200 protein-coding genes, 2 tRNA genes, 3 pseudogenes and 5 riboswitches (2 of these 210 cut by a window edge) are annotated in these 230686 nt (G+C 67.8%); of the genes and pseudogenes, 120 read left to right on the forward strand and 85 right to left on the reverse strand.

The window, feature by feature from the left end:
• The 9 genes from EJL01_RS07920 to EJL01_RS07960 form a co-directional block, all read left to right on the forward strand.
• Positions 1 to 2044, forward strand: the 3' portion of a protein-coding gene (locus EJL01_RS07920) for a PTS mannitol transporter subunit IICBA (RefSeq protein ID WP_241209139.1). The gene continues 92 nt to the left of window position 1, outside the view; 2044 of the gene's 2136 nt are visible here — the last part of the coding sequence; the start codon falls outside the window, past its left edge; its stop codon occupies positions 2042 to 2044.
• The gene (locus tag EJL01_RS07925) at positions 2044 to 3180 is read left to right on the forward strand and encodes a mannitol-1-phosphate 5-dehydrogenase (protein WP_125107022.1); all 1137 of its coding nucleotides are present in this window, start codon (positions 2044 to 2046) and stop codon (positions 3178 to 3180) included. Before EJL01_RS07920 ends, EJL01_RS07925 begins: the two co-directional genes overlap by 1 nt.
• Positions 3181 to 3251: 71 nt before the next feature.
• A complete protein-coding gene (gene glmS, locus EJL01_RS07930) occupies positions 3252 to 5102 on the forward strand; it encodes a glutamine--fructose-6-phosphate transaminase (isomerizing) (protein ID WP_125107023.1) in 1851 nt (616 codons plus the stop codon).
• 10 nt (positions 5103 to 5112) lie between these two features.
• Positions 5113 to 5475, forward strand: coding sequence for a holo-ACP synthase (locus tag EJL01_RS07935; RefSeq protein WP_241209140.1), 363 nt, complete (start codon positions 5113 to 5115; stop codon positions 5473 to 5475).
• On the forward strand, positions 5472 to 7283 hold the full coding sequence (locus EJL01_RS07940) for an alanine racemase (protein ID WP_125107024.1): 1812 nt from the start codon (positions 5472 to 5474) through the stop codon (positions 7281 to 7283). Before EJL01_RS07935 ends, EJL01_RS07940 begins: the two co-directional genes overlap by 4 nt.
• A 9-nt stretch (positions 7284 to 7292) precedes the next feature.
• Positions 7293 to 7823 carry a tRNA (adenosine(37)-N6)-threonylcarbamoyltransferase complex ATPase subunit type 1 TsaE gene (tsaE, locus tag EJL01_RS07945; RefSeq protein ID WP_125107025.1) on the forward strand — a complete coding sequence of 177 codons (531 nt, stop codon included), beginning with the start codon at positions 7293 to 7295 and terminating at the stop codon, positions 7821 to 7823.
• A gap of 10 nt (positions 7824 to 7833) precedes the next feature.
• Complete coding sequence (gene tsaB, locus EJL01_RS07950) at positions 7834 to 8445, forward strand: tRNA (adenosine(37)-N6)-threonylcarbamoyltransferase complex dimerization subunit type 1 TsaB (RefSeq protein ID WP_125107026.1); 612 nt, start codon at positions 7834 to 7836, stop codon at positions 8443 to 8445.
• Positions 8442 to 10001 (forward strand): tRNA (adenosine(37)-N6)-threonylcarbamoyltransferase complex transferase subunit TsaD, encoded by a 1560-nt coding sequence (gene tsaD, locus EJL01_RS07955; protein WP_241209141.1) that lies wholly within the window; start codon positions 8442 to 8444, stop codon positions 9999 to 10001. The genes tsaB and tsaD overlap by 4 nt, the downstream gene beginning before the upstream one ends.
• 30 nt (positions 10002 to 10031) lie before the next feature.
• Positions 10032 to 10700, forward strand: a complete 669-nt coding sequence (locus EJL01_RS07960; protein ID WP_125107027.1) for a hypothetical protein — start codon at positions 10032 to 10034, stop codon at positions 10698 to 10700.
• A gap of 13 nt (positions 10701 to 10713) precedes the next feature.
• Here the strand turns inward: EJL01_RS07960 and EJL01_RS07965 are convergent, their stop codons facing one another.
• On the reverse strand, positions 10714 to 11919 hold the full coding sequence (locus tag EJL01_RS07965; protein ID WP_125107028.1) for a THUMP-like domain-containing protein: 1206 nt from the start codon (positions 11917 to 11919) through the stop codon (positions 10714 to 10716).
• A gap of 160 nt (positions 11920 to 12079) precedes the next feature.
• Between EJL01_RS07965 and groES the strand changes: the two genes are divergently transcribed.
• The 3 genes from groES to guaB all read left to right on the forward strand — a co-directional run bounded on the left by groES (position 12080) and on the right by guaB (position 15059).
• A complete protein-coding gene (gene groES, locus EJL01_RS07970) occupies positions 12080 to 12373 on the forward strand; it encodes a co-chaperone GroES (RefSeq protein ID WP_125107029.1) in 294 nt (97 codons plus the stop codon).
• 79 nt (positions 12374 to 12452) lie between these two features.
• The gene (rarD, locus tag EJL01_RS07975; protein WP_125107030.1) at positions 12453 to 13433 is read left to right on the forward strand and encodes an EamA family transporter RarD; all 981 of its coding nucleotides are present in this window, start codon (positions 12453 to 12455) and stop codon (positions 13431 to 13433) included.
• Between the two features lie 123 nt (positions 13434 to 13556).
• A complete protein-coding gene (guaB, locus tag EJL01_RS07980) occupies positions 13557 to 15059 on the forward strand; it encodes an IMP dehydrogenase (RefSeq protein WP_125107031.1) in 1503 nt (500 codons plus the stop codon).
• Between the two features lie 76 nt (positions 15060 to 15135).
• On the opposite strand, the gene EJL01_RS07985 is transcribed toward guaB, so the two are convergent.
• From EJL01_RS07985 to EJL01_RS08005, 5 genes are read right to left on the reverse strand one after another with little or no spacing between them, the layout of a single operon-like run.
• Positions 15136 to 16053 carry a siderophore-interacting protein gene (locus tag EJL01_RS07985; protein WP_125107032.1) on the reverse strand — a complete coding sequence of 306 codons (918 nt, stop codon included), beginning with the start codon at positions 16051 to 16053 and terminating at the stop codon, positions 15136 to 15138.
• Positions 16043 to 16870, reverse strand: coding sequence for an ABC transporter ATP-binding protein (locus tag EJL01_RS07990; protein WP_125107033.1), 828 nt, complete (start codon positions 16868 to 16870; stop codon positions 16043 to 16045). Before EJL01_RS07990 ends, EJL01_RS07985 begins: the two co-directional genes overlap by 11 nt.
• The gene (locus EJL01_RS07995) at positions 16867 to 17883 is read right to left on the reverse strand and encodes a FecCD family ABC transporter permease (protein WP_125107034.1); all 1017 of its coding nucleotides are present in this window, start codon (positions 17881 to 17883) and stop codon (positions 16867 to 16869) included. Before EJL01_RS07995 ends, EJL01_RS07990 begins: the two co-directional genes overlap by 4 nt.
• Positions 17880 to 18896, reverse strand: coding sequence for a FecCD family ABC transporter permease (locus tag EJL01_RS08000; protein ID WP_206427691.1), 1017 nt, complete (start codon positions 18894 to 18896; stop codon positions 17880 to 17882). The genes EJL01_RS07995 and EJL01_RS08000 overlap by 4 nt, the downstream gene beginning before the upstream one ends.
• 8 nt (positions 18897 to 18904) lie before the next feature.
• The gene (locus tag EJL01_RS08005) at positions 18905 to 19924 is read right to left on the reverse strand and encodes an iron-siderophore ABC transporter substrate-binding protein (protein ID WP_125107035.1); all 1020 of its coding nucleotides are present in this window, start codon (positions 19922 to 19924) and stop codon (positions 18905 to 18907) included.
• Positions 19925 to 20266: 342 nt separating this feature from the next.
• Between EJL01_RS08005 and EJL01_RS08010 the strand changes: the two genes are divergently transcribed.
• The 4 genes from EJL01_RS08010 to EJL01_RS08025 all read left to right on the forward strand — a co-directional run bounded on the left by EJL01_RS08010 (position 20267) and on the right by EJL01_RS08025 (position 25640).
• Positions 20267 to 21892 carry a peptide ABC transporter substrate-binding protein gene (locus EJL01_RS08010; protein WP_125107036.1) on the forward strand — a complete coding sequence of 542 codons (1626 nt, stop codon included), beginning with the start codon at positions 20267 to 20269 and terminating at the stop codon, positions 21890 to 21892.
• A gap of 121 nt (positions 21893 to 22013) precedes the next feature.
• On the forward strand, positions 22014 to 22943 hold the full coding sequence (locus EJL01_RS08015) for an ABC transporter permease (RefSeq protein WP_125107037.1): 930 nt from the start codon (positions 22014 to 22016) through the stop codon (positions 22941 to 22943).
• A complete protein-coding gene (locus EJL01_RS08020) occupies positions 22933 to 23883 on the forward strand; it encodes an ABC transporter permease (protein ID WP_125107038.1) in 951 nt (316 codons plus the stop codon). The genes EJL01_RS08015 and EJL01_RS08020 overlap by 11 nt, the downstream gene beginning before the upstream one ends.
• The gene (locus EJL01_RS08025; RefSeq protein ID WP_125107039.1) at positions 23880 to 25640 is read left to right on the forward strand and encodes a dipeptide ABC transporter ATP-binding protein; all 1761 of its coding nucleotides are present in this window, start codon (positions 23880 to 23882) and stop codon (positions 25638 to 25640) included. The genes EJL01_RS08020 and EJL01_RS08025 overlap by 4 nt, the downstream gene beginning before the upstream one ends.
• A 158-nt stretch (positions 25641 to 25798) precedes the next feature.
• Here the strand turns inward: EJL01_RS08025 and EJL01_RS08030 are convergent, their stop codons facing one another.
• The gene (locus EJL01_RS08030) at positions 25799 to 27232 is read right to left on the reverse strand and encodes a helix-turn-helix domain-containing protein (RefSeq protein ID WP_241209142.1); all 1434 of its coding nucleotides are present in this window, start codon (positions 27230 to 27232) and stop codon (positions 25799 to 25801) included.
• A gap of 175 nt (positions 27233 to 27407) precedes the next feature.
• Here EJL01_RS08030 and aceA point away from each other — a divergent pair, with 175 nt between their 5' ends.
• Positions 27408 to 28721 carry an isocitrate lyase gene (aceA, locus tag EJL01_RS08035; RefSeq protein ID WP_125107041.1) on the forward strand — a complete coding sequence of 438 codons (1314 nt, stop codon included), beginning with the start codon at positions 27408 to 27410 and terminating at the stop codon, positions 28719 to 28721.
• A gap of 33 nt (positions 28722 to 28754) precedes the next feature.
• Positions 28755 to 30407 carry a malate synthase A gene (gene aceB, locus EJL01_RS08040; RefSeq protein ID WP_125107042.1) on the forward strand — a complete coding sequence of 551 codons (1653 nt, stop codon included), beginning with the start codon at positions 28755 to 28757 and terminating at the stop codon, positions 30405 to 30407.
• 98 nt (positions 30408 to 30505) lie between these two features.
• On the opposite strand, the gene EJL01_RS08045 is transcribed toward aceB, so the two are convergent.
• Together EJL01_RS08045 and EJL01_RS08050 are read right to left on the reverse strand one after the other, a co-directional pair.
• Positions 30506 to 32716: an NADP-dependent isocitrate dehydrogenase gene (locus EJL01_RS08045; protein WP_125107043.1), complete on the reverse strand. Its 2211-nt coding sequence runs from the start codon at positions 32714 to 32716 to the stop codon at positions 30506 to 30508.
• A 196-nt stretch (positions 32717 to 32912) separates the two neighbouring features.
• Positions 32913 to 33929, reverse strand: coding sequence for a zinc-dependent alcohol dehydrogenase (locus EJL01_RS08050; RefSeq protein WP_125107044.1), 1017 nt, complete (start codon positions 33927 to 33929; stop codon positions 32913 to 32915).
• A gap of 149 nt (positions 33930 to 34078) precedes the next feature.
• Between EJL01_RS08050 and EJL01_RS08055 the strand changes: the two genes are divergently transcribed.
• Positions 34079 to 34681 carry a TetR/AcrR family transcriptional regulator gene (locus EJL01_RS08055; protein WP_164509755.1) on the forward strand — a complete coding sequence of 201 codons (603 nt, stop codon included), beginning with the start codon at positions 34079 to 34081 and terminating at the stop codon, positions 34679 to 34681.
• A 55-nt stretch (positions 34682 to 34736) separates the two neighbouring features.
• On the opposite strand, the gene glpK is transcribed toward EJL01_RS08055, so the two are convergent.
• Complete coding sequence (gene glpK / locus EJL01_RS08060; protein ID WP_125107046.1) at positions 34737 to 36236, reverse strand: glycerol kinase GlpK; 1500 nt, start codon at positions 36234 to 36236, stop codon at positions 34737 to 34739.
• Positions 36237 to 36301: 65 nt separating this feature from the next.
• On the opposite strand from glpK, the gene EJL01_RS08065 reads away from it, so the two are divergent.
• The 4 genes from EJL01_RS08065 (at position 36302) to guaA (ending at position 40519) form a co-directional block, all read left to right on the forward strand.
• Entirely contained in the window at positions 36302 to 37423 is a 1122-nt protein-coding gene (locus tag EJL01_RS08065) for a GuaB3 family IMP dehydrogenase-related protein (protein WP_125107047.1), read from the forward strand.
• Between the two features lie 11 nt (positions 37424 to 37434).
• Positions 37435 to 38322, forward strand: coding sequence for an SURF1 family cytochrome oxidase biogenesis protein (locus EJL01_RS08070; protein ID WP_125107048.1), 888 nt, complete (start codon positions 37435 to 37437; stop codon positions 38320 to 38322).
• Between the two features lie 61 nt (positions 38323 to 38383).
• A complete protein-coding gene (locus EJL01_RS08075; RefSeq protein ID WP_241209143.1) occupies positions 38384 to 38917 on the forward strand; it encodes a DUF3817 domain-containing protein in 534 nt (177 codons plus the stop codon).
• Between the two features lie 9 nt (positions 38918 to 38926).
• On the forward strand, positions 38927 to 40519 hold the full coding sequence (gene guaA / locus EJL01_RS08080; protein ID WP_125107050.1) for a glutamine-hydrolyzing GMP synthase: 1593 nt from the start codon (positions 38927 to 38929) through the stop codon (positions 40517 to 40519).
• 104 nt (positions 40520 to 40623) lie between these two features.
• Here guaA and EJL01_RS13105 read toward each other — a convergent pair.
• Positions 40624 to 41967: pseudogene (locus tag EJL01_RS13105) on the reverse strand (alkaline phosphatase); the annotation flags it as partial.
• A gap of 39 nt (positions 41968 to 42006) precedes the next feature.
• Complete coding sequence (locus tag EJL01_RS13110; protein WP_206427692.1) at positions 42007 to 42351, reverse strand: hypothetical protein; 345 nt, start codon at positions 42349 to 42351, stop codon at positions 42007 to 42009.
• A gap of 204 nt (positions 42352 to 42555) precedes the next feature.
• Here EJL01_RS13110 and EJL01_RS08090 point away from each other — a divergent pair, with 204 nt between their 5' ends.
• The 6 genes from EJL01_RS08090 to EJL01_RS08115 all read left to right on the forward strand — a co-directional run bounded on the left by EJL01_RS08090 (position 42556) and on the right by EJL01_RS08115 (position 51008).
• Positions 42556 to 42960: a DUF3054 domain-containing protein gene (locus EJL01_RS08090; RefSeq protein ID WP_125107051.1), complete on the forward strand. Its 405-nt coding sequence runs from the start codon at positions 42556 to 42558 to the stop codon at positions 42958 to 42960.
• Positions 42961 to 43043: 83 nt separating this feature from the next.
• Positions 43044 to 44018 carry a Bax inhibitor-1/YccA family protein gene (locus tag EJL01_RS08095; protein ID WP_125107052.1) on the forward strand — a complete coding sequence of 325 codons (975 nt, stop codon included), beginning with the start codon at positions 43044 to 43046 and terminating at the stop codon, positions 44016 to 44018.
• Between the two features lie 92 nt (positions 44019 to 44110).
• On the forward strand, positions 44111 to 45103 hold the full coding sequence (locus EJL01_RS08100; protein ID WP_164509756.1) for a glycerophosphodiester phosphodiesterase family protein: 993 nt from the start codon (positions 44111 to 44113) through the stop codon (positions 45101 to 45103).
• Between the two features lie 77 nt (positions 45104 to 45180).
• Positions 45181 to 47577 carry an ATP-dependent helicase gene (locus tag EJL01_RS08105; protein ID WP_125107054.1) on the forward strand — a complete coding sequence of 799 codons (2397 nt, stop codon included), beginning with the start codon at positions 45181 to 45183 and terminating at the stop codon, positions 47575 to 47577.
• A 91-nt stretch (positions 47578 to 47668) separates the two neighbouring features.
• Complete coding sequence (locus EJL01_RS08110) at positions 47669 to 50464, forward strand: cation-translocating P-type ATPase (RefSeq protein ID WP_241209144.1); 2796 nt, start codon at positions 47669 to 47671, stop codon at positions 50462 to 50464.
• 94 nt (positions 50465 to 50558) lie between these two features.
• Positions 50559 to 51008, forward strand: a complete 450-nt coding sequence (locus tag EJL01_RS08115; protein ID WP_125107055.1) for a DoxX family membrane protein — start codon at positions 50559 to 50561, stop codon at positions 51006 to 51008.
• A 92-nt stretch (positions 51009 to 51100) separates the two neighbouring features.
• Here the strand turns inward: EJL01_RS08115 and EJL01_RS08120 are convergent, their stop codons facing one another.
• Entirely contained in the window at positions 51101 to 51826 is a 726-nt protein-coding gene (locus tag EJL01_RS08120) for a hypothetical protein (protein ID WP_125107056.1), read from the reverse strand.
• A 282-nt stretch (positions 51827 to 52108) separates the two neighbouring features.
• On the opposite strand from EJL01_RS08120, the gene sucC reads away from it, so the two are divergent.
• The 3 genes from sucC to EJL01_RS08135 all read left to right on the forward strand — a co-directional run bounded on the left by sucC (position 52109) and on the right by EJL01_RS08135 (position 56210).
• Positions 52109 to 53275, forward strand: a complete 1167-nt coding sequence (sucC, locus tag EJL01_RS08125; RefSeq protein ID WP_125107057.1) for an ADP-forming succinate--CoA ligase subunit beta — start codon at positions 52109 to 52111, stop codon at positions 53273 to 53275.
• A 24-nt stretch (positions 53276 to 53299) separates the two neighbouring features.
• Positions 53300 to 54184 (forward strand): succinate--CoA ligase subunit alpha, encoded by an 885-nt coding sequence (sucD, locus tag EJL01_RS08130; RefSeq protein WP_125107058.1) that lies wholly within the window; start codon positions 53300 to 53302, stop codon positions 54182 to 54184.
• A gap of 139 nt (positions 54185 to 54323) precedes the next feature.
• Positions 54324 to 56210 carry a cell division protein PerM gene (locus EJL01_RS08135; protein ID WP_125107059.1) on the forward strand — a complete coding sequence of 629 codons (1887 nt, stop codon included), beginning with the start codon at positions 54324 to 54326 and terminating at the stop codon, positions 56208 to 56210.
• A 2-nt stretch (positions 56211 to 56212) separates the two neighbouring features.
• Here the strand turns inward: EJL01_RS08135 and EJL01_RS08140 are convergent, their stop codons facing one another.
• On the reverse strand, positions 56213 to 56776 hold the full coding sequence (locus tag EJL01_RS08140; RefSeq protein WP_125107060.1) for a hypothetical protein: 564 nt from the start codon (positions 56774 to 56776) through the stop codon (positions 56213 to 56215).
• A gap of 187 nt (positions 56777 to 56963) precedes the next feature.
• Here EJL01_RS08140 and purN point away from each other — a divergent pair, with 187 nt between their 5' ends.
• From purN to EJL01_RS08155, 3 genes are read left to right on the forward strand one after another with little or no spacing between them, the layout of a single operon-like run.
• Positions 56964 to 57569 (forward strand): phosphoribosylglycinamide formyltransferase, encoded by a 606-nt coding sequence (purN, locus tag EJL01_RS08145; protein WP_125107061.1) that lies wholly within the window; start codon positions 56964 to 56966, stop codon positions 57567 to 57569.
• Positions 57566 to 59182, forward strand: coding sequence for a bifunctional phosphoribosylaminoimidazolecarboxamide formyltransferase/IMP cyclohydrolase (gene purH, locus EJL01_RS08150; protein WP_125107062.1), 1617 nt, complete (start codon positions 57566 to 57568; stop codon positions 59180 to 59182). Before purN ends, purH begins: the two co-directional genes overlap by 4 nt.
• A gap of 41 nt (positions 59183 to 59223) precedes the next feature.
• Positions 59224 to 60477 (forward strand): hypothetical protein, encoded by a 1254-nt coding sequence (locus EJL01_RS08155; RefSeq protein WP_125107063.1) that lies wholly within the window; start codon positions 59224 to 59226, stop codon positions 60475 to 60477.
• A 68-nt stretch (positions 60478 to 60545) separates the two neighbouring features.
• On the opposite strand, the gene EJL01_RS08160 is transcribed toward EJL01_RS08155, so the two are convergent.
• A complete protein-coding gene (locus tag EJL01_RS08160; RefSeq protein WP_125107064.1) occupies positions 60546 to 61001 on the reverse strand; it encodes a GNAT family N-acetyltransferase in 456 nt (151 codons plus the stop codon).
• A gap of 143 nt (positions 61002 to 61144) precedes the next feature.
• On the opposite strand from EJL01_RS08160, the gene EJL01_RS08165 reads away from it, so the two are divergent.
• From EJL01_RS08165 to EJL01_RS08175, 3 genes are all read left to right on the forward strand, one after another.
• Positions 61145 to 63124 (forward strand): MinD/ParA family ATP-binding protein, encoded by a 1980-nt coding sequence (locus EJL01_RS08165; RefSeq protein ID WP_125107065.1) that lies wholly within the window; start codon positions 61145 to 61147, stop codon positions 63122 to 63124.
• Positions 63125 to 63162: 38 nt separating this feature from the next.
• A complete protein-coding gene (locus tag EJL01_RS08170) occupies positions 63163 to 65319 on the forward strand; it encodes an anthranilate synthase component I (RefSeq protein WP_125107066.1) in 2157 nt (718 codons plus the stop codon).
• A gap of 193 nt (positions 65320 to 65512) precedes the next feature.
• Positions 65513 to 66646, forward strand: a complete 1134-nt coding sequence (locus EJL01_RS08175; protein ID WP_125107067.1) for a tyramine oxidase subunit B — start codon at positions 65513 to 65515, stop codon at positions 66644 to 66646.
• Positions 66647 to 66769: 123 nt separating this feature from the next.
• Here the strand turns inward: EJL01_RS08175 and EJL01_RS08180 are convergent, their stop codons facing one another.
• Both EJL01_RS08180 and EJL01_RS08185 read right to left on the reverse strand, forming a co-directional pair.
• Positions 66770 to 67699 (reverse strand): DNA-3-methyladenine glycosylase family protein, encoded by a 930-nt coding sequence (locus EJL01_RS08180; RefSeq protein ID WP_125107068.1) that lies wholly within the window; start codon positions 67697 to 67699, stop codon positions 66770 to 66772.
• 120 nt (positions 67700 to 67819) lie between these two features.
• Positions 67820 to 68701 (reverse strand): formyltetrahydrofolate deformylase, encoded by an 882-nt coding sequence (locus EJL01_RS08185; protein WP_125107069.1) that lies wholly within the window; start codon positions 68699 to 68701, stop codon positions 67820 to 67822.
• Positions 68702 to 68723: 22 nt separating this feature from the next.
• Between EJL01_RS08185 and EJL01_RS08190 the strand changes: the two genes are divergently transcribed.
• Positions 68724 to 69998, forward strand: a complete 1275-nt coding sequence (locus EJL01_RS08190; protein WP_125107070.1) for an MFS transporter — start codon at positions 68724 to 68726, stop codon at positions 69996 to 69998.
• A 44-nt stretch (positions 69999 to 70042) separates the two neighbouring features.
• Positions 70043 to 70136: riboswitch (TPP riboswitch) on the forward strand.
• 70 nt (positions 70137 to 70206) lie between these two features.
• Positions 70207 to 71037 carry a bifunctional hydroxymethylpyrimidine kinase/phosphomethylpyrimidine kinase gene (gene thiD / locus EJL01_RS08195; protein WP_125107071.1) on the forward strand — a complete coding sequence of 277 codons (831 nt, stop codon included), beginning with the start codon at positions 70207 to 70209 and terminating at the stop codon, positions 71035 to 71037.
• Positions 71038 to 71040: 3 nt separating this feature from the next.
• On the opposite strand, the gene EJL01_RS08200 is transcribed toward thiD (EJL01_RS08195), so the two are convergent.
• From EJL01_RS08200 to thiM (EJL01_RS08210), 3 genes are read right to left on the reverse strand one after another with little or no spacing between them, the layout of a single operon-like run.
• Entirely contained in the window at positions 71041 to 71832 is a 792-nt protein-coding gene (locus tag EJL01_RS08200) for a 3-oxoacyl-ACP reductase (RefSeq protein ID WP_125107072.1), read from the reverse strand.
• Positions 71829 to 72569 (reverse strand): thiamine phosphate synthase, encoded by a 741-nt coding sequence (thiE, locus tag EJL01_RS08205; protein ID WP_125107073.1) that lies wholly within the window; start codon positions 72567 to 72569, stop codon positions 71829 to 71831. Before thiE (EJL01_RS08205) ends, EJL01_RS08200 begins: the two co-directional genes overlap by 4 nt.
• Positions 72566 to 73450 carry a hydroxyethylthiazole kinase gene (thiM, locus tag EJL01_RS08210; protein WP_125107074.1) on the reverse strand — a complete coding sequence of 295 codons (885 nt, stop codon included), beginning with the start codon at positions 73448 to 73450 and terminating at the stop codon, positions 72566 to 72568. Before thiM (EJL01_RS08210) ends, thiE (EJL01_RS08205) begins: the two co-directional genes overlap by 4 nt.
• A gap of 73 nt (positions 73451 to 73523) precedes the next feature.
• A riboswitch (TPP riboswitch) is annotated at positions 73524 to 73618 on the reverse strand.
• 88 nt (positions 73619 to 73706) lie between these two features.
• Positions 73707 to 73788, forward strand: a riboswitch (ZMP/ZTP riboswitch).
• Between the two features lie 44 nt (positions 73789 to 73832).
• On the opposite strand from thiM (EJL01_RS08210), the gene glyA reads away from it, so the two are divergent.
• Together glyA and EJL01_RS08220 are read left to right on the forward strand one after the other, a co-directional pair.
• Positions 73833 to 75107 (forward strand): serine hydroxymethyltransferase, encoded by a 1275-nt coding sequence (gene glyA, locus EJL01_RS08215; protein WP_125107075.1) that lies wholly within the window; start codon positions 73833 to 73835, stop codon positions 75105 to 75107.
• A complete protein-coding gene (locus EJL01_RS08220) occupies positions 75104 to 75982 on the forward strand; it encodes a bifunctional methylenetetrahydrofolate dehydrogenase/methenyltetrahydrofolate cyclohydrolase (RefSeq protein WP_125107076.1) in 879 nt (292 codons plus the stop codon). Before glyA ends, EJL01_RS08220 begins: the two co-directional genes overlap by 4 nt.
• Before the next feature lie 131 nt (positions 75983 to 76113).
• Here EJL01_RS08220 and EJL01_RS08225 read toward each other — a convergent pair whose 3' ends face one another.
• A complete protein-coding gene (locus tag EJL01_RS08225) occupies positions 76114 to 77313 on the reverse strand; it encodes a galactokinase (RefSeq protein ID WP_125107077.1) in 1200 nt (399 codons plus the stop codon).
• A 58-nt stretch (positions 77314 to 77371) separates the two neighbouring features.
• Positions 77372 to 78238 (reverse strand): NUDIX hydrolase, encoded by an 867-nt coding sequence (locus tag EJL01_RS08230; protein WP_125107078.1) that lies wholly within the window; start codon positions 78236 to 78238, stop codon positions 77372 to 77374.
• Positions 78239 to 78462: 224 nt separating this feature from the next.
• Here EJL01_RS08230 and EJL01_RS08235 point away from each other — a divergent pair, with 224 nt between their 5' ends.
• The 4 genes from EJL01_RS08235 (at position 78463) to EJL01_RS08250 (ending at position 81010) form a co-directional block, all read left to right on the forward strand.
• Positions 78463 to 78840, forward strand: a complete 378-nt coding sequence (locus EJL01_RS08235; protein ID WP_125107079.1) for a hypothetical protein — start codon at positions 78463 to 78465, stop codon at positions 78838 to 78840.
• Positions 78830 to 79144, forward strand: a complete 315-nt coding sequence (locus EJL01_RS08240; RefSeq protein WP_125107080.1) for a transcriptional regulator — start codon at positions 78830 to 78832, stop codon at positions 79142 to 79144. Before EJL01_RS08235 ends, EJL01_RS08240 begins: the two co-directional genes overlap by 11 nt.
• A gap of 280 nt (positions 79145 to 79424) precedes the next feature.
• Positions 79425 to 80447, forward strand: a complete 1023-nt coding sequence (locus EJL01_RS08245) for a zinc-dependent alcohol dehydrogenase family protein (protein ID WP_125107081.1) — start codon at positions 79425 to 79427, stop codon at positions 80445 to 80447.
• Positions 80448 to 80560: 113 nt separating this feature from the next.
• Complete coding sequence (locus EJL01_RS08250) at positions 80561 to 81010, forward strand: hypothetical protein (RefSeq protein WP_125107082.1); 450 nt, start codon at positions 80561 to 80563, stop codon at positions 81008 to 81010.
• Between the two features lie 310 nt (positions 81011 to 81320).
• Here EJL01_RS08250 and EJL01_RS08255 read toward each other — a convergent pair.
• Both EJL01_RS08255 and EJL01_RS08260 read right to left on the reverse strand, forming a co-directional pair.
• Positions 81321 to 81393 (reverse strand) — tRNA-Lys (locus tag EJL01_RS08255).
• Positions 81394 to 81410: 17 nt separating this feature from the next.
• Complete coding sequence (locus EJL01_RS08260) at positions 81411 to 82229, reverse strand: hypothetical protein (RefSeq protein WP_125107083.1); 819 nt, start codon at positions 82227 to 82229, stop codon at positions 81411 to 81413.
• Between the two features lie 136 nt (positions 82230 to 82365).
• On the opposite strand from EJL01_RS08260, the gene EJL01_RS08265 reads away from it, so the two are divergent.
• A complete protein-coding gene (locus EJL01_RS08265) occupies positions 82366 to 82992 on the forward strand; it encodes a DNA-directed RNA polymerase subunit beta (RefSeq protein WP_193128151.1) in 627 nt (208 codons plus the stop codon).
• Between the two features lie 1164 nt (positions 82993 to 84156).
• On the opposite strand, the gene EJL01_RS08270 is transcribed toward EJL01_RS08265, so the two are convergent.
• The 8 genes from EJL01_RS08270 to EJL01_RS08305 form a co-directional block, all read right to left on the reverse strand.
• Positions 84157 to 84759, reverse strand: coding sequence for a cadmium resistance transporter (locus EJL01_RS08270; protein ID WP_016997609.1), 603 nt, complete (start codon positions 84757 to 84759; stop codon positions 84157 to 84159).
• Entirely contained in the window at positions 84756 to 85115 is a 360-nt protein-coding gene (cmtR, locus tag EJL01_RS08275; RefSeq protein WP_125107084.1) for a Cd(II)/Pb(II)-sensing metalloregulatory transcriptional regulator CmtR, read from the reverse strand. The genes EJL01_RS08270 and cmtR overlap by 4 nt, the downstream gene beginning before the upstream one ends.
• Before the next feature lie 197 nt (positions 85116 to 85312).
• Positions 85313 to 85708 (reverse strand): arsenate-mycothiol transferase ArsC, encoded by a 396-nt coding sequence (locus EJL01_RS08280; RefSeq protein ID WP_125107085.1) that lies wholly within the window; start codon positions 85706 to 85708, stop codon positions 85313 to 85315.
• A gap of 14 nt (positions 85709 to 85722) precedes the next feature.
• Positions 85723 to 87120, reverse strand: a complete 1398-nt coding sequence (locus EJL01_RS08285; protein WP_038566163.1) for an FAD-dependent oxidoreductase — start codon at positions 87118 to 87120, stop codon at positions 85723 to 85725.
• Between the two features lie 20 nt (positions 87121 to 87140).
• Positions 87141 to 87557: an arsenate reductase ArsC gene (locus tag EJL01_RS08290; RefSeq protein ID WP_038566165.1), complete on the reverse strand. Its 417-nt coding sequence runs from the start codon at positions 87555 to 87557 to the stop codon at positions 87141 to 87143.
• A 20-nt stretch (positions 87558 to 87577) separates the two neighbouring features.
• Positions 87578 to 88057 (reverse strand): ArsB/NhaD family transporter, encoded by a 480-nt coding sequence (locus EJL01_RS13325; protein WP_284690523.1) that lies wholly within the window; start codon positions 88055 to 88057, stop codon positions 87578 to 87580.
• Between the two features lie 5 nt (positions 88058 to 88062).
• On the reverse strand, positions 88063 to 88992 hold the full coding sequence (locus tag EJL01_RS13330) for an ArsB/NhaD family transporter (protein ID WP_125107087.1): 930 nt from the start codon (positions 88990 to 88992) through the stop codon (positions 88063 to 88065).
• A 5-nt stretch (positions 88993 to 88997) separates the two neighbouring features.
• Positions 88998 to 90401: an FAD-dependent oxidoreductase gene (locus tag EJL01_RS08305; RefSeq protein WP_038566168.1), complete on the reverse strand. Its 1404-nt coding sequence runs from the start codon at positions 90399 to 90401 to the stop codon at positions 88998 to 89000.
• Positions 90402 to 90517: 116 nt separating this feature from the next.
• Between EJL01_RS08305 and EJL01_RS08310 the strand changes: the two genes are divergently transcribed.
• From EJL01_RS08310 to EJL01_RS08340, 7 genes are all read left to right on the forward strand, one after another.
• The gene (locus EJL01_RS08310; RefSeq protein WP_125107088.1) at positions 90518 to 90871 is read left to right on the forward strand and encodes an ArsR/SmtB family transcription factor; all 354 of its coding nucleotides are present in this window, start codon (positions 90518 to 90520) and stop codon (positions 90869 to 90871) included.
• 402 nt (positions 90872 to 91273) lie between these two features.
• Positions 91274 to 91501: a hypothetical protein gene (locus EJL01_RS08315; protein ID WP_051805400.1), complete on the forward strand. Its 228-nt coding sequence runs from the start codon at positions 91274 to 91276 to the stop codon at positions 91499 to 91501.
• A gap of 223 nt (positions 91502 to 91724) precedes the next feature.
• On the forward strand, positions 91725 to 93428 hold the full coding sequence (locus EJL01_RS08320; protein WP_125107089.1) for a Mu transposase C-terminal domain-containing protein: 1704 nt from the start codon (positions 91725 to 91727) through the stop codon (positions 93426 to 93428).
• Entirely contained in the window at positions 93425 to 94357 is a 933-nt protein-coding gene (locus EJL01_RS08325) for a TniB family NTP-binding protein (RefSeq protein WP_431834725.1), read from the forward strand. The genes EJL01_RS08320 and EJL01_RS08325 overlap by 4 nt, the downstream gene beginning before the upstream one ends.
• Positions 94354 to 95397: a TniQ family protein gene (locus tag EJL01_RS08330; RefSeq protein ID WP_241209145.1), complete on the forward strand. Its 1044-nt coding sequence runs from the start codon at positions 94354 to 94356 to the stop codon at positions 95395 to 95397. The genes EJL01_RS08325 and EJL01_RS08330 overlap by 4 nt, the downstream gene beginning before the upstream one ends.
• Positions 95398 to 95721: 324 nt before the next feature.
• Positions 95722 to 96354 (forward strand): recombinase family protein, encoded by a 633-nt coding sequence (locus EJL01_RS08335; protein WP_017824194.1) that lies wholly within the window; start codon positions 95722 to 95724, stop codon positions 96352 to 96354.
• A 290-nt stretch (positions 96355 to 96644) separates the two neighbouring features.
• Positions 96645 to 97883: an HAD-IIA family hydrolase gene (locus tag EJL01_RS08340; RefSeq protein WP_006590959.1), complete on the forward strand. Its 1239-nt coding sequence runs from the start codon at positions 96645 to 96647 to the stop codon at positions 97881 to 97883.
• Between the two features lie 213 nt (positions 97884 to 98096).
• Here EJL01_RS08340 and EJL01_RS08345 read toward each other — a convergent pair whose 3' ends face one another.
• From EJL01_RS08345 to thiM (EJL01_RS08360), 4 genes are all read right to left on the reverse strand, one after another.
• The gene (locus tag EJL01_RS08345) at positions 98097 to 98798 is read right to left on the reverse strand and encodes a TenA family protein (protein WP_017824196.1); all 702 of its coding nucleotides are present in this window, start codon (positions 98796 to 98798) and stop codon (positions 98097 to 98099) included.
• Positions 98795 to 99640, reverse strand: coding sequence for a bifunctional hydroxymethylpyrimidine kinase/phosphomethylpyrimidine kinase (gene thiD / locus EJL01_RS08350; RefSeq protein WP_006590957.1), 846 nt, complete (start codon positions 99638 to 99640; stop codon positions 98795 to 98797). Before thiD (EJL01_RS08350) ends, EJL01_RS08345 begins: the two co-directional genes overlap by 4 nt.
• Positions 99637 to 100284, reverse strand: a complete 648-nt coding sequence (thiE, locus tag EJL01_RS08355) for a thiamine phosphate synthase (RefSeq protein ID WP_006590956.1) — start codon at positions 100282 to 100284, stop codon at positions 99637 to 99639. The genes thiD (EJL01_RS08350) and thiE (EJL01_RS08355) overlap by 4 nt, the downstream gene beginning before the upstream one ends.
• Positions 100281 to 101129, reverse strand: coding sequence for a hydroxyethylthiazole kinase (thiM, locus tag EJL01_RS08360; RefSeq protein ID WP_164509757.1), 849 nt, complete (start codon positions 101127 to 101129; stop codon positions 100281 to 100283). Before thiM (EJL01_RS08360) ends, thiE (EJL01_RS08355) begins: the two co-directional genes overlap by 4 nt.
• Positions 101121 to 101217: riboswitch (TPP riboswitch) on the reverse strand. It overlaps the preceding gene by 9 nt.
• A gap of 317 nt (positions 101218 to 101534) precedes the next feature.
• Between thiM (EJL01_RS08360) and EJL01_RS08365 the strand changes: the two genes are divergently transcribed.
• From EJL01_RS08365 to EJL01_RS08380, 4 genes are all read left to right on the forward strand, one after another.
• Positions 101535 to 102131 carry a recombinase family protein gene (locus EJL01_RS08365; protein ID WP_010534181.1) on the forward strand — a complete coding sequence of 199 codons (597 nt, stop codon included), beginning with the start codon at positions 101535 to 101537 and terminating at the stop codon, positions 102129 to 102131.
• A gap of 464 nt (positions 102132 to 102595) precedes the next feature.
• Entirely contained in the window at positions 102596 to 103537 is a 942-nt protein-coding gene (locus EJL01_RS08370) for a Mu transposase C-terminal domain-containing protein (RefSeq protein WP_428831966.1), read from the forward strand.
• On the forward strand, positions 103534 to 104352 hold the full coding sequence (locus EJL01_RS08375) for an AAA family ATPase (protein WP_125107091.1): 819 nt from the start codon (positions 103534 to 103536) through the stop codon (positions 104350 to 104352). Before EJL01_RS08370 ends, EJL01_RS08375 begins: the two co-directional genes overlap by 4 nt.
• A gap of 322 nt (positions 104353 to 104674) precedes the next feature.
• The gene (locus EJL01_RS08380; protein ID WP_125107092.1) at positions 104675 to 105019 is read left to right on the forward strand and encodes a hypothetical protein; all 345 of its coding nucleotides are present in this window, start codon (positions 104675 to 104677) and stop codon (positions 105017 to 105019) included.
• Positions 105020 to 105355: 336 nt separating this feature from the next.
• Here the strand turns inward: EJL01_RS08380 and pstB are convergent, their stop codons facing one another.
• From pstB to mshD, 7 genes are all read right to left on the reverse strand, one after another.
• Positions 105356 to 106135 carry a phosphate ABC transporter ATP-binding protein PstB gene (gene pstB / locus EJL01_RS08385; protein ID WP_125107093.1) on the reverse strand — a complete coding sequence of 260 codons (780 nt, stop codon included), beginning with the start codon at positions 106133 to 106135 and terminating at the stop codon, positions 105356 to 105358.
• A 38-nt stretch (positions 106136 to 106173) separates the two neighbouring features.
• Positions 106174 to 107322, reverse strand: a complete 1149-nt coding sequence (gene pstA / locus EJL01_RS08390) for a phosphate ABC transporter permease PstA (RefSeq protein WP_125107094.1) — start codon at positions 107320 to 107322, stop codon at positions 106174 to 106176.
• Between the two features lie 13 nt (positions 107323 to 107335).
• Positions 107336 to 108295 (reverse strand): phosphate ABC transporter permease subunit PstC, encoded by a 960-nt coding sequence (gene pstC, locus EJL01_RS08395; protein WP_125107095.1) that lies wholly within the window; start codon positions 108293 to 108295, stop codon positions 107336 to 107338.
• A 140-nt stretch (positions 108296 to 108435) separates the two neighbouring features.
• The gene (gene pstS / locus EJL01_RS08400; protein ID WP_125107096.1) at positions 108436 to 109554 is read right to left on the reverse strand and encodes a phosphate ABC transporter substrate-binding protein PstS; all 1119 of its coding nucleotides are present in this window, start codon (positions 109552 to 109554) and stop codon (positions 108436 to 108438) included.
• A gap of 231 nt (positions 109555 to 109785) precedes the next feature.
• A complete protein-coding gene (locus tag EJL01_RS08405; RefSeq protein ID WP_125107097.1) occupies positions 109786 to 110730 on the reverse strand; it encodes an NUDIX hydrolase in 945 nt (314 codons plus the stop codon).
• A 66-nt stretch (positions 110731 to 110796) separates the two neighbouring features.
• The gene (locus tag EJL01_RS08410; protein ID WP_125107098.1) at positions 110797 to 112911 is read right to left on the reverse strand and encodes an RNA degradosome polyphosphate kinase; all 2115 of its coding nucleotides are present in this window, start codon (positions 112909 to 112911) and stop codon (positions 110797 to 110799) included.
• 79 nt (positions 112912 to 112990) lie between these two features.
• Positions 112991 to 113842 (reverse strand): mycothiol synthase, encoded by an 852-nt coding sequence (mshD, locus tag EJL01_RS08415; RefSeq protein ID WP_164509759.1) that lies wholly within the window; start codon positions 113840 to 113842, stop codon positions 112991 to 112993.
• A gap of 138 nt (positions 113843 to 113980) precedes the next feature.
• Between mshD and EJL01_RS08420 the strand changes: the two genes are divergently transcribed.
• The gene (locus EJL01_RS08420) at positions 113981 to 114307 is read left to right on the forward strand and encodes a hypothetical protein (RefSeq protein ID WP_125107100.1); all 327 of its coding nucleotides are present in this window, start codon (positions 113981 to 113983) and stop codon (positions 114305 to 114307) included.
• Positions 114308 to 114654: 347 nt separating this feature from the next.
• Here EJL01_RS08420 and EJL01_RS08425 read toward each other — a convergent pair whose 3' ends face one another.
• Positions 114655 to 115032 carry a GntR family transcriptional regulator gene (locus EJL01_RS08425; RefSeq protein ID WP_125107101.1) on the reverse strand — a complete coding sequence of 126 codons (378 nt, stop codon included), beginning with the start codon at positions 115030 to 115032 and terminating at the stop codon, positions 114655 to 114657.
• A gap of 15 nt (positions 115033 to 115047) precedes the next feature.
• Positions 115048 to 117690: a valine--tRNA ligase gene (valS, locus tag EJL01_RS08430; protein WP_125107102.1), complete on the reverse strand. Its 2643-nt coding sequence runs from the start codon at positions 117688 to 117690 to the stop codon at positions 115048 to 115050.
• Between the two features lie 154 nt (positions 117691 to 117844).
• Here valS and EJL01_RS08435 point away from each other — a divergent pair, with 154 nt between their 5' ends.
• From EJL01_RS08435 to EJL01_RS08450, 4 genes are all read left to right on the forward strand, one after another.
• A complete protein-coding gene (locus EJL01_RS08435; protein WP_164509760.1) occupies positions 117845 to 118414 on the forward strand; it encodes a TetR/AcrR family transcriptional regulator in 570 nt (189 codons plus the stop codon).
• 217 nt (positions 118415 to 118631) lie between these two features.
• Positions 118632 to 119729: a Zn-dependent alcohol dehydrogenase gene (locus tag EJL01_RS08440; RefSeq protein ID WP_125107104.1), complete on the forward strand. Its 1098-nt coding sequence runs from the start codon at positions 118632 to 118634 to the stop codon at positions 119727 to 119729.
• Positions 119730 to 119813: 84 nt separating this feature from the next.
• Positions 119814 to 121295 (forward strand): NCS2 family permease, encoded by a 1482-nt coding sequence (locus EJL01_RS08445; RefSeq protein ID WP_125107105.1) that lies wholly within the window; start codon positions 119814 to 119816, stop codon positions 121293 to 121295.
• A gap of 93 nt (positions 121296 to 121388) precedes the next feature.
• On the forward strand, positions 121389 to 121754 hold the full coding sequence (locus tag EJL01_RS08450; RefSeq protein WP_125107106.1) for a hypothetical protein: 366 nt from the start codon (positions 121389 to 121391) through the stop codon (positions 121752 to 121754).
• A gap of 536 nt (positions 121755 to 122290) precedes the next feature.
• On the opposite strand, the gene EJL01_RS08455 is transcribed toward EJL01_RS08450, so the two are convergent.
• The 7 genes from EJL01_RS08455 to EJL01_RS08485 all read right to left on the reverse strand — a co-directional run bounded on the left by EJL01_RS08455 (position 122291) and on the right by EJL01_RS08485 (position 130451).
• Positions 122291 to 124126, reverse strand: coding sequence for a phosphoenolpyruvate carboxykinase (GTP) (locus tag EJL01_RS08455; protein ID WP_125107107.1), 1836 nt, complete (start codon positions 124124 to 124126; stop codon positions 122291 to 122293).
• 150 nt (positions 124127 to 124276) lie between these two features.
• Positions 124277 to 125878 carry an ATP-binding cassette domain-containing protein gene (locus EJL01_RS08460; protein WP_125107108.1) on the reverse strand — a complete coding sequence of 534 codons (1602 nt, stop codon included), beginning with the start codon at positions 125876 to 125878 and terminating at the stop codon, positions 124277 to 124279.
• 67 nt (positions 125879 to 125945) lie between these two features.
• Positions 125946 to 126809: an ABC transporter permease gene (locus EJL01_RS08465; RefSeq protein WP_125107109.1), complete on the reverse strand. Its 864-nt coding sequence runs from the start codon at positions 126807 to 126809 to the stop codon at positions 125946 to 125948.
• Complete coding sequence (locus tag EJL01_RS08470; RefSeq protein ID WP_241209146.1) at positions 126806 to 127810, reverse strand: ABC transporter permease; 1005 nt, start codon at positions 127808 to 127810, stop codon at positions 126806 to 126808. The genes EJL01_RS08465 and EJL01_RS08470 overlap by 4 nt, the downstream gene beginning before the upstream one ends.
• Positions 127811 to 127813: 3 nt before the next feature.
• Complete coding sequence (locus EJL01_RS08475) at positions 127814 to 129451, reverse strand: ABC transporter substrate-binding protein (protein WP_125107110.1); 1638 nt, start codon at positions 129449 to 129451, stop codon at positions 127814 to 127816.
• Positions 129452 to 129510: 59 nt separating this feature from the next.
• A complete protein-coding gene (locus tag EJL01_RS08480) occupies positions 129511 to 129984 on the reverse strand; it encodes a hypothetical protein (protein WP_125107111.1) in 474 nt (157 codons plus the stop codon).
• A 14-nt stretch (positions 129985 to 129998) separates the two neighbouring features.
• Positions 129999 to 130451 carry a hypothetical protein gene (locus EJL01_RS08485; RefSeq protein WP_125107112.1) on the reverse strand — a complete coding sequence of 151 codons (453 nt, stop codon included), beginning with the start codon at positions 130449 to 130451 and terminating at the stop codon, positions 129999 to 130001.
• 73 nt (positions 130452 to 130524) lie between these two features.
• Here EJL01_RS08485 and EJL01_RS08490 point away from each other — a divergent pair, with 73 nt between their 5' ends.
• The 8 genes from EJL01_RS08490 to ndk all read left to right on the forward strand — a co-directional run bounded on the left by EJL01_RS08490 (position 130525) and on the right by ndk (position 139904).
• Positions 130525 to 131040 (forward strand): TetR/AcrR family transcriptional regulator, encoded by a 516-nt coding sequence (locus EJL01_RS08490; protein ID WP_125107113.1) that lies wholly within the window; start codon positions 130525 to 130527, stop codon positions 131038 to 131040.
• A 161-nt stretch (positions 131041 to 131201) separates the two neighbouring features.
• Positions 131202 to 132452, forward strand: coding sequence for a sensor histidine kinase (locus EJL01_RS08495; protein WP_125107114.1), 1251 nt, complete (start codon positions 131202 to 131204; stop codon positions 132450 to 132452).
• Positions 132440 to 133093 carry a LuxR C-terminal-related transcriptional regulator gene (locus EJL01_RS08500; protein ID WP_125107115.1) on the forward strand — a complete coding sequence of 218 codons (654 nt, stop codon included), beginning with the start codon at positions 132440 to 132442 and terminating at the stop codon, positions 133091 to 133093. Before EJL01_RS08495 ends, EJL01_RS08500 begins: the two co-directional genes overlap by 13 nt.
• Positions 133090 to 133923, forward strand: coding sequence for a hypothetical protein (locus EJL01_RS08505; protein WP_125107116.1), 834 nt, complete (start codon positions 133090 to 133092; stop codon positions 133921 to 133923). The genes EJL01_RS08500 and EJL01_RS08505 overlap by 4 nt, the downstream gene beginning before the upstream one ends.
• Before the next feature lie 217 nt (positions 133924 to 134140).
• Positions 134141 to 137398 (forward strand): isoleucine--tRNA ligase, encoded by a 3258-nt coding sequence (gene ileS / locus EJL01_RS08510; RefSeq protein ID WP_125107117.1) that lies wholly within the window; start codon positions 134141 to 134143, stop codon positions 137396 to 137398.
• Entirely contained in the window at positions 137395 to 139005 is a 1611-nt protein-coding gene (locus EJL01_RS08515) for a bifunctional folylpolyglutamate synthase/dihydrofolate synthase (RefSeq protein WP_206427695.1), read from the forward strand. The genes ileS and EJL01_RS08515 overlap by 4 nt, the downstream gene beginning before the upstream one ends.
• A 2-nt stretch (positions 139006 to 139007) precedes the next feature.
• On the forward strand, positions 139008 to 139451 hold the full coding sequence (locus tag EJL01_RS08520) for a DUF4233 domain-containing protein (RefSeq protein ID WP_164509761.1): 444 nt from the start codon (positions 139008 to 139010) through the stop codon (positions 139449 to 139451).
• 39 nt (positions 139452 to 139490) lie between these two features.
• Positions 139491 to 139904 carry a nucleoside-diphosphate kinase gene (gene ndk / locus EJL01_RS08525; protein ID WP_125107119.1) on the forward strand — a complete coding sequence of 138 codons (414 nt, stop codon included), beginning with the start codon at positions 139491 to 139493 and terminating at the stop codon, positions 139902 to 139904.
• A gap of 391 nt (positions 139905 to 140295) precedes the next feature.
• Here the strand turns inward: ndk and EJL01_RS08530 are convergent, their stop codons facing one another.
• The 3 genes from EJL01_RS08530 to EJL01_RS08540 form a co-directional block, all read right to left on the reverse strand.
• Entirely contained in the window at positions 140296 to 141144 is an 849-nt protein-coding gene (locus tag EJL01_RS08530) for a type IV toxin-antitoxin system AbiEi family antitoxin domain-containing protein (protein ID WP_125107120.1), read from the reverse strand.
• 174 nt (positions 141145 to 141318) lie between these two features.
• Positions 141319 to 142284 carry an agmatinase gene (speB, locus tag EJL01_RS08535; RefSeq protein ID WP_125107121.1) on the reverse strand — a complete coding sequence of 322 codons (966 nt, stop codon included), beginning with the start codon at positions 142282 to 142284 and terminating at the stop codon, positions 141319 to 141321.
• A gap of 99 nt (positions 142285 to 142383) precedes the next feature.
• Positions 142384 to 142962, reverse strand: a complete 579-nt coding sequence (locus EJL01_RS08540) for a helix-turn-helix domain-containing protein (protein ID WP_125107122.1) — start codon at positions 142960 to 142962, stop codon at positions 142384 to 142386.
• A gap of 160 nt (positions 142963 to 143122) precedes the next feature.
• Here EJL01_RS08540 and EJL01_RS08545 point away from each other — a divergent pair, with 160 nt between their 5' ends.
• The 14 genes from EJL01_RS08545 to EJL01_RS08610 all read left to right on the forward strand — a co-directional run bounded on the left by EJL01_RS08545 (position 143123) and on the right by EJL01_RS08610 (position 155514).
• On the forward strand, positions 143123 to 143548 hold the full coding sequence (locus EJL01_RS08545; protein WP_164509762.1) for a nuclear transport factor 2 family protein: 426 nt from the start codon (positions 143123 to 143125) through the stop codon (positions 143546 to 143548).
• On the forward strand, positions 143545 to 144912 hold the full coding sequence (locus tag EJL01_RS08550) for a purine-cytosine permease family protein (RefSeq protein WP_125107124.1): 1368 nt from the start codon (positions 143545 to 143547) through the stop codon (positions 144910 to 144912). Before EJL01_RS08545 ends, EJL01_RS08550 begins: the two co-directional genes overlap by 4 nt.
• 98 nt (positions 144913 to 145010) lie before the next feature.
• On the forward strand, positions 145011 to 145646 hold the full coding sequence (locus tag EJL01_RS08555; RefSeq protein WP_125107125.1) for a cyclase family protein: 636 nt from the start codon (positions 145011 to 145013) through the stop codon (positions 145644 to 145646).
• Positions 145647 to 146071: 425 nt separating this feature from the next.
• Positions 146072 to 149215 (forward strand): Rne/Rng family ribonuclease, encoded by a 3144-nt coding sequence (locus EJL01_RS08560; RefSeq protein ID WP_125107126.1) that lies wholly within the window; start codon positions 146072 to 146074, stop codon positions 149213 to 149215.
• Between the two features lie 194 nt (positions 149216 to 149409).
• Positions 149410 to 149718 (forward strand): 50S ribosomal protein L21, encoded by a 309-nt coding sequence (gene rplU / locus EJL01_RS08565; RefSeq protein ID WP_125107127.1) that lies wholly within the window; start codon positions 149410 to 149412, stop codon positions 149716 to 149718.
• Between the two features lie 20 nt (positions 149719 to 149738).
• Entirely contained in the window at positions 149739 to 149996 is a 258-nt protein-coding gene (rpmA, locus tag EJL01_RS08570) for a 50S ribosomal protein L27 (RefSeq protein WP_125107128.1), read from the forward strand.
• A 140-nt stretch (positions 149997 to 150136) separates the two neighbouring features.
• Positions 150137 to 151669 (forward strand): GTPase ObgE, encoded by a 1533-nt coding sequence (gene obgE, locus EJL01_RS08575; protein ID WP_125107129.1) that lies wholly within the window; start codon positions 150137 to 150139, stop codon positions 151667 to 151669.
• A gap of 10 nt (positions 151670 to 151679) precedes the next feature.
• On the forward strand, positions 151680 to 152015 hold the full coding sequence (locus EJL01_RS08580) for a hypothetical protein (RefSeq protein WP_125107130.1): 336 nt from the start codon (positions 151680 to 151682) through the stop codon (positions 152013 to 152015).
• A gap of 12 nt (positions 152016 to 152027) precedes the next feature.
• Entirely contained in the window at positions 152028 to 152657 is a 630-nt protein-coding gene (gene nadD, locus EJL01_RS08585) for a nicotinate-nucleotide adenylyltransferase (RefSeq protein WP_125107131.1), read from the forward strand.
• Positions 152658 to 152680: 23 nt separating this feature from the next.
• Entirely contained in the window at positions 152681 to 153121 is a 441-nt protein-coding gene (gene rsfS / locus EJL01_RS08590) for a ribosome silencing factor (protein ID WP_125107132.1), read from the forward strand.
• Between the two features lie 9 nt (positions 153122 to 153130).
• Entirely contained in the window at positions 153131 to 153919 is a 789-nt protein-coding gene (locus EJL01_RS08595; RefSeq protein WP_241209147.1) for a sulfite exporter TauE/SafE family protein, read from the forward strand.
• 104 nt (positions 153920 to 154023) lie between these two features.
• Positions 154024 to 154096 (forward strand) — tRNA-Ala (locus EJL01_RS08600).
• 153 nt (positions 154097 to 154249) lie between these two features.
• Complete coding sequence (locus EJL01_RS08605) at positions 154250 to 154567, forward strand: transposase (RefSeq protein ID WP_010080477.1); 318 nt, start codon at positions 154250 to 154252, stop codon at positions 154565 to 154567.
• On the forward strand, positions 154564 to 155514 hold the full coding sequence (locus tag EJL01_RS08610; protein ID WP_010080478.1) for an IS3 family transposase: 951 nt from the start codon (positions 154564 to 154566) through the stop codon (positions 155512 to 155514). The genes EJL01_RS08605 and EJL01_RS08610 overlap by 4 nt, the downstream gene beginning before the upstream one ends.
• Before the next feature lie 169 nt (positions 155515 to 155683).
• Here the strand turns inward: EJL01_RS08610 and EJL01_RS08615 are convergent, their stop codons facing one another.
• On the reverse strand, positions 155684 to 156178 hold the full coding sequence (locus EJL01_RS08615; RefSeq protein WP_125107133.1) for a DUF3995 domain-containing protein: 495 nt from the start codon (positions 156176 to 156178) through the stop codon (positions 155684 to 155686).
• 59 nt (positions 156179 to 156237) lie between these two features.
• Here EJL01_RS08615 and EJL01_RS12995 point away from each other — a divergent pair, with 59 nt between their 5' ends.
• On the forward strand, positions 156238 to 156837 hold the full coding sequence (locus EJL01_RS12995; protein WP_206427696.1) for a TetR family transcriptional regulator: 600 nt from the start codon (positions 156238 to 156240) through the stop codon (positions 156835 to 156837).
• Positions 156838 to 157142: 305 nt separating this feature from the next.
• On the forward strand, positions 157143 to 157346 hold the full coding sequence (locus EJL01_RS08630) for a hypothetical protein (protein ID WP_241209148.1): 204 nt from the start codon (positions 157143 to 157145) through the stop codon (positions 157344 to 157346).
• 59 nt (positions 157347 to 157405) lie between these two features.
• On the opposite strand, the gene EJL01_RS13000 is transcribed toward EJL01_RS08630, so the two are convergent.
• The 3 genes from EJL01_RS13000 to EJL01_RS08640 all read right to left on the reverse strand — a co-directional run bounded on the left by EJL01_RS13000 (position 157406) and on the right by EJL01_RS08640 (position 160343).
• Complete coding sequence (locus EJL01_RS13000) at positions 157406 to 157579, reverse strand: hypothetical protein (protein ID WP_164509764.1); 174 nt, start codon at positions 157577 to 157579, stop codon at positions 157406 to 157408.
• An 850-nt stretch (positions 157580 to 158429) separates the two neighbouring features.
• Complete coding sequence (locus EJL01_RS08635) at positions 158430 to 159773, reverse strand: IS256-like element ISMlu11 family transposase (RefSeq protein WP_125107134.1); 1344 nt, start codon at positions 159771 to 159773, stop codon at positions 158430 to 158432.
• 264 nt (positions 159774 to 160037) lie between these two features.
• Complete coding sequence (locus EJL01_RS08640) at positions 160038 to 160343, reverse strand: hypothetical protein (protein WP_125107135.1); 306 nt, start codon at positions 160341 to 160343, stop codon at positions 160038 to 160040.
• A gap of 134 nt (positions 160344 to 160477) precedes the next feature.
• Between EJL01_RS08640 and EJL01_RS08645 the strand changes: the two genes are divergently transcribed.
• From EJL01_RS08645 to EJL01_RS08690, 10 genes and pseudogenes are all read left to right on the forward strand, one after another.
• Positions 160478 to 161449 (forward strand): hypothetical protein, encoded by a 972-nt coding sequence (locus EJL01_RS08645; RefSeq protein ID WP_125107136.1) that lies wholly within the window; start codon positions 160478 to 160480, stop codon positions 161447 to 161449.
• A 212-nt stretch (positions 161450 to 161661) separates the two neighbouring features.
• Entirely contained in the window at positions 161662 to 163230 is a 1569-nt protein-coding gene (locus EJL01_RS08650) for a type I restriction-modification system subunit M (RefSeq protein WP_125107137.1), read from the forward strand.
• Entirely contained in the window at positions 163227 to 164471 is a 1245-nt protein-coding gene (locus EJL01_RS08655) for a restriction endonuclease subunit S (protein ID WP_125107138.1), read from the forward strand. Before EJL01_RS08650 ends, EJL01_RS08655 begins: the two co-directional genes overlap by 4 nt.
• The gene (locus EJL01_RS08660) at positions 164468 to 167509 is read left to right on the forward strand and encodes a type I restriction endonuclease subunit R (RefSeq protein WP_125107139.1); all 3042 of its coding nucleotides are present in this window, start codon (positions 164468 to 164470) and stop codon (positions 167507 to 167509) included. Before EJL01_RS08655 ends, EJL01_RS08660 begins: the two co-directional genes overlap by 4 nt.
• A complete protein-coding gene (locus EJL01_RS08665) occupies positions 167509 to 169389 on the forward strand; it encodes an ATP-dependent nuclease (RefSeq protein ID WP_125107140.1) in 1881 nt (626 codons plus the stop codon). The genes EJL01_RS08660 and EJL01_RS08665 overlap by 1 nt, the downstream gene beginning before the upstream one ends.
• A gap of 2 nt (positions 169390 to 169391) precedes the next feature.
• On the forward strand, positions 169392 to 170807 hold the full coding sequence (locus EJL01_RS08670; RefSeq protein ID WP_125107141.1) for a DUF2130 domain-containing protein: 1416 nt from the start codon (positions 169392 to 169394) through the stop codon (positions 170805 to 170807).
• Positions 170804 to 171022 (forward strand): KTSC domain-containing protein, encoded by a 219-nt coding sequence (locus EJL01_RS08675; protein WP_125107142.1) that lies wholly within the window; start codon positions 170804 to 170806, stop codon positions 171020 to 171022. Before EJL01_RS08670 ends, EJL01_RS08675 begins: the two co-directional genes overlap by 4 nt.
• A 240-nt stretch (positions 171023 to 171262) precedes the next feature.
• Positions 171263 to 171454 (forward strand): annotated as a pseudogene (locus EJL01_RS08680) (IS3-like element ISPfr13 family transposase); the annotation flags it as partial.
• 79 nt (positions 171455 to 171533) lie between these two features.
• A protein-coding gene (locus EJL01_RS08685) for an IS3 family transposase (RefSeq protein WP_241209084.1) occupies positions 171534 to 172708 on the forward strand; the annotation gives its coding sequence in 2 pieces (ribosomal slippage) (positions 171534 to 171813 and positions 171813 to 172708; 1176 coding nt in all).
• Positions 172709 to 172871: 163 nt separating this feature from the next.
• Positions 172872 to 174179, forward strand: a complete 1308-nt coding sequence (locus tag EJL01_RS08690) for an ISL3 family transposase (RefSeq protein ID WP_125107143.1) — start codon at positions 172872 to 172874, stop codon at positions 174177 to 174179.
• Positions 174180 to 174223: 44 nt separating this feature from the next.
• Here EJL01_RS08690 and EJL01_RS08695 read toward each other — a convergent pair.
• From EJL01_RS08695 to EJL01_RS13420, 7 genes are all read right to left on the reverse strand, one after another.
• A protein-coding gene (locus EJL01_RS08695; RefSeq protein ID WP_125107144.1) for an IS3 family transposase occupies positions 174224 to 175416 on the reverse strand; the annotation gives its coding sequence in 2 pieces (ribosomal slippage) (positions 174224 to 175129 and positions 175132 to 175416; 1191 coding nt in all).
• Between the two features lie 726 nt (positions 175417 to 176142).
• Complete coding sequence (locus EJL01_RS08700; RefSeq protein ID WP_125107145.1) at positions 176143 to 176835, reverse strand: response regulator; 693 nt, start codon at positions 176833 to 176835, stop codon at positions 176143 to 176145.
• The gene (locus EJL01_RS08705) at positions 176832 to 179327 is read right to left on the reverse strand and encodes an ATP-binding protein (protein ID WP_125107146.1); all 2496 of its coding nucleotides are present in this window, start codon (positions 179325 to 179327) and stop codon (positions 176832 to 176834) included. The genes EJL01_RS08700 and EJL01_RS08705 overlap by 4 nt, the downstream gene beginning before the upstream one ends.
• Before the next feature lie 2 nt (positions 179328 to 179329).
• Complete coding sequence (gene kdpC / locus EJL01_RS08710; protein WP_125107147.1) at positions 179330 to 179944, reverse strand: potassium-transporting ATPase subunit KdpC; 615 nt, start codon at positions 179942 to 179944, stop codon at positions 179330 to 179332.
• A gap of 24 nt (positions 179945 to 179968) precedes the next feature.
• On the reverse strand, positions 179969 to 182131 hold the full coding sequence (gene kdpB, locus EJL01_RS08715) for a potassium-transporting ATPase subunit KdpB (RefSeq protein WP_125107148.1): 2163 nt from the start codon (positions 182129 to 182131) through the stop codon (positions 179969 to 179971).
• A 3-nt stretch (positions 182132 to 182134) separates the two neighbouring features.
• Positions 182135 to 183805, reverse strand: a complete 1671-nt coding sequence (gene kdpA / locus EJL01_RS08720; protein ID WP_125107149.1) for a potassium-transporting ATPase subunit KdpA — start codon at positions 183803 to 183805, stop codon at positions 182135 to 182137.
• On the reverse strand, positions 183805 to 183894 hold the full coding sequence (locus tag EJL01_RS13420; RefSeq protein ID WP_125107150.1) for a potassium-transporting ATPase subunit F: 90 nt from the start codon (positions 183892 to 183894) through the stop codon (positions 183805 to 183807). The genes kdpA and EJL01_RS13420 overlap by 1 nt, the downstream gene beginning before the upstream one ends.
• Before the next feature lie 381 nt (positions 183895 to 184275).
• On the opposite strand from EJL01_RS13420, the gene EJL01_RS08730 reads away from it, so the two are divergent.
• The 3 genes from EJL01_RS08730 to EJL01_RS08740 are packed head-to-tail and all read left to right on the forward strand — an operon-like array spanning position 184276 to position 185395.
• Positions 184276 to 184500, forward strand: a complete 225-nt coding sequence (locus tag EJL01_RS08730) for a hypothetical protein (protein WP_125107151.1) — start codon at positions 184276 to 184278, stop codon at positions 184498 to 184500.
• A complete protein-coding gene (locus tag EJL01_RS08735; RefSeq protein ID WP_125107152.1) occupies positions 184497 to 184847 on the forward strand; it encodes a hypothetical protein in 351 nt (116 codons plus the stop codon). The genes EJL01_RS08730 and EJL01_RS08735 overlap by 4 nt, the downstream gene beginning before the upstream one ends.
• 32 nt (positions 184848 to 184879) lie before the next feature.
• Entirely contained in the window at positions 184880 to 185395 is a 516-nt protein-coding gene (locus EJL01_RS08740) for a hypothetical protein (protein WP_125107153.1), read from the forward strand.
• A 290-nt stretch (positions 185396 to 185685) separates the two neighbouring features.
• Here EJL01_RS08740 and EJL01_RS08745 read toward each other — a convergent pair.
• Both EJL01_RS08745 and EJL01_RS08750 read right to left on the reverse strand, forming a co-directional pair.
• A protein-coding gene (locus EJL01_RS08745) for an IS3 family transposase (protein WP_125107154.1) occupies positions 185686 to 186878 on the reverse strand; the annotation gives its coding sequence in 2 pieces (ribosomal slippage) (positions 185686 to 186591 and positions 186594 to 186878; 1191 coding nt in all).
• Positions 186879 to 186954: 76 nt separating this feature from the next.
• Positions 186955 to 187947 (reverse strand): MFS transporter, encoded by a 993-nt coding sequence (locus EJL01_RS08750; protein ID WP_125107155.1) that lies wholly within the window; start codon positions 187945 to 187947, stop codon positions 186955 to 186957.
• A gap of 143 nt (positions 187948 to 188090) precedes the next feature.
• On the opposite strand from EJL01_RS08750, the gene EJL01_RS08755 reads away from it, so the two are divergent.
• Positions 188091 to 188981 carry a helix-turn-helix transcriptional regulator gene (locus EJL01_RS08755; protein ID WP_125107156.1) on the forward strand — a complete coding sequence of 297 codons (891 nt, stop codon included), beginning with the start codon at positions 188091 to 188093 and terminating at the stop codon, positions 188979 to 188981.
• 121 nt (positions 188982 to 189102) lie between these two features.
• Here EJL01_RS08755 and EJL01_RS08760 read toward each other — a convergent pair whose 3' ends face one another.
• Positions 189103 to 190101 (reverse strand): alpha/beta hydrolase, encoded by a 999-nt coding sequence (locus tag EJL01_RS08760; RefSeq protein WP_125107157.1) that lies wholly within the window; start codon positions 190099 to 190101, stop codon positions 189103 to 189105.
• Between the two features lie 114 nt (positions 190102 to 190215).
• Complete coding sequence (locus tag EJL01_RS08765; protein WP_241209149.1) at positions 190216 to 190986, reverse strand: EamA family transporter; 771 nt, start codon at positions 190984 to 190986, stop codon at positions 190216 to 190218.
• Positions 190987 to 191336: 350 nt separating this feature from the next.
• Between EJL01_RS08765 and EJL01_RS08775 the strand changes: the two genes are divergently transcribed.
• The 3 genes from EJL01_RS08775 (at position 191337) to EJL01_RS08785 (ending at position 193929) form a co-directional block, all read left to right on the forward strand.
• Positions 191337 to 192368 carry a DUF2382 domain-containing protein gene (locus EJL01_RS08775; RefSeq protein ID WP_125107158.1) on the forward strand — a complete coding sequence of 344 codons (1032 nt, stop codon included), beginning with the start codon at positions 191337 to 191339 and terminating at the stop codon, positions 192366 to 192368.
• A gap of 169 nt (positions 192369 to 192537) precedes the next feature.
• Positions 192538 to 193431: a DUF308 domain-containing protein gene (locus tag EJL01_RS08780; RefSeq protein WP_125107159.1), complete on the forward strand. Its 894-nt coding sequence runs from the start codon at positions 192538 to 192540 to the stop codon at positions 193429 to 193431.
• A gap of 108 nt (positions 193432 to 193539) precedes the next feature.
• Positions 193540 to 193929: a barstar family protein gene (locus EJL01_RS08785; protein WP_125107160.1), complete on the forward strand. Its 390-nt coding sequence runs from the start codon at positions 193540 to 193542 to the stop codon at positions 193927 to 193929.
• A gap of 152 nt (positions 193930 to 194081) precedes the next feature.
• Here the strand turns inward: EJL01_RS08785 and EJL01_RS08790 are convergent, their stop codons facing one another.
• The gene (locus tag EJL01_RS08790; RefSeq protein WP_241209150.1) at positions 194082 to 194843 is read right to left on the reverse strand and encodes an ABC transporter permease; all 762 of its coding nucleotides are present in this window, start codon (positions 194841 to 194843) and stop codon (positions 194082 to 194084) included.
• 136 nt (positions 194844 to 194979) lie between these two features.
• A complete protein-coding gene (locus EJL01_RS08795; RefSeq protein WP_125107161.1) occupies positions 194980 to 195978 on the reverse strand; it encodes a LacI family DNA-binding transcriptional regulator in 999 nt (332 codons plus the stop codon).
• A gap of 135 nt (positions 195979 to 196113) precedes the next feature.
• On the opposite strand from EJL01_RS08795, the gene EJL01_RS08800 reads away from it, so the two are divergent.
• The 4 genes from EJL01_RS08800 to EJL01_RS08815 are packed head-to-tail and all read left to right on the forward strand — an operon-like array spanning position 196114 to position 201305.
• Positions 196114 to 197736, forward strand: a complete 1623-nt coding sequence (locus tag EJL01_RS08800; RefSeq protein ID WP_125107162.1) for an HAD-IA family hydrolase — start codon at positions 196114 to 196116, stop codon at positions 197734 to 197736.
• 55 nt (positions 197737 to 197791) lie between these two features.
• On the forward strand, positions 197792 to 198721 hold the full coding sequence (locus tag EJL01_RS08805; RefSeq protein ID WP_125107163.1) for a DUF8171 family membrane protein: 930 nt from the start codon (positions 197792 to 197794) through the stop codon (positions 198719 to 198721).
• A 2-nt stretch (positions 198722 to 198723) separates the two neighbouring features.
• Positions 198724 to 200481 carry an ABC transporter ATP-binding protein gene (locus tag EJL01_RS08810; protein WP_125107164.1) on the forward strand — a complete coding sequence of 586 codons (1758 nt, stop codon included), beginning with the start codon at positions 198724 to 198726 and terminating at the stop codon, positions 200479 to 200481.
• Entirely contained in the window at positions 200481 to 201305 is an 825-nt protein-coding gene (locus tag EJL01_RS08815; RefSeq protein ID WP_125107165.1) for an energy-coupling factor transporter transmembrane component T family protein, read from the forward strand. The genes EJL01_RS08810 and EJL01_RS08815 overlap by 1 nt, the downstream gene beginning before the upstream one ends.
• 18 nt (positions 201306 to 201323) lie before the next feature.
• On the opposite strand, the gene EJL01_RS08820 is transcribed toward EJL01_RS08815, so the two are convergent.
• Entirely contained in the window at positions 201324 to 201704 is a 381-nt protein-coding gene (locus EJL01_RS08820; protein WP_206427697.1) for a YchJ family protein, read from the reverse strand.
• 88 nt (positions 201705 to 201792) lie between these two features.
• Here EJL01_RS08820 and EJL01_RS08825 point away from each other — a divergent pair, with 88 nt between their 5' ends.
• The 4 genes from EJL01_RS08825 to EJL01_RS08840 all read left to right on the forward strand — a co-directional run bounded on the left by EJL01_RS08825 (position 201793) and on the right by EJL01_RS08840 (position 205949).
• On the forward strand, positions 201793 to 202572 hold the full coding sequence (locus tag EJL01_RS08825; RefSeq protein ID WP_125107167.1) for a cyclase family protein: 780 nt from the start codon (positions 201793 to 201795) through the stop codon (positions 202570 to 202572).
• Positions 202569 to 204281, forward strand: a complete 1713-nt coding sequence (locus tag EJL01_RS08830; protein WP_125107168.1) for a thiamine pyrophosphate-binding protein — start codon at positions 202569 to 202571, stop codon at positions 204279 to 204281. Before EJL01_RS08825 ends, EJL01_RS08830 begins: the two co-directional genes overlap by 4 nt.
• 90 nt (positions 204282 to 204371) lie before the next feature.
• Positions 204372 to 205025 (forward strand): DUF1345 domain-containing protein, encoded by a 654-nt coding sequence (locus EJL01_RS08835; RefSeq protein ID WP_125107169.1) that lies wholly within the window; start codon positions 204372 to 204374, stop codon positions 205023 to 205025.
• Between the two features lie 51 nt (positions 205026 to 205076).
• A complete protein-coding gene (locus EJL01_RS08840) occupies positions 205077 to 205949 on the forward strand; it encodes a methylenetetrahydrofolate reductase (protein ID WP_125107170.1) in 873 nt (290 codons plus the stop codon).
• Here the strand turns inward: EJL01_RS08840 and EJL01_RS08845 are convergent.
• From EJL01_RS08845 to EJL01_RS08855, 3 genes are all read right to left on the reverse strand, one after another.
• A complete protein-coding gene (locus EJL01_RS08845) occupies positions 205946 to 206545 on the reverse strand; it encodes an RraA family protein (RefSeq protein ID WP_125107171.1) in 600 nt (199 codons plus the stop codon). The genes EJL01_RS08840 and EJL01_RS08845 overlap by 4 nt on opposite strands.
• Positions 206546 to 206755: 210 nt before the next feature.
• On the reverse strand, positions 206756 to 208195 hold the full coding sequence (locus EJL01_RS08850; RefSeq protein ID WP_206427698.1) for an MFS transporter: 1440 nt from the start codon (positions 208193 to 208195) through the stop codon (positions 206756 to 206758).
• A gap of 276 nt (positions 208196 to 208471) precedes the next feature.
• Entirely contained in the window at positions 208472 to 209380 is a 909-nt protein-coding gene (locus EJL01_RS08855) for a LysR family transcriptional regulator (protein WP_125107172.1), read from the reverse strand.
• Positions 209381 to 209496: 116 nt separating this feature from the next.
• On the opposite strand from EJL01_RS08855, the gene EJL01_RS08860 reads away from it, so the two are divergent.
• Both EJL01_RS08860 and EJL01_RS08865 read left to right on the forward strand, forming a co-directional pair.
• Positions 209497 to 211050, forward strand: a complete 1554-nt coding sequence (locus EJL01_RS08860; protein WP_125107173.1) for an aminotransferase class I/II-fold pyridoxal phosphate-dependent enzyme — start codon at positions 209497 to 209499, stop codon at positions 211048 to 211050.
• 50 nt (positions 211051 to 211100) lie between these two features.
• Positions 211101 to 212579, forward strand: a pseudogene (locus EJL01_RS08865) (APC family permease); the annotation flags it as partial.
• 262 nt (positions 212580 to 212841) lie between these two features.
• Here EJL01_RS08865 and EJL01_RS08870 read toward each other — a convergent pair.
• A complete protein-coding gene (locus EJL01_RS08870; RefSeq protein WP_125107461.1) occupies positions 212842 to 213915 on the reverse strand; it encodes a 2,3-butanediol dehydrogenase in 1074 nt (357 codons plus the stop codon).
• Between the two features lie 82 nt (positions 213916 to 213997).
• On the opposite strand from EJL01_RS08870, the gene EJL01_RS08875 reads away from it, so the two are divergent.
• The 3 genes from EJL01_RS08875 (at position 213998) to EJL01_RS08890 (ending at position 218003) form a co-directional block, all read left to right on the forward strand.
• Positions 213998 to 214363 (forward strand): hypothetical protein, encoded by a 366-nt coding sequence (locus EJL01_RS08875; protein ID WP_125107174.1) that lies wholly within the window; start codon positions 213998 to 214000, stop codon positions 214361 to 214363.
• 211 nt (positions 214364 to 214574) lie between these two features.
• Positions 214575 to 215426, forward strand: a complete 852-nt coding sequence (locus tag EJL01_RS08880; protein WP_125107175.1) for an NmrA family NAD(P)-binding protein — start codon at positions 214575 to 214577, stop codon at positions 215424 to 215426.
• Between the two features lie 978 nt (positions 215427 to 216404).
• On the forward strand, positions 216405 to 218003 hold the full coding sequence (locus EJL01_RS08890; RefSeq protein WP_125107176.1) for an HNH endonuclease: 1599 nt from the start codon (positions 216405 to 216407) through the stop codon (positions 218001 to 218003).
• A 216-nt stretch (positions 218004 to 218219) separates the two neighbouring features.
• On the opposite strand, the gene EJL01_RS08895 is transcribed toward EJL01_RS08890, so the two are convergent.
• The 5 genes from EJL01_RS08895 to EJL01_RS08915 all read right to left on the reverse strand — a co-directional run bounded on the left by EJL01_RS08895 (position 218220) and on the right by EJL01_RS08915 (position 223281).
• Positions 218220 to 219392, reverse strand: a complete 1173-nt coding sequence (locus tag EJL01_RS08895; protein ID WP_125107177.1) for an acyl-CoA dehydrogenase family protein — start codon at positions 219390 to 219392, stop codon at positions 218220 to 218222.
• A 36-nt stretch (positions 219393 to 219428) separates the two neighbouring features.
• Positions 219429 to 220727, reverse strand: a complete 1299-nt coding sequence (locus tag EJL01_RS08900) for a beta-ketoacyl-[acyl-carrier-protein] synthase family protein (RefSeq protein ID WP_125107178.1) — start codon at positions 220725 to 220727, stop codon at positions 219429 to 219431.
• The gene (locus tag EJL01_RS08905; RefSeq protein ID WP_164509765.1) at positions 220724 to 222334 is read right to left on the reverse strand and encodes a class I adenylate-forming enzyme family protein; all 1611 of its coding nucleotides are present in this window, start codon (positions 222332 to 222334) and stop codon (positions 220724 to 220726) included. Before EJL01_RS08905 ends, EJL01_RS08900 begins: the two co-directional genes overlap by 4 nt.
• Before the next feature lie 129 nt (positions 222335 to 222463).
• A complete protein-coding gene (locus tag EJL01_RS13425; RefSeq protein WP_125107180.1) occupies positions 222464 to 222967 on the reverse strand; it encodes an SMR family transporter in 504 nt (167 codons plus the stop codon).
• A complete protein-coding gene (locus EJL01_RS08915) occupies positions 222967 to 223281 on the reverse strand; it encodes a DMT family transporter (RefSeq protein WP_125107181.1) in 315 nt (104 codons plus the stop codon). The genes EJL01_RS13425 and EJL01_RS08915 overlap by 1 nt, the downstream gene beginning before the upstream one ends.
• A gap of 12 nt (positions 223282 to 223293) precedes the next feature.
• Positions 223294 to 223360: riboswitch (guanidine-III (ykkC-III) riboswitch) on the reverse strand.
• A gap of 69 nt (positions 223361 to 223429) precedes the next feature.
• On the opposite strand from EJL01_RS08915, the gene EJL01_RS08920 reads away from it, so the two are divergent.
• Together EJL01_RS08920 and EJL01_RS08925 are read left to right on the forward strand one after the other, a co-directional pair.
• On the forward strand, positions 223430 to 224137 hold the full coding sequence (locus EJL01_RS08920) for an oxygenase MpaB family protein (protein ID WP_348982894.1): 708 nt from the start codon (positions 223430 to 223432) through the stop codon (positions 224135 to 224137).
• Positions 224138 to 224223: 86 nt separating this feature from the next.
• A complete protein-coding gene (locus EJL01_RS08925) occupies positions 224224 to 225648 on the forward strand; it encodes an aldehyde dehydrogenase family protein (protein ID WP_125107183.1) in 1425 nt (474 codons plus the stop codon).
• On the opposite strand, the gene EJL01_RS08930 is transcribed toward EJL01_RS08925, so the two are convergent.
• From EJL01_RS08930 to EJL01_RS08940, 3 genes are all read right to left on the reverse strand, one after another.
• Complete coding sequence (locus tag EJL01_RS08930; protein WP_125107184.1) at positions 225649 to 225993, reverse strand: histone-like nucleoid-structuring protein Lsr2; 345 nt, start codon at positions 225991 to 225993, stop codon at positions 225649 to 225651.
• 156 nt (positions 225994 to 226149) lie between these two features.
• The gene (locus tag EJL01_RS08935) at positions 226150 to 228627 is read right to left on the reverse strand and encodes an ABC transporter permease (protein ID WP_125107185.1); all 2478 of its coding nucleotides are present in this window, start codon (positions 228625 to 228627) and stop codon (positions 226150 to 226152) included.
• A complete protein-coding gene (locus tag EJL01_RS08940) occupies positions 228624 to 229355 on the reverse strand; it encodes an ABC transporter ATP-binding protein (protein WP_125107186.1) in 732 nt (243 codons plus the stop codon). Before EJL01_RS08940 ends, EJL01_RS08935 begins: the two co-directional genes overlap by 4 nt.
• A gap of 154 nt (positions 229356 to 229509) precedes the next feature.
• On the opposite strand from EJL01_RS08940, the gene EJL01_RS08945 reads away from it, so the two are divergent.
• Positions 229510 to 230686, forward strand: the 5' portion of a protein-coding gene (locus EJL01_RS08945; protein ID WP_125107187.1) for a sensor histidine kinase. The gene runs 53 nt beyond the window's last position; only the first 1177 of its 1230 coding nucleotides appear in the window; the start codon lies at positions 229510 to 229512; its stop codon lies beyond the right edge, outside the window.

Genomic DNA, 230686 nt, shown 5'->3' on the forward strand with positions numbered 1-230686 from the left:
GGGAATGATCATGCCGAACATCCCCGCACTCATCGCGTGGGGTCTGTTCACGGCGTTCTTCATCGAAAAGGGATGGACGCCGAACGCGAGCCTCTCGGAGCTCGTCGGCCCGACCATCCACTACCTGATGCCGCTGCTCATCGCGAACACGGCCGGCCGCATGGTCTACAAGGAGCGCGGTGGCGTCGTCGCCACTGTCGCGACCATGGGCGTCATCGTCGGTAGCGACTACATCGTCAACCAGTTCAATGCCTCGCTGCCCGAGGGCGCGAGCGAGCTCGGCCAGGTGCACATGTTCATCGGAGCGATGATCATGGCGCCGATCGCGGCCTGGCTCATGAAACAGCTCGACAAGCTCTGGGACGGCAAGATCCGCGCCGGCTTCGAGATGCTCGTCAACCTGTTCTCGGCCGGCATCTTCTCGTTCATCATGGCGATCGCAGGCTTCTACTTGCTCGCACCGGTCGTTAACGGCCTCATGACGGCGCTCGGGAACGCGGTCGGCTGGCTCATCAACAACGGCCTGCTGCCGTTGACGAGCATCTTGATCGAGCCCGCGAAGGTTTTCTTCCTCAACAACGCCATCAACCACGGCGTGCTGACGCCGCTCGGCACGCAGATGGCGTCGGTCGACGGCAAGTCGATCCTGTTCCTGCTCGAGGCGAACCCGGGCCCCGGTCTCGGCATCCTGCTCGCGTTCTCGGTCTTCGGCGTCGGCATGGCCCGGGCCTCGGCACCGGGCGCCGCGATCATCCACTTCCTCGGCGGCATCCACGAGATCTATTTCCCGTACGTGCTCATGAAGCCGGCACTGCTGCTTGCGGTGATCGCGGGTGGCATGAGTGGCGTGTTCACGAACATGATTTTCGACTCGGGCCTGCGGGCGCCCGCGGCGCCGGGCTCGATCATTGCGGTGCTGCTGCAAACCGCGAGTGACAGCTACCTCGGCGTGATCCTGTCGGTTGTCATCTCGGCCACCGTCACCTTCGTCGTCGCCGCGGTGATTCTGCGGGCCTCGCGCAAGCGTGACCTTGAGGCGCTTGAGCGCGGCGAGGACGGCATGAGTGCGGCCGTCGCGAAGACCCAGCGCAACAAGGGCAAGGACTCGGCGGCGCTCTCGAGCCTCGCCGGTCAGGCATCCGCCGGTTCGCTGCGCGACGAGGTCGCCAACCCGAACCGCGAGATCACGAGCGTCGTGTTCGCCTGCGATGCGGGGATGGGCTCGAGCGCGATGGGTGCGAGCGTCATGCGCAAGAAGGTGAAGGATGCGGGCATCACCGGCGTGACCGTGACGAACGCGGCCATCGCGAACCTCGACAGCACGGCCGACCTCATCATCACGCAGGAAGAGCTCACACCCCGCGCGCGCCAGCGCCGCCCCGACGCGATCCACGTGTCCGTCGGCCAGTTCATGAACTCGCCGAAGTACGACGAGGTCGTGGACCTGCTGAAGCAGCGCCAGGATGGCGAGCTCACGGCGGCGACCGCCGAGGCGGCTCCGGCCGAGTCCTCGCCCTACACGCCGAGCGACGGCACGGATGCGCCGGCCCCGGCCGCCGCCCCTGCCGCGGCAACGGCCACCGCGACCGCACCGGCCACCCCGGCGGCCGACCCCGACGTGCTCACGCTCGAGAGCATCACGACGGCGCCGACCGCGACGACGCGTGATGAGGCGATCCGAGAGGCGGGGGAACGACTCGTCGCCCGCGGCTCGGTCACGCCTGACTACGTCGACGCGATGTTCGCCCGCGAGGCCGAGGTCTCGACCTTCATGGGCAGCTTCCTCGCGATCCCGCACGGCACGAACGACGCCAAGCAGGCGGTGCTCGCATCGGGGCTTTCGGTTGCGCGCTACCCGCAGCCGGTTGACTGGGATGGCAACGAGGTGCGCTTCGTGATCGGCATCGCCGGCAAGGACGGTGGGCACCTCGAGATCCTCGCCAAGATTGCCCAGATCTTCGCCGACCAGAGCAAGGTTGACCGCCTGCTCGAGGCGCAGACCGACGAAGAACTCTACGAACTGCTGAGCGGAGTAAACGACTAATGGCCAAGACCGCAGTACATTTCGGTGCCGGCAACATCGGGCGGGGCTTCATCGGCCTCGCCCTGCACGAGGCGGGCTATGACCTCGTGTTCTCGGACGTCAACGCCGAGCTCGTCGACACGCTCAATGCCACCGACAGCTACGAGGTGCGCGAGGTCGGCGCGAACGCCCGCACCCACACCGTCGACCGCTTCAGCGCCGTGAACTCGGCCGCCGACCCGGCCTCCGCGCAGGCGGCCGTGGCCGGGGCCGAGATCGCGACCTGCGCCGTCGGCGCGGGCGTGCTCAAGTTCATCGCGCCCGTGATTCGCGAGGGCCTGCGGCAGCGGGCGGTGGATGCGCCGAAGCTCGTCGTGCTTGCCTGCGAGAACGCAATCAATGCGACCGACACGCTGCGCGACTTCGTGCTCGACGGCGCGGAAGAACTCGCTGACCGGGCGATCTTCGCGAACACCGCGGTCGACCGCATCATCCCCGCCGTGCACGCCGACGGCGTCGACGTCGTGGTCGAGGACTTCAGCGAGTGGGCGATCGAGCGAGGGCCGTTCGATGGCGCCGAGCCGAACATCCCCGATGCCCATTTCGTCGACGACCTGGCCCCGTACATCCGCCGCAAGCTCTTCACGGTGAACACCGGCCACGCCACCGCCGCGTACTGGGGCTCGCTCCTGGGGGAGGCATCGATCGCGTCGGCCCTGGCGAACCCGCAGGTGCGCGAGCACGTCGACACGGTGCTCGGCGAGACGAGCGAGCTGCTCATCGCGCAGTTTGGCTTCGACCTCGACGAGCACGCCGCCTATGTCGCGCGCACGATTCAGCGGTTCGAAAACCCCGAGCTGCCCGACACCCCGACGCGCATCGGCCGCCAGCCGCTGCGCAAGCTGAGCCGACACGAGCGCTTCGTCGAGCCGGCGGTGGACCTCGCGGCCCGCGGCCTCGAACACGGTGGTCTCCTGGCGGCGATCGGCGCGGCGCTGCAGTTCCGCAGCGACGACGACGAGCAGTCGCACGAGCTCGGCGAACTACTCGAGACACGCCCGGCCCATGACCTCGTTCCCGAGGTCATGGGAGTGCAGCCCAGCGAGCAGCTATTCGACGAACTCGTGGCGGTCGTGACCCGCGTACAGCAGCGCTAGTTCCGCCCACGTTCTCGACGCGTTTGGGGAGTTGAACGCGCGCGTCGGGGGGATGGGGCAGAATTACCCGTATGTGTGGAATCGTTGGATACGTCGGTGACAAAACCAGTCAGCAGGTCCTTTTGTCGGGTCTGGCCCGACTCGAATATCGCGGCTACGACTCGGCGGGCATCGCCGTGGTCGACGAGCACGGTGCGCTGAACACCCGCAAGCGCGCCGGCAAGCTGCAGACGCTGCTCGATGACCTCGAGCGTGACCCCATGGCAGATGGCCACATCGGCATCGGCCACACCCGCTGGGCCACCCACGGCCCCGCAAACGACAGCAATGCGCACCCGCACCTGTCAGACGGCGGCAAGCTCGCCGTGATTCACAACGGCATCATCGAGAACTTCCACGAGCTGCGCGAAGAGCTGAAGGCCGACGGCGTCGAGTTCCTCTCCGAAACCGACACCGAGGTCGCCGCGCACCTGCTCGGCCGCGAGTATGCGAAGACGGGCGACCTCGTGCAGACGTTCCGCAACGTCGTGCCACGCCTCGACGGCGCGTTCACGCTGCTCGCGATTCACGCGAACCAGCCCGACGTCATCGTCGGCGCGCGGCTCAACTCGCCGCTCGTGATCGGCCTCGGCGACGGCGAGAACTTCCTCGGTTCTGACGTCGCCGCGTTTGTCGAGCACACCGACCGCGCGATCGCGGTGGGCCAGGAGCAGATCGTCGTCGTGCGCAAGAAGTCGGTCGAGATTACGACCTTCGACGGCGAGCCCGCGTCGGGCGACGAGTTCGAGGTGAGCTGGGATGCCTCGGCTGCCGACAAGGGCGGTTGGCCGTCGTACATGGCGAAGGAGATCGCTGAGAACCCCGAGGCGATCGAGAAGACGATCCTCGGCCGCATCGCTGACGACCACGTCAAATTGCCCGACCTCGAGGTGCTCGGCGCCGACTACTTCCGCGAGATCGACCGCATCCTGCTCATCGCCTGCGGCACCGCGTACTACTCGGGCCTCACCGGCGCGTATGCCCTCGAGCAGTGGACCCGCGTGCCCGTGACGGTCGAGCTCGCTCACGAGTTCCGCTATCGCAACCCCGTCGTCACCGAGCGCATGCTCGTCGTGTCGCTGTCGCAGTCGGGTGAGACGATGGACACACTGATGGCTGTGCGCTACGCCCGCGAGCTCGGCGCGAAGACCATCTCGATCTGCAACACGCAGGGCGCCTCGATTCCGCGCGAGTCCGACTCGGTCGTGTACACCCACGCTGGCCCCGAGGTCGCCGTGGCCTCGACCAAGGCCTTCACCGCGCAGGTCGCAGCGATCTACCTGCTCGGCCTCTACATTGCCGGCACACGCGAGACCCTCTCGAAGGAGGAGGTTGCGGGGCACCTCGAGGAGTTCCGCCGGCTGCCCGAGAAGATGCAGCACGTGCTCGAGCAGCACGACCGCATCCGCGAACTCGCGAACTGGATGGCTGACACCCGCTCGGTGCTCTTCCTCGGCCGCTCGACGGGCTACCCGATCGCGCTCGAGGGCGCGCTCAAGCTCAAGGAGATCGCCTACATTCATGCCGAGGGCTTCGCCGCCGGCGAGCTCAAGCACGGCCCGATCGCGCTGATCGAGCCCGGGCAGCCGGTGTTCGTCATCGTGCCGAGCCCGCGCCACGACAACACCCTGCACCCGAAGGTCGTCTCGAACATCCAGGAGATCCGCGCTCGCGGTGCCCGCGTGCTCGCGGTGGCCGAAGAGGGCGACGCCGCGGTGCTGCCGTTCGCCGACGAGGTGTTCGCGATGCCGCTGACCGAGCATTTCTTCGAGCCGTTCCTGCGCGTGCTGCCGCTGCAGATCTTCGCGCTCGAGCTCTCGACCGCCAAAGGCCTCGACGTCGACCAGCCGCGCAACCTCGCCAAGTCGGTCACCGTCGAATAGCGGTGCCGGCATGTCGCTGATTTTCGGAATTGGCGTCGACACCGTCGAGCACGTTCGCGTCGAGCGGGCGCTCCGCGTGCCGCGCTTCGCCGAACGCATCTTCGCCGAGGCCGAACTCGCGCTACCGCTCACGAGCATTTCCGCTCGCTGGGCGGCGCGTGAAGCCGCGGTGAAGGCGCTCGGCGGCCTGCACGGACTCACCCTGCGCGAACTCGAGGTGCGCCGGACCCACCTTGGCGCGCCCTCGTTCGTCGGCGGCGACAAGCTTGACGGTGTCCTCGCTCGTCTCGGGGTGGGGCGCCTCCACCTCTCTATCTCGCACGATCGCGACGTGTCGACGGCTTTTGTCGTCGCGGAAGGAGCAGCGTCGTGACCCAGCGCGCCCCGGCCCCGCGTATCCACGTCGACCTCGACGCGGTGCGCCATAACCTGCAGGCCTTTTCTCACGCGGTGCAGGTGCCCGTGATTGCCATCGTCAAGGCAAACGCGTACGGGCACGGCATGGTCGAGGTCGGCCGCGCTGCGCTCGCGGCAGGGGCGAGCGCGCTCGGCGTCGCCGACGTCGACGAGGCGCTCGCGCTGCGTGCCGCCGGCATCACGGCGCCCGTGATCGCGTGGCTAGATGCCCCGAGCATCGACTTCGGCGCGGCCGTCGAGGCCGGCGTTGAGCTCGGCTTCTCGAGCCCGCAGCACCTCGCGATGCTCGCCGGCTGGATCGAACGCGAGGGCCGCGTCGACGGCCCCGCACTGGTGCACATCAAGCTCGACACGGGCCTCGGCCGCAACGGCGTACGCGAGCCCGACTGGCCAGCGATGTTCACGCTCGCGAGCGAGTACGAGGCACGCGGGTACCTCGAGGTGCGCGGCCTCATGAGCCACTTCTCAGGCACGAGTGACGCCGACGATGCCGATCAGATCGCGGCCTTCGACCGCGCCGCCGCCCTCGCCGAGACCTTCGGGCTGCAGCCGAGCTTGCGCCACCTCGCGGCGACCGCCGGCGCGCTGAAGTTCCCCGAGGCCCGCTACGACGCGACGCGACTCGGCATCGCGCTCTACGGACTCGACCCCGTCGCCCCCGAGGCCCGCTGCGGCCTCGACCTGCGCCCGGCCCTGACGCTGACGGCGCACGTGCGCCGCTACGACGTTGACGACATGCCGCGCTGGCTGCTCGACGTCGGCCAGGTTGATGGGCTGCTGCCGGTCGCCGAGGGCGAGCTGCTGTTGCAGGACGAGGCGGGGGAGCGCTGGCGCCTCGAGCGCGTCGACGCCTGTCACTGCGTGGTGACGCCGCTCGGCGACGTCGAGGGCAGCGCGCACCGCCGCGTCACCGTTATCGGTGGCACCGCATCCGCCGACGACTGGGCCGCCGCCTCGGGCACCATCAACTACGAGGTGACGACGCGGCTCAGCGCGCGCATCGCCCGCGAGTACCACGGCGGCGTGGCGGAGCACCCGAGTCACTCGGCGCGGCGCCGCCGCACGCCCGAGCGCCCGGCCTCGGCGTCGCCGTTGCCCGAGTTCGTGATCGACGATGCCGAGCTCGCCGCCCGGCTGCAGGAGCTCGCCGAGACGGGCACGGCGCTCGACCTCACCGCCGACGCCTACGGCCTCGGCCTCGAGCGCGTGCTCGGGCTCGCGGCCGGCCTGCGTCTGAAGTACCTCGTGCGTCGGCCGCACGACCTCGCCGCCTTGCGCGACTTCGGGGTGTCGGCGTCGGTCGAGCCGTTTGCGCCCGCCGCGACGCGTGCCGCCTACGGGCTGGCCGAAGACACCCGCGTGCCGGGCGTGCTGCGCAGCGAGCTCGCGCAGATCAAGCGCGTGCACGAGGGCCAGGGCGTGAGCTACGGCTACGAGTGGCACGCGAGCGAGACCACCACGATCGGCCTCGTGCCGGTGGGCTACGCGGATGCGATTCCCCGCTCGGCCGCGCACCGCGCCGAGCTGCTCGTGCGCGAGACCCCTGCGCCGCTCGTCGGCCGCGTCGCGATGGATCAAGTCGTTGTCAACCTCGGCGACCGCGACGGCGCCCCGGGCGAACCCGTGCGACTTTGGGGCCCCCGCCCGAGCGACTTCAGCCTGCAGGATTGGGCAAACTGGACCGGCCTGTGTGTCGAGGGGCTTATCGCCGGCCTCGGCACGCGGGTGCAGCGCCGCTCGGCCCGCGACAACGAGGCTGTGTAGGGTGCGGGCATGACGCGAATCGAGACCTCTGGCGACATGGAACGCCTCGGCGCTGCGCTCGCGCGCGTGCTGCGCCGCGGCGACGTCCTCGTGCTCAACGGGCCGCTCGGCGCCGGCAAGACGACGCTCGTGCGCGGCCTCGGCGAGGCGCTCGGCGTGCGCGGCGCGGTCGCGAGCCCGACGTTCGTGATCGCTCGCACGCATCCCTCGCTCGGCGACGGCCCCGCGCTCATTCACGTCGACGCGTACCGCCTCGCCTCGGCGCTCGAACTCGACGACCTCGACCTCGACCTCGACTCGGCCGTCACGGTGATCGAGTGGGGCAGGGAGGTCGTCGGCGCGATCACCGACGAGTGGCTCGAGCTCGAACTCGAGCGGCCCCGCGCTGGGCAGACCGACCCGGCCCCCGGCGCGTCGAACGACCCGGATGCGGCGGTCGAGGAACCCCGCGAGGTCGCGGTGCGCGCGGTCGGCGACCGCTTCGCGGGCCTCTCGGTCGAGGCACTCCTCACCGACGGCGGGGCCGCGTCGCCCGCGTAGACTTGGCGCCATGCTGCTCGCCATCGACACCTCTGCCGGAACCGACGTCGCCGTCGTGAGTGACCAGGGCCGCGTCATCGGTGAGTTCCGCGAGCCGAGCTCGCGCCACCACGCCGAGGTCATCGGCGCGGCAATCGCGACGGCGCTCGAGACAGCCGGCATCACAGCGGCCGAGATTACCGACGTCGTCTGCGGCATGGGCCCAGGCCCCTTCACCGGCCTGCGCGTCGGCGTGGCCGCGGCGCGCACCTTCGCGTTCGCGCGCAGCCTGCCCCTGCATCCGATGCCGAGCCACGACGCGATCGCTCACGAGTGGCGCCACGAGCACCCCGCCAACACGGGCTCACTGCTCGTCACGACCGATGCCCGCCGCCGCGAGCTCGCCCTGAGCCACTACCCGGCGGGTTCGGTGCTCGCAGACGGCGGCTTCCAACTCGTCGCGCCCGACGCCGTGCCTGAGGCCGAGGCCAGGGCGGATGCGCGCCAGGTCTCGGCCGCGTACCTCGCCCTCGCGTGGCTCGCGCGGCAGGAGCAAGGTGTGCCGGCCGACGCCGACGAGATTCTCTACCTGCGCGCGCCCGACGCGAAGCCCGGCGCCGTGCCGAAGCGGGTGACCGCGTGAGCGTGCGGCTGCGGGAGGCGACCGTCGACGACCTCGACGGGATGGTCGCGCTCGACCTCGAGATGTTTCCGCTCGACCACTGGAGCGCGTCGGGCATGCACGACGAGCTCCGCAGCGAGCACACGCACTACGTCGTGCTCGAACGCGACGGCGCGCTCGTCGGCGCCGCTGGCGTGCTCGCCGCGCAAGGGGCGGGCGAGGCGGATGTGCAGACGATCGCCGTGCGCCCGGAGCTACGCCGCGGTGGCTGGGGCACACGCCTACTGCGCGAACTGCTCGCCTGGGCCCGCTCGCGCGGCGCACAGCGCGTCTTTCTGGAAGTGCGCGAATCGGGCGCTCCCGCGCGCGCCCTCTACGCCGCCCTCGGCTTCACCGAAATCGGGCGGCGCGACAACTACTACCGCAAGGAACGGGAGGCCGCGATCGTGATGCGAGCCGACATCGACACGGCGCTCAGCGCGGCCGACGCGCGCCTCGAACCGGCGCGCGAGCCGCTCGTGCTCGGCATCGAGACGAGCTGCGACGAAACCGGCGTCGGCATCGTGCGCGGCACGACGCTGCTCACGAACTCGGTCGCCTCGTCGATGGACGAGCACGCGAAGTTCGGCGGCGTCGTGCCCGAGGTCGCGGCGCGCGCCCACGCCGACTCGATGGTGCACGTGCTGCAGCAGGCCCTCGACGAGGCCGGCGTGACGCTCGACGAGCTCGACGCCATCGCCGTGACCGCGGGGCCCGGCCTCGCTGGCGCACTCATGGTCGGCGTCGGCGCGGCGAAGGCGCTCGCGGTTGCGACCGGCAAGCCGCTCTACGGCGTGAACCACCTCGTCGGCCATGTCGCGGCCGACCTGCTGCGCGAGGGCGGCGACCCCGTCGAGTTTCCAACCATCGCGCTGCTCGTCTCGGGCGGCCACACTTCGCTGATCCGCGTCGACTCACTCACGGGCGACTCCGAGCTGCTCGGCGAGACGATCGACGACGCCGCCGGCGAGGCCTTTGACAAGGTCGCCCGCGTGCTCGGCCTGCCGTACCCCGGTGGCCCGCAGATCGACCGCGTCGCGGCCGAGGGCAACCCGAAGGCGTTCCGCTTCCCCCGCGGACTGTCGCGCGCATCCGACCTCGAGCGGCACCGCTACGACTTCTCGTTCTCGGGGCTGAAGACGGCCGTCGCGCGCGAGGTCGAGCGTTTCGAGGATGCGGGGGAGCAGGTGCCCGTCGCCGACATCGCCGCGTCGTTCCGCGAGGCCGTCGCCGACGTGCTCGTGACTAAGGCGCTCGCGGCGTGCCGCGACCTCGGCATTCCGCGGTTGCTGCTCGGCGGCGGCGTCGCCGCGAACGCGCGGGTGCGCGAGCTCACCGCAGAGCGGAGCGCCGAGGCGGGCGTGCAGCTGCACATCCCGCCGCTGTCGCTCTGCACCGACAACGGCGCCATGATCGCCGTGCTCGGTGCCCAGCTTGTGGCCGCAGGGCACGCGCCGTCGCCGGTCGACTTCGCTGCCGACTCGACGTTGCCGATGACCCAGGCACAACTCACGGAATCTTCGAGCCTGACAATTTAGGATGATCGCGATGGCGAAGGGAGCATGTCGATGACCGACAGCGGGGGCGCAAACACGCAGCGGCCACACGGTGAGGAAGAACAGGTTGTGCCGGCCGCGGGCGGCACGTTTGGTGTCACCGACGACCGCTCTGACTTCGGTCGGGGCCCGATTCACCCGCGCGAGGCGGGCGACAACGGTGTGGCCGACGACAGCGACACCCTCGACGTCGATGGCCTCATGAACGACGAGTACACCGACCGGGTGCAGCACCCCGAGCACCGCGAATACGGCGACTACGCGGGTGGGCAGCCGCCACTCGCCGGTCAGCCGGTGTCGCAGCAGGCCCAGCACCAGCAGGGCCAGCAGGCCCAGCCGCAGCCGGGTGGGTACGGCGCTCCGCCGACCCAGCAGCAGGGCTACGGCCAGCCGCGCGAGCAGGAGTTTGCGCCGACGCAGTTCGGCGCGCCCGCGGCCGGGGCTGCGCGGCCCACGTTCTCGTACGTCGGCCTCGCGCTCGCGCTCATCGCGCTGATTCTGCTTTGCTTCCCCGGCATTCTGTGGATCATCGCGGGTGCGCTCGGCGTCATTGGCCTGGTCATCTCGGTTGTTGCGATGAGTCGCGAGCCGAACGGCAAGGCGCTCGCCGGCATCGGCATTGCGGGCAGCGCGATTGCGATTGCGATTGCGATCGCGACCGCGATCGTTGTCGCGATGTAACTAGCCCGCGGGGCTAGGCGCGGTCGGCGAGGATCGCGACGCGGCGCTCGTCGACGCGCGTGCAGATCAGCGTCGCGGCGTTGTCGCCGCGAGGCTGCAGCTCCTTGCGGAACTTTGCCGGGTCGAGGTCGACGCCACGCTTCTTGATCTCGAGCCGGCCGATGCCGAGGTCGCGCAGCCGCTTCTTCAGCGAGCTCGCGTGGAGCGGCAGCACCTCGCGCACGCGAAACACCTGCGCGAAGGGAGTCTCGTGCAACTCGGGCGCGGTCACCCAGGCGATTTCGGGCGAGATCATGTGCCCACCAAGGAGTCCCGCCAATTCGCCGATGAACCGGCCGCGGATGAGCGCCGGGTCGGGCTCGTAGAGAAACTCGTCGAGCTCGCCGACGGGCGCATCCTCGCTCGCTGCGCCGGCTGACGTGAGTTCGTGGGCGCCGTCGCGCAGGACGAGCGCGCTGCGGCGTACGCCGGCGCGCGCCGTGGCGCCGAGCCATACCGCGCACTCGACGAGTTCGCCTTCGACCGACAGCCACTGCGTCTCCACGGGCCTCGACGCGGTGCTCGGCGGGAGCAGTTCGTGGGGCATCGCGGGGCCGAGTTTCACGCCGGCCGCCCGGCCGTTCGCGGCGACATCGAAGGCGAAGCCGAGCGACGGGCGCCAGTCGTCGGGGTCAGCGAGGCGCCGGGTGCCGCCGCGCGACTCGGTGCGGCGGGCGGGGTCGAGGAACACGCCCTCGACGCCATCGAGGTTCGTGGCCTCGGCCGTCGAATGCTCGACGCGCGCGTTCGAGAACGGCGCGAGGTTGAAGCTCGCGATGGCGGCGGTCAGCTCGTCGGTGTCGACCGAGAGCAGGTCGAGGCCGAGCGATGCGAACGCGAGCGAGTCGGCGCCGATGCCGCAGCCGAGGTCGGCGAGGGTGCGCACCTCGGCCCGGCGAAACCGGTCGGCGTGCCGCGCCGCGACCTGCAGCCGGGTCGCCTGCGCGAGCCCGGCATCCGTGAACAGCATGTTCGTGGCGAACTTGCCGAACTTCGCGCGTGCCCGCCGCCGCAATTGCAACTGCGTGAGCACGACGGAGCTCATGTGCGCATCCACGCCGGCCTTGCGCAGGGTCATCACCGCGCCGACGGCGTCGCTCACAGTGTCAAGCTCGGCGTACTCATCGAGCAAGCGCAGTGCCTTGGGGGTGAGCAGCACTTCCAGGTCGTCGCGATTCACCCTGCCTACCGTACTTGCAGGCGGGCGCATTCGCTCTGGGCGTACGCTCGGGCGGCTGGGTGGCACCATCAGGGAGCACCCAATACACTCGAGTTAGCACCCTCAGGGTGAGAGTGCTAACTTCAAACTTGCACAGCTCGTCAAGAGAAAGAGGATTGCCGTGTCGGTGAACATTCAGCCGCTCGAAGATCGCATTGTCATCCAGCAGGTTCAGGCCGAGCAGACCACCGCGTCGGGTCTCGTGATTCCTGACACCGCCAAGGAGAAGCCGCAGGAGGGTGAGGTTGTTGCCGTCGGCCCCGGCCGCTTCGACGAAGACGGCGAGCGCATCCCCATGGATGTCGCCGTTGGCGACAAGGTCATCTACTCGAAGTACGGTGGCACCGAGGTGAAGTACGCCGGTGAGGACTACCTCATCCTTTCGGCTCGCGACGTGCTCGCGAAGATCGCCTAGGCTACTCGCGTAACGACCAGGCGGGCTCCCGGAATACCGGGGGCCCGCCTTTGTTGTTGCTTCGGCGTAAGCTGCGGAGGTGACGAACTCTGCCGCCAGCCCCGCATCCGCACCGGAGCGATCGGGGTCGACGCAGACGACCGGCCTGGTTCTCGGCATCTCGTCGTTCGCAGTGTGGGGCCTGCTGCCGCTCTACCTGCAGACGGTGAAGCCGACGAGCACCTTTGAGATCATCGCGTGGCGCATTGTCCTCTCGGTCGTCTTCTGCTTCGCGGTGCTGCTGGTTGCACGCCGCTGGGGTGCGTTCATGCGCATCGTTAAGAACTGGCGTTCGATGCTCTTCCTCGGCCTCGCGAGCCTCGCCGTGTTCGCGAACTGGACGCTCTACGTGCTCACGGTCGAGGTCGGGCGCTCGCTCGAGGGCTCGCTCGGGTACTACCTCAATCCGCTCATCTCGATGCTGCTCGGCATGGTGTTTCTGCGCGAGCGGCTGCGGCCGCTGCAGTGGGTCGCGGCCGCGCTCGCGACGGCATCGTTCATCGTCATGGTGGTCGCCTACGGCGAGCCGCCGTGGCTTTCGCTCGCGATCGCGTGCTCGTTCGCGATCTATGGCCTGCTGAAGAAGCAGGTGAGTCGGAGCGTCGACCCGATCGCCGGGCTCACGATGGAGACACTCTGGCTCGCGCCGGTCGGCATCGGCATCCTCATCTTCATCGAGGTGACCAGCGGGCTGACGATGGGCCGCGTGTCGGGCAGCCACACCACGATGCTGCTGCTCGCGGGCGTCATGACGAGCGTGCCGCTGCTGCTGTTCGCTGCGGCCACCGCGCGCCTGAGCCTCGTCGAAGTGGGCATCGTGCAGTACGTCGCGCCGACCATGCAATTCATCTTCGGCGTCGTGCTGCTGCACGAGCCGATGCCGCCCGAGCGCTGGCTCGGTTTCGGCCTGGTGTGGCTCGGCCTCGTGTTCTTCACGATCGACCTCGTGATCGATGTTGGGCGAGGCCGCCGACGCACCAGGGTCGAGCCCGACCCGACCGGCGAGATCAACGTCGTCTGAGCATCCGGCACCACCCGGGCCCGACCCCGGGAATGCCCCGCGCCGCCCCTACGTTGGGTCGTACCATGGAGATACGCGCCCGCGTCCTCGGCGGGCGATCACTACCGCGTTTGCAGGAGCAACATGACTGAGCACGATCCCTTCGGCTTTACCGGACTCACCTATGACGATGTGTTGCTGCTTCCGGAAGAAACCGATGTGATTCCGTCTGAGGTAGACACGACCACGCAGCTCACCCGCAACATCTCGGTTAAGGTGCCCCTCGTCTCGGCGGCCATGGACACCGTGACCGAGTCACGGCTCGCGATTGCGATGGCTCGCCAGGGTGGTCTCGGCATCATCCACCGCAATGCCTCGATTCAGGACCAGTCCGACATGGTCGACCGCGTGAAGCGGTCGGAGTCAGGCATGATCACGAACCCCATCACGACCTCGGCCGACGCGACCGTCGCCGACGTTGACGAGATCTGCGGCCAGTTCCGCATCTCGGGCCTGCCCGTCGTCGACGAGGCCGGCAAGCTCGTCGGCATCATCTCGAACCGCGACATGCGTTTCGTTGCCGAGAGCGAGAAGGCGACCACGAAGGTGCACGAGGTGATGACGTCGGAGGGCCTCATCACCGGCCCCGTCGGTATCAGTGGCGACGACGCGTTCCGCCTGCTCGGCCAGCACCGCATCGAGAAGCTACCGCTCGTCGACGAGGCCGGCATTCTGCGTGGCCTCGTGACGGTGAAGGACTTCGACAAGCGCGACAAGTACCCGCTGGCGACGAAGGATGCGATCAGCCGCCTGCGCGTCGGCGCGGCCATCGGCTTCTTCGGCGACGCCTGGGAGCGCGCGGGCTCGCTGCTCGACGCCGGTGTCGACGTCATCGTCGTCGACACCGCGAACGGCCACTCGCGCGGCGAGATCGACATGATCCGCAAGCTCAAGAACGATCCGGCGTTCAAGGACGTCGACATTATCGGCGGCAACGTTGCGACCCGCGAGGGCGCCGCGGCGCTCGTCGAGGCGGGCGCGGATGCGGTCAAGGTCGGCGTCGGCCCCGGCTCGATCTGCACCACGCGCATCGTCGCGGGCGTCGGCGTGCCCCAGATCACCGCGATCTACGAGGCCTCGAAGGCGACGCGTGGCACCGGCGTGCCGGTCATCGCCGACGGTGGCCTGCAGTTCTCGGGCGACATCGCGAAGGCGCTCGTCGCTGGCGCGAACGCCGTCATGCTCGGCTCGCTGCTCGCGGGCACCGACGAGGCGCCCGGCGACCTCATCTTCGTCAACGGCAAGCAGTACAAGTCGTATCGCGGCATGGGCTCGCTCGGCGCGATGCAGACTCGCGGCAAGAAGACCTCGTACTCGCGCGACCGGTACTTCCAGGCCGACGTGCCGAGCGACGACGAGCTCATCGCCGAGGGCATCGAGGGCAAGGTGCAGTACCGCGGCACGGTGCGTCAGAACGTGTTCCAGCTCACCGGCGGCCTGCACCAGTCGATGTTCTACGTCGGCGCCCGCACGATCCCCGACCTGCAGTCGCGCGGCCGCTTCGTGCGAATCACCCCGGCGGGCCTCAAAGAGAGCCACCCCCACGACGTGCAGATGGTCATGGAGGCCCCGAACTACAAGAAGTAGGCGCTCGCGCAGGGCTGGCGGCGCACTCGCGACTGGCCCCGCGCATCCGCGACCTCTGCCTTGTTGAGGGGTGCGGCTAGTTTTCGGCGCGGCCGAGGCGCCAGTAGCCCATGAAGGCGACGGTGCGCTTGTCGATGCCACGCTCGCCGACGAGGTGCCGGCGCAGCGTCTTCACGGCATTCGACTCGCCCGCAAGCCAGGTGTAGAGCGAGGTCTGCTCGAGCGCGGCGCCGCCCTTTGCGGTGCGCGGCACTTCCCAGAGCAGGTCGGTGTCGAGGTTGATCTCGGTGAGGGTCTGCGGCGTGCCCTCGGGAGCGAGCTCGGCCGCGGCGCGCTCGACGGCGGGGACGAGCGCCGCACCGTGCTCGGCCCCGGCCCGCGCTACGGCGCGCACCTCGAAGCCGGGATGCGCGGGGAAGTACGCGGCGTCGGCGGCCGACTCGACCTCGACGACCGCGACACCCCGAGCATCCGCCGGCAGCTGCTCGAGCATCACCGCGATCGCGGGTGCCGCCGTCTCGTCGCCGATGAGCAGGTACTGCTCGGTGCGCGCCGGCGGCACGAAGTCGACCCCGCCGGGCTCGCCGTCGAAGCGCGCATCCGGGCCGAGCAGCACGAGCTCGTCGCCCTCGGCGGCGCCCTCAAGCCAGCGCGAGGCGGGCCCGGTGCCGCCCGGGTGCACGACGAGGTCGACATCGACTTCGTTCAGCTCGGGTCGCACATAGCGCGTCGTGTAGGTGCGGATGGGCGGGCGCGCGTCCTCGGGCAGCGCGCGCCAGTCGCCATACCAGTCGGTCGAGCCGAGCAGCGTGCGCGCATCCGCGGTCGGCGTCGAGAACAGCAGCTTAATGCGCTGGTCCCAGCCCGGGTCGCCGAAGTGACCGAGCGACTCGTCGACGAACGTGACCCGGCGGAATCCGGGCGAGATGTCGCGCACCGCGGTGACGCGCACCGGGAACAGGGCGAACGGGGCGACGGTGGTGCTAACGGGCATGGCTTCCTCCGGTGGGGTCGATGTGGTGGCGACCGACGGGCAGCACGAGCGGTGCGCCCGAGACCGGGTCGTCGATGACGCGCGAGGTCATGTCGTACACCTCGGCCATGGTGGCCTCGGTGACGACCTCGCGCGGGGTGCCGGTGGCGACGATCTTGCCGCCGCGCATGGCGATGAGGTGGTCGGCGTAGCGGGCGGCGAGGTTCACGTCGTGGAGCACCATGACGATGGTCGTGCCGCGCTCGCGGTTGAGGTCGGTGAGCAGGTCGAGCACCTCGTACTGGTGTGTCACGTCGAGGAATGTCGTCGGCTCGTCGAGCAGCAGCACGTCGGTGCGCTGCGCGAGGGCCATCGAGATCCACACGCGCTGCCGCTGGCCGCCCGAGAGCTCGTCGACGGCCCGCCCCGCGAGCTCGGTGACGCCGGTCGCGGCGAGGGCATCGGCGATCACCGCGTCGTCGTCGGCCGCGTGGGTCTGAAACGCCCGGTGATGTGGGTGCCGGCCGCGCGCGACGAGGTCGTAGACCGTGATGCCCTCGGGCGCGATCGGCTGTTGGGGGAGCAGCCCGAGCTGGCGCGCCAGCTCTTTCGACGGTGTCGCGGCGACGTCGCGGCCGTCGAGCACGACGCTGCCCGCGAGCGGCTTGAGTACGCGCACGAAGGTCTTGAGCAGGGTCGACTTACCGCAGGCGTTGGCGCCGAGGATCACCGTGATTTCGCCGGGCGGGATGCGCACGGTCGCGTCATGGACGATCGCGGTGCGGCCGTAGCCCGCGTCGAGCCCCGACGCTTCGAGCACAAGGGCGTGCTTCGTCACTGGGCCCCCTTTCGGTTGGAGCGGATGAGGAGGTACAAGAAGAACGGCGCGCCCATGAGCCCGGTGACGACGCCGACCGGCAGGCGCACGCCGAGCGCGTGCTGGCCGATGAGCTCGCCCGCGAGCACGAGCACCGCGCCGACGAGCGCCGCGGGCACGATGGGCGAGTGGTTACTGCGGCCGGTGAGGCGCAGCGCGATCGGACCCGACAGGAACGCGACGAACGAGATCGGGCCGGATGCGGCGGTTGCGAACGAGGTGAGGGCGACGGCGAGCAGCATGAGGGTGAGCCGCGAGCGCTGCACCCGTACACCGAGCCTCGTCGCGGCCTCGTCACCAAGCTCCATGGGCAGCAGGTTGCGCTGCAGTGCGAGCACCCCGCCGCCGCACACGACAAGGGCGATAAGCAGCACGGGGATGTCGTCCCAGCTCGCATTGTTGAGGCTGCCGTTGAGCCAGCGCAGGGCCGCGGGCACGCTGTTCACGTTGCCGTACATGAGTAGGTAGCTTGTCACCGACACGAGCATCGCGCTCACGCCGATGCCGATAAGAATGAGTCGGCCGCCGAAGCCGCCGCGGCCGGCCGCGAGCGCCGCAATTATGGCTGCGACCACGAGCCCGGCGACCACGGAGAGAGCCGACACGGCGGGACCGCTCCACCCCAGCACGAGCAGGCCAAACACCGCGGCGGTGCTCGAGCCCGAGGTGATGCCGATGATGTCGGGGCTCGCGAGGTCGTTGCGCAGCAGGTTCTGGAACACGCAGCCGCTGACGCCGAACGCGACGCCCGCAAGCACCGCAAGCGTGGCCGCGGGCAGGCGCAGCTGGCCGACGTTGAACGACGCGCCCGGCACATCCTGCCCGGCCACGACGGCGAGTACATCGCCGATTGGATAGACGACGTCGCCGATCATCGCGAACGCGACGACGAGGGCGAGGAGGAGCGCGACGAGCACGCCGACCACGAGGTGGTAGCGGCGGGTGCGGGCGCGGCAGGCGAGGTCGAGGGTCATAGTTCGCGCACCTTCGAACGACGGGCGATGACGATGAGCATGGGCGCGCAGACGAACGCGGTGATGAGACCGACCGCAAGCTCGCCGGGGCGCACGACGACGCGGCCGATCACGTCGGCGAGCAGCAGCAGGGTCGCGCCGCCGAGGGCCGAGAGCGGCACGACCCAGGCCTGGTTCGGGCCGACGAGGAACCGCACGATGTGGGGCACCATGAGCCCGACGAAGCTGATCGGCCCGGCGACCGCGGTGACGGAGGCGCAGAGCAGCACGCCCGAAACGGCGACGAGGATGCGTGTGCGCAGCACGTTCACGCCGAGCCCGGTCGCGGCCTCGTCGCCGAGCGCGAGCGAGTTGAGTGGGCCGAGCGAGAACGCTGCGAGCGCCGCCGCGATGATGAGCAGCGGTGAGATGATCGCGAGTGACTCCCAACTGCCGCGGCCGACCGAGCCGACCGTCCAGTGCCGCCACACGTCGAGCACGTCGCTCTGCGTCAGCGTGACGACGCTGACGAGCGAGGTGAGCACGGCGGTGGTCGCTACGCCGGCCAGCGCGAGCTTGACGGGCGTCGCGCCGCCCGAGCCGAGTGAGGCGATGGCGTAGACGGCGACGGCGGTGACGAGCCCGCCGAGCAGGGCGAACGCGAGGTACTGGGGGAGGGTGGAGAGGCCGAAGGCCGACATGCTCACCACGACGCCGAGCGCGGCGCCAGTGTTGATGCCGAGGATGCCCGGGTCGGCGATGGGATTGCGGGTGAGTGCCTGCATGAGGGCGCCAGAGACGCCGAGCGCGGCGCCCGCGACGAGGGTGAACACGGTGCGGGGGATGCGCTCCTGCACCGCGATTGCACCGATGTCGCTCGGGCCGGCGCTGCCGGTGACGCCGGCCAGGAATTCCTGCCAGCTCACCACGCGGGCACCGAAGGCGAGGGAAAGTGCGGCGGCCACCGCCAGCAGACCGACGAGCAGGAGGAGCCCGAGGACTCTCCGGCGGCGGCCGATTCGCACGCTGTGCACGCGGGGAACTACTTGACCTTGTCGGCCGCGTCGGCGATCAGCTGCACGTACTCGTCGACACCCCACGGGATCGACAGGGGCGACGGGTTCGCCGAAGCGGCGAGCGCGCCGTCGTTGCCGAGCAGCACGACCGAGCCGTTCTGCACGGCGGGAATCTGACTGATGAGCGGGTCGGCCTGCCACTCGTCGAGGAGCGCCTGGTCGCCGTAGACGACGAGCACGTCGACGTCGTTGAGCTGGTCGATGTTCTCCGCGCTGATGTCGACGTAGAAGCCGTCGGCGGTTTCGGTCGCATCGGCCACCGACTGCGGCACCGAGAGGCCGAGGTCCTCGAGGTAGCCTGCGCGCGGGTCGAGTGACGTGTAGAAGCCGATCTGCGACTCGTCGCCGAGGCCGGCGTACATGAACGCGCCGGTCTTGCCGTCGATCTGCGGGTATTCAGCGACCTTCTCGTCGAGCAGCGTCTCGAGCTCGGTCGTGAGTGCTTCGCCCTCGGTGGCCAGGCCCATTGCCTCGGAGTTGTACTTGATCTGGTCGCGCCACGTGGTGGCCCATGCGGTCTCGGGGTAGGCGACAGTGTCGGCGATGTCGCTCAGCGTGCCGTATTCCTCCTCGGTGATGCCCGAGTAGGCGGCGAGGATCACGTCGGGAGCGGTGTTCGCGAGGGCCTCGTAGTCGATACCGTCGGTCTCGTCGAAGAGCACGGGGTCGCCGCCGAGCTCCTCCACCTTCTCCTTCGTCCAGGGCATCATGCCGCTGCCATCCTCAACGCCCCAGGTCTGAGCGCCGAACCCGACGGGCGAGACGCCAAGCGCGAGCGCCGTGTCTTGGTTGGCCCAGCCGACGGCGGCGACGCTCGTCGGCTTCGCGTCGATCGTGGTGGTGCCGAGCGCGTGCTCGATGGTGATGGGGTAGCCCGCCTCGCCGCTCGCGGCGCCGTCGGTGCCGGATGCGGTGCTCGAGCAGGCAGCAAGGGCCAAGGATGCGACAAGAGTCGTGGCGACGGTGGTCACGCGGCGTGCGCGCATGGGGGATCCTTTCGTAGGGACCTCAGGGGAAAGTCACGCGATCGAGGACATTCGAGCGAGCCCGTGTCGGTCGCGACTCAGGTAAGGCTACCCTAATTCACTCCGAGGTTGGGTCGTTGTTGGGTGCACAGAATTACCGAGACGCCGACCAAGAATTGTCGCTTTTGCGTAATCTCACGCATTCGCGTGCAACAAACTTGCAAAGATTTTCAGGTTTCCTGAACGACATCTGTGCAATGGGTGAACAACCACCTAAAGTATTCATCCAAAGATCCGGCTTCGGGCAGGCAGAGTTGCACGCCCATCACCACGAAGTCGGCCTCACCCAAGAATTGAGGAAACATGTCGAGACGACCACGACTCCTGCGGGGCTCCATCGCCCTCGCAGCTGCAGGTGCGCTCATGCTGGCTGGCTGCGCCAGCGGCAATACCAGCGGCGATGGTGCGACCGAGGCCGCCACTGGCGACTCATCCGCGATCATCACCACCAACGGTAGCGAGCCCCAGAACCCGCTGATTACCTACGCGACCACCGAAACCGGTGGCGGCAAGATTCTGAGCGCGATGTACGCCGGTCTTGTCAGCTATGACGCCACCGGCGAGTACCAGAACGAGATGGCTGAGTCGATCGAGAGCGACGACGCGACTACCTGGACGATCACGATCAAGCCGGACTGGACCTTCACCAACGGTGAGGCGATCACCGCGCAGACGTACGTGGACACCTGGAACCACGCGGCACAGGACCCTTCGGGTGCCTACTGGTTCGGTAACTTTGAAGGCGCCAGCGAAGACGGCAGCACCGAGCTGACCGGCATCGAGGCCACCGACGACACCACCTTCACCGTCACGCTGAAGGAGCCGGAGGCCGACTTCCCGATCCGCCTCGGCTACACCGCCTACATGCCGCTGCCCTCGGTCGCATTCGACGACATCGAGGCATTCGGTGAGAACCCGATCGGCAACGGCCCCTACATGCCGGATGGCGAGGACGCTTGGGCCCACGACGAGAGCATGTCGCTCGTCACCAACCCCGACTACTCGGGCAACCGCACGCCGGTCAACGGCGGCGTGAAGTTCGTCTTCTACACCGGTCTCGAGGCCGCCTACGCCGACGCGCAGGGTGGCAACCTCGACGTGCTCGACGCAGTGCCTGACACCGCGTTCAGCACCTACACGACCGACTTCCCGGACCGCAACGTCAACCAGGCGGCTGCGATCTACCAGGGCATCAACATCCCCTTCTACCTCGACCACTTCAAGGACGACGAAGAGGGCAAGCTGCGCCGTGAGGCCATCTCGCTGTCGATCAACCGCCAGGAGATCACCGACACGATCTTCCAGGGCACCCGCACGCCGGCCACCGACTTCACGTCGCCGGTCGTTGAGGGCTACGACGAGAACCTCGAGGGCAACGATGTGCTGAGCTACGACCCCGAGAAGGCGAAGGAACTCTGGGCGCAGGCCGACGAGATCTCGCCGTACGAGGGCACCTTCTACATCTCGTACAACGCCGACGGCGGCCACCAGGCCTGGGTCGACGCAACCGCGAACAGCATCTCGAACACGCTCGGCATCACCGCCGAGGGCGAGTCGTACCCGACCTTCGCCGCGGCCCTTGAGGACCGCGAGGCGCAGAAGCTCGACGGTGCCACCCGCGCCGGCTGGCAGGGTGACTACCCGTCGCAGGGTAACTTCCTCTCGGGTCAGTACCAGACCGGTGCGTCGTCGAACTACGAGGGCTACTCGAACCCAGAGTTCGACAAGAAGGTGCAGGCAGCACTCTCGGCCGCAACGCCTGAGGAAGCGACCGCGCTCTACACCGAGGCCCAGCAGATTCTTCTTGAGGACCTCCCGTCGATCCCGCTCTGGTACTCCAACGCTGTTGGTGTCTGGGGCGAGACCGTGAGCAACGTCACCTTCGGGTGGGACTCGGTGCCGCTCTACGAGCAGATCACCAAGGAATAGCCATTCGTGAACCGGGGTTCGGTTGCTGAGCCAGTGCGCTCGGCAACCGAACCCCGGTTCCATCCGTGCGAACGGGGATGCGATCCGTCGCCGTTCGTGACATGTCAAGGAGGAGCCGCCGATGCTTTGGTATCTCGGCCGACGCTTGCTGCAACTCATCCCCGTGTTCTTCGGGGCAACATTCCTGATTTACAGCCTCGTCTTTCTTTTGCCCGGCGACCCGATCGCCGCGCTGTTCGGAGACCGTCAGCCGTCACAAGCGGCCATTGACGCCATCCGGGCGCAGTATCACCTCGATGAACCCTTCATCGCCCAGTACTTCTATTACATTTCGGGCCTCGTCCGCGGTGACTGGGGCACGACCTTCTCGGGTCGCCCTGTCACCGAAGTGATGGCCCACGCCTTCCCCATCACCCTGCGCCTCGCGCTGCTCTCGCTCGCATTCGAAGCTGTCGCGGGCATCCTGATCGGCCTCATCGCTGGCCTGCGCAAGGGCAAGCTCTTCGACGCGAGCGTGCTCGTCGTCAGCCTGCTGCTCATCTCGGTGCCGACGTTCGTCATCGGTTATGTGCTGCAGCTCGTCTTCGCCATCAACCTTGGGTGGGCGCGAACTACCGTGAGCGCCGAAGCGCCCTGGGGCGAGCTGATTCTGCCCGCCATCGTGCTCGCGAGCGCATCCTTCGCCTACATCGTGCGGCTCACGCGCTCGAGCGTCGCCGAAAACATGTCGGCGGACTTCGTGCGCACCGCGACCGCGAAGGGCCTCTCGAGCCGCCGCGTCATCACGGTGCACGTCGTGCGCAACTCGCTCATTCCGGTGATCACGTTCCTCGGCATCGACCTCGGTGCGCTCATGGTCGGCGCGATCGTCACCGAGGGCATCTTCAACATCAACGGTGTCGGCGGCACGGTCTACCGCGCCGTGACCCTCGGTGAGGGGCCGACTGTCGTGTCGTTCGTCGCCATCATGGTGTTGATCTTCATGCTCGCCAACCTCCTCGTCGACCTGCTCTACGCGTGGCTTGACCCAAGGATCCGCTATGCCAAATAACGCTCGTCTGCAGCAAGAACGCTTCGTCGCACCCGTCTCCGAGACTCCGGTGCAGGCGGTCGATGCCGTGCGCACGAGCGGCAAGCCACGCACCACCTGGGGCGACGCCTGGGAGTCGATGCGCCGTCGCCCGATGTTCTGGATCTCGGCGGTGCTCATCGTCATCATCCTGTTCGTCGCTTTCTTCCCCGGCGTCTTCACGAACGAGTCGCCGAACCAGGGCTGCCTGCTCGCGAACAGCGACGGCTTGCCCACCGCCGGCCACCCATTCGGCTACACCCGCCAGGGCTGTGACGTCTTCGCCCGCGTGCTCTACGGCGCGCAGGCCTCAGTGATCGTCGGCTTCCTCGCGACTCTGATCGTCGTGCTGTTCGGCGGTGTCGTTGGCGCGCTCGCCGGCTACTACGGCGGCTGGCTCGACACGATCATCTCGCGCGTGGGCGACATCTTCTTCGCGATCCCGACCGTCCTCGGCGCCATCGTGCTCATGTCGGCCCTCTCGGGTCGCACCCCGCTGCTCGTCGCCCTCGTGATCTCGCTGTTCGCGTGGCCACAGATCGCGCGCATCATGCGCGGCTCGGTCATGACCGCAAAGCAGTCCGACTACGTGACCGCGTCGATCGCGCTGGGGCTCTCGCGGTTCCGCATCCTGCTGCGTCACGTACTGCCGAACGCGATCGGCCCCGTCATCGCCGTCGCGACGGTGTCGCTCGGTGTCTACATCGTGGCCGAGTCGACCCTGTCGTTCCTCGGTATCGGTCTGCCGCCGAGCACGATGTCGTGGGGTAACGACATTTCGCAGGCACGCGCCTCCCTCAACACCAACCCCCTCGTGCTCGTGTTCCCGGCCGCCGCGCTGTCGCTCACGGTGCTCTCGTTCCTCATGCTCGGTGACGTGGTCACCGACGCGCTCGACCCGAAGGAGCGTGCACGCCGATGACCACCAGCCCAGCAACTACGCCAGAGACGACGGGCGAGGCCGAGACGCCGCTGCTCGAGATCCGCAACTTGCAGGTGAACTTCGAGACGAAGTCGGGCTCGGTGCCCGCCGTACGCGGCGTCGACCTCACGATCTTCCCCGGCCAGTCCGTCGCGATCGTGGGCGAGTCGGGCTCGGGTAAGTCGACCACGGCGCAGTCGATTATTCAGCTGCTGCCCGGCACCGGTCACGTGACCGGTGGTGAGATTCTCTTCGAGGGGCGCGACCTCACGAAGCTGAGCTCGCGCGAAATCACCGAGCTGCGCGGCGAGCAGATCGGCTACGTGCCGCAGGACCCGATGTCGAACCTCAACCCGGTATGGACTATCGGGTTCCAGGTCGAGGAGACGATTCGCGCGAACAACGTCGCGCACGGCCGCAAGGCGGTGCGCCAGCGCGCGATCGAGGTGCTCACCGAGGCCGGTTTGCCGGATGCGCAGGCTCGCCTTCGCCAGTACCCGCACGAGTTCTCGGGCGGCATGCGCCAGCGCGCGCTGATCGGTATTGGCATGTCGGCGCGGCCCAAGCTTCTCATCGCCGACGAGCCGACCTCGGCGCTCGACGTCACGGTGCAGCGGCAGATTCTCGACCACCTCGAGAGCCTGACGGCCACGCACGGCACCTCGGTGCTGTTCATCACCCACGACCTCGGCCTCGCGGCCGACCGTGCCGAGCACCTCGTCGTTATGTACAAGGGGCAGGTCGTCGAGTCCGGGCCGTCGCGCGAGATTCTCACCGACCCGCGGCATCCGTACACGAAGCGCCTCGTGAGCGCTGCGCCGAGCCTCGCCTCGAAGCGGCTCGAGGTCGCGCGTCAGGACGACATTGACGTGTCGCCGACGGGCGCCATCGAGGCCCCCATGCTCGAGCGCGCGGCCGAGCGCGAGGAGCAGGCCGATGAGGTGCCCGCGAGCGAGCCGCCGCTGATTCAGATCAAGGATGCGCAGAAGATCTACAAGCTGCGCACCCGCGGCCTCGCGAAGAAGGAAGTGCGCGCCGTTGACGGTGTGAGCGTCGACGTCGCGCGTGGCACGACCACGGCGATCGTGGGCGAGTCGGGTTCGGGCAAATCGACGCTTGCGAAGCTGTTCCTGCAGCTCGAGCCGCTGACCTCGGGCAGCATCGAGTTCGACGGTCGCGACATGACGCGACTGAGCCGCAAGGAGCTGCTCGCGTTCCGTCGCCGCGTGCAGCCGGTGTTCCAGGACCCATACGGCACGCTCGACCCGCAGTACAGCGTCGGCAACACGATTGCCGAGCCGATGGCGATTCACGGCGTCGGCACTCCGAAGTCGCGCCGCGAGCGCGTCGAAGAGCTGCTCGAGCAGGTGGCGCTGCCGACCGAGCTCCGCGACCGCTACCCGAGCGAGCTTTCGGGCGGTCAGCGACAGCGTGTCGCCGTCGCGCGTGCGCTGGCGCTGCAGCCCGAGGTACTCGTGCTCGACGAGGCCGTTTCGGCGCTCGACGTGCTCGTGCAGGGGCAGATTCTGCAGCTGCTCACGAAGCTCCAACACGAGCTCGGCTTGACGTACCTGTTCATCACGCACGACCTCGCGGTTGTGCGCCTGGTGGCCGACAACGTCTGCGTGATGCGCCAGGGCCAGATCGTCGAGCGGGGCACGACTGACGAGCTCTTCGACAACCCGCGTGAGGAGTACACGCAACGCCTGCTTGAGGCGATCCCCGGCGCCAGCTTCGAGTTCGCCACCGAGGCCTAACCCTTAGCGCCACCGGCTGCCGCCCGCTGCTTCCATGGAAGCCGGGCGGCAGCCCCCGTTTCCTGCTGGGTGAGGGGGTTGAGTGGTCGTTTTTTGTAGTTCTGGCACCGCCAGAACTACAAAAAACGACCACTCAACCCCCTCTGACCGCAACCCGGTTAGGGGGATTCCGGGGTATGGCGTTGGAGGAATTCGAGGACGGCAACGCGGTCGACGCCAGTGAAGGTGCCCGTCGGCATCGCAGCGAGGAGTGAGGAGTTCATACGCGCGCTCGGGTAGGAACGCTCGCCCCATCGCTCAACGAGTTCCTCTTCGGGCTCGCGGCAGCACGACGGGTTCGGGCAGCCCGAGCGCAGCCGCACCGTGGTGTCGCGGCCGCGGAACCACTTCGCCTCCGAAAACTTCGTGCCGACGCTGATCGAGTAGCTGCCGCCCGGCCCCGACTCGACCTGTGAGGTGCACCAGTAGGTGCCCGCCGGCTTGTCGGTGTACTGCGAGTACGTGCCGATGCGCTGGTCCGTCGTGAACACTTGCCGTGCGCTCCACCAGCGGCAGACAATCTGGCCCTCGACGTTGCCCAGCGCATCCGTGGGGAAGAGCACCGAGTCATTCTCGTACGCTTTGAGCACCGCACCCGACTCGTGCACCTTGAGGAAATGTACGGGAATTTCCAGGTGCTGCGTCGCGAGGTTGCTGAAGCGGTGGGCCGCCGTTTCGTAGGTGACACCGTAGTGGCCGCGGAATTCTTCGATCGACAGATCACGTCGCTGCTTCGACGCGCGCAGCAGCGGCGCCGCGCTCGACTCGGGCATGAGGATCGCGCCCGTGAGGTAGTTCGTCTCGACGCGCTGCTGCAGCAGGTCGCCATAGTCGACGGGCTCGCGCTTGCCGAGCACGTGCGCGGCGAGCGCCTGCAGCACCACCGAGCGCGAGCGACTCACGCCGCTCGCAGAAAGGTAGACGCGCATCCGCTCGCTGTCGGTGATGCTGCGGGTCGAATACGGCAGGTCGTTCACGGCGTGCAGCGTGAAGCCGAGGTGCTCGGCGATCTGCTTCACGGTGTCCATCGACACCGGCCCCTCGCGGTAGCCAACCGCGCGCAGGAGCGCTTCGGCCTCGCGCTCGAGCTCCTCAAAGTAGTTGCCGCGCTCGCGCTGGTCGGCGCGCAGCTGCAGATTCGCGAGGCGCGCCACCTCGGGCGTCGCGGCCCGCGTCGAATGCAGGTTGGTGAGCTCGCCGAGCAGTTTGAGCATCGCCTGCATCGTTTCGTCGCTGAGCGACTTGCGCACGGGAATTTCGGGCAGCCCGAGGCTCGCATAGAGGGGAGTGCGCTGCGCACGCAGAAAATCGATCTCGAGCGCATCCCGCTCGCTGAGCTCGCCCGACTCAGCGAGGGCGTCGCTCGAGGTGTCGAGGGCCGTCGCGATGTCCTGCAGTTCGCTCAGGCGCAGATCGCGCTGCCCGTTTTCGATCACCGAGACGCGCGAGGGCGCCTTGCCGATGCGGTCAGAAAACTCCTGCAGCGAGAGGCCGAGCTCGACTCGGCGGGCTCGGATGCGGCGGCCGAGGGTCAACGCGTCATTGGGGACCATGACGCAATCTTGGCCGAGCATCCGGTTCGAAGCAACGTCGACTTTTCCGAAGTGCGGAAAAACGACAACATTTCTGCCGCCGTTTGGGCGTTCGGGGCGTGCCGGCGGCCGCAAGCTGGATGCACACCAGGCAACGAGCGCAGGCTCGGCCACCGAGAAGACAAGGAAGTCCGCGATGTCGAACAACCAGCTGCCAGGAGACCAGACCCAGACCGCCGAAGAGCTGCAGGCTGAGTGGGAGAGCAACTCCCGCTGGGACGGAGTCGAGCGTAACTACAGCGCCGAAGACGTCATCAAGCTGCGTGGCCCCTTCCGCGAGGAACACACCACGGCTCGCCGCGGTGCCGAGCGCCTCTGGTCGCAGATTCAGCGCAACCACGAGGACCCGAACGAGTGGACCTATGCCCTCGGTGCCCTCACCGGTAACCAGGCCGTGCAGCAGGTGCGCGCCGGTCTCCAGGCCGTCTACCTCTCGGGCTGGCAGGTCGCCGCCGACGCGAACCTCTCGGGCCAGACCTACCCCGACCAGTCGCTCTACCCGGCCAACTCGGTGCCTGCTGTCGTCAGCCGCATCAACAGCGCCCTCCAGCGCGCAGGCCAGATCGAGTTCGCCGAGACCGGCACGACCGAGCGCGACTGGATGGCCCCGGTCGTCGCCGACGCCGAGGCGGGCTTCGGCGGCCCGCTCAACGCCTACGAGCTCATGCACCAGATGATCTCGGCCGGTGCGGCTGGCGTGCACTGGGAAGACCAGCTCGCGAGCGAGAAGAAGTGCGGTCACATGGGCGGCAAGGTGCTCGTGCCCACCAGCCAGCACATCCGCACCCTCAACGCCGCCCGCCTCGCGGCCGACGTCGCCGACGTGCCGAGCATCGTCATCGCCCGCACCGACTCGCTTGCGGCCACCCTCATCACGAGCGACGTCGACGAGCGCGACCGTCCGTTCGTCACCGGCGAGCGCACCGCCGAGGGCTTCTACGAGGTGCAGAACGGCATCGAGCCAGTCATCGCCCGCTGCCTCGAGTACGCGAAGTACGCCGACATGCTCTGGGTTGAGACCGCCGTGCCCGACCTCGAGCACGCCCGCGTCGTCGCCGAGCGCGTCCGCGCCGAGCACCCCGGCCAGCTGCTTGCCTACAACTGCTCGCCGAGCTTCAACTGGCGCCGCCACCTCGACGACGACCAGATCTCGCGCTTCCAGCGTGAGCTCTCGGCGATGGGCTACGCGTTCCAGTTCATCACCCTCGCCGGCTTCCACGCGCTCAACCACTCGATGTTCGAGCTCGCCCGCGGCTACGAAGAGCGCCAGATGGAGGCGTATGTCGAGCTGCAGGAGGCCGAGTTCGCCTCTGAGGCCAACGGCTACACCGCCACCAAGCACCAGCGCGAGGTCGGCACCGGCTACTTCGACCTGATCTCGACGGCGCTCAACCCCGACTCGAAGACCCTCGCTCTCGTGGGCTCGACCGAATCCGAACAGTTTCACTAGGCCGCCAGGGCCACTCGCGCGAAGGAGCGCATCATGACCATTCTCACGACCGAACAGACCACCACCCGTACCGGCGGCCACATCGAAATCCGCGGCACCATGCATCCTCGCTTCGACGAGGTGCTGACGCCCGAGGCACTCGAATTCCTCGCCCAGCTGCACGACCGCTTCGGTCAGCGCCGCTGCAACCTGCTCGCGGCTCGCGATGACCGCCGCCGCGAGATCTCGCAGGGGGCGAACCTCGACTTCCTCGCCGAGACCCGACACATCCGCGAGGATGCGAACTGGCAGGTCGCCGGCACGGGCCCGGGGCTCGAAGACCGTCGCGTCGAAATCACTGGTCCGACCGACCGCAAGATGACGATCAACGCGATGAACTCGGGTGCCAAGGTCTGGCTCGCCGACCACGAGGATGCGACGAGCCCGACGTGGTTCAACGTCATCGATGGCCAGCTCAACCTCGCCGACGCGATTCGCCGCCGCATCGACTTCACGGCCGACAACGGCAAGGAGTACCGCCTCGGCGAAGCAACGCCGACGATCGTGTTCCGCCCGCGCGGGTGGCACCTGCCCGAGAACCACCTTCGCTACGTGGATGAGCGGGGCCAGTCGGGCGTCGTGTCGGCGTCACTCGTCGACTTCGGCCTCTACTTCTTCCACAACGCGAAGGAGCTGCTCGCGACCGGCACCGGGCCGTACTTCTACCTGCCGAAGCTCGAGAATCACCGCGAGGCGCGCCTCTGGAACGACGTGTTCACCTTCGCCGAGCGCCACGTGGGCGTGCCGTACGGTTCGGTGCGTGCCACGGTGCTCATCGAGACGATCACCGCGGCCTTCGAGATGGAGGAGATCCTCTACGAGCTGCGCGACCACTGCGCCGGCCTCAACGCAGGCCGCTGGGACTACCTCTTCAGCATCATCAAGACGTTCCGCGACCGCTCGAAGCGCTGGGTGCTACCGAACCGTGGTCAGCTCACGATGACGCAGCCGTTCATGACCGCGTACACCGAGCTGCTCGTGGCGACGTGTCACCGTCGTGGGGCCTTCGCGATCGGCGGCATGGCCGCGTTCATCCCGAACCGCTCCGACCCCGAAGCGACCGCGCGTGCGCTCGAGAAGGTGTCGGCCGACAAGCGCCGCGAGGCGGCCGCCGGCTTCGACGGCTCGTGGGTCGCGCATCCGGGGCTCGTCGCGACCGCGCGGGCGGAGTTCGACGAGGTGCTCGGGGATGCGCCGAACCAGATTTCGCGCCAGCGCCCGGACGTGCATGTGACGGCGGCAGAGCTGCTCGACCTGCGCATCGAGGGCGGCGAGATCACCGTTGAGGAGGGCCTCAAGGTGAACATCCGCGTGGCCATGCTCTACATCGCGAGCTGGCTGCGGGGCACCGGTGCCGCCGCGATCTACGGACTGATGGAGGATGCGGCGACGGCAGAGATCTCGCGCTCGCAGCTCTGGCAGTGGATTCACCAGGGCGTCGTGACGCAGGATGACGGGATTCCCGTGGTGCGCACTCGCATCGAGGGCTGCATCGAGCGTGTGCTGCGCGAGGACCTCGACCGCTTCGAGGGCGACCGTCTCGACGAGGCGGCCGGACTGCTCGCCGAGATCGTGCTCAGCGACGACTACCCGGCGTTCCTGACCATCCCGGCCTACAAGCACCTCACCAAGGACACGGTCCTCTAGCTCAAACAAGGGTTGAGTGGTCGGTTGTTGTAGTTCTGGCACCGCCAGAACTACAACAACCGACCACTCAACCGTTGTGGGTGGTGCGCGGAGGGCGCTTAGGCGAGAAGGGTGAGGATGTTGTTGTACGTCTCTATCGGGCGCATCACCCGCGACGCCTTCGCGTCAACCGGGCGGTAGTAACCGCCGATGTCGACTGGCTTGCCCTGCTCGGCGATGAGCGCCGCGGCGATCTCTTCGACCTGCTCGGCGAACGCCTCGGCGACCGGGGCGAAGGCCGCGGCGAGCTCGGCGTCGGCCGTCTGCTTCGCGAGTTCCTCAGCCCAGAACTTCGCGATGTAGAGGTGCGAACCGCGGTTGTCGTGCTCGCCCGTCTTGCGGCTCGGCGAGAGGTTCTCGTCGAGCAGACGCTCGGTCGCGGCGTCGAGGGCGTCACCGAGCACCGAGGCGCGCTTGTTTCCAGCCGCGGCCTCGTGCCGCAGCGACTCGGCGAGGGCGAGGAACTCGCCGAGCGAGTCCCAGCGCAGGTGGTTCTCGTGCACGAGCTGGTCGACGTGCTTCGGCGCGGACCCGCCGGCACCGGTCTCGAACAGGCCGCCGCCGTTCATGAGCGGCACGACCGAGAGCATCTTCGCCGATGTACCGACCTCGAGGATCGGGAACAGGTCGGTGAGGTAGTCGCGCAGTACGTTGCCGGTCACCGAGATGGTGTCGAGGCCGTCGCGGATGCGCTGCACCGAAAGTTCGGTCGCGGCCTCGGGGGAGAGGATGCGAATGTCGAGCCCGTCGGTGTCGTGCTCGCCGAGGTACGTGTTCACCTTGTCGATGAGGTTGCGGTCGTGCGCTCGGGTGTCATCGAGCCAGAACACGGCCGGGGTGTCCGAGGCGCGAGCACGCGTGACGGCAAGCTTCACCCAGTCGCGGATGGGCGCATCCTTGGTCTGGCAAGCGCGCCAGATGTCGCCCGTCGCCACCTGGTGCGAGGTGAGCACCTCGCCGGACGAGTTGACGATCTCGATACGGCCGTCGCCCGGCGCCTCGAAGGTCTTGTCGTGCGAGCCGTACTCCTCGGCCTTCTGCGCCATGAGACCGACGTTCGACACCGATCCCATCGTGGCCGGGTCGAAGGCGCCGTTCGCTTTGCAGTCGTCGATCGTCACCTGGTAGATGCCGGCGTACGACGAGTCGGGCAGAACGGCGAGCGTGTCTGCCTCGTTGCCGTCGGGGCCCCACATCTTGCCGCCGATGCGGATCATGGCGGGCATCGACGCGTCGACGATGACGTCGCTCGGCACGTGCAGGTTGGTGATGCCCTTGTCGGAGTTCACCATCGCGAGCTTCGGGCCGGTCTCGTAGGCCTTGTTGATGGCCTCGAGGATGCCGTCGCGCTGCGGCAGGTTCTCGGCTCCCTTGATGATCGCGGCGAGGCCGTCGTTCGGCGAGAGGCCGGCCTGGGCGAGTACGTCGCCGTAGGTGTCGAAGAGGTCGGGGAAGAACGCGCGCACGACGCGGCCGAAGATGATCGGGTCGGAGACCTTCATCATGGTGGCCTTGAGGTGCGTCGAGAACAGCACGCCCGCATCCTTCGCCGCCTGCACCTGCTCGCGCAGGAACGCGTCGAGGTCGGCGAGGTGCATGACCGTCGCGTCGACGATCTCACCCTCGAGCACGGCGAGGTTGTCCTTGAGCACGCGCGAGGTGCCGTTGTCGCCGACGAAGCGGATCTCGAGGTTGTCGGCGGCAGGCAGCACGACCGACTTCTCGTTGTGGCGGAAGTCACCGTCGGTCATCGTGGCGACTGAGGTCTTGCTATCGGCCGACCAAGCGCCCATCGAGTGCGGGTGCTTGCGGGCGAAGTTCTTCACCGCGGCCGGTGCGCGGCGGTCCGAGTTGCCCTCGCGCAGCACCGGGTTCACGGCCGAGCCCTTGATCTTGTCGTAGCGGGCACGCACCTCGACGTCATCCGCGTCCTCCGACTCCTCGGGGTAGTCGGGGATGTCGAAACCCTGCGCCTGCAGCTCGGCGATCGCGGCCTTCAGCTGTGGCACCGAGGCCGAGATGTTCGGCAGCTTGATGATGTTCGCCTCGGGGCTCTTCGCGAGCTCGCCGAGCTCGGCGAGGGCGTCGCCGACGCGCTGCTCCTCGGTGAGGTTCTCGGGGAACGTGGCGAGGATGCGGCCGGCGAGCGAGATGTCGCGGGTCTCGACCTCGACGCCAGCGGTCTTCGCGTACGCCTGGACGATGGGCAGGAACGAGTAGGTGGCGAGGAGCGGGGCCTCGTCGGTGTGCGTATAGATGATCTTCGCCATGCGCGGACACTCCCTTACAAGTATCTTGACTTCAAGATTTCTCGCTCAGTCTACTGGGCGCGCGTGACGGCAGGCTCCAGCGCCCCTGGCCGCCGCCTGGATGCCAAGAACCATTGAGTGGTCAGTTTTTGTAGTTCTGACCGCGTCAGAACTACAAAAACTGACCACTCAACGGTTCGATCTGGCTGGTGCGGGGTTAGTCGAAGAGCACGACGACCTTGTCGGCGGCGCCCGGCGTCTTCGCGAGCTCGAGCGCCTCGAGGGCCTCGTCGAACGGGAAGGTGTGGCTGATGATCTTCGCGTACTTGTCGGCGTTCGCGATGATCGCGTCGGTCACCTCGAAAATCTCCGTCGGGTAGCCCATCGAGAGGCGGATATCGAGCTCCTGCTGCAGGATCTCGCCGAAGTTCACCTCGACCGGCTGCTTGTGCACGGCTGGAATCGTGACGACGGCGCGGTGCTTCGCGACCTCGAGAATCGTGGTGATGACCGGCGCAGCGCCCGCGGCGTCGATGAAGACGTCGGTGCCGGCATAGCTGCCGCGGCCGAGTCCGCTGTGCCCCTCGCCGTGCAGCCGGATGAGCGCCTCGCGCACATCCTCCTCCGCCGAGTTCACGACGGCGTCGGCTCCGACCTGGAGCGCCACCTCGAGGCGCGACGGCTGGATGTCGACGACGACCACGTGGCCCACGCCCTTCGACTTCAGGCTGATGGTCGCGCCGAGCCCGATCGGCCCGGCGCCGAAGACGACCGTCGTGTCGCCCTCGCCCGCGCCAGAGCGATTTACCGCATGGTGCGCGACCGCCATCGGCTCGTTCAGTGCCGCGACCTGCCACGGGATCTCGTTCGGGATCACGCGCAGCTGCGTGTTCGGCGCGAAATCCTTTACCACGACGTAAGGCGTGAGCGCGCCCTGGGCGCCGCCCGAGCCGAGCAGCCCATCGGTGAATGCCATCGTGTCGATGACGACGTGGTCGCCGACCGCGACGCCGTCGACGTCGGCGCCGATCTCAACCACTTCGGCGGCCGGCTCGTGGCCGAGCGGGGTCGCGCCCTGGCGCGGCGGGATGCCTCCGACCATCGAGTACATCGCGTCGGAGCCGCAGATGCCGCAGGCGCGGATGCGGAGAAGCACGTCACCGGGGCCGATTTCGGGCTCGGGCACGTCGACCCAGCTGTTCTCGTTCTGACCGGTCACGTAGACGGACTTCATGGCGATTTCCTTTCGAACAGGATGCGCGGGGCGGGGTTCGCGCGCGTGCCCGGAGAATATCAGAACAGGGTTCGGAATTACCGCGAATGCGGCATACTTGCAGGCAACCCGGTGCAGTCAGCGCTGGGAGCGGGGGGGGGGATGTGGACGTGACACGAACTCCCGGGCGCCCTCGCCAGACGACGCACGCCGAGATTCGCGACGTCGCGCGTCGGCTGTTCGCAGAGGCAGGCTACGACCGCGTCTCCCTCGCGCGCATCGCTTCGGCGGCCGGCATCAGCCGCACGACCCTGTTCTCCTACTACCAGGCAAAGGCCGACCTCATGGCCGAGGAGATGGAGGCGCACTCGGCCGCCGCGCTCGCGTATCTGGCGGGGGAGCCCGCCGGGACGGTCCTCGACGTCGTCGCCGAGGCGATCCTCGTTGCCGCCAGGTATCCGATCGCCGACCACGTCGATTTTGCCCAGCGCCGCTCGATCTGCCGCGCGTCGGCCGAGCTCACGGCGCACGTGACCCGGCACGTGGCGCAGCTCACCGCATCCCTCGCCGAATTTGCGAGCGAGCGCGTCGCGCCGGAGGAGCGGACGCTCGCGCGCGACCTCACGCATGCCCTCACGGCGGTGTCGTCGCAGGCGATCGACGACTGGTCGCAGCAACCGCCAGAACAGCCGCTCGACGACTACGTCAGCGCCCGGCTGCGCCCGCTCCTCGAGGCCTGCCGCCACCTCCTCAGTGAAGGCCCCACCCCTTGACTGACCACTCAACGGTTCTGGGCCCACTCATTCGCAGCCTCTACTCGCTGAAGGCCTAGGCAAGGTTGAAGCTGCGGTCGACGGCGCGGCGCCAGCCAGCGCGGAGCTCGGCCACCGCATCCGCCGACATCGTCGGCTCGAAGCGGCGGTCCTCGCGCCAGAGGGCGGCGAGTTCGTCGCGGTCGCGCCAGAAACCGACCGCGAGCCCCGCCGCGAACGCGGCCCCGAGCGCCGTCGTCTCGACGATCTTCGGCCGCACGACCGCCGTCCCGAGCAGGTCGGCCTGAAACTGCATCAGCGCGTCGTTCACGACCATCCCGCCGTCGACCCGCAGCTCCTGCAGCGGCTCGCCGGCATCCGAATTGCAGGCGTCGAGCACGTCACAGCTCTGGTACGCCGTTGCCTCAAGCGCCGCCCGCGCGATGTGCCCCGCGCGCACGTACCCGGTCAACCCGACAATCACGCCCCGCGCGTCCGGCCGCCACCACGGCGCGTACAGCCCCGAGAACGCCGGCACGATGTAGCAGCCGCCGTTGTCGTCGACCGTCGCCGCGAGCGACTCGACCTCCTCCGACGTGCGAATCAGCCCGAGGTTGTCGCGCAGCCACTGCACGAGCGAGCCGGTCACCGCGATCGACCCCTCGAGCGCATACCGCGGCGCCTCGTCGCCGAGCTGATACGCGACGGTCGTGAGCAGCCCGTGCTCGCTGTGCACGATCTGCTCACCGGTGCCGTAAATCAAGAACGAGCCGGTGCCGTAGGTGTTCTTCGCCTGCCCCTCGCTGAACGCGGCCTGGCCGAACGTCGCCGCCTGCTGATCGCCGAGGATGCCCGCGACCGGCACGCCGGGCAGGGGAGTGCGCTCGGCGCAGTGCCCGTACACCTCGCTCGACGAGCGCACCTCGGGCAGGCACGCGCGGGGAATGTCGAATGCCTCGAGCAGCTCGTCGCTCCAGTCGCAGCTGCCGAGGTCGAGCAGCAGCGAGCGCGACGCGTTCGTCACATCGGTGACGTGCACGCCCGAGCGAGGCCCGCCGGTGAGCCACCAGGTGAGCCAGGTGTCGATGGTGCCGGCGCAGAGCTCGCCCCGCGCGGCCCGCTCGCGCGTGCCGGGATGCTCGTCGAACAGCCACGCGAGCTTGGTCGCCGAGAAATAGGTGTTGAGTGGCAGGCCGGTGCGCTCGCGGAAGCGGTCGACGCCGCCGTCGGCCGCGAGCCGGTTGACGATGCCCTGCGTGCGCGTGTCCTGCCATACGAGCGCGGGATGCACGGGGCGGCCGGTCGCGCGATCCCACAGCACCGTGGTCTCGCGCTGATTCGTGATGCCAACCGCGGCGATGTCGCTCGGGGCGAGCTGCGCCTCGGCGAGCGCCGTGCCCATGCAGGCGCGGGCGTTGCGCCAGATCTCAAGCGCGTCGTGTTCGACCCAGCCGGGCTGGGGGAAGTGTTGCTCGTGTTCACGCTGCGCGCTCGCAACGATCTGCCCGTCGTGATCAAAGATGATCGCGCGAGTCGATGTGGTGCCCTGGTCGAGCGCGAGGATGTAATCGGCCACGCTGCCTCCTGTCGTCGTGCGTCTATTCTGACGCGTTCATCGGCGAGCCCCGGTAGGCTGTGGGGGTGACTGAGATTGAGATTGGCGGCACGAAGCGCGCGCGCCCTGTGTTTGGCCTCGACGACGTGGCAATCATTCCTTCGCGGCGCACCCGCGACCCCGAAGACGTCTCGACGACGTGGAAGATCGACGCGTTCACCTTCGACGTCCCCTTCCTCGCTGCCCCCATGGACTCGGTGATGAGCCCGGCCACGGCGATCGCCTTCGGCCAGCTCGGCGGCCTCGGTGTGCTCGACCTCGAGGGCCTGTGGACCCGCTACGACGACCCGACGACGCTGCTCGCCGAGATCGCCGACCTGCCGCAGAAGCAGGCGACCGCCCGCCTTCAGCAGATCTACCAGGAGCCGATCAAGGGCGAGCTCATCAAGGCGCGCCTGCAAGAGATCCGCGATGCCGGCGTCGTCGTTGCCGGTGCGCTTTCGCCGCAGCGCACGCAGGAGTTCTACTCCGACGTGCTCGCGGCCGGCGCCGACGTATTCGTGATCCGCGGCGCGACGGTCTCGGCCGAGCATGTCTCGCAGAACCGCGAGCCCCTCAACCTCAAGAAGTTCATTTACGAGCTCGACACCCCCGTCATCGTCGGCGGCGCGGCCTCGTACTCGTCGGCGCTGCACCTCATGCGCACCGGCGCGGCCGGCGTACTCGTCGGCTTCGGCGGCGGCGCGGCCACGACCACCCGCCGCGTGCTCGGCATCCAGGCGCCGATGGCGACCGCGATCGCCGACGTCGCGAGCGCGCGCCGCGACTACATGGATGAGTCGGGCGGCCGTTACGTGCACGTCATCGCCGACGGCGGCTTCGGCTCGTCGGGCGACATCGTCAAGGCCGTCGCGTGCGGCGCTGACGCCGTCATGCTCGGCGCGGCGCTCGCCCGGGCGACGGATGCGCCGGGTCGCGGCTGGCACTGGGGCGCCGAAGCGCGCCACCCCCGCCTGCCCCGCGGTAACCGTGTTGAGGTCGGCCAGGTCGGCAGCCTCGAAGAGATCGTGCGCGGCCCCTCGGCGACCGCCGGAGGCGCCGCGAACCTCGTGGGCGCGCTCCGCTTCGCGATGGCGACGACCGGCTACACCGACCTCAAGTCGTTCCAGCGGGCTGACCTCGTGGTGAGCCCCACCTCCAATTCGTAGTCACGAGCCGCATGCTGCGCACGATGCTCAAGCCCAAGTGGCTTGCGTTCCTCGCCCTGGTGCTCGTCGTCGTCGTGGCGTTCCTGCTGCTCGGCCGCTGGCAGCTCACGGCGGCGTTCGAATCAGCGGGCACCGCGGCTGACGCCGAGGCCTACGTTGAGCCGGTGCCGCTCGGCGAGCTCATCGCGCCCGACACCTGGGTCACCGACGAGGCCGCCGCGCGGCCGGTTGTGGTCGAGGGGTTCCTCGTGCCCGGCGACTTCGGTGTGGTCGAGGGGCGGCTGCAGGATGGGGTGAGCGGCTTCTGGGTCGTCGGCCATTTTGCGGTCACCGATGACGGCACGACCAGCTTCGGCGGCGTCGACGCGAGCGAGCTGCCGGGCATGCCCGTCGCGCTCGGCTGGGTCGCCGACGAGGTGCAGGCCGTACAGGCGATCGCCTCACTCGCCGCAGCCGAGGCCAGCCTCGGCAGCGCGCAGACGCCACTGGTCGTCCTCGCGAAGCTCGAGGTCGGGCAAGACCCGGTACCCGCGCGCGATGGTGATCCGCAGCGCATCCTCTCGATGTCGCCGGGGCAGCTCATCAACACCTGGGCGACCGAGGCATCCGACTACTACCCGGCCTGGCTGCTCGCGACCGCCGGCCTGCCGGTGCCGGCCCCGCTCGAGGCCATCGATGTCGTGCCCATCGACGACTCGCTGCAGATCGATCTGCTGAACATCTTCTACGCGATCGAATGGCTCGTCTTCTGCGCCATGGCCATCTACATCTGGTGGCGCATGGTGCGCGACGACTACCTCACCACGAAGGCCGAGCACACCGATGCTGCCGTGGCCGAGCGCGTGCGCCGCGAACTCCTGCTCGAACTCGCGAATGAGCGCAACCGCGAGCAGCGGTAGCAACCAAGCTCCGCCTCGTACACTCAGCCCATCCCACCCCGACACTTCTGGAGCGCATCCCGTGGCCCGCATCCCTACCCCGACCGAGTTCCCGACCATCCGCAAGCGCCTGCGCTTCTATCAGGTCACCTCGGTGATCACGGGCGTGCTGTTGCTGTTGCTCGTGTTCGAGATGCTGCTGAAGTACATCGGCCACGTTGAGATTGAGCTCGGCGGCCCCTTCGGTTTCCTCGCGCTCGTGCAGGAGGACACGGTCACCGCGATCAACCTCTCGCGTTGGATCCTCATCGTGCACGGCTGGTTCTACGTCATCTATCTCATCAGCTGCTACCTGCTCTGGCAGAAGATGCGGTGGGAGCTCGGCTGGCTGCTCGCCCTCGCTGGCGGCGGCGTCGTACCGTTCCTCTCGTTCATCACCGAGGCACTCATCACGCGCCGCACGAAGCGACTGCTCGGCGAATACCAGGAGATCTGGGACGAAACCGACGACGAGGATGCCCGTGTGGCCCGAGTCGAGGCCGAGCTCAGCGACGAGGAGCGCGCGGCGCTCGACGCGAAGGTCGCGGAGGAAGTGCGGCGTCGGCAGGAGAACTAGACTGGTCGCGTGACTGAAACCGTGACCCAGGCTCGTCCAGTACTGGTCGTCGACTTCGGTGCGCAATACGCGCAGCTGATTGCTCGACGCGTGCGCGAGGCGAACGTCTATTCCGAAATTGTGCCGCACACCATCTCGGCTGCAGAGGTGCGCGAGCGACAGCCGCTCGCCATCGTGCTCTCGGGCGGTCCCGCCAGCGTGTACGCCGACGACGCCGCGAGCTTCGACGCGGAGGTGTTCGGCCTCGGCGTGCCCGTGTTTGGCATTTGCTACGGCTTCCAGACCATGGCGATCGCCCTCGGCGGCGAGGTCGCCAAGACCGGCCGGCGCGAGTACGGCGCGACGAACGTGACGCTCGCGGATGCGGCGGCCGAGTCGACCATCTTCGCCGAGCAGCCCGCGCAGCAGACCGTGTGGATGAGCCACGGCGACTCGGTCGTGCGGGCGCCGGAGGGCTTCGAGGTGCTTGCGTCAACCGAGACCACCCCGGTCGCGGCGTTCGGCAACCCCGAGCGCGGCCTCTACGGTGTGCAGTGGCACCCCGAGGTACTCCACTCCGAGCAGGGCCAGGCCCAACTCGAGGCGTTCCTGCGCCGCGCCGCGCAGATTCCCGGCGACTGGTCGAGCGCCTCCATCATCGACGAGCAGGTCGCGCGCATCCGCGAGCAGGTCGGCAGCGACCAGGTCATTTGCGGTCTCTCGGGCGGCGTCGACTCGGCCGTGGCCGCGGCGCTCGTGCAGCGCGCGGTGGGCGAGCAGCTCACGTGCGTGTTCGTCGACCACGGCCTGCTGCGCAAGGACGAGCGCGAGCAGGTCGAGCAGGACTACGTTGCGGCCACCGGCGTGCGCCTCGTGACCGTGGATGCGCGTGAGCAGTTCCTCGGGCACCTCGCGGGCGTGACCGACCCGGAACAGAAGCGCAAGATCATCGGCCGCGAGTTCATCCGCGTGTTCGAGCAGACCGCGGCCGACCTCGTCGCCGAGTCGCGTGCCGACGGCGATTCGGGCGAGATCAAGTACCTCGTGCAGGGCACGCTCTACCCCGACGTCGTCGAATCGGGCGGCGGTACCGGCACCGCGAACATCAAGTCGCACCACAACGTCGGTGGCCTGCCCGAAGACATGACCTTCGCCCTCGTCGAGCCGCTGCGCGCCCTGTTCAAGGACGAGGTGCGCGCGATCGGCCGCGAGCTCGGCGTGCCCGAGGTCATCGTCGCCCGCCAGCCCTTCCCGGGCCCCGGCCTCGGCATCCGCATCATCGGCGAGGTGACGCAAGAGCGGCTCGACCTGCTCCGCGAGGCCGACGCGATCGTGCGCGAGGAACTCACGGCAGCCGGCCTCGACCCGCAGATCTGGCAGTGCCCGGTAGTGCTGCTCGCCGACGTGCGCTCGGTGGGTGTGCAGGGCGACGGCCGCACCTACGGCCACCCGATCGTGCTGCGCCCCGTCTCGAGCGAGGACGCGATGACGGCCGACTGGACTCGCCTGCCCTACGACGTCACGGCGCGCATCTCGAACCGCATCACGAACGAGGTCGACGGCGTCAACCGCGTCGTGCTCGACGTGACCTCGAAGCCGCCGGGGACCATCGAGTGGGAGTAGTCCCGCGCATCCTGACCTGACGGTTTCGGCCCGACGGTACGGAAAACGGCCGTGGCCCCGAGCGATTGCTCGGGGCCACGGCCGTTTTCCGCGGGGGAGGCGCGTTACCCGTCCTCGCCCTGGCCGCGGCGGCGGATGATCATGAACGCGGCGCCGGCGACGAGCAGCACCGCAGCAGCGATCGCGATCGGGCCGAACGCGTCGGCACCGGTCGTGGCGAGTGAGCCGCCGTCAGCGTCGGTCGAGTCGCCCTGGTTGCCCGCGGCGGGAGCGTCGGTCGACGTCGCCGAAGCGGTGGGGTCGGTCGTCGCGGTCGCGGTCGGCTCAGCGGTCTCGGTCGGCTCGGCGGTCGGCTCGGGGTCGGTAGTCGGCTCCGGGTCGGTCGTGGGGGTCGGGGTCGGCTCCGGGGTGTCCTCCGAGGCAACCCATGCGGTGTCGAGCAGCCAGTTGGCCATGTCAACGTTCGAGAGGTAGTCGGTGCGCACGAGGTCGTGGCCGGTGGCCATGCTGAGGAGGTCCTCGGAGTACGCGCCCTTCGCAAAGTAGGGAACGAGCATGGTGGTGTGGTTGTTCGAGAACCAGTCCTGCGTGGCCGGGGTGCCGACGCCGTTCGGCTCCATGGGGCCCCAGTCGCCGAGCACGTAGTCGGTCGAGCCCTCAACGGGAATCTGGTTGCCGTCCTCGTCGGTCACGTAGTCCGCGCCCGAGAGGTAGCCGGTCTCGTGGTCGGCGGTGACGATCACGAGGGTGTCGTCCCAGCTCGAGTTGGTCTCAACCCAGTTGACGACCGAGTCAACGGCGGCCGCGAAGTCGACGGTCTCGTCGATGTCGCGCTGCGTCTGGTTGGCGTGACCGGCCCAGTCGATCGCGCCGCCCTCAACCATGAGGAAGAAGCCGTTTTCGTTGTTGTCGAGCACGTTGAGCGCACCCTCGGTCATCGTCGAGAGCGAGACGACGTCGTTGTAGGCAGCCTCGTCGCTACGGCCCTGCTGGAGGGTCGAGCCGACCTGTGCGAGGCCGAAGACGGTCTCGGGGGTCTCACCGGTGGTGAGCGCCTCGAAGTCAGCGTCGTCCTCAACGAAGGTGAAGTCGGTCTCGCCGGCGGCGAGCTGGTTGTACGACTCCTCCGAGATGTAGCTGAAGTCGCCGGTGGCCTGCTGCTCGTTGTCGTCGTTGTAGTACGGGTGGCCGGCACCCATCACGACGTCCATGTAGCCGTTCGAGATCTGGTCGGCAGCGATGCCGTGGTGGTCGTTGCGGTTCGCGTTGTGCGCCGAGAACGCCGCCGGGGTGGCGTGCGAGAACGGCACCGAGCTGACGACACCGGCCGACTTGTCGAGCGCGTCCGCGCGCTCGGACACGTTCTCGACGACGTTGCCCTCGTAGTCAACGCCGATGCCGGCGTTGTAGGTCTTGTGACCGGTGGCCATCGCGGTGCCCGCGGCGGCCGAGTCGGTCGGGTTCTCCTTCGACGACTCGAAGTCGTTCTAGGCGGAGAACGAGTCGTAGGGGGTCTGCTCGTACCAGGCGGTCTCCATCGAGGTGTGCTCCCACGACTGGAAACCCTCGGTCGGGGTCGAGTTGCCGCCCCACGGCTGCACCTTGTTGTCGCCGCCGCGGTCAACCTGCCAGTAGACCTCGTTGTTCTCGTAGGCGTTCATGTTGTCGAGGTGGTTGTACCCCATGCCGTCACCGATGAGGAGGATGACGTTCTTCGGGCCATCTGCCGCGGTGGCGGCGGATGCGGGCGTTGCGAATGCGAAGCTTCCGAGCGCGACGGCTGCGGCGGTGGCGCAGACCGAGAGCGACTCCACGAAGTTGCGAGTCTTCATGGCGTCCTTTCGACGATTTGTAGGGTGTACCTAACAGCTGACTGAAGAGAAGTTGGGTGTCGCAAACTGCGATCGCGTGCCCTCTCGGTAACGCGCGGGTAGCGAGCACAAGAAATCGACGTGTGTTGTGCAGTTCATTCGTGGTGAGGGCGCGGATGCGTCGAGCCAGCCGGCGTGCGGGCTCGGCGCGCTAGCCTTGGAGGCATGTCCGACGCCCCCGCTAGCCCATCGATTTATCCCTTCGTGCTCACCGACGGCGTGCTCGTGATTGCCTTCGCCGCGATCGGTCGCTCGTCACATGGCGAGGCGCTCGGCGTACTCGACATCCTCGACACCGCGTGGCCGTTCCTCGCGGCGCTGCTGCTGAGCTGGGTCATTGTTCGGCTGACCGACCGCGACCACTCGAGGGTGTGGCCGGCCGGCGTGCTCATCTGGGCCGTGACCGTGTCGAGCGGACTTGCCCTGCGCATCCTCTTCGGCGACACCGCCGCGCCCGCCTTCATCATCGTCGCGACGATTACCCTCGCGGTGTTCCTGCTCGTGCCCCGGCTTGTGTGGCAGCTCATCCGTCGGCGTCACCGCACGCCCGTAGCGAACACTGAGATGTAGCGGCAAAGTCTGGGGAAAAATCCCGGTGCGCGGCGAGAGTAGGCCGTAGACTTGCCTGAAGCGCACTACTTAGAGGAGAACTGATGTCGAGCTCTGCACTTCAGCGGAACCCGTACTTCAATGGCGAATACCAGCGACGAAACCAGCACTCGGGCGTAGCCCAGAATGCACAGGCGCAGTTTAACCAGGCGTACGGCAACCCCCAGACTGGTCAGCAGTACGGCCAGCAGCAGCAGTACGGCCAGCAGCAGGCCTATGGGCAGCAGCAGGCGTACGGCCAGCAGCCCCAATACCAGCAGCCGGCGCCAAGCCCCGAGCAGCTGAACCGCCAGTACGACATGCCGTCGCCGTCGAACGACCAGCTCGACCGCATGACGATGGAAGACACCATCGCGAAGACCGCTGGCATGTTCGGCGTGCTGCTCGTTGCGGCCGCCCTCACCTGGTTTACCGTGCTCGCCGCACCGGCCGTCGGCTACGGCCTCACCGTCGCGGGGAGCATCGGCGCGTTTGTGCTCGCGCTCGTGATGACCTTCCGTCGCGAGCCGTCGCCCGTGCTCACGACGATCTTCACGATCGCCGAAGGCCTCGTCGTCGGTGGCTTCTCGTCGATCCTCGAACAGGTCTACCCGGGCATCGTGCTGCAGGCCACGCTCGCGACCCTCGTCGTCATCGGCGTGACCCTCGCCCTGTTCAGCTCGGGCAAGGTTCGCACCTCGCCGAAGCTCACGAAGTTCGTGATGATCGTGATGATCTCCTACGCGGCGTTCTCGCTCGTGAACTTCATCCTGCAGGTCACCGGCGTCGTCAGCGACCCCTGGGGTCTGCGCACGAGCGTCGAGATCTTCGGCATCCCGCTCGGCGTCATCGTCGGTATTCTCGCGGTGCTCATGGGCGCCTACATGCTGATCATGGACTTCGAGTTCATCCAGAACGGCGTGAAGTCGGGTGCCCCGCGCAAGTACGGCTGGGTCGCCGCCTACTCGCTCATCTCGACCGTCGTGTTCATCTACATCGAGATACTGCGACTCATCGCGATCTTCCGCGGCAACGACTAGTTCCGCTCGAAACATCACGCCCCCGTCGCGCGCAAGCGCTGCGGGGGCGTGGTGTTTCCGGAAATTCACCAATGGGGCGCATGCTGGTCGCTATGGCACAGCGCATGCCGTGGCTCATCGGCCACCGCGGGGCTCCCGCATACCTCCCCGAACACACCGCCGCCAGCTACGCCCTGGCGATCTCGCAGGGTGCCGATGCGGTGGAGCCCGACCTCGTGCCCTCGGCCGACGGCGTGCTGGTGGTGCGCCACGAGCCGCTGCTCGACGACACGACCGACGTCGCCGAGCATCCGGAGTTCGCCGCGCTGCGGCGCGAGGCGACGCGCGACGCGGCGGCCGGCTGGTACGCCGAAGACTTCACGTGGGCTCAGCTGCAGACGCTGCGCGCCGTCGAGCGCCTGCCCGAGCTGCGCCCCGCATCCGCCGCCCACTCGGGCGAGCAGGGGCTGTTGCGCCTGCGCGACCTTGTGCTGCTCATCGACGAGGCGGCGACCGCTCGCGGGCGCGATTGCACGCTCGTGCTCGAGCTGAAGTGGGATGCCTGGATGCGCGCGCGCGGCTTCCGCTTCGAGAAGCTGCTCGTGCGCGAGCTTGAGCCCGTGCGCTCGGCGCGCTGCCTGCAGGGCGCGCGCATCGAGAGCTTCGAGGTGTCGGCGCTCGACCGCCTCTGCGGCTCGGCCCTCGTGCGCGAGCTCGATGCGCGCCTCGTCGTGCTCGTCGAGGACGAGCCGTGGCTGCGGCCGGGATCGGGCGAGGAGGGGCCCGAGCGATGCACCGACGAGGGGCTCGACGACGCCGCGTACCGCTACGACGGCATCTCGGTGCGCACGACGCTGCTCGACACCGACCTCGTCGACCGCGCGCACGCTCGCGGCCTCGAGGTATTCACCTACACGCTGCGTGCCGAGGCGCCGTTCGTGCCGCCGGAGTTCGCGGGACGACCCTTCGACTACTGGCGCGCGCTGGCCGCGACCGGGGTCGACGGCGTGTTCGCCGACGACCCGGGGGCCTGCCGCGCTGCGCTCAGCGGCGAGTCGCAGCTCGGCGAGGATGCGCCGGTCGCGGGCGAGGTTTCGGCCGCCTGAAGCACGAGGCCGGGGCGCCTGTCGGCCTGTGGATGAACGGGGCCGGTGTCGGGGGCGCCGCCTAGGATGGATTGGCCATGACCTATCTGTCGTATGACCCCATTCCTGCCGACCTCGTGGACGGCCTGAACCCGCCGCAGCGCGCTGCCGTCGAGTATCGCGGCGACGCGCTGCTCATCATTGCGGGTGCGGGGTCGGGCAAGACGCGCGTGCTGACGCACCGCATCGCCGGGCTCATCGCGACACGCGAGGCGTGGCCGAGCCAGATTCTCGCGATCACCTTCACGAATAAGGCCGCGGCGGAGATGCGCGAGCGTGTGGGGCACCTGCTCGGCGAGACGGTGCAGGGCATGTGGATCTCGACGTTCCACTCGGCGTGCGTGCGCATTCTGCGCCGCGAGGCCGAGAAGTTCGGCTACCCGCAGGGCTTCACCATCTACGACTCGGCCGACTCGAAGGCGCTGGTGAAGCGCATCGTCAAGGCGCTCGAGGCAGAGTCGCTCGGCGTGACGCCCTCGCACGCGCTCAACCGCATCTCGGCGCTGAAGAACGAGCTCATCGACCCCGACGGCTTCGCACGGAAGGTCGACGCATCGAACCCGCGCGACCAGCTCGTGCTCGAGATCTACCGGCAATACCAGCGCGAGCTCGAACGCAACCGCGCGTTCGACTTCGATGACCTCATTACCCAGACGGTCTGGCTGTTCCGCGCGTTCCCCGACATTGCCGCGCTCTACCGCCGCCGCTTCCGCCACGTGCTCGTCGACGAGTACCAGGACACGAACCATGCGCAGTACGCGCTCATCCGCGAGCTGACGCACGCGACGCCGGCGCAGCACGTGCCCGCCGACACCCGCATCGAGCTCGCCGCCGACGGCTCGATTCCGCCAGCATCCCTCACGGTCGTGGGCGACTCCGACCAGTCGATCTACGCGTTCCGCGGCGCCGACATTCGCAACATCACCGAGTTCGAGCACGACTTCCCGGGCGCCGAGACGATCCTGCTCGAGCAGAACTACCGCTCGACCCAGAACATCCTCGACGCCGCGAACGCGGTGATCGGCAACAACTTCGACCGCCGCGAGAAGAGCCTCTGGACGGCCGAGGGAGCGGGCAAGCAGATCGTCGGCTTTGCGGGCTTCTCGGCGCACGATGAGGCGCAGTTCGTCGCCGACGAGATTCATAAGCTGCACGACTCGGGCACGAACTTCAACGACATCGCGGTGTTCTACCGCACCAATGCGCAGACGCGTGCGCTCGAAGAAATCCTGATTCGCTCGGCCGTGCCGTATCGGCTCATCGGGGGCACGAAGTTCTACGAACGCGCCGAGGTCAAGGACATCCTCGCGTACCTCCTCAGCGTCGCGAACCCGAACGACGAGCTCTCGCTGCGCCGCATCATCAACGCGCCGAAGCGCGGCATCGGGCCGGCGACGGTCACCGCGATTTCGAACTTCGCGAACGAGCACGACATCACGTTCCGCGAGGCGCTGCGCCGGGCCGACGACCTCGGGGTTGGGCCAAAGCTGCGCGGCAAGATCGCCGAGCTCGCGCAGATTCTCGACCACGCCGAGGCCTCAATCGACCCGCAGCGGCCGACCGGCGCCGTGCTCGTGTCGAAGATGCTCGAGACGATCATCGAACAGACCGGCTACATCGACGCGCTGCGCGCGACGGGCAACCCGCAGGACGACGCGCGCGCCGAAAACGTCGAGGAGTTCATCAACGTCGCGAAGGAGTTCGACAAGCAGCACCCCGACGGCAACCTCGTCGACCTGCTCACCGAGGTCGCCCTCGTCGCGGCCGCCGACGACATCGATGACGAGTCGGGCGCCGTGTCGCTCATGACGCTGCACACCGCGAAGGGGCTCGAGTACGAGGCCGTGTTCCTTACCGGCGTCGAGGAAGAGCTCCTGCCGCACCGCATGAGCGCGGATGAGCCCGGCGGGCTCGCCGAAGAGCGGCGCCTGTTCTACGTGGGCATCACCCGAGCGCGCCAGGTGCTGCACCTCTCGCTCGCCGTGTCGCGCACGCAGTACGGCGAGGCGTCGACCGCGATGCCGAGCCGGTTCCTCGACGAGATCCCCGCGTCGCTCATCGCGTGGCGGCAGTCGCCGCAGGATGTCATGTCGCGGCCGACGCTGCGCCCGACCGGCTCGTCGGGCTGGGGCGGGGGAGAGCGCCGCTTCGGCGAGGTGCGCACGAGCAATGTGCTCGAGGGTGCGCGGGGGCTCAAGGAGCCCTTCAACCCGCGGCGCGGCAAGCGCAGCTTCGACAACACCGTGACGGGCGCGGTGAAAGACAACGCCGACCTCGAGCTCGCCCACGGCGACCGCGTCAAGCACACCGACTTCGGCGACGGCACCGTTCGTGCCGTGCTCGGCACGGGGTCGAAGCGCGTCGCTGAGGTCGATTTCGACGAGGTCGGCCGCAAGAAGCTGCTCATCAAGGTCGCGCCGCTCGAGAAGCTCTAGGGCGCTGCGTCACGAGGGTTGACGTCACTCACCGTCGATAGGCTGGTGCGAAGCGGAATTTGCCCGAAGCACGGCCGGATGCGGAGCCCAAGTGACCAAAGTGAACGACCCCACCAAGACCAGCAGCACTGCCGGCATCGGCGCGGTCGACAACGTCTGGCAGGTGCCGGGCGACGACCTCACCGCGAGGCTGCAGACGGATGCGGTGGCCGGGCTCTCGAGCGCCGAGGTCGCCGCGCGCCGGGCGGAGTTTGGCCCGAACGAGCTCGAGGACACGGAGCAGGAGACGCGCCTGCAGCGGTTCCTCAAGCAGTTCCGCGACCCTCTCGTGTCACTTCTGTTCGTCGCCATCGCGATCTCGACGCTCGCCTGGATCCTCGAGGGCGCGCACGGCGCCCCGATCGACGCGATCGTCATCGCGATCATCGTCATCGCGAACGCCGTGATCGGCTACGCCCAGGAGAGCAAGGCGGCCGACGCGGTCGCGGCGCTCGCGAAAATGTCGGCGGCGATGTCGACGGTCGTTCGCGACCGACACAAGACGCGCATCCCGTCGAGCGAGCTCGTGCCGGGCGACATCCTGCTGCTCGAGGAGGGGGATGCGGTCGGTGCCGACGGCCGCCTGCTCGAGGCGACGAATCTGCGCATCCAGGAGGCATCGCTCACCGGCGAGGCGATCGCGGTCGACAAGCAGACCTTGCCGCTCGCGGGCGAGCCGCCGCTCGCGGAGCGCGACAACTGCGTGTTCAACGGCACCGGCGTCGTCGAGGGCGTCGGCCGTGCCGTTGTGACCGCGACCGGGATGCGCACTGAGATGGGCGCGATCGCGACGCTCCTCGACGCGACCGAGCAGGAAGAATCGCCGCTCAAGCGCGAAATCACGCGAATCTCGAAGTGGCTCGGCATTGCGGTGGTCGGCATCGCGGTCGTTGTGATGGCGGTGCTGCTGCTCGTCAGCGACCTCGAGAGCCCGAGCGACTACGTCGAGATTCTCGTGCTCGGCGTCTCGCTCGCCGTCGCCGCGGTGCCCGAGGGCCTGCCTGCGATCCTCTCGCTCGTGCTCGCGATCGGGGTGCAGGCGCTCGCGCGCCGCAATGCGGTGATGAAGGATCTCCACTCGGTCGAGACGCTCGGCGCCGCGAGCGTCATCTGTTCCGACAAGACCGGCACGCTGACCCGCAACGAGATGACCCTGACGACGGTGGTCACCGCGAGCGGCACCGTCGAGCTCGGCGGCATCGGCTACGACCCGACTTCGGGCGCCGTCGTCGCGCGCACGAGCGAGCGGGCGCAGGCCGAGGCCGAGCTCGCGGTGCTGATCGGCGCCGTCGCGAACAACTCGCAGCTCGACGAGGGGGAGTCGGGCTGGGAGATCCTCGGCGACCCGACCGAGGCGGCGTTCCTCGTAGCCTGGCCGAAGTTCGCGTCGTCGCGCGAGCTGCCCGGCGAGCGCACCGCGGAGGTGCCGTTCAGCTCGGAGCGCAAGCGCATGTCGGTGCTCGTCGACGGCCGGATGTTCACGAAGGGCGCGCCCGACGTGATCCTCGAGCTGTGTACGCACGAGCTCGTCGGCGAGGAGCCGCAGCCCCTCACCGACGCTCGCCGCGAGGAGATCGCGCGCGCGATCATCGAGCTCTCGGCGAAGGGGATGCGCACCCTCGGCACCGCGTTCAAGGACGTGGGGGAGCGGTGCGAGCTCAGCGCCGCCGACGAGGCCGGGCTCTGCTTCGCGGGCTTCGTCGGCATCCTCGACCCGCCCCGCGAGGAGGCGAAGCGGGCCATCGCGGAGGCGCACGGCGCGGGCATCCGCACCATCATGATCACCGGAGACCACCCCGTCACGGCCGCGAGCATCGCCGGGCAGCTCGGGGTCGCCGACAACCAGCGCGTCATGACCGGCGCAGAGGTGGATGCGCTGTCGCCCGAGGAGCGCGCGAAGGTCGTGCACGAGGTCGACGTGTACGCACGCGTTGCGCCGGAGGACAAGCTGCACCTCGTGGATGCACTGCGGCGCGACGGTCAGATTGTCGCGATGACCGGCGACGGCGTCAACGACGCGCCCGCCGTCAAGGCGGCCGACATTGGCGTCGCGATGGGCATCAACGGCACCGAGGTGACGAAGGAAGCGGCGCGGATGATCCTCGCCGACGACAACTACGCGACAATCGTGTCGGCCGTGAAGCGCGGCCGGGTCGTGTTCGACAACATCCAGAAGTTCCTCCGCTACCTCCTCAGCTCGAACATGGGTGAGGTCTGCACCGTATTCTTCGGCGTCGTGCTCGCCGGGGTCATCGGCCTCAGCGACCCGAACAGCTCTGACCTCGTGCTGCCACTGCTCGCGACCCAGGTGCTCTGGATCAACCTCGTCACCGACTCGGCGCCGGCGCTCGCGCTCGGGCTCGACCCGGCCGACGGCGACGTCATGCGGCGCAAGCCCCGCAGCCTCGACGACCACGTCATCGACGCCGCGATGTGGCAGCGCGTCATCTTCATCGGGCTCGTCATGGGCGCCGTGACCCTCCTCACGATCGACATGTTCCTGCCGGGCGGCCTCGTCGAGGGCACCGACTCGCTCGAGGTCGCGCGCACGGCCGGCTTCACGACCCTCGTGGTCGCGCAGCTGTTCAACGTGTTCAACTCGCGGTCGGCCCACGCGTCGGCGTTCAGCAACCTCTTCACGAACCGCTGGCTCTGGGCCTCCGTCGGCCTCGGCCTGGTGCTGCAGGTCGCGGTCGTGCAGGCGCCGTTCATGCAGGTCGCCTTCGGCACCGCGGCGCTCGACCTCCAGCACTGGCTCATCGCGATCGCGATGGGGTCGATCGTGCTCTTGGCTGAGGAAATCATGAAGATGCTCTACCGACTCCGCCGCCGTAACCGGGCTGCCTGAGCCGCCGTCGTTTCACAGACTTCACCCGCCGTTTGTCGACGCCGCGCGGGCCGCGAAATACGGTGAGGGTGTGGCGTCGGCGTGAGGGGTACGGATGCGCTGGTATCGATGGATCGTGCGGGTGCTGTTCGCCGTCATCTTCATCGGCGGCGGCATCGCGCACTTCGTGCTCGGCCGCACGCAGCCCGACAGCTACGCGGCCTTCGCCGACACTGCGCTCTTCCCGTGGCTGACGAGCTTCTGGCACTCCTCGGTGATGCCGAACATCGGCTGGCTCACGATCGCGCTCGGCGTCTTCGAGCTCGCGTGCGGCGCCGGGATCCTCTGGCGGCGCACCGAGCGGCTCGCGATCGTCGGCATGATCGCGTTCCTCGTGTTCATCACCGTCCTCGGCTACGGCTTCCCGGCCGAGACCGTCGCCGACGACCTGCTCGCGAACCGCCTCATCACGATCGGCATGATCGTGCTGCTCCTCCCGCTGCTGTTCGCGCCGCGTCGCTCTGGTACGCGAGCGTCGGCGGGCACGCAGAACGGCGACGACTGAGCGGGTGCGCCGCTCGACCTTGCCTTGGGTCGAAGAACCCAAGAGGATCATCTACCGCCGCCGCCACCGCGCCCGCGTGGCCCGAGCAGCCGCTAGTGCGCGTCGTCCTGGCCGGTGACGTGGACGGCGTAGCCGTCGCAGCCTGCCGTCGACCAGTGGTAGACGTAGTTCGGGTCGAAGTCGGGGCTGTTGGTGTTGTTCTCGCCCCACAGGGCATCCTGGAAGCCCGGGGTCGCGTCGTCCCAGGTGCCGGGGATCACATACCCCTCGGACAAAGGCACACCGGGGGTCACGGCCTCGTCTTGAACCGCGCCGTCGAACGGACGGTCGTAGTAGACCCACCGCCACTCAAAGCCGGCGTCGGCCATGCACGCGGCGATGTAGTATTGCTGCAGGCTCCAGACATCGACGAGGCCCTGGTCGTCGGCGAGCTCCTGGCCCGCGAGCGAGTCGATCGGCGGGAGCTCGGGGAGCGACTCGACCGGGTCGGAGAGGAACTTGTCGGGGTCGACCGGGAGATCCTGGAACGCGACCTGGTCGCTGTAGACCCAGGTGCCGGTATTCTGGTCGATCTCGACGCCGGCCGGGAGACCCTCGGGCGTCGCGAACGGCTCGGCCTCCGCCTCGGTAGGCGTTGATTCCTCCGGTGCGCCATCGGTGCCGTCCGGCACCGCCGCCGTTTCGGTCGGCTCGGCGGTTCCGGATGCGGTCGGCGCGAGCGCCGCGGGATCGACCGGGGCCGCGCATCCGAGCAGCGTCACGAGAGCAATGGCCGAAGTCACGAAGAGGGATGCGGGTGCTGCGCGGCGTGCGGTCACGATGCGGCCTTTCAATGGGACGATGCGTCTTTGGTGTCGAGCAGGATGATCCTCGCACCCGCCAGCGACATGCCCGCCCGCGCGAGCCCCGCATCCGCCCCTCACAACCTGCAAACCCGGTGAATTGCGGGAAGACAGGTCAGTTATGCTTGCCAGCGGATGTGCGCCGCGGCGCTTCGTTTCTCGAGCCACGCACTCGACACTTTTCGCGCGGTCGCTCCGCCCCCAGTTCGTGCTCGTGTGAGCAAGTCAAACGCGGCAACGCCGTGGATTGGAAGAAACGTGGATCTTTTCGAGTATCAGGCTCGCGACCTGTTCGAGGCACACGGTGTTCCGGTGCTGAAGGGCATCGTCGCAGACACCCCCGAAGACGTGAAGGCTGCTGCGGAGCAGCTCGGCGGCGTGACCGTCGTCAAGGCGCAGGTCAAGACCGGCGGCCGCGGCAAGGCTGGCGGCGTCAAGGTCGCGAAGACCGCTGACGACGCGTACGAGGCGGCGAAGAGCATCCTCGGACTCGACATCAAGGGCCACATCGTCGAGCGCGTGATGGTTGCCGAAGGCGCCGACATCAAGGAGGAGTACTACTTCTCGGTGCTCCTCGACCGCGCGAACCGCAACTACCTGGCCATGTGCTCGGTTGAGGGCGGCATGGAGATCGAGCAGCTCGCCGAAGAGCGCCCCGAGGCCCTCGCCCGCGTCGCCGTCGACCCGATCGTCGGCATCGACGAGGCCAAGGCACGCGAGATCGCCGAGGCCGCTGGCTTCTCGGCCGAGCTCGTCGAGAAGGTCGTCCCGGTCTTCCAGAAGCTCTACGACGTCTACGTTGGTGAAGATGCCACGCTCGTCGAGGTGAACCCGCTCGTGCTCACCGGCGAGGGCAACATCATCGCCCTGGACGGCAAGGTCACGCTCGACGACAACGCTGCGTTCCGCCACGAGGCGCACGAAGCCCTGCGTGTCGCGGCCGGTGGCCTCGACCCGCTCGAGGAGAAGGCCAAGGAGCACGACCTCAACTACGTCAAGCTCGACGGCCAGGTGGGCATCATCGGTAACGGTGCCGGCCTCGTCATGTCGACCCTCGACGTCGTCGCCGGCGCCGGCGAGAAGCACGGCAACGTGAAGCCCGCGAACTTCCTCGACATCGGTGGTGGCGCCTCGGCTGAGGTCATGGCTGCCGGCCTTGACGTCATCCTCGGCGACGAGCAGGTCAAAAGCGTGTTCGTCAACGTTTTCGGTGGCATCACCGCGTGCGACGCTGTCGCGAACGGCATCGTCGGCGCGCTGCAGCAGCTCGGAGACGCCGCCACCAAGCCCCTCGTTGTGCGCCTCGACGGCAACAACGTCGAAGAGGGTCGCGCGATCCTCGCTGACTTCAACCACCCGCTTGTCACCGTCGTGGCGACCATGGACGAGGCCGCCGACAAGGCCGCCGAACTCGCGAACGCCTAGGGCTCGGAAGGACTACAGAACACAATGGCAATTTTCCTCGACGACAAGTCCGTCATCATTGTCCAGGGCATCACGGGTTCGGAGGGCTCGAAGCACGCCACGCGCATGCTCGAGGCCGGCGCGAACGTCGTCGGTGGCACCAACCCCCGCAAGGCCGGTCAGACGATTGAGCTCGCGGGCAAGGAGCTGCCGATCTTCGGCACCGTGAAGGAGGCCATGGAGGCCACCGGCGCGAACGTCACCGTCATCTTCGTGCCGCCGGCATTCGCCAAGGGCGCCATCGTTGAAGCGGCCGAAGCCGAGATCCCCCTCGCCGTCGCGATCACCGAGGGCATCCCGGTCAGGGACGCCGCTGAGGCGTTCACCCGCGTGCAGCAGCTCGGCAAGACGCGCCTCATCGGCCCGAACTGCCCCGGCATCATCACCCCCGAGGTGTCGCTCGCGGGCATCACCCCGGCGAACATCACCGGCAAGGGCCCGATCGGCCTCGTGTCGAAGTCGGGCACGCTGACCTACCAGATGATGTACGAGCTGCGCGAGATCGGCATCTCGACCGCCATCGGTATCGGCGGCGACCCGGTCATCGGCACCACCCACATCGACGCGCTCGAGGCGTTCCAGAACGACCCCGAGACCAAGGCCATCGTCATGATTGGTGAGATCGGTGGCGACGCTGAAGAGCGCGCGGCCGAGTACATCAAGGCGAACGTCACCAAGCCGGTCGTCGGCTACGTGGCTGGCTTCACCGCGCCCGAGGGCAAGACCATGGGCCACGCTGGCGCCATCGTTACCGGTTCGGCGGGCACCGCCGCCGCGAAGAAGGAGGCCCTCGAGGCCGCCGGCGTTCGCGTGGGCACGACCCCGACCGAGACGGCGAACATCATGAAGGAAATCTTCGCCGGCCTCTAGCCACCAAAATGCGTTGAGTGGTCGGTTGTTGTAGTTCTGGCAGGGCCAGAACTACAACAACCGACCACTCAACGCATTTCCGGGGAGGGCGGCTTGGCAGGGCGGATGCGCCAGCCGGCTGCACTACGCTCAGAACGCTATGTCCCGCCTCGCCACGATGTTCGCTGCGCTCGCCGACACCGCGCTCGCGGTCGTCGTCGGCATTCTTACGCCACTCGCCGTCGCCGCGGCCGGGTGGCTCATTTCTGGCAGCTTCCAGACGACCCCGTGGGAGGTGCCGCTTGCCGCAGCGATGGCGCTGTGGACGCTCGGCCTCACGAGCGCCGTCGGCTTCACAGTGCATCCGGAGGCCTTCCCCTCGCTGCAGCTCGCCGAGCCGTTCGGCTTCGTCGTCTCGCTCGCGCCGCTCGCGATCACGGCCTACATTGCGTGGTTCGCGTGGCGCACCGGCCGCCGCATCGTCGAGGCCGACGAGGACGGGCCGTGGCTGTCGCTCGCGGTCAGCGCGGCCGCCTTCATCATCGGCAACCAGCTCGCGCTCCAGCTCGGCGGCACCGACATCGCCCGCCTCGAGCCGGGCGGGGTCGCCGCAGGCGGCACGCTCATCTGGGTCGTCGGACTCCTCGCTGGCGCGCGCATCTGGGAGTTTGTGCCCTGGACTCGCCTGCTCGGCGACCGTACCGACGCGATTCTGACCGCCGCATCCCGCGCCCTTCGCCTCGCGCTCGGCTTCGTCGTCGGCTTGTTCGCGCTCGCGAGCGCGCTCGTGCTCGTCGGTCTCGTGCTGAACATGGGCGACATTGTGGGCCTCACGCAGTTGCTTCAGCTCGATGCCTGGGGCAATGTGTCGGTCGGTCTCACCGAGCTGCTCTACCTGCCGACGCTGCTCGTGTGGGCGATCGCGTGGCTGCTCGGTGCGGGCGTCCAGTTCGGCGCCGGCACGATGGCGAATCCCGGGGCGACCGATGCGGGCCCGCTGCCCATCCTGCCGCTGCTCGGCGTCGTGCCCGAGCCGCACACCACCCTGCTCTGGTCGCTGCTCGCGCTGCCGGTGTTGCTCGCGGCGGTGCTGACGATGTGGCTGCGCACGACGACGAAGGGCGCGGATGCGGGGCCCTGGTGGCAGCGCCTCATCGTGCCCGCGTCGGGCGCGATCGTCGCGGCGCTCATCCTCACCTGGCTCGCGTACCTCTCGCGCGGCGCGGTCGGCCCGGGGCGCCTCACCGAATTCGGCCCAGTGCCTTGGCTCGTGCTCGTCTACGCGACCGCGCTGCTGCTCATCGGCGCGGTCGCAGGCGCGTACATCCCCGTGCCCGTCCTCGCGGCCGACGAACTCGAGACACCGGAGGAGCCGGGCGCGTTCCGTGACCTCGCGACCGAAGATCTCGAGGACGTGCGCACCGCCCGCACCCTCCGCGCGGTCGAGGACGACGCCGACCCCTACGCCGAGTTCGATGACCTCGACGGGCCGGCCCGCACCGCCTGGTGGCGGCGGGCCGTCTACGCGACGCAGGATCGCCTCGACGACCTCACCGCCGGCCTCCGACGTACCACCACGGTCGCCCGCGACGCCGACGGCGACGGCAACTGGCCTGAGGAAGATCGCGACCACGCCACCGAGCCGCGCGACCAGTTCGACACCGATGAGCTCGAACGCGGCGAGCTACGTGCTGCCGAGTCTGAGGCTGAGGCTGACGAGTTCGACGACGACGACGAGGATGCGCCGCTCACGGTCGTACGCCGGGCCCGGCAACGATCGGGCGCGGGCAGCGCCATCGCGCATGATGACGACGCGGCCGACGACGCGAGCGACGAGCTCACGAGCGACAACGACGCTGCCCCCGAGCCCACCGCATCCGACCGAGCGACTCGTCAGCGCGACGCTGACCAACGTTCGACGCCCGGTCGCAAGCCCGCGCCGCGCCGTGACCTCGGCGACCTGGCAGACGCACTGCGGCGCCCCGACGAACCCGACATCTACGGAGATATCGACCTTGACGAGGCGCCGCGAGGACCTCGAAAGTAGCGTTACTGCTTGGTGACCTGGTCGTCGCCAAAGTTGGGCGCCTGCTGGCCGTACTGCGGCGCGGCGGCGTCACCCTGCGTCGACTGCGCCGGGTAGTAACCGGCCTGCGCGCCGTACTGCTGGGCCGGCGCCTGCGGCGCATGCTGCGGCTGCTCGGGCGTCCACTGCGAGGCCTGCGCCCCCTGCGACTGCTGCTGCCACTGCTGCGACTGCTGGGGCGCACCGTACTGCGGCGCGGCCTGCTGGCCGCCGAACTGCCCCGCGGCCGACTGGCCGCCGGCCTGCTGCTGCGCATCCTGGTTGCCCTTGCGGGTCACGACGGCGACGATGAGCAGAATGATGCCGAGCGGGATGAGAATGACCGGACCCCACACCTGCACCATGAGGCGCACGTTGCTCGCACCGTTCGTGCCCTCGGTGACCCAGAAGACATCCATGAAGTCGATGCCGGGGTACTCGGCTACCGTGCGGGCGGTGTTGAAGATGTTGAGCGCGAGCAGCACGATGCCGATGACGAGCGAGCTGAGCCCGAAGCGAACGAACGGGTTGGCCTGTTTGCGGAACATGTTGGGGGGGGCTCCTCGAAGTCGTCCGGCGCTCGTGCGCCGTGTCTCCTCAAATCATTCCGGTCGGATGCTCGGGGCGGATCGGTCGACGGATGTACTGCCTGGCCTACCGCGCGCGCATTTCCTACCGAGTGGGGCCGCGGCGGCTTCCCGCGGCGTCCAGTCGCGTGCCGCGTAGAATTGCCTGGTGCTTAAGGTCGTCGTGCTCATCTCCGGAACCGGATCGAACCTTCGCGCGCTCCTCGACGGCCTCGACGAGGCGCGCGCGAGCGATGCGCCCATCGCCGCCGAGATCGTCGCGATCGGCGCCGACACCGAGCGCGCGAACCTCGCACTCGGCGACGAGCGGGGCATCCCGACCTTCGTCGTCGCGCCGGGCGCGTACCCCGACCGCGCCGCGTGGGGGGATGCGCTGCTCGCCAAGGTGCGCGAGTTCGGCCCCGACCTGACGATCCTTTCGGGCTTCATGCGTCTCGTGCCGCCGCGCGTCGTCGATGCGCTCGCGCCCGAGCTGCTCAACACGCATCCCGCCTATCTGCCCGAGTTCCCCGGCGCCCACGCCGTGCGCGATGCCCTCGAGGCCGGCGCCAACGAAACTGGCGCCACGATCATGATCGTCGACAACGGTGTCGACACGGGCCCCATCATCGACCAGCGCCGCATCGCCATCACCCCCGATGACACCGAAGCGACGCTGCACGAACGCATCAAGGTCGTCGAGCGGCAGCTACTACTCGACACGGTGCGACACCTCGCCGCCGGCACCCTGAACCTGAAGGAGATCGCGTCATGAGCGCCCCGAAAATCACCGAACCCCGTCGCAAGCGCGACCGCGTCGAGATCCGCCGCGCTCTGATCTCCGTCTCGGACAAGACCGACCTCGAGCGCCTCGCGACCGCGCTCGGCGAGGCCGGCGTCGAGATCGTCTCGACCGGCTCGACCGCGGGGCGCATCCGCGACCTCGGCGTGGCCGTGACCGACGCCGCCGACGTCACCGGCTTCCCCGAGATGCTCGACGGCCGCGTCAAGACGCTGCACCCGGCGATTCACGGCGGCCTGCTCGCCGACCTGCGCCTCGCGTCGCACGAGCAGCAGCTCGGCGAGTTCGACATCAAGCCCTTCGACCTCGTCGTCGTGAACCTCTACCCGTTCGCCGAGACCGTCGCGTTGGGCGCGCAGGGCGACGACGTGGTCGAGCAGATCGACATCGGCGGCCCCGCCATGGTGCGCGCCTCGGCGAAGAACCACGCGAACGTCGCGATCGTCGTCTCGCCCGCGAGCTACGACGAGGTCATCGCCGCGCTTGCCGACGGCGGCACGACGCTCGAGCAGCGCCGCAAGCTCGCGGCCGCGGCCTTCGCGCACACCGCCGAGTACGACACGAACGTCTCGAACTGGTTCCAGGGCGAGCTCGCGGAGCCCGCCGCCGAGGCCGAGACCGCGCTGCCCGAGCAGCTCGAGGTTGTCGCGGCCGAGCGCACCCCGCTGCGCTACGGCGAGAACTCGCACCAGCAGGCGGCGCTCTACTGCCTCGCTGATGGCCGCGGCATCGCTCAGGCGACGCAGCTGCACGGCAAGGAGATGTCGTACAACAACTACGTCGACGCCGACGCCGCCGTGCGCGCGGCCTACGACTTCGCCGAGCCCGCCGTCGCGATCATTAAGCACGCGAACCCCTGCGGCATCGCGATCGCGCCCGCGGGCCTCGACGTCGCCGCGGCGATCGCCGAGGCACACCGCCGCGCGCACGCGACCGACCCCGTTTCGGCGTTCGGCGGCGTCGTTGCCGCGAACCGTGAGGTGTCGGCCGAGATGGCGCAGACCCTGAGCGAGATCTTCACCGAGGTTGTCGTCGCCCCCGGCTTCGCCGACGAGGCGCGAGAGATCCTCTCGCGCAAGAAGAACATCCGCCTGCTCGAGCTGCCCGAGGGCTACGCGCGTGAGGCACTCGAGCTGCGCCAGATCTCGGGCGGTCTGCTCGCGCAGACCCCCGACACCTACGCGCCCGAGGGCATCAGCGCGAGCTGGGAGCTCGTCACCGGCGGGGCCGCCGACGAGGCGACCCTGCGCGACCTCGAATTCGCGTGGAAGGCCGTGCGCGCCGTGAAGTCGAACGCGATCCTGCTCGCCCACGACGGCGCCGCGGTCGGCGTCGGCATGGGTCAGGTCAACCGCGTCGACTCGTGCCACCTCGCGGTGAACCGTGCGGGCGAGCGCGCGAGCGGCTCGGTCGCCGCATCCGACGCCTTCTTCCCCTTCGCCGACGGCCTCGAAACCCTCATCGCGGGCGGTGTGCGCGCCGTCGTGCAGCCGGGAGGCTCGATTCGCGACGACGAGGTGAAGGCGGCCGCCGAGCAGGCCGGCATCACGATGTACTTCACCGGCGAACGCCACTTCTTCCACTAACCCCGCGCAGCCCTCCCCGCCGCCGACTCAGAAAGCCCGATTTGTCTCAGCAGTCCACTCCGAAACCCCAGCTCGCCATCGTCGCGCTCGCCGCGCTCGCGGCGGCCGGGGTGACGCTCGCCGCGACCCTGTTTAAGACGAACGAACGCGACCTCACCTTCTCTGTGTCGGTGTGGGACACGTTCTCGAACGCGTTCGGCATCGCCGTCGTGCCGGTGCTGATCTACTTCGTCGCGCTCGCGATCTTCGGCCTCTTCGGCTGGCTGCGCAACTGGTGGCGCGGGCTCATCGCGGGCACGGTGTCGATCATCATCGGCGGCGCGCTCGGGTACCTGCTGCAGATCGTCTCAAACGGGGTCGACCTCAACGGCGACGCCTGGGCGGCGATCTTCAGCGAGTTCCTCGGCCTCAACTTCCCGTTGCTCGTCTCGGGGATGCTCTCGGCGACCTTCGTCGCCCCCGCGGCCCTGCGCACGCTCGCGCCGGTGGCCGGCGAGCCCGCACGTTACGCTGCGGCCGCGAGCGGCGAGGCAACCGCCTCGACGTTCGACTCCGGCTCGGCGTTCCTGCGCATCCCCTCGGACGCGCTGCTCGAGCGACTCGGTGACGAATCGGACGATGCGAACGAGCAGTGGGAGGCCCTCGTCTCGGCATTCGAGCAGCACGACTGGGGCACGCAGGCCGTGCCGGGCGGCGACGAGGACGATGAGCGGTCGGTGCTGCTCGGCGACACCGCACTCGTGCTCGGCGAGCAGGTCATCATGGCTCGCCCGAAGCATGGCGAGGCCCGCGCGAGCCTCATCGCCGTGCGCGAAACCCTCGAGACCGCGGGTGCCGTGTTCGACGAGCTTGAGGCCCCCGCCGAGTTCAACCCGGCCGACGTCGTGCAGGCCGAAGGCGTGCTCTATGTCGGTGTCGGCGGCACGACGAATAAGTCGGCCGTGCGCGGTCTGCGCCGCCTGCTTGGTGACCGCGGCTATCGCGTCGTCGGCGTGCCGATGATCGGCTCGGTGCTGCTCAGCGAGGCGCTCAGCGTGCTGCCCGACGGCACTCGACTCATCTGGCGCGAGGCGCTCGAGACCCCCGATGTGCTCGGCGACTGCCTCATCGCCCCCGAGCCCGCGGGCGCCGCGGTGCTCGCGCTCTCGCCGACGGCGCTCGCCGTGTCAGCCGACGCCCCGAGCACGGCAGACCTGCTCGAAGACCTCGGCTACGAGGTCGAGCGGCTCGACATCAGCGCCTTCGCACAGGTCGGCGGCACGCTGCCGCGGCTCTCGCTGCGTTCGCGCGACTAGGCCATGAACGAAGAACCCCGCGACCAATGGTCGCGGGGTTCTTCGTTGCGTCGCCGTGCGCGGGCGCCCTAGGAGATCTTGCGGATGCCGATGACCTCGCCGTACTGCGTCTCGCCGACAATCTCGAAGCCCATCGCGGTGAAGAACTTGCCGGGGCCGAGGTCGCCGTCTTCCCAGACCGCGACCACCTGGTCGAAGCCGCGGTTGACGGCCTCGTCGACCACCGCGTCCACCGCGAACCGGCCGATGCCGCGGCGCTGCTGCGTGGCGTCGACGTTCATACGGAGGATCGTGGCTCGGTAGAGCTCATCTGCCGCCTCTTCGTTGAACGTCGCCATGATGAAGGCGACGATGTTGCCGTCGGCCTCGACCACGCGCGGCCACATGGTCTCGTGGTTGACGTAGGCCTCGGCAATCGAGTGCGAAACGGGGGCAACGAATGCCTCCTGCCCGGGCTTGAGCGTGAGGGCGTTAGCGGCGACGACGTTGTCGGCGGTCAGCGGGGCGATGCGCATCTCAGTCATGTTCGCAGCGTACCTGGAAGTCTTGAAACCGCCCGGGGTGTTTACCAGGATGAAGCGAAACTCGCACGTGACGGCAACCTAGACTGAACGGAGGTTTGTTGATGGCGCGCTGGCACAGGCCGGCTGCACACGGGGAGGTCGGGATGACTCAGGAGGCGACAGGCGGCTTGCGAGAGCTCACGGTGCTGGTGCGCTCGGACGGCGAAGGCGAGCTGCGCGATGGCGGACGAGTGACCCGGATGCGCGCGGCGGATTCCGACGAACTCCGCGGCATGCTCATGGAGCGGGCGCTCGCGGTCGCGTTCGACGAGGGCGTCGACGTGCACGTGACGACGATCGACGTCGATGGCGTTTATGACTTGCTTTGCACAGCAGACGGCCAGGTCGACGAGGTCGGCGATATGCGACCGCTGCAGCCGGGCGACAACGACCTCACGCCCGAGGCACCGATCCGTCAGACCGACGGCGGCTACGCGTCGCTGTTCGGACTCGACGTCGACGAGCCGTCGACCGACGTTGATGCGCCGAGCGTGCCCGTGCATGAGACCGAGCGACTGCCGCGCGAGGCCATGATGGCCAAGCTCGACTACGACGAACTGCTGCGTGGCGAAGAGACAGCGCAGGACGAAGACGCCGCGCTCTCGACGCAGGGGCTGTTCGACGGCGCGAAGACCGGACCGGTGCCGGTCGGCGAGGCTGACGAGTTGCTCGACGAGGAAGTCGACGATGAGTTCCACGATGAGGGGCTCGACCACGAGTTCGACGAGCTTGACGAGCAGCAGGCCGTGACCGAGCAGGCCGAAGCCGAGCAGGATGAGGCTGAGCAGGCTGAGGAGTCGGGCGAAACCGACCCATCCGACTCCGACGTTGAGGGCGACAAGCCGCCGTTCGAGCAGACCCCGGGCTCGAAGCCGCCGGTGTGGCGTGACCGCCCCGCCGATGCGGAGCCTCCCGTCTGGCACGACCAGGACGCCACGGTCGAAGACGCCGCCGACACCGGCGAGTGGCAGCCGAACTTCCTGCGCGGCCGCGGTCGCGACACCGGCGCCGCACCCGAGGCGACGCCACACCAGGGCCCCGCGGCCGCTCGCGCCGCGCAGGCCGCCGCGAGCGTCGCAGCCGAGCACGGTGGCAGCCACGACCGACGGGGCACGCCGCCGAAGCCCGAACACCGACCGAACACCGAGGGAGTGCCGACCCTCGACGACTTCTTCGCCGAGAAGTCGCCGGCGCGCAAGCGGCCCGCCGAGCAGGGATGGCGCGCGAACCTGCGCCGCATGACCGGCGGGCTCATCACGCTCGGCCCGGGCGCGAAGGAGCGCAGCCGTCGCGACGAGATCGCGTCGATTCAGCGCACCTTCCAGGGCCCGCGCACGATCGTCGTGATGAACCCGAAGGGTGGCGCCCACAAGACCACCGCGACGCTGATGATCGCGGCGACCTTCGGCACCATGCGCGGCGGATACACGCTCGCGTGGGATAACAACGAGACCCGCGGCACCCTCGGGTGGCGCTCGCGCCCCGGCGTGAACAAGAACACCGCCGTCGACCTGCTGCGCGAGCTGCCGCGCTTCGAGATCTCGGGCGGCATGACGATTGCCGACGTCGACCGCTACGTGCGCAACCAGGGCGACGCGAAGTTCGACGTGCTCGCGAGCGATGACGACGCGGCGAGCGCCGCGATCATCGACGACGACGCGTTCAGCCGCCTGCACACCGTGCTGTCGCGCTTCTACCGCATCATGGTCATCGACACGGGCAACAACATGCGCGCCTCGAACTGGGAGGCCGCGCTCGACGTCGCCGACCAGCTCGTCATCGTGTCGACGGCACGCGAAGACACGGCGGCATCGGCCGCGTGGCTCGCCGACGGCCTGCGTGAGCGCGGCTACGGTGACAAGCTTGCGAACGCCGTGACGATTCTCTCGTCGCCCTCCGAGAAGGAAGACACCGACCTCACCCAGAAGCTCACCTCGCACTTCCAGCAGCTCACGCGCGCCGTCGTGTCGGTGCCGTACGACCAGGAGTTCGTGGGCGGCGGCGAGCTCGACATCCCGAGCCTGCAGCCCGGCACCCTCGAAGCCTGGCGCCACGCGGCGGCCGTCATCTCGCAGGGGCTGTAGCGCGCATCCGGGTGCCGCGAGGCATCTAGGCTAGAGGTATGTTGCGTGTTGTAGCGGGAGAGCAGTCGGCCACCCCGGCCGAAATGGATGCCATCGTTGCCGGGCTTGACGAGCGCGCGGGGGTCATTCTCGCGTCGGGCGTCGAATACCCGGGCCGTTACACACGATGGGACATCGGCTTCATCGACCCGCCGCTCTCGCTCGAGGGCCGCGGGTTCGAGCTGCGGATGCGCGCGCTCAACGACCGCGGGCGGGTGCCGCTCGCGTGCTTCACCGACGCGCTCGAAGCCGCCGACGGCATTGACGTCCAGCGGGTCGACGAGACCGACACGCGTATTCGTGTCACCCCACAGCGCGACGAACTGCTCCCCGAAGAGCAGCGCACGCGCCGCCGCTCGAGCTTCACGGTGCTGCGGGTCATTCTCGAGCAGTTGCCAAAGGACTCGGGCCGGCACTTTGGCCTCTACGGCGCGTTCGGCTACGACCTCGTGCGGCAGATCGAGACGCTCGCCGAGCCCGCGGGCGGCGAGCAGCGCGACCTCGCGGTGTATCTGCCCGACAGCATCCTTGCCGTTGACCGGCAGCGCGGCGACGCGCGTCGCTACGACTTTGACTTTGACTACGAGGGCGCCTCGACCATCGGCGTCGCCCGCAGCGAGACCGTGTCGCCATTCACCGCGGCGCCGGCCTCGGCCGAGGCGAGCCGCGACCACGCGCCGGGGGAGTATGCCGCGCTCGTGCGTGAGGCGAAGCATTCGTTCGCACGCGGTGACCTGTTCGAGGTCGTGCCGGGCCAGGCGTTCCGTCGCCCCGTGCGCACCTCGCCGGCGCAGGTGTTCCGCAACCTCGTGCGCGACAACCCCGCGCCCTACGGCGCGCTCATGAACCTCGGCGACAACGAGTTTCTCGTCACCGCGAGCCCCGAGATGTTCGTGCGTGTGCAGGGCTCGCGGGTCGAGACCGCGCCGATCTCGGGCACAATCGCCCGCGGCGCGGATGCGATCGAGGATGCCGACCGCATCCGCACCCTGCTCAACTCTGACAAGGACGCCTCGGAGCTCACGATGTGCACCGACGTCGACCGCAACGATAAGTCGCGCATCTGCGAGCCCGACAGCATCCGCATCATCGGGCGCCGCCAGGTCGAGCTCTACTCGAAAGTGATCCACACCGTCGACCACGTCGAGGGCAGGCTGCGCGAAGGCTTCGACGGGCTCGACGCGATCGCGACGCACATGTGGGCCGTGACCGTTACCGGGGCCCCGAAGATCTGGGCGATGCGCTTCATCGACGAGCACGAGCGCTCGCCGCGCACCTGGTACGCCGGCGCGCTCGGGGTGCTCTATGCCGACGGCGACGTCAACACCGGCCTGACAATTCGCGCGGCGATGATCCGCGAGGGCATCGCCGAGGTGCGCGCCGGCGGCACGCTGCTCATCGACTCGACGCCCGAAGACGAAGAGCGCGAGACCGAGATGAAGGCGCAGGCGCTGATCGAGGCGATTGCGGCGGGCCCGGATGCGACGGCCGCGGCCGAAACTGAGACCGAGCCGGTCGCCGCGAGCGGCGCGGGGCACCGCATCCTCATGTTCGACCACGAGGACTCGTTTGTGCAGATGCTCGCCGGCTATCTGCGGGCAACCGGCGCTGAGGTGCGCACGGTGCGCGTGCCGCGCGGCGGGCTGTCGGATGCCGACATTCAGGTCGCGCTCGACGAGGCCGACCCGAGCCTCGTCGTGATGTCGCCCGGGCCCGGCAACCCGCGCGACTTCGAGGACTCGCGCATTCTCGCCGCCGTCGATGCCCGCGGCCTCGCCGTGTTTGGCGTGTGCCTTGGGCAGCAGGCGATCGGCGAGTACTTCGGCGCCTCGCTCGGCCAGCTCGGCTACCCGCTGCACGGCAAGGAGCGTGAGGCGGTGCGCGTCGCCGAGGGCTTCCTCGACGCGCTGCCCGAGCGCATCGTGACCGGCCGCTATCACTCGCTTTATATCGATCCGGCGACGCTCCCCGACGAGCTCTACGTCGTCGCGAGCGACGACGACGGCGTGCCGATGGCGATTCAGCACCGCGAGCAGCCGTGGTTCGCGGTGCAATTCCACCCCGAATCGCTCATGACGCTGCGCGATGCGGCAGGTCGCCGCATCATCGACGCGGTGTTCGAGCGCATCCCCGTGCCGCAACTTTCGGCGCGCTAGCCGGGCGTGTTGCGCGGGCCTGCTTCGACGGGTCGCAGAGTGGACGCACTGTGCCGTGAAACCCTTGGTCAGGCGGGTTTTTGGGTGCAATTTGTCACGTGATGAATGGTTGCGAACAAACCGGTCAAAATTGGGGCATATTCGTCGGCGCGTCGATTACCAACCGTTCACCGATTGAGCCCAAAATCGAGCGGTGAATACGCGTATTGATTTCCGTTACCTCTCCGAAGACGACACGATCGCCGCTGGAGTGATGGACATGGCCGCCTGCGTCGATGCGATGGAAGAGACCTTCGCGCTCTACGCCGCCGGCGACTACCGCATGGCCGGCCCGAACAACGACTCGCACGGCGCCCGCATGATTTTCCCCGATGACCCGCCGTTCGAGAATATGCCCGCGAACAGCGACGACCGCCGCTTTACCGCGATGCCGGCCTACCTCGGTGGCTCGTTCGGCACGACGGGCGTGAAGTGGTACGGCTCGAACCTCGCGAACCGCGACAAGGGCCTGCCGCGCTCGATCCTCATGTTCATGCTCAACGACACCGACACGGCGGCACCGCTCGCGCTCATGTCGGCGAACCTGCTCTCGGCGATGCGCACCGGCGCCGTCTCTGGCGTCGCCGCGCGGCACTTCGCGCGCGGCGACTCGCGGGTCGCCGGCGTGATCGGCCCGGGCGTCATGGGACGCACGACGCTCGCCGCGCTCGCTGTGGCATGCCCGATGCTCGACACCGTCAAGGTGCGCGGCCGCAGCCAGCAGGGCATCGACGACTTCCGCGCGTGGGTGGCCGAGTTCGTGCCGCAGATTACGACGATCGAGCAGGTCGACCGCGACGAAGACGCCGTGCGCGGCTGCGACGTCGTTGCCGTCTGCACGACCGCGAAGGCGGGCGACGTTGACGCGTACCCGATGATCCGGCGCGAGTGGCTCGAGGCGGGCGCGTTCGTGACGATGCCGGCCGCCGCGAACATCGACGAGGGCCTCGAGGCGCAAGAGGTGCGCAAGGTTGTCGACTCGTACGGTCTCTACGAAGCGTGGGGCATGGAATTCCCGACACCGACGCACCACCACGTCGGCATCATCGGCAACAAGTTCCTCGACCTCGTCTCTGAAAACAAGCTGCGTCACTGGGACATCGAGGAGCTCGGCCCCGTCGTCGAACGCCGCACCGAGGGCCGCCGCACGCCCGAGGAGATCGTGCTCGTGTCGATCGGCGGCCTGCCGATCGAGGACGTCGCGTGGGGCACCGTGCTGTACCGCAACGCCCTTGAGCGGGGCATCGGCACGAGCCTGCCGCTCTGGCAGACACCGGCACTCGTCTGACACCGCGCGACGGCGGTCATCGCCGTCGCGTGACCCAGCTGTCCCATAGACGGCGCAGGGGGTATATATCCCTTCTGCGTCACCTCTGGGGCAGCTGGGACACGGCAGCCGAGTGAAGCGGCGCTAGAAGGCCCGGTAGTCGACCTTTTCGAGGCGGGGGCCGCGGCGTGGGCGGCGCGGGCCAGCCGCGAGCAGCAGGCGCACGGCGCGGAAGCGCTGGCCGCGCCACGGTTCGAGCGCGGCGAGCATCTCGTCGTCGCTGAAGTCGCGGCCCTCGAGCGCGTGGCCGACGTACTTGCGCAGGTGATAGTCGCCGACCGACACAGCATCGGCGTCGCCGAGGGCGCGCTGCGCGAGCTCCGCGCTGGTCCAGCGGCCCACGCCCGGAAGCGACTCGAGCCGCTCTCGGGCCACGGCGGCGGGGTGCTGTGCGAGCCGGTCGATGGCGCTCGCACGCTCGGCGAGCCGCGCGACGGTGCGGCTGCGCGCCGGTTCGACGCCCGCGCGGTGCCACTCCCAGCTCGGCACGCGTCGCCACGCGGCGGCGGACGGCGCCACGCGCATGTGGGCCGCGAGCTCGGGCGGCAGCGGACCGGGTGCGGCCTCGCCGAAGCGCAGCACAAGGCGCCGGTATGACGCCGTCGCCTGCTGCACGATCACCTTTTGCTCGAGCACCACGGGAACGAGTTCGGCGAACACCGCGCCGGTGCGGGGCACACGCATGCCGCTCGCGCGCCGAAACTCGGCCCGGACCTCAGGAAGTAGCGGGTCGAAGCCCGCGGCGTCGTCGGCCGCCCCGCAGATCTCGGGCGCGGCCTCGAGTGCCGCCTCGGCGCCGTCGCCCCACGCGCGGGCGCGCAGCGTGCCGCCCGCGAGCTGCGTGAGCCGCAGTGTTGCGCTGGTATCGCCGAAGCGGCGGGCGAGCAACGCATCCGTGCCGCCCGCAAGCCACTGGAACGTTGGATCCCCGGCGCCGTGCTGCAGCGCCGACAGGGTGAGCCCCAGATCGGTACGGTGCGGCGGCTGCCACTCGCGCTCAAGGAAACTGCTCATGTGAACATGCTCCTCCGAGGCTCCGACACGGCCGGGCAGGCGCGCGGTTGATGCACAACGATGGTCGTGCCGAGATTGGCAAGTGGGGCGCGCCGCCGACACCGCCCGAACGACCCGCGGCTAGCGGAAGACGATCGTGCGGTGCCCGTCGAGCAGGATGCGGTGCTCGGCGAACCACTTCACGGCCTGCGTGAGGGTACGCGACTCTTCGTCCTGGCCCATGGCCTGCAGCTCGGCGACGGTGTCGGCGTGGTCGACGCGGCGCACGTTCTGCTCGATGATCGGGCCCTCGTCGAGGTCGGTGGTCACAAAGTGGGCGGTCGCGCCGACGAGCTTCACGCCTCGAGCGTGGGCCTGACGGTATGGGTTCGCGCCCTTGAAGCCGGGCAGGAACGAGTGGTGGATGTTGATGAGCCGACCCTCGAGCGCGGCGCAGAGCTCGGGCGAGACGATCTGCATGTAGCGAGCGAGCACGACGAGCTCGATGTCGTCGCTCTCGACGACTTCGAGCACACGGCGCTCGAAGTCGGCCTTCTCTTGCGCGTTGCGCACGGGGCGGAACTCGAACGGCACATCGTAGAAGCCGGCCAGCTTGCCGAGCACTTCGTGGTTCGCCATGACCCGAGGAACGGTGATCGGCAGGTACCCCGCACGCTGACGAAACAGCAGGTCGTTCACGGCGTGCTCGGCCTTCGAGCCGAGCACGAGCGTGCGCAGCGGGCGGTGTGCCTCGTCGATGTGCACCTCGGCCCGCAGGGCGTCGCGCACCTCGTAGATGCCGGCCTCGAAGTCGGCACGGCTCGACGAGGTCTCGACCTCGCAGCGCAGGAAGAAGCGGCCGGCATCGAGCGACGAGAACTGCTGCAGCTCGACAATGTTGCCGCCTCCGCGCGTGATCGCTCCCGTGAGCTCGTGCACGATTCCGGGCTGATCGTCGCAGACGAGGGTCAGCACAAGGTGCGAAGCGGGCGATGCGGCGGCGTTCGAGGGCGTGTCAGTCACCGCACCAGCGTAGCCTCAGAGCGTGCCAGAAACCTCGTCACGCGCGCCAGAACGGCCGTTTCCGCTGATCCCGCTCATCACACTCGCCGCCGCGACATTCCTCTCGGTGACGGTCGAGATGCTGCCCACGGGGCTCATGCCGCTCATGTCAGCGGGACTCGGCGCGAGCGAGTCGCAGATCGGCCTGCTCATGACGATCTTCGCGTTCACCGTTGTCGCACTGTCGACGCCGCTCGTCTACCTGCTGCAGCGGGTGCCGAAGCGCATCCTGCTCGTCGGCGTGCTCACGGCCTTCGCGATCGGCACAATCGGCACCGCGTTCGCGCCGAGCTACACCATCGTCGTGCTCACCCGCATCTTCACGGGCGCCGCACACGGCGTCTTTTGGGCGACCGTGACGTCGTACACCGGCGCGCTCGTCACCTCGAAACAGCTCACGAAGGCGGTGTCGATCACGGGCGGCGGCGGTGGCCTCGCGTTCGTGCTCGGCGTGCCGCTCGGCACCGCGCTCGGGCAGGTGCTCGGCTGGCGCACGACGTTCTTCGCGATCGCCGCGCTCTGCGTGCTCGTCGCGGCGCTGCTCTGGTTCGTGCTGCCGAAACGGGTCGAGGAGCAACCCGAGACCTCTGCCATCGAGGTCGTGCCCGCCCCGCAGCCGATTGGTGACGTCGAGAAGACCGGCCTCGACGGCCCTCGGGTGCCACGGCCAACCCGCTCGATGTATCTCGTCGCCCTGCTCATATTGCTGTGCGCGCTGACGATGTCGGGCAACTACTCCTTCTACTCCTACATCTCGCCGTACCTGCTCGGCATTGTCTCGCTGCCGCCCGAGTGGCTCGCGACCGCACTCTTCGCCTTCGGCATCACCTCGGCGCTGGCGACGATGATCACCGGCCTGCTCTTCTCGAACCGGTCAACGCTCGGCCTTGCGGTCGCGTACGCCTGCATGCTGCTCGGCGCGGGGAGCCTCGCGTTCGCGCCGCAGGTGTTGCCGCTCGTCGTCGTGGGCCTCGCGCTCTGGGGCGCCGGGATGGGGTTCCTCCCGACCCTGCTCCAGTCGCGCCTGCTCGCGGTTGCGCCACGCAAGCACCGCGACCTCTCGAGCGCGCTCTATACCTCGGGTTTCAACCTCGGCATCGGCTCGGGCGCGTTCATCGGCGGCCTCCTCCTCGACGACTACGGCATCTGGTCGGTCGCGCCCGCGTTCCTCACCCTGGTCGGCTGCGCGTTCATCGGCATGATGGTGATGGACTTTCGGCGGCGACGCGCGGCGGTCGCAACCCCGCCCATCCGCTGATTCGCGTCGCTGCCAGCGAGCGCGAGCCGGCGTGCGCTAGCCTGGCCGAAGACACGGGGTGCCCCACCGAGGGGCTGAGATTACACCCGAGAACCTGATCGAGTTCGCACTCGCGGAGGGATGTCGCGGCGACGTTGGTACGTCGGCACGCGCTGGCTTGCTGGCGTCGCATTCGTCCTCGTGGCGGCTCAGGAAGCCGAGGTCGACCATGATTGCCAACGTTCTCTCAATTGCCGGAACCGACCCGAGCGGCGGCGCGGGCATCCAAGCCGACCTCAAGGCCTTCGCGGCGCAGGGCGCGTACGGCATGAGTGTGATCACCGCGGTCGTCGCGCAGAACACGCACGGGGTGCGCGACATCATCGCCCTCGAGCCCGACTTCGTCGCGGCACAGCTCGCCGCGGTGACCGACGATGTACGCGTGGACGCGATCAAGATCGGCATGGTCGCGAACGCGGGCATCGTCGCGGCGATTGCGCGCGGCCTCGACACGGTGCCTGAGGTGCCGGTCGTGCTCGACCCGGTGATGGTCGCGAAGAGCGGCGACCATCTGCTCGCGCAGGACACGGTCGCGGCAATCCGTGACGAACTGCTGCCGCGGGCCACCGTCATCACTCCAAATCTGCCCGAGGGCTCCGTGCTCGCGGGCGGCGCCGAACCCCGCGACGTCGAGGGGATGCGCGAGCTGCTCCGGCGCCTGCGCGGTTGCGGCAGCGAGTGGGTGTTGCTCAAGGGCGGGCACCTCGCGGGGGAGGCGAGCGTCGACCTGCTCGCGAGCGGGCACGCCGACGAGCCGCGCGTGCGCGAGTACGCGGCCCCGCGCATCCGCACCCGCAACACCCACGGCACGGGCTGCACCCTCTCGGCCGCGATCGCGGCGCTACTATCACGGCACGACGTGCCCACGAGCGTTGAGCTGGCGAAGCGGTACCTGACGGGCGCGCTGCGGCACGCCGACGAACTCGAGGTGGGTTCGGGGCACGGGCCGGTGCATCACTTTTATGAGCTCTGGCCCGTGCCCGCGGTCGTTGGCGCGTAGCCGCTAGTTCTTCACGAGCCCGCCGTCGACGACGAGGTTCTGGCCGGTCACGGCGCGCGCCCACGGCGACGCGAAGAACAGGGCGGCGTCGGCGAACTGCTCGGGCGTCGTGACCGAGCGCAGTGGGGTGCCTTGCGCGATGGCGTCGAACACCGCATCCGGCGTCGCGGCGCTCGCGTCGGTGGTGCGCAGCAGGCCGCCGCTGATCATGTTCACGGTGATGCCGCGAGGCCCGAGGTCGTCGGCGAAGGTGCGCGTGAGCGAGAGCAGTGCGGCCTTCGCGGCGGTGTAGTCGTGGTACGGCACGACGGGGTACTGAAACAGGTTCGTGCCGATGTTGATCACCCGGCCCGAACCCGCGCGGGCGAAGTGCGGGGCGGCCGTCTGAATCACGTTGAGCGCGCCGCGGATTGTGCCGGAGAACTGGGTGTCGAATTCGGCGTAGTCGATCTCATCGGCCTTCGCGCGCGCGTCGCCGTTGAACGAGAAGTCGATGAGCGCGTTGTTGACGACGGTGGTCACGGGCGCACCGAATGCGGCGTCGGCGGCGGCGAAGAGCTGCTCGACCTCGGCGGGGTCGCGCACGTCGGCGCGAGAGGCGACCACGCGGCCGGGATTCGTTGCCTCGAGTTGCTCGGCCGCGTCGCGGCTGGAGCGGTAGTTGACAACGACGCGGGCGCCTTCGCGCACGAACGCCTGGGTGAGGGCGCGGCCGAGTCCGCGCGCGCCGCCCGTGACGAGCACGAGCTGCTCGGCCAGGGGGAGCGCGGTGGTGGGGTCGATGGTGGTGGTCATGCGTGGGCCTTTCGGGTGGAAGCGGATGCGGTGTGCCAGGCCGCGGCGAGGCCGCGGGCGGTGAGTGTGGGGTCGGGTGCGGCGCAGATCGCCGAGACGAGGGCGATGGCCGCCGCGCCGGCGTCGCGGAGCGGGGCGACGTCGTCGGGACGGATGCCGCCGATCGCGACCGCTGGCAGTGGGGTGCTCGCGGCGAGGGCGGCGAAGCCCGCGACGCCGAGGGCGGGCGGATGGTCGGGCTTCGTCGAGGTCGGGCGGATCACGCCGATGCCGAGGTAGTCGACCGTGCCGACCGGCAGCGCGGCAACGGCCGCGAGGTGGGCGGACGTGTTCGCGGTGAGGCCGACGATCGCGTCCGGGCCGAGCGCGTCACGGGCCTCGCGCACCGCGGCGTCGCCCTGGCCGAGGTGCACGCCGTCGAGGCGAATGCCGAGTTTGCGCGCCGCGATCGCCACGTCGAGGCGATCGTTGATGAGCAGCGTCGCGCGGCCGTCGATCACCTCGGCGAGCCGTTCGATGTCGCGCAGTTGGTCCTCAGCGCCGCGGCGCTTTTCGCGGTACTGCACCGTCGTGACGCCGCCCAACACGGCCGCGTCGACGGTCGGGAGCAGGCCGCGCTCGCCCGTGAGGTGGCGGTCGGTGACGAGGTAGATGCCGGTGACGGGTGCGGGTGGTTGCCCGGTTGTGCAGCCGGTCGGCGTTGTGCCGTGGGCTGGCTGCGCGCTCTCGGCGGTCATGCCGCGTCGCCCGTCGTGGCCCGGACCGGCTCGAGGTCGCCGGCCGGTTCGAACCGGAGGCGCGTGCCTGCGGCCACCTCGACCGGCATGATGTGGGCGAGCGCGTCGAGCAGTTCGACGGCGAACGAGCCCGGCCCGGCCGCCCGGGCGGCCGCCCGCTCGGCCGCGACGCCGTAGCTTACGTGCGCCGCGACCAGCGCATCCAGCACCGACAACTCGACTCGCACCGCGAGGAACGCCGCGACGATTGCGCCGAGCGCGCAGCCGCCGCCGGTCACCTTCGTGAGCAGCGCATCCCCGCCCGAAACCCACACGACCGAGCTCCCGTCGGTGACGAGATCCTCCTCGCCCGACACCGCGACGACGGTGCCGTAGCGGCGCGCGAGGGCGACTGCCGCATCCCGCGCGCTCGCGGCTGAGTCGGCCGACTCGACGCCGCGGCCGCCCGAGCCGGCGCCGGCGAGCGCGAGCACCTCGGAGGGGTTGCCGCGTACCGCGGTGGGGCGCTGCGCGACGAGCTCGGCGGCGAGCTGCGTGCGGATGGGGAGCGCGCCGATCGCGACCGGGTCGAGTCCCCATGGCGTGCCGGCCTCTCGCGCCCCCGCGACCGCCTCGGCGATTGCGCCACGCTGCTCGGGCGTCGGCGTGCCGAGGTTCACGAGCAGGCCGCCCGCGGCGCGAGCGAACAAGCCCGCCTCGCCGACGATGTCGACCATGGCGGGCGCCGCGCCGAGCGCGAGCAGGGCGTTCGCGGTGAAGCCCGTAACGACAGTGTTCGTGATGTTGTGCACGAGCGGGGCGGATGCGCGCACCCGGCGGAGCAGTTCGGCGACGGTGTCGGGTGTGGGCGCGTCGGTGATCGACGCGGTGAGAGGTGGCATTGCGACATTCCCTTCATCGGCGAAGGGGCGCGGCGACGCTACCCGGCCGCGCGCGGCGAGGCCGACGGCGGAACAGCAGCGAATTGGACGATCCCTTCGCCAGTACTAACTGGATCAGGTTCGACGGGTGTGATCTCAGCCGATCGCTCGGCACCCCGTGTCACTGCCGCCACCCTAACGCACGGCCGAGCCCGCGCATCCGGCCCATGACTTTCTGCGACGCACGCAGCATCGAGCCTCGCGCATCCGATTAGACTGGCGAGGTCGCAACTGGCGTCGGATGGGTCACCATCGGGGAGCGGCATCCGGAGCACGAGCCGCACGCCTGGGCTCGCCGACACGAACGACCGATTCGATTCCGCGAATCAGCGAAGGAGTCCCAGTGTCCGAATACCAGAACCTGCCACTTTCCGAAGTCGACCCCGAGATCGAGCAGGTGCTCAAGAACGAGCTCGATCGCCAGCGCAACACGCTCGAGATGATCGCGAGCGAGAACTTTGTGCCCCGCTCGGTGCTCGAGGCCGTGGGCAGTGTGCTCACGAACAAGTACGCCGAGGGCTACCCCGGCCGCCGCTATTACGGCGGCTGCGAGGCCGTCGACGTCGCCGAAGACCTCGCGCGCGACCGCGCGAAGGAACTCTTCGGCGCCGCCTACGCGAACGTGCAGCCCCACTCGGGTGCGAGCGCGAACGCCGCGGTGCTGCACGCGCTCGCGAAGCCGGGCGACACCATCCTCGGCCTCTCGCTCGACCACGGCGGCCACCTCACGCACGGCATGAAGATCAACTTCTCGGGCCGACTCTACGACGTCGTGGCCTATGGCGTCGACTTCTCGACCGGCCGCATCAACATGGACCAGGTGCGCGAGCTCGCCCTCGAGCACAAGCCGAAGGTGATCATCGCCGGCTGGTCGGCCTACCCGCGCCAGCTCGACTTCGAGCAGTTCCGCGCGATCGCCGACGAGGTCGGCGCGTACCTGTGGGTCGACATGGCGCACTTCGCGGGCCTCGTGGCCGCGGGCCTGCACCCGAACCCGGTGCCGCACGCCCACGTCGTCTCGTCGACCGTGCACAAGACCATCGGCGGCCCCCGCTCGGGCTTCATTCTCACGAACGACGCCGACCTCTCGAAGAGGATCAACTCGGCCGTGTTCCCGGGCCAGCAGGGCGGCCCGCTCATGCACGTGGTTGCCGGTAAGGCCGTCGCGTTCAAGCTCGCGCAGACCGAGGAGTTCAAGGACCGTCAGGCCCGCACCCTCCGCGGCGCCGAGATTCTCGCCGAGCGCCTGCTGCAGGACGACGTGAAGGAGGCCGGCGTCGCGCTGACCACCGGCGGCACCGAGGTGCACCTCGTGCTCGTCGACCTGCGCGATGCGCCGATCGACGGCCAGCAGGCCGAAGACCTCTTGCACGAGGTCGGCATCACCGTGAACCGCAACTCGGTGCCCGACGACCCGCGCCCGCCGATGGTGACGTCGGGCCTGCGCATCGGCACGCCGGCGCTCGCGACCCGTGGCTTCGGCGACGAGGAGTTCCGCGAGGTGGCCGACGTCATCGCTGAGGCGCTCAAGCCCGAGCCGAACATCGAGTCGCTGCGCGCGCGCACGAAGGCGCTCGCCGACAAGTTCCCGCTCTACCCTGGCCTGGTGTACGCATGACGGCACTTCGCCTCGACGGCAAGGCCGCGGCGGCAGCGATCAAGACCGAGCTCGCGCAGCGCGTGAGCGCGCTGCGCGAGCGCGGCGTCGTGCCGGGGCTCGGCACGGTGCTCGTGGGTGAAGACCCGGGGTCGAAGCTTTACGTCGCGGGAAAGCACCGCGACTGCGCCGAGGTCGGCATCGAGTCGATTCAGGTCGTGCTGCCCGAGACGGCGACGCAGGAGGAGGTGGCGGCCGCCCTCGACGAGCTCAACGCGAACCCGGCGTGCACCGGCTACATCCTGCAGCTGCCGCTGCCGAAGCATCTCGACCAGGAATCGCTGATTGAGCGCATCGACCCGGCGAAGGATGCGGATGGGCTGCACCCGACGAACCTCGGCCGGCTTGTGCTCAATGTGCGTGATGAAATCACGACGCCGCTGCCGTGCACGCCGCGCGGCTGCGTCGAGCTGCTGCAGCGCAACGGCTACTCGCTCGACGGCAAGCATGTCGTCGTCGTGGGCCGTGGCGTGACCGTCGGCCGGCCGATTGGCGCGCTGCTGACGCGGCGCGACCTCAACGCGACCGTGACACTGACGCACACGGGCACGCAGAACATCGCCGAGATCGCTCGCACCGCGGACGTGATCGTTGCCGCGACCGGTGCCGCGCACCTGGTGAAGCCCGAGTGGGTCAAGCCGGGCGCCGCGGTGCTCGACGTGGGCGTCTCGCGCGTCACCGACCCCGAGACGGGTAAGTCGAAGGTGTACGGCGACGTCGACCCGGCGGTCGCCGAGGTCGCGGGCTACCTCTCGCCGAACCCCGGCGGCGTCGGCCCGATGACGCGGGCCCTCCTGCTCGCCAACGTGGTGGAAACCGCCGAACGCGCCGCCTAAACCGCAGCAGTTGAGTGGTCGGTTTTTGTAGTTTTGGCGTTGCCAAAACTACAAAAACCGACCACTCAACTGCTCTGACGGCGCAGCGGCGTTGGCGGAGTTCGGGTGTGCCGCGAGGAAGGCGGCCGCGGTTAGAGGTCGCGGCGGGGGCCGTCGGCCGAGGAAGTTGTGACGACCTCGAGGCCGGTCCAGCCGAACTCGGCGTAGGCCTCGTCGAGGTTGTTGCGGAACTCGTCGACGCGGTCGAGTGGGATCAGCACGAACACCGTGCCACCGAAGCCCGAGCCGGTCATCCGCGCGCCGAGCGCGCCGTTCGCGAGCGCGAGCTCGGTGATGAGGTCGATGCGCTGCGTCGACGCCTCGAAGTCTTCTCGCAGCGACTGCTGCGAGGCGTTGAGGATCGGCCCGGTGTGGGCGACGCCGTCGGTGCGCAGCACCCGCGTGATGTCGAGGACGCGCTGGATCTCGGTGAGCACGTACGCTGCGCGCTTACGGTCGACGGGGTCGAGGTTCGTCGCGGCCTCAAAGTCCTCGAACCTCACCTCGCGCAGAAACTGGCAGCCGAGCGCCCGCGCGACCCGATCGCAGGCATCGTGGCGGTCGGCGACGATGCCCTCCCAGTTGAGGTGGTTCTCGCCCGAGTGCACGAGCAGTTGCGCGAGGCCGAGCTCGGCGAGTGGCGGGGCATCGAGCAGCGTCACATCGTTGCCGCGCGCGTCGAAGAAGACGTCCTTGTTCGCCTCGGCGCTCAGGCAGACGACGTGGTCGGCGGGGCCGGCTGAGGCGCCGACATAGTTGTTCTCGACGCGGTAGCCGAGCCGCGCGAGCCTCTGCATGTCGAGCTCAAACCCCCACAGTGCGTTGATCGCGAGTGAGATCGCGCCGCAGATCGACGCGCTCGAGGCGAGGCCGCCGCCGATCGGCAGGTCGGTCGTAATAAAGAGGTCGAGTCCAGTCGGCTCGAGCGCCGCATCCTCGTCGCCGTCGATGAGCTCGGAGTTGAACATCTGAATGTGCTCGAGCCCCGCCCAGATCGTACCGAGCGGATAGTCGAACCAGTTGTGTTCGGCCGGCGGCACCAGCTGCTCGAGCGTCGTCTCGATCACGTCGCCGGCGAGGTCGGTGCGCACCCGCACGACCGTGTCGTCGCGCCGCGACATCGCGACCGCCGAGCGCCGCTCGGTCGCGTGCGCGAGGGTGAGCCCGTCCTCGATGTCGGTGTGGTCGCCCATGATGCTCACGCGCCCAGGAGCCGACCAGACGCCCTCGGGCGGTGCCCCGTACGCGGCGGCAAATTGTTCGGCGACGAGTCGGCTCGTGTCTCGAATCATCAATCTTCCCGGGGTACGCGGTCAGGGCATGCGCGAGCAAAGCTTCGGCCCCTCAACTCTACGACGATTTGCTGAACCCAATCGCAGATCCAAAGGTGCCGGCGCCGATCGTGCGCGCCCCGAGCGCCTCGGCTCGGGCCCGCAGCTCGCGGTCGCTCGTCACCACGAGCGTCGTCACACCCGGCTTAATTGCGGCCACGACCTCGTCATCGCCCGAGCCGGCGGCGGCGCGGATGCGCACCCCGGGTTCGGATGCGCAGGCCTCGGCCAAGGGTCGGGCCGCGCCCTCGACAACGAACGTGACGCGCGGCCAGGCGGTCGCAACGTCGAGCCCGAACAGCGACGCAGGGCAGCCGTCGGCGGCAATGGGGGAGATCTCCGCAACGACGCGCCGGGCCCCACCGGCGCGATCCTTCCACCAGCCGTCGGGCCGCGAGCCCATGACGTTCGCGACGTCGACGATGATCTCGACCCGGGCATCCAGCAGCGGCCGCAGCGTCGGCCAGGCGCGGGCAAAGCCGGGATGCAGGCGGAGCCGCTCGAGCTCATTGACGGCCACCCAGGCGAGCTGGTGCGACTCGTTGTCGTTCATGTGCGCCTCGAACGGCGTCGTCACCCGCGCGATGACGGTCGTGTACTGCCAGAAGCCGAGGTCGCGCACGTAGGTGAAGCGCGGGCGCACCGCGTCCGACGGCACGGCCGCCTCCTCGAACGATTCGCGCAGCGCCGCCTGCACTGGCGTCTCGTCGCCGTTGCGTGCGCCGCCGGGGATGCCCCAGGTGTCGCCGTAGTGACTCCACGGCGCGCGATGCTGCAGCAGGATGCCCCGGTCGGGGTCGTGCGCGACGAGTCCGGCCGCGCCAAACAGCCCCCACATTCGGGTGCCGTCGGGGCCCTCCGCCCATCCGTCGCCGGGACTACTCACCCGGGCAGTCTACGAGGATGCGCTGGGCCGGGCGCCGCGGGCGACTCGCGGGGTCATCCGGGCCTACTCACTTAACCCTCAGGAAAGTCAATTGACTTAACCGAGTGGAATGTGTTTCTTTTAACCGCATGGAAAGCAATATGGCCCCGCGTAACGAAGAGAATTTTTCGGCCGCCGATGCCCTGCAGTAGATCGACACCGATCGTGCTTCCTTCAGCGAGCGCATGGAGACGCCGCGATGGTATTACCCCGTGCTCTCGATTGCGGCCGCCCTCGTCGTGGCCGCGCCCGCACTGATTCACGCGGGCGGCTGGAACCTTGTCGTGCTCGCCGTGAGCCTCGTGATCAGCGTCTCGCTCATCTTCATCTATCGAAAGCGCACTGGTGTGTCCAGCACGAAGCCGTCCGGCCCCCGTGGTTGGACGGTGCTGATCGTCATGATGGCGCTGCTGATCATGTGCAGGGTGGTGGCGGGAGCGCTCGGGGGCGAGGGACTCAGCCTCTGGGTCTTCGCCCCGATGCTCGCCGCCATCGTCGTGTTCTGCGTCGGCGGACCGATCTACGACCGCGTGTCGATTGCGGAGTACAACAGTGTCCGTTAGTCCCGCGTTCCACGAGGAAATCCACGCGCCGAACCGGCTGCGCATCCTGAGCCTGCTGCGGCCGCTCGAGGGCGCGGAGTTCACGGCGGTGCGGGAAGCGCTCGATCTCTCCGATGCCAACCTCTCGAAGACGATCAAGACGCTCGTCGAGCTGCAGTACGTCACGACGAGCAAGCTCGCGACGAGCGAGCGCGACCGCCGCCGTCGCACCTCGGTGCGCATCACGCAGCTCGGCGCGAAGACCTTCGACGAGCACGTCGCTGCGCTGCGTGAGCTGGTCGCCGGCGCCGAGCTGCCGAGCTAGCAGCGCGCGGCGAGCCCAGAGCTGGGCCCCGTCGATCCCCCGATCCCACGCGGCTGCCGCGCCCTGATCTGGGTGGCGCTTGCTACGCACGTCGGTGTCGCCGGAGCGCGACGAGCTCAGCGCCGGGTGAGGATCCCTGCCGCGGTTTTCTCACTTCTCTGCGCTTTTCCAACAGCGATGCGGTTTCCTAGCGAAGCCACAGATCTCGACCACTGACGTGGTCTTGTGGCGGAGCCGCGGTTTTCTACCAGCGATGCGACTCTCTATCGAAGGAGCAAAAATGCGAGCAGTGATGATGTACGCGCCCGGCGACGTTCGGGTTGATGAAGTCGCCAAGCCGACGATCGAGGCGCCGACCGACGCCGTCATTCGCGTGACCGCCACCTGTGTGTGTGGCTCTGACCTTTGGCCGTACCGCGGCGCGCAGCCGGTGAATGGGCCGTCGCCGATGGGCCACGAGTACATCGGCGTGGTCGAGCAGGTCGGTGATGAGGTGCGGGAGGTCGCGGTCGGTGACTTCGTGGTCGGCTCGTTTGTCGCATCCGACAACACCTGCGAGATCTGCGAGGCGGGGTTCCAGTCGCGCTGTATCCACCAGGTGATGATGGGCGGCATCGGCACCCAGGCCGAGTTCGCGCGCATCCCGCTCGCCGACGGCACGCTCGTGAAGGTGCCCGGCGAGCCGACCGAGGCCCAGCTGCGCAGCCTGCTCGCGGCGTCGGATGTGCTTGGGACAGGTTGGTACGCGGCCGTCGCGGCCGAGGCGGGTCCGGGCAAGACCGTCGCGGTCGTCGGCGATGGCGCGGTCGGCCTGCTCGGCGTGCTCGCGGCGAAGCAGCTGGGCGCCGAGCGCATCATCGCGATGTCGCGCCACGCCGACCGGCAGGCGCTCGCGCGTCGGTTCGGCGCGACCGACATCGTCGAGGAGCGCGGCGAGGCCGGCGTCGCGAAGGTGAAGGAGCTCACCGGCGGCTACGGCGCGCACGCGACGATCGAAGCCGTGGGCACGCAAGAGTCGATGCAGCAGGCGATTCACGCGACGCGCGCCGGTGGCCGCGTCGGATTCGTCGGGGTGTCGCACGATGTGCAGCTTGAGGGCCAGGAGCTCTTCTTCGCATCGGTCGGGCTGCTTGGCGGCCCCGCGCCGGTGCGCCGATTCCTGCCCGACCTCATCGACCGCATCATGCGCGATGAGATCGACCCCGGTGTGGTGTTCGACCTCACGCTGCCGCTCGAGGAGGCGGCCGAGGCCTACCGTGCCATGGACGAGCGCCGCGCGACCAAAGTCATGCTGACGTTGTAGGTCATCTCGGGAACTTTCCTGCACTGACGTTCCTCTAACCCTCAGCAGTGCGTGACCTGCCGCCTCGTTTGTCGTGGCGGCAGGTCGCGTTTCGAGGTGATGGAGGCAGAAAATTGGATATCGCGGAGCTGCACGAATGGCTCGGGATCAGCTTGCCGGTGTCGTCGCGCACCGACGAATCGCACCGGTATCAGGACACGCTCGCCGGCGTCCTGCTGGCGATCGGTTCGCGGAGCTTTCGCGCGACCGCGACGCTGACGGAGCCGGGCACCAAGCGGTTCGACTCGGTCGTGTTCTCGGCGACCTTCGCGACGAACGACTTTCTCGTCTTTGCCGACCGCGACCTCACCATCGACGCGCCATCGCCCATTGAGATCGTGCGTTGGGGTGCGGTCGAATCGATCGGACTGAACAGCCACGTCGGCGCCCGCGGCGGCGTCGCCAGTTCGGTGACGCTGCACTTCTCGGGCAACCGCTCGTCCCGCCACATTGAGCGCTCGACGATTCGCTCGGGTGAGGGGTTCAACGAGCTCGTTGGGTTCATGCTCGACCGGTTGCGGTAGCTCGACCGGCCAAACGGATGCGGATCAGCGGCTCGTCGCCTGGCCTCCAGCGTCGCTGCTGACGCCCGAGGGGCGCTTCGGCGAGTTCTACGCCGTCGACGCGGGCGCGGAGCTCTCCGGATCCCGGCCAGACGTACGTCCACTTTTCTGAATGTGGGGAGCTGGGAGATCCGGTGGGCACGAATCGCCGCCCATGAAACGACGAGGTCGTGACTGTGGGCTGGCGAGCTCGCGCGTCCAGGGACCGTTCACGGAGAGCGGGAATGCCCAACACCGACTGATGTTGGGCATTCCCGTGAAGCGATGGCGGTGGGCCCAGCGGGGCTCGAACCCGCGACCCATGGATTAAAAGTCCACTGCTCTGCCAACTGAGCTATAGGCCCGCCCGCAAGTCTAGCGGCTACGCGCGCGTCGAACCGCCATCGGTGAGGTCGTTGTTCGCCGCCGCGTCCGACGCATCCGCGGCTTCGGCTGGGCTGGCTTCGCCGGGCGCTGCCGCGCGACCCTGCTCGGCCCGCACATCCGTCAGTTCGGACGCCTCCGACGCGACCCGCGCATCCGGCTCGTCGCTGAGGTCGAGCAGCTCGTCCATGCCGTCGTCGGCCTCGAGCGGTGGGCCGAGGCGACGCTTGCGCGACGGCCACAGGCCTCGCTCGCCGCGGCGCCACCAGTTGTAGAGGGTGACGGCGGTGAAGACGGCGGCCATGGTCGCCGGGAGCATGCCCCACAGGGTCGGGAACTCGCCGAAGGTCGTCTCGAGGCGCACCCAGCCGAGCACGACGAGCCAGAGCTGGCACAGCAGCGAGAAGATCGCCCAGAGCGCGATGTTCGTGGCGGGCAGGGCGCGGGGACGCGTCGCGCGCACGACCAGCAGCAGCGCGAGAATCAGGCTGGATGCGGTCGGCACGACGCCCCAGAGCACGTTGCCGAAGGCGGAGAGTCCGGTCTGGCTCGCCCAGTCACCGAAGCCAAGGCCTAAGCCGAGTAGCTGCCAGCCGTTGAGGGTGTCGGCGTCGTTGCGGATCGGGTAGGTGGTGAGCCACCACGGCAGGAACATCGAGATCACGATGAGTGCGGCGCAAATCCACGCCGACCAGCGCTTCTCCGGGGTTCCCGGCTGCACGCGCTGACTCGTCGAGTCGTTCAACGTTGCCTTGTCGCCGGTCGACGCGGCGGGTTCCGTCGAGGCGGATGCGGGGGGGGAAGGACGAAGTGCCATGACCACAAGAATACGTGCGGGGCGCCTGCGCCGGGCCGAACGTGGTTCGCCGAGCGCGCATCCCCTCGCATCCCGCCGCGGAACGCGAGAGAATTGGGGGCGTTGCCCGGCGATCGTCGGGCCGGAGGGAGATGCTGTGGAACGCTTTCATCGACCGGTGCGGATGCCCATCGAGGCGTTTGACGTGTTCGAGGGAGCTCCCGATCCCGCGGCCGTAAACCGTGTAGCGCACGACACGGCGCACGCGCTGCTCAACCGCGTGCACGAGAGCGAAGACCCGGATGTGGTCGAACGCACCGTGCGCTACGCGAACCACAACGGCCTCGACGACCTCGTGCAGCTGTGGGCGCCGGCCGCCGCGCAGAGCCTGCCCGGATCGCTCTGGCGGCTCTACCTCGTGCACGCCGCCGTGACGCAGGATGCGGCGAACGCGAGCTATCTCTATCGCCGCGGCGCCGAGATCGACGTGTCGATCAACCACGTCGTTGCGGGCGCCGTCGAGCCGACCGGCCCCGCTGAACTGCAGTCGCTCATCGAGACGATTCTGCGCGGCGCATTCACGGGCGACTTCGCGGATGCGCTCGACCGCGCCGCCGCCTTCTGCGCCGTCATGTCGCAGGGCGCCGCCGCCGTCGCCGAGTCGGACGAGCACGCGAACCCGCCCCGCGCATCCGCCGCGCTGCGCCGGGGCGCGCGCTACCTCGATTTCGCGCGCGACCTCGCGTCGAGCGCGAAACTCTGGCGCGTCGGCGCCCTCGACTAGCGGGGCGGGCGCGGCTACGCGTCGTTGGACGCGTGGTTGCGGCAACTCGCGGGTCTGGTCAATGCGGTGGGCATTGGCAGGCGACGGATGCGCGGGGCAGGGCCGCGCGCAGGCGCGCTGAGGGCGGTCGGTCGCCTGGGCCATGCTGCTCGTTCGGCATCGTGCCGGCGCAAGCGCAACGCGACGCGCCCGCATGCTCGCGAGGGGCGAACACGCCTTGCGTGCTCTGTCTCGGGTCGTAGAATTGACGACGCCGGGCCGCAGTAACCCCGGGCTCCAATTTCTGCCGCTTCGAGCGGCCTTCCGCCGAGAGGCGTTCTGCGGTCCGGCACTTTTCGTCTCTGGGGCGTTCCGCCCCGCCACAAAGTGTCCCCGGAATCCCACTTTTCGGCGCAGAAGTGGGATCTCGGGGACACTATGTTGCGGCGCCAAAGTGAGGTGCGCCCCACTCCTCGGTGCGTCGCCACAAAGTGTCCCTAATGTCCCACTCTTGCGCGCAGAAGTGGGATCTCGGCGACACCAAGGTGGGCCGTCACAGGCACCTGTGGACAGGCACACCATGAGACGGGTCGCGCGGGGTAGCTTGCCCGCGTGACCTCCCCAGACATTCCGCACGAGCTTTTGCACGCCCCGTTTACTGTCGCCGCCGGAAAGGCCGCGGGCATGACGCGGGCGCAGCTTCGCCGGCGCGGTCTCGCGGCACCCCGCCGTGGCGTCCGCGTTGCCAAGGCGACCACGAACCACCCGCTCGCAGACCTACGCGCCTACGCCGCGCGCATCCCCGCGGGTGCTGCATTCTGCGGCGAGAGCGCCGCGCGAATCTACGGACTGCCGCATCCCGACAGCCCGAAACCACCGCCACCGACCGAGGCTGCCTCGGCGTCGACACAACCCGTGCCGGCGCCAGCGCCAACGACATCACCGCAGCCAATTTATGTTGCCGCGGCGCGCGGCCGGTCCAAGCCGCGGGGCGCAGGAATCGTCGGCCGCAGGCTCAGCAAGCCGATGTTTCAGTGTGGCTTCGTTCGCTTGGTGGCGGGGTTTTTGCAGCGCTCCGTGGCGGTCTTGTTGCCGCGATCACGCCGGACTGGCTGCAGGTAGGTGTCGCGGTCTGAACCGAGAGGGGTGCGCCCGGTCGGGGCCGTTTGGATCGCTGCCGCTACGTCAGAGTCCGAAGGCTCCGCCGCTGACGAGGATCACGATGCCGAGGCCGATGAGAACGATGGGGAAGAGGATGTGCTCCCAGCGTTCGAGCACTTCGGCGATCGGGGGGCGGGTGGCGACGAACTTTGCCAGGGCCACCAGGACCGCGACGAGCGCGAGGAAGACGATGCAGTAGGCGACTACTGCGAGAGGTTCCACGCTGAGGAAGACAGGGGTGTAGACGCCGATGTTGTCGCCGCCGTTGGCAAGGGTGACGCCTGCGACTGTCCACACGCCGACCTTCTTGCCGGCAACCTTGGCCTCGTCGTCATCGTCGTCATCGTCTCCGCGCCAGGCCTGCCATGCGGCCCAGAGGCCGAGGCCCAGAGGGATGAGACCGAAGTACGGGATGGCTGCCGAGGGCAGGAATGCTCCGGCACCGATAGTCACCAGGACCGCGGCACCGAGGATGCCGGCGAATCCGAGGTACTGGCCGGCCAGAATGCGGGCGGTAGTGCCGCGCTGGCCTGCCCCTCGCGCGAAGAAGAGGGAGAGCACGATGATGTCGTCGATGTTGGTCGCTGCGAACAGGCCCATCGCCTGCAAGACCGAGGTGAGGATCATGCGCCCTCCCCAGCTGCGTCGCATCCGGGAAGCGAGCAGGCGGGATCGATGCACGGGGCGTCTTCGTCCACTGCCAGGGTGGCATCGACCAGTGCCGTCAGCGCCTGCGCCAGGTGCGAATCGGCGATCTCATATCGTGTCCGACGACCCTCGGGCTCGGAGACGACGATCCCGCAATCGCGCAGGCATGCCAGGTGGTTGGACACGTTCGGGCGTGTCAGGTCCAGATCTCGGGCCAGTTCCGCCGGGTGAGCGGGATGGTCGAGCAGGGTCAAGATGATCCGGGATCGAGTGGGGTCGGCCAGTGCACGACCCAGGCGGTTCATCACGTCGAGACGCGAAGCAATAGTCAGCATGGACTGAACTATACAGCGCGCACTGAACGCTCGGTCACAGGCGTCAGCCCAGATCGCATGCCCGTAAGGGGAACCCTCACCGGACACCACCGCTACTTATCGAGAGGAACGACGGCACGCCTGGCGGGCTGTCCCGTGTGAACAGCTTCGCTCTGTGTCGTCCTTCTGGCTTCGCTTCGTGTCGGGTAGCCCGGTCGCTACGGCTGCAGGAGCTCTCGTTCGATGCGTTCTGCGATGGCGTCCCGCATTGGTCGCACGTCTTCCGGTGACCAGGAGTTGGGGTCGGGGAACGACCACTCCAGGACCGTGCCGCCAGGTTCTGCGGGGAGTTCGAGTCCGGGCTTCATGAGGACGACGATGTCCGCGTGTTCGAGCAGGTCGGGCGTCACGCGCCGCGGCATGCGTGCGGTGATGTCGAGGCCGAGTTCGCCTACGGTCGCGGCGATCGAGGGGTTCACCTCGTCGGCCGGGGTGATGCCGGCGGAGGTGGCCGTGTATCGGTCGGGTGCGGCGAGTTCGAGGAGTGCTGCGCCGAGTTGTGAGCGGCCGGCGTTGTGCTTGCAGATGAACAGGACAGTGGGCTTCGTGGTCATGGATGCAAGTCCGGTCAGTTGGTGCAGCACGAGGTGTTGCCGGTAGCCGAATCAAGCGGAGTGCAGCAGGCAGCGTCCTCAGCGGCAGGAGTGGCGGTGGCGGGCGGGGTGGTGCAGCAGGAGCTGCCGCCGATGTCGGTGGAGCAGACACCCGTTTCGGGGAGGACGAGTTCGAGTTGTCGGGCTGCGGTGTGGTCGCCGGCGAGTTCGGCGGCGATGGAGCGGACCTGCTCGTAGCCGGTGAGGAGCAGGAACGTGGGCGCGCGGCCGTAGGACTTCATGCCGGCGATGAAGAAGTTCGGCTCCGGGTGCGCCAACTCGGCGACACCGTGCGGGGGAACGGAGCCGCAGGAGTGCAGGTTCGGGTCGATCAGTGGTGCGAGGGCTCGGGGTGCTTCGACGATGTCGTCGAGGCCGAGGCGGATCTCGCGGAGCATGTCGAGGTCGGGCCGGAATCCGGTGGCGTTCACGATGACGTCGACAGTGACCGCGAACGGCTCTCCCGCGCGCCGGCCGGTGACGGTGACCTGGTCGCCGTCGGCGCGGACGTCGTCGATCTCGTACGAGGCGATCTGCTGCAGCTGACCGGACTCGACGAGGCCGTGGACGGTGGACCCGAGCTGACCCCTGGCCGCGAGGCCGTCGGCTGCGTCGGCGCCGAGCCGGGCGGTGCCGGCGTTTCGGACAGCCCACAGCACTTCGGTACCCGGCGCGGTCTTGGCGAGGCTGGCGAGCTTGATGAGCGTGTTCGCCGCGGAGTGGCCGGCACCAACGACGAGGACCCGCTTCCCCGAGAACCGGGCCCGGTCGGCGCCGAGGACGTCAGGCAGTGCGTGGACGACGCGGTCGCCGAGGTCCGCGGCGGGTGCGAGCCCAGCGGCAGTGAGGGGGTTCGGTGATGTGTAGGTGCCGGAGGTGTCGACGACCGCACGCGCGGTGATGTCCGTGACGCCGTCGGCGGTGTGGAGGCGGAGCAGGAAGGGGGTGTCGGCGCGGCCGGTGGAGCGGGTGCGGTCCATGCCCTGCCGTGACACCGCCTCCACCCGGGTGCCGTAGCGGATCACCGGTGCGAGCTGCGGGGTCGCAGCCAGGGGCGCCAGGTACGTGTCGACGAGGTCCTGGCCAGTGGGCAACGACGCCGCTCGAGGCGCTTCCCAGCCGGTGGCTTCCAGGAGACGCTGCGCGGCAGGGTCGATGACGTACTGCCACGGGGAGAACAGGCGCGTGTGTCCCCACGCGCGGACGCTCGTCCCAACCGTCGGGCCAGCTTCGTAGACGACGACGTCGAGGCCGCGCTCGAGGAGGTGCGCGGCGGCAGCGAGCCCGACGGGGCCGGCACCGATGACCGCGACGGGCAGCCCGGTGAGGCGGTCCGCGTCGGTCCGGGGTGGGACGGTGAGGGTAAGCGTCATGGTCTGCGGCTTCCTGGTCGTTACGCGGTTGCTTCGGTGGGCAGCAGCTCGGCGAGGAGCGTCTGGACGCGGTGCTTGACGTCGTCGCGGATGGGGCGGACGTCCTCGATGCCGCGGCCGGCGGGATCGGTGAGTTCCCAGTCCTCGTACCGCTTGCCCGGGAAGATCGGGCACGCGTCGCCGCACCCCATGGTGATGACGGCGTCGGAGTCGCGGACGGCGTCGGTGGTGAGGATCTTCGGCTGGTTGCCGGCGATGTCGATGCCGTCTTCGGCCATCGCCTGGATCGCGATCGGGTTGATCTGGTCCTTCGGCGCACTGCCGGCGGAGAGGACCTCGACGCGGTCGCCGCCGAGTGCCTGCGCGTAGCCGGCGGCCATCTGGGAGCGTCCCGCGTTGTGGACGCAGACGAACAGGATCGTGGGCTTGTCACTCATGGGTGTGTGTCTTTCCGGGTTCAGCGGATGAGGGTGAGCCAACCGGCGAGGGCGGCGAGGGTGACGGCGAGGACGGGGACGGTGAGGACGATGCCGGTGCGGAAGTACTGCCCCCACCCGATGTGGATGCCCTTCTTCTCCAGCACGTGCAACCACAGCAGGGTCGCGAGGGAGCCGATGGGGGTGATCTTCGGGCCGAGGTCGGAGCCGATGACGTTGGCGTAGACCATCACCTCGTGGGTGGGCCCGGTCGCTCCGGCTCCGCCGATGGCGAGGGCGGCGATGAGGACGGTGGGCATGTTGTTCATCAGGGACGCGAGGATCGCGATGGTGAACCCGACGCCGAGCGCCGTGACGAGCACCCCGTGGTCGCCGAACACGTCGAACAGCTTCGCGAGGCGGTCAGTGAGGCCCTGGTTCTGCAGGCCGTAGACGACGAGGTACATGCCGATGGAGAACAGCACGATCTGCCACGGCGCCTCCCGGATCGTCTTCCACACCGGAATCACCCGCCCCGACGGCGCACCCGCCCCGACGGCGCACCCGCACCGCCACCGGCGGCACCGACGGTGGCGGTGCCGCCGGTGGTGACCAGGACCGGTGCGGCCTGGGCGCGGGCGAAGAGGAACGCGGGCTGCCGGGCGGCAACGAGCACGATCACGACCGCCCCGACACCAGCGACGGCCGCGAGCGGCACACCGAGTGGGTCGGCGGCGAAGTAGCCGACGAGCAGCAGGGCGAGGACGACCCAACCGGCGCGGAACGTCGCCCGGTCCGTGATCGCGGCGGTGGGGCTGGTGAGGGCGAGGACGTCGTACCGCTTCGGGATGCTCTTGCCGAAGTAGAGCAGCAGCATGCCGAGGGAGGCGAGGACGGAGACGATGCCGACGGGGATCATGACGGCGGCGTACTCGGCGAAGCCGAGGTGGAAGTAGTCGGCGGAGACGATGTTGACCAGGTTCGACACCACCAGCGGCAGGCTGCCGGTGTCGGCGATGAACCCGGTGGCGAGGATGAACCCGAGCGCTGCCTTCTGCGGCATGTTCAGGGCCCGGAGCATCCCGACGACGATCGGGGTGAGGATCAGTGCGGCCCCGTCGTTGGCGAACACGGCCGCGATGACGGCACCGAGGCCGACGATGAGGACGAACAGCAGCCGTCCGTTGCCGCGGCCCCAGCGGGCAACGTGGAGGGCTGCCCACTCGAAGAACCCGGCCTCGTCGAGGATCAACGAGATCAGCACCACCGCGACGAACGTCAGTGTCGCGTTCCACACGATCCCGACCACTGTCGGGATGTCGGAGAGGCCGACGACGGTGGTGGCGAGGGCGATGACGGCGCCGATGAGCGCGGTGTAGCCGATCGGGAACCCCTTGGGCTGCCAGATCACCACCACGAGCGTCGCGACGAAGATCGCCGCAGCCACCACAGCCATCACCATCAGCCGATCACCGCAGCCTGATTCACTGCAGCCTGGTTCGCTGCGGCGGCGGCGCGTTCCCAGCCCTGCGCGGCGACCTGCACGGCGTCCCACGGGGACCCGAGCGGCGGCGTGTAGGAGAGGTCGAGGTCGATGACGTCGTCCACGGTGAGCTCCGCGTGGAGGGCAGTGGCGAACGTGTCGATGCGCTTGCTGATCTCTGCCGAGCGCTGCCCGACGATCTGCGCACCGAGGAGCCGACCGGTGCTCTGGTCGCCGGTGACGCTGATCGTCAGCGGGACCGCGCCCGGGTAGTACCGCTTGTGGTCATCCGCCACCGTCACCCGCGTCAACGGAGACACCTCCAGAGGGCCGGTCTCGTGCTGGCGGAGGCCGGTGCGGGCGGCGACGAGATCGAACACCTTCACCACCTGCGTCCCCACCGAGCCTGCGAAAACCTTGCTGCCGCCGAGCATGTTTTCCGCGGCGACGCGGCCCTGCTTGTGCGCTGTCGTCCCGAGCGGCAACCACGTGGTGCCGAGGAGCCGGTGGTGCGTCACGACGCAGTCACCGGCAGCCCACACATGCGGCACCCCGGTCCGCATCGATTCGTCGACGACGATCGCGCCGGCCTGACCGAGCCGTGCCCCAGCGGCGACCGCGAGGTCCGTGACGGGATGGACGCCGACGCAGACCACGACGAGGGCGAACGTGCCCTCCGCGTCACCGGACGTCGACCTGGTGGCGACGCGCCACTGCCCACCGCCTGTCGGGGCGATCCCGGTGACGGTCGACCCGGTCAGGACGGCGGCGCCATGGCGGCGGACCTCGGCGGTGACGAGGGACCCGAGCTCCGGGTCGAGGGTGGAGAGCACTTCCGGGCCACGCTGAATCAGCGTCGTCTCGAACCCGCGCGCGACGAGCCCTTCGGTCATCTCCAGGCCGATGTAGCCAGCACCGACGACCGCCACCCGGCTCCCCGCCGGCAGCAGCTCGAGGGCAGCGACCACCTGCTCCGCATCAGTCATGGAGTGCAGCAGGTGGATGCCAGATTCCCCGAACGGGACCCCGGCCGGGCGCACGGGCTCGGCGCCGGTGCCGATCAGCAGCTCGTCGTAGGAGATCTGCTCTTCCCCGGCAGCGCCGGTGACGGTGAGGCGGCGGCGGTCGACGTCGACGGCGGAGGCCCAGGTGGAGGAGCGGACGGTCATGCCGGCGGCTTCGAGGTCCGCGCGGGTGCGGTGCGCGAGGGACGCTTCCGTCGCGACGTCGCCGGAGACCCAGTACGGGATGCCGCAGATGGAGAAGTTCGGGAACTCGTCCGCGAGTACCACCGTCACATCGGTGGTCGGGTCAAGTTCGCGGGCGCGGAGCGCTGCGGCGATGCCGGCGTCACTGCCGCCGACGGCGAGGAGGTGAGTCATCAGGCTGGTCCTTCACGGATCGAGCGGGAGCCGAAAGCCGGCCCGTACATTGAAGCACGTCGATATCGATGAACGCAAATATAGACGCCCGTCGAAGTCGGTGGGAGGATGAGCCCATGACGATCGAGCTGCTTCCCATCCAGGACGTCACCGCGTGCTGCTCGCCCGTCACCACCGAGGCGATGGACCAGGCGTCCGCCGAGGTCCTCGCGAAGTCGCTCAAGGCGATCGCGGACCCGGCCCGGCTCCGGCTGATCTCGATAGTCGCCGCGCACGACGGTGCCGAGGCCTGCGTCTGCGACCTGCAGGAACCGCTCGGCCTGTCCCAGCCGACCGTGTCGCACCACCTCAAGGTCCTCGTCGACGCCGGGATCCTCCACCGCGAAAAGCGCGGCACCTGGGCCTACTTCTCCCTCATCCCCGGCGCCCTCGACACCCTCGCCGGCCTCATCACCGCGCCGGCGAAGTAGTCCACCGCGACATGGTGGCGCGAAGTGCTTGCCGAATGTCCGCCGGCCGTGTCAGAATCGTCCTGCGTTCATAGTGCGCGCCTACAGCCGGTCCTCTGGATCGGCTTTTTTCATGCCCGCCTGCTCCGCTACCCTGAGGCTGCTCGGCACGCGTCTGCCCGGGAATCTCGCGGGTGTCGCATAGGCGCTGTACGCTGACACTCAAGGCAGCACGACGCTGTCTCCGGCCGGCCCTCTCAGGACCGGCCTTTTTTATGCCCTGATCTGACTCGGGCATTCGCAGGGAGCTCTCGACGCTCCTGCCATCCGCTGCCACGCCTCGTTGCGCGCCGGCGGTCCTCATGCCCCCACCCGAGGACGGGTGGGTTCTGGCCGCAACTGGCCAACCCCGAAGGAGGCATCATGCCCATCACCGACACGGTGGACATGCTGACGGCCTCCGGTGGTACTGCTGCCCTGACTGGCGTCATCGCCGTCGCCGGCGGCGTGCTCAGCGCGTTCCTGTCCAAGCAGGTCGTCGCGCTGATCCAGCACGTCATCGACGTCATCGACGACCGCACGCTGGCCAAGGATCCCGAGCGAGCTCGCATCGTCGCAGAACTGCGTCGAGCCCGCCGCGGGCAGCAGTAACCACCGGTTCAAAAAGCCGCCCCTCATTCGGCCAGGAGAGCTCTGTCTCCATGTTGTAGCGAAAACGAACGATTCCGCTACAACTATCCGTACCGACGCCCCGTGTGAATGTCCGAAGTCGTCTGCACAAGTGACCTGCACGTTCGAGGCAGTGTGCACAGGAGTTTGATCGCCCGGCGTGTCCGTACCCGTGTGCACGATCGGCTTGTTGTTCCATAGTCCTGTGCACGATGAAGCAGTCGATGGGGGCCGGGTTCCTGAGCGTGGTCTGCTGACCGTCCCCGAAGAGGTGTGGGCGGTTGCGGTGCGCCGGGCGGAGGTGATCGGCCCGCTGGCCGAGGCCGGGACAGCCGGTGAGAAGGCGGTGGAGGTGGCCGCCGAGCAACTGGGCATCTCGCGCCGACAGGTCTATGTCTTGCTGCGTCGGTGGCGCGAGGGACAAGGCGTGGTCTCCGATCTGATCCCGGGCCGCTCCAGCGGTGGCCGCGGTGGTCAGCGGTTGTCGGCCGAGGTCGAGGCAGTCGTTCGGGAGGTCCTGGGCAAGCACTACCTGACCCGGCAGCGGAAGACGACCGCCGCGGTCCACCGCGAGATCACGCGGGCGTGCCGCACCCGCGGGCTCCCGGTACCTTCACGTGGCGCGATCACGCGCCGCATCGCCGGCCTTGACCCACACGCCGAGACAACAGCCCGTCAGGGAGCAGACGCGGCGCGGGCGCTGGAGTCAGCCGGCGGACGGGTGCCGCCGGTGACCGGGGTGTTGGAGCAGGTGCAGATCGACCACACCGTGGTGGACCTGATCGTGGTCGATGAGCACCACCGTCTGCCGATCGGGCGGCCGTACGTGACGGTCGCGATCGACGTCTTCTCCCGGTGCATCGTGGGCCTGGTGATCACCCTGGAGGCACCCTCGGCACTATCGGTCGGGCTGTGCCTGGCGCACATGGTCACCGACAAGCGGGCCTGGCTGGAGCGCCTGGGCATCGAGGCGGGCTGGCCGATGGCCGGCAAGCCCGGGGAGCTGTATCTGGACAACGCTGCGGAGTTCAAGAGCGAGGCCCTGCGGCGGGGCTGTGAGGAGCACGGGATCACGCTGCGCCACCGGCCCCCGGGGCGCCCTCACTACGGCGGGATCGTCGAGCGGGTCATCGGCACGCTGATGGAGATGGTCCACGAGCTGCCCGGCACGACGTTCTCCAACCCAGCCCAGCGCGGCAGCTACGACTCCGAGGCCAAGGCCATCCTGACGGTCGCGGAGCTGGAGAAGTGGCTGGCCCTGGCGGTGGCGAGCTACCACGGGAAGGTGCACGGCACGACGGGGCAGACGCCACAGGCGGTCTGGGTCGCTGGCACGGCCCAGAGGCCTGCGGTGACGGTGGCCAACGAGACCGCGTTCTTGGTGGACTTCCTGCCGGTGATTCGCAGGACGCTGACCCGCACCGGCTTCGTCATCGACCACGTGCGCTACTTCAGCGACGCGCTCAAGCCGTGGATCGCCCGCCGCGGGCAGCTGGAGCGGTTCGTGATCCGTCGCGACCCGCGCGACATCAGCCGCATCTGGGTGCTCGACCCCGAGGGCGGGTCCTACCTGATGGTGCCCTACCGCACGCAGTCCCATCCGGCGGTGAGCGTGTGGGAGCACCGCGCCGCGGTGGAAAGGCTCCGGGCGGAGGGTCGGGCGCAGGTCGATGAGGAGGCGCTGTTCCGGATGGTCGAGCAGATGCGCACCATCGCCGACACCGCCAGGTCCACCACGCGCAAGGCCCGCCGGAACGCCCAACGTCGCAGCAAAGCGGGTGCCGCAAGCTCACGGGACCAGCCCGCCCTGGCGGTGCCGCCCGAGGACATCCCCGCTGGTGACGCTGGCAGGGCCAGTGCCACTGATGCGGGGTCCGTGGTGCCGTTCGAGGTGATCGAGCAGTGGTGAGCCAGGGCCAGGGCCGGACAGTCGAGGACGTCGCGGGTGACGGCCTTGGTCATCTGCACGCCAGTGCCCGGGCCGTGGCTCAGCTGCCGGCAAAGGAACGGGTGCGGCACGTGCGGGCCGACCGGTGGATCGGCTACTCCCGTGCCACTGCGGCGCTGGAGCGACTGGAGACGCTGTACGTGTGGCCGGGCAAGCAGCGCATGCCCAACCTGTTGCTGATCGGCCCGACGAACAACGGCAAGTCGATGATCATCGAGAAGTTCCGCCGCCTCCACCCGACCACGTCCCACTCCGATCGCGAACAGATGCCGGTGCTGGCGGTGCAGATGCCCTCGGAGCCCTCGGTGATCCGCTTCTACGTCGCGCTGCTGGCAGCGATGGGAGCACCCCTACGCCCGCGCCAGCGTCTGGCCGACCTGGAGCAGACCGCCTTGACTCTGCTGCGCGCGGTCGGGGTACGAGTCCTGGTCATCGACGAACTGCACAACCTCCTGGCTGGACGTGGCGAGACCCGGCGCGAGTTCCTCAACCTGATCCGGTTCCTGGGCAACGAGCTGCGCATCCCGCTCGTCGGGGTCGGCACCCGCGAGGCCTATCTGGCGATCCGCTCCGATGACCAGCTGGAGAACCGCTTCGAGCCATTCACCCTGCCCCGCTGGGAATCGAACGAGGAGACCCGCACACTGTTGGCCAGCTTCGCCGCCGCCTTCCCATTACGCCGACCCTCGACGATCGCCACCGAGGACATGGCCCGCTACCTGCTCTCCCGCAGCGAGGGGACCATCGGAGAACTCACCCACCTCCTCACCGACGCCGCAGTGGCGGCAATCGAGTCCGGCGAGGAGGCGATCAACCAACGAACCTTGCTCATGGCGCCCTACGCCGGCCCCACCGAACGACGCCGAATGTTCGAACGCGAGCTGGCATGACCGCTCGCTGGCCCCTGCACCCACCACCAAGTGAGGGCGAGGCGCTGACGTCCTGGCTCAGCCGACTGGCCGAGGGCTACGGCTTGAGCGTCGAGGAACTCATCCGGCACAACCTTGCCCCTCCGGGCCTCGATCTTCTCGACCCCCACACCAGCGTCCTGGACCTGGACCCACCCTCAGGGGTGCTTCCCGCGCTGGCCGCCCGGACCGGCGTACCGGTGGAGCGGCTGCGCCACCTGACGGTCGCCGGCCAGGCGCCCTGGCTCCTGGACACACTCGACCGCGAGCCGGTGCGCGGGGCGGCGTTCGATACCTACGTCCACCAGGACTCGGTGCTCCTGACCGCCAAGGAACGGCCCCGGCGGCAGGTGCCCGGCTGGCGTGCCTGGTTACCGACCGACCCCAAGCGCGGGCCGCTGCGCCGGGCCTGCCCGACCTGCCAGGGCACCTCCGCGTCCGGCACCTTCGGGTTCACACTGATCTCCCAGCTCCCGCTCACGCTCAGCTGCCCGCAACACGGCTGCCATCTCGAACCCGCCTTCGGCGGCCTTGGCGCCTTTGTCGCCTGGGAGAAGAAGGGCACCCGCGCCCGCGCTGCACCGGCCGCGGTCGTCGTCATGGACGCACGCACCCACCAGGCCCTGCGCACCGGCACGGTGGCCCTGCCGCGCCGGTCCGTGCACGTGGGAGTGTGGTTCCGGCTGCTACGCACCCTCATCGACGAGCTCTGCGCCCCCGTCTCAGCGCTGCGCACCCGCTCCGACCGAAGCGTCCGACGCATCTGGCACACGGCCGGTCACCCCGTCCGCGCCGGCATGGTCGCTCCCTGGCGCCCCTACGAAGCGCTGCCCTGGCCCCGGCAGCAGATGCTCCTCCAAGCCGCCGCCACCACCCTTGACCTCATCGAGACCGGCGAGATAACCGCCCACGGCACCCTCGCGTCTCTCCTGACTCCAGAGCCGCACCGGCCCGTCCCCGACGGCACCCACCAGATCGTCACTACTGGCAGGAAGCCGAGGACGCACTCAACACGGCAGTGACGCTCGCCCAGCATGACCCCGCCACCGCCCGGCAACTGCTGGCCACCCTCACCGCCCTGACTCGCAGCGAGGCGACCTTCCAACGCATTCGCGATGACCTGATCGTCCTCGGCGTCCCGGACGACCACCTCCCACGGACGCTGGCAGAACAGCGTGCACGCCAGACGCCGGCCGGGTCGACAACGACTGTCACATCTTGAGAGATGGAACCCTTCGCAGGACATAGACTAGGTGACGGGTTAAGTGACAGAGACGCCGTGGGCAGCCGTTCCGCTGCGAACTGTCACGCAATCGGTCGTATAAGTGATAGATGGGAGGCACCTCGTGCTGGTCGGCTACATGCGCGTCTCGAAGGCCGACGGATCGCAGACCACGAACCTGCAGCGGGATGCGCTCCTAGCTGAGGGCGTCGACCCGGAGGCTCTGTACGAGGACAGGGCCTCGGGCAAGAAGGAGGACCGTCCCGAGCTTGCGGCGTGCCTGAAGTCCCTACGTCACGGGGACACCCTGGTGGTGTGGAAGTTGGACCGGCTCGGCCGCGACCTGCGTCACCTGGTCAACATCGTCCACGACCTCACCCAACGCGGCATCGGCCTGAAGGTCCTCACCGGGCAAGGCGCGGCCCTCGACACCACCACCGCATCCGGCAAGCTCGTCTTCGGCATCTTCGCCGCCCTGGCCGAGTTTGAACGCGAACTCATCTCCGAACGCACGATCGCCGGCCTAGCCGCCGCCCGGGCCCGCGGCCGCAAAGGCGGACGCCCCTACAAGATGACCCCCGCCAAGCTCCGCCTCGCCATGGCCTCCATGGGAAAGCCCGGTACCAACGTCGGTGACCTCTGCAAGGAACTCGGCATCACCCGCCAGACCCTCTACCGCCACGTCTCACCCACCGGCGAACTCCGCGAGGACGGACGCAAGCTCCTGGCCAAGGACCGCAGCAAGGTAGCCAGGTAACCTCTGTTGTCCGGAACCTACGAACGTCAATGAGCGGGGTACGTTCCCGCGACTCTCGCACGCCCGCGGGGGGACTTCCACCGCTCAGCTACTTCGTGTCGGGTCGGTTAGGATTGTGGGCGAGCCGGGAGAAGGCAGCTAGGGTTCCGCCCCAGCCGGCTGGGGGTCTGTGACCGAGCGCTGCAGCTTCCGCCGAACAGGCGGGAGGGCACCTATTGGCACAAAATGCCCGAGGGGGATGGCTCAGCGCCAGCATGCGCGCTGACTGTCCCTTGACCTCGGAGGTTGTTGTGCTCGTTGACCAGTTCGATGTTTTTCTGCTTGATCTTGACGGCGTGGTTTACGTCGGAGACACCTTGCTTTCCGGCGTGACCGAAGCCTTGGCCAGCCTGCGGAGTCGGGGCCGGGTGGTCCGGTTCGTGACCAACGATCCCCGCCCGTCCCGCAAAGACGTCGTCCACCGTCTGGGCCGCCTGGGCGTGAGGGCCACCGTCGAGGAGATCGTATCTTCCGGGTGGGCTACGGCGTGCTGGCTGCGCCAGCAGGGCATTACCCGCGCCTATGTGGTGGGCAGTGATGGCCTCCGCGGCGAACTCGCGGCCCAAGGCGTGGAATCCGTGGAGGGGTCTGGGGCCGAGGCGGTGGTGGTCGGTTGCGACGAGACGGTGACCTACCGGGACCTCGCCCAGGCCACCGCCCTCCTGCGTACCGGCGTGCCGTTCGTGGCCACGAACGTGGACGCCACGTTCCCCACAGCGAGCGGCCCGTGGCCGGCCACCGGCGCGGTCGTCGCAGCGATCCAGACCGCCAGTGGGCGCCGACCGGTCGTGGTGGGCAAGCCGGGACCGGAGATGTTCCGCCTGGCCCAGCGCGGGCTCCCTGCTACGACGAGAGTGGTGGTCGTGGGGGACACCCCGGCTACGGACGTCGTCGGGGCGCACTGCGCGGGCCTGCCGGCGATCCTCGTCGCTCCCGCGACGCCGAGCAGCGGCCGTCGGCAGTGTGATCCCACCGTTGCGGAGGCCACGGTCACGGGCCTGGCCGGGCTGTTTGATCCGGCCCTTGACATCGGCCCGATGCGCCCGTCGCCGTACCCGTGGCCGGACGAGGTGCGGGCGGGTGTGGCCGCGGTGGTCTTCGACGAGGCCGGGCGCGTGCTACTGGGGCGCAGGCTGGACAACGGGCTGTGGGGACTGCCTTCGGGACACGTCGAGGTGGGCGAGACTGCCGCCCAGGCGGCGGTGCGGGAGGTCGCCGAAGAGACCGGCTTGCAGGTGCAAGTGCAGCGGCTGGTGGGGGTGTATTCGGACCCCGCCTCGCAGGTTTTCGCCTATCCCGACGGGAGAGTGACCCAGTTCGTCACCACCACCTTCGCCTGCCTCCCGCGCGGCGGTCAGATGCACCCTGATGGTGTGGAGACCTCACAGGCGGGTTTCTTCTCCCCGGATGAGCTTCCGGCACCGTTGCTCCCCATGCACCCGCGGTGGCTCACCGACGCCCTCTCAGGCGACACAGGACTCATCGACTGATAGGACGCATCCCCTTCGGGGCGCATGGTGTCAAAAGCGCTGGCGCTTCTCGTGCGGGGCACCGGCCTGAGCGCGCCGTTTACCTTGATCAACCCCGGGTCCGGTCTCCCACCGTCCGAGCAACACCACCGGACGGTAGGAGTCTCCAGGGCGGCGACCAGCTCTCGAAAGATCATGATGAGCGCGCGCCCAAGGGCGCACCGACCAATGACCTCAGATGGGCCAGGTCTCCTGCCGGTGGGCGGCGTCCCAGAACATCCACTCGTACTGGGTGGCGCGGTGGAACGCGGTGTGCATGCGCGCCAGTGTGCCGGGGCTGGCCTGGTCGGCGAGGTGGTCCACGATGTCCCGGGCGGTGTCGGTGGCGGCGGTGAAGTCTGGATCGCCGTAGGTGGCGATCCAGTCCCCGTACGGGTGCGTGCTCAGGTCTCCGACGGCGGCCTTCAAACGGGTGCCGACGTCGTCGTAGACCCAGAAGCACGGCAGGATGCCGGCCGCGAGGACCGGGTAGTTTCCCGCTGTCGCGAGGCTCAGCAGGTAGGAGGTGTAGGCAACCGTGGTCGGTGAGGGCTCGGCGGCGGTGAGGTCGGTGACGTGGGTGGCGTGCAGCTGCCGCTCGACCTCGACCACCTCCCGCGCGGCCTGCGCCCAGAATGCCATTTCCTCCGACGCCTGGGCCTGAGCGGCGGCCGCGGCCAGGACCCGGCCGTAGTCGGCCAGGTAGAGCGCGTCCTGGGCGAGGTAGTGCCGGAACGTCTCTTCCGCCAGGGTCGCGTCGCTCAGCTGGTGCAACAAGGGCAGCGCGTCGATCGCCTCGCGGACCCTGGCCGTGCGATGCCACGCCACGGTGCTGAACACGCCAGTGTCGTCGTGGTCGCGAATCGTCTCGGGCATGGAGGTGTGTGGGCTGGTCATCGGTCGCTGTCCTTCCAGTCGTTCTCGTCTTTCCAGATGTCGTGGCAGTGGTGCACGGGGCCGGGTCCGTGGCCGATGTGGAGCGCGTCGGCGGCCCGCAGGGTGCCGGTGAGCCAAGTCTTGGCCTGGCGGGTGGCCTCTAGCAGGGACCCGGTGCGCGGGGCGAGTGCGGCGATCGCGGAGGACAGGGCGCACCCGGTGCCGTGGGTGTTGACCGTGGCTACCCGCGGGCCGGTCAGCAGCTGCTCGCCCGCGTCGTCGAGCCACAGGTCGGTGGCGTGTGCGTCGCCGCCGAGGTGGCCCCCCTTGACCAGCACCCGCGCGGCGCCCAGCTCCCGGAGCGCGATGGCCTGGGCGCGCATGGTGTCGAGGTCTTCGGCGGGGTCGGCGTCGAGCAGCACGGCGGCCTCGGGGACGTTCGGCGTGATGAGGGAGACGTACGGCAGGAGTTGGCGCATCGGCTCGACGGCGTCCTCGGCCAGCAGCCGGGAACCGGCGGTGGACACCATGACGGGGTCGAGGACCACAACCGGCACCGCGTCGGAGCGCTTGTCGAGGAAGGCGAGGACGGTCTCGATGGTGGCCGCGGAGGCGAGCATCCCGATCTTGGCGGCGTCAACCGCCACGTCGTCTACGAGGGTGTCCAGCTGGGCGCGGACGAAGTCCGCGGGGACGACGTGGACACCGGTGACTCCCTGGGTGGACTGGGCGGTCAGTGAGGTGAGCACCGCGGTGCCGTAGGCACCCAGTGCGGAGAAGGTCTTGAGGTCGCCTTGAATACCGGCCCCGCCGGAGGGATCGGAGCCGGCGATCGTCAGCGCGATCGGTGGGCGGGGGTTCACGGTTGCCCGTCCCACGCGGCCCGCAGGCTCGCGGCCGCCACGGCTGGTTCCTCCGCGGCGCACACCGTCGAGACGACCGCCACGCCGGCGGCGCCGCTGTGGCGCAGCATGCCGGTGCGTTTCGTGGTGATGCCGCCGATGGCGACGACCGGCCACGGGCTCGCGGCGGCCACCGCAGCCACCCCGCCCGGGCCGATCGGAGTGCCGTGGTCAGGCTTGGTCGCCGTCGGCCACACCGGTCCAACGCCGAGGTAGTCCAAGACGCCGTCACCGAGCCCGCGTGCTGTGCGAACCTGCTCGATCGTGCTGACCGACAGCCCGACCATGGCGTCCGGCCCGAGCAACTGCCGGGCCTGAGCAGGCGGCATGTCGCGCTGACCGACGTGGACGCCGTCGGCGCCGATGTCCTGAACGAGGTGGACCCGGTCATCGATAATCAGCGGCACCCCGGTCCCCGCCAGCACCTCGCGGACCGCCACGCCGAGGGCGACGAAGTGGGCGTCGGTGGCGCCCGGGTCACGCAACTGCACCACGGTGACTCCGCCCGCGACCGCAGCCTGCACGGTCGCGGGCACCCCCCGTGGGCCGCACAAACCGGTGTCGGTGACCAGGTAGAGGCTGAGGTTCACCGGTCGGCGGGTCACCGGAGCACCACCTTCTCGGTCAGCTCCTGCGGGTTGAGGGTGGCGAGAGAGTCCAGCAGCGCAACGGCGAAGCTCCCCGGCCCGGCGGCACGCTCGGCCGCGACCTCGGCGGCCACGGTGTACGTCGCGGTCGCGGCCGTGGCGGCCAGGAGCGGGTCGTCGGTGGTGGCGGCGAAGGCAGCCATGAGCGCGCCCAGCGCGCCCCCACCGCCAGTGACCTGGGTCAACCATCGATGGCCGTTGGCCACCCGCACCAGCCGGGTGCCGTCGGTGAGGTGGTCGACCTCCCCGGAGACCGCGACGATGGTGCCGTGCTCCCGGGCCAGCGCCCGGCCGGCGTCGAGGGCATCCTCGGCGGCGTCGACGCTCTCCGGACCCCGCCCACCGCTGCCCCCACCGGCGAAAGCGAGAATCTCTGAGGGGTTGCCACGGACGAGTGCCGGGGAGGCGTGGGTGAGTGCCGGGGAGGCGTGGGCGAGCAGGTCGACGACAACCCGGCTGCGCCAGGCGAGCCCACCCACCCCGACCGGGTCGAGCACCCACGGGGTGCCGGCCGCCGCGGCGGCACTGACCGCGCCGTGCATCGCAGCCACCGTCGCCTCTTGGGGCGTGCCGAGGTTGACCAGGACCCCGTCGGCGACGGCGGCGAACGGCCCGGCTTCCTCCGGGTTGTCCACCATCGACGGACTGGCGCCGACCGCGAGCAGGACGTTCGCTGTCCACTGAGCGACGACGACGTTGGTCAGGCACTGCACCAGCGGGGCATGCCCGCGCATCGCAGCCAAGGCCTCGCCCACAGCGGCAGCATCGAGTGGGACAGTAGGGACGGAAGAAGGTGCCGACATCGGCGACGTTCCCTTCGCTAGTACGAACTAGATCAGGTTCAACGGGTGTGATCTCAGCCGTACCAGCACGGCACCCCGCGTCATTCACCAGCTTAACATCCGCACCGTTCCCAGCACCGTGCCCTCGCTTCAGCGATCGCAAAAGGGTCGCGCCTCGGACCGTCCGGGCGTGCTGTCACCAGTGCCCGGCTGCGCTACGGCGTTCCTTGGCCGCCGCAGCCCTCACCATGGCGCCTCACCAGACAACGGCTGCGCAACCTTAAAATGTGCAGTCGACTTCGGACACTCGTGCAGTGGACTTCGAAAACTGACAACAAGGAACGACGGCACGCCTGGCGGGCTGTCCCGTAAGACCCGTCCGGTGAACTGTCCGGTGAAGGGAGGCTATATGACACACTGGGGAGCATGTCCCCCTTGAAGGTCGGCTATGCCCGAGTCTCCACCGACGAGCAGGACCTGACCGCGCAGCGTGACGGACTCGCGGCGTTCGGCGTCGATCCCAAGCGCATCTACGTCGATCACGGGCTCACGGGCCGCAACGCCGACCGTGAGGGCCTGCGGCAGGCGCTGGCTGCCTGTCGGGACGGCGATACATTCGTGGTCACCAAGCTCGATCGGCTGGCGCGTTCAGTCCGTGATGCCCACCAGATCGCCGACGACCTCGCGGCGCGGGAAGTGAAGCTGAGCATCGCCGGATCGGTGTACGACCCGACCGACCCGATGGGGAAACTGTTGTTCAACGTGCTGGCGATGGTCGCCGAATTCGAAGCCGACCTCATCCGTGCCCGCACCCGCGAGGGGATGAAGGTCGCCAAGGCCAAGGGCCGGCTGCGCGGGAAGTCACCGAAACTCACCCCCCGGCAAGAAGCTCACCTCGTCCAGCTACATGCCGCCGACGAGCACACCGTGGGCGAGCTGGCCGAGCTGTTCAGCGTGGGCCGCTCCACGGTCTACCGCGCCCTTCAGCGCGCCGAGCGCGGGCGCGAGAACGCCTTGCAGTAGGTGCGTCGTGGACGCTCGAGCGCGGTGGCGAATCCTCAGGCTCCACGTCGAGGACCAGGTGCCCCTCGCGCGCTTAGCTCGCGAGACCGATGTAGGGCTGCGGACCCTGGAGCGCTGGCACGCCCGCTACCGCGCCGACGGCTACGCCGGACTGGAGACAGCCTCACGGGCGGACGCCGGCTCCCGCCGCCTTCCGCCCGACCTCGTCGACCTGATCGAGGGCCTGGCACTGAGCAAGCCGCGGCCGGCCATCGCCACGATCCATCGCAAAGTCACGGGCATCTGCGCCGCCCGGAGGTGGCCGGTCCCCTCCTACTCGGTGGTGTGGGACATCGTGCGGACCCTGGATCCCGGCATGGTCACCCTCGCCCTGGGGGGGCGCAGCGTCCTACCGCGACAAGCACGAGCTGGTGCTACGCCGGCAAGCAGAGCTGCCCAACGCGATGTGGCAATCCGATCACACCATGCTCGACATCCTGGTGGTGGGCACCGACGGCAAGCCTGCACGGCCATGGCTGACAACGATCCTCGACGACTGCTCCCGGGCGGTCTGCGGCTACACAGTCTTCCTGGGCGCACCGTCGGCGATGAACACCGCCCTGGCGCTACGCCAAGCGATCTGGCACAAGACCGACCCGGCCTGGCCGATGTGCGGCCTGCCCGACGTGCTCTACGTCGACCACGGCAGCGACTTCACCAGTGACCAGCTCGCCCACACCGCCGTCGACCTCCACATCCGACTGATCCACTCCACCGTCGCCCGACCCCAGGGACGGGGCAAGATCGAGCGGTTCTTCGGCACCATCAACACCGAGCTACTCGCCACCCTGCCCGGACACATCACCGAAGGGCACCCCTGGCCGACACCGAAACTGTCCCTGGCCGCCCTCGATAGCGCCCTGGAGGCGTTCGTGGCCACCTACAACGACCGCACGCACAGCGAGCTCGGAACCTCCCCGCGCAGCGCGTGGATCGCCGATGGCTGGCTGCCCCGAATGCCCGAGAGCCTGGAAGACCTCGACGGACTGCTGTTGACCGTCGCCAAGACCCGCGTCGTGCGCCGCGATGGCATCCGCTTCCAGGGCATGCGCTACGTCTCGCCAACTCTGGCAGGCTACGTCGGACGCTCGGTCGTGATCCGCTACGACCCCCGCGACATCACCGAGATCCGCGTCTTCGATCACGACGAATTCGTCTGCAAGGCCGTCAACCAAGAGCACCACGACCAGAAGGTCAGCCTCAAGGAGATCCAGGCCGCGCGCAACGCCCGCCGCCGGGCGCTGCGAGCCGGCATCAACGAACGCATCGCCCTCGTGGCCGCACCTACCGAGACACCACGGATCACCGAAGCACCGGCTCCGGCGCCGAGGTCGGCGTTGAAGATCTACAAGGAGGACCTCAGGTGAGCCAGCGCTTCATCGTCACCAAGGAGCACCGCCGCTTCACCGAGTTCGCCGACGCCGTGCGCCGCGGGCACACCATCGGTTTGTGCTTCGGATCAGCCGGCGTGGGAAAGACACTCTCCGCGCGCCGCTACGCACACTACGAGAAGGCTCATGACCTGCTGACCTACTGGGGGCCGCGCTCCGACAACGACGCCAAGATCTACGCCGCCTTGAACCGGAGCCGCACCGTGCTCTACACCCCCAGCGTGCTGACCACCCCGCGGACCCTGAAGGACGAGCTGACCCAAGCCATCACCCGCACCAACATGTGCATCGGGCAGCGCCTCGTACCTCCCGGCACGGCCACTCCCGAGGCCGGGGGATGGCGACACGGCAGGAACTACGTGGAGCTGATCATCGTCGACGAAGCCGAACGACTGCGTCCCGCCGCGCTGGAACTGCTGCGCGATCGCTACGACCGCGACGACATCGCCCTGATCCTGATCGGCATGCCCGGCCTGGAGAAGCAGTTCAGCCACTACCCCCAGTTCTACAGCCGAGTCGGCTTCGCCCACCAGTACCGGCCCCTGGGACAAGACGAACTGCTGTTCGTCCTCGAGCGACACTGGCGATCCCTCGGCAAGACCCTCGACCCCGACGACTTCACCGACGCCCAAGCCATCGCAGCCATCGCACGGATCACCCGCGGCAACTTCCGGCTCCTCGAACGCCTCTTCCCCCAGATCCAGCGGGTCCTGAAGATCAACGAACTCGACACCATCACCAACGACGTCATCGAAGCCGCACAGAGCACCCTGGTCATCGGTGTCACCTGACCCCGCCACGAAGCGACCGAAGAACCCCGCCATTCAGCAGACGAAGTCACAGTTTCAGGTCCGCACGTTTCGACGACTCCCAGTGCTGCGGCCCGTCGAGACATTCCTCAGTTGCTGCCGCAATCTCACCGTCGAGGATGCCGTGGTGATGCTCGACGCGTTGCTGACGAATAAGTCGCACTATCCTGGTCTCAGGTTGCATCAGCGCCCCGCAACCACGATGAAGTCACTCGAGGCGCGACTGCAAGAAGTGGGTCCGATTCCCGGGATCGGTACTGCGAGGGATGCCCTCGCATTAGCGCGCCGTCGCGTCGCTTCGCCCATGGAGACACGACTACGCCTCCTGCTCGTGCGATCCGGACTCCCCGAGCCCGAGGTGAACGGCATCGTGCAGTCGCACGAGGGGGACTGGTCGGCCGAGGTTGATCTGCTTTACCGCGAGGCAAAGATCGCCATCGAGTACGAAGGTGATGTGCACCGCACCGACGACAAGACGTTTCGGCGCGATCTCGAGCGAGAGCGGCGACTGCGGGCACTCGGCTACGAGTACGTCCGCGTCACCGTGACCGCCATGGGTGAAGACGGATCCCTCATCGCCGACCTCCGCGCGCTGCTGGCCCGGCGCTCGAACCCGCGCGCCGCATCCGCCATGCCTCTTGCTCCCTAGCTTCCCGGCTGCTTGCCCAAAGTGTCGCCGATGTCCCATTTCTGAGCGCGAAAGTGGGATGCCGGGGACACTCTGCTCTGGGTCGCGAGCGCGTGCCTGAGGCGGCTGAGACAGAGTGTCGCCGATGTCCCATTTTTCGGCTTGAAAGTGGGATTTTGGGGACACCCTGATGGCAGGGGCGGGATGTGCGGGCCGGGCGAGAGCGCGGGCCCGGATGGCGGGGCGGGATGCCGCGGGCGGGGAGGCGGCGCCCGCGCGGCCACGCCGCGCACGCCCCGGAAACGACGCGGGCGCCCCACCGGGGTGGGGCGCCCGCCAACGCACAGGATGCGCGACTTAGCCGAAGCGGCCGGGCACGTAGTCCTGGGTCTGGTTGTTGCTCGGGTTCTCGAAGATGGTGCGAGTGTCGTCGAACTCGATGAGCTTGCCCGGCTTGCCGGTACCCGCAATGTTGAAGAAGCCGGTCTTGTCGCTGACGCGAGTGGCCTGCTGCATGTTGTGGGTCACGATCACGATCGTGTAGTCGGTCTTGAGCTCGTGAATGAGGTCTTCGATCGCGAGCGTCGAGATCGGGTCGAGGGCCGAGCAGGGCTCGTCCATCAGGAGCACGTCGGGCTTCACCGCGATCGCGCGGGCGATGCACAGACGCTGCTGCTGACCACCCGAGAGGCCGCCACCAGGAGCGTCGAGACGGTCCTTGACCTCTTCCCAGAGGTTCGCGCCGCGCAGCGACTTCTCGACGAGCTCGGTCGCCTCCTTGTTGCCAATGCGCTTGTTGTTGAGGCGCACACCGGCGAGCACGTTCTCACGAATCGACATCGTGGGGAACGGGTTCGCGCGCTGGAACACCATGCCCACCTGGCGGCGCACGTTCACCGGGTCAACGCCCGTGCCGTAGAGGTCGTCGCCGTCGAGAAGCACCTCCCCGTCAACCCAAGCCTTGGGAATGACCTCGTGCATGCGGTTGAGGGTGCGGAGCACGGTCGACTTACCGCAACCCGACGGGCCGATGAAGGCGGTGACGCTCTTCGGCTCGATGGTCATGTTGACACCCTCGACAGCCTTGAACTTGTCGTAGTAGATGTCCAGGTCCTTGATTTCAATACGCTTCGACACTGTGAAAGATCCTTTGTTTCGAAGTTAAGCCCGACGACCTAGCGGTCCTTCTTGGGCGAGAAGTAGTAGCTGATGACGCGGCCGATGACGTTGAGCACGACCACGATGAGCAGCAGCGCGAGGGCGCCCGCCCACGAGAGCATCTCGGCCTCGTCACCGGTGAACTTCCACTGCTGGAACACGAGCGTCGGCAGCGTCGACATGGCGCCCTGGAACGGGTTCAGGTTCATGTTGATCGTCATACCGGCAGCAACCATCAGGGGAGCGGTCTCACCGATCACGCGGGCGATGGCCAGTAGCACACCGGTCACGAGACCACCGAGGCAGGTAGGAAGCACAACCTTGACGATCGTGCGCCACTTCGTCACACCGAGGGCGTAGGAGGCCTCGCGGAGGTCCATCGGCACGAGGCGAATCATCTCTTCAGCCGAGCGCACGACGGTCGGGATCATCAGCACCATGAGCGCGATCGAGCCAACGAAACCGCTCTTGATCGTGGTGATGTCACCGCCTGCCAGCTGCGTGAACAGCATGAACAGCGCGAAGGCGAACAGACCGGCGACGATCGAGGGAATACCCGTCATCACGTCGACGAAGAAGTTGAGCAGCTTGCTCAGCCAGTTGCCGCGCCCGTACTCGACGAGGTAGATCGCCGTGAAGATACCGATCGGCACCGACATGAGCGTCGTGAGGCCGGTGATCCAGAGCGTACCGATGATCGAGTTAAGCGCGCCTCGCTGGCCGGGCACCGCGGCGTCGCGAGTCCAGAAGTTGGCTTGGAGCAGGCCCGGGATACCGTTCACGAGGAGCGTGAAGATCAGCGAGAGCAGCGGGATCATCGCGATGACGAACGCCACCGTGAGCAGGCCCGACACGAAGCGGTTCGTGGCCTGGCGGGGACCCTCAACCTGGCGCGAGATGAAGTACACGCCGAGCAGGTAGACCAGGCCAGCGAGCGCGAGCCACGCGCCCCAGTTGAAGTTGAGCGTGAGCTTGCCGGTCTGCTCGGTGAAGATGAAGAGCGGGTCACCGCTCATGAGCCAGAGCAGACCGAAGATGATGGTCGAGATGACGAGTGCGCCAACGGCGATCAGACCGACCTGGCCACCCGAGAGGTGGCCGGCGGTAAGGGCGTTCTTGGCGCGACCCTTCGACGGGGCCGCAGGAGTTGTCGTGGTAGTAGACATGAACTGTTCCTCTCTACTTCTTCACGTTGCGGCTGATGATCCAGCGGCCGATCGAGTTCACGATCAGCGTGATCGCGAACAGGACAAGGCCACCGGCGATGAGCGTCGACGAGTTCTGGCCGTGCGCCTCGGGGAAGTTGAGGGCGATGGATGCGGCGATGGTGGTCGGGTTCTCGGAGGTGAGCAGCTTGAACGTCACCGCGCCCGTCGCCGACAGCACCATCGTGATGGCCATCGTTTCACCGAGCGCTCGACCGAGGGCGAGGATCGCGGAGGCGAACATACCCGAGGATGCGTAGGGGAAGACCGCCTGCTTCACCATCTCCCAGCGGGTCGCGCCGAGGGCGAGCGAGGCCTCCTCGTGCAGACGGGGGGTCTGCAGGAAGATCTCGCGGCTGAGCGACGTCATGATCGGGAGGATCATGATCGCGAGCACGATCGCGGCGGTAAGCATGTTCTTGCCGGTTGGCGTCGGGTTGCCCGCGAAGAGGGGAATCCAGCCGAGGTAGTTGCTGAGCCACGTGTAGAGCGGGCCGGCGATCGGCGCGAACACCAGGATGCCCCAGAGACCGAAGATGACCGAGGGGATCGCGGCGAGCATGTCAATGATGAAGCCGAGGGCGCCGGTGAGCTTGCGGCTCGCGAAGTGGCTGATGAAGAGGGCCACCGCGACGCCGACCGGGAACGCCATGATCATCGCGAGCAGCGACGCCCAGACGGTGCCGAACACGAGCGGGGCGATGTAGCCGAGGAAGCCGCCGTTCTGGCGGAGCGAGTCGGCCGAGTCTTCGGCGACCGGGGTGGTGATGGCCGGCAGGCCCTGGATCAGCAGGAAGAAGAACACTGCGGCCAGGATCGCCAGAATGAGCGCGCCGGAAGTGGTGGAAATGGTCTCGAAAACGGTGTCGCCAACGCGTCGGACCGCTTTGGCGCGAGCCGGAGGCGTCGGGGTCGCCGTGTCAGTGGTGGTCATCTGACGTGCCTTCCTCAGTGAAACGTGGGGGTGAGGTAAGTCTCAAGGTCGGGGGGCGCTTCTACGCAGTAAGTGCCCGGTACCGGCATAATGCACGGCACCGGGCACCTTACTTCACTGCGAGAAACGCAGTAGGAGTACTACTGGATCGCGTCAATCGCGGTCTGGGCCTCGCTGCGGATCTCGTCCGAGATCGGGGCGTTGCCGGCAACCGAAGCCGCGGCGTCCTGCGCCTCAGGGGTGATGACGTAGTTGAAGTAGGCCTTCACGAGCTCGCCCTTGGCGTCGTCCTGGTAGTCGGCGCAGCCGATGAGGTACGACACGAGAACAATCGGGTAGGCACCCTCAACGCCGGTGTAGTCGAGCGCGTAGGCGAGGTCGGTCGCGGCGCGGCCCTCCTCGAGCGACGAGCCAGCAACAACCTGCGCGGCAGCCTCGGGGCTGTACGGCACGAACTCCGAACCCGACTTGATCGCAGCGGTCTGCAGGTCGGTCGCAGCCGAAGCGTCGAGGTAACCGATGGTGCCCTCACCAGCAGCAACGGCCTCAGCAACACCAGCGGTCTGGTTCGCGGCCTCGCCACCAAGGTCGGCCGGGAAGTCGTCCTCGTCGCCGTAGGTCCAGGTGTCGGGAGCGGCCTCGGTGAGGTACGCGGTGAAGTTACCGGTGGTACCCGACTTGTCGCCACGGTGCACAGCGGTGATGGTGGTGTCGGGGAGGTCGACGCCCTCGTTGATCGCGGCGATGGCTGGGTCGTTCCAGGTGGTGACCTCGCCCGCGTAAATCTTGGCGATGGTCTCGGCGTCAAGGTTGAGGCCGTCGACGCCCGGAAGGTTGTACGCCACCGCGATCGGCGAGATGTAGGCGGGGAACTCGACGAGGTCGGTGCCGTCGGCGCAGAGCGGGAAGGTGCTCTCTTCGATCTCGTCGGTCTTGTAGGCGCGGTCCGAACCGATGAAGTCCGACGAGCCAGCGACGAAGTTCTCGCGGCCGGTGCCCGAACCAGTGGCCTCGTAGTTGACGGTGACGCCAGACTCGATGCCCTGGAAGCCGGGAACCCAAGCGTTGAGCTGAGCCTGCTCCTGCGAGCTCGCGCCCGTCGCGTTGAGGCTGCCCGAGAGCGAGCCGCCGCCGGCAGCTGCGGTCGAGTCCGCGCCGCTGGTCGAGTCGGTACCTGCGTCGCCGCCAGCGCAGCCGGCAAGAGCGAGCGCGGCAATTGCGGTCATGGCGACCGATGCGCCAACACGCGAAAGCTTCATTGAGTTTCCTCCATAAGAAACGTATTTGGTTTCGAACCTGTTCGGGTTCGTGAACCGAAACTATGCGTGGGCGGTAACGTACTTGCAGCGGAAATATGAACGCGCGGTGAACGATCCCTGGTGGCCGTGACAAATGAATGCAATCTGTCATTGATGCGTACGCAACATGAATCGGGGCTGATCACGGCGCGAATTTCGCGCGGCTAGGGATGCGCAGGCGGCCCAGGCGTGTTAGATGCGCGGGCCCTGAGTTTCGACCGCGACGAGGCCGCGTTCGGTGCCCTCGGCGGGCACGTGTAGCAGCGTGAACTCGGCGGTCGAGAGCATCGCATAGCGCGACAGCGGCGCCGGTTCGTTGCCGCAGGCGCGTGCGACGGAGCGCACGATGTCGGGCATGACGGGGGAGTGGCTGCAGATAACTACGGTGCTCGGCTCGGCGAGGGCCGACAGGACGACCTCGTCGACGTCGCCGTCGCCCGGGCCTGCCGACTGCGAGATCGCTCGCTCGCTTGAGGGGACAAGCCCGAGCGTGCTGGCGACGGGGCTCACGGTCGTGAGGCAGCGCACGGCCGTCGACGACACGATGCGCTTCGGTCCGTACGCCTCGAGGATGTCCGCGACCTGCTCGGCCTGCTCTTGGCCGCGCGAGGTGAGCGGCCGCGATTCGTCGTTGCCGGGCCACGACAGGGGCGGCACCGCCTGCGCGTGCCGCAGCGCGATTACGGCAAAGGTGCGCGCCGTGCCGGCCTTGATGCGCTCGTGCAGCACCGCGAGGAGCTCTTTGTCACGACCGTAGGTGAGGTGCTTGCTCGCCTTCTTCAGGCCCATCCACTCGAGCTTGTCGACCTCGTCGTTCGGCACGAACTCGTTGCGCGCGACCTCCTCAGCAGGCACTTCGGCGGCCCAGTAGTGGACCTCCTTCGGCCGCCCGCTCGGCAGCGTGTACTCGATCGAGCCGAGCGGCGCATCCAAGGTCACCCGAAAGCCGGTCTCCTCGCGAATCTCGCGCACCGCAGTCTCGGGCAGCGTCTCGCCCGGGTCAACCTTGCCCTTCGGGAACGAGTAGTCGCCGTGGCGGTCGCGGTGAATCACGAGCACCCGCGGCTTCTCACCGTCCATGTGCCAGAGGATGGCGCCGGCGGCATAGACGGTGTCGTCACGAAGTGCGGTGGTCATCGACGAGGTGCTCCAGAGAATCGATCAGGATGCGCGGGCTCGGCCGCGCGGGGACGCTTCCGAATGCTAACGCAGGGTGTGGCGCATCGGACGCGCTTGGATGCGGCGCATCAGCTCGTCGTGGAGCTGGGGCAGCCGGCGACCATTCTCGTCGACGCTGCGGCGCACCCACTCGCCGCTCGACTCGAGCGTCCACGTCGAGTAGTCGTTCGACATGCCCATGTCGAAGAAGTCCTCGAGTTCCTTGACGTGGTGCGGGTCGGCGAGGCGAACCAGCGCCTCGATGCGGCGGTCGAGGTTGCGGTGCATCATGTCGGCCGAACCGATGTACGTCTGCGTGTCGCCACCGTTGTGGAACGTGAAGATACGCGAGTGCTCGAGATAGCGGCCGACGACCGAGCGCACCTGGATGGTCTCGCTGAGGCCGGGCACGCCCGGGCGGATGCCGCAGATGCCGCGCACGTAGATGTCAACGGGCACGCCGGCCTGCGAGGCCGCGTAGAGCGCGTCGATGATCTCCTCGTCGATTATCGAGTTCACCTTGATGCGGATGCGGCTCTCCTCGCCGCGCAGTGCGGCCTGGCGCTCGCGGTCGATGAGGTCGAGCAGGCCCTTGCGCAGGTGGAGCGGCGCGACGAGCAGGCGCTTGAAGTCGCGCTCGATCGCGTAGCCCGAGAGCTGGTTGAACAGGCGGGTCACGTCACCCGAGACCTCGGGGTCGCAGGTGAACAGGCCGAGGTCCTCGTAGATGCGCGAGGTCTTCGGGTTGTAGTTGCCCGTGCCGATGTGGTTGTAGGCGCGCAGCTTGCCGTCTTCGCGGCGCAGCACCTGCAGGAGCTTGCAGTGGGTCTTGAGGCCGACGAGGCCGTAGACGACGTGCACGCCCGCCTTCTCGAGCTTGCGGGCCCAGACGATATTGTTCTGCTCGTCGAAGCGCGCCTTGATCTCGACGAGGGCGAGCACCTGCTTGCCCGACTCGGCCGCCTTGATGAGCGCCGCGACGATCGGCGAGTCACCCGAGGTGCGGTAGAGCGTCTGCTTGATCGCGAGCACATCCGGGTCGGAGGCGGCCTGCTCGATGAACTCGACCACGCTGGTCGAGAACGATTCGTACGGGTGGTGCACCAGCACATCCCGCTCGGCGATCGCCCGGAACACGTCGGGCGACTCGTCGGAGTCAGAGGTGCGGAACGCGGGGTGCGTCACCGGCACGTGCGTCGAGAATTTGAGGTCGGGGCGGTTGATGCCGCCGAGCGCGAAGAGCGAGGTGAGGTCAAGCGGGCTCGGCAGCACCGTGACGGCTTCGTCGTCGACGTCGAGCTCGTCCTTGAGCAGGTCGAGCGTCTCGTCGTCCATGTCCTCCGACACCTCGAGGCGGATCGGCGGGCCGAAGCGGCGACGCAGCAGCTCCTTCTCGAGCGCCTGGAGGAGGTTCTCGGTCTCGTCCTCCTCGATCGTCACGTCCTCGTTGCGGGTGACGCGGAACGCGTGGTGGTCGAGCACCTCCATGCCGGGGAAGAGGGCGTCGAGGTGCTGCGCGATGAGGTCCTCGAGCAGGATGTACCAGGTCTCGCCTTCGGGCGCGTCGAGCGGGTAGAGGCGCGGGAGCATCGGCGGCACCTTGAGGCGCGCGAACTCGGCCTTGCCCGCCGTCGGGTTCTGCACGCGCACCGAGAGGTTGAGCGAGAGGCCCGAGATGTACGGGAACGGGTGGGCCGGGTCGACCGCCAGCGGCATCAGCACGGGGAAGATCTCGGTGCCGAACACCTCGGTGAGCTTCGCCTGCTGCTCGGCGCTGAGGTCGTTCCAGGCGAGGATGTGGATGCCCTCCGCGGCGAGCGCGGGCCGGATCGAGTCGCGGAAGTGCTCGGCGTGGCGCACCTGGAGGTCGCGCGCGGCGGCGCGGATGGTCGCGAGCTCCTGGCGCGGCGGCACACCCGCGGGGGTGGGCACCGCGAGGCCGGTGTCGATGCGGCGCTTCAAACCCGCGACGCGCACCATGAACCACTCGTCGAGGTTCGAGGGGAAGATCGCCATGAAGTTCGTGCGCTCAAGGAGCGGCACGTTGGCGTCTTCGCCGAGCTCGAGGACCCGCTGGTTGAACGCGAGCCAGCTCGTCTCGCGGTCGATGTAGCGGTCGAGGCCGATCGTGTCGTTCGTCACGGGAGTTCCGGTGTCCATAAGACGCATCTTTCCTAGTGCCGGTAAACGGTGGGTAATGGAGCGGGCGAGCGCCCAGGGGTGGTCGGAGGCTCGGCGGTTAGCGGTATTGCACGTCGAGCGAGCGCGGCGTGAAGCCGAGCTTGCGGTACAGCTCGACGGCGCGCTCGTTGTCGCCGTCAACGTAGAGCACTGCGGCGTCGGCGCCGGTCTCCCGCAAACGGGCGAGGCCCGCCTGCATAAGCGCCTTACCGAAGCCGGTGCCCGCGGCCTCGGGGGCCACGCCGACGACGTAGATTTCGGCCTCATCGTCGGTCACCTTGAGCCAGTTGTAGCCGAGCAGAATGCCGCCCGCGCCCTCGAGCACGAGGAAGTTGTCGGCCGAGAACCACGGCTGCGCGATGCGGTCGGCGAGGTCGTCGCGGGTGATCGAGCCCTGCTCGGGGTGGTCGCGGAAGACGCGAGCGTTGAGCTCGACCCAAGCGTTTGCATCCGCCTCCTCGTTGAAGGGGCGGATGCGCACGCCCGACGGCAGCTGTGCTGGCGCCGTCTCGTCTTCGGTGAGCGGCCGCTCGAGCACGTAGAGGCGGCGGGTCGCGGTGAGGCCGGATTTCTGCGCGAGCTGTTGGGCCTGCGGCAGGTCGCCGTGGGCCCAGAACACGCTCGGGCCGGCCGAGCGGATGCGGTCGACGAGTTCGTGGCCGAGACCGAGCCCGCGCGCAGTCGGGGCCACGGCCAGCTCGGCCTCGATCGTGCCGTCGTCGAGCGCGTGCGTCAGCGCGAGGGCATCGATGTCGCCGCTGTCGCCGCGGATGACGCGGGCCTCGCGTTCGGCTGGATTGAGCATCGTGGCCTCGTTGAAGGGGGCGACCCCATCGGCCGACGTGACGAGAGCGCTGAACTCTTCGAATTCGGCGCCCAGATCTGCTGCGGTGAGGTGAGGTGAGGCCATTGCTTCACTGTACTGGGCGCGGGTGACGCGTGCGGGTGAGCGTTTCATGTGGCGGGCGGGGAGTCGTATTTCGGTGAGAAGCACTGGGGCTGATGGTTGCTACGCGCTTGCGGATGGGCGGTGCGTAGACTGTGGCGCATGTCCGATGCGCCCACGCCACGAGAAGCCGACGCGCGCCCCGAATCGCGGGCGTCGCGGCTGCGCATCGTGGCGGTGTGGGCCGTGGCCGTGGTGGCCGCCGTGCTCGTGGGCGTGCTCGCGTCGCCGGAGCGGCAGCTCACCTGGGTGCCGATCGCGATGCTCCTGCTGCTGTTCTTCACCGCGATCATGCAGCTCGTCGAGGGCCAGCCCGAGGGCTTCATTCACCGCTTCGCGCTGAGTCTGACCGGCGCCGGGGTGGTCATGGCGATCGCGTCATTCGTCTTCGTGCTGATGGGTGCGCACGCGACCGTTCTCAACCCGTAGCTGCGCGCGTCGTTGGCCGCGCGTGCTGCCGGCTGGTGCATCCGGGCGGTGCTGCTCCCGCGCATCCGATGCATTCGTGCGTTGCTGTTCCCGTGCATCCGGATGTTGCTGTTCCGACGCATCCGACCGGATCTGTCCCACCACAACAGGGTGTTCCGGCAAGCAACGCACGCACGGTGCAGTTTTCTAACTTTGATGCGGTTTTCGCGGCTTTGGATGCGCGGGCCGGGATGCGCGGCGGGCTCGGCGGATGCGCTGGCATGGAATCGCGCTCGGAAACGACCGTGCAGCGCGCGCTAGCGCCAGTGCGCTAACGCCGGGCGACCCAACACCGCGCGCGCCGACCCCTACGCGAGTGGGCGGAGCGCCGCCGCGACGCGATGCTCGATCGACTCCGGCCCGATGCCGAGCGCCTGCATGTCACGCAGGAACGCGACGGTCAGCTCCAATGCGCGCGCCTCGTCGACTGCGGTGAGCTCACGCTCGGCGACGTGCGTGCCGTTGCGGCCCGCAGTCACGACGTGGCCGTCGACCTCGAGCTCGCGGTACGCGCGCGCCACCGTGTTTGCGGCCAGGCCAATCTCGCTCGCGAGCGCGCGCACAGACGGCAGGCGGTCGCCGGGGGCGAGCCGCCCATCCGCAATCGCCGCGACCACCTGCATCCGCAGCTGTTCGTACGGCGGCGCGGGGGACGACTCGTCGATTCCTTCGAAGGCGATCGTCATCGAAGCGGCCCGCCGCTACTTCTTGACCGGCGGCTCGCCGAGTTCAATGTCGCGTACTTCGAGCACCGCGCCCTCCGCGAACGCGACGTCGTCGGCCGCGCCCTCGGTGAACGAGAACGACTCGATGCGACCCACCGCGGCGATGTCTCCCGCGGCGCCCTCGAGCAGCGACAGCACGCTCGCACCATCGCCGCCCGGCTTCGTCACGAACGTCGCCTGCAGCATCGGGGTCTTCTGCGAGACCTTCGCGGCGGTCTTCGCCCCGCGAATCGAGGTCAGCGCGGCCGACGCGAGGTCGAGCATCCGCGGCTCGCCGTCGCCGGCCGCCGCAAGCTCCTCGACGGTCGGCCAGGCGGCCTCGTGCACCGAGCCCTCGTTCGACCACGACCACACCTCTTCGGTCGCGAACGGGATGAACGGGGCGAGCAGGCGCAGCAGCACGTCGACCGCGAGGCGCATCGCCGCCACGGCCGAGCGCTGACCCTCGGGGGTGGCGCCGCCGTAGGCACGCTCCTTCGCAAGCTCGAGGTAGTCGTCGCAGAACGACCAGAAGAACGACTCGGTCACCTCGAGCGCCCGAGCATGGTTGAACGCGTCGAACGCGACGGTCGCCTGGGCGACCACGTCGCGCAGCTGCGCGAGCATCGCCCGGTCGAGCGGGTTCGTCACATCGGCCTCACCGGCGTCGCCGGCCTCGTAGCCGAGCACAAGCTTCGCGGCGTTGAGCACCTTGATCGCGAGGCGGCGGCCGATCTTGATCTGCGTCGGGCGCTGCGGGTCGAAGGCCGCGTCGGTGCCGAGGCGGCTCGATGCTGCCCAGTAGCGAACCGCATCCGAGCCGTGCTCGTTGAGCAGGCCCTTCGGCGTCACCACATTGCCCTTCGACTTCGACATCTTCTTGCGGTCGGGGTCGACAATGAAGCCGCTGATGGTCGCGTTGTCCCAGGGCAGGCGGTCGTCCTCGAGCAGCGAGCGCAGCAGCGTCGAGAACAGCCACGTGCGAATGATGTCCTGGCCCTGCGGGCGCACCGAGAACGGCGCGACGAGGTTCCAGAGCTCGTCATCGCGCATCCAACCACCGGCGAGCTGCGGCGTGAGCGAGGAGGTCATCCACGTGTCCATCACGTCGAGCTCGCCCTCGAAGCCGCCAGCCTGGCCGCGCTGCGATGCGTCGAACCCGTTCGGCGCATCCGTCGACGGGTCGACCGGCAGCTGCTCGGGGGCGGGCACGATCGGCTGGTCGTACTGCGTCACGCCGTCGGCGTCGATCGGGTACCAGACCGGAATCGGCACGCCGAAGTAGCGCTGGCGCGAGATGAGCCAGTCGCCCGAGAGTCCCTCGACCCAATTGAGGTAGCGCACGCGCATGAACTCGGGCCAGAACTCGAGCTGCTCACCGAACTGCAGCAGCTTCGCGCGCAGTTCGTCGTCGTTCGCGCCGTTCTTCACGTACCACTGGCGCGTCGACACGATCTCGAGGGGCTTGTCGCCCTTCTCAAAGAACTTCACGGGGTGTGAGATCTTGTTCGGCTCGCCGATGAGCTCGCCCGACTCGCCGAGCGCCTCGACGACGGCCTGCTTCGCGCTGAACACGGTCTTGCCGGCCATGGTCGCGTAGGCCTCGCGGCCGCGCTCGCTCATGATCACCTCGGGGGCGTCGGCGAGGATGCGACCGTCTTCGCCGAGAATCGAGCGGTTCGGCAGGCGCAGCTCGCGCCACCAGATGACGTCGGTGAGGTCACCGAAGGTACAGATCATCGCGATGCCCGAGCCCTTGTCGGGCTGTGCGAGCGGATGCGCGAGCACCGGCACCTCGACGTCGAACAGCGGCGTGCGCACCGTGCTGCCGAACAGCGGCTGGTAGCGCTCGTCGTCGGGATGCGCGACGAGGGCGACGCACGCGGGCAGCAGCTCGGGGCGGGTCGTCTCGATGAACACGTCGCCGTCGGCGCCGTGGAACGCGAGGCGGTGGTAGGCGCCCGGCTGCTCGCGGTCCTCAAGCTCGGCCTGCGCGACGGCAGTGCGGAACGTGATGTCCCAGAGCGTCGGCGCCATGTCCTGGTACGCCTCGCCGCGCTCGATGTTGCGCACGAACGCGAGCTGCGAGATGCGGCGCGCATCGTCGTCGATCGTGCGGTACGTCTGGTTCCAGTCGACCGAGAGGCCGAGCTGGCGCCAAAGTTCTTCGAAGGCACGCTCGTCCTCTTCCGAAAGCTTCAGGCAGAGCTCGATGAAGTTCTGGCGCGAGATCGGCTGCTGGTCAGCGGCCTTGATGCTCTTGCCGTCACCGCCCTCGTGCGGCGGCACGAAGCCTTCGACGTACGGCAGCGACGGGTCACAGCGCACGCCGTAGTAGTTCTGGACGCGGCGCTCGGTCGGCAGGCCGTTGTCGTCCCAACCCATCGGATAAAACACGCGCTTGCCGAGCATGCGCTGGTAGCGCGCCACCACATCCGTGTGCGTGTACGAGAACACGTGGCCGATGTGCAGCGAACCGGATGCGGTGGGCGGGGGAGTGTCGACCGAGTAGACCTGCTCGCGGGTCGCACCGTCGCGTCGGAACGCGTAGGTGCCCTGTGCATTCCAGGCGTCACCCCACTTCTGCTCGAGACCTTCGAGGGCGGGGCGGTCCGGGATGTTCGCGGGCGTGGCCGTCATTCGTGCTCCGATCACTATGGGCGGCACCGAGTCTGGGGTGCCTGCTGTAGGTGTGCCCAAGTCTACCGGCGCGGCGCCGCGCTTGGGCCCCGCGCGGGCTAGGCTCAAGTCAAAGCGCAACGATGCGCGCGCATCCTTTCTGTCAGGAGCTCTCATGTCAGATCCACGAACCCTCCGCACCCGGAGTTCTTTGCAACGTGCGGTCGTCGAGCTCGCGTCGGCACAGGACCCGAGTTCGGTCACCGTCGCATCGCTCACGCAGACCGCTGGCATCAACCGTGCGACCTTCTACGACCACTACGACTCGCCGCAGGAGGTGCTGCTCGAGGTGCTGCGCGACGACCTCGACCGGACCCGCCAGCACGATCTCGAGCTGCGCGACGCGTCGGATGGCCCGCGCGGCGAGATCTTTCGCACGACGATGAGTGACGTGCTTGACCACGTGCGACGGTTTCTTCCGGTGTATGAGCAGTCGGTGCGCAGCCCCGTCGACTCGACGCTGACGCGCGCCGTGAGCTCGCACTTCGTCGAGTCGATTCGCGGCATTCTCGCTCGGCAGGATGCGCTGCCGAAGGGCGTGGATGCGGAGATCGCGGCCGCGTGCATCGGCAACGCCGTGCTCGGCGGCATCGGCGTGTGGCTGCACCGGCAAGACCTGTCGGATGCGGAATTCGCCGACGCCGTCGCGGCCTGCCTGCCCGCGTGGTGGCGCGAGCTGCGGTAGCTGCGTCATGGTGTCTCTGCGTGATCTCAATCCCAGGTGACAGTCGACGCGACCAATGCTCATGCCGAAACCGCAAGCTGAGGGTTCCCCGAGTTTCCGCATCACCTGTTGGTTAGGTGACGCGTGTCGAATAGTGTCATGAGACATCGTTTATGTTTCCGGGCGTCAACGACGACGCCGAAGGCATAGGCAGTTCAGAGTGCAAAGGAGCTCTCAAATGAAGGCAGCGGTGCTCAATGGGGTCGGCCAGGACTTCGTCATCGAAGACATCGACATCGCCGATCCGATCGGTCGCGAAGTGCTCATCGACGTGAAGGCGTGCGGACTGTGCCACAGTGACGCGCACATTCGCGACCACGACTTCGGCTTCCCGATGCCGACGGTGCTCGGTCACGAGCTCGCCGGCGTCGTCACGAAGGTTGGCTCCGACGTCAAGGAAATCGCGGCTGGCGACCACGTCGTCGGCTGCCTCGTCTCGTTCTGCGGTCACTGCCGCAGGTGCGCGGCGGGCAAGCCGTACGAGTGCGAGCATCCCGAAGAAACCCGCCGCGGCGAGGGCGAGGCACCGCGCCTCAGCCGTAACGGCGAGACCGTCACCCAGTTCTCGGAGCTCTCGGGCTTCGCCGAGCAGGCACTCGCGCACGAGAACTGCGTCGTGCGCGTCACGAAGGACATCCCGTTCGAGAAGGCGTGCCTGCTCGGGTGCGGCGTCGTCACTGGCGCGGGCGCGGCGATCAACACCGCCGAGGTGCGCGTTGGCGACACCGTCGCGGTTATCGGATGCGGTGGCGTCGGCCTCAACGCCGTGCAGGGCGCGCGTCTCGCCGGCGCGCACAAGATCATCGCGATCGACCTGCAGCCCGAGAAGCTCGAGCTCGCGAAGACGTTCGGCGCGACGCACACGATCAACCCGAACGAGGTCGACGACGTCGTCGCGGCCGTGCAAGAAATCACCGAGACGAGCGGCGTCGACCACGCCTTCGAGGTTATTGGCCTGAAGCCCACCGCCGAGCAGGCCATTAAGATCCTCGGCGTCGGCGGCGGCGCCTACCAGATCGGCATGATCCCGATCGGCAAGCAGCTCGAGATCGACCCCTTCGTCGACATCCTCATGCAGCAGCGCAAATACCAGGGTGTCTACATGGGTTCGGCGAGCCCGAAGCGCGACATTCCACTCTACGCCGACCTCTACCAGCAGGGCCGCTTCAACCTCGACGACCTCGTCTCGAAGACGATCCGTCTCGAGGACATCAACGCCGGGTACGCCGAGCTCGAGTGCGGCAAGATCGCGCGCAGCGTGATCGTCTTCGACTAGGCGCCCGTGTCTCGCAGCAGCGGCCGGGATGTGCCACTCGGGCATCCGCCCCCGCTCGATTTCGTCGGAGACTAAGCTCGACGCGTGAGTAAGCGATCTGTCACCGACGAATCTGCCACCCCCGCCGCCAGCCCGGCGCCAGCATCCGGCACCCCCGGCTGGCTCGAGCACATCTTCAACTTCTCGGGCCGCGGCACGACCATGGGCCGCGAGCTGCGCGGCGGCCTGGTGACCTTCGTCACCATCTCGTACATCCTCGTGCTCAATCCGCTCGTGCTCGGCGGCGCCGCCTCGGCCGACGTCGAGGGCGGCGTGCTCGACTCGATTCAGGTCGCGTCGACGACCGCGCTCGCGGCCGGCCTGCTCACCATCGTGTTCGGCTTCGTCGCGAACCTGCCGTTCGCGCTCGCGGCCGGCCTTGGCATCAACTCGTTCCTCGCGGTGTCGATGGTGCAGCAAATCACCTGGCCCGAGGCGATGGGTCTCGTGCTGCTCAACGGTGTCGTCATCGTGATTCTCGGGGCGACCGGCGCCCGCACGGCGATCTTCAACGCGGTGCCCGCGGGCCTGAAGTCGGCGATCACCGTCGGCATCGGCATGTTCATCGCCTTCGTCGGCCTCGTGAACTCGGGCTTCGTCACCCGCACCGAGGGTGGCCCGCCCGTGCAGCTCGGCCTCTCGGGTTCGATCTCGACAATCCCGACGCTCGTCTTCATCGTCACGCTGCTCATCATGGCCGTGCTGCTCATCCGCAAGGTGCCGGGCGCAATCCTCATCGGCATCGTCGTCGGCACCCTGCTGGCGCTCGGTGCTGAGGCGCTCTGGAACCTCGGCGCATCCGGCACCGACAACCCCGGCGGCTGGCACCTCACCGTGCCGAGCCTGCCCGAGCAGCTCATCGCCGTGCCCGACCTCAGCCTCGTCGGCGCGTTTGACCCGGTCGGCGCCTTCACGCGCCTCGGCCCGGTCGCGGCCCTGATGCTGCTGCTCACGCTCGTCTTCATGAACTTCTTCGACGCGATGGGCGCCATGACCGGCCTCGCGCGCAACGCCGGGCTCGCGCGCGCCGACGGCACGTTCCCGCGCATCCGCCACGCGTTCATCATTGAGGGCTTCGGCGCCGTCGTCGGTGGCGCGACGTCGAGTTCGTCGAACACGATCTTCGTCGACTCGGCCTCGGGCATCGGCGAGGGCGCCCGCACGGGTTTCGCCTCGGTCGTCACGGGCGCACTCTTCCTCATCGCGATGTTCTTCACGCCGCTCGCGGTCATCGTGCCGATGGAGGTCGGCTCGGCCGCGCTGGTCATCGTCGGCGCGATGATGATGGTGCAGGTCGCCGACATCGACTGGCAGGACTTCTCGATCGCGCTGCCCGCGTTCCTCACCGTCATCGCGATGCCGCTGACCTACTCGATTGCGAACGGCATCGGCGTCGGCTTTATCGCCTTCGTCGTCGTGAACGCGTTCGCAGGCAAGATCCGCCAGATCCACTGGCTGCTCTGGATAGTCGCTGCCGGCTTCGTTATCTACTTCGCGCGCACGCCGATCGAGGCGCTGCTCGGTTAACCGCCGGCAAACGGCCCAGCCCGCGAGGCGGGCGGGTGCAGGGATGTGCGACGCGTTACCGCAAGTTTGCCCGGTGTACATATCCTGAGAACCATGCGAACTCTGATTGGTTACGCGACCGGGCTCGGCATCGTCATTGCGCTGGCGGGAATGCCGCTCACCGCGATCGGTCTCGCCGAAGGTACTGGTGAGCGCATCCGCTCGATCTCGGTCACCGAGTTCTTCAACCCGCAGATGTACCTCGGCGGCGGCCCCGCCCTGCCGACCTGGCTCACCATCGCGGCCGTCGTTGTCGCCCTTATCCTCACCGCCAACAACAGCACGTCGGCCGAGCGGCCGAAGTCGGCCTGGGTGCTGATTACCTACCTCGTCGCCGCGCTCACGGTGTGTTTCCCCGCCGTCATGCTGTTCGGGGTGGCCCGCGACCGCGAACTTGTTGCCAAGGTTGAGGGGGAGTAGGGGCGCATGGCAGTCCACCGCCGCAGATTCAACGGATACCCGGGACTCGGGAACTTTTCGCGCGCCTCGCGCATCCAATTCCCAGATCGCGTCACGACGGCGCGGACGCACCACCCCCGAACCCGAGGAAGCATCATGGGCGAAGTTGACTACGAGTACTGCGAAGAACTCGTCGTCGCCATCCCGATGGCGGCACTCACCTGGTACCCCCCGATTGACGTGAGCGACGAGGCCACGCGCTTCTTCGCCTAGCGCGAGCGCCCACCCGTCTCACCCCGCCCCGCCCCGCGCCGCAACGACGCGCGCCGCATCCACCGTCCCTGCCTTCGGGCCCGCTTCTCTCCGGCCGCCCGCTGTGCCAGGACAGCACTCGATGACCGAAGGCGCATCCATGCGCGTTACGGTCAGCCATTCGCCGTAGGCCGCTAATGGCTCGCCTCAACGCTCATCACGACCCGCGAACCCCGAACCAGACCACACAAAAAAATCCCACCCGGCAGCCGAGGCTGCGCAGGTGGGATTCTTCGTTGTGGTGACTAGTTGGCGAAGCCGGCGCGCACCTTGCTGAGCTGCTCGTGCAGCTGCGCGGGCACACGGTCGCCGATCGACGCGAAGTACTCGTCGGTCTTGCGCAGCTCTTCGACCCAGCCCGCGGTCGGTACATCGAAGAGCGCCTGCAGCTGCTCGTCGCTCACGTCGAGGCCGCTCACGTCGATGTCGGAAGTCTCGGGGAGGAGACCGATCGGCGTCTCGACCGGGGTGACCGTGCCCTCGAGGATCTCGATGGCCCACTTGATGGCGCGAATGTTCTCGCCGAAGCCCGGCCAGAGGAAGCTGCCGTCCTGGTCGCGGCGGAACCAGTTGACCTGGAAGATCGCGGGCGCCTTGTCGCCGAGCGTCTCGCCCATCTCAAGCCAGTGCGCCCAGTAGTCGCCCATGTGGTAGCCGGTGAAGGGCTGCATGGCGAACGGGTCGCGGCGCAGCACACCAACGGGGCCCTCGGCCGCGGCGGTCTGCTCGCTGCCGAGCGTCGCGCCGAGGAAGCAACCGTGCTCCCAGCTCTTCGAGCGGTAGACGAGCGGCACGTTGGTGCGGCGGCGGCCACCGAAGAGGATGATGTCGACGGGCACGCCGTCGGCGGCCTCCCAGTCGGGCGAGATGGTCGGGCACTGCTCGGCGCGCACCGTGAAGCGCGCGTTCGGGTGCGCGGCGGGCAGGTCGGATGCGGGGGTCCAGCCGTTGCCCTGCCAGTCGGTGAGGTGCGCGGGCACTTCGTCGGTCATGCCCTCCCACCACACGTCGCCGTCGTCGGTGAGCGCGACGTTCGTGAAGATCGCGTTCTTGCTGATCGTCTCCATCGCGACCGGGTTCGTCGACCAGCCGGTGCCGGGGGCGACGCCGAAGAAGCCGAACTCGGGGTTGATCGCGTTGAGGCGGCCGTCGTCGCCGGGGCGCATCCAGACGATGTCGTCGCCGATGGTCTCGACCTTCCAACCGTCGAGCTTCGGGCGCATCATGGCGAGGTTCGTCTTGCCGGTGGCCGACGGGAACGCACCCGAGATGGTGTACTTCTTACCCTCGGGGCTCGTGGCCTGAATGAGCAGCATGTGCTCGGCCATCCAGCCCTCGTCGCGGGCCATCACCGAGGCGATGCGCAGCGCGAAGCACTTCTTGCCGAGCAGCGCGTTGCCGCCGTAGCCCGAGCCGTACGAGATGATCTCGAGGTCGTCGGGGAAGTGGGTGATGTACTTCGTGTCGTTGCAGGGCCACGCGACGTCGTCGCGCTCGACGCCGTCGGCGCTGACGAGCGGGTAGCCGACGGTGTGCAGGGCCTTGACCCATTCAGCATCGGGCTTGATGTAGCTGAGTGCCTCGGTGCCCGAGCGGGTCATGAGTGCCATCGACAGCACAACGTACGGCGAGTCGGTGATCTCAACGCCGTACTGCGTGATCTTGCCGCCGAGCGGGCCCATTGCGAAGGGCACGACGTACATCGTGCGGCCGCGCATCGAGCCGTCGAGCAGGCCATCGAGCTCGGCGCGCATCTCGGCGGGTGCGCGCCAGTTGTTCGTGGGGCCGGCGTCCTCTTCCTTCTCGGAGCAGATGAACGTGCGGCTCTCGACGCGGGCGACGTCCGCAGCGTCGGAGCGCGCGAGGTACGAGTTCGGGCGCAGCTCCGGGTTGAGCTTGATCAGCACGCCCTGTTCGACGAGCTCCGCGGCGATGCGGTCATACTCCTCTTGCGAACCATCCGCCCAAACGACGCGGTCGGGCTTTGCGAGCTCGGCGACCTTCACCACCCATTCGTTGACCTCTGGGTTGGCCGACAGCTGTTCAATGTCAGCGGCGGTGACTGGCGCATGGGTCGTCATGGCAAAGCAACTTTCATTTGGCCGATTGGGGCTCTTTCACCTGATGGCCTCAGCTATCCCGACTATGGGCGCGAGGCACGGGGCGAAGGTTGTTCAAATCAGTATTGCACGCATATCGCACACAAGAGTTGGCGGGCGGGCCAAGGATAACTACGTTCTGTCGTAGTTTTTCGACGAGGCCTCGAAGCCGAGCAGACGGCGCGTGGCCCGATGTTTCGGGGCTGAAAACAAACCGCTGGTGGGGCCTGATTCAACAACCGAGCCCGCCTCGACGACCGCGACACGGTCAGCGATTTCGCCCACAACGTCGAGATCGTGCGAGATGAACACGACGCTAAGTTGTCTGGATTCTTGCACGCGCCGCAATAAATCGAGCACCTGCCGACGAACCGTCGCGTCGAGCGCCGATACCGCCTCGTCGCAAATGAGCACCTCGGGGTCGGCCGCGAGGGCCCGCGCGATCGCGAGCCGCTGGCGCTCTCCGCCCGACATGCGGCTCGGGCGCACGCCGAGGTGCTGAGCGCCGAGCCCGACCTCCTCGAGCATCCGCACCAACTCGTCGTGCTGGGCACCGACGCGGCGCGAGCGGCCTCGGCTGTGCGCATCCGCGAGAATCTGCCCGGCGCGCAGCCGCGGGTCGAAGCTCGCGAGGGGATCCTGCGACACGAGGCCGATGCGGTGGCGCTCGGGCCGGCGGGTCCGCTCGCTCGCGGGCTGCCACCTGAACTCGCCCAGGAGGATGCGCGCATCGGCTCGCTCGGGCGGCTCGAGTGCGAGCAACTCGCGGGCGAGGGTCGACTTTCCCGAGCCCGAGGCGCCGACGATGCCGAGCGTCTCGCCGCGATGCAGCTCGAGGTCGTCGACGTCGAGCGCGGTGAAGCGGCTGCCGTCGGGGCGCGCATAGCTGCGAGCGAGGTGTTCGGCGCGCAGTACGAGCTCTGTCGAAGCGTCCGGGCGAGCCTCGGGCGGCCGGGGCAGCGCCTCGACGAGGGCGCGGGCCGGCGGCGTCTCGGGGGCGGTGAGGATGCGCGCGGTCGGCCCGGTCTCGACCATCTCGCCCGCGTCGATCACCGCGACGCGCTCGCAGAGCAGCTGCACCGAGGCGAGGTCGTGTGAGACGAAGAGGATGCCCATGCCCGCGTCGGCGAGCTCGCGCAGCAGGGCGAGGAGCTCGCGGCGCGCGCTCGCGTCGAGCGCGGTCGTCGGCTCGTCGGCGATGAGCAGCTCGGGCTCGTGGGCGATCGCGGTCGCGATGAGGGCGCGCTGTCGCTGGCCGCCCGAGAGCTGCACGGCGCGCTGGCGCAGCCGCACCTCGGGTTCGGGCAGGCCGACGCGGCGCAGCAGTTCGAGGGAGCGTTCGTGCACGGCGGCGCGGCTGAGGCGGCGGTCGTGGGTGGTGATTGCGGTGGCGAGCTCGGCGCCGATCGTGCGCGCGGGGTCGAGCGAGCCGAGCGCATCCTGCAGCACGAGCCCGACGCGACGGCCGCGCAGGCGCTGCCAGCCGGCCTCGCGCAGCTCGAGCAGATCGGTGTCGCCGAGCCGCAGCCGCTCGGCCGTGACGCGCGCGTCGGGCGCCGACGAGGTGACGAGCCCGAGCAAGGCCTTTGCGGTGAGCGACTTGCCCGAGCCCGACGCGCCGATGAGGCCGAGCGCCTCGCCGGGCGCGATGCGCAGGTCGATTCCTCGCACGACCTCGCGGGCGTCGGTGCCGCTGCCGAAGCCGATGCGCAGGCCCTGAACTTCGAGCGTCATCGCGGCCTCCTCGACTCGGCCTCGACACACCGGCCAAAGCGGCGCAGCGGGCCCTGAACTTGAAGCGTCATCGCGATCTCCTCGCCTCGGCCTCGACAAATCGGCCGAGCAGCGTGCCGGTGACGGCGACGAGCGCGATCGCGGCGCCAGGGAACACCGACATCCACCAGCCACCGGCGGGCAGATACGTCGCTCCGGCGTTGAGCATGGCTCCCCACTCGGCGCTCGGCGGGGGATCGCCGAGGCCCAAGTAGCTCAGCGCGGCAGCCCAGACGACGGCCTGGCCGATGCCGAGTGTCGCGAGCGCAAACAGCGGCGCGAACGCGTTCGGTAGCACGGTGTGCCACAGCCGCCAGCCCCAGCTTCGTCCGAGAATCCGGTCGGCGTCGACGTAGCCCGACTCGCGCACGCGCAGCAGCTGCGAGCGGAGCATCCGGGCATAGCCGGGCGCGGTCGCGAGGCCGACGGCGATCGTCGCGGGCACGACGCCGGGCCCGGTGAGCGAGAGCAGCAGCAGCGCGAGCAGGATGCCCGGCAGCGCGTAGAGCGTCTCGACGAGCCGCGTCGAGAGCCAGTCGCCGACGCGACCGCCGAACGCCGCGACAAGCGCGAGGAGGGTGCCGAGTGCGAGGCCAATCACGGTCGCGACGACGCCGATCGTGAGCGAGCGGGCCGCGCCGTGCACAACGCGGGTATAGATGTCGCGACCCGACTCGTCGGTGCCGAACGGATGCGCGAGGCTCGGGGCCTGATACGCCTGCGCCGGGTCGATGTCGAGCGGGCTGCCCGGCGCGAGCAGCTGCGGCGCGAGGGCCGCGACGACGTACCAGGCGACGACGATGAGGCAGAGCAGAATGCCGGCGCGCATACCGCGGCCGGATGCACGCAGCCGCTGGGCGGGCAGCGACGCGGTGATCGGGGGCACGGTCATGCGCGGGCCCCCTTCGCGGCCGGTAGCACGGCGCGCTCGAGCACGTCGGTGACGAGGGTCACGACGACGTAGGCGACGGCGACGACGATGAGCACGCCCTGCACCATTGGCACGTCGCGCGCGAGCACCGCGTCGACGAGCGCGCGGCCGAGACCGGGGCGCGCGAAGAGCTGCTCGACGACAACGGCACCCGACACGAGCGAGCCGAAGGCCCAGCCGGTGAGGCCGATCGCGGGCACCGCCGCGCGTCGCAGCAGGTGGCGCAGGAACACGCCGACTCGGGTCTCGCCGCGGGCCCGCGCCGCGAGCACGTACGGCTCCTCGAGCGTCGCGACCAGGGCATCCCGCATGACCTGCGCGAGGTAGCCGCCGAGCGGCAGCGCGAGCGTGAGGGCGGGCACGATGAGGCCGCCGAAGCCGGGGCCCGAGATCGCGACCGGCAGGCCCAGGCCGGTCGCGAGCAAAGAAATAAGGAGCGCGCCGAGCCAGAAGTGGGGGAGCGCCGAAGCGATGATGCCGATGAAGTCGGCGGCGAGCGCCGAGCCGCGGCCGCCGCGCACCGACCACCAGGCGAGGCCGAGCGCAAAGAACCAGCCGAGCACGAGCGCGAGCGAGGCGAGCGCGAGTGTGCCGGGTACGAGTTGGCCGACGACGTCGGCGACGTCGCGGTGCAGCCGGTAGCTCTCGCCGAGGTCGCCGCGCAGCAGCTGGCCGAGATAGTTCAGGTACTGCTGCCCGAGCGGCAGGTCGAGTCCGAAGTCGGCGCGGGCCTGCGCGATCGCCTCTTCCGAGGCGTTCGAACCGGGGCCGCCGAGAATCGCGGTGACCGGGTCGCCGGGCACGGCGCGCACCGCGAAAAAGGTAAAGGTGACGACCGCCCAGACGACGACCGCGGCCGCGACGAGCCGGCCGGCGACCCGCAGGCCGATGCGTCGCCACGAACGCCCCGTCGGCGGCACCCGGGTGGGCGCCGCCGACGGGGCGCCGGTGGTGACGGTCACGTGCTACGAGGCGATGACGACGTTCGTGAACGTGACGAGGTTGAGCGACGGGTCGAGGCGGAAACCCTGCACCGCGTCGCGGTAGGCGAACTGCACCGTCTGGTCGTAGAGCGGCACGACGTAGTAGTTCGCGACGAGGTACGCCTGCACCTGCGCGTAGAGCTCGGCGCGGGCGGTTTCATCGGTCGTCGAGCCGGCTTCGTCGAGCATTGCGTCGATGTCGGGGTCGGCGAGTCCGGTGTTGTTCGCATGGTAGCCACTCGGCGCGGGGGTGTTGCCGTCGGAATGGTAGACGACGCGCAGCACGTCGGCCGACGACTTCGAGTACGGCGCGATGATCGCGTCGAAGTCCCACTCGCCGCTCGCGGCGTACCAAGAAGAGATGTCGAGCTGTTCGATCTGCACGTCGAAGCCGATCTTCGCGGCCGACGCGGCGATCTGCTCGATGAGCGAGACCTCGGCGGGAATCGACTGGTTTGTCGAGAGCGGGAAGCTGACGGTGAGCGGCTCGCCGTCCTTGAGGCGAATGCCATCGTCGTTGCGCTCGGTGTAGCCGGCCTCGTCGAGCAGCTCGTTCGCGCGGTCGGGGTCGGCCGCGAGCACGGCCGAGAAGTCGGTGCCGTCGTACGACTCGACCGCCTCGGGCAGCGCCGACGAGAGCGGCGAGTAGGCGCGGTCGAGCGTGCCGAAGTAGAGCGACTCGACGGCCGCATCGATGTCGGTCGACACCGCGAATGCCTCGCGCACCTTCGGGTCGTTGAACGGCGCGCGGGTCGAGTTGAGCTCGATGCGCGCGGTCGTGCCGGGGCGCGCCGCGACGACGGTTTCGTAGCCCGCCTCGTCGCTGAGCTGGCTCAGGGTGTCGGGCTGCACCTGGTCGATCACGTCGACCTGGCCGGCCTGCAGTGCGGCGGCGCGGGTCGCGGCGTCGGGGATGAACCGCCACTCGAGGCGCTCGAGGCGCGAGCCCTCGTCGGGCAGAATCTCGCCCGGCATGTTTGCCTGGTGCGTCTCGTTGCGCACGAGCGTCACCTGGTTCTGGCGCTCCCACGAGTCGACCTTGAAGTAGCCGGTGCCGATCGGGTCCTCGCAGTTCGCGTCCTGCCCGCGCTCGAGGCCGGCGGGCGACATGATCGCGAGCCAGGTCTGGGCGAGGGATGCGGTCAGGGCCGAGTCGGGGGTGTTGAGGCGGAACTCGACGGTGGAGTCGTCGGTCGCGACGATCTCGTCGACCTTCGCGAGGGCGAGGATGCCCGTCGACGAGGCCGTGTCGGGGTCGCGCACGTGCTCCATGTTCGCGACCACGGCAGCCGCGTCGAACGGCGTGCCGTCGGAGAACTCGATGCCCTGCTTCAACGGCACCGTCAGCGTGAGGCCGTCGTCACTCACCGAGGAGGACTCGGCGAGCCAGGGCACGATGTCGCCGTTGTCGTCGCGGGCGAAGAGTGACTCGAGCACCTGGTGGCCAAGCTCGGCCTGAGGCCAGTTGCCGCCGACGTGCGGGTCGAGGCAATCGGGCTCCGACTGGCCGGTCGCGTAGACGAGGGTGGTGGTGGAGGCTTGTGCGGAGCAGGCGGCGAGGGGCGCAAGAAGCGCGAGACCCGTAGCCACGGCGAGCGCACGCCGAAGAGGAGCAGGCATAGCTCCCAGCCTAGCTGTTTGTAGACCGTGTTTAGAAACGGCGGGTTGCGCGCAGAGCGTTAGAACCGGCAGTAGTCGACGAGGTCGTTGATGCGGTCTTCCACCGCATCCGCGCCGTCGGCGATCTGGTCGAACTCGAGCAGAATCGTGCCGTTGTCCATCACCCGCTCGATCGTGTCGACGAGGTCCTCGCCCTCGACCGCGACCTCGTTGAGCATCCCCTCGAGTTCGACGTCCTCGGCAACATTGCGGAGGTCCTTGATGTAGCCGATCGCGACGCGCATGCGGTCGAGCGTCGCGTACGGGTCGTCACCGAAGTTCTGCGCCGCCTCCGAGACGATCTGGTTCGCGTAGGCGAGATCGCTCTCGATGGTCGCGCACGAGACCGAGGTCGGCGCGGGGTGCGTGTTCGTCGGCAGAACGGTGCCGCCGTCGACGACGCCGGTGGGCGGTGAGACATTGCAGCCAACGAGCAGCGTGGCGGTCGCGGCGAGGGTGGCGACGACAGTGAGGGTGCGGCGAGACGAAATCATTGCTCCCTATCTTCCTATGCCGCCGAGCCGCAGTAGTCGCTGACGGCGGTGACGGCGTCGCCAACCTCCTGCGCCTGCTGCTGCAGTTCGCCAAGATCGCTCAGCCCCGAGCCACTCGACACGCTCGACACGAGCTCGCCGATCGCGGTCTCGACCGCCTCCATGCGCGTGCGCAGCTCGGGATCGGTCGTGCTGTCGGTGAGCTGGGTGACGCGCTCGGAGAGCTGCTGGAGCTCAGCAATGAATCCCTGCGGGTCGGTCAGCGCCGACTCGGCCGCCGTGCTGAGGTCGGAGCCGATGCGCTCGAGCTCGCTGCCGATGTTCGCGCAGGTGATCTCGCTCGGAACCGCCTGCTGCGTCGTCTCGCGCTCGCCGCCCGACTCGGGGCCGACGGCGCCGCACGCCGTGAGGGCGAGGAGCGAGATGCCGGCCGCGAGGCCGGTCAGCGCGCGGGAAACGCTGCGCATGGAATTCCTCCAAAAGTGATGCTGGTGCGCCCGATAGCATCGCATACGAACACGAGAGAACACGGAGTCATGCATGTCGCAGCGCAAGGGCCGCATCGGTCGTCCCGCGGCCTCGAGCCGCGTCACGCTCGAGGAGGCCGCGGGGGAACTCGCCCTCGAGCAGGGGTGGGACGCGATTTCAGTGAACGACATCGCGACGCGCGCCGGCGTAAGCCGCTCCTCGTTCTTTAACTACTTCACCGCGAAGTCTGACGTGCTCTGGTCGACCTTCGACGAGGCGGCGGACGCGGGCACCTCGCTCGTCGACGTCGTCGAGCGCCTGCAGGTCGCGGGCCCGCCGGCCGCGCTCACGCACGCCGAGGCGATGGGCGCGCAGAACGCCATCGCCGAGACGGCGCTGAGCCGCGCGCGCCGACTCGTGCGGCACATCGCACCGCACCCGCAGGACGCGGGCGAGCGCATCCGCGCCGAGATGGGCGCGCTTGGCGTCGTGCTCGTCGTCGTCGACTGGGCCGGCGACGGCGTCACCCGCGGCGCGCTCGCCGAGCGCATGGATGCGGTGCTCGGCACCCAGTGGCGCGGCGAGTAGCGCGCGCGTCGGCGACGAGCGTCGGTGCGGTTGCAACGGCAGAGGTTGTGTCGACCGTCGGGGCTATTTCGACCGTCGGGCCTGTGCCGACTGTAGGGGCTGTGTCTACTGTAGGGAAAACTGCATTGGCGGCACCCACCCCGCCTCGTAGCGTTACGGGCATGAAGATCACCCCCGCGCGCCTGCTGCTGTCGGCAGGTCACCTCGTGCTCGAGGCCACCGTGGTGCTCGGCATGCTGTTCGCCGCGCTGGTGCTCGCGCAATCGGTGGGGTGGGCGATCGGCACGACGTTCGCGTACGTCGCGGCGACCCTCGTGTTGCTCGCGGTGATCGCGGTCGCCTCGCCCTGGGTGCTCGCTGGCGCGGCGCGAGTGCAGGAGCGCTTCGGACGCGAGACGTACGGCCTGGCCGTGCCCGAGCATCCGGTGCGCCGCGGCGGGAGTGGCGAGGAGTTCTCAGTGTCGGCGAGCTCGCTCGCGCAGTTCGCCGACCGGCGCAACTGGTGGGGCTTCGCAAACGCCGTCGTCGCGGTCCTCACCGGCACCGCGGTGCTGCTGCTCGCGATGGCCATCGGCATCGGGGTGGGCTACCTCGTGCGGGCGATCGCGCACCCTTCGAACGTCGTCGCCGTGTTCACGGTGCCGGTGGACCGGGGCACCGTGATCGGCGTTGCGATCGGCGCGATCGTCGTTGGCCTCGGGCTCATCGTCGGCATCCTCCCACTGTTCGCGATCCTCACCCGCGCGATGCTCGTGCCGTCGAAAGAAGCCGAACTGCGCGAGGCCGCCCGCGCCGAGCGCGACCGCCGCCGCCACGCAATCTCGGCCGCCGACATTGAGCAGGGCCGGCTCGAACGCGACCTCCACGACGGCGTGCAGCCGCAGCTCGTGTCGGTTGCGATGACGCTCGCACTCGCGAAACGCAAGCTCGCGACCGATGCGTCGGCGGCCGAGGAGCTCATCGACGAGGCGATTCGCACGACGAAGCTGAGCATCGGTGACCTTCGCGCGCTCGTGCGGGGCATGCGCCCCGCGATTCTCAGCGACCGCGGCCTCGACGCCGCCCTCTCGGCGCTCGTCTCGTCAAGCGCGGTGCCCGTGCGGCTCGTCAACGAGGTCAGCGACCGCGCTGACGTGACGACCGAGCTCGTCGTCTACTTCGCCGTCGCCGAGTCGGTGACGAACGCGATGAAGCACTCGGGCGCGACGAACATCGACGTGCGCATCTGGCGCAGCGAGCACGGGCTGCGCGCCGACATTCGCGACAACGGGCACGGCGGGGCGCTGCTTCGTCCGGGCGGCGGTCTGCAGGGCGTGCGCGAACGCGTCGCCGCGGCGGGTGGTTCGATGGTGTTTTCGAGCCCCGCTGGCGGCCCGACCGAGATTGAGGTGATGGTGCCATGCGCGTCGTAGTGTGCGAAGACCACGCGCTGCTGCGGGAGGGCCTCGTGCGCCTGCTGCGCGAGGCCGGCCACGAGGTGGTAGCGACACTGTCGGATGCGCGCGGGCTCACCGACGCGGCGGCCGACGCCGATATCGCGGTGCTCGATGTGCGCATGCCGCCGACGTTCACGAACGAGGGCGTGCTTGCCGCGCTCGAGCTGCGACGTGAGCGCCCCTGCTTCCCCGTGCTCGTGCTCTCGCAGTATGTCGAGGAGCGCTACGCGACCGAGCTCATCCGCCAGCCCGGCGCCGGGCTCGGCTACCTACTCAAAGACCGCGTCGCCGACATCGACGTGTTCCTCGACGCCCTCGAGCGCATCCACGCCGGTGAGCACGTGCTCGACGAGGACGTGATTGCCCAGCTGCTCGCGCGTCGCACGAGCGACGACCGGCTCGCGGCGCTCTCACCCCGCGAACGCGAGGTGCTCGGGCTCATGGCGCAGGGCCGCTCGAACGCCGAGATCGCGGCGCAGCTGTTCGTGTCGAACGGCGCCGTCGAGAAGTTCAGCGCACAGATTTTCCAGAAGCTCGACCTCTCGACCGACCGCGCGGGCAACCGCCGGGTGCAGGCCGTGCTCACCTACCTCGAGGTCGAAGCGAGGCAGCCATGACGACTCCCGCCATTCGCCCACGCGCAGGCTGGGCAGCGCGCATCCTCGCCGCCGTCGGCATCCTGATCGTGCTCGCCGGCGCGACGATCGCCGGTGTCTCGGCGTATGGCGCATCCCGCGAGTTCGACGTCACGAGCACGGTAGAGCTGCCCATGGCCCAGCGCATCGAGCTCGAACTCGGCACGGTGTCGACGCTCTCGGTCGAGCGCGACAACGAGATCAAGCGGCCGACGCTCGAGGTGTACGGCACCGGCATCGACGGTCAGGGGCCATTCGAGGTCGACACGTCGGCAGAGGGCACGCTGCGCATCACCTCGACCGAGCAGGAGCCGATGCCGTGGCGGAGCGACGGGTATGCCATGGCGACCGGCGTGCTGCTGCTGCCGAGCGACATGGCGGCGGGGCTCGAGATCACCGCGTCGCTCTCCGACGACGCCAACCTCTGGCTCAACACCGACGCCGAGCGAGTGAGCGTCACGGTCACCGGCCCCGGCTGGGCCGACGTGCGGGGCGACATCGACACCCTCGAGCTCGCTGGACCGACCGCGACGTTCAGCGCACGCGGCGAGATTCGCTCGCTCACGGCCTCGGCGGCGTCGGTCGACGTGAACTTTGCCGGCGTCGCGCCCGAGCGGGCGACGCTCGACGTCGACTTCCTCACCCTGGCGGGGCTGCCCCAGTCGACGCCGCTCGCCCTCACCGCGCCGGACTGGCTCGTCGAGCGCTTCGGCCAGGTCGGCTACCAGGTCGATGCGGATGCGCCGAACGCGATCACGATCGGCGACCCGCTGCCCGAGGAATCGTTCGTCTGGGGCGACGAGTCCTGGTAGCGGCGGCCGCCCGCCGGCCGCTAGACTTGGCGGCAGTGACGATGATCCGCCATCAACGGGGAGTCTTCGGAAGAACGGCCGCCCGCGGCCAAGTAGAACCGAACGGGTAGGCCCGAAACAGCCGTAACGAAGTGGCAGCGCACGCTGCAATCGGGGTGGTACCGCGCGAAAGCGCCCCTGGGCCTGGCAAACCAGTCATCTGCAGGAGACCACCCATATGAGCGCGACGTACCCCAAGTCCTCCGCCTCGGCGTTCGGCGCCGATGTGCCCGCTTCGCCCTCGTTCCCGAACCTCGAGCAGCAGGTGCTCAAGTTCTGGGGCAGCGACAACACCTTTCAGGCGTCGATTGATCAGCGCGAGGGTGCCGAGGAGTGGGTGTTCTATGACGGCCCGCCGTTTGCGAACGGCCTGCCACACTACGGGCATCTGCTCACGGGCTACGCGAAGGACGTCTTCCCGCGCTACAACACGATGCGCGGCAAGCAGGTCAACCGCGTCTTCGGATGGGACACCCACGGGTTGCCCGCCGAGCTCGAGGCCATGAAGCAGCTCGGCATCACAACGAAGGACGAGATCGAAGAGATGGGCGTCGCGGAGTTCAACCGCGAGGCGCGCGAATCGGTGCTGCGCTACACGCAGGAGTGGCAGGACTACGTCGAGCGTCAAGGCCGCTGGGTCGACTTCGAGAACGGCTACAAGACGCTGAACATCACCTACATGGAGTCGGTGATCTGGGCGTTCAAGCAGCTCTACGACAAGGGCCTCGCCTACGAGGGCTTCCGCGTGCTGCCGTACTGCTGGAACGACGAGACGCCGCTGTCGAACCACGAGCTGCGCATGGACGACGACGTCTACCAGGATCGCCAGGACAACACGGTCACCGTGTCGTTCCCGCTCACCGGCGCCCGCGCATCCGAGCTCGGCCTCGAGGGCGTTGCGGCGCTCGCGTGGACGACGACGCCGTGGACCCTGCCGACGAACGCGTCACTTGCCGCCGGCCCCGAGATCGTCTACCTCGCGGTACCGACCGCCGACGGCTCGGCCACCTACCTGCTCGCCGAGGCGCGCATCCCCGCCTACCTCAAAGAGCTCGGCTACGAGAAGGCTGAGGATGCGGTGGCCGCGTCGACCGCGCGCGTGCTCGGCGCCGATCTCGCCGGCGTCACCTACGAGCCGCTCTTCGATTTCTACACGGACACCGCGAAGTGGGGCACCGAGCGGGCCTGGCAGTTCCTCGTCGACGACTACGTCACGACGAGCGACGGTACGGGCATCGTGCACCAGGCGCCCGCCTACGGTGAGGACGACAAGCGGCTCAACGACGCCGCGGGCATCCCGACCATCCTCTCGCTCGACGCGGGCGGCAAGTTCCTCGCCGACGTGCCGCTCGTCACCGGCCTGAACTGGCAGGACGCGAACAAGCCGCTCGTGCAGGAGCTCAAGGCGCGCGGCCGGCTCGTGCAGCAGAAGTCGTACGTGCACTCGTACCCGCACTGCTGGCGCTGCAAGCAGCCGCTCATCTACAAGGCCGTCTCGAGCTGGTTCGTGCGGGTCACCGAGTTCCGCGACCGCATGGTCGAGCTCAACGAAGACATCACCTGGGTGCCCGAGAACGTGAAGCACGGCCAGTTCGGCAAGTGGCTGCAGGGTGCCCGCGACTGGTCGATCTCGCGCAACCGCTACTGGGGTTCGCCAATTCCGGTGTGGAAGAGCGACGACGACAACTACCCGCGCGTCGACGTATACGGCTCGCTCGACGAGCTCGAGCGCGACTTCGGTGTGCGCCCGACCGACCTGCACCGCCCCGCGATCGACGAGCTCGTGCGCCCGAACCCCGACGACCCGACCGGCAAGTCGATGATGCGCCGCATCCCCGATGTGCTCGACGTGTGGTTCGACTCGGGCTCGATGCCGTTCGCGCAGGTGCACTACCCGTTCGAGAACGGGCCCTGGTTCGACACGCACTCGCCCGCCGACTTCATCGTCGAGTACATCGGGCAGACACGCGGCTGGTTCTACATGATGCACGTGCTGTCGACTGCGCTGTTCGATCGCCCGGCGTTCTCGAACGTCATCTCGCATGGCATTGTGCTCGGCTCCGACGGCCGCAAGATGTCGAAGTCGCTGCGCAACTACCCCGACGTGAACGAGGTATTCGACCGCGACGGCTCCGACGCGATGCGCTGGTTCCTCATGTCGAGCTCGGTGCTGCGCGGCGGCAACCTCATCGTGAGCGAAGAGGGCATCCGCGAGTCGACGCGCCAGTTCCTGCTGCCACTGTGGTCGACCTACTACTTCTTCACCACCTACGCGAACACCGCGAACGGGCCGGATGCGCCGGGGTACGAGGCGCAGTGGCGCACCGACTCGGCGCACGTGCTCGACCGGTACATCCTGGCGAAGCTCGGCGAGACGATGCGTGGCGTGCAGGCCGACCTCGACGAGCTCGACGCCTCGAACGCCACCCAGCGCCTGCGCGACTTCGCCGAGGTGCTCACGAACTGGTACGTGCGCCGCTCGCGCGACCGCTTCTGGGAGGGACTCGAGGGCGACAACGGCGAGGCGAACCGCGACGCCTTCGACACGCTCTACACCGTGCTTGAAACGCTCTGCCGCGTCGCCGCGCCGCTCGCGCCGTTCGTCACCGAGACGATCTGGCAGGGGCTCACCGGCGGCCGCTCGGTGCACCTCGAAGACTGGCCCGACGCCGAGTCGTTCCCCGCCGACGTCGAGCTCGTGTCGTCGATGGATGCGGTGCGCGAGATCGTCTCGGCCGGCCAGGCCCTGCGCAAGCAGCACCAGCTGCGCGTGCGCCTGCCGCTGCACCGCCTCACCGTGCTCACCGAGCGCGCCGGCGAGCTCGAGGGCTTTGCGTCGATCGTCGCCGACGAACTCAATGTGCGCGAGGTGCTGCTGCAGCCACGCACCGACGAGGCCGCTGCTGCCTACGGCGTCTCGCGCGTGCTGCGCGTGAACGCGCGCGCCGCAGGACCCCGCATCGGCAAGCTCGTGCAGCAGGCCATCAAGGGCTCGAAGTCGGGTGACTGGCAGCAGGATGACGCGGGCAACGTCGTCGCCGGCGGCATCGCGCTCGAGCCGAACGAGTACGAGGTCGACCTCCAGGTCGCCGACTCGCAGGGTACCGACGTCCTTGGGCTGCTGCCGAACGGCGGCATCCTCGTGCTCGACGCCGAAGTGACCGGCGAGCTCGCGGCCGAGGGTACGGCCCGCGACGCCGTGCGCGCGGTGCAGGATGCCCGCAAGGCCGCCGGGCTCGAGGTGAGCGACCGCATCCGCCTGCGCCTGCGCGCCGACGACGCGTCGGTGGCTTCGCTCGAGGCGAACCGCGATCTGCTCGCGGGCGAGACGCTCGCCACTAGCCTGGAGATCACGGGCGGCGCCGCGCCCGACCCGGCGCGCGCATCCGTGGCGCACAGCTACGGCGCCCTTGAGATTGAACTGGAGAAGGCATGAGCGATGACCGCAATCGCGACGAGTCCGACGACAACCTCCCCGAAGAAGAACTGACCGCCGAAGACATCGCGAAGCTGCTCGGCGGGGCGCCGTTCGACGACGGCCTCGACTTCGACACCGACTTCGCCGACGACTTTGCCGCCGAGGAGGTGCGCCTCAGCGACCGCGAGGCCGAGGAGCGCCGCCGCCTCGAGCAGACCGACTGGCGCGAGGAAGCCGATGCCGTGTTCGACGAGCTCATGGAGCGCGTCGGCGAAGGCCAGCCGCAGCCGCGGCTCGCGCCCACGCGGCGCGCGTGCGAGTTGCTCGGCGACATTCACCGCGCGTGGCCGATGATTCATATCACCGGCACGAACGGCAAGTCGTCGACCGCGCGTATCACCGAGTCGCTGCTGCGCGCCCACGGACTGCGTACCGGTATTCTCACGAGCCCGCACCTCGTGCGGCTCAATGAGCGCATCGGTATCGACGGTGCGCCGATCGCCGACGAGCGACTCGTCGCGAACTGGCGCGACATCGAGCCGTTCCTCGCGATCGTCGACGCCGAGCTCGAGGAGGCCGGCGAGGTTCGGCTGACGTTCTTCGAGGCACTCACCGTGCTCGCGTTCGCGTGCTTCGCGGATGCGCCGGTCGACGTCGCCGTCGTCGAGGTCGGCATGGGCGGCGAGTGGGACTCGACGAACGTCGCCGACGGTGCGGTCTCGGTGTTCACGCCGATCTCGCTCGACCACGTCGGCCGGCTTGGCTCGACCGTCGCCGAGATCGCGCGCACGAAGTCGGGCATTATCAAGCCCGGCGCCTCGGTCGTGTCGGCCGCGCAGCCCGCCGAGGCCGCCGCCGAAATCGCCGCGGCAGCCGAGCGGCTCGAGGCCAAGCTTTTCGTCGAGCCGACCGACTTCGCCGTCACCGCCGATCACATGGCGGTCGGCGGCCGACTCATCTCGGTGCGGGGCCTCTCTGGGCAGTACGACGACCTGCCGCTCGCGATTGCGGGCGACTACCAGGCCCACAACGCGGCGCTCGCGCTCGCGGCAGTCGAGGCATTCTTTGGCGGCGAGCGCGAGCTGCTCGCCGAGAACGTCGAGGCAGGCATCGCCGAGGCGCTCTCGCCCGGCCGGCTCGAGCTGGTTGGTGCATCCCCGGCCGTCGTCATCGATGCCGCGCACAACCCGCACGGGGCGGCGCACCTCGCGCAGGCCGTCACCGAGACGTACGCCTTCGACCAGCTCACGCTCGTGCTCGCCGTGCTCGAAGACAAGAACGTCGAGGGCATCGTGCGCCCGCTCGCGACGATCGCCGATCGCATCATCGTGACGCAGTCCGACTCGCCGCGCGCGATCGATGCCTACGACCTTGCCGAAATGGTGCGCGACGTGCTCGGTGAGGAGCTCGCCGAGCAGAAGCAGGTGCGCGTCATCGACCGGTCTGAGGATGCGCTGCTGCAGGCACGAGCCGAGGCCGCCGCATTCGAGCTCGGCGAGGACGACCACGGACTGCCGCAGTCGGCCGGCGTGCTCGTGACCGGCTCGATCACGCTCATCGGCGAGGCGTACGCGCTCGCGCACGAGGGCGGCTGGAAGTTGCCGCCAGAAGACACGGGGGAGTAGGCGTGGCGCGAAGGTATCGCACCGTCACCGAGCAGCTCGGCTCGATTCTCATTGCGTTCGAGGTGATCTCGGTCGCGCTCGTCGCCCTCGCGCTGTTCGGGCTGCGCGCGCTGCCCGCCGGCACCGCGCTTGGTGGCGGGGCAGTGTTCGTGCTCGCGTTTGTGGCCGGCGTGTATTTCTTGCGGTTCAACTGGGGTCGCTGGTACGTGCTCGGGCTGCAGGTTTTGCTCACCCTCGGCGGGTTCCTCGACTCGATCGTGTTCATCGTCGGCGGGCTGTTCTTGGCCGTCTGGCTGTTCTGCATGTTCCGCGGCGGCAAGATCGACGCCGAGCGCGCGCCCATCATCGCCGAGTTCGAACGCGCCCTCGCGGCGGGCGAGATTGACGAAACCGGCGCCCCGCTTGACGACACTGGCGCCCCGCGCGCCGCAACCACCACCGACTAACGTCGACAGCGATATCCGCTGCAACGAATAGGAGCAGGAATGACCGAACAGACCCTCGTTCTCGTGAAGCCCGATGGCGTTCGCCGCAACCTCATCGGCGAGGTGATCGCCCGCATTGAGCGCAAGGGCTACGTCGTCACCGACCTCCGCTACGTGAGCGCCACCCGCGAGTTGCTCACCGAGCACTACGAGGAGCACGTGGGCAAGCCGTTCTTCGAGCCGCTCGTCGAGTTCATGATGTCGGGCCCGACCGTCGCCGTGCGCGTCGAGGGCAACGGCGTCGTTGAGGGCTTCCGCTCGCTCGCCGGCGCCACCAACCCGACGACTGCCGCGCCCGGCACCATCCGCGGCGACCTCGGTCGCGACTGGGGCAAGGCCGTCATCGAGAACATCGTGCACGGCTCGGACTCGACCCTCTCGGCCGACCGCGAGCTCGGCATCTGGTTCAAGTAACGCTGCTCGCACCAACGCTCATGGTCGCGCCGGATCCCCGGCGCGACCATTCGCGTTTCCGAAGCGGCCAGTGGTGTTCTGGCGCGGTCACCAAGTGGGGGCGTTTGAGCCGCAAATCGGGCTGCTTGGGTCGGGTGCGGAGCAGATTCTTGGACGAACGCCGAGATTTTGGGGGTTTGAACGGGCTCAGCCCGTTCAAACCCCCAAAATCTCGGCGTTCGTCCGTGTTTCCCGAGGTCACCGGCCCCGCGAGGCCGCAGTTCTTCGCAGTGGCGCGCCAGAACACACGATAATTCGACCCAACGACACTGCGCGTCGCTCTTCGTTGCCTTGCGCGCTACGCGTGTCGACCCGCGTCGATACGTGAGCTTCGTCTCGACAGACTTTTGGGTTAGACGGCGAAGGGGGCGACTCGGCGAGACGACGGGTAGCGGTGTCGCTCAGCGCGCACCATCGCGAGGATCTGCGACGCGCACTCGTCCCAGCGCTCGATGATGTCCCAGTACGTGAACCGCAGCATCGAGTAGCCGAGCGACTCGAAGTAGCGGTCCTTCTTGCGGTCGCGGATTACGTCGGCCTGATTCGAGTGGTAGGCGAAGCCGTCGCACTCGACGGCGAGGTAGTCGCCGATGAGAAAGTCGAGCTCGAACACACCCACCTTCACATGCCGACGGTGCTTGATGCCGAGTTGGTCAAGCCGCACTCGCACGAGCGACTCGAGCGCCGAGTCGGCGCGATGCCCCGACAACGCGATGGCGCGCTGCAGCTTCTCCTTGGCCAGCGGGTGTTCGTTAAGCGACGTGACGTCGAGTTCGCGCCTGGCCATCTCGTCGAGGATCGCCACGAGTTCGTCGAGCTCGCAGCAGTCTTGGGCACACAACAGGATTCCCTCGTGACTGTCGAGCGCATCATCGGGGAGGCTGAGCGAGGGCAGGTGGTGCCACGTGTCGCCGAGCCCGTAGGCGCCCACCCGCAGGTGTAGCTCGCTGAACTCTGGTGTCCAGAAGCCGAGGTGCTGCAGTGCGCTGAGGCAAGTGACGGCGCCGCCGGCGATCCGGGCACGGCCAAACATCGTGAGGGGAGTGGTCGGCAGGCGATACCAGCCGCGCTGTTGCTTCTTGAGTCGGCCGGTCGCGACGAACTTGCCGATGGCATGCCGGTCATAGCCGAGGTCGTGGAGCTCCTCGGTCGTGATGACCTGGTGGTTGCGATTGAGGTAGGCGTCGAGATCGTCGTGCATGGCGGCAGCCTGCCCGGTGCGGTCACGCAAACGTTGAGTGGTGGAGCCCAACTGTGGACGGCCAAGTATCCACAGCGACGCCGGAAGTCCGTTGTACACACGCGTCAAGGGTGGAAAGCAGTGTGGCCCTCGTCTCCGGGGAGACGAGGGCCACAGTCTGAGGGAGCTGGCGCGCTACGGGCGGGCGGCCATCGCGCTGACGATTTCGTAGGCGACGTGCGAGGCGCTCACGGCGGTGATCTGCGCGTGGTCGTAGGGCGGCGAGACCTCGACGACGTCGGCGCCGACGAGGTTGAAGTCCGAGAACTGGCGAATCATCCGCAGTAGCTCGCGGCTCGTCATGCCACCGGCCTCGGGCGTGCCGGTGCCGGGCGCGTGCGCCGGGTCGAGCACATCGATGTCGACCGAGAGGTAGACGGGACGGTCGCCGAGGCGGGTGCGCATCCGCTCGATCGCCGCAGGCACGCCCTCGTTCTCGATCTCATCGCTCGAGATAATCGCGAAACCGAGGCGCTCGTCGTCGCGGAGATCCTGCTTGCTGTAGAGCGGGCCGCGCGTGCCGACGTGCAGGCTCGCCTCGAGGTCGATCAGGCCCTCTTCGGATGCGCGGCGGAACGGCGTGCCGTGCGTCACGGGCGCGCCGAAGTAGGTGTCCCAGGTGTCGAGGTGCGCGTCGAAGTGCACGACCGCGACGGGGCCGTGCTGCTTCGCGACCGAGCGCAGCATCGGCAGCGCGAGGGTGTGGTCGCCGCCGATGACGACGAGGCGGGCACCGTCGGCGCGCAGCTGGTCGGCGCCGGCTTCCATCTCGGCGACGGCCTCGGTGATGTCGAAGGGGTTGACGGGGATGTCGCCGGCGTCGACGACCTGCACCTCGTTGAACGGCGCGATGTCGACGGCCGGGTTGTAGGGGCGCAGCAGGCGTGACGCCTCGCGTACGTGCGACGGGCCGAAGCGGGTGCCGGGGCGGTAGCTCACGCCGCTGTCGAAGGGAATGCCGACGACGATCACATCGGCCGACTCGACATCTTCGAGCCGGGGGAGGCGCGCGAACGTCGCAATGTCGGCGAATCGCGGCGACTTGCTCGCGTCGGCGGGGCCCAGCTTGCCGCTCTCAAATTGCACGTACTCGGGACGCATCTCAACCTCACCGTCAGATTACAAAAGTTGTCTATTGCGAAACTACGCGCGGTGCACGGCCCGCGCAAGTCTCGAGCATCCGACTTGGCTGAGCGAGGGTTAGCGGCCGTTACTCCACGGGGCCGGGATGAGGATCCACATGACGCGGGTCGCTTCGTCGCAGTGCCAGCTGTGCGGTTCGGCGCCGTGGAAGGTGACCGTGTCGGTTGCCTTGAGGTGGATCGAGCCGGTGCTGAGGCGCAACTCCAGCGAGCCCGAGATGACGTGGAGCACCTCGACGTCGCAGTTGATCGTGTAGAGCTCGTCGCCGCCGTCGGCGCCGGCCTCGATCGTCGAGTGGATGACCTGCACGGCCGACTGGCCGCGCGGTGTGACCATCTGCTCGCGCGCGCCAAAGCCGCCGAGGTTGATGTGCGGCGCCGAGTCGAGGTGGACGACGGCCGTGTCGGGCTCGTCGAACAGGCTGCCGATCGTCACCGAGAGCACCTGGCAGAGCGAGTGGAGCGTCGCGACGCTGGGCGAGGTTTCGTCGCGCTCGACGCGCGAGATGTACCCCTTGGATAGGCCGGTGCCGCTCGCGACCTCGGCGAGCGTGAGTCCCTGGGCGCGGCGCGCTGCGCGCAGCTTGGCACCGATCCGAGCCGCCTGGGATTCGGCCATGGGGGTGACGCCGCGCATCGATGGTCCTTCCGTTGGGTGGATTCCAGTATCCACCAGCGCGCGCACACGAGCCGCGCCACGTAGGTTGCACTATAGAAAACAAAGATTGCATAATCGTAGAAAGTTGCGTGCGGAGCGCAACCGCCGCTCGTTCGGCGATCACCTCCCGGAGGACTCAATGACGAACCCCACCATCACCGTCGACGACATCGCGGCGGCCGCGCAGGCGATCGTCGCCGCCTACGCCGCGAACGACGAGGCCGACTACTTCGCGCGCTTCGCGCCCGATTGCTCGTTCGCGTTCCACACCGACGGCGAGATCCACACCGCGCGCGACGAGTGGCAGCAGGGCTGGCGCGAGCTGCGCGCCGAGGGCTGGGAGGTCATCGAGTGCCACAGCCTCGTGACGCACATCCAGCTCATCCCCGAGGGCGGCATCTTCGTGCACGAGCTCGAGACCACCTCGCGCACCGGCGACGAGACCGAAACGTACAAAGAGCGCGAGACCATCGTCTTCACGCGCCGCGATGGCGAACTCATCGCCATTCACGAGCACCTCTCGACGATCGACGAGGCGTCCGAGGTAAGCGAGGCCGCAGCGTGAGCCACGACGTCAACACCGAATCGGCCGACGCGACCCAAGCCGAGGGTCCGGTCCGCGGCACGCTCGGCGGCGGGCGCATCCTGCTTATCTGGCTCGCCGCGAACCTCGTCGTCACGACGCTGCTCACCGGCACGCTCTTCGTGCCGGGTGTGACGTTCGCCGAGTCGGCGCTCTGGATCGTCGTCGGCACCGTGCTCGGCGCGTGCGTGCTCACGCTCATTGCGACGATGGGCGTGCGCACCGGCCTGTCGACGATGGCGCTCACGAAGGGCTCGTTCGGCCTGCGCGGCTCGATCGTGCCGGCCCTGTCGAACCTCGTGATTCTCATGGGATGGTCGTGGGTGCAGGCGATGCTCGCCGGCATCTCGCTCGACTACCTCATCTTTAGCTGGACCGGCTTCACCAACCCCGCGCTCTTCGCCGCCCTCTGCGAGGTTGTCGTTGTGCTGCTCGCGATCTTCGGGCACGCGGGCATCGCGAAGATCGAGCCGTGGCTCGGCATCGTGATCCTCGGTTTCATGGCCTACGTCTTCATCTCAGCGTTCGGGCAGCACTCGCTCAGCGACTACCTCGCGATTCAGGCTGACGCCGAGCTCGGCATGACCGGCCTCAGCGTCTTCGACATCGTGTTCGCCACCGCGATCTCGTGGACGGTGCTCTCGGCCGACCTCACCCGTACTGCGCGCACCCCGCGCGCCGGCGCGACCGGTGCGGCCATCGGCTACACGCTCTCGACCGTGCTCGCAATGCTGCTCGGCGCCGTCGCGATCTCGTATGTGCTGCTTGAGGGCAACGAGGCGATCCCCTTCGACCCGACCGTCGTCATCGACGCGTTCGGCGCGCCCCTCGCGATCGTCATGTTCCTCTCGGTGATGGCGACGAACACCATGGTCGTGTTCGGCATGACGCTGTCGCTGCAGCACGCGTTCCCGCTAAAGAAGCCGCTGCCGTTCGTGCCGACCGCGCTCGGGCTCGGCATCGTGTCGGTCATCGGCTCGACCTGGCTCGGCCTGCTCGACCAGTTCACGACGTTCCTTTCGACGATCGGCGCGCTGTTCATTCCAGTGTTCGCCGTGATGATCATCGACTACTACGTCGCGCGCCGCGGCGTCTACGACCGCGACATTCTGCGGCACAGCGGCGGCAAGTACTGGTTCGCCGGCGGTTGGAACATCGGCGCGATCCTCACCTGGGTCGTCGGCGGCGCCACCTACTGGGTGCTCGCGTTCGTATGGCTCTCGCCGATTGGCGCGGCGCTGCCGACGGTGCTCGTGTCGGCGCTCGTCTACTTCGTCTGGGTGAAGGCGACCGGCATCCGCGCCGAGGCGGGCGCGCGTTCGCAGCACCTCGCCGAGGCAGCGTAGTCGCGTAGTTCATGGCCACCCTGACCGCTCCCTCGCGCGGAAGTCGTTCCGCCGGGGGAGCGGCAGGTTTACCGAAGACACCGAGGTAGCGTGACTCCATGTTGATCGACCTTTCGCACCCGATCGGCACCGGCATGCCGGTATTCCCCGGCGACCCCGAGGTCACGGTGCGGCCCGCCGCCGAGCTCGAGCGCGACGGCTTCGCTGTCGCCCGGCTCGAGCTCGGCAGCCACAGCGGCACGCATGTGGATGCGCCGGCCCACTCGATCGCCGGCGGCCGCACGATTGACCAGGTCGCGCTCGACGAGCTCGTCGGCGAGGCGGCCGTGCTGCAGCTGCCCGGGCTCGCGGCCGGCGAGGTGATCACCGTCGAGCGGCTCGCGCCGCTGTTGGATGCCGGGCTCGGCGGCGCGCGCATCGTGCTGCTCGCGACGGGGTGGGACGCGCACTGGGGCGAGGCCTCGTACTTCGCCCACCCGACGCTCGGCGCCGACGCGTGCCGTGCGCTGATCGAGGCTGGCATGCACGTGCTCGGCATGGACACGCTCAACCCCGACCCGAGCGACGGCGGCGAACTCGAGGTGCACCGGCTCGTGCTGGGCAGCGACCGGCTCATTATTGAGAACCTGCGCGGGCTGACGGGGCTGCCGTCCCGCGTGCGCTTTGCGGGGGTGCCGCTGCGGCTCGACGCCGGCGACGGCAGCCCGATTCGGGCCTACGTCGACGCTGGGTAAGGCTGACTTATTGGACGAACGGCGAGATTTTGGGGGTGTGAACGGGCTCAGCCCGTTCACACCCCCAAAATCTCGCCGTTCGTCCGTGTTTTGCGCGGGAACCTCCGCGTTCCGCGTTGAAATCGACCCGATTACGTCACCTGATCCGGATTGGTCTGTGCGTGCAGCAGTCCTGCCGTAGCGGTACAAATGGGTACCGACAAAGTGGCGCGTTCGGGGTCACTGACCGAGCAGGTCGGGGCCGCACCGTGCGATACTGTCAGAGTGCGCGCAAGCGTACTGAGACTTTCGGAGCAACCGCTCCCGCCGCACCAGCGGCACGCCGTACCCACGACGACAGATTTCCCGCGGGCTGACCGCGGCCAAGACACAGTTCCGACCAGGAATCGCGCCAGCGACTGGTCGGCGACAGCAGGAGCACCCCAGTGACGGTGGACAACCACAACAACGATTCCAATAACTCCAACGACGAAGCGAACCAGATCGACGACGCCGCTCAGCCGCAGGCTGAGGCGACGAGCGATGCTGTCGACGCGGCATCGACCGACACAGAGTCGCAGCCCGCGGCCGACGCCGAGTCAAACGAGGGCGAAACTGCAGCCGACGTGACTTCGGACGACGCCAAGGGCGACGCCGACGCGGCGGCGACCGAGGCCGCCGACTCGACTGAGGCCAGCAGCGCCGACAGCACAGACCCTGCAAAGGCTGACGTCGCAGAGAGTGACGACGCGGCGGCAGTTGCCGACGACAGCGCGAAGGCCGACGACACCGACAAGGCTGACGACGCCGCGAAGACCGACGACGCGAAGCCAGAGGACGAGCGCCACCCGCGCATTCCCGAGGTCATCACGCAGCGGACCCTCTTCTTCCTTGCGCCCGACTTGCCGCCGCTGCCCGAGGCCCCCCGCAGCAGCCGCAACGAGCCGCGCGAGCCGCAGCAGCTCGACGACGCGAACGACGAGGACGGCGACGACAACGAGAGCAACAGCAACAACCGCCGCCGCACCTCGCGCCGTGGCCGCCGCGGTGACGAGCAGGAGCGCGAGCAGCGCGAACCCCAGCGCCGCGAGCGTGACCGCGACCGCGACCGCAGCCGCGACTCTGGCCGCGACTCGAGCGACTTTGACGACGATACCGACGCCGAGGTCATCGACGAGCCGCAGGCCGTTAAGGGCTCGACGCGCCTCGCCGCGAAGCGCGCCCGCCGCCGCGAAAGCCGCGAGCTCGGCCGCCGCCGCACCGTCGTCACCGAGAGCGAATTCCAGGCCCGCCGCGAGTCGGTCGACCGCAAGATGCTCGTGCGCGCCAAGGACGGTCGCGTGCAGATCGGCGTGCTCGAGGACAACATCCTGGTCGAGCACTACGTTGCCCGCAACGAAGACGTCTCGCTCATTGGCAACGTCTACCTCGGTCGCGTGCAGAACGTGCTGCCGAGCATGGAGGCCGCGTTCGTCGACATCGGCGAGGCCCGCAACGCCGTGCTCTACTCGGGCGAGGTTGACTGGAGCGCCGCGAAGCTCGGCCCGAATACGGCCCGCAAGATCGAGAATGCCCTCAAGCCGGGCGACAAGGTGCTCGTGCAGGTCACGAAAGACCCTGTCGGACACAAGGGTGCCCGCCTGACCAGCCAGATCTCGCTGCCCGGCCGCTACCTCGTGTACGTGCCCGGCAACACGCTCAACGGCATCAGCCGCAAGCTGCCCGAGACCGAGCGCACGCGCCTCAAGAAGATCCTCAAGGAGGTGCTGCCGGACGGCGTTGGCGTCATCGTGCGCACCGCCGCCGAGGGCGCGACCGAGGAGCAGCTGCAGCGCGACGTTGAGCGCCTCACGCGCCAGTGGGAAGACATCCAGAAGCAGGTCGCCTCGGCAGGCAAGGGCCCGAAGACGCTCCACGCCGAGCCCGACATGCTCATCAAGATCATCCGCGACGTCTTCAATGAGGACTTCCACCAGCTGATCATCCAGGGCAACTCCGAGCTCGAGACGATCAAGACCTACCTCGGTCAGGTCGCCCCCGACCTGCTCGAGCGCGTCGAGAAGTACACGGGCGACGACATCTTCGTTGAGTACAAGGTCAACGACATGATCGACAAGGCGCTCAGCCGCAAGGTCTGGCTGCCGTCGGGTGGTTCGCTCGTCATCGACCGCACCGAGGCGATGACGGTCATCGACGTCAACACCGGCAAGTTCGTCGGCTCGGGTGGCAACCTCGAAGAGACCGTCACGAAGAACAACCTCGAGGCGGCCGAAGAGATCATTCGCCAGCTGCGCCTGCGCGACATCGGCGGCATCATCGTCATCGACTTCATCGACATGGTGCTCGAGACGAACCGCGACCTCGTCCACCGCCGCCTCGTCGAGGGTCTCTCGCGTGACCGCACGAAGCACCAGGTCGCCGAGGTCACGAGCCTCGGCCTCGTGCAGATGACCCGCAAGAAGATCGGTCTTGGCCTGCTCGAGACCTTCTCGGAGCCCTGTGCTGCCTGCGCCGGCCGCGGCGTCGTCGTGCACTCGCACCCGGTCAACCATGGCGGCGGCAACAGCAACCAGTCGAAGGGCCGCTCGCAGTCGCGCCGCGGCAACAACAAGGGCCAGAACGACAACGGTCGCAACCAAAACCAGGGCCAAAACCAGAACCAGAACCAGAACCAGACGCAGAGCGGTTCGAACGGCGGCGGCACCCACGAGATCACCGATGACGCCCGCAACGCGCTGACGAAGATCGCCGCGTCGACCATGGTGTCGGCGAAGGACGACGAGGCGGTGCGCGAGGCGGCTGAGAAACTCGCGGATGCGGCTGCCGCGGCAGCGTCGGGCAAGCCCGCTGCCGATGTGCTCGCGGCCGGAGGCGACTCGTCGAACGACAACGACTCGAACGGTGAGGGCCGTCGTTCGCGGCGCTCGCGCCGCGGCGGCCGCGGTCGCAACCGTAATGCCGAACAGCAGGGCGACGAGCCGCAGAACTCGAACGCCGAGCAGGTCGAGGACCAGCAGGATGCGCGTGACAGCCGGGATGCCCGTGACAGCCGCGATTCGATCCAGCAGGATGCGTCGGGCAGCGACCGCAACGGTAACGACCGTTCGGCCAGCGACCGCAACACTAGCGACCGCGCAAACAGCGATCGCAACGCCAACGACCGCAGCGCCAACGACCGCGCCGCAACCACGACGGCTCAGCCCGCGCAGGACGCGACGAAGGCCGAGGAGGCACCCCGCGCATCCAAGCCGCGCCGCCGCCGCGTGAGCACCGGCACGGTCACGGCCGATGCCTCGAGCAGCGAGGCGCGCCGCGAGTCGGCGCTCTCGATCGAGCTGCCCGAGGCGAAGCAGCCGGCGCCGAAGGCCGAGCCGCAGGTCGACGCGTCGCTGAGCCTCGAATCCCTCGACGCCGCCCTCGACTCGCTCGCCGGCACCGCCGAGCCGAACGAGTCGAGCAGCCAGCCCAAGGAGCAGCCACAGGCCGCGCCGCGGGCAAGCGCCGAGCCGGCTCCGGCCGCCGAGGCCCCGAAGACCAGCTCGCCGAAGCGCCGTCGGCGCATCACGACGGGCCCGATCGCGGGGGAGTAGTTCCCCGCGAGCGGGTCGACTCCGAGGGTTGACGCTCACCCGAAGAATCGACTAAAGTAGGTCGCTGTTGCACGCTCTTCGAGCGACGCGGCGTCGGCCGCGCAGTGAGAGCGTCAGGGTACGTGCACCGGCACGTCACGCAAATCGTTCGCGAAGCGACTTCGGTCGCCGAGCACAAAGAAAAGGTAGCTGAAGTGGTATTCGCAGTAGTGCGCGCCGGTGGCCGGCAGGAAAAGGTCGAGGTTGGCTCGATCGTTACGATGAACCGCGTCGTCGCAGACGACAAGGGCAAGGTTGTTCTTCCCGCCGTGCTGCTCGTCGACGGTGACAACATCACCAGCGACGCTGACAAGCTCGCAAAGGTGACGGTCTCGGCCGAGGTTGTTGAAAACCTCCGCGGCCCGAAGATCCGCATCATGAAGTACAAGAACAAGACCGGTTACAAGAAGCGCCAGGGCCACCGCCAGGAGCTCACCACGGTCAAGATCACCGACATTAAGTAAGTCGTCAGGAGCATACTGAAATGGCACACAAGAAGGGCGCAAGCTCGTCCAAGAACGGCCGCGACTCCAACGCTCAGCGTCTCGGTGTGAAGCGCTTCGCTGGTCAGGAAGTCAACGCCGGTGAGATCCTCGTCCGCCAGCGCGGCACCAAGTTCCACCCCGGCGTCAACGTCGGCCGTGGCGGCGACGACACCCTGTTCGCTCTCGCGGGCGGCAAGGTCGAGTTCGGCGCCAAGGGCATGCGCAAGGTCGTGAACATCGTCGCAGCAGCCGAATAGGGCGCTGTGAGCCGGCAAACCGGCACACTTTGAAAAAGGGGCGGACACTCTCCGCCCCTTTTTTCATTGCCGCGCCGCACGTGGCCTGAACACGGGCGCCACGCGGGGCGGCACAATGGAACGGGAACGAAGGAGCATTCATGGCAACGTTCGTCGATGAGGTACGTCTGTACCTGCGCGCTGGCGACGGCGGCAATGGCTGCATGTCGATTCGCCGCGAAAAGTTCAAGCCGCTCGCTGGCCCTGACGGCGGCAACGGAGGTGACGGTGGCGACATCGTGCTCGTCGCCGACCCCGATGTGACCACCCTGCTCACCTACCACCACACGCCGCACCAGCGCAGCGACTCGGGCGGCTTCGGCATGGGCGACTACCGCAACGGCACAAAGGGCGGCGATCTCGAGCTGCCCGTGCCCGTTGGCACCGTCGTGCGCGACACCGACGGCGAGGTGATCGTTGACCTCGACACGCCTGGGATGCGCCTGGTCGCGGCCGAGGGCGGCCTCGGCGGCCTCGGCAATAACTCGCTCGCGAACTCGAAGCGCAAGGCGCCGGGCTTCGCGCTGCTCGGCACGCCCGGCGAGACGACCGAGCTCGTGCTCGAACTCAAGACCGTCGCCGACGTCGCGCTCGTGGGCTACCCGAGCGCCGGCAAGAGCTCGCTCATCGCCGCGATGAGCGCCGCGAAGCCGAAGATCGCCGACTACCCGTTCACCACGCTGCACCCGAACCTCGGCGTCATCGAGACCGGCAACAGTCGGTTCACGATGGCCGATGTGCCGGGCCTCATCGAGGGCGCGAGCGAGGGCCGAGGCCTCGGGCTCGAGTTCCTCCGCCACGTCGAGCGCTGCGAGGCGCTCCTGCATGTGCTCGACTGCGCCACGCTCGAGCCGGGCCGCGACCCGCTCAGCGATCTCGACATCATCCTCGCCGAGCTCGACGCCTACGAGGTGCCCGAGGGGCAGACGCCGCTCACGCAGCGGCCCGCCATCGTCGCGCTGAACAAGATCGACGTGCCGGATGCGCGCGAGCTGGCCGAGTTCATCCGCCCCGATCTCGAGGCGCGCGGCTACAAGGTGTTCCTCGTGTCGACCGTTTCGCACGAGGGCCTGCGCGAACTCGGCTTCGCGCTCGGCGACATCGTCGAGCAGGCTCGCGCCGCGCGTGCCGAGCAGAACGAGCAGCGCGAACGCATCGTCATTCGACCGAAGGCGGTTGACGAGAAGGACTACACGATCCGCGTCGAGGGTGGCACCTGGGGTGACATTTACCGCATCCTCGGCCGCAAGCCCGAGCGCTGGGTGGCGCAGACCGATTTCGCGAACGACGAGGCCGTCGGCTACCTCGCCGATCGCCTTGCGAAGCTCGGTATCGAGGATGCCCTCGTCGCGAAGGGCGCGCAGGCCGGCCCGACCGTGGTGATTGGCCCTGGCGATGGCATGATCTTCGACTGGGAGCCGACACTTTCGTCGGCCGCCGAGGTGATGACCGCGCGCGGCTCGGACATCCGCTTCGAAGACCGCACGCGTCGCACCACGAAGGAGCGCCGCGAGGACTACTACCGCTGGATGGACGCCAAGTCGGCCGCCCGCGAGCAGCTTGAGGACGAACGCAAGGCGGGCATCTGGAACGGCGACGACGAAGCGGCCGAATCGGCTGAGAACTCGCGCTAGGATGGTGGGTATGTTCGAGCTTCCCGCAGTCATCCAGTCGGCCGGTGAAATGATCGTCCACCCGGGCGAGATGTGGTTTCCCCCGATCGTGTTCGGCATCATCGCCCTCGTGCTGCTGCTGGTGCTGGCGCTCGTCGCGTTCTCGTTCCGCAACATGGCGGCGAGCCACCCCGAGAACCCGACGGTCTACGTCTATGAGCCCATCGGTCACCCGGGTCATCCGATTGCCGAAGGCGCCCACGAGGGTGCTCGGGCTATGCCCGGCCACGAAGACGCACTCGTCCGCGAGCAGATCGGCCGCTCGCAGGGTGAGCAGCGTGCTGCACAGCGGCACCAAGATCACTAGCGAATCACTGGCGTGACGCCGAACGAATTCGAGCCCGCCCAGCGCCGACGACATCGCGTCGGCATTATGGGTGGCACCTTTGATCCGATTCACCACGGTCACCTCGTCGCGGGCAGCGAAGTTGCGCAGCACTTCGACCTCGATGAGGTGTTCTTCGTTCCTACGGGCAACCCGTACATGAAAGACGGCGTCTCGCCGGCCGAGCATCGCTACCTCATGACGGTGATCGCGACCGCGTCGAACCCGCGCTTCAAGACGAGCCGCGTCGACATCGACCGCCCGGGGCCGACCTACACCATCGACACGCTGCGCGACTTTCACCGCCTCATGCCCGAGGCCGAGCTCTTCTTCATCACGGGTGCCGACGCCGTGACGCAGATTCTCGAGTGGAAAGACGCCGACGAGATGTTCGCACTCGCGCACTTCGTCGCCGTCACGCGACCCGGCCACGAGCTCGACCTCGCGGGCCTGTCGCTCGAGAATGTCTCGGTGCTCGAGATTCCCGCGCTCGCCATTTCGTCGACCGACTGTCGCGCCCGCGTGCGCGCCGGCGCCCAGGTCTGGTACCTCGTGCCAGACGGCATCGTGCAATACATCACCAAGAACCGGCTCTATCGGCCGGATGAACAGCGCAGCATTTAGCTGCAGGGTTGGAGCCTTGATCTATGACCGCTTCTGAGAACGCCATCGCATTGACCAAGGCGGCCGCACTGGCTGCCGACGAACGTCAGGCCACCGAGCAGATCGGCCTCGACGTGAGCGAGACGCTGCCGTACGCCGACGTGTTTCTCGTCGCTTCCGGCCGCAACGAGCGCATGGTGCTCTCGATCGCCGAAGAGATCGAAGACAAGCTGCGCGAGGACTTCGGCGTGAAGTCGCTGCGCAAGGAGGGCACCGAGCTCGGCTGCTGGGTGCTGCTCGACTTCGGCGACCTCGTCGTGCACGTGTTCCACGAGGAAGAGCGCGAGTACTACTCGCTCGAACGCCTCTGGCGGGATGCGCCGATCGTGCCGCTCGGGCTGGCGGAGGCCGCTGAGGCTGCCGCGGCCAGCGCATCCGAGGCCGAGGTCGAAGACGAGCCCGACGCCGACCAGGCGCCGGAGTAACATCGCAGGGTGACGACACCCTCTCTTCCCGCGAAGCGGAACTGGCTCGGCCTCATGCTCATCGGCGTGGCCGTCGGTATCGCCTCGGGCCTGTTTGGCGTCGGCGGCGGCATCATCATCGTGCCCGCGCTCGTGTATTTGCTCGCGTATGACCACAAAGTCGCGTCGGGCACCTCGCTGCTCGCGATCGTGATTCCGGCCGTCGTCGGCGTCGTGAGCTACGGCCTGCGCGGCGACGTCGACTATCTGCTCGCGCTGTTGCTCGCGGTGGGATCGATCGTCGGCGCGCCGATCGGCGCCTGGCTGCTCAAACGACTCGAGAAGCGCATCGTGCAGATCGTGTTCATCTGCTTCTTGGTGATCGTCATCGTCACGTTGTTTTTGGTTGTGCCGTCGCGCGATGCCGAGGTGCACGTCGACCTGCTCAGCGGTGCGCTCATCGTGCTCGTCGGCCTCGTGGCCGGCATTGCCGGTGGCCTGCTCGGCATTGGCGGGGGAGTGATCGTCGTGCCCGCGCTCGTCGTGCTCTTCGGCGCGAGCGACCTCGTTGCGAAGGGCACGTCGCTGCTCATGATCATCGCGACCGGGTTGTCGGGCACCGTGGCGAACATCCGCCACCGCAACGTCGACACGGTTGGCGCGCTGACCCTCGGCGTCGCCGCGGGCGTCGTGACCCCGTTCAGCGTGTGGCTCTCGACCGTGCTGTCGCCGTTCGCCGCGAACGTGACGTTCTCGGTGTTCCTCGTGCTCGTGGCGATTCGCATGATCTGGGACGTGCGCTCGCAGTCGAAGAAGTAGGGCGGATGCCCGGGGCTGGCGTCGCGCGGCGCGCTCAACTTGCGCGGTCGTTCAGATCTGGGCTATAGTCGTTGAGCTGCTTCCCCAGCGGGAAGCCCCAAATTGGGCCTATGGCGCAGCTGGTAGCGCACCTGCATGGCATGCAGGGGGTCAGGGGTTCGAATCCCCTTAGGTCCACGTAAGATGAGAAAATCGAAACTTGCCCCGCCTGATGGCGGGGCAGTTTTGCTTCTGCGGTGACGTGGGCCGGGGCGTCGATGTTGGTGTGGGCATGTCGCGCGTCAGACTTAGTGGCAGGGCCGTTATGTAGGTCCTGAAGGAGAGTCAGACATGGGTAGACCACCCTCGATTCCGGCGGAGAAGAAGACCCGGATAGTGCTGAGCGTGCTGGCCGGCGAGATGTCCATCGCCGAAGCGGCACGCAAGGAGAAAGTCAGTGAGCAGTCCATCGGACGGTGGAAGGCCGAGTTCCTGGAAGCCGGCAAGACCGCCCTGGTGGCCGGCAGGTCCGGACCATCCTCCCGAGAGGAACAGCTGGAGGCCGAGGTCGCCGAGCTGACCCAGGCCTTGGGCGAGGCACACCTGGAGGCCAGGGTGTGGAAGAAGTCCGCGGAGGGCCGGCTGGGCCCTTCGAGGACCTCGAGGTGATCCGCGTGGAAGCGGGCATGTCGACCGCGAGGTTCTGCCAGCTCTTCGACATGCCCGAGCGGACCTGGCGCCGCTGGCAGGCCAAGGCCCGCACCGGGACGGCGGTGAAGGGACCGTGGCCGCAACCGGGACGGCAGGCCGCCAGGGAACTGGTGGTCAAGCACGCGCTGGCCCATCCGGCGTGGGGGCATCGGAAGATCTGGGCGATGGTCCGCCACGACGGGCATGTGGTTTCCGAGGCGACCGTGCTGCGGATCCTGCGCGACGAGGGGCTGATTCTGCCCGCGCAGTACCAACGGGAGCGACGGAAGCTGGCCGAGCGGCGCAAGGCCGCGTTCGCCACCGAGCCCTCAGGCCCGAACCAAGTCTGGCAGCTGGACTTCAGCGAGTTCGAGACCACCACCGGAGGGACCTGGCGGCTGGCCGGGTGCCGGGACTACTGGTCCAAGTACGAGCACCCCTTCCACGTTTCGCCCACCGGGAACCAGCACGACGCGATCGACGCGATCGAGTTGGCCCTGGCCGACTACGAGGCCATGTTCGGTCACCCGCTGGTCGAGGCCTGCCCGGTCGATCCCGAGACCGGTGAGCTGTTGCCCGTGGTGACCATCGTGACGGACAACGGCGGGCCGTTCCGGTCCTTCCGCTTCGAGTCCTTCATCGCCGCCCACCCCGAGCTACACCACGTGCGCACCCGAGTGAAGACCCCGGGGCAGAACGGGTCCCGTGAACGCGGCTTCGGCACGCTGAAGTACGAACGGCTCTACCTGGACGAGATTGACGACGCGATCGTGCTCGCCGAGCGGGCCGAGGACTACCGGATCGAGTACAACGAGCTCCGGCCCCACGAGGCCATCTCATGGAACCGGCCCAAGGAGGTGCACCTGGGCCTGGCCGACCCCACCACCCCGACATTCAAAACCAAGGAAATCCTGCCAACTACTTGACGCGGGTCAGATTGACCCCCATCGAATACGAGACCATCATGAACCCGGCCGTGAGCCTCGCGGCCTAACACCCCAACTATCACCTAACGGTGCGGCAGTCCCCGAGGCTTCTTCGCGACACGGGCAGCTTCGCGCAGTATCTGTGGTTCAGGAAGGCGCAGATGCTCGCTCACACGAGGGAAGCACGTGTGGTGCGGGTGCGGATCAATCCGGTCAGCAGACTGATGCCCCAGAGGAGGAACAGGGGGTCCCAGATCCAGGCGTGGCCGATCATGACGGGTCGGTCGAAGCCGTCGGTGGGGCGGATCAGCCCGAAGAGCACCATGTTGCCGACGATCGTGTTCAGACCACCCCATCCGATCAGGACGAAGGATGCCAGCCATACGGTGAGGCGTGTCAGTCGTGCCCAGGGCCATCCGTGGGTTGATAGCCATACGGGGCCAAAGGCTCCGACAGCCTTGACCAGGGCGACCGGCCACAGGATCCACATCATCGACTCGAACTTGGCGATGAAGCCGGTCCCCATCGTCCATAGCAGAGCGTGTCCGCCAAGGGCCCAGTACAGCGTGATCGCAACATGCAGCCCACCAGCGAGGGCTGCCACCCAGAACCAGCGACTACGTTCCCAGCGAGCAACACCAACCCTGCTTACGTTGCAAACCATGCTTACAATGTAAACACGTGAGCGTGTCACTATGCAAAGACGAGGCAGAGGAGAGACCAGTGAATGCGGTGCGCGACCATCCCCTCAGCCGGGCAGAGATTCTGAGGGCAGCGATCACGTTGGCTGACAGTGAGGGTTTGGCTGCGGTCACGATGCGTCGCCTTGGAGATGCTCTTGAGGTGGAAGCCATGGCGTTGTATCGGCACGTGGCGAACAAGCAAGACATTCTTGACGGCATGGCGACCATGCTTATGGCGGAGATCACTCCACCCTCTGTTGGGCTCGGTAAGAGTTGGCAGCAGATTCTTCGCGAGATCTCCTGGGCGTATCGACGCGTCATCGTGGACCACCCGGCCGTCTTCACCGCCCAAGCGGGACGACCCATCGTGCTCGATGAAAACCAAGCCGCCTTCAAGCACGTCATGGCCACACTCCGACAGGCTGGATTCCCCCGGGACGTTGCGCTTGACCTGTACCAGATCGGTTCCAGCTTCGCCCGAGGTTTTGCCTTGTCAGACATCGCCTACGCCGCTGCGTCACACTCCCTTCCTGACGATTGCGACTCTGATCGAGCGTTCGGTCGAGGGTTGGAGGCGATCATCAGCGGCTTCGAACAGTTCATCGGAGATGTGGGGCCCGGATGCGATCGGGCTGGGTGATGCTTCGCGTCGGGGGCGCGCAAGTTGCTGGCTGCGATTCCCGAGGCGCATCGTGGTCAGAGCTTGGAGGTTGCGTCGCGGATCGTGGTTGATCCTCACGGCTGGTTGCCGCAACCTGATGCGCTGCAACCTGGGGAGGCGTTCGCAACTGCCCGGGCGGGTGTGTTCGCCCGTCGGCGGTTACGTCTCACGTATCGCTCACGCCAAGCGGCACGTGTGCAGGAGCTGGTGGTAGAGCCGCAGGGTCTGGTGTCGGCCGGCAGCGGAGCCTCCAACACGAGATCGTCCAAGGCAGCCGCGCCATCGTGTTCGGCGACGATGACACGTTCCCGATCCACGTTGAATGCATGGACGATGCCCAACACCTTGGTGCTGGTAAGACGGTGCGATACGCACTGGTGGTCTCCATCGAGACAGCAGAGCAGACCTCGACCACGATCCACGACGAAGTACGGGCAAGACTGCGGCAGCAAGCCCGGGATCGCGCGCGCGGCCGGGTGCAGAGCTGATATGCACGGCGAAGGACTGCATCCTCTGACCCAGCTCCTGCTGGGACCATCAGCGTCCGTCACGATGTCTTGATCTCTTGGCCGAAACCGTGGGGCTCCGCTCGGACACGACCGTGCGTATCGCGCATCACCACGCCGAAGATGAGCAAATGTTTGCGGACCGTCCCCGCCGTGTAGCCGAACTTGTCGCCCACACCCTCCAGTGAAGCCCCTTGCTCATACATGGCACGCATCAGCCGAATCTCACTGCTGGACGGTGAGTGGTTGCGTAGGATGACACCGCGTTCCCGAAGGAGACGAGCGAGCCGCTCGTGTCCGAGGCCAACCTGTCGGGCCACAGCTTTCAGAGACCCGCCGGCAGCGTAGGCGGTTTCCGCTCGCTGGAGGAGGTCTTCGGATGCTCGCGGCGCCTGCTGTGGATGGCGCCTCCGGCGGTGCGTCCTGTGCCGTTCAGTGCGGATTGACCGGTGTGTTCGCACCATCTGAATCACCGGCGGGGCAAGTTTCGACAAGCCTTCTGCTAGGTCTACAAAATTTTCCAGAAACGAACCCCTGAGTCGCGTGATCGCGAGTCGGGGGTTTGTTTCATTTGTGGAGTCGGTTGGATGTTGACCGGTACGCGTTGGGGCGGACGCATCAGTTGCGTCCGCCCCAACGGGATTTCGAACCGTGGCTCAGCCAAGCGTTAGAAGGCGAGCTTTAGCACTCGGCACGGGAGCACAAGGAAGCTCCCTCAGCGGCGGGCCCAATCACGATCGGTTCACTCACTACCGGGCCGTTGCGCTTGCGTGACATACCCTGCCGCGCGTCGCAGCGCGTCGTTTTCCTGCTCGAGCAGGCGGTTCCGCTCGCGCAGCTCGGTGTACTTCGAGATAGACGTTCCGGGGTTCGCGCCCGTATTCAAGATGGGGGAGGACTGCGAGTAGCGCGGCCCGCTCAGTCGACGCCGTTGGTTCGTTCGCCGCCTGCCAAGCCGCGGCACATCCGCATCATGGAGCACGTAGTCAAGCGCGCGGCTGGGTGATTCTGCTCGGTTCAATCGCTCGAGCCGGGCGTGTCAACTTGTCTGTGTAAGCGGGGTGGTCACAGGTAGGGGTTGATCCGGTCGGGGTAGGCCGCGGCGAGCTGGGCGAGGGCCTGCTTCCAGTTCGTGACGGCCTGACCTTCGACGAGCCGGCCCTGGGCTTTGCGCTGGCCGGCGGGTTTGCCCCGGTCCCGAGCGCGTTCGGCGGCGCGTTTGTCTTCGATGTTGCAGATCGCCAGCCAGAGCAGCTTCACCGCCGCCTCGGTCGAGGGGAAGTGGCCGCGGTTCTTGGTCACCTTCCGTAGCTGGAAGTTCAGCGACTCGATGCTGTTGGTCGTGTAGATGACCTTGCGGAGCATGGGTGGGAACTGCAGGAACGGGATGAACCGCTCCCAGGAGTTCGCCCAGGTCGCGGCTGCAGACGGGTACTTCGTGCCGAGCTCGGAGGCCTCGAACTCGGCCAGCGCCTTCCTCGCGGTCTCTTCGTTGGGGGCGGTGTAGATCGGCTTCAGCGCGGCGGCGACCTTCTTGCGGTCCTGGTAGGCCACGAACCGCATCGCGGCCCGGATCAGGTGAACCACGCAGGTCTGGACCATCGAGTCCGGCCACGTCGCCTCGATCGCCTCCGGCAGGCCCTTGAGCCCGTCGCAGCACACGATCAGCACGTCCCGCACGCCCCGGTTGGCGAGATCGGCGCAGACGTGGGCCCAGAACGCCGAGCCCTCGGTGTCCTGGACCCAGATCCCCAGCACGTGCTTGATGCCCTCGAGGTCCACGCCGACGGCGATGTAGGCGGCACGGTTGAGGACCTGGCTGTTCTCTCGGATCTTGATCCGGATTGCGTCGAGATAGATCACCGGATAGAACTCCTCCAGCGGCCGCGACTGCCACGCCAGGACCTCTTCGCTCACGGCGTCGGTGATGTTGGAGATCGTCTCGTGCGACAGGTCCGTGCCGATCGTGGAGGCCAGGTGGTGCTGGATGTCCCGGATCGTCATTCCGCCGGCATAGAGGCTGATGATCATGTCATCCAGGCCCCCGAGGCGCCGCTGGCCCTTGGGCACCAGGCGCGGGGTGAACGACCCGCCCCGGTCTCGCGGGACGTCCAGCTCGATCGGCCCGACCTCGGACTCCACGGTCTTCGGGGTGGTCCCGTTGCGGGAGTTGGCGTGCTTCAGCGCCTCGCTCGAGCCCTTCTCGTAGCCCAGATGGCTGGTCAGCTCGGCCTGCAGGCCCCGCTCGAGCGCGGCCTTGACCAGCGCGGGCACGAACCCGCCGTCACCGGTGAGCTCGACGCCGCCCGCGTCGATCTGCGCGAATAGGGCATCAAGCTGCCCTGAGGCTTTCAGCTGCTCGACCAGGTCCTGGCCCGAGGGCTCGCCTGGGTTCTTCTCGTCGGTCATGGTCATGATTCTTACCGTTCCTCTCGGTACGGCTTACACAGACCATCTGACACGCCCTCGCAAGGTCGTCGGCGAGGGAGAGGACCGTCTGCCGGAGCTGCTCAGACTTGGCGTCCAGCTCCGCCTCAATCCGTGCACGACGACGCTCCTGCCATGCTTCGTACTCGTCCCACAACACTTCGACCACACACAATGCGACGAAGGCGGTAATCGCGACCAGGAGAACGACTCCCGAGGCAGTCGCGATCGCGGCGACGGCCTCCATCACAGACCCCGAGCGATGCGCTGGCCCGCGCTGATGGCGTATCCGGCGATGATCGCCTCGTAGAACTGCGCCCCTGCCGGAGCAATCTTCATCTGCGCCTCCGCCTGCGCCACCAGCGTCGCGACATTCGTCATCGCCTGCGACGCCAGGAACGCGTGCCCCTGCTCCCGCACCGCCGCGATCTCCGTTGACGCAGCAACCTGCTCCACCTCACGCTTGGTCTGACGTACCAGGCTTCCCGTGATCTTCTGCCCCTGCTGGGTTGTGTGCCCACCGAACAGCGGCACCACCTGATTGCTCGACATGTTGCATGTCCTTCCGGTTGAAGAGAACCGCCCCGAATTTCCGGGACACTTCGACCGTAGAAAGCGCGAGGTAGGCGTCCTGAAACTCGGAATAAAGTTGGAAGCGAACACGGGCACGAGGCGGAGGTGATGGCGTGAGACTCGATGAAGACGATGTCGTCACCCTGCAGCAGCAGCTCGCCTGGTTGACCAAGCGCGAGGGCTTCGTCCAGCGTCGCCTCGCCCAGGCCGGGATCGTCGATGAACTCCTACGCGGTTCCCTCGAGGACAGCTTCGAGCGGCTCCGTCACCGTTTCGTCTCCGCGATCCACACCCTGCCCGGCGAGCAAGCAGACCTGCTGCTCGACGTGTTCGCGCTCAGCCCCGACACGCAGCACGTGCCCGAGCTGATGCAACGGCGACAGATCCACGGCGACAAGATCGGACGGAAAGTCGACACCGTTCGCACGCGGGAGACCGCGGCGCTGAAGGCGTTGCACTCGCGTCTCGTCACTGGCCGCTACGCGCAGGCCCCGCTCGTGCTCGACGTGCCCGAGATGCACGGCGGCATCATCTACGAAGAGACCAGCACCCTCATCGTCGTCGAGAACCGACGCTGGCAAGCCACCTACGAGCACTACCGGTTCGCGAACATAGCAGGCGAACTCGACTACGTCACCATCGGCCGCTCCTATCCCGGCGTCGTGACCCCGAGCAACAAGGGCGACTTCAAGGTCAACACCCGCCCGGTCGACGGCGCGGGCTGGAACGACCACTTCTGGCACCTCAACACCGCCCGCACGGCGACCGAGCCGATGCAAGACCGGACACGCTACGACCTGCGCTTCCGCCTCACACCGCCCGAAGACGGCCGCGAACCGGAGCCAGTGACTCTCGCCAGCCGGGCGCTCCACCACCGGTCACTGCTGTTCACGATCCGTGTCGGGTTCATTGGGGAACGGCCCGCCAGCATCTGGAAGTTCGAGGGAGCAAGCCCGTTCGCCCGCCCACACGTCGCCAACGACTACAACCGCGTCCAGCTCGACGCCCGCGGCACCGCGACCCTCACCCTGCGCGACGTCCACGGTGGCCTTTTCAACGGCTTCGCCTGGAGCTGGAACGCCTGACCGAGGCCGCAGGGTCTTCTCGAAAAGGCCAGGTCATGAGATAATCACAGGTAGATCGCAGCGCCCGGTCGACGCGACACATGCTCCCGGCTGCATCAACGCTCACCCTCATGCCACGCATGGCAACCGACCGATGTCAGTGCCTGGCGCTACGGTGAGGCTAACCCGCGACCTTAACTTAAGACGCGCCCCAGGCGCAGGAGACGAATCACATGGCACCGACCACCAAAGAAGGACAGCGCGCCGAACTGCACAAGACGATCTGGCGCATCGCGAACGACCTCCGTGGCTCGGTCGACGGCTGGGACTTCAAGTCTTATGTGCTCGGCATGCTGTTCTACCGGTTCATCTCCGAGAACCTCACCGCCTACATCAACGTCGGCGAGCGTAAGGCTGGCGACCCGAGCTTCGACTACTCCCTGCTCGGAGACTCCCAAGCTGAGTTCGGACGTAAGGAGACGGTTGAGGAGAAGGGCTTCTACATCCTCCCGTCTGAGCTGTTCCAGAACGTCCGTAAGCGTGCTGCGAACGACGCGAACCTCAACGAGACTCTCGCTCGTGTTTTCAAGAACATCGAAGGCTCCGCCGTCGGCACCGACGCCGAAGACGACCTCAAAGGTCTGTTCGACGATCTCGATGTCAACAGTTCCAAACTCGGCAACACCGTGGCCAAGCGCAACGAGAAACTCGTGAAGCTGCTCGACGCGATCGGTGACCTGCCGCTGGGGAACTTCGAGGACAACTCGATCGACCTCTTCGGCGACGCCTACGAGTACCTCATGCAGATGTATGCCTCCAGTGCGGGCAAGTCCGGTGGCGAGTACTACACACCGCAGGAAGTCTCTGAACTCCTCGCCCGCATCACCGTGGTCGGCAAGACGAGCGTGAACAAGGTCTACGACCCTGCTGTCGGTTCCGGGTCGTTGCTGTTGAAGTTCGCGAAAGTGCTCGGCAAAGAGAACGTGCGACAGGGTTTCTATGGTCAGGAGATCAACCTGACCACTTACAACCTCGCCAGGATCAACATGTTCCTGCACGACGTGAACTACGAGAAGTTCAACCTCGCCCACGGCGACACCCTCGCCGACCCCGCCCACTGGGACGATGAGCCGTTCGAAGCGATCGTCTCCAACCCGCCGTACTCGATCAAATGGGACGGCGACGCCAACCCGCTCCTCATCAACGATCCTCGCTTCGCCCCGGCCGGTGTGCTCGCACCGAAGTCGAAAGCGGACTTGGCATTCACGATGCACATCCTGTCGTGGCTCGCGGTGAACGGCACGGCGGCGATCGTCGAGTTCCCGGGTGTGCTGTATCGAGGTGGTGCTGAGCGGAAGATCCGCAAGTACCTCATCGACAACAACTACGTCGACGCTGTCATCCAGCTCCCACCAGACTTGTTCTTCGGCACCACGATCGCAACCTGCATCATCGTGCTCAAGAAATCCAAGACCGACAACGCGGTGCTCTTCATCGACGCATCCGCCGAATTCAAACGCGTCGGTAACAAGAACAAGCTCACCGAGGTCAACCAGCAGCACGTCCTCGACACCTTCACCACCCGCGAGAGCGTCGACCATGTCGCCGCACTCGTGTCGAACGAGGACATCGCCGCGAACGACTACAACATCGCCGTGTCCTCCTATGTTGAGCAAGAAGACACCCGCGAGGTCGTCGACATCACCGAGCTGAACGCCGAGATCGCGCGCATCGTCTCCCGACAGCAGGAGCTGCGCACCTCGATCGACGAGATCGTTGCCGACCTGGAGGGCACGAAGTGAGCCGGATCGACGAACTGATTAGAGAGCTTGCTCCGACAGGGGTCGCATATGTCGGTATAACGGAGGTCACTGACTACATCCGCGGGATCACGTACAACAAGAATGACGAAGCTGCCGATGGTGAAGTATCTGTGCTTCGTGCTAATAACATCACACTCGCATCGAATACTTTGAACTTGACTGACGTAAAAAAAGTCTCTGGACGCGTTCGGGTTCGCGATGATCAGCGCCTCCGTGCCGGCGATGTTCTCATCTGTGCCGGAAGTGGCAGCAAGGATCACATTGGTAAAGTCGCGTACATCGATGCGGACCGCGATGAAACGTTCGGGGGCTTTATGGCTGTCGTTCGCGTAAAGGATTCAACGCGCCTCGATCCGAGATTCGTTTTCCACCTGCTGACAGGGGAGAATTTTTCGACGTATCTGGGTAGTGCTCTGTCTACGACAACGATCAACAATCTCAACGCCGGTGTTATGCGAGGCTACCGGATCCCCGTGCCGCCTCTCGAGGTGCAGCGGGAGATCGTGCGAGTATTGGATCAGTTCACTCAGCTGGAAGCGGAGCTGGAAGCGGAGCTGGAAGCCCGCCGCCGCCAGTATGAGCACTATCGTCAACGTGCGATGTCGTTTGACGACTCGATCCCACGCGTAGCGCTTGGTGATATTGCTGAGGTCCGCAGCGGCTGGGGATTCCCTAATGCGCACCAAGGTCAAGAAGAGGGTGAGTACCCCTTCTACAAGGTTAGTGACATGAATCTGCTCGGGAACGAGACGGTAATGAGCATCGCCAACCATTACGTATCTGCCGAAGTGGCGAAGAAGTTGGGAGTGCGCCCTGCACCCGCGGGGACTGTCATCTTTCCTAAGATTGGCGCGGCTGTCGCGACGAATAAGAAGCGAGTGCTTTCCGTTCCTTCTGCCTATGACAACAACGTGATGGGTCTTGTGCCTACCGAGCGGGTGACCTCGAGGTTTCTCTACCACTGGATGCAGACGTTCGACCTGAGCCGCCTTGCGAACGACTCGGGTGCAGTGCCGTCAATCCGTAAGACTGAGGCAGAGCAAGTCCTCATTCCACTTCCCGACCTCGATACGCAGCGCAAAGTGGCCGATCTTCTCGACAGGTTCGATGCGCTCGTCAACGACCTCAACGTGGGCCTCCCTGCTGAGCTTGCTGCGCGTCGCAAGCAGTACGAGTACTACCGTGACAATCTGCTGACCTTCGAGGAGGCTGCGGCATGAGTGACGTTGCTCCACGGAAGTATGATCCGATTGCTGTTTCGAGCGAGAGCACGGTTGTTGCTGAGTACATTCCTGACGCGGCTGGTGCTGGGTCGTATCAGTCGGAGGCGGAGCTTGAGCGTGAGCTGATCCGGCTGCTCGAGTCGCAGGCGTATGAGTATCTGCCGATTACGTCGGAAGTGCAGCTTGTCGCGAACCTCCGCGCCCAGCTTGAAGCTCTGAACGGAGTGGCGTTCTCAGATAGCGAGTGGGATCAGTTCTTCTCGGAGCGGATCGCTGGGGCGAACGATGGCATTGTCGAGAAGACGGTGCGGATCCAGGAGGATCATGTTCAGCTGTTGAAGCGTGACGACGGTTCCGTGAAGAACATCCTGCTGATCGATAAGCAGAACATTCACAACAACCGTCTGCAGGTGATCAACCAGTATGAGATCGGTCAGGGCGAGGGAGGCTCCGCGCGGTCGAACCGGTATGACGTGACGGTTTTGGTGAATGGTCTGCCGATGGTGCACATCGAGCTGAAGCGTCGCGGCGTGGATATTCGTGAGGCGTTCAACCAGATCGACCGGTACCAGCGCGACAGTTTCTGGGCAGGCTCCGGGCTCTTCGAGTACGTGCAGCTGTTCGTCATTTCGAACGGCACGTTGACGAAGTACTACTCGAACACCACTCGTCGCCAGCACCTGAGCGAGGCGGCAGGCTCCAAGCGGGTACGGAAGACCTCGAACTCATTCGAGTTCACGTCGTGGTGGGCGGATGCGCAGAACAAGCCGATCCAGGACCTGTCTGCGTTTGCGAAAACGTTCTTCGCCAAGCACGCCCTGCTGAACATCCTCACGAAGTACTGCGTGCTCACCGCTGACCGGATGCTGCTCGTGATGCGCCCCTACCAGATCGTCGCGACCGAACGGATTCTGCAGAAGATCGACATCTCCACCAACTACAAGCAACTCGGTACCCTCGCCGCGGGCGGGTACGTGTGGCACACCACTGGGTCTGGCAAGACGTTGACGTCGTTCAAGGCCGCGCAGCTTGCGTCGAAGTTGCCGAGCGTGGACAAGGTGTTGTTCGTCGTGGATCGTAAGGATCTCGACTATCAGACGATGCGGGAGTATGACCGGTTCGAGAAGGGCGCGGCGAACTCCAACACCTCGACCGCGGTGCTGAAGAAGCAACTCGAGGATCCGGGTGCGCGGATCATCATCACGACGATCCAGAAGCTCTCGACGTTCATCGCCGCGAACAAGGGGCATGCGATCTACGACGGGCATGTCGTGATCATCTTCGACGAGTGCCACCGGTCGCAGTTCGGTGACATGCACACCGCGATCACGAAGGCCTTCAAGCGGTACAACCTGTTCGGGTTCACCGGAACCCCGATCTTCTCCGCCAACTCCGGCAGTGGCGGGAACCCGCAGCTCAAGACCACCGAGCAGGCGTTCGGCGAGAAGCTGCACACATACACGATCGTCGATGCGATCACCGACAAGAACGTGCTTCCCTTCCGGATCGATTACGTCAACACCGTCAAGGTCGGCAACGTCATCGACAAGCAGGTCTCGGCGATTGACACCGAGAAGGCGCTCCTGGCCCCGGAGCGGATCAGTCAGATCGTGAAGTACACGCTGGAGCACTTCGATCAGAAGACGAAGCGTGCCGAGCACTACACGCTCGGGGAGCGCCGCGTGCGTGGTTTCAACGCGCTGTTCGCGACCGCATCTATCGAGGCCGCCCGTGTGTACTACAACCACTTCCAGATCCAGCAAGAAGGCTTGCCATCCGATAAGCGGTTGAAGGTCGGTCTGATCTACTCCTACGGTGCGAATGACGCCGTCGAAGACGGCGGGCTCGACGAAGAGGGCTTCGACACCGGCGCGCTGAATATGGACGCTCGCTCGTTCCTGGAAGACGCGATCCAGGACTACAACGACATGTTCGGCACGTCCTTTGACACCTCCGCTGACCGGTTCCAGAACTACTACAAAGACCTCTCGCTCAAGTTGAAGCAGCGCGAGATCGATCTCGTCATCGTTGTGAACATGTTCCTCACCGGCTTTGACGCGACCACGATGAATACCCTGTTCGTCGACAAGAACCTGCGCGCGCACGGGCTGATCCAGGCGTACTCGCGCACGAACCGTATCTTGAACTCTGTCAAGACCTACGGCAACATCGTCAGCTTCCGCGACCTCGAAGACGAGACGAACGATGCGATCGCGCTGTTCGGTAACAAGGATGCCCGCGGTGTCGTGCTTCTCAAACCGTACAACGAGTACTACAACGACTATGCCGAGAAGGTCACCGAGCTGCTCAGTGCCTTCCCGCTCGGTCAGCCGATCATCGGTGAGGCCGCGCAGAAGGAGTTCATCGGGCTGTTCGGTGCGATCCTCCGCCTGCAGAACATCCTCACCTCGTTCGACGAGTTCACCGGCAACGCAATCCTCACCGACCGGCAGGGCCAGGACTATCGCAGCGTCTACCTCGACCTGTACGCGGAGTTCCGCAAGGACAAGGACGCCGACAAGGAACACATTAACGACGACGTCGTCTTCGAAATCGAGCTGATCAAGCAGGTCGAGATCAACGTCGACTACATCCTCATGCTCGTCCAGAAGTATCGCGATGAACGCGGCGACGGTGACGACAAGGAGATCCGCGCCGAGATCTCCCGCGCCGTCGACGCCAGCCCGACCCTGCGCAACAAGAAAGACCTCATCGAAGACTTCGTCGACTCCCTCTCCGTAGACGGTGAGATCGACCAGGAATGGCGAGCATTCATCGCAGCCAAGCGCGAGGCCGAACTCGACACGATCATCACCGACGAGAACCTTCGCCCCGACGAGACCCGCGTCTTCGTTGAGACCGCGTTCCGCGACGGTCAGATCCGCACCAGCGGCACCGCGATCACAAAGGTGCTGCCGCCAGCGTCGCGGTTCTCTGCTGACGGCGGTCATGGAGAGAAGAAGCAACGCGTGATCCAGAAGCTCGGTGCGTTCTTCGAGCGGTTCTTCGGGTTGAGTTCAGGCGGGAGCGAGTAGTGAAGATTCAGTCGGTTCGCATTCGGAACTTTCGGACGTTGAAGGATGTGACGATCGGCTTCGATAACGTCACGACCTTCATCGGGCCGAACGGCACCGGCAAGTCGACAGTGCTCCGTGCTCTCGACTGGTACTTCAATGGCAAACCCGGGTCGTTGAGCGAGACGGACTGCTCGTTCGGAGCGATCGATGAAGATATCGAGGTGCAAGTCACCTTCTACGATCTGACTGAAAAGGACCGCGAGGCGCTGGGCAAGTACGCTCCCGCTGAAGCCGACACCTTCACCGCTTGGAAGCAGCGTTTATCCAGTGGCGTGGAGGTCTTCTCGGCGAACGCGAAAGGCTTCCCCGACTTCAACGACATCAAGGCTGCGACAAGCGCTACGGCGAAGAAGGAGCTCTACGCGGAGCTCCGTCGAACTCGTGCGGATCTGGGACTTCCCGCGGCGACGACGGGGGCGGCGGTCGATCAGGCCATGACCACGTGGGAGGCAGCGAACACCGGGCAACTGGTGGAGGCCCCAGAGGCGCTGCAGACCAACTTCTTCGGCTTCAACAGCGGCGGCAAGATGAGCGGCCTGTTCGACTTCGTGCTCGTGACTGCTGACCTTCGTGCCAGCGAAGAATCTCTCGACGGAAAGGCGAGCATCATCGGACGCATCCTCGAGCGTTCCGTTGACCGCACGGCGGCCGACGAGGAGATCGCGACGATCGTCGAGGATGCCCGGCTCCTACAGCAACAGGTCTACGAGGACAAGTTCAAGACGCAACTCGAAACGATGACGGCGCAGCTCAACGAGGTTGTGACGTCGTACACGCCGGGGCGAGCAGTCTCGGTTACACCTGCCGAAGTAGAACTCAAGGCTCCGCGGACGACGTTTGGTGTCTCGATCTTGGACGGCGAGACGGAGACCGCCGTCGAGCGCCAGGGGCACGGGTTCCAACGCACCCTGCTAATCTCCGCCTTGCAGTTGCTGGCGCAGTCTGGTGCGGCGTCGGCGGAGGGCGTCATCTGCTTGGCCATCGAGGAGCCGGAGCTCTTCCAGCACCCGATTCAGGCTCAGACCTTCGCGAAGGTACTGCGCTCCTTGGCGGAGGACGCTAATAAGCGGATTCAGGTGAGTTACGCCACCCACAGCCCGTACTTCCTGGAAGCGCGGCATTTCGACCAGGTGCGCCGCCTCATGCGGTCAGCAGATGAAACCCCGGTCGTCACCGTCCACTCGGCAACCATCGCGGACGTGAAGGCCAGGCTTGCGGGAGTCGTCAAGGACTCGGTCGTTGATCGCCAGCTCGACGGTGTCGTGACGAATCAGCTCTCGGTTGCGCTGTTCGCTCATCGGGTTCTTGTCGTCGAAGGTGCCACGGAGTCCGCAGTGTTCTACGGTGTCGGCGACCGAGAACGAGTGGGTTCTCTGGAAGCTACAGGCTTGTCGATCGTGCCGGTTGGCGGAAAGCAGTCGATCCCGCTGACACATGCCATCTTGACAGCCCTGGGGATTCCTACCTACGCGCTTTTCGATGCCGACGGCGGGTTCGAGGCCCGCGCCCAGGCGAGCGGCAAGGAGAAGGAAAAGATCGATGAGGAGCGGGCCAGTCACGTCGCTGCTAACCGCTCTGCCCTTAAGTACTTCGGTCGCACGGAGGAGGACTTCCCGACGGCGGTCGTCGCCGACAATGTGGCGATCTTCGACGATCACCTCGAGGCGTTTCTCGGGACCGACTGGCCCGAGTGGGCGACGGCGTGCAAAGCAGTCGAGGCTGCTGCCGGCATCAGCCTGTCGAAGAACCAGCTCGCCTACCGGACAGCAACGCTCGAGGCCGCCGGGGCAGTTCCTTCGATACTCACCGAGATCTTGACGAAAGCAAAGGAGGTTTGATCATGCATGAGATCAAGTGCCCGCATTGCGGGAAGACGTTCACCATCGATGAGGCGGGGTATGCCGACATCGTGAAGCAGGTGCGTGATAGTGAGTTCGAAAAGCAACTCCATGAGCGTCTCGAACTCGCCGATCAGGACAAGCAGAAGGCTCTGGAACTGGCCGAAGCGAAGGCTGCGAGAGAGTTGCAGAAGGCTGCCGCCGCCAAAGACACCGAGATTCAGGATCTGAAGGCCAAGCTCGACGCCGGTGACGTTCAACTGAAGCTCGCCGTGACGGAGGCGCTCGCGACTGTTGAGAAGGAGCGCGATTCGCTCTCCGGAGAGCTGGAGAAGGCCAAGCAGGAGAAGCAGTCCGCCGTCGAGCTAGTCGAGGCTAAGCTCGCCGCTGAGCTGCAGAAGACGGCCTCGGCGAAAGACGCCGAGATTCAGGATCTGAAGGCCAAGCTCGAGAGCATCGAAGTGTCGCAGAAGCTGGCGATCACCGAAGCGGTGAGTGTCGTCGAGAAGGAGCGCGACGAGTTCAAGAGCGGACTCGAGAAAGTCGAACTGGAGAAGCAGCTCGCGGAGAAGTCGCTCAGAGACAAGTACGAGACCCAGATCAAGGACCGCGACGACGCGATTGAGCGGCTGCGGGATATGAAGGCCAAGCTCTCAACCAAGATGGTCGGCGAGACGCTCGAGCAGCACTGCGAGATAGAGTTCAACCGCATCCGCGCCACAGCCTTCCCCCGTGCCTACTTCGAGAAAGACAATGACGCCCGCACGGGGAGTAAGGGCGACTTCATCTTCCGCGACTCCGACGAGTCGGGTACCGAGATCGTGTCAATCATGTTCGAGATGAAGAACGAGAGCGACACCACAGCCACCAAGAAGAAGAACGAAGACTTCCTCAAAGAGCTCGATAAGGATCGCACGGAGAAGGGATGCGAGTATGGGATCCTCGTTTCCCTTCTGGAACCGGAGAGCGATCTCTACAACACCGGAATCGTGGACGTCTCGTATCGCTACCCGAAGATGTACGTGATCCGTCCGCAGTTCTTCATCCAGATGATCACCCTGCTGCGCGACGCAGCGCTCAACGCGCTCACCTACAAGAATGAACTCGCCCTGATGAAGGCGCAGAACATCGACATCACGAACTTCGAGAACGAGCTCGACACCTTCAAGGCCGCGTTTGGCAAGAACTACGACCTCGCCGCGCGACGTTTCCATACCGCCATCGACGAGATTGACAAATCCATCGATCGTCTCCAAAAGGCGAAGGAGGCGCTCCTTGGCTCCGAACGCAATCTGCGGCTCGCTAACGACAAAGCTCAGGATGTGACCATCAAGAAACTGACCAGGAGTAACCCGACGATGGCAGCCAAGTTCGCGGAGCTAGAAGCCGCGAAAGACGACGAAGGAGTCGACGAATGAATCGAGTGCCAGTAGTCAGTAGCAACGTAGCTGAAGTCGGCTACAACCCGGAGACGAAGACACTGGAGGTCGCGTTTATCAAGGGAGGTGTCTATCAGTACCTCGGCGTTCCGCTGTCCGTTTACAAAGGGCTGTTGGCTGCCCCGAGCGTTGGCCGTTACTTGGACGCAAACGTCAAGAAGGCGGGGTACTCAGTACGTAAGGTCGACAGCTAGGCGTCAGTACTCATTCTGCGCAGCCTCTGTGTGTAAGGCCCGTCGATCTTCATCGCTGGGGCGAGCTGCGAGTCGTTTTTCCTGCCGCACGTATTCGGTGCAGCACCGTGGTCGCGTTGAAACCGAGACGCTCACCCACTTTCGAGAGGGAGAGGCCAGATTCGTAAAGACGAATCATCTCGGCTATCTGAATCGCCGTGGGTTTGGTGCCGCATCTTTTCGAGTTGAAAGGATGGCATCATGCCAAAGAAAATCGATCTCGCGCTCCGTGAGCGCGCCGTCAGGCTCGTGCGTGAGCATCGCAGCGAGTACCCGTCAAGTGCGCAGGCCATCGTCGCAGTCGCCCGCCAGGAAGGCGTCGGCTCGGAAACGCTGCTGCGTTGGGTGCGCCAAGCCGATATCGATGCCGGTGAACGCGAGGGCCACACCAGCACTGGGGACTGCCGAAGGTTTGGTTGACTCCAAGACCGCATGATTCCTGAGAGGGCGTCGTGCTGAAAGGATGGCAACCATGCCGAAGATCACCTACACCGACGAGTTCAAGCGCGACGCGGTCGCGTTGGTCGAGTCGGGTATCCCTCAAAAGCAGGTCGTCAAGGACCTCGGAGTGGCGAAAACCACGCTGCAGGCATGGCTCCGTGACGCGAGGTTCAAGTCCCATGGGATGACCCCGACCACCGATCCAGAGGCGCGCAAGGACATGTCGCAGGCACTGCGTCGGATCCGGGAGTTGGAGATGGAAAACGAGGTGCTACGGCGCGCGGCGGCGTATCTGTCGCAGGCTCACATCACGCCCCCAAAATGATCTATCCGCTCGTGAAGGAGATGGCCGCGGTCGGTGCCCGGGTGAGGGTGCCGGTGGCGGTCGCGTGCCGGATACTGGGATTCTCCAAACAGGGCTACTACAAGTGGCTCAAGCAACCGGTGTCAGCCCGTGAGGCCGAGGAGCAAGAGCTCATCTCGGTGTTGCATCAGCTTCACAACGACGACCCGGAGGGCGGCTACCGGGTGCTGGCAGACGACCTCGCTGAGTTGGGCTACGAGTTGTCCGAGCGCAGAGTGTGGCGGTTGTGCCGGGTCGCCGGCATCCAATCGGTGTTCACCACGCGGAAGACTCGCTACAAGAAGGCCGGCGCGCCGGTTCACGATGACCTGGTCAACAGGCAGTTCAGCGCCGACGGCCCCAACGAGCTATGGCTGACCGACATCACCGAGCACCGCACCCGCGAGGGCAAGGTCTACCTGTGTGCGATCAAGGACGTGTTCTCCAACCGGATCGTCGGCTACTCGATCGATTCACGGATGAAGGCCCGGATCGCCGTCAACGCGCTCGAGATGGCAGTGGCCCACCGAGGCCGGCCCGCTGGGGTGATCGTCCATTCCGATAGAGGGTCCCAATTCCGGTCGCGCCGCTTCCGCAAAGCGCTGAAGCGCCACAGGCTACGTGGCTCGATGGGCAGGGTCGGGGCATGTGGCGATAACGCCGCGATGGAGTCGTTCTTCGCGCTCCTGCAGAAGAACGTCCTCGACCGTCGATCCTGGGGCACACGAGAGGAACTGCGCCTGGCCATCGTGTCCTGGATCGAGGGCAAGTACCACCGCAAACGCCGTCAACGCCGACTCGGGAAACTCACCCCCATCGAGTTCGAACTCATCATGAACCCAGCCGCTACACTGGCGGCATAAACCCGGAGGTCAACCAAACCTTCGGCAGTCCCCTGAGCTCGCCGAGATCAAACGGGCTCTTCGCAGTTGAGGGTGTAGTCGGGATGGGCGTGCTGGTTCACGGATAGGGGTCGAGGTCTTCCAGGATGGAAGTTCCTACACTGCCCATCTGAAAGACCTCGACGTGTTCAACGCTACCTTCGCCGCGCCCTGTCTCACGACGTTCTGCCGACTCGACGAGCTCGGTCTTGAGGCCGTCGGGCAACGTCTCGAACCGGATCGGGCGGTGATCGAGTGTCGCGTCATCGAGTCGGACCCGTGGTGTCGCAAGTGCGGCGCCGAAGGCGTCGTGCGAGACACGGTCGCCCGCCGACTTGCGCACGAGCCGTTCGGGCACCGGCCCACGACCCTGCTGGTCCGGGTCCGCCGCTATCGGTGTGATCACTGCCGGCGCACGTGGCGGGAGGACACCACGAAGGCCGCCGCCACGCGGGCGAAGATCTCCCGTGGCGGGCTCGGGTGGGCGCTGGAGGCGATCGTGGTCGACCACCTCACCGTCTCCCGGGCGGCCGCAGGCCTTGGGGTGTCCTGGCATACCGCGAACACTGCGATCCTCGCCGAGGGCAAGCGTCGTCTCATCGACGACCCGACGAGGTTCGACGGGGTCACCACGGTCGGCGTCGATGAGCATGTCTGGCGGCATACCCGCTTCGGCGACAAGTACGTCACGGTGATCATCGACCTCACCCCGAACCGGAACAAGACAGGCCCGGCCAGGCTGCTGGACATGGTCGAGGGCCGCTCCAAGGCGGTGTTCAAGCAGTGGCTCGCCGCCCGTCCGAAGCACTGGCGGGATCGGATCGAGGTCGTCGCGATGGACGGGTTCAGCGGATTCAAGACCGCCGCGGCCGAAGAACTCCCCGACGCCGTCCCCGTCATGGACCCGTTCCATGTGGTCCGTCTCGCCGGAGACGCGCTCGATGTCTGCCGGCGTCGCGTCCAGCAGGACGTGTTCGGCCGGCGCGGGATGAAGGGCGACCCGCTCTACCAGGCCCGACGCACCCTGCATACCGGCGACAAGCTGCTCACTGACCGACAAAGGACCCGACTGGAGGTGCTGTTCGCCGCCGACGAGCACGTCGAGGTCGAAGCGACCTGGGGCATCTACCAGCGCATGATCGCCGCGTATCGCGAACCCGACAAGGACCTCGGCAAACAGATGATGCAGGCCGTGATCGAATCGGTCAGCACGGGCGTTCCCGCCGCGCTGGTCGAAATCCGTCGGCTCGGCCGCACCTTGAAGCAGCGCGCCGCTGACATTCTCGCGTTCTTCGACCGGCCCGGAACCAGCAACGGACCCACCGAGGCCATCAACGGCAGGCTCGAGCACCTCCGCGGCTCCGCCCTAGGATTCCGGAACCTGCCGCACTACATCACGCGATCGCTACTCGAGGCCGGAGGGTTCAGACCCCGACTACACCCTGGATTGTGATGAGCCGGATTGGGACTGCTGCACGGATAGGTGACAGTTTCTAGTCACGCCGCCAGTGCGACGGTCGTGTTCATGATGGCTTCGAATTCGATGGGCGTCAAACGCCCGAGAGCGGCCTGTCGGCGTCGGCTGTGATAGGTCCGTTCGATCCAGGTCACGATCGCGATGCGCAGCTGCTCCCGGGAGGTCCAGGATCGCCGGTCGAGGACGTTCTTCTGCAGTAGTGCGAAGAACGATTCCATCGCGGCGTTGTCACCGCACGAGGCGACTCGGCCCATCGAGCCGACCAGGTGGTGACGGGATAGCGCGCGCAGGAACTTCCTGCTTCGGAATTGCGATCCGCGGTCGGAGTGGACCACGCAGCCGGCGACAGCACCACGCATCGCGACTGCGTTCTCGAGCGCTCGGACAGCAAGACTTGACTTCATTCTCGAGTCGATCGAGTAGCCGACGATCTTGTTCCCGAACACGTCTTTGATCGCGCAGAGGTAGAGCTTGCCCTCGGCGGTCTTGTGTTCGGTGATGTCGGTGAGCCAAAGCTGGTTCGGCCCATCGGCGGTGAACTCATGCCGGACCCGCCCGTTCTCGTCGGTCACGGTGCAGAGGTCGTCGTGCACCGCGGGGCCGGGCTTCTTGCTGTTACGGCCGCGCTTCTTCCCGAACACGGACCACCAGCAGTTCGAAGCTGTGATGCGCCACGCCGTCCGATCCGCCATTGGCTCGCCAGCATCGCGGGCCTCATCAGCGAGGAGTCGATGCCCGAACTCCGGGTCGTCCCGGTGCGCGTCGAACAGCGCGTTCGCGCGATACGCCTCCACCACCTCGCTATCGGTGATCGGAGATGCCAGCCACCGGTAATAGGGCTGGCGGGAGAGCCTCAAGACCCGGCACGTCACCGTCACGGGGATCCCCGATGCGGCGAGCTCTGTCACGAGCGGGTAGAACCTTTTCCCGGCAGGTTCGCCTGCGACAGATACGCCGCAGCCCTCCGGAGGACCTCGTTCTCCTGCTCGAGGAGCCGGACTCGCTTGCGCAGCTCCCTGGTCTCCGCGGCCTCGGTCCGCGTAACGCCGGGCTTCGCGCCGTCGTCAACAGCGGCGCGCTGCAACCATTTCTGCAGGGTCATCGGGTGGACGCCGAAATCTTTCGCGATCTGCTCGATCGTGACTCCGGGCTCGCGGTTCTGAGCGACGCGCACGACGTCGTCACGGAATTCACTCGGGTAGGGCTTGGGCACAGCAACATCCTTCCAGGCCCACCACGCGGGCAAGCCAGATCAGATGTCACCTATCCGTGCAGCAGTCCCGGGTCAACCGGCGCGTGCGCGACCTGGGTTCGGGCGAGGAGTGGCGAAAACGTGGCCACCGGCGCCAACGACACGCCGTTGGGCCTCGTGAATACGTCCTGTCGACCATCGACCGTCATACTCGCCAATCGAAGGCTAGTCGCCGCCGAGAATCGAGTACCCCTAACGGTACCCATACGATGCGGGTCGAGAACCCTAACGCGAACCTCGCACTGGACTCACCGCACCGACGGTTGAGCCGGGTTTGTCACCAGAACATCGCTTGAAGTGACGCAATGAAACCCTACTACTGCGGTGCTGAGCATGGGCACCGCGAGGGTCCGGCATATGCGCTCAGCGTGTGAGCGCTTATGAAGTTCAAGCCTCTCTGGATCGCGTTCTGATACGAAACCTGTGACGCTTGTCGAGTCGCGGTCACGGATCTCGTCGCGTGCTGTGAGGGGCGCGTGTATGTGCGGTCCTGCACGCTCCACATCACGATCGGTCTCTCTGGTCGAGGTCCTCGACGATGGTGACGTTCGTGGCGAGGCGGGGCCCGTCGACGGCGCGGATGATGGGGCGGCGATGGCGAAAGGGACGCCGATGATCACACCGCTCCAGTACAGCAGCTCACCGAGGGTGTCGAGGATACGCATGGTTGCGTCGGCGTCGCGAAGGTCAGGTGGTCATGCCGTCGAGACGGTACCCCATGCCCGGCTCGGTCAGGAGATGCACGGGGTTGGTGGGGTCTTCTTCGAGCTTGCGTCGCAGCTGGGAGACGTAGAGGCGGAGGTAGCCGGTGTCTTCGGCGTGTTCAGTGCCCCAGATGGTGGTGAGGATGGTTTGGCGAGTGACGAGCTTCCCGGCGTTGCGGATGAGGATGTCGATGAACTGCCATTCCGTGGGGGTGAGGCGGATCTGCTTTTGCCCGTCGGGAGTGTCGCGGGTGACGCTGTGCGCGGCGAGGTCGATGGTCACCGCGCCGAGGTGGACGACGGGGGTGGCGTCACCTGGGGGGACTCTGCGGGTGAGTGCGCGGATGCGGGCGAGGAGTTCTTCGACGGCGAAGGGTTTGGTGATGTAGTCGTCCGCGCCGGCGTCGAGGGCTTCGACTTTGTCAGCAGCGCCGGCACGTCCGGAGACGACGAGGATGGGTGCCTGCGACCAGCCGCGGATGCCGTGGATGACTTCGATGCCGTCGAGCTTGGGCATGCCGAGGTCGATGAGGAAGATGTCGGGGTGGCGGTCGATGGCGGCGGCGATCGCTTCGGCACCGTCGGCGGCGGTGAAGATCTGGTAGCCCTTGGCGGTGAGCGTGATGCGCAGGGCGCGGAGGATCTGCGGGTCGTCATCGGCGATCAGGATTCTCATGATTGCTCCTGGCTGGTGCTGGTGGTGTTGAGGGAGATGACCATGGTGAGCCCGCCCCCGGGGGTGTCTTCGGGGGTGAGGGTGCCGTGCATCGCTTCGATGAACCCGCGGGAGAGTGCGAGGCCGAGGCCGAGGCCGGTGGTGTTGTCGGTGTCGCCGAGGCGTTGGAAGGGTAGGAAGATGTCGTCAAGCTTCTCGGGCGGGATGCCGGGGCCGCGGTCGATGATGCGGATCTCGAGCCGGTCACCGAAGGTGCTGGTGCTGACATGGATCGGTGTGCCGGCCGGGGTGTAGCGGTGGGCATTGGCGAGGAGGTTCACCAGGACTCGTTGCAGGAGTACGGGGTCGGCGTCGGCGAGCGCGTCATCGTGGGCGAGGTTGAGGGTGACGTCGGTGGGTCCGAGGTGGAGTTCGTCGAGGGCTGGGGCGATGGTCTCTGCCGGGTCGGTGGGGATGTCGGCGATCGTGAGGACCCCGGCTTGTAGTCGGCTGACGTCGAGGAGGTCGGTGACGAGGGCCGCGAGGGCTGCGAGGCTCTCATCGGCGGTGTCGAGGAGTTCCTTCTTGTCATTGGACGCCAGGTCGGGTCCTGCCGCTTTGAGCCCGCCGACGGCAGCTGCTGCTGCTGCCAGCGGGCGGCGCAGATCATGGCTGAGAGCCGACAGAAGGGCGCCGCGGACCCGGTCGGATGCTGCGATCGGTTCGATCTGCTTCGCCGTCTGGGTGAGGTGCTGGTGTTCGAGGGCGGCGGTGAGTTGGGCGGAGACGACCGCAAGGAGGCGTTGCTCCGCCGCGGCGAGATCGGGGCCGTGCAGTTCGAGGGTGGTGTCGTCGGTGACGCGGATGCTGGTGTGGTGGTTGTCGGGCACGGGTTCACCCGAGCTGGCGAGGACGTCGTCGCCGCGCATGAGACGGACGCCGGGGAGTTGGAATGCTTCGCGGGTGCGGTCGATGAGTGCCTGGATCGCGTTGTCACCACGCAGGACGCTGCCGGCGATGGTCTGGATGAGTTCGGATTCGGCGGCGGATCTGCGGGCAGCACGGGTGTAGCGGGCGGCACGGTCGACGATGAAGCTCACCAGGCTCGCGATCACGACGTACAGGATGAGGGCAAGGAGGTGGTGGGACTGGTGGATGTGGATCGTGTACAACGGCTCGATGAACAGGAAATCCAGGGTGATCCCGGACAGCACCGCAGCGAACAGGGCCGGCCAGATCCCACCGACCAGGGCGACGATGACGACGAGGAGCTGATAGGAGAGAACGTCCGTGGTGATGGAGTCTTCGCTACGAAACAGCGTCAGCAGTGCAGTGAGGGCAGGACCGCCGAGAAGTGCGACAACGAACCCGAGAATGCGACGTTTACGAGTGAGTGACCCGGTGAGCGGCGGCAGGGTGAAGCGTTTCCCGGCGGCGGCGTGATTGACCATGTGCACGTCGATGTCGCCGGACTCGCGGACCACAGTCGCGCCGATGCCGGGTCCGGTGAATGCTGCGGTAACTCGTCCGCGGCGGCTGGCGCCGAGGACGAGCTGGGTGGCGTTGACGGAGCGGGCGAACTCCACCAGCGCGGTGGGGATGTCGTCGCCGATGACCTGGTGGTAGGTGCCGTTGAGTTTCTCCACGAGCGCCCGCTGCTCTGCCAAGGTTGCCGGGTTGCCTGAGCGGAGCCCGTCTTGGCTGGTGATGTGCACGGCGATGAGTTCTCCGCCGGCGGAACGGGCGGCGATGCGTGCGCCGCGACGCAGCAGTGTTTCGCCCTCGGGGCCGCCGGTAAGGGCGACGACGACGCGTTCTCGGGCCTCCCAGGTGCTATCGATGCCGTGATCTTTCCGGTATCCCTTCAACGCTTGGTCGACTTCATCGGCGAGCCAGATGAGGGCGAGTTCGCGCAGCGCGGTGAGATTCCCGAGACGGAAGTAGTTCGACAGGGCGGCATCGATGCGTTCAGCCGGGTACACGAACCCGCCGCTGAGCCGATCCCGGAGGGCTTGGGGCGCGAGATCGACGACCTCGATCTGCTCGGCCCCGCGCAGGAAGCTATCCGGGACGGTCTCGCGCTGCGGGACGCCGGTGATCTGCTCAACGACATCGTTGAGAGATTCGATGTGCTGGATGTTGAGGGTGGAGATCACGTCGATCCCCGCAGCGAGGAGTTCTTCGACGTCCTGCCACCGTTTGTCGTTCTTCGACCCGGGTGCGTTGGTGTGCGCGAGTTCGTCGACGAGCGCGACGGCAGGCTTGCGGTCCAGCACCGCTTCCAAATCCATCTCCTCAAGCGTGACGCCACGATGTTCGACGAGGGCACGCGGGACGGCGGGGATACCCTCAGTCATCGTGGCGGTGGCAGCCCGGCCGTGGGTCTCGACGATCCCGAGGACGACGTCCTTCCCCTCTCCGAGCAGGCGCCGACCGTCCTCCAGCATGGTGAAGGTCTTGCCGACGCCGGGAGCAGCCCCGAGCAGCACCCGTAGCTGCCCCCGATTCGGCATGATTAGTCCTCCCACTCGTCCAGGGCGATATTCAGTTCCAGCACATTCACCCTCGATTCTCCCAGGTAGCCGGCATCCGGCCCCTGGGTGTGCGCCTCGACCAGTTCCCGCACCTGCTCAGCGGGGATGCCGCGGGCTTCGGCGACCCGGTTGATCTGAATCGCCGCGTACTCGGGACTGATGTGCGGGTCGAGTCCTGAGGAGGATGCAGTGACCGCGTCGGCGGGTACTTCATCCTCGGTTACCCCGTTGAACTCCGCGATCTGGGTCTTGCGCTCGGCGATCACGGCGATGAGGTCCTCGTTCTCGGGTCCCTGGTTGGTACCGGAGGAGGAGGTGCCGTCGTACCCGTCACCGGCCGCCGAGGGCCTGCTCTGGAAGTATTCCGGCAGCGGGTTCCCGTCCTCGTCGGTGAACGATTGTCCGATCAGCGACGAGCCGACGTCGTCTCCATCTTTCGTGGTCAGCGGGGCTCCGTTCGCTTGCGCGGGAAAGGCGAGCTGCCCGATCCCGGTGATCAGCAGGGTGTAGCCGATTCCGAGGACGACGGTGAACATGAGCAGGGCGCGGGTGGCGACCCACAAGGTGCGTCCGCCACTGCGGGTGGCAGTGTTCATGATGTGTGTTCCTTTTCGAAGGTGTCAGAAGCCGGGGATCAGGCGCACGAGCAGGTCGATGAGCCAGATGCCGATGAAGGGGGTGATGATGCCGCCCAAGCCGTAGACGGCAAGGTTGCGGCCGAGGATCTTCGATGCATTCATCGGCCTGTACTTCACGCCGCGCAGGGCGAGAGGAACGAGGAAGACGATCACGATCGCGTTGAAGATCACCGCGGACAGCACGGCGGATGCCGGTGAGTGCAGCCCCATGATGTTCAGCGCCGCGAGTTGCGGGAACACGCCCATGAAGATCGCGGGGATGATCGCGAAGTATTTCGCGATGTCGTTGGCGATCGAGAACGTGGTGAGCGCTCCCCGGGTGATGAGCAGTTGCTTGCCGATGGCGACGATGTCGATGAGTTTGGTCGGGTCGGAGTCGAGATCGACCATGTTGCCGGCCTCTTTCGCCGCCGACGTGCCCGTGTTCATCGCGACGCCGACGTCTGCCTGCGCGAGCGCGGGGGCGTCGTTGGTGCCGTCACCGGTCATCGCGACGAGGTTGCCGCCCTCCTGCTCCTTGCGGATGTAGGCGAGTTTCTGCTCCGGGGTCGCCTCGGCGAGGAAGTCGTCGACGCCGGCTTCCTTGGCGATCGCCGCGGCGGTGAGCGGATTGTCACCGGTCACCATCACGGTGCGGATGCCCATTGCGCGCAGTTCCGCGAACCTCTCGGTCAGTCCTTCCTTCACGATGTCCTTGAGATGGACGACGCCGAGGACCCGGCGCGTCCCGTTTGCGGACTTCACGGCGACGACCAGGGGGGTTCCGCCGGACTGGGAGATGTGCTCGACGTGCTCGTCGAGTTCGGCCAGTTCGCTGCTGGGCAGCCGCGCTCCGTCCTCCTCGAGCCAGCCGACGATCGCGCTCCCGGCGCCCTTGCGGATCTGCGTGCCGTCGGACAAGTCGAGTCCCGACATGCGGGTCTGCGCGGTGAACGGCACGATCTCACCACGAGGGTCGGTCGTCACGTCGATGCCCTCGGAGTGAGCGAGTTCGACGATGGACTTGCCTTCAGGGGTCGGGTCGGCGAGTGAGGATAGGGCGGCGGCTTCGATGAGTTCCTGTTCACGGACCCCGTCGAGGCGGACGAAGGCGCTGGCGCGGCGGTTTCCGTAGGTGATGGTGCCGGTCTTGTCCAGCAGCAGGGTCGTCACGTCACCGGCTGCTTCGACCGCACGTCCGGACATCGCGAGCACATTGCGCTGCACCAGCCGATCCATCCCTGCGATGCCGATGGCCGAGAGCAACGCGCCGATCGTTGTCGGGATGAGGCAGACCAGCAGCGCGACCAAGACGGTGATGCTCGCCGGGCTCGCCGGGTAGGACGCGATCGGGTTGAGAGTGAGCGCGACGACGACGAACACGATCGACAACGACGCGAGCAGGATGTTCAGCGCGATCTCGTTCGGGGTGCGCTGGCGGGCGGCACCTTCAACGAGCGCGATCATCCGGTCCACGAACGTCTCGCCCGGCTTGGAGGTGATGCGCACTACGATCCGGTCCGACAGCACACGGGTGCCGCCGGTGACTGCGGAGCGGTCACCCCCGGACTCACGGACTACGGGTGCGGACTCGCCGGTGATGGCGGATTCGTCCACGCTTGCGATGCCCCAGACGATGTCGCCGTCACCGGGGATCAGCTCTCCGGCCGAGACAACAACGATGTCTCCGAGACGTAGATCGGCCGATGACACATCTTTGATGAGGGCTTCCTCCGCCGGCGCATCCGTAGTCGGGTGGTAGCTGACGAGACGATGCGCCGTGGTGCTGGTGCGGGTTTTGCGCAGCGTGTCTGCCTGCGCTTTGCCACGGCCTTCCGCGATCGACTCGGCGAGGTTCGCGAACACGACGGTCAGCCACAGCCAGACGGCGATGATCCAGGTGAACGACCACGGGACGCTGGTGCCACCGGAGGCGGCGGGACCGCCGAGGAACGGTTCGGTGATCGCCAGCAGTGTCGTGAGGGCGGCGCCGACCCAAACGATGAACATGACGGGGTTGCGCCACTGATCGCGAGGGTTGAGCTTACGCAGTGCTCCGGGGAGCGCTGCGCGCACGTGCGCCCAGGTGAGGGTCTTTCGCGGAGCAGCCGTTGCGGGCTGCTTCGCTGTTTCTGGGGATGACGGGGTGTGAGTGATGGTGGACATGGTTTACAGCAGCCCTTCCGCCAGGGGACCCAGCGTGAGAACGGGGAAGAAGACGAGTGCGGTCACCAGGACCGCGGTGCCGACCGTGAGGCCGACGAACAGTGGGCGGTGTGTCGGCAGCGTGCCAGCCGTGGCGGGGACCTTGTCCTGCGCGGCCAGCGACCCGGCCAGCGCCAGGACGAGAGCGATCGGCAGGAACCGGCCCAGCAGCATCGCGACGCCGAGTGCGGCGGTCAGCCACGGAGTGCTGGCCGTCAAACCCGCGAACGCAGACCCGTTGTTGTTCGACGCGGAGGCAAACGCGTAGATCACCTCAGACAGACCGTGCGATCCGGTATTCGCAAGCGACTCATCGACGATGCTGCCCCGCAATGCGGGGATCGCGAAGCTGAGTGCCACACCGCCGAGAACGAGGATCGGCATCACGAGGATGTACATGCTCGCGAGCTTCATCTCACGAGGGCCGATCTTCTTGCCCAGGTACTCCGGCGTGCGGCCCACGAGAAGCCCCGCGACGAACACGGCAATCACCGCGATGATCAGCATTCCGTACAGGCCTGCGCCCACACCACCCGGTGCGATCTCGCCCAGCAGCATGTTCAGCATCGGCATCATTCCGCCAAGAGCAGTGTAAGAGTCGTGCATCGAGTTCACCGACCCAGTCGAAGTCAGCGTGGTCGTCGAGGCGTAGATGACGGACTGCACCAGGCCGAAGCGGGTTTCCTTGCCTTCCATCGCCGCGCCGGCGAGTTCGGGCGCGGTGCCGCGGCCGGCGAACTCGAACACGGCGAGCGTGAACGTCGAGGCAAGGTAGAGGGTGCCCATGACGGCGAGGATCGCGTATCCCTGACGGTTGTCGCCCACGATCTTCCCGAACGCACGGGGAAGAGAGAACGGGATCAGCAGGATCAGGAAGCACTGGAACAGGCTGGTCCAGCCGGTCGGGTTCTCGAACGGGTGCGAAGCGTTGGCGTTGTAGAAGCCACCGCCGTTCGTGCCCAGTTCCTTGATCGCTTCCTGGGAAGCGACCGGGCCACCCGGGATCGTCTGCGTGCCCCCGGTGATTGTGGTCACATCAACGTATCCGTTGAAGTTCTGCACGACACCGCCGGCGATCAGAACGATCGCTGCAACGATCGACAGCGGCAGCAGGATGCGGAACGTGCCGCGGACGAGGTCGACCCAGAAGTTGCCGATCGTCCCCGACCTCCGGTACGCGAAACCACGCACGAGGGCGATCGCGACAGCGATGCCGGTCGCCGCCGACACGAAGTTCTGCACGGCGAGACCAGCGAACTGGACAGTGTAGGATAGCGCCTCACCCGAATACGCCTGCCAGTTCGTGTTCGTCACAAACGAGATCGCCGTGTTAAACGCGACCCCCGATTCGACGTTCTCGTTACCGAGGGAGTACGGCAACCACTGCTGGGTTCGTTGCAGTAAGAAAAGCAGAAGCACGCCGACGATCGAGAAGTACAGCACCGATCGCAGATACGCCTGCCAAGACTGCTCCTGCTTCGGATCGACACCGATGACCTTGTAGATGCCGCGCTCGACACCCCAGTCCTTTCGTGTCGTAAAGGTCCAGGCCATGTAATCCCCGACGGGGCGATACAGCAGACCGAGGGCGAGGGCGAGCGTGGCGACGCCCGCGATGAGAAGGCCCCACTCCATCAGAAACGCTCCGGCTTCACGAGGGCGAACACAAGATAGACGACTGCGGCGATGGCGAGACCGGCAGCGAGGAGCTCGAATACGATCACAGCTTCTCCACCGCCTTCCCCACGAGGCCGACAGCCACGAACAGGACGATCACGCCCAGCACGTAGACGATGTCAAGCAAGACAAGCTCCATTCGGACAAAAGCGACAGCAGGACTACTAGCCGCGCAACCCGAGATGCGGGTGCAACTCCCGACCAAACACCCGCCGACCACCGTGATACAGGCGTCCTAACGGAACCCATACGAGGAACCGCGCGACTCTGACATTCCCCTCACGCGACACCCCGTCAAGCCTGAGTGCATGCGTCCGACGAGGGCCACGGGCAGGTTTTTCCAGGGCCGTTAAGACCGGCCGGTAGGCGCGCATGAGTTCTGTGAGGAGCTATACCGTGCCAGTCGGCGGCCGCGTAGGACTGCAGGTATGACTCTCACCGAGATCCTTCCCACCCTCAGACGCAGCATCCCCGACCCCCTCGAACCTCAACATTGGCCGGAGCACACCATCCCCACCACCTCGGATGTCGTGGTGGGCGGGGTGTCCTTGATGAGACTGGTGGAGATCACTGACACCCCAGCAGTGCTCACCGGTGACCTCTGCACCCCAAGCCCGCACAGGCTCGCGCTCAAGGAATCGGAAACGACGTGACCGTGCTGCTCTTCCGAGTCACGCTCCGCATCGACACCGAGAAACACAAACAGGTCGCGCTCACCGACTGCGCATTCGACCGCGTCACCCCGCGCTGGTCAGAGTGCAGACTGATCGGACGCACCTCAACGACGAAGAGCATCACCATCGAGCTCATCCCCGGCGAATCCGGTGCCGCTCCCTGGCCGTACCCAATCGTCACACTCCCCGGAGACCTCCATCAAGGCGACCTGCTGGCCGTTCCCTGCGTCGGCACCGTCGCACTTCACGAAGTCCGCCCCCGTCCACCGGTGAAGACCGTCCTCGCCCGTACCCCGCGCATCCTCGAACTCGCGAGGACCTCATGAGCGTCCTCCATACCCTGATCTCGTCAAGAGCGATGGCACTCGGCGGGTTGTATCAGGACACTCCGACCTGGCCCGCAGGGAGCTTGTTCACGGACGGTGACATCACTGTCGGCCACAAATCACTCACCGGCCTTGCGGCTGAGCGCGGCACACCCTGCGTGCTGATCGCGCCCAGCGGAACGGGTCAGCCCGGGGAGGAGTACCGCACGATCGTGATCGCCACGATCCTCTCCTGCACGCCTCGCGGCCGATGGTGGCACCCCATGGAGCTCACCGTCGACTGCGACCTCCGCGTCCTCGACGGTCGTGTCCTCGACACCGTGCTCCTGCAACGCCCGAACGCACGTCACCGCAAGACGGTCCTCGTGCACGCCGCAGACCAGCAGAGCATGATCCGGGCATGGCTGCCGGAGACCGCGACTCCCAATGACCTCGTCGCCCTCGCCTCCGTCGGTACGATCGCTTTGGGACAAATCGCGCTCCACCCCACCCGCAATGCCACAGGAACAGATGATGACACGCAACGGCAAGGCAGGTGCCTCAAGTAATGGACTCCACCTGCCTGCCCGTCTACAGCACCCCACTCGATGAGCGGCGTCCGACGCCGTTGCCACTGTTGGTGTGCGGCGATCAGCTCGACTGTCTGAAGCACCTGACCGCCCTCGATGTCGGCGCACAGGACGCCACAGAGCGTCGCGGAGTGCGCGCGCTCGTCATCGGCATCCACATGCCCGACGCAGAACATCCCCGCCAAGCGTTGAAGAGCCGACTACGGAACGCACGTGACGCCATTAACACCCACCTGGGGTCTGCTGCACGGATAGGTGACAGTTTCTAGTCACGCCGCCAGTGCGACGGTCGTGTTCATGAAGGCTTCGAATTCGATGGGCGTCAAACGCCCGAGAGCGGCCTGTCGGCGTCGGCGGTGATAGGTCCGTTCGATCCAGGTCACGATCGCGATGCGCAGCTGCTCCCGGGAGGTCCAGGATCGCCGGTCGAGGACGTTCTTCTGCAGTAGTGCGAAGAACGATTCCATCGCGGCGTTGTCACCGCACGAGGCGACTCGGCCCATCGAGCCGACCAGGTGGTGACGGGATAGCGCGCGAAGGAACTTCCTGCTTCGGAATTGCGATCCGCGGTCGGAGTGGACCACGCAGCCGGCGACAGCACCACGCATCGCGACTGCGTTCTCGAGCGCTCGGACAGCAAGACTTGACTTCATTCTCGAGTCGATCGAGTAGCCGACGATCTTGTTCCCGAACACGTCTTTGATCGCGCAGAGGTAGAGCTTGCCCTCGGCGGTCTTGTGTTCGGTGATGTCGGTGAGCCAAAGCTGGTTCGGCCCATCGGCGGTGAACTCATGCCGGACCCGCCCGTTCTCGTCGGTCACGGTGCAGAGGTCGTCGTGCACCGCGGGGCCGGGCTTCTTGCTGTTACGGCCGCGCTTCTTCCCGAACACGGACCACCAGCAGTTCGAAGCTGTGATGCGCCACGCCGTCCGATCCGCCATCGGCTCGCCAGCATCGCGGGCCTCATCAGCGAGGAGTCGATGCCCGAACTCCGGGTCGTCCCGGTGCGCGTCGAACAGCGCGTTCGCGCGATACGCCTCCACCACCTCGCTATCGGTGATCGGCGATGCCAGCCACCGGTAATAGGGCTGGCGGGAGAGCCTCAAGACCCGGCACGTCACCGTCACGGGGATCCCCGATGCGGCGAGCTCTGTCACGAGCGGGTAGAACCTTTTCCCGGCAGGTTCGCCTGCGACAGATACGCCGCAGCCCTCCGGAGGACCTCGTTCTCCTGCTCGAGGAGCCGGACTCGCTTGCGCAGCTCCCTGGTCTCCGCGGCCTCGGTCCGCGTAACGCCGGGCTTCGCGCCGTCGTCAACAGCGGCGCGCTGCAACCATTTCTGCAGGGTCATCGGGTGGACGCCGAAATCTTTCGCGATCTGCTCGATCGTAACTCCGGGCTCGCGGTTCTGAGCGACGCGCACGACGTCGTCACGGAATTCACTCGGGTAGGGCTTGGGCACAGCAACATCCTTCCAGGCCCACCACGCGGGCAAGCCAGATCAGATGTCACCTATCCGTGCAGCAGACCCCCTGTTCCTACACCAGACCCGCGAGGCCGGTGCCGACGGGCGGGATGCCCATCCCTGCGATGCCGAGGAGGAACATCAGCGCGAACATCGCGGCCGGCGCCGCCGACAGCGGTACGAGGAGCGCCATCACGACGATGGTGGCGGCGGTCGCGGTGATGAACGTCGTCATCGGGCGGCGGTCGGCAAAGCGGCCGGCGAGGTTCGTGCCAATGATGGCACCGGCGCCAAATGCGACGAACAACAGGGGCAGTGCCTCGGCGGGGATACCTGCGCGGTCAGTGGCGAGCGGAGACAAGTAGCTGAACGCCGTCATGTAGCCACCCGTCGCGAGCACCGTGGCGATGACGAGAATTGCCATGCGACCCGTCGCGACCGCGCGCAGTTCGCGGCGAATAGAAGGAACCGTCCGATCGGCGTTGTTCGGCGTGAGCTTGCCGATGACGGGAGCGATGACCAACCCGAGCACTGAGAGCATCCAGAAGATGCCTCGCCAACCGAGGTACTGGCCGGCGAACGCCCCGACGGGCACACCCGCGACGGTCGCGAGACCGACGCCGCTCATCATGACGCCGAGGGCACGCGACGCATTGCTCGGCCCGGCAGCGGTCGTGGCCACCACGGAATCGACCGCCCAGAACGCTCCCGCGGCCAACGCCGTGATGACGCGCGAGATGAGCACGAAGGTGAAGCTACCGCTCAGCGCCGCGGCGACGTGTGCCACCGCGTACACCACGAGCGCGAGTACGAGGGTCATGCGCGGCGGCAGGCGCAGCGTCGCGATCGCCATCACCGGCGAGCCGATGATCATCCCCACCGCGAACGCGGTGATGAGGAATCCGACCTGGGCGATGCTCACGTGCAAGTCAGCCGCGACCTCCTGCAGCAGGCCCGCAACGATGTATTCGATCGTGATCATCAAGAAAACGCCGAGCGTCAGCAGCGGCACGACGAACGGGAGCCGTTGGCGCTGCCGCGTAGGCGCGGCGACCGACTGAGCCATCAGAAGTCTCCTTCGCGGTGACGAACTCACCTCGAGCCATCTCCTACTCAGGATCAGCTCAGCCGCGCGAACGTGGAAGGTCGAGTTGAACCACGGCCTCGCAGGTCCTGATTCAGCGCGCCGGCCGTGCCTATCGTGGACGCATGGACACCAAGGCCGAGATCAGCAGCTTCCTGACATCGCGCCGCGCCCGCCTCTCACCCGAGCAGGCCGGCGTGCCGCTCTACAGCGGCAACCGACGCGTGCCCGGCCTGCGCCGCGAAGAGGTCGCCCACCTCTCCGGCGTGAGCACCGACTACTACGCCCGGCTCGAACGCGGCAAGATCGCCGGCACCTCGCGTGAAGTGCTCGAAGCCATCGCTCGCGCGCTCCAACTCGACGACGTCGAGCGCGAACACTTCTTCAATCTCGTGCAGGTCACGCGTCAGCGCGCGCCACGGCGGCGCTCCTTGACCCGCACATCCGTGCGCCCGGGCATCCAGCGCGTGCTCGACTCCATCCATACGCCCGCGTTTGTGCAGAACGCGCGCCTCGATCGGCTCGCCGCGAACCGCCTCGGCCGGGCCCTCTACTCGCTGCCGCTCGACGGCTCGGGCGACCACTTCAACTACGCGTACTACCTCTTTCTTGAGCCGCCGGCCGCGCGCTTCCACCGCGACTTCGACGTCGCGAAGCGCAACGTCGTCGCGCTGCTGCACGCGGCGACCGCGAGCGACCCATATGACCGCGAACTCATCGAGATCAGCGGCACGCTTTCCATCCAAAGCGACCAGTTCCGCTCGCTCTGGGCCTCCCACGACGTGTTCCGCCACCGCTCGGGCGCGAAGCTCCTCACGCACGCCGACATTGGCGACTTCGAGTTTGGATACGAGTCGTTCGAGCTCTCGACCGACCCCGGGCTCGTCATGCTCGTCTACACCGTCGAACCCGGCAGCCCCTCGGCGGATGCGCTCGGCATGCTCGCGAGCTGGGCGGCGCCATCGGCCGTCGATGCCGCGATGGCGGATGCGAGGGCCGAGCGGCCGGGCGGCTGACGGCGCGAATCGAACTTCAGCGGCCCGCGACCGCGCCGACGCGAACCCCGGCTGAGTCGCAGCGGAGATTCATCTTGAGAGGTGTTCCTTGCCCTTCGCGCGCCTTTCGGCGGCGCAGCGTCTAGCGGGCGAGGCATCCCGTCACCCATCGGTCGAGGCGGGCATACGCCTCATTGCGTGCCTCACGCCTCGAGAGAAAGACGTCGTGGAGCGCACCGTCGATGCGCTCGACGGTGACCGATGACCCGAGCTTGAGTGAGGCGCGCGCGATGTCGTCGACGACGAGCACCGTGTCGGCGCGAGTGAGGTCCTCCGACCAGCGGGCGGGCACGGCGGAGCGCTGCGAGAGCAACACGCAGATCGGCGCGGCGATACCGAGCCCCTTCGCGACTTGCGCGTGAGCGCTCAAAATCGCGTGGAGCCAGCCCGTGTGCACCGGCATCGTCTGCGCGGGGCGCCAGGGGAGATACACATCCATGAGGTCGTCGGGGTCGGCGACCTCCGCCTGGGCGCGCGAGTAGAAGCCGAAGTCGACCTGAGGCGAGGTGCTGAGCGGGCGGACCCGCGACTGCAGATCGAGCACGGGCGAGATCACGCCGCGCGTGATGCCGCTGAGCTGAAACTCGAGCCAGGGGCTGTTGAGGATGAGCGCCGACGCGACGCCCGGGTGGCGCGCGGCCCAGAGGCTCAGGGTGAGGCCACCCGTTGAATGGCCGATGAGTACGAGGCGGCGGTCGGTACGGGGCTCGTACACCGACCAGCCCATCGCGGCGAGCGCGGCGGCGAGGTCTTCGTCGTAGGCGGCGAGATCGGTGATGTAGCCCGGGGTCTGGTGCTCGCGCAGGCTGCGGCCATACTTGCGCAAGTCGAGGGCGAAGAATCGCGCCCCGCGGTCGGCCCAATAGCGGGCGAGTCGGCGCTGAAAGAAATAGTCCGACCAGCCGTGCACATAGAGCACGTCGACATCATCAAGGGGTTCGCGTGGCGCCCACCATCGACGCTTCGGCGGCAGCAGCCGCACGAGCGTCGCCTCGACTTCGCCTTCGTCGTCGGGCGCGAGCGTCAGCGTGAGCTGCTCGAACGGGGCACCGAGCACATCGGGACGCCACTCGCTAGCCATGCGATTCAGCCTACGACAGCGCCGAACCGGTCATGCGTGGGAACGTGCCGGGGCACCTCGGGCGACCCTACGCATCCGTTGGTTGCGGTGACGTGACGGCCGGCGCGGGCTCGATCACGCGGCGCCCGCCACGCTGCGCCGCGGCCCCGCGACAATCACGATCGTGACGCCCACAAGCTGCATCAGCGTGGGCTGCTGCGCGAGCACGACCACGCCGATGAGGATGCCGAAGGCGGGTTCGATTGAGAGCAGCGTGCCTAAGGCGGTGTGGGTCATGCAGCGCAGGGCGAGCATCTCGAGCCCGAACGCGATCACCGGCGTGATGAGGGCGATGCCGGCAGTGACGGGCAGGAGCCACCAGGTGAACTCGCCGCCGATCACCTGCGGCAGGCCGACCGGCAGGGTGGCGAGCGCCGCGACCGGAATCGTGAGCGAGAGGCCGCTGATGCCCGCGAAGCGGTCGCCGACGTGTTGCGTGAGCACGTTGTACAGCCCCCAGCAGACGCCCGCCGTGACGGCGAAGGCGACGCCGACGAGGTCAATGTGACCGCGCCACGGCTCGGTCAGCAGCACGACGCCGACGAGCGCGAGCGCCGGCCATATGAGCGAATTGCGCTGCTTACTCATGAGCCCGGCCACCATGAGCGGCCCGAGGAACTCGATCGCGACGGCGGTACCGAGCGGGATGCGCTCGACCGCGGCGAGGAAGAACGTCGTCATCATGCCCGTCACGACACCGAGGCCGATGAGCGCCGCAAGCGCCGCGATCATGACGACGCCGAGCACCGAGATGGTCATGAAGGTCGCGCGCCAGCCAAGCTCGTGGCCGAGCCAGGTGCCGAGCGGCACGCCGGCGAGGTTCGCGAGGGCGATACCGCTGAACATGACGGCGACCGCCTTCGAGCGGCGCTCGGGCCCGGCGAGCTCGGCCGCGACGACCGAGCGAATGCCGACGTCACCGAGGCGGGCCGCAAGCTGCTCGAAGCTGCACGTCCACTGAATGATGCCGCGCTTGAAGCAGCGCTCGCCGAGCTCGGTGAGGACCCTGAGTTCGCCGACTTAGTCGGCGTCTTGCGCGGTTGACCTGCGCGCTCGCGGCTGATGGCGCGGTGTGAGGATGCCCAGCTTTCTCACCAAGCGCTCATGTGCCACCGAGGCCGGTTCGCTAGTCAGAGATACGAGCGAGCAAACCTGTGCTCGCGACAATCGCCAATCCTGTCGGGAGGCAACTGACTATGACGAACCAAAACACCTTTAGCGATCTTGCCAACGCCGATGTCTACGACAGCGCCGGGCACAAGCTCGGTGGCGTCAATAATGTCTACGTATTCGATGGCACCGAGGAGCCCTCGTGGGTCACGGTGAACACGGGTCTCTTCGGCAGCCACGAGACCTTCATTCCGCTCGCCAACGCGCAGTTCAATAGCGGCGGACTCGTCGTGCCGTACGAGAAGTCGTTCATTAAGGATGCGCCAAATATCGGCCCCGACGGCGAGCTCTCGGTCGAGCAAGAGAACGAACTTTTCCACTACTACGGCATCGACAACCCGAACGCGGTGCGCGGCAACGCCGGTGTGCCCGGGACGGATACGCGCGACAGTGAGCGGGATGCGCGCGACACCAATGCCCGCCAGGGCGACGCGGATGCGCGTGACGCTGACGTTCGCCACGACGGCGTGAATGCGCGCCAGGACGAGCGGGATGCCGGCGCGGCCGGGGATCGCGCGGCGCTCGAGCAGGAGTTCCAGCGCGGTGATGGCCGTCACGACGGCCGCGGTGCCGAAGCGGGTGTGGGCGTCGCGGGAGCTGCCGCCGCGGCGGGCGCGCATCCGGGTACGGGAGCCGAACCACTCGACTCGAACGCGAACGCTGTGCCTCGTGATCGGCGCGCCGACCCGAACGCGAACGCAGTGCCTGGCGACCGACGCGTCAACTCGAACGCCAATGCGGTGCCCGCTGGGGAGCGGCTTGACTCCGGCCAGGATGCCGCCGCGGGCGAGGAACGACTCGACCCGAATGCCGCCGGGCGCCATGCCGCGACTGGCGCGGGCGTCGCATCCGACCCCCAATCGGCGGGCAGCGCAACGGCTCCCGCGGGTGGTGCCCCGCAGCAGACTGCGGGCGGCAACCTGCGCCTGCGCAAGCGGGTCGTCACTGAGACGAAGCTCGTCGAGGTGCCGGTGCAGCGCGAAGAGATCGTCGTCGAGAACCCCGACGGCAGCGTGAGCCCGGTCGACGGCGCCGACGGCGGCGCCCCGATGCGCTAACGCCTGGCGAGTCCGCGCGGCGGTGGCGCACTCGCCACCGCCGCGCGGTTCTTTGCGCCACGGGCCGGGGGAGATGCAGGCGCATCGAAGTCATGTCGGAGGCTCGACATAACTTCCGGAGTGAGGCACGACATGCGTCGAAACCTGCCTCGCTACCTATGGAGTAACCGTGTCAAACTCCCAAACCCCGCCCCAGCAGCTCTACCCTCCCGCGCCGCAGCAGGCGTCTGGGCAGCCGCCGATGAGCGAGCAGCCGAAGCGCACGAACGGGCTCGGCATTGCCGCGTTCATCGTCGCGATCGTCGGCTTCATCTTCGCCTGCATGCCGGGCGCGCTCATCGTCGGCTGGGTGTTGCTGCCCATCGCGTTCATCCTTGGCCTCGTCGCCATCTTCCTCAAGGGCAAGGTGAAGTGGCAGGCGGTGAGCGCCGTCATCATCTCGGTCGTCGGCACCATTGTCGGCTTCATCGTCTTCTTCGTGGCCGTCGGCAACGCCATTGGTGACGCGGTTGAAGAGAACAGCAACGTCAACGTGACCTCGAGCGAGGCCGCCGAGGTCGACTCGGCCGAGCCGGATGCGCCGGCCGATGAGGCGGACGGGACCGTCGCCGAAGAAGCACCGGCCGAGGACGCCGAGGCGGGCACGCGCGAGAACCCGTTTCCGCTCGGCTCGTCGCTCGAGGGTCGCGACTGGACCGTCACCATCAACTCGGTCACGCTCGACGCGACTGACGCGGTGCTGGCCGAGAATCAGTTCAACGACGAGCCTGCTGAGGGCAACGTCTACATCCTCGTGAACTACACGATCACCTACACCGGTGACGATGCCGATGGATCGACCCCGATTTCGGTCGGCCTCGACTACGTCACGGCTGGCGGCAACACCGTCGAGTCATACGACAGCCTCGTGGTTGCCCCCGACGCAATCGACACGATGAACACCCTCTATGAGGGTGCGTCGACGACCGGCAATGAGGTATTCGAGGTACCGGCTCCAGTTGACGGTGTGCTGGGGGTGACCCCCGGCATATCGGCCGACACCGTGTTCGTCGCGATTCAGTAGTTCAGTAGTAACGCCGCAGAAGCGGTGAAGGCCCGCGCATCCACCCGGATGCGCGGGCCTCGTGGTTTGTCCGAGGGTGAGGCCACCGCCGTCTGCCAGAATCGACCCATGTTTGAGGTCGAACTGCGCGGCACCGTGATCACCGATATCGCCTCGCTCTACGACGAGCTCAACCGCGGCTTCATGCAGAGCGAAGACTGGCGGCTCGGCGAGAGCCTGGACGCGCTCGACGACCTCCTCTACGGCGGTATCGGCGACGCCGTCGGGCACGACCGCATCCGCGTCACGTGGCACGACCACGAACTTAGCCGCGCCGCCCTCGGCGTCGACACCACCGCATCCTGGTACGAGGCGAAGCTCGCGCGACCCGGCACCTTCAACGCCGAGAAGATCACCCGTGACCTCGCGGGGCTGCGCGCCGCGGGCGGCCCGACCTACTTCGACCTCGTGCTCGAGGTGTTCGCGAGCCACGACAACGTCGAGCTCGTACTCGCCTGACGTTGCAAGGCGTGCCGCCTCGGGGTACAGCCCGGTGAAGTGACACAAGGCGGGCGAGGGCACCCGTGCACAGATTGCGAGCGTCTTCGCCCATCTCCTGCCCGGAGATCGTTGCGGACCGCAGACGTTCACAGTGCGGCAAACAGTGCCACCTACGCCGCGGCGACGAGCGGCAGCGGTTTGCGCAGTTGGGACTGGCGGAACGCGAGCAGCGTCGCGGTGATGACCGCCGAGGCGAGGATGCTCGCGAGCACGATGAGCTGAAACGTACCGGCCTCGATCGGCGAGGCGCCCGCGAACACCGCGCCGACGAAGGCGCCCGGCAGCACGACGAGCCCGGTCGTGCGAGTCTGGTCGATCGACGGCATGAGCGCGTTGCGCACCGCCGGCCGAGCGATCGGCGCGAAGGCCTGGCGCGGAGTCGCGCCGAGGGCGAGCCAGCCCTCGATCTCGTCCCAGTGATCGCGCGCTCCCGCGTCGAGCAGCCGCAGCGTCAGCGTCGCGATCGTCATGGTGTTGCCGACGACGATGCCGCCGACCGCGAGCAGGTACCGCGGCTCAAAGGCGAGCGCACCGGTGCCGAACACGATCGCCATCGCGACACACGGGCCGAGCGCCATCGAACTCGCGAGTAGGGCAATCGGGGCGCCCATGCCGCGGGTGCGCCGCGCCGACGTGAACACCGCCGCCGCGAACATCACGACGAGCCCGAGGCCAACCCAGAGCGGATGCGTGATGACGCCCGACAGCACGAGGCTCAGTGCCGCGAGCTGCAGGGCGGCACGGGCGACGGCGACGATGACCTCGTGCGGCGCCGGGATGCGGAACGCCGCGAGCCCGCCAAACGCGATGCCGGCGAGCAGCACGATCGCGGCGACGGTCGGCAGCCACCCGAGCAGCTCCTGCCCAGTCACGATGCGCGCCTAGTTGTCACCCCGAGAGTGTGGCACACCCTACCGACGCGCGCGGCGTCGGGCATGTCGGTGGGGCGGCGGGGCTACGCGAGCGACCCGGCCCGGTGCCTCAAGCACCACATCCCGCTGCGTCATGTCAGCGCTCCGGTGCGGCGGTCGAGCGGCGGATCGCGAGGGTCGGCGTCGCGATCTCGTGCCGCGCATCCGCCCCAGCGAGCATGTCGGTGAGCTGCCGCAGGGCGAGCGACCCCATCGAGCGGCGCGGCTGGTCGACGCTCGTCAGCGTCGGCCGCATCCGGGCCGCGAAGTCGATGTTGTCGTAGCCGACGATGCTGAGGCGGCTGGGCACCTCGACGCCGGCGTCGGTGAGCTCGCCGATGAGCTCGACGGCAATGCGGTCGGTGGCGCAGCACACCGCCGTCGGGGCTTCGGCGGACCCCTTCGCGAGCGTGCCGAGCAGCGTCTCGATGCCCGGCACAACGTTCGCCTGGTCCTCCAATCCGAGTTCGTGCATCGCCTCAAGGTAGGCCTCGCGCCTGGCGACGGCCGCCGGGCGCGGCGAGCCGGGCAGGTGCACGATGCGGCGGTGCCCGAGGGCCGCGAGGTGGTGCACCGCGAGGCGCATGCCGGTGCGGTCGTCGTTCGACACCTGGCCGATGCCGGGCGAGAGCTCGGCGGGGCGGCCCACGACGACGAGCGGCACCCGGCGCGCGAAGTCGCCGATCGTCGCGCTGTCGGCCCGACCCGAGACGATCACGACGCCGTCGAGCCCGAGCCCGATCATCCGCTCGAGGCGGGTGCGCAGCAGCGCCGGGTCGCGGCGGGCATCGGCCATGACAACTGACATGCCGTTCGTCTCGGCCTCGTCTTCGATGCCGTGCACGACGTCGGTGTGGTAGCCGCTGCGCAGGTCGTCGAGCAGCACGCCGATCATCTGGCTGCGGCCGCGCACGAGCGAGCGCGCCCACGGGTTCGAGTGGTACCCGAGCCGGTCGGCGACGTCGAGAATGCGCGTGCGCGTCTCGGGCCGCACGCCCACGTCGCCGCGCACGGCGAGCGACACGAGCGACTTCGATACGCCCGCCTCGGCGGCGACGTCGTTGAGGGTCGGCGCGCGGTGGCTCTTTGCTCCCATGGCTCTGTTCTAGCAGCGTTGGAGCGTTCCAGGGATTTCCAATTGGAGCGTTCCACAACCGTTCACATAGCGGTGCCAAGCCGTACACGGGCCCTTCGTACGGTCGTTGCGAACGCGACAGAAAGAGACCCACTCGTGCCGACCACCGCATCCCCACTGCTTTACGCGCCCCGCGCCCTGCTGCTCGACTTCGGCGGCGTCATCTTCGAAACGGTGAAGCGACCCACCGGTCGAGACGAGCTGGCCGCGTCGATCGTGGCGCGTGCCGCGCGAGCCGGGCACCGCATCGAGCAGGCCGAGGTGCGCACCTCGCTCGACTCGGGGCTCACCGCGCTGCGCCACTGGAAGCACGCGTCGAGCCGCCGCCTCGAGCCGCGCGAGATGACGCACCGCGAGGTCGTCGGCGACTTCCTCGCGGCCGAGCTGCCCGAGCCCATCCGCGCCCTGCTCGTCGCCGAGGCCGGCGCGCTGCTCGAGGAGCAGAACACGACGATCTCCGACCATGTCGTGCGCCCGGGCATCCCCGAACTGCTCGACGAGGCGGTGCGCCGCGGCATTCCACTCGGCATCGTGAGCAACGCGCACTCCGGGCGCAGCCACCGCCGCCTGCTCGCGAAGCACGGCCTCGCCTCGTTCTTCTCGGTGCAGGTGTACAGCGACGAGGTTGGGATGCGCAAGCCGCACCCGCGCATGATCGAGCTCGCGTCGGCGGCGCTCGGCGTCTCGCCCGCCGACGCCTGGTACGTCGGTGACACGCAAGACCGGGATGTCGTGGCCGGCCGCCGCGCGAGCGTCGGCGCGGTGGTGCTCACGGTGAGCAAGCACACCGACCAGCCGCCGTTCGGCGTGGCCGAGGTGGCGGATGCGGTGTTCCCGACCCCCGAGGGGCTGCTCGAGACGCTGCGGGCGGCGGCCGACCCCGCGCCGGCCTCGCCCGCGACGGCGACGAGCGACGCGGCCCTCGCGGGCCGGCAGGCTGCCCTGCTGCTCGACCACGGCGGGGTCATCTCGACCTCGACGCCCGACGACACGCTGCTCGATGAGTTCTGCGACTCGCTCGCCGCGCTGCTCGACGGCGAGGACGAGCGCGTGGACCGCGCCCGCGCTCGCGCGCTCGTCGCGGACGGCGTGGCGCGCTACCGCGAGTTCAAGGTGACCGAGCGCGAGCGCCCCGACGGCTGCCACGAGATCGGCGCCGCGCGCTTCTGGCGCGACCTCGTCGGCGGCGACCTCGGCCCGCGAGCCCGGGCGCTGCTCGAGGCCGAGGCACACGATCTGATGTTCCGCTTCGGCACCGCGAAGAGCAAGCGCACGCCGCGCCCCGGCATCCGCGAGCTGCTCGAGCACGCCGAGCGCGAGGCGATGCCCGTCGTCGTGGTGTCGAACACGATCAACGGCCGGGCCGTGCGCGCCGAGTGCGCCGCCCAGGGCATTGACCACCTCATCGCCGCCTACGTGTGTTCTGACGAGGTCGGGTTCCGCAAGCCGCATGCGCGCATCGTGCGCGAGGCGCTGCTCGTCGCCGACGCCGACCCCGCTCGCACCTGGTTCCTCGGCGACAAGCCGCGCAACGACGCCGCCGGTGCGCTCACCGCGGGCATCGCCCGCCGCGTGCTCGTGCGCGGCGGGTCGACCGGCGACGCCGAAATCGACGCCGCCGTCGCCGAGGGCATCGCCACCGACGCCATCGACTCCGCCGCCGACCTCATTGACCTGCTGACCCCGAGCCGCGACGTCGTCGACGCCGCGGTGTCGTAACCCCACCCCGCCAACAAGCCGACGCTGCGTGAACCCCGACACAAGGAGCACCCCCGTGACTGACACCCGACAACCCACCACGACTTCGACCGCCGAGCCCTCCGACTACCGCCGCGCCGGCGCCCTGCGAGGCAGCGGTGCCCCCGGCGGCGAGATGACCATGCCGCAGAAACTCATGGTGTTTGTGCTCGCGATGGCGCTGAACGGCCTCGCGAACATCATCCTCGAAGTAATTCCCGACGTCTCGATCGGACCGATCGACGTCTCGGTGAGCAGCTTCATCTTCGTGCCGCTCACCATGGTGGCGCTGTTCAACCCGTTCTGGGCCGCGCTCGGCGCACCGCTCGGCGAGATCGTCTTCACCGACCTGCTCATGGGCGACTTCTCGGGCCTCGCCGAGGTCGAGGGCTTCCTGCAGATGTTCCTCGCCCTCTACGTCGGCGGCATGCTGATTCGCAACGCGAACTCGCGCGTGCAGATCTGGATCGGCGCGATCACCGTCGTGCTCATCGACAAGGTGCTCTCGGCCATCGTCGACCTCTCGAAGGTCTGGGTCGGGCTCGAGGACCCGGAATTCGTCGAGGGCCTGCCCGAGTCGATCCTCGCGATCGAGGGCATCGGCCTCGGCGTCGACGTGCTCATCAGCGGCATCCTCTTCGGCGCGATCCCCGCCATGTGGCTCATCCCCGCCCTCTACGGCAAGATCGAGCCGCTGCTCGGCCTGCGCCCGCGCGTGCCGGGCGAGCGCATCCCCGGCTCGGTGCAGCACGTCGGCTGGTTCGTCGTCGTCGCCCTGCTGCTCTCGATCGCCTCGTTCTTCTTCGCGTTCCTCGAGGCGTGGGACCTCTCGGTCGGCGCCGTCGACACCGAGCTGCTCGACCAGTACGGCCCCGGCTTCCTGTGGGTGAGCGTCGGCGTCATCGCCGTCATGCTCGTCGTCGCCATCCTGCTGTTCCGCCGCTCCCAGAAGAACCGAAAGCGCTAATTGTGGCCGACCCCATCATCGTCATTGAGAACCTGTCCTTCCGGTATCCCGGCGCCGAGGCCGACGTGCTGCGTAACGTCAACCTCACCATCGAACGCGGCGACTTCGTTGCCGTGGTCGGGGGCAACGGAGCGGCCAAGACCACGCTCTGCAAGAGCATCAACGGTCTGATTCCGCACTACTGGTCGGGCGACTTTGCCGGCTCGGTGACGGTGGATGGGGTCGACACGTACACCTCGAGCGTCGCCGAGCTCTCAACCCGCGTCGGCTACGTCTACCAGGACTTCCAGAACCAGCTCGTGCGGCCGACCGTGCGCGACGACGTCGCGTTCGGCCCGATCAACTTCGGTCGCGACTCGCACGTCGAAGACACGGATGCGGCGCTCGACAGCCTCGGCATCGCGCACCTCGACGACCGCTATATCTGGCAGCTCTCAGGCGGCCAGGCGCACCTCACCGCGCTCGCGGGGGCGCTTGCGCTGCGGCCCGAGGTGATCATCGTCGACGAGCCCGTCGCCGAGCTCGACCCGGCGCGCGCCGAGGAGATCTATGAGCGCCTCGCCGAGCTCAACCGCGAGCACGGCGTCACCGTGATCACGATCGAGCACCACGCCGAGTTCGTCGCGAAGTACGCCAAGTCGGTCGTGCTCATGGCGCACGGCAGCCCGGTCTGGCACCTGCCGATCGAGGATGCGCTGCGTCGCACGGACGAGCTCGAGCAGCACGGCATCCCGGCCCCGCAGGCGGTGCAGGCGGTGCGCGGGCTCGGCTTGGATGCCGCGCCGCGCACCCCGGCCGAGGCGGCGGTGTTGCTGGGAGCGCATCCCGTTCGCACGGATGCGGTGGCCGAGGACCGTGCCGAGGCCGCAGAGCGGCTTGGCGCGCATCCTGGTCTGGCCGAGGAGGCCGCGGCCAGTGACCCCGCCCCGATCGTGGCCCAGGTCGAGAACGTGACGCACGGCTACAAGAGCGTCGGCGGCAACATCACGCCGGTGCTGCAGGGCCTCGACACGACGCTGCGCAGCGGCGAGCGGATCGCGCTCGTCGGCGGTAACGGTGCGGGCAAGTCGACGCTGCTCAAGCTCCTCGCTGGCATCATCGTCGCCCGCGAGGGCGAGGTGGTCATCGACGGCACGAGCACGAGATCGGTCTCGGCGCGCAAGATGGCGAACACCGCCGCCTACCTCTATCAGCATCCGCAGCTCATGTTTCTTAAGGGCTCGGTGCGCGACGACGTCGCCCTGTTCCCGCGCTCGCGGAAGGTGCCCGACACCGACCAGATCGTGCAGCGCGTGCTCGAGCGGGTCGCGCTGACGCCGATCGCCGAGCGCGACGGCCGCACCTTGTCGGGCGGCCAGCAACGCCGCGCGACCCTCGCGATCGGCCTCGCGATGCGGCCGAAGCTGCTGCTGCTCGACGAACCCACGTCGAGCCTCGACACCCAGAGCCGCGACGACGTGACGACGATGCTCGCCGAGCTCGCCGACACCATCGAGTGCACTGTCGTCGCCACGCACGACATGCAGCTCGTCGCCGAGTGGGCGAACCGCGTGCTCGTGCTCGAGGGCGGGCGCATCCTCGCCGACGTCACCCCGCGCGAGCTGTTCACCGACGCGGCGCTGCTCGACCAGGTGCGCCTGCGGCCGCCGCAGATCTCCGTGCTCGGCCGCGAGCTCGGGCTCGACCCGGTGCCGCTGTCGGTGGGCGAGCTGGTCGCGGTGGTCGGCGCAGCGCTCAACAACTTGGAGGAGACGCACTGATGGCACGCGCACATCACGACGTCCTGTCGGTCGAGTGGGTCAAGCTCGAACTCATTCGCACCGCCTACGCCACCCGCGGCGGCCTGTTCGCGGCGATGGATCCGCGCGCGGTGGTGATCTGGTACATCCTGCTCGCGCTCGTGCCCTGGTTCACCCACAACATCACAGTGCTCGCAGGGCTCTTCGTCATCGGCGCCGTCTCGATCTTCCTCGCGCGCGTCGGGCCGCTCATTCTCGGGTTGTTCGTGCTCGGGCTCGGCGCCGAGGTCATCTATATGGCGGTCGCCGCGTGGCTGTTCGGCGGCAATCTCGAGACGCTCATCGCGCTCGCCGCGCTGCACCTCAAGCTCGGGGTCGTTTCGCTCGCGAGCATGGCGGCGTTCGTGTCGCTCGACCCGGAGAAGCTCTCGGATGCGCTGCTCGCGTTCCGCGCGCCGCAGATGCTCGCGTTCGGTGTCAGCTATGGCTACCGCATGCTCCCGATTCTTATCGAGGAGTTCAGCACGGTGTTCGAGGGGTACCGGCTGCGCACGGCGCCGCCCGAGAAGCGCGGGTTTCTCGCCTGGCGAGTGGGCGCGCAGTGGGCGCAGCTCGCGGTGCTGTCGTTCTACCCGATCTTCCTCAATACCGCGAAGTCGGTGCGCACCACCGTCGAGGCGCTCGAGACCCGCGGCTTCACGCGGGCCGGCTCGGATGCGCGAGGGCGCCAGATCCGCATGGACAAGCTGCAGATTCGACCGCTCGACGTCTGGGTGATCGCGCTGACGGTGCTCGCGGTCGTGGGCGCGTTCGTCGCGGGCTCCGCCTGGCCCGTGTACCGCTAGGCCGGTCGCGCGGCGGCGCTACGACAGCGCGCGCACGTAGAACCAGCGGCCCTGCTCGCGCACAAACTCGCTGTTTTCGTGCAGCGTGCCGCGCTCATCCGCATCCCTGAAGTGCGCGATGAACTCGACCGTCGCGGTCGCGTCGAACGGCGTGCCCGTGGTGCCGAGCACCTCGAGGCGCTGCCACACGAGGTCGCTGTCGAGGTCGAGTCGTTCGGGGCGGCGGCTCGGATGCCAGGTCGAGCGCAGGTAGTCGGCGTCGCCGGTGACGAAGGCGGTAAAGCGCGAGCGCATGAGGGCCTCGGCGCTCGGGGCGGGCTGGCCGGCGTGGAATCGGCCGCAGCATTCGCCGTAGGTCAGACCGGTTCCGCACGGGCAGCGAGTGTCGTTGGCAAGCACACCCACCAGCGTAGCCGCGCTCGATTAGCCTGGCAGGTGTGGGGCGCGCACTCGGCGGCCCCAGGTTCCCCAAGGAAGAGGACTCCCCATGGCGCTGCTGCCCGACCTCGTTGCCGCCCTCGCGAGCGGCTCCGTTCGCATCGTTGACCTCACAAACCGCCTCGAGGCCTCGACGCCGACACTGCGCCTGCCCGAGCCGTTCGCGAACCTCATCGACTTCTCGCTCGAAACCGTGAGCGAATACAACGAGCCCGGGCCATTCTGGAAGCACGCGAACATCCACACGGGTGAGCACATCGGCACCCACATCGACGCACCCGTGCACTGGGTGAGCGGCCGCGAGGGGCACGACGTGTCGCAGCTGCCGCCCGAGCGACTCGTTGGCCCCGCGGTGGTGCTCGACTTCTCGGCCGAGGCGGCAGCTGACGCCGACTTCCTCATCGACGTCGAGCACGTCGAGCGCTGGGAGGCCGAGCATGGCGCGTTCGAGCCGAATACCTGGCTGCTGCTGCGCACCGGCTGGGATCAGTACTCCGACAGCCAGGAGGCGTTCCTCAACGCCGACGAGACCGGCTCGCACACGCCCGGCGCGACCGCCGAGCTTGCCGCATGGCTCGCCGCGCGCCCCGAGATCTCGGGCGTCGGCGTTGAGACCGTCGGCATCGACTGGGGCCGCGGCGCCGAGCTCGACCCGCCGTTCCCGATGCATTACCACCTGCTCGGCGCCGACAAGTACGGCATCACCTCGCTGCAGCGACTCGCGGAGCTGCCGGCCAGCGGCGCCGTGCTCGTCGTCGCGCCGCTGCCGATCGTCGGCGGCACCGGTAGCCCGAGCCGCGTCTTCGCGCTCGTCGAAACCCAGGCATGAGCGGCCTCACCGTCGCCGAGCTCGTCGGCCGCGCGCTCGCGAAGCTCGGCGCCCGGCACTGCTTCGGCGTCGTCGGCTCGGGCAACTTCGCGGTGACGAACGCGCTGCGCGGTGCTGGGGTCGAGTTCACCGCGACGCGGCACGAGGGCGGCGCGGCCACGATGGCCGACGCCTACGCGCGCATGAGCGACACCGTCGCGCTCGTGTCGCTGCACCAGGGCTGCGGGCTCACGAATGCGATGACCGGTATCGGCGAGGCGGCAAAGAGCCGCACGCCCGTCGTCGTGCTCGCGGCCGAGTCGGCGCCCGCGCCCGTGCCGACGAACTTCTCGATCGACCAGTCGGGCCTCGCCACGGCCGTGCTCGCGAGCCCGCAGCGCGTCAACTCGCCGGCGAGCGCGCTCGGCGACGTCGTGCATGCGTTTCGGCTCGCGCGCGACGAGCGCCGCACCGTCGTGCTCAACCTGCCGATCAATGTGCAGGATGCGCCGGCGCCCGAGGCGAGCATCCGTGCGCTCGAGACGCTTGCCGCGCCGCCGCGGCCCGTGCCGCCCCGCGCATCCGATGCCTCGGTGCGGGCGCTCGCCGACCTGATTCGACAGGCCGAGCGGCCCGTGTTCGTCGCCGGGCGCGGCGCCCGGGGCGCCGGCCGCGAGCTGCGCGAGCTCGGCCGCGTCGCGGGTGCGCTGCTCGCCACCTCGGCCGTCGCGAACGGGCTGTTCGAGGGCGACGAATTCTCGCTCGGCATCTCGGGCGGCTTCTCGTCGCCGCTTGTCGCTGAGCTCATTGCCGATGCCGACCTCATCGTGTCGTTCGGCTGCGCCCTGAACATGTGGACGATGCGCCACGGCCGACTCATCGGCGACGACACCCGTGTCGCGCAAGTTGATCTCGAGCCACTCGCGCTCGGGGCGCAGCGGCCGATCGACCTCGGCGTGGTGGGGGATGCGGCGCTCACGGCCCGCGCAGTCGCCGACGAACTCGCGCGCTCGGGCGCGGGGGAGCGGTATCGCACGGCCGAGGTTGCCGAGGCCATCGCCGCCGAGGCGCGCTGGAACGACGTGCCGTACGGCGAGCCCGGGCTCACCGACGTGCACGTGCCCGGGGATCTTTCGGTCATCGGCGACGATGGCGAGCGGCGTATCGACCCGCGCATCCTCACCGACGCGCTCGACCGCATCCTGCCCGCCGAGCGCGTCGTGTCGATCGACTCGGGCAACTTCATGGGGTACCCGTCGAGCTACTTGCGGGTGCCCGATGAGTACGGTTTCTGTTTCACGCAGGCGTTTCAGTCGATCGGGCTCGGGCTCGCGACGGCGATCGGCGCGGCGCTCGCGCAGCCCGAGCGGCTGCCGGTGCTCGGCGTCGGCGACGGCGGGCTGCTCATGGCGATCGCCGAGCTCGAGACCGCGGTGCGGCTCGGGCTGCCCCTCGTCGTCATCGCCTACAACGACGACGCGTACGGCGCCGAGGTGCACCACTTCGGTGGGGATGCGGTGCCGCCCGACTTCGGCACGGTCACCTTTCCGCGCGTCGACATCGCGTCGATCGCGCGCGGCTTCGGGGCCGTGGGTGTCACGGTGCGGTCGGTTGACGACCTTGAGCCGGTGCGCGCGTGGCTCGAGTCGGGCGACGGGCCGATCGTCATCGACGCGCGGATCGCGTCGGACGGTGGGTCGTGGTGGCTCGCGGAGGCATTCGGCCACTGAGGCGATGCGGCAGCGGCGCGCTTGGCCCGCCGGGCGCGACACGGTGCCGCGCGCACGCCCTGTGGTGCAGCGCGCCGCTAGATTGATGACATGACGGGGAGCGAGACCGGCTACACGCCGCGGCTACTGAGGCCGACGTGGGCGCAGCTCGTGGCGGCGACGGTGCTCGGCGTGGCCGCGGCGCTGCTCGCCGGCGTCTGGCTCGACGGCTACGTTGCCACGCTGGTGGGCATCAGCGTGGCCGAACTCGTGTTCGTCACGCTGTCGATGCTGACGCTCTGGCCGATGGATGCGGCGGCGACCGAACGCAACGTCGGTCGTGAGGATCTCAGCCCGATCTTCGACGAGGTGCTCGTCGCGATCGTCGCCGCGCTCGCGGTGGTGAGCGTGCTCATCGTGCAGCAGAGCGGCAATACGGCGCTCGGGGCGCTGCTCACGCTCGTCGGCGTCTTCGGCGCGTGGGCGTGCATCCACCAGACCTATGCCGTGCACTATGCGTACGAGTACTACCGCGACGACAACGGCGGCATCGACTTTCACTCGAAGTCGCCGCCGTGCTTCGCCGACTTTCTGTACCTCAGCTACGCCGTCGGCATGACCTACGGCTCGACCGACCCCGAGCTCAACGACACGCGCATCCGCAAGATTCTGCTGCGGCACGCGGCGGTGTCATTCCTGTTCGGGATGGTGATTCTCGCGGTGGCGATTAATCTCGTCGCCGGGGTGCTCGGGATTGGTGGGTAGCGGGGCGCTCGACGTCGCGGGTGACCGCGCGCCAGGGGAGAATTGGGGATCATGACGCCACCGGCTGCCCGCGAACCCGCCCTTATGCGCGACTTCTCGCTCGAGATCACGAGCCGCGACGTTGACGCGATTCCCGCGGCGGCGAGGTTGATTCCGGCGGGCACTCGCATCAACGTGACGTTCCTTAGCAACGAGGAGCCGGCGACGACGGTGGCTGCCGCGCGGGCGGTGCGCGACGCCGGGTTCGTGCCGGTGCCGCACCTCGCGGCCCGGCGCATCCGCTCGCTCGAGGCGTTCACGAGCATCCTCAAGCAGCTGCAGGCGGCGAGCGTCTCGGAGCACCTGTTCCTCATCGCGGGTGACCCCGCGCAGCCCGAGGGGCTGTTCGCCGACGCGGCGTCGCTCATCCGCGCGGTGCGGCTCGCGGACTACGGCGTGCGCGAGGTGGGAATCGCGGGGTACCCGGAGGGGCACCCGAGCATCCCGACCGACGTGCTCTGGGCCTCCCTCGACGAGAAGCTGGGCGAGCTGCGGGTGCAGGGGCTCGAGTCGGTGATTGTCACGCAGTTCGGTTTTGACGTGGATGCGGTGGCGCGCTGGATCGGCGAGGTGCGGTTGCGGGGGTACGACGGGCCCATTCGCGTCGGCGCTCCAGGCCCGGCGGGCGTGAAGCGGCTGCTGCGCTACGCGAGTCGCTTCGGTGTCGCCTCGAGCGCGGGCATCGTGCGCAAGTACGGTTTCTCGCTCGCGAACCTGATGGGCACCGCGGGGCCCGACACGTTCATCCGCGCGCTGCAGGATGCGGTGGCTCGCGACGGCGGGTTCGGCGCGGTGGCCATGCACCTCTACACCTTCGGCGGGCTCGAGGCGACGGCTGCGTGGGCGCGGGACTTCGTCGCGGCGCCCGGCGGATCGACGAGCTAGTCGAGGTCGCCCGCGCGGAGTTTGCTGAGCTGCTTTTCCTCCGACTCGCGTTTCGCCTCGGCGCCGGCGAGCACCTCGGCGATCTCGCCCTGCGGCACCACGGCGATGCCGTCGCGGTCGCCGACGAGCCAGTCGCCCGGATGCACGACGACGTTGCCGATCGCGACCGCCTCGTGCAGGCGGCCGGGTCCGTTGCGGTACGGGCCGGCGGGGGAGACCGCGCGGGCGTAGGCGGGCAGGCCGATCTCCTCGAATTCGAGGGCGTCGCGGATCGCTCCGTCGAGCACGACGGCGACGGCGCCGTGGCGCTGCATCCGCTCGGCGATGATGCCGCCGAGCAGCGCCCGATTCGTGACGCCGCTGCCGTTCACAACGACGACGTCGCCCTCGGTGAGGTCGGGCACGAGCTCGTGCAGCACCTTGTTGTCGCCGGGCGCAACGTAGGCGGTGACGGCGCGGCCGACGAAACCGGCTGACGGCCACATCGGCGCGATGCCGCTGTCGACAACGTTGAGGCGGCCCATTGCGTCGCTGAGTTGGCTCGGCGCGAGGGCGGTGAGGCGGCGGCGGATCTCGGAGTCCGGCAGTTCGGTCATGGCGCATCCCTTCCGCAAGCGACCTCGGTGACGCCCGCGATGCAATTCACTCTAATCAGAGATTGTTTGGCGGCGCGAGGCGGATGCGTGAGTTGCGCTGGCGTGCCGGCCCGAGCATCCGTCGACGTGAGCAAAAATCCCCGGTCGGCCGGGCCGGATGCGCCTGCGCGCATCCGGCCCACCGAACCGGGGATTCTTTGTTCCGCGACGCTAGGCCGCGACCGACTCATTCGTGTAGTCGTTGTGCTTCGTTTCCTTCGAGAACAGCAGCGCGACGAAGGTGAGCAGGGCCGCGCCGGCGAGGTAGACGCCGACCCAGAACGGCGAGCCGTCGCCCGCGCTCCAGAGCGCGACGAACACGGTCGGGGCGATGCCCGCGCCGAGTACCGACGAGAGGTTGTACGCAATCGCCGAGCCGGTGTAGCGAGTGTTCGCGGGGAAGTACTCGGGCAGCACCGCGCCCATCGGGCCGAAGGTGAGGCCCATGAGCGCCATGCCGATGATGAGCTGCGCCTGTACGCCCGTGTGGCCGAGGCCGAGCAGCGGGGTCATCACAAAGGCAAAGATGAAGATCAGCGCCGTGACCGAGAGCAGCATCTTGCGGCGGCCGAACTTCTCGGCGAGCGGACCCGAGACGAGCGTGAAGATGCCGAAGAACACGACGGCGACAATGAGCATGAGCAAGAAGTCGGTCTTCGGGTAGCCGAGGCCGCCGATGTGCGTCGCGGCGTCGAACGCCGTGCCCGAGTCGGCTGCGGTCGCGGCGGCCTGGTCGGTCGTCGGCGTCGAGCCATACGTGAGCATGAACGAGGTCATCATGTAGAAGAGCACGTAGGTGGCGAGCATCACGAAGGTGCCGAGGATGATCGAGCGCCACGACTTGCGGAAGACCTCGACGAGCGGGGCCTTGACGATGTGATCCTCACGCACGACCTTCTGGAACGCGGGCGTCTCGGTGAGCTGGATGCGCACCCAAAGGCCGATGATGACGAGCACGGCCGACACGAGGAACGGCAGGCGCCAGCCCCACGTGAGGAACTGCTCCTCGGTGAGGGTGAAGTTGAGCAGTACGAACAGCAGGTTGCCGATGATGAAGCCGATTGGCGCGCCGAGCTGTGGGAACGTGCCGTAGATGGCGCGCTTGTTCGCGGGGGCGTTCTCGGTGGCGAGGAGGGCGGCGCCCGACCACTCGCCGCCGAGGCCGAGGCCCTGGCAGAAGCGCAGCAGTACGAGCAGCGCCGGCGCGAGCACGGTCATGTTCGTGTTGATCGAGCCGTCGGCATTCGCCGCGGTCGGCAGGCAGCCGATGAGGAATGTCGCGATGCCCATCACGAGCAGCGTGCCGACGAGCGTGCCCTTGCGGCCGATGCGGTCGCCGAAGTGGCCGAAGAGGATCGAGCCGAAGGGGCGCGCGATGAACGCGACGCCGAAGACGGCGAACGACGAGAGCAGGGCCGTAATCGGGTCGGCGCTTGGGAAAAAGAGAATGGGGAAGACGAGCGAAGCCGCGGTGGCGTAGATGTAGAAGTCGTAGAACTCGATCGACGTGCCGACGAGGCTCGCGACGATGACCTGCCAGGGCTTGTTCTGCTTCGCGCCGGATGCGGCGGGCGTGGCGCCGGTGTTGATGGTCGAGGTGTCGTGTGACACGAATGTGCTCCTGAGCTGACGATGAACGGCGCGCCGGAAACGCTGTACCCGCCCTGGTGGGGCGAGGCCTCGAACGCGGTGGCGCGGCCCGACCGCCTGCCTCAGCGGGGTCGGGGAGTGCAGGAGTCGAACGGTGTCGGTCAAGTTGGCGACGATTCAGGCTACACCCAGCCAGGTATGCAGAAAAAGCCGCAGCCCCTCCTCTGTACCGTTCGTGGGGGTTGAGTGGTCGATTTTTGTAGTTTTGGCGGTGCCAAAACTACAAAAATCGACCACTCAACCCCCTGCGATGGCGGCGGCGAGGTGCGTGCGCAGCTGCCGCATCGAGAGGCCGGCGCGGCGCGCATCCTTCGGCACGACCGCGAGCAGGGTGCGCGCGAACGACGCGTCGGCGATAGGCACGAGCGCCACGCCCGGCGGTGGCGTCGGCACCGCGAGCCGCGGCACGAGGCACACCGCGAGCCGCGCGGTGACCATCGCGAGCATCACCTGCATGTCGTCGGTGCGAATCGACACCTCGGGGCGCAGGCCTGCCTCTTCGAACGTCGCCATCAGCAGCACATCCATGGGGTCGCGCTCGCTCGAGCCGAGCACCCACGGCAGCTCGTGCAGGCTCCGCAGCGCCGCGGTGTCGAGCGACTCGGCCGCGGCGAGCGGGTGGTCGGCGGGCAGCGCGACGTGCAGCGGGTCGCGATACACCTCGGCCACCTCGAACTCGGGCCGCACCGCGAGCGCGATCGTCGGCACCGAGTACGCGAGCAGCGCGTCGAGCTCGCCGCGGTGCAGGCCGTCGAGCAACTGCGGCACCTCATGCAACACGACCTCGAGCTCGCGGCCGGTGGCCCGCACCCGGGCGACGATCTCGGGCAGCAACGCGGCGGCGGTCGGATAGGTGCCGAACCGCAGGGTCGTGCGGCCGCGGCGCTGCAGTTCGCGCGCATCCGCCACCGCTCGCTCGCTCAGCGCGAGAATCTCGTCGCCGCGCTCGACGAGCAACGCGCCGACCTCGGTCGGGGTGCTGCCGCGCGGCGTGCGCTCGAGCACGGGGCCTCCGACGAGCGCCTCGAGCGCGTGCAGGTGATAGTCGACGGTGGGCTGGCTCCAGGCGAGCGCGCGGGCGGCGCGCGTGACCGAGCCGGCGTCGTGCACGGCGCGCAGGGCTTGCAACTGGCGTAGGTCGAGCATCCGCACCCCTCTAATAGCACAGCTTTTGCTAACTCCGAGACTAACAGCCTGGGTATGTGAGTCGGCAGGCAGGTGAGGGATTCTGCCGGGGGCTGCTCGGCGACAGACTTGGCCCCATGTCGATCTCCGAACTCGCCCGCTCAGCTCACCGCGATCTCGACGCGACGCGCGCGCCGGCGCCGAGCGCCGCGCAGCGCACGACGCCGTACGCGGATGCGCTCGAGCGGCACGCGCGCACGGTCTCGACCCAGCTGATGGTGCCGGGCCACGGCGGCACCGCGACCGGCGTGAGCGGGCGCCTCGCCGACTTCTTCGGCGAGCGGCTGCTGCAGCTCGACATTCCGATGCTTGTCGACGACGTTGACCTCGGCGACAATTCGCCCTACGACCAGGCGCTCGCGCTCGCGGCCGAGGCGTGGGGCGCCCGCCGCACCTGGTTTCTCACGAACGGCGCCTCGCAGGCGAACCGCACCGTCGCCCTCGCGCTGCGCGGCCTCGGCGAGGGCATCGTCATGCAGCGCAGCGTGCACTCGAGCTTCATCGACGGGATGCTCGTCGCCGACCTCGTGCCGAGTTACGTCATGCCGAGCATCGATCACGAGCACGGCGTCGCGCACGGCATCACGCTCGCGGCGCTCGCCGACGCGCTCGAGCGCGCCGACGCCTCCGGCGTGCCACTCGCCGCGGTCTACGTCGTCTCGCCGAGCTACTTCGGTGCGGCGGCCGACCTCGCCGCGCTCGCCGAGCTCGCGCACGCGCACGGCGTGCCGTTCATCGTCGACGGCGCCTGGGGCCCGCACTTCGGCTTCCACGACGGGCTGCCCGCGTCGCCGATCGCGCTCGGGGCCGACCTCGTTATCTCGAGCACGCACAAGCTCGCGGGCTCGCTGACGCAGTCGGCGATGCTCCATCTCGCCGACGGGCCGTTCGCCGACGCGCTCGAGGCGCAGATCAATCGCGCCATGTCGATGACCGCCTCGACCTCCTCCTCGGCGCTGCTGCGCGCATCCCTCGACATCGCCCGGCACGCGCTCGTGAACGGTCGCGAGCAGATCGGCGCGTCGATTGAGGCCGCGAATGCGTTCCGCGACGTCGTGCGGGCCGATGGCCGCGTCGGCGTGCTCAGCGACACGTTCGGCCGCTTCGACGACATCGTCGACGTCGACCCGCTGCACATCGTGCTCGACGTATCGGTCGCCGGGCTCAGCGGCCACTGGGTGCGGCAGCAGCTGATCAACCGGCACGCGCTCTTCTTCGAGATGTCGACCGCGACGTCGATCGTCGCAATCGTGGGCGCCGGCAAGGTGCCCGACTACGCGGCCGTGTTCCACGCGCTCATCGAGGTCATCACGTCGCCCGAGGCCACCCTCGTGCGCGGCGAGACGAAGGTCGCGTTCCCGACGCTGCCAGAACCCGGCGCGCTGCGCCGCACCGCACGGCAGGCCTACTTCGCCGACTCGGAGCTCGTCGACGCGAGCGCTGCGATCGGCCGCGTGTCGGCCGACACCCTCGCGGCGTACCCGCCGGGCATCCCGAACGTGATTCCCGGCGAAGAGATCACGGCCGAGACGGTCGCGTTCTTGCAGGCCGTCGCGGCGTCGCCGACCGGGCATGTGCGGGGCGCGATCGACCCCACCGTGCAGCGGATGCGAGTGCTGCGCGACCGGTAATCCCCGCCGAAATGGCGCACCGACAACGCAGTCTGGAGTAAAACAGGACGATGCCTCGATCGACCCTCGCGCAACAACTGTTTCGGGTGAAGCCCGTTCCTGCCGAACCCGGAACTAGCACGGGGTTGCTGCCTCGCAGTATGGGACTGCTCCAGCTCACGTTTATGGGCGTCGGTGCGACGGTCGGCACGGGCATCTTCTTCATCCTGTCGTAGGTCGTGCCGATTGCTGGCCCGGCGGCGATCTGGTCGTTCGTCATCGCGGGCGCCGTCGCGGGGCTATCGGCGCTCTGCTATGCCGAGCTTTCGAGCAGCGTGCCGGTCGCCGGATCGTCGTACAGCTACGCGTATTCGACCCTTGGCGAACTGCCGGCGATGGGCGTCGCCGCCTGCCTGCTGCTCGAGTACGGAGTCTCGGCCGCCGCCGTGGCGGTGGGCTGGGCGCAGTATGTGAACCAGTTGTTGCTCAACCTACTCGGCTTTGAGCTGCCGCAGGCGATCTCGGCGGCGCCCGAAGAGGGCGGCGTCATCAACCTGCCTGCCTTGCTGCTCGTCGCCATGCGCATGCTGCTGCTCATTCGCGGTACCTCGGAGTCGGCGATCGCGAACACGATCATGGTGTCGCTCAAGCTCGCCGTGCTCGTGTTCTTTGCTGCGATCGCCGTGACCGGCTGGAACGTCGACAACTTCGCCGAGTTCGCGCCGTTCGGTTTCTCGGGCGTCATGACGGGCGCCGGTATCGTGTTCTTCTCGTACGTCGGGCTGGATGCGGTGTCGGCGACGGGCGAGGAGGCGAAGAATCCACGCCGCAACTTGCCGATCGCGATCATCTCGGCCCTCGTCGTCGTCACGGCCGTGTACCTCATGGTCGTCATCACGGCGCTCGGCGCACAGCCGGCCGCCGAGTTCGAGGGGCAGTCGGCGGGGCTCGCCGTGATTCTCGAGCGGATCGTCGGCGCCTCGTGGCCCGGCACGGTGCTTGCGGTCGGCGCGGTCATCTCGATCTTCTCGGTGACGCTCGTCGTGCTGTACGGCCAGACGCGCATCCTTTACGCGACGTCGCGCGACGGCATGGCGCCGCGCATCTTCGGCCGCGTGAACAAGCGCACTGGTACCCCGATCGCGAACACCGTCATCGTCGGATCGGCGGTCGCGGTGCTCGCCGGAGTGATCCCCATCAACTTCCTCGCCGAGATGACGAGCATCGGCACGCTCATGGCATTCCTCGTCGTCGCGATCGCCGTCATGGTGCTGCGCCGCCGCGAGCCCGGCCTCGATCGCAAGTTCCGGCTGCCGCTGCATCCGCTCATCCCGGTGCTCACGGTGGCCGGCTGCGTTTGGATTATCAAGGATCTTCGGCCCATCACCATCCTCATGTTCGCGCTCTGGACTGCCGTCGTGCTCGTCTGGTATTTCCTGGTCGGGCGCAAGAATTCGGAGCTCGGTCGGCAGCTCGAGACCGGCCTCATCGTGCTGGTCGGGCCCGGGAAGTACCGGGCGGGGGATGCTGCTGGCGAGGATGCTACTGCAGGGGATACTGCTGGCAACGGGGATGCGGCTGCTCGCGCCGCGGTTCTTCGGGGCCCGGACGCTGCGGAAGTGGATGCGATGCGCGCCGACGAGAGCGCGTTGGCCGAGAACCGGAACCGGAAGCCCCGCTCGTAACGACGCTCTCGGCCATAGGCGACCGCCGTTCGCCTGGCTAGCAGGGGGTTGAGTGGTCGTTTTTTGTAGTTCTGGCACCGCCAGAACTACAAAAAACGACCACTCAACCGGCGTGCGAAAGCGTCGGTTACGACATGGAGACGAGGATCTTGACCTCGCTGCGGTCGTGGAGCAGTTTCTCGTAGCCGTCGGCGACGATGTCGTCGGCCTTGATGCGGCTCGTGATGAAGGGCTCGAGGTTGACGAGGCCCTCGTTGACGAGGCGAATCGACTCCGCGTGGTCATTGGCGTAGCCGATCGAGGATCCGAACACGCGATCCTGCATGGTCAGGGCGCCGACGATGTTGAGTTCGTACGGCTTCGTATGGATCGCGATTACCTCGAGTCGCCCGCCACCGCCCAGCACCGAAAGCAACTGGTCGACGACAACGCCGACACAGGCAGCGTCGAACGCGAACTGCGCCATCGCGCCGTCCGTTTCGCGGCGCACGACCTCGACTAGGTCTTCCTGCGCGGGGTTGACGACAACATCCGCGACCCCCGACTCGAGCGCCTTCTCACGCCGCAGATCCGAAACCTCGCTAACGATGGTCTTGAGACCGTACGCGCGCAGAACGGCTGCCGCGAGCAGACCGATCGGGCCGGCACCGCCGACGACAGCGACACTGCCGCGATCGCGTTCAGTCACGCCCGCGTGGCGAATCGCGTGCACCGCCACCGAGAGTGGCTCGATCAACGCGGCCTGGTCGAGCGGCATCTCGCCGACCTTGTGCACCCATCGCTGCTCGACAACGATGTGCTCTGATAGCCCGCCACCGAGGCCGGAAACACCGATGAACCCCATCTTTTCGCAGAGGTTGTACTTGCCAGCCTTGCACGCCGCGCAGGTGCCATCGACCATCAAAGGTTCGACAGCGACGCGGTCGCCAACGGCAATGTCGGTCACGCCTTCGCCTACTGCCTCGACGACGCCCGAGAACTCGTGGCCGAATCCGACGGGCAGCGTTTCGCCCGAGAGCGGATGCGGTGAGTCGGCTCCCGGCGCTGGCGCCATCGGGCCGTCGTGGAACAGGTGCAGGTCGCTACCGCAGATGCCGTTGAACGCTGGGGCGATCTTCACCGTGCCTGCTCGGACCTGGGGTTCCTCGATTTCCTCGAGTCGAACATCCTCTTTGCCGTAGTAACGAATCGCGCGCCTCAGGCCCTCGCAAACGTCGTGTATGTACTTGGAAGCGTACGAAATGCCGCTGAACAAATGCAGTCCGGGGTTCTACAATTTTCCCGTGAGCACTTCGATTACCCGACTCCGAGAACTGGCGAAACTCGAACGCGAAAGCAAGATTGAGCGCCGAGTTCGCGCGGGCGAAGACCCGGCGCACGTCGTCGCCGAGGAGCCCGACATCGACGAACTCACGGTGCTGATGATGCGCGACGAAGCCCTCGAGGAGCAGGGGCTGCACGCTGAATACCAACTCGCGCGCCTCGCCGCGCAGACACGTCAGGCTGGCGCCGCCGAGCTCGGCACGACCGCCGATGGCATCGACGCGAAGCTGTTCCGCCAGATCGCGCAGCGGCATCCGAGCCTGTCGCGGGCCGTGTGGACGTTGCTCGGTGACGTCGATCACCGGGGCGCTCCGGAAGGGTCGTAGACCGGCTCGCCCTTAGGCAATCGGCTCGCGCTTTCGCTGGGTCTCGCCTGCCGCATCCGTCGGCGAGATCTGTTGCCGCCATCGTCGCCGACCCGACCAGCGCATCCCGCAGGAAACTCGCGGGATATTTTTTAGTTGCAGTGGAATGCAACTCCAGGGTCAGTGGTTACCGTCTGTGGACCAGGCAACACCGCCAAAGAAGGAGTTCCGCATGACCATCGCAGTATTCGGCGCAACCGGCCAACTCGGCGCACACATCATTGACTCGCTCATCGCTCGCGGCACTGACGCCGGCAGCATCCGCGCGCTCGGACGCAACGCAGAGCGGCTCGCCCAGCTTGAGGCGAAGGGAGTGACGACCGCGCAGGCCGACCTCGACGACGCCGCCGCGATTGCCCCCGCGCTCGAGGGTGCCGAAACGGTCGTGCTCGTCTCGACGAGCGTCCCGGGCCAGCGCATGCCGCAGCACGCCAACGCGATCAACGGCGCGAAGGCCGCCGGCGCGCAGCACCTCATCTACACCTCGCTGCTTGCCGCCGACACGTCGGAACTCGCGCTCGCGGCCGAGCATGTCGCGACCGAGCAGCTCATCGCCGAGTCAGGCATCCCCGCGACGATTCTGCGCAACGGCTGGTACACCGAGAATCACCAGCAGGACTTCGAAATCGGCCGCTCGGGCACGATCGCGAACAGCGTCGGCGACGCCAAGCTCGCCACCGCGAGCCGCGTCGACTACGCCGAGGCTGCCGCGGTCGTGGCCACCGACGCGAGCCACGCGGGCAAGACGTATGAGCTCGCCGGCGACGAAGGCTGGACCTTCGCCGACTTCGCCGCGGTTGAATCGGATCTGCTCGGCCAGCCCGTCGTCTATCAGGCGATCTCGGCCGACGAGGACCGTGCACAGCTACTGGCGGCGGGCCTCGACGAGGGCAGCGCTGGCTTCGTCGCCGGCATGAATCAGGCGATCGCCGGCGGCGCGCTCGACAGCTCGTCGCGCGACCTGTCGCAGCTCATCGGCCGCCCGACGACGCCGCTGCGCGACGTGCTGGCTGCCTGGGTGTAACGCTCGCTTGGGCTTCGGGTCGCCCCGGCTCGCTTGGTTGCGAGGCGGGGCGGCGTTGTGTTTGAGGGCGGATGCGCGGGGCCTGGATCGGCGGCGTCGGCGCTGGCATCAGGCCAGCGTCGCGCCGAGCTGTTCGCTCGACAAAGCTCGGTCGGCGTAGATCAGTCGTATTGCGTTCGGGTCGGGGTTGCCAGCGTCTGGTGGCCGGTGCTGCAGTGGTAGTTGGCATATCTCGGAGACCCGGGAACTCGCGTGGTTGTGCTCCAGCAGGTGGGCGATTACGGGCAGGTCTGGGTGAAGTGCTTCGCTCGATGGACCGTCATCGTTGCAACGCGAGTGGCAGTACCTCGTCCCTGTGCCTCGCGCCGAACTGAGCAGCCCACGTGCCCGAGGACGTCTCCAGTGGTTGGACCGCGAACAATCCACGCAGCCTGACCGCCGCGTTCCCATGCATCGACCCAGGACCTGACGATGGCAGCGGTAGTTGCGAGATTCGAGTGTCGACCGGACGCGAGATGCTTCCAAACGCGCGAATCGCCATAGATCTCGTGAATTTCTCGGATGTCGCTCACCGTTGGGGGTTGAGCCGAATGCCGCCAAGGGCCGACGTGTGCCCAAATTCGTCACTCATTACTCGATTATCTCGGTCAACGACACCGCTGCGGCGCCACATAGTATCTCGGCGGGTTGGTCCCCGCCCCGGCGGGCCACCAAGCCAGTGACGGTGAATTGGACTTCGCGAGCAGGTTCGGCGGGCGTGTGCAGCAAGCGACGTTGGACTGGCTCAGTCATGTCGGTGGCTCGGGCGACAATGAGTTTGCAGTAGGAGACCGGTGTCCACAGGGGTGAGCGGTAGGTACGAAATTTTCTGAACCTGGGAGCCAGCTTCGAACATAAATATTAAACATATTGACTTTGATCCCGCAAATCGTAGAATAGAAGTACGCACTGTTGCAGTCACCTGAGGAGGTGATTCCGATGTCCGTCACCAACTTTTCTGACTTCTCGTTCGCCGACCACTCCCACGCGGGACGCCTGCGCACGAGGTTTAGCGAGTTGCTGGGGTCGTGGGAATCCCTCACCCACGGGCGGGGCTCGTCGGAAGAGCTCGCGTACTCCCTGACTGCGGCGGATGACGCGGACGTTCTCGACTTCCTCCAGCACCTTGGCGCGATGCACCGCCAACTGGGTGCGGCAGTCGCCGTGGTCGCGAACGAGGTCGCGGTGCGCTCTGACGTGACGCGGGGTGAGGAGGCGTTGGCGCGGCGGAACGGCTGCCGCGACGCCAGCGACCTGGTTGCCGAGCATTTGCGGGTCGAGAAGCGTGATGCCGACGCGTACGTGCGCATCGGGAAGGACGTCGTTGGCCAGGAACGCTGGAATAGTGAGCGGTTTGTGCCGCGGGCGCCGCATGTCGCGACCGCGCTGCACGAGGGCGAACTCGGGCTCGCGCACGCGAACGAGGTCGTGAAGCTCCGCCGCCGCATGGCACCCCGCGTCCTCGAGGAAGAACTCGCCGAGGGGGAACGCGAGATTGTTGAGGTCGCGAAGACTGGGATGCGCCTGCCCGACTTCCGCAAGGTCGAGGCCCGACTCGAAGCCCAACTCGACCCCGACGGCCTGGAGCCCTCGTTCCGCAAGCAGCGCCGGGAGCGCAGCGTCAAGATCTCTACCGACATCGACACGGGCATGCTGCACGTGAAGGCGAAACTCGACCCCGAAGCCGGCATGTATGTCGCGAAGTTCTTCGAGGCGTATTGCACGAACGCGCTGCGTGTGTCGCGTGGGCACAATGTGAAGGGTGACCCGGAGGTGCCGGCCGATGGTGAGGTGGCGGGGTCGACCGTGTTCTTCCGCCCGAGTGATGACGGCGTGGAGCCGGTCGCGGTGGACCAGGACACGCGGTCGATTCCGCAGATGCAGGCCGACGCCCTCGTCGAAGCGTGTAAGCACCTGCTTGGTTGTGCGCAGGACGAGGTTCCTGGGGTGACGACGACGGTGCTGATTCGAATGCACGCCGAGGGCCTGCGCGAGCACCTGACGGGCAAGGGCGAGGCGGCCGAGTCCGAGGGCGGCACGATGCTCGACGCGGCCGCGCTGCGTCGTCGCGCCGCGGTCGCGAACATCATTCCCGTCGTCCTCGGTGGCGACAGCGAAGTCCTCGACCTGGGGCGGGAGCACCGCCACTTCTCGCGGGCGCAGCGCCTCGCCTTGGTGGAGCGGGATGGTGGGTGCGCGTTCTGTGGCCTGCCACCCGGGATGACGGAAGCGCACCATATTGCGTGGTGGAAAGCGCACGACGGCACGACCGATCTCGATAACGGGATCTTGTTGTGTACCTCGTGTCACCATCGCGTGCATGAGGGGTGGGGGATCCGGATCACGCATGAACCCGGGCCGCCTGCGCAAGTCGCGCGTGAAAAGTCGCGGGGTGGTGGCACGGTGTGGTTCATCCCACCCGAGCACCTTGATTGGACGCAAGAGCCGCGACTTGGCGGTCGCAAACGCTTCGACATCGGGTACCGGCTCGAGCATCCACCGACCCCGCTGCCCGAGACCGTCGGACGAGGCTGGTAACTCTGGGAAGAACTCCGCCTTGAGCAGCATGCCGCTGCGCGTTTGGGGCTCGCATCGTCGATCGATGCGGGCTCCACTTGCGTTGGCAGAAGGAGCGTGGCGTATTCATGAAGGTCAGCACCTGCGTTGCCGCTGCCACAGGCACCGACGATCACGTTTGCCTTCCGTAGCCGGCCCTCAGCGATCAGCCATCACATCCACGGCGAAACTCCCGCCCTAGTCATCGAGCAGCGCCGACGCGAACATCGGCCGCGCCACATCCCACGACGAAGGGTGGAACATGCCGGCCAGCGCATCCCGATACAGGCGATTCAGCTCGGTTCCATTGTCGAAACCTCGACCACCAGCGCACCGATACGCGGCCTCAACCGTTGCGCGTGCGGCCTCGGTGGCGTTGAGCTTCGCGCTCACAAACTTCCGCGGCCAGGCACGCCCGTGGTCGATCAACTCATCGAACTCGCGCGTGTAGGTCTCCAACTGCGCGGGCACGGCCTCGAACTGCATCGCAGCATCCGCCAGCCGCACCCGAAATTCGGGAATCTCGGCGAAACTCGACTCGGCCTTCGCCGACGACTTGCCGTGCAGTGCCGCCGCACCGACTTCGAGTGCCCGCGCCGCGAGCCCCGCGTACACCGACGCGATCAGCAGCTGGAAGTTCGCGTTGATCGCGAACGGCAGCGAGTCAGGATTCAACCCATCGGGCAACCGCCGCACGACCCGATCGGCGCGCAGCGGCACCGCATCCAGCTTCGTCGAGCGGCTCTGCGTCGCGCGCATCCCCATCGGATCCCAGTGCGACGACACCGAAATGCCTTCTTCGGCCCGATCCACCACTCCATACACAATCGGCGCGTCCTCGTCGCCCGAAGCGTCCTTGCCGTGGGTAATGAGCCGCGTCCACATCGGCGACAGCGAGGTGAAGATCTTCGTGCCGGTGAGCAGGTATCCGCCGTCGGGCTGGGGCGCCGCCTCGGTGTTCGAGCTGTACAGCACCCAGTCGTTGCCGGCCTCGCTGATGCCGAACGCGTACACCTCGTCGGCCGCCGCATCCTCGAGCACAAACTGCAGCGAGCGGTCGTCCCGTTCAAGCAACGCTCGAGCAACCCCCGTGCACACGAGGTGCATATTGATGCCGAGCGCGGTCGCGGGCGCCGCCGTCGCGAGCCGCTGCTGCAGCCGTGACACCTGGTTCAGGGAGAGCCCCGGGCCGCCGAACTCATCGGGCACAAACAACCGCAGGTAGCCGGCATCGCGCAGCTCCTCGAAGTCCTCGGCGAAGAAACGATTCTCGCGGTCGTACACGTCGGCCCGCTCTCGGAACCGCTCCAGGCGATCCTGCGGCAGATACCGCTCGGCCAGCTCGGCATGGCGCGCTTCACGATCAGACAATTCGGCTCCTCTATCTCTGCAACTATCTCGACGAACTCAGGGCCCGACAACGTCACTACTGGCAGCGCGCAACAGCACGGCGCCGTTGTGGCCGCCGAAGCCGAACGAGGTCGACAACACGCTCGACACCGCGGCGTCGCGCGGCGACGTCACGACATCGAGCTGCGGGAACGCCGACTCATCCAGATTCAGCGTCGGCGGCAGCACGCCGTCGCGCATCGTCTGCACGGCCAGCACCGCCTCGAGAACCCCGGATGCGCCGAGCAGGTGCCCGGTCGACGACTTCGTTGCCGAGATGGGCAGGCCCGCGAGCGCGTCGCCAAAGACTCGCTCAAACGTGAGCGCCTCCATCTCGTCGTTCAATTCCGTGCCGGTGCCGTGCGCGTTGATGTGGTCGACGTCGCGGGGCCGCGCGCCGGCGTCGGCAAGGCAGGCCTGCACCGCCGCGATCGCGCCCCGGGCCTCGGGATGCGGCGCCGTCGGGTGGTGCGCATCCGACGCCGCGCCGAAGCCGGCGAGCTCGGCAAGTGGGCGCCCGCCGCGCGCGAGCACGGCATCCTTCGACTCGAGCAGAATCGCGGCCGCCCCCTGCGACATGACGAAGCCGCTCCGCCCGGCGTCGAAGGGTCGGCTCGCGGTCTCCGGCGCATCCTCGTAGCCGCTCGCGAGGGCGCGCAGGTTCGCGTTCGACGACAGGTTGATGGGGTTGAGGCAGTCCTCGTAACCGACGACCAGCACGGTGTCGGCATAGCCGTGACGGATGCGCCGCAGCCCCTCGCCGAGCGCCATCGCGCCGCTCGCGCAGGTCGCCGAAATGGCGCCGCCCGCACCGAGGGCGCCGTAGCGCTCGCTGAGGAGGGCGGATGCGGCGTCGGGAGCGCCGTGCATCACGAGCGCCGCCGGCACCGCGCGAGGACCGGCCTCGGCCATCGCGATGGCCGCGTTTTGCATCGCCTCGACCGGACCCGAGCCGGTGGCCGCGATCACCGAGAAGCCGTACTCGCTGCCGGCGGGCATCGGCGGATCTGCCTGTGCCATCGCCTCGTCGGCCGCCGCGATCGCCCAGAGAAGAACGTCCGAGAGACGACGGGCCTCGCGCGGCGCCAGCAGCTTCGAGCTGTCGAAGCCGCGTACCTGGCCGCCGATGCGCACCCGCAGCTTGTCGAGCACGTCGCCCTCGAGGCGCGTGATCGCCGACCGCCCCTCGCGCACGCTCTGCCACGTCGCCTCGGCGTTGAGTCCGCTCGGCGTCACGGCACCGACGCCGGTCACGACGACGTCGCGCCGCCCGCCCGACGAGGCGGCCGCACGCCGCCCCCTGCGCTTGTCACTCATAGCCGCACCGCCTCGCCGTGAGCAACCAGCTCGGCCGTGGCCGCCCGACGAACCTTGCCGCCGACCGTCCGCGGCAGCTCGCCGACGCGATACACGCGCCGCGGCACGAACTGCGGCGCCAACCGCTCGCGAGCGAATGCCAACACGGCCGCCTTGTCGGGAGCATCCGCACCCTCGAGCACGAGCGCGATGACGCTGCCAAGACTCGCGTCGGGCGCCGAGACGGCGCACACCGCATCCGCCCCGGGCAGCAGCTCGAACGCGCGCTCCACCTCGGGCAGCGACACCTTGTGCCCGCCCGTCACGACGATGTCGCCGGCCCGCCCGAGCAACTCGAGCTGCCGACCGCGCAGCCGAGCCTGATCGTGCACCGTTGCCCAGCCCTCACCGTCGCGAAGCTGCTCGTCGGTCGTCGCGGGCAGGTAGCAGTCAGAGCAGGCGTCGGCGCGAATCCAGAGCTCGCCGATCTCGCCGTCGGCAAGTACTTCGCCGAGCGGCCCGCGCACCTGCGCCGCGATGCCGTCGTACAGCGTGATCGCCGTGCCGTCGCCGCCGCGACTGTCGCCAATAAAGCCGATCTCGGCCGCGCCGTAATAGCTCACCAAGCGGGCGTGCGGCAGCGACTCGGCGACGGCCGAGCGGATGCGCGCCGACAGATTCGCGCCACCGGCCACGAGCAGCTGGACCCCGGTGAACCGCGCGGGAGAGCGGCGCGCGACGAGCGCGAGCGACTCGATTACGGCTGGCACGGCAACGATGCGCGTCACGCCCTCGTCGAAGATGCGGCGCGAGGCCGCGAGCGCCTCAAAGGAATCGGCGACGTGGCAAGATCCGCCCGACGCGAGGCACTCGACCAGCGCATACAGCGTGAGTGAATAGCTCAGCGGCCCGGGCGCGAGCGTCGCGACACCCGGTAGCGGCTCGAGATGCGCGCTCGACACGGCAAAGTTCGCGCGATACTGCGCCCGCGTCTTCAAGAACGCCTTCGGATTGCTCGTCGTGCCCGAAGAAAACAGCATCAGGAACGGCTCGTCACCCGGTCGTACCGAGGGCGCCTCGGCCGGCGGCAACTCACGCTCGAGCCGGCAAAACTCCTCGAGCGACACCTGCGCACCTGCCCAGCCGGCGCGCGCGAGGGCGTCACGCAGCGCATCCGAGTCGCTCACGAGCACCGAAATGCCGGTGCCGAGCACGACGCGCACCTGATGCTCGAGCGGCCAGCGGGGGTCGATCGTCGCCGCTACGCAGTCAAACCCGGCGAGTCCGGCGATGATGCGCGCCGTATGGAACGCATCGGTGCTGCTCACCGCGACGACTGGCTGGGCCGACGAATCGAAGCTGGCGGCGGGATGCTCGCTCGGCTCCGCGGCCATGGCCGCGCCGACCGGCGGTTGCGCCGACGGCGACTCGGCGTTGCCGGGCAACGCGCCCGACCGCAGACGAGCGTTTCCTCGCCGCACCGCATCCTGCAAATGCTCGACGACGGCGCGCACGCGACGACCATCTTCGGCAAGTTCGCCGTAGGTAATGCGTGAATCGGCGCCGACGATCGCGAGTCGCTCGGGATGCGCTTGCGCCACCTCGAGGATCTTGCCGGTAATCGGCACGCCTGACCTCCTGGAATCGCCTCGCGCGGTCGCCACGATGGGCACCGCACAAACCATCACTGTATCCCGGTGGCCGCAGGTGGTTCCGAGATTCGAAGCGAACTTTCGGAATGCACCGACGTGGCTGCGTTAGGCGTCATACCGGCCGAAGTCGGCATCCCGCGAGGCGCCAGGACCCGCGTCCCCGGCGCCTGTCTCAGACCCGCACTTTGCCGCGGACTCCGCGTCAGACCCTGCAGCTGACGTGGCAGTCGAGCCGCCCACTGACACATGCGAAGAGCGACCCGCAGAGTCTGCCGTTGGCTCAGTAGAAGCAGCGCTCGGCACGAGCTTGAGCCCGATGACGGCGGCGATGACGCCGATCAGGAACACCACCTTCATGACACTCACGCCCTCGGCACCCGTCACCATCGCCCACGTCACCGTGAGCGCGGCGCCAATGCCAGTCCACACGGCATACGCCGTGCCGATCGGAATGTGCTTCACCGCCCAGCCGAGGCCGAGCATCGAAATGACGCAGAACACGAAGAACACGACGGCCGCCACGGGCTCCGAGAGCCCGTGGCTCGCGCCAAGCGCGGTCGCCCACACGGCCTCGCAAAGCCCGCTCAACACCAATACGATCCAAGGCATTACGACACCACCTTGAGTCCGACGACGCAGCCGATGAGCACGACGATGAGCGCCACGCGCATCACCGTGGCGCGCTCGGCGCCCGACACCATCGACCACAGCGCCGTCAGCGACGCGCCGATGCCGACCCAGACGGCATACGCGGTGCCGGTCGGTAGCTCGGTCATGGAGTACGCGAGCAGCACCATGCTGACCGTCATCGCAACAACGAACACTACGCTCGGCCAGAGTTTCTTGAACCCCTGCGACGCGCCAAGCGCCGTTGCCCACACCGCCTCGAGCATGCCGGAGACGACCAATATGACCCACATCATGAGTGACTCCTCACTGAGTCAGTCTTGTCGTGCTGCGGGTACTGCTCCCTCGTCCGCAGGCTCGAATGCCGAGCCTCGCGCCCAGGCTAGCAATCCCGACCGCACCGAGTCGAGGTTTCGCCGAGGGCAGACGCTCTCGTCTGAGGGCATCATGCTCGCCGGTGGCGGGGCTGCGATTCTGCTGCAGCTCGCGCATCCGACGGTCGCGGCCGGCGTCGCCCGCCACTCCTCGTTCGCATCCTCGCCGCTCGGCCGCCTCGAGCAGACCCTGAACTACGTTATGGCGGCCGTCCACGGCGACGATACTGACCGCACGCGCATGCGCCGCCACGTGAACCGACGCCACGCACACGTGCCCGGAGCCTACGACACCGGGCCGCAGCTCTGGGTCGCCGCGACCCTGCTCTGGGCGGGGGAGCGGTCCTACGAGCGCGCATTCGGCCTGCTCCGCCGCGACGACCGCGAGGCGCTCCGCTACACCTTTGCCACCCTCGGCACCGAGCTGCAGCTGCCGGCCGAGGCGTGGCCCGCATCCGTCGACGAGTTCGACGCCTGGTGGCAGACCGCCCTCGCGGATGCGCGGGTCACCGACGACGCCCGCCTCGCCTTCGCGCGCCTGCGGCATCCCGACGTCGCCCCGTGGTGGCTCCGCGCCGCGCTGCCGCTGATTTGGCGCGTCGCCCTCGAGCTGCTGCCCTCGCGGCTGCGGCGCGAGTTCGAGCCAGCTTGGTCGCGGGCCGACCGCTTCGTGGTCGAACTGTTCTGGGCCGTCGCGACGCCGATCTATCGCCTGCTCCCACGCCGGATGCGCACCTGGCCGACCCGCCGCCAGCTGCGCTCGCTCAGGCGCGCCTGACCCTGCTTGCCCTGATCGCGCCACCTGCATCCACCGCCCAGGCGCGCCTGACACGATTCAGGCTGCCAACCCGCGAGGAGACCACAGTGACGACCGTGCCCGCACCGAGCCCGAGTAACCCTGAAACCCCGAGCATCCCCGAAACGCTGCGCGAACTGCGCGCGACCTTCGACGCCGGCGTCACGAAGCCCCTGCGCTGGCGGCTCGAACAGCTCGATGCCCTCGAGCGGATGCTTCGCGAACGCGAGCACGATTTCGCCGACGCGCTCGAAGCCGACCTCGGCAAGTCGCCGATCGAATCGTTCATGACCGAGACGTCGGTCACCATCAGCGAGGTCGCTCACTTGCGCCGCAACCTGCGCCGCTGGCTCAAGCCGAAGCACGTGCGCCCCAACCTCGCGGTCGCCCCGGCCGTCACCTACACGGTGCGCGAGCCCCTCGGCGCCGCCCTCATCATCGCGCCGTGGAACTACCCGCTCCAGCTCGCCCTCGCGCCGCTCGCTGGTGCGTTCGCAGCCGGCAACGTCGCCGTCGTCAAGCCGAGTGAGCACGCGCCCGCCACGTCGGCGGCCCTCGCGAAGCACATCGCCGAGTACCTCGACCCCCGCGCCGTGCGCGTCGTCGAGGGCGCCGTCGCGGCCTCGACCGAGCTGCTCGCCCAGCGTTGGGACACGATCTTCTACACGGGCGGCGCCAAGGTCGCCCGCATCGTCGCCCGCGCCGCCGCCGAACACCTCACGCCAGTCACCCTCGAGCTTGGCGGCAAGTCGCCTGTTTTCGTCGACGACACCGCCGACTTCGACGTCGCGGCCCGCCGCATCGCCTGGGGCAAGCTGCTCAACGCCGGCCAGACCTGTGTCGCGCCTGATTACGTGCTTGCGACGCCGCGCGCGGTCCGCGAACTCGCCGAGCGTATCCCTGCCGCGGTCAAGGAGATGCTCGGCGAACGCCCCAAAGAAAGCGGCGATTACGCCCGCATCATTCACGACGCGCATTTCGAACGCCTTGAGTCGCTGCTCGAAGGAGGTCGAATTCACTCGGGCGGTTCGCGCGATGCAAGCACGCGCTTTTTCGAACCAACCGTGCTCGTCGACGTCGACGAGTCAGCACCGATCATGCAGGAAGAGATCTTTGGACCAATTCTTCCCCTCATTCAGGTGAACGATGAAAACGCAGCGATTACGTTCATCAATTCGCGCGAGAAGCCGCTCGCGCTGTATCTGTTCTCGGAGCGCAAATCGGTTCGCCAAAAGTTCCTTCGCCACACGTCGTCCGGTGCCCTTGCGGTCGGTCTGACGGTCGCGCACGTGAGCGTGCCTGAATTGCCATTTGGCGGCGTCGGGGAAAGCGGAATCGGAGCGTATCACGGGGAAGCCTCGCTCGACGCATTTAGCCACCGACGGGCGGTACTGCGAAAGCCGAGTTTTCCGGATACGCTCCGACTCGTGTATCCGCCGTTTGGGCGGACGGGCGCGCGACGAGAAATCATTCGCCGCGTGCTGGGGAATTAATTAGTTCGCGGCGTCGAAGGCGTCGAGGACGTCCTGCGGCACGCGGCCACGGTCGGCGACGGTGTAGCCGTTCGCCGAAGCCCACTTGCGAACCGCCGCGAGGTCGCGCTTCGGGCCGGTCGAAGGAAGCTGCGTACGGGTGCCGCGCTGGGCGCGCCCGCCGACGCGGCGAGCCGTCTTTACGTACCCCTCGAGCGACTCGCGCAGGGTCTGCGCGTTGTCCTTGCTCAGGTCGATTTCGTAATCAACACCGTCAAGGCCGAACTTGACGGTTTCGCCCTGACCCTCGTCGAGCTGGGTGCCGTCGAGATCATCGATCAGCTGGTAAACGACTTTGCGTGCCACGGATGCGCTCCTTGTTTTGGCGATCTATATCGCTATAAGTGTGAAGGCCGACGGGAGTATTCCGCAAATCGAATTCATCCAACCGGGAGATTCACAGCAACGTGCGCCGCGAATCTCCCGGACGATATCGAATTTGTGCCGGACTTGGCGTGAGCGCTAGGCCCGGGCCAATGCCTGTGCCGGCGCGATGCGCGAGGCGATCCACGAAGGTCGAGCCCCCGCCATCACACCAAGCAAAATCGCACCGCCAATTACCGCACCAATTCCAATCCACGGCAGCGAGATCGCAATTGTGCCGCCGTCGGCGATCATTGCTGGCACCGCCCTGATTCCCATTGGCACGCCGATAAGAATCGACACCACTGCGCCAATCAGCGCGAGTGACACCGCCTCAATCAGCACCATGGCGCGCACCCGAGCTCGCGTCATGCCGAGCGCTCGTAGCAGGGCGAGTTCGCGGCGGCGTTCGGCGACGGCGAGCGCCACGACGCTCGCGAGACCGATCACCGAGATCACGACGGTGAGCCCGAGCATCGCGAGTACGAAGGCGACGACGAGCGTGACGATCTGCTCGTAGAGCTGCTGTTCGGCGAGCGGCCCAAGCAACTGCAGATCGGAGTTTGTGCCCTGCGCGGCCGAGACCGCGTCGACGAGGTCACCGATCTTGCCGTCGGCCGCGAACAGCCAGAGCCCCGCATCCGTCGTAACGTCGTCGAACTCCGCGAGGGTCGACTCGGTTACGGCGCCGTAGGTGCTCCCGGTGTTCGGGTTGTAGAGCGTGTCGAGCAGTGGATCGGTGACGACCTTGAGGTCGACGCTGGCGCCCGATGCATCCGTGAACGTCACGGTGTCGCCGTCGGCCGCCCCGAGCGACTCCGCATCCCACTCGCTCAGCGCGACCTCGCCGCTGGCGAGTGGCCGCTCGAGCGCATCCGCGGTCGTCGAGGGCAGCGTGAGCAGCGCCGCGAGCGACGAAGGATGTTCGGGGTCGGCCGCCAGCGTCACCGCCGAGGTGCGGTCGGACGACTCGAGCCCCTCCGACTCGAGAATCGGCGCGAGGTCGGCGGCGTCGAGCGACTCGTCAGCGCGGCTCGTGATGAGCGCGTCGAACGCATAGTTCTCGTCGAGCCGCGCGTTCAGCGTCGCGTTCACCGACTGCACGCCAGTGAGCATCGCAAGGATGAGGCTGCCGCCGAGCGAGATCGCGAGCACGATCGTGCCCGAGCGACGCGAGGTGCGCACGAGGTTCTCGCCCGCGAGCTTCGCGACCGGGCCGAAGGCACTGAGCAACCGCGCGAAGCCGGGCATGACAACTCGCACAAGCAGCGGCACGAGCACGATGAGGCCGATCGCCAGCACCACACCGCCCCCGATGAGCACGAGCGGGTTGCCGAGCATCGACGCGGCCCAGAGGCCGAGCGCGCCGAGGGCCGTGATGAGCAGGCCGAAGATCCACGCAACGACGCTCGAGCGGTTGCGCTCGGCACCGGCGGCGTTCGCCTCCGACAGCGCCGCGATCGGCGCGAGCGAACGCAGCCGAGCGGCCGGCGCCCACGCCGCAAACAGGGTCATGCCGACCGTGACGATGAGCGCAGCGATCGCCCAGAACCACGGGAACACGAGGCCGCCCCCGTCCATGTCGGCGACCATCGCGATGACGCCGCCGAGGCCGAAGCCGACCACGATACCGACGACCGCGCTGACGAGCCCGATGAGCAGGGCCTCGGCGAGTACCGTGCGCTGCACCTGCCCGCCGGTCGCGCCGACGAGGCGCAGCAGGCCGTTCTCGCGCAGTCGCTGCGCGAGCAGCACTTGGAACGTGTTGCGAATCACCATCGACGCCGCGAGCAGCGCGATGAGCACGAAGATGAGGAACATCACGGCGAGCGCGTTCGTGCCGCCGGTGAGGTCGTCGATGAGCTTGGCCGTGTACTCGTCAACCGTGACCGCCTCGGGGGCATCCTCGGTGCCGTACGCGTCGACGAGCCGCTCGTTGATCGCGGTAATCGCCTGCGCCGCGCTCGTGCCCTCCGCGAGCCGCACGACGAGGGCTGGCGACGAACCGTCGTCGGCCGAGAAGAAGTCCTGCGCGGCGTAGAGCTCGGTCGCGCCGCTGGCCATGCCGCCGTTCGTCTCGACGAGCCCGACGACGCGCACCTTGCTCGACTGACCGGCGCCGTCGAAGATCTCGATTGAGTCGCCGAGCGCGATGCCGAAGCGGTCGAGGTCGTCCTGCGTCGCGGCAATCTCGCCGTTGCCGACCGGCCACTGGCCGCCGGTGAGGGTCATCCAGCGCAGGTCGCCGTCGTCGGCGATGCTCGAGATGTTCACGTTGTGGATGCGGTCGCCGGCCAGGGCCTGCGCGTACATCGTGTGGCTCGGTTCGATCGCCGCGATGCCAGGCACCTCGGCAACGGCGTCGACGACACCCTCCGAGTCGCCCGAGGGAATCACGACGTCAGCGTTCGTGTAGGGCGCCGCCACCGCGACGTTGAGCCCCTGCTGCATCGTCGTAATGAAGGTTCCGGTGGCCATGATCGCCATCGCGCTGAGCAGTGCGGCGAGCACGATTGCCACCACGCGTCGCGGGCCTCGACGAATCTGCTGTGTCGCCAGCCGCATCGTCGCGCTCATGCGCCGACTCCCGCCATGACGCCGCTGATCTCTTCGTAGCCGGCGCCCGAAAGCTCGTGCGCGATGCGGCCGTCGACGAGGATGAGTACCCGGTCGGCGTAGGCGGCCGCGGCCGGGTCGTGGGTCACCATCACGATGGTCTGCTCGCGCTCGCGGGCCGCGCGCTGCAGGCTCTCGAGCAGGCCGCGACCGGTGCGCAGGTCGAGCGCGCCCGTCGGCTCGTCGGCGAACACGACGGCGGGCTCGGTGATGAGGGCGCGCGCCACCGCGATGCGCTGCTGCTGGCCGCCCGAGAGCTCGTGCGGCATGTGCTTCAGGCGGTCCAAGATGCCGAGCTGCGATGCGAGGCGCTCGAGCGCGGCGGTGTCGACGTGGCCACCAGCGAGCCGCACCGGCAGCTCGATGTTCTCGCGCGCCGAGAGGGTCGGCACGAGGTTGAACGACTGGAACACGAAGCCGAGCCGGTCGCGGCGCAGCTTCGTGAGCTTCGCATCTGGCATGCCGACGATCGATTGGCCGTCGATCGCGACGTCGCCACTCGTAGGGGAGTCGAGCCCCGCGAGCAGGTGCATCATCGTCGACTTGCCAGAGCCCGAGGGGCCCATAATCGCGGTGAACTCACCGCGGGCGAACGCGGCGTCGACACCCGCAACGGCGTGTACCTGCGCATCCGCTTGTCCGTACGTCTTCGTGAGGCCGCGGCAAACGACGGCCGGTTGCGTGGTCATGGGAGCTCCTTCAGAGCGGTGAATTTGCTGACAATTCGAACGTAGAAGCCGCGGGGTGCGGCTCACATGGTGCGCAAGTCTCGTCCGGTTGGACGACCCCCAACCAGCGGATGTATACCCGAGGAGGAGGGCCCTTGCTCCTAGGCTTGGGGGCATGCTCGACACCTTTATCGCCACCCGTGAGCGGCCGATGCGCGTGCTGCTCACGGACTCGGTCGGTGCGGTTGTGGCGGGCGTCCTGTTTCTGCTCTTCGGCAGCTGGGGCATGTCGGTGCCGACGGTGCTCTACTTCCCAGTCATTGCCCTGCTCTGCGTGCGCCGCTCGGCCCCGCTCGTGTTCCTCTGGGGCACGACGGTGCTCAGCGGCATTCAGTACTTCTCGGCTGCCTACTACTTCGACGTCATCGTCTACGGCGTGACGCTCATTGGGGTCTTCGGCATGGCCGCGTTCGGCGCGAGAAAGCTGCGCTGGACCTGCGCCGTGCCGCCCGTGCTCGCCATCACGGTCGTCGCGCTACAGACCTTGACGCCGTGGATGACGTCGCTGCCCTTCAGCATGCAGCCGGAATCCGTCACCAACTTCCGCGAACGCCTGCAGGCGTTCGCGCTGCTCGCCGTCGTGATCGCCATCGCGTTCATCGCGGCGTGGGCCCTGGGAATGCTCCGTCGCCAGCAGCTCGTCGAAGTCGTGCGGGCGCAGGAGCGCGCCGAACTGATGGAGCGGGATGCACACCGCATGGCGGAGCTCGCGGTGTCGGATGAGCGCAGCCGCATCTCACGCGAGATGCACGACATCATCGCCCACTCGCTCGCCTCGATCGTGACGCTGGCGGAGGGGGGCCGCCTTGCTGCGCGTGAGAAGCCGGAGCTCGCGACCGAGCTGTTCGGCAAGATCAGCGACACCGGCCGCGGCGCCCTTGGCGACGTCAAACTGCTGCTGCGCAACGTCGACGCGACCCAGGACGACGCCCCGGCGCGCGGCGTCGCGAACATCCGCGACCTCGTCGAGGCGGTGCGCGTCGGTGATGCTCCCGAATCCGGCATCACCTACCGTGAGTACGGCACCCCGGTCGAGCTGCCCGCCGGCATGCAACTCGCGCTCTACCGCGTCGCGCAAGAGGCAGTCACGAACATGCTCAAGCACGCGCCCGGCTGCTGCGGCGAGATCGAACTGCGCTGGGGCGACCGCGAGGTGCTGCTGCGCGCCGTGAACTCGTGCACCGACGGTGCCGACGCCCCGTCGAGCGACCGACGCGGCATCGCCGGCATGCGCGAGCGCGTCGAGCTCTTCGACGGCGTGCTGCGCGTCACCACCAGCGACGCGAGCTTCG

The organism is Gulosibacter massiliensis (assembly GCF_900626105.1).
GTDB classification, from domain to species: domain Bacteria; phylum Actinomycetota; class Actinomycetes; order Actinomycetales; family Microbacteriaceae; genus Gulosibacter; species Gulosibacter sediminis.

Bases quoted from the DNA above. Each gene is read 5' to 3' on its own strand.
- EJL01_RS08740 (WP_125107153.1), top strand. From the start codon at position 184,880: ATGGCACTCGGCGGGTTGTATCAGGACACTCCGACCTGGCCCGCAGGG.
- EJL01_RS08830 (WP_125107168.1), top strand. From the start codon at position 202,569: ATGAGCGGCCTCACCGTCGCCGAGCTCGTCGGCCGCGCGCTCGCGAAG.
- EJL01_RS08095 (WP_125107052.1), top strand. From the start codon at position 43,044: ATGTCGAGCTCTGCACTTCAGCGGAACCCGTACTTCAATGGCGAATAC.
- EJL01_RS08880 (WP_125107175.1), top strand. From the start codon at position 214,575: ATGACCATCGCAGTATTCGGCGCAACCGGCCAACTCGGCGCACACATC.
- EJL01_RS08310 (WP_125107088.1), top strand. From the start codon at position 90,518: ATGACGATCGAGCTGCTTCCCATCCAGGACGTCACCGCGTGCTGCTCG.
- EJL01_RS08380 (WP_125107092.1), top strand. From the start codon at position 104,675: ATGGAGACACGACTACGCCTCCTGCTCGTGCGATCCGGACTCCCCGAG.
- sucD (WP_125107058.1), top strand. From the start codon at position 53,300: ATGGCAATTTTCCTCGACGACAAGTCCGTCATCATTGTCCAGGGCATC.
- EJL01_RS08425 (WP_125107101.1), bottom strand. From the start codon at position 115,032: ATGACGATCGCCTTCGAAGGAATCGACGAGTCGTCCCCCGCGCCGCCG.
- EJL01_RS08420 (WP_125107100.1), top strand. From the start codon at position 113,981: ATGTCCGATGCGCCCACGCCACGAGAAGCCGACGCGCGCCCCGAATCG.
- EJL01_RS08490 (WP_125107113.1), top strand. From the start codon at position 130,525: ATGTCGCAGCGCAAGGGCCGCATCGGTCGTCCCGCGGCCTCGAGCCGC.
- EJL01_RS08140 (WP_125107060.1), bottom strand. From the start codon at position 56,776: ATGTTCCGCAAACAGGCCAACCCGTTCGTTCGCTTCGGGCTCAGCTCG.
- EJL01_RS08840 (WP_125107170.1), top strand. From the start codon at position 205,077: ATGACGCCACCGGCTGCCCGCGAACCCGCCCTTATGCGCGACTTCTCG.
- aceA (WP_125107041.1), top strand. From the start codon at position 27,408: ATGTCGAACAACCAGCTGCCAGGAGACCAGACCCAGACCGCCGAAGAG.
- EJL01_RS08755 (WP_125107156.1), top strand. From the start codon at position 188,091: ATGGACACCAAGGCCGAGATCAGCAGCTTCCTGACATCGCGCCGCGCC.
- EJL01_RS08635 (WP_125107134.1), bottom strand. From the start codon at position 159,773: ATGACCGACGAGAAGAACCCAGGCGAGCCCTCGGGCCAGGACCTGGTC.
- kdpB (WP_125107148.1), bottom strand. From the start codon at position 182,131: ATGTCCACCATCACTCACACCCCGTCATCCCCAGAAACAGCGAAGCAG.
- EJL01_RS08845 (WP_125107171.1), bottom strand. From the start codon at position 206,545: ATGACCGAACTGCCGGACTCCGAGATCCGCCGCCGCCTCACCGCCCTC.
- EJL01_RS07925 (WP_125107022.1), top strand. From the start codon at position 2,044: ATGGCCAAGACCGCAGTACATTTCGGTGCCGGCAACATCGGGCGGGGC.
- pstC (WP_125107095.1), bottom strand. From the start codon at position 108,295: ATGACCACCACTGACACGGCGACCCCGACGCCTCCGGCTCGCGCCAAA.
- thiE (WP_125107073.1), bottom strand. From the start codon at position 72,569: ATGACCGCCGAGAGCGCGCAGCCAGCCCACGGCACAACGCCGACCGGC.
- EJL01_RS08025 (WP_125107039.1), top strand. From the start codon at position 23,880: ATGACCACCAGCCCAGCAACTACGCCAGAGACGACGGGCGAGGCCGAG.
- EJL01_RS08015 (WP_125107037.1), top strand. From the start codon at position 22,014: ATGCTTTGGTATCTCGGCCGACGCTTGCTGCAACTCATCCCCGTGTTC.
- cmtR (WP_125107084.1), bottom strand. From the start codon at position 85,115: ATGCTGACTATTGCTTCGCGTCTCGACGTGATGAACCGCCTGGGTCGT.
- rpmA (WP_125107128.1), top strand. From the start codon at position 149,739: ATGGCACACAAGAAGGGCGCAAGCTCGTCCAAGAACGGCCGCGACTCC.
- EJL01_RS08730 (WP_125107151.1), top strand. From the start codon at position 184,276: ATGACTCTCACCGAGATCCTTCCCACCCTCAGACGCAGCATCCCCGAC.
- EJL01_RS08785 (WP_125107160.1), top strand. From the start codon at position 193,540: ATGTTTGAGGTCGAACTGCGCGGCACCGTGATCACCGATATCGCCTCG.
- EJL01_RS08440 (WP_125107104.1), top strand. From the start codon at position 118,632: ATGAAGGCAGCGGTGCTCAATGGGGTCGGCCAGGACTTCGTCATCGAA.
- ndk (WP_125107119.1), top strand. From the start codon at position 139,491: ATGACCGAACAGACCCTCGTTCTCGTGAAGCCCGATGGCGTTCGCCGC.
- EJL01_RS08465 (WP_125107109.1), bottom strand. From the start codon at position 126,809: ATGACCGTGCCCCCGATCACCGCGTCGCTGCCCGCCCAGCGGCTGCGT.
- EJL01_RS13330 (WP_125107087.1), bottom strand. From the start codon at position 88,992: ATGGCTGTGGTGGCTGCGGCGATCTTCGTCGCGACGCTCGTGGTGGTG.
- tsaB (WP_125107026.1), top strand. From the start codon at position 7,834: ATGCTGCTCGCCATCGACACCTCTGCCGGAACCGACGTCGCCGTCGTG.
- thiM (WP_125107074.1), bottom strand. From the start codon at position 73,450: ATGCCACCTCTCACCGCGTCGATCACCGACGCGCCCACACCCGACACC.
- EJL01_RS08670 (WP_125107141.1), top strand. From the start codon at position 169,392: ATGCATGAGATCAAGTGCCCGCATTGCGGGAAGACGTTCACCATCGAT.
- EJL01_RS08700 (WP_125107145.1), bottom strand. From the start codon at position 176,835: ATGAGAATCCTGATCGCCGATGACGACCCGCAGATCCTCCGCGCCCTG.
- EJL01_RS08795 (WP_125107161.1), bottom strand. From the start codon at position 195,978: ATGGGAGCAAAGAGCCACCGCGCGCCGACCCTCAACGACGTCGCCGCC.
- mshD (WP_164509759.1), bottom strand. From the start codon at position 113,842: ATGGCCTCACCTCACCTCACCGCAGCAGATCTGGGCGCCGAATTCGAA.
- EJL01_RS13425 (WP_125107180.1), bottom strand. From the start codon at position 222,967: ATGCCTTGGATCGTATTGGTGTTGAGCGGGCTTTGCGAGGCCGTGTGG.
- EJL01_RS07995 (WP_125107034.1), bottom strand. From the start codon at position 17,883: ATGACCCTCGACCTCGCCTGCCGCGCCCGCACCCGCCGCTACCACCTC.
- kdpA (WP_125107149.1), bottom strand. From the start codon at position 183,805: ATGGAGTGGGGCCTTCTCATCGCGGGCGTCGCCACGCTCGCCCTCGCC.
- valS (WP_125107102.1), bottom strand. From the start codon at position 117,690: ATGACGGCCACGCCCGCGAACATCCCGGACCGCCCCGCCCTCGAAGGT.
- EJL01_RS08345 (WP_017824196.1), bottom strand. From the start codon at position 98,798: ATGACCAGCCCACACACCTCCATGCCCGAGACGATTCGCGACCACGAC.
- EJL01_RS07985 (WP_125107032.1), bottom strand. From the start codon at position 16,053: ATGCCCGTTAGCACCACCGTCGCCCCGTTCGCCCTGTTCCCGGTGCGC.
- EJL01_RS08100 (WP_164509756.1), top strand. From the start codon at position 44,111: ATGGCACAGCGCATGCCGTGGCTCATCGGCCACCGCGGGGCTCCCGCA.
- EJL01_RS13000 (WP_164509764.1), bottom strand. From the start codon at position 157,579: ATGCGTGCCATGTATGAGCAAGGGGCTTCACTGGAGGGTGTGGGCGAC.
- EJL01_RS08005 (WP_125107035.1), bottom strand. From the start codon at position 19,924: ATGCGCGCACGCCGCGTGACCACCGTCGCCACGACTCTTGTCGCATCC.
- EJL01_RS07960 (WP_125107027.1), top strand. From the start codon at position 10,032: ATGACCGACAGCGGGGGCGCAAACACGCAGCGGCCACACGGTGAGGAA.
- tsaE (WP_125107025.1), top strand. From the start codon at position 7,293: ATGACGCGAATCGAGACCTCTGGCGACATGGAACGCCTCGGCGCTGCG.
- EJL01_RS08835 (WP_125107169.1), top strand. From the start codon at position 204,372: ATGACGGGGAGCGAGACCGGCTACACGCCGCGGCTACTGAGGCCGACG.
- EJL01_RS08675 (WP_125107142.1), top strand. From the start codon at position 170,804: ATGAATCGAGTGCCAGTAGTCAGTAGCAACGTAGCTGAAGTCGGCTAC.
- EJL01_RS08815 (WP_125107165.1), top strand. From the start codon at position 200,481: ATGGCACGCGCACATCACGACGTCCTGTCGGTCGAGTGGGTCAAGCTC.
- pstA (WP_125107094.1), bottom strand. From the start codon at position 107,322: ATGTCTACTACCACGACAACTCCTGCGGCCCCGTCGAAGGGTCGCGCC.
- EJL01_RS08030 (WP_241209142.1), bottom strand. From the start codon at position 27,232: ATGGTCCCCAATGACGCGTTGACCCTCGGCCGCCGCATCCGAGCCCGC.
- EJL01_RS08090 (WP_125107051.1), top strand. From the start codon at position 42,556: ATGTCCGACGCCCCCGCTAGCCCATCGATTTATCCCTTCGTGCTCACC.
- EJL01_RS08555 (WP_125107125.1), top strand. From the start codon at position 145,011: ATGTTGATCGACCTTTCGCACCCGATCGGCACCGGCATGCCGGTATTC.
- EJL01_RS07935 (WP_241209140.1), top strand. From the start codon at position 5,113: ATGTCGCTGATTTTCGGAATTGGCGTCGACACCGTCGAGCACGTTCGC.
- EJL01_RS08180 (WP_125107068.1), bottom strand. From the start codon at position 67,699: ATGAGCAGTTTCCTTGAGCGCGAGTGGCAGCCGCCGCACCGTACCGAT.
- EJL01_RS08365 (WP_010534181.1), top strand. From the start codon at position 101,535: ATGTCCCCCTTGAAGGTCGGCTATGCCCGAGTCTCCACCGACGAGCAG.
- EJL01_RS08135 (WP_125107059.1), top strand. From the start codon at position 54,324: ATGTCCCGCCTCGCCACGATGTTCGCTGCGCTCGCCGACACCGCGCTC.
- EJL01_RS08455 (WP_125107107.1), bottom strand. From the start codon at position 124,126: ATGACGACCCATGCGCCAGTCACCGCCGCTGACATTGAACAGCTGTCG.
- EJL01_RS08315 (WP_051805400.1), top strand. From the start codon at position 91,274: ATGCCCATCACCGACACGGTGGACATGCTGACGGCCTCCGGTGGTACT.
- EJL01_RS08305 (WP_038566168.1), bottom strand. From the start codon at position 90,401: ATGACTCACCTCCTCGCCGTCGGCGGCAGTGACGCCGGCATCGCCGCA.
- obgE (WP_125107129.1), top strand. From the start codon at position 150,137: ATGGCAACGTTCGTCGATGAGGTACGTCTGTACCTGCGCGCTGGCGAC.
- EJL01_RS08410 (WP_125107098.1), bottom strand. From the start codon at position 112,911: ATGGACACCGGAACTCCCGTGACGAACGACACGATCGGCCTCGACCGC.
- EJL01_RS08775 (WP_125107158.1), top strand. From the start codon at position 191,337: ATGACGAACCAAAACACCTTTAGCGATCTTGCCAACGCCGATGTCTAC.
- guaB (WP_125107031.1), top strand. From the start codon at position 13,557: ATGACTGAGCACGATCCCTTCGGCTTTACCGGACTCACCTATGACGAT.
- EJL01_RS08505 (WP_125107116.1), top strand. From the start codon at position 133,090: ATGACGACTCCCGCCATTCGCCCACGCGCAGGCTGGGCAGCGCGCATC.
- EJL01_RS08020 (WP_125107038.1), top strand. From the start codon at position 22,933: ATGCCAAATAACGCTCGTCTGCAGCAAGAACGCTTCGTCGCACCCGTC.
- kdpC (WP_125107147.1), bottom strand. From the start codon at position 179,944: ATGAACACTGCCACCCGCAGTGGCGGACGCACCTTGTGGGTCGCCACC.
- EJL01_RS08290 (WP_038566165.1), bottom strand. From the start codon at position 87,557: ATGAGTGACAAGCCCACGATCCTGTTCGTCTGCGTCCACAACGCGGGA.
- ileS (WP_125107117.1), top strand. From the start codon at position 134,141: ATGAGCGCGACGTACCCCAAGTCCTCCGCCTCGGCGTTCGGCGCCGAT.
- EJL01_RS08890 (WP_125107176.1), top strand. From the start codon at position 216,405: ATGTCCGTCACCAACTTTTCTGACTTCTCGTTCGCCGACCACTCCCAC.
- EJL01_RS08540 (WP_125107122.1), bottom strand. From the start codon at position 142,962: ATGCGCGGCGTCACCCCCATGGCCGAATCCCAGGCGGCTCGGATCGGT.
- EJL01_RS13110 (WP_206427692.1), bottom strand. From the start codon at position 42,351: ATGAAGACTCGCAACTTCGTGGAGTCGCTCTCGGTCTGCGCCACCGCC.
- EJL01_RS08705 (WP_125107146.1), bottom strand. From the start codon at position 179,327: ATGCCGAATCGGGGGCAGCTACGGGTGCTGCTCGGGGCTGCTCCCGGC.
- EJL01_RS08765 (WP_241209149.1), bottom strand. From the start codon at position 190,986: ATGTTCAGCGGTATCGCCCTCGCGAACCTCGCCGGCGTGCCGCTCGGC.
- EJL01_RS08285 (WP_038566163.1), bottom strand. From the start codon at position 87,120: ATGACGCTTACCCTCACCGTCCCACCCCGGACCGACGCGGACCGCCTC.
- EJL01_RS08495 (WP_125107114.1), top strand. From the start codon at position 131,202: ATGAAGATCACCCCCGCGCGCCTGCTGCTGTCGGCAGGTCACCTCGTG.
- EJL01_RS08615 (WP_125107133.1), bottom strand. From the start codon at position 156,178: ATGGTTTGCAACGTAAGCAGGGTTGGTGTTGCTCGCTGGGAACGTAGT.
- EJL01_RS08485 (WP_125107112.1), bottom strand. From the start codon at position 130,451: ATGCGCAGCGTTTCCCGCGCGCTGACCGGCCTCGCGGCCGGCATCTCG.
- EJL01_RS08915 (WP_125107181.1), bottom strand. From the start codon at position 223,281: ATGATGTGGGTCATATTGGTCGTCTCCGGCATGCTCGAGGCGGTGTGG.
- EJL01_RS08105 (WP_125107054.1), top strand. From the start codon at position 45,181: ATGACCTATCTGTCGTATGACCCCATTCCTGCCGACCTCGTGGACGGC.
- EJL01_RS08370 (WP_428831966.1), top strand. From the start codon at position 102,596: ATGCTCGACATCCTGGTGGTGGGCACCGACGGCAAGCCTGCACGGCCA.
- EJL01_RS08045 (WP_125107043.1), bottom strand. From the start codon at position 32,716: ATGGCGAAGATCATCTATACGCACACCGACGAGGCCCCGCTCCTCGCC.
- thiD (WP_125107071.1), top strand. From the start codon at position 70,207: ATGATTGCCAACGTTCTCTCAATTGCCGGAACCGACCCGAGCGGCGGC.
- EJL01_RS08450 (WP_125107106.1), top strand. From the start codon at position 121,389: ATGCGAACTCTGATTGGTTACGCGACCGGGCTCGGCATCGTCATTGCG.
- EJL01_RS08070 (WP_125107048.1), top strand. From the start codon at position 37,435: ATGCTGCGCACGATGCTCAAGCCCAAGTGGCTTGCGTTCCTCGCCCTG.
- EJL01_RS08660 (WP_125107139.1), top strand. From the start codon at position 164,468: ATGAGTGACGTTGCTCCACGGAAGTATGATCCGATTGCTGTTTCGAGC.
- EJL01_RS08280 (WP_125107085.1), bottom strand. From the start codon at position 85,708: ATGACCACGAAGCCCACTGTCCTGTTCATCTGCAAGCACAACGCCGGC.
- EJL01_RS08245 (WP_125107081.1), top strand. From the start codon at position 79,425: ATGCGAGCAGTGATGATGTACGCGCCCGGCGACGTTCGGGTTGATGAA.
- EJL01_RS08650 (WP_125107137.1), top strand. From the start codon at position 161,662: ATGGCACCGACCACCAAAGAAGGACAGCGCGCCGAACTGCACAAGACG.
- EJL01_RS08515 (WP_206427695.1), top strand. From the start codon at position 137,395: ATGAGCGATGACCGCAATCGCGACGAGTCCGACGACAACCTCCCCGAA.
- EJL01_RS08460 (WP_125107108.1), bottom strand. From the start codon at position 125,878: ATGACGCTCGAAGTTCAGGGCCTGCGCATCGGCTTCGGCAGCGGCACC.
- EJL01_RS08200 (WP_125107072.1), bottom strand. From the start codon at position 71,832: ATGACCACCACCATCGACCCCACCACCGCGCTCCCCCTGGCCGAGCAG.
- purH (WP_125107062.1), top strand. From the start codon at position 57,566: ATGAGCGCCCCGAAAATCACCGAACCCCGTCGCAAGCGCGACCGCGTC.
- rsfS (WP_125107132.1), top strand. From the start codon at position 152,681: ATGACCGCTTCTGAGAACGCCATCGCATTGACCAAGGCGGCCGCACTG.
- glmS (WP_125107023.1), top strand. From the start codon at position 3,252: ATGTGTGGAATCGTTGGATACGTCGGTGACAAAACCAGTCAGCAGGTC.
- EJL01_RS08480 (WP_125107111.1), bottom strand. From the start codon at position 129,984: ATGATTTCGTCTCGCCGCACCCTCACTGTCGTCGCCACCCTCGCCGCG.
- EJL01_RS08160 (WP_125107064.1), bottom strand. From the start codon at position 61,001: ATGACTGAGATGCGCATCGCCCCGCTGACCGCCGACAACGTCGTCGCC.
- EJL01_RS08115 (WP_125107055.1), top strand. From the start codon at position 50,559: ATGCGCTGGTATCGATGGATCGTGCGGGTGCTGTTCGCCGTCATCTTC.
- pstS (WP_125107096.1), bottom strand. From the start codon at position 109,554: ATGAAGCTTTCGCGTGTTGGCGCATCGGTCGCCATGACCGCAATTGCC.
- EJL01_RS08500 (WP_125107115.1), top strand. From the start codon at position 132,440: ATGCGCGTCGTAGTGTGCGAAGACCACGCGCTGCTGCGGGAGGGCCTC.
- EJL01_RS08605 (WP_010080477.1), top strand. From the start codon at position 154,250: ATGGGTAGACCACCCTCGATTCCGGCGGAGAAGAAGACCCGGATAGTG.
- EJL01_RS08165 (WP_125107065.1), top strand. From the start codon at position 61,145: ATGACTCAGGAGGCGACAGGCGGCTTGCGAGAGCTCACGGTGCTGGTG.
- EJL01_RS08050 (WP_125107044.1), bottom strand. From the start codon at position 33,929: ATGAAGTCCGTCTACGTGACCGGTCAGAACGAGAACAGCTGGGTCGAC.
- EJL01_RS08260 (WP_125107083.1), bottom strand. From the start codon at position 82,229: ATGGCACTTCGTCCTTCCCCCCCCGCATCCGCCTCGACGGAACCCGCC.
- EJL01_RS08825 (WP_125107167.1), top strand. From the start codon at position 201,793: ATGGCGCTGCTGCCCGACCTCGTTGCCGCCCTCGCGAGCGGCTCCGTT.
- EJL01_RS08940 (WP_125107186.1), bottom strand. From the start codon at position 229,355: ATGACCACGCAACCGGCCGTCGTTTGCCGCGGCCTCACGAAGACGTAC.
- EJL01_RS08475 (WP_125107110.1), bottom strand. From the start codon at position 129,451: ATGCCTGCTCCTCTTCGGCGTGCGCTCGCCGTGGCTACGGGTCTCGCG.
- EJL01_RS08860 (WP_125107173.1), top strand. From the start codon at position 209,497: ATGTCGATCTCCGAACTCGCCCGCTCAGCTCACCGCGATCTCGACGCG.
- EJL01_RS08545 (WP_164509762.1), top strand. From the start codon at position 143,123: ATGACGAACCCCACCATCACCGTCGACGACATCGCGGCGGCCGCGCAG.
- EJL01_RS08935 (WP_125107185.1), bottom strand. From the start codon at position 228,627: ATGAGCGCGACGATGCGGCTGGCGACACAGCAGATTCGTCGAGGCCCG.
- EJL01_RS08220 (WP_125107076.1), top strand. From the start codon at position 75,104: ATGACGGCACTTCGCCTCGACGGCAAGGCCGCGGCGGCAGCGATCAAG.
- aceB (WP_125107042.1), top strand. From the start codon at position 28,755: ATGACCATTCTCACGACCGAACAGACCACCACCCGTACCGGCGGCCAC.
- EJL01_RS08435 (WP_164509760.1), top strand. From the start codon at position 117,845: ATGTCAGATCCACGAACCCTCCGCACCCGGAGTTCTTTGCAACGTGCG.
- EJL01_RS08235 (WP_125107079.1), top strand. From the start codon at position 78,463: ATGGAGACGCCGCGATGGTATTACCCCGTGCTCTCGATTGCGGCCGCC.
- EJL01_RS08580 (WP_125107130.1), top strand. From the start codon at position 151,680: ATGTTCGAGCTTCCCGCAGTCATCCAGTCGGCCGGTGAAATGATCGTC.
- EJL01_RS08225 (WP_125107077.1), bottom strand. From the start codon at position 77,313: ATGATTCGAGACACGAGCCGACTCGTCGCCGAACAATTTGCCGCCGCG.
- EJL01_RS08405 (WP_125107097.1), bottom strand. From the start codon at position 110,730: ATGACCACCGCACTTCGTGACGACACCGTCTATGCCGCCGGCGCCATC.
- EJL01_RS08010 (WP_125107036.1), top strand. From the start codon at position 20,267: ATGTCGAGACGACCACGACTCCTGCGGGGCTCCATCGCCCTCGCAGCT.
- thiM (WP_164509757.1), bottom strand. From the start codon at position 101,129: ATGTCGGCACCTTCTTCCGTCCCTACTGTCCCACTCGATGCTGCCGCT.
- EJL01_RS08760 (WP_125107157.1), bottom strand. From the start codon at position 190,101: ATGGCTAGCGAGTGGCGTCCCGATGTGCTCGGTGCCCCGTTCGAGCAG.
- EJL01_RS08855 (WP_125107172.1), bottom strand. From the start codon at position 209,380: ATGCTCGACCTACGCCAGTTGCAAGCCCTGCGCGCCGTGCACGACGCC.
- EJL01_RS08330 (WP_241209145.1), top strand. From the start codon at position 94,354: ATGACCGCTCGCTGGCCCCTGCACCCACCACCAAGTGAGGGCGAGGCG.
- speB (WP_125107121.1), bottom strand. From the start codon at position 142,284: ATGCGTCCCGAGTACGTGCAATTTGAGAGCGGCAAGCTGGGCCCCGCC.
- EJL01_RS08640 (WP_125107135.1), bottom strand. From the start codon at position 160,343: ATGTCGAGCAATCAGGTGGTGCCGCTGTTCGGTGGGCACACAACCCAG.
- EJL01_RS08750 (WP_125107155.1), bottom strand. From the start codon at position 187,947: ATGGCTCAGTCGGTCGCCGCGCCTACGCGGCAGCGCCAACGGCTCCCG.
- EJL01_RS08270 (WP_016997609.1), bottom strand. From the start codon at position 84,759: ATGATCCTCACCTCGGTCTTGCAGGCGATGGGCCTGTTCGCAGCGACC.
- EJL01_RS08530 (WP_125107120.1), bottom strand. From the start codon at position 141,144: ATGCACGACGATCTCGACGCCTACCTCAATCGCAACCACCAGGTCATC.
- EJL01_RS08900 (WP_125107178.1), bottom strand. From the start codon at position 220,727: ATGAGTGACAAGCGCAGGGGGCGGCGTGCGGCCGCCTCGTCGGGCGGG.
- EJL01_RS08170 (WP_125107066.1), top strand. From the start codon at position 63,163: ATGTTGCGTGTTGTAGCGGGAGAGCAGTCGGCCACCCCGGCCGAAATG.